The organism is Erysipelatoclostridium sp. DFI.2.3, assembly GCF_019132535.1.
Lineage (GTDB): Bacteria > Bacillota_I > Bacilli_A > Erysipelotrichales > Erysipelotrichaceae > Clostridium_AQ > Clostridium_AQ innocuum.
In genome coordinates this window covers 1-176,392 of record NZ_JAHOOJ010000010.1, presented here as the reverse complement: position 1 = coordinate 176,392, position 176,392 = coordinate 1, and the positions used below count along the sequence as shown (strand labels likewise).

Below are 176,392 nucleotides of genomic sequence, written 5' to 3'. Positions count from 1 at the left end.
ATTATAGAAAAAGAAACAGATGAATGCCACCTGTTTCTTTTGGGATTTATCCCCCTAAAGTGTCCCTCAAAGTTCAGACCCCTAAATTGACCCCTAAAGTTTAGCCCCCCAAATATTTTGGATACCCGATGAATTACTCTTTTTTTATTTACCAAACCACTATTCACAAGAACGAGAAATGCTATTACGGTGATAAATTAAGCTATGATGCATATTATCCTGTATAAGTATAGGATAGAGCTGCTCATTATATAAATGAGATTTCATGATGCGATATGGAGTATACAATCCAGGATAGGGGCATGGGGAAAAGTAATTTTATCATAAAAAAGTGTGAAAACTGCTTGATGAAAACCAATTATAATAAATAACGAGTTTGCATAACAGAACCTTTAATTCGTACAAATAAGATAATCATCACTCATCATATTGGTATTCTGATATCCTGAGGATGGAAGGAGGGAGTAGAATGGCGATTACAAAGAACCAATCAGGAACGTATGCTGCTGTTGATATTCATTATAATCGGCCTGCCTGTGCACCGCATCAGAATGTTATCAATTATCTCGATCATCTGCATATCATGGTGATTCACAAAAGCTTAACGGCTTATCTGGGCTGTGGCTATTCACGCGTTCTTGTTGGACCGCTGGGAAATGATGAGATGTCAGATTTCCTCAGTGTCACTCCACAGAACAAGTATGAAATTGCATATACTATGTATTTGAAAAAAACAAATACAACAGCTGATGCAAATTCCGTTATGCTGGATGATATGTATTGCATCGGTACATATCAGGGATCAGAGAAAATGAGCAACTATCTTGTTTTCTGTGATGAGTGGCCTCAGGATGCTGATGTTCGTGAGACACTTTTGAGTTTTAAAATTCCGGAAGGAATGTAAGCGTAAGCATGATCCTGTTCAATATATTTTCGGATAGGATTATTTTGCACATGCGGGAATAATGCACACATGTAAAGAAACTGATTACGAAAAGCAGAGCTTTCTTCAATAAAATCAGTATGAATGTAACATAAAGGAGAAGATAAAATGCAAGCACATCAAAAAAGCATAAAAGACGGAATACAGAATATTCTGTTTCCTGTGGAACACATGAATATCACGCAGGGTAATAACGGATCATACTCACATCAGGGAGTTAATGCGCTTGATTTAGCAGGCTATAAAGGTGGATGCAGTCCTTTATATGCTCCCTTTGATGTAGTCTGTGTCGGCGTTGATGGACCGGATCTGGGAAATGCAGTATTCTGGCAGTCTCAGAACAAGGTTCGATTTGCGGATGGAACAATAGACTATGCTACGATTATGATTATACACGACAACAATCTTGACGGTATCAGAGCTGGTGTAAAATATAGCCAGGGCACACAGATAGCGAATGCGGGAACTGCAGGCAGAGCTACAGGAAATCATAATCATTTTGAAATTGCAAAGGGAAAATTTACACATAAATATGACCTGAATCAAAAAACCAAGGTGTATCATTTGCCGAATTCCATCAGTGCGGATAAATGCTGTTTCGTAGATAAAACAGATATAATAAATGGCAATAATATGAAGTGGAAACATCTTTAGTTCACAACCAAAAAGAGGAGCCGATTCTATCTTGGAACCGGTTCTTTTATAATAAGCAAATTGCAGTATTTGTTATTATATTCGCATGACATGTAGATCCGAAGCACCAAGATGCAGAAATATATTACAGTATGTACAGGATGAATCAGTTATGCGCATACTTATGATTCCTTATAAAGAAAAGGAGTGTAAAACACAATGGCAAATGATTTAATTTTAAAGGTTGAAAAGGATCATACAATTTCTATGGACTGTGGTGGAATTAGAGAGACATACAGCCTGAAAGAAGCCCCGGATGCATCCTCTACACTAGTGGTGACAGAGAAAAAGAATATACTTCACAAAATGGATTTGGACACCGTACTCAAGAATCTTGATAATTCTGTAGATTTGCTAAATGTTGCATATCATGCGGTGTATGGCTTTGATGTACAAACGCAGATATGGGATCTGCAGAAAACATTGATGGATTTAAACGATAAGGGAATCAATGTGATTGACGATTTCGCAAGACAGTCCTCTGCTGTTATTCATGATTTGATTGGTTTCTTTGATTGGCTGACTAAGGGTGCGGAAAAGGTTGCAATCAAGAAATTGGAACGCTTTTCTGTAATTGCAGGTACAATGAGCAGACAGGCGGAGCAGCTGGCAAAGGACTATCAGAAAATGGCGGGGGATACTTCAGAAACCTTAAAAAACACTATTGACGAAAACAATCGCCAGTATGCACATCAGGATCAGATACAGAAGGAGATGGCGGATTTTCAAAGTGAGCAGGAAGCGGCGGATATTGCCCAACAGGAAATTAAGAAACGTCTGACCAGGCTGCAGACCGAATATGAGAAGCTTAGCAAGGCAGAGCTGGATGCTGAAAAGCATCAGCGTACAATGGACATCATGGGCGCTGTATTCTCATTTCTTGGCAGTGCTGCTTCTGTAGCAGCTGATGTGGCAGGGAAATCAGGTTCTACAGAAAGCTCAACTGAGGATAAGGAAAAGCTTGACACTGCACAAAAAGAAGCAAATGCCGCAAAGGATAGACTCGAAAGTCTGAAGAAAGAGAAAGAGGAACTTGTTAAAGCTCTTGAAACAGCGGATAATGATGAAAAAAGGGAAAGCATCAGGTCTGACATCCGTGCTAAGGATATTGAAATTACGGAAGCAGAAAAGCAGGTTAACAAAAAATCAAGTGCGCTTAAGAGCATTAGTGCAGCTTTACATGGTGTTTCTTCACAAATTGCCGAGCAGTCACAGAAGGAAAGCAGCGTACAGGAAAACCGCAGCAAGAGATTAACGGAAATCAATGCTGAGCTGATTCGTTTGGAAGAGGAACAGACAAAGCAATTAGCCAATCTTGCCAAATATACAAATCGACTGAAGACGATGGTAATTGAAAAAAACAGTGTGGAAGCAGCTGTTCGTTCCCTGATAGTTGCTGTATCCTGTTTAAAAAATGTTGTTGTTGCTGTTATGGACATCGCTTTATTCTGGACATCCATGGAAAAATGCTGCAAGGCTCTTGCCACATCTGATTTAAAGGATACGATTCAAGATCTTCAGGAAATTGACAAAGAAGAACGCATTGAATTTTATTACACAGACAGTGTTATGATCCCATTACTGACGTATATGGTACAGTGGGCAGCTGTAAAAAGCATTTCCACAGACTTTATCAATGGTGCTGAAAATACAAGATTCCGTTTAAACGAGACAATTACAAAAGCAGATAAGGCTGAAATGAGCAGAGAACAGCACTGGGATCTGGCTTCTAAAACAGCTGGTAATGTTGCAAATAACCTGAATCGGCAGGTTGCAGAAAGCAATAAAAAAATCAGTACACTGAAAGGCTAGCTTATGGAAAATAAAGATAATAGCGCAGATAAAAACATGAAAAAGACGGATTCAGCTAATCTGCAGCTGACAAAAATCATGGAACAGATTTTACAGATGCTGCAAAAAAACTCCATTCATATGGATCTTAGTGATGAGGATATAGCCAGGCTGGAACGGCAGGAACAGAGCATTTTGGATTCTCTTGAGCAGATCAGAATCCAGGCCGATGAAAACCGAAATAGGGTCCATCGGATATTCGATGAAAAAAAAGTGCTATGTGACCAATTGAATGCAAATCTATCTGCTCTGTATGTACATATGGAAATATTGAAACAGAAAACTCATGAGCAGGAGAGCATATATGAAGGCAGAAAGAATTTATATGATGCATATAATGCTTCCTATATAAGCAAACAAGAAGCATACAGCAAAGCACAGGAAAAACTCGAAAGCGCCAGAAGAAAAGCAGAGAAACAAAATGAGCTGTTAAAAAGATGGTTCTGGGTACCCGGATATGGAGCTTATCTGGCTTTTGACAAGCTGCTGAATGACCAGGAAGCAGACACAGATGCAGCCTATCGGGAATATTGTGCCTCCAAAGAAAGACTGGCAGCAATCAGTCGTGATTTGGAATCCGCAAAGTATGATTATCAATGTAGTCAAACAGAAAAAAATAATGTACAAAAGTCATATGATGATAAGGTAGATGAAATTAAAAAAGTACAGGGCCAGCTTCACCAGATGAAAGAAGAGATGGTACACTGGGAGCTGATTCTCAGTGAAGTGAATGCATTGTATAACAAAATAAAAAATGCAAGTCTGGGACCTGATGAAATCATCGCGATGCAAGCCGAACTTATACAGCTTCAGCAATTATGAAGAAATTCATTCTATTTATTCTGATCATAAGCTGCTTTGGCTGTGAGAGTGCTTCGCAGAAAACATCCTGTGACTATGAGCTTGTTTTTGATCAGGCACTCGGATATGGTATCAATGAACACGATGGCACACCTGCTGCGATTTCAACACATGTGGCAAAGCGTGACAGCATCCTGCTCGCAAAATCTAAGGACTCCTGTTTCGATCAAAGCTTGCAAAAGGCTGCCAGAGCCACTCTGGACAATTCAGATACAAAGCTTGATTATCACCCGGAGGAAACAAACAAAGATGAGATCCTGTTTTATATTCCACATACAGATATTCAACAGGGGGATATGCAGTTTGAGGTACAGATAGGGGATACCCGCAAAAAAGAGAGTGTTAATACAACCGTTATACCAGTGAAGAAATTCCTGATTGTACCGCTTCTGACATCTAAGAAAAATAAGGAGCTTTCCGTCACGAATACCCAAATGCAAGCCTGGCATAATGAGATATTAAAAAGGCTTCCCTTATCCCGGAACGGATTGCAGCTGATACTGCATGATTCTTTGGATATAAGAGGGGATGTGTATGATCTGGACACATGGTTTGGCAGACTTCGTACCTGGAATCTGTTAAAGCATTTAAAGAATGAATTTGAATGCGACGGTGTTATCGGTCTGTCTCCGGCAAAAATGGATTTGAATGATCAAAAGGACGCTTTAAGCGGCTTTACGTTTGGTGCAGATACGACTGTTATACTTGAAAACGGTGATGAAACAGCAATAACGATGGTACATGAAATTTCACACTTTTATCAAGTTGGCGATGAGTATGCTGGCGGTCAGTTGAATCCGGAGGTAAACATTCCGCCATATGGAATGAAGGGTACGGATATGCTTCATCCGGGTACTGCTGCAAGCGGGTTAAATCCATATATTCATGGTGGGAAAAATGATGAAAAGCAGGGGAGTGGTACACTGATAACATCAAGTCAGATACCCTATGATAGTGTCGAACATAAACTGATCCGGCACGATATGACAAGCTATATGGGGAAAGACGGCTATGCTATGCAGGAATACTGGACAACCGGAATGATTTGGAAGCATTTGATACAGGAATGGAGAATTACAGAATGACAGAAAAAAGTAAAAGACTAAAGCAGCTGTTGAAGGTTATTGAAGATAATGAAAAGAACTTAACGGATACTGAAAGAATGAATTATCAAAATTTAAAAATTCTGCATATTGGTATGCAAAGCAAACTCTATAAAATTATGCTGACATGGGACTTTGGATGGAATGCATTGCAGAAGAATCAGTATACAGATCTCCAAGAGTCTTTAGATGATGATGCTGATTTTTATAAACAGGCATTGAAATCTTGGATGAGTCTAAAGCCGGTTCCGAAAATCCCGCAGATAGAGGAATTTGTTGATATTTATGAGCAGTGGCTGATTGAAATGCTGCATCATGATATACAGGATGCTTTTCATAATATGATAAATGATCCCGATAAGGAAAGCCTGCGCAGACTGATAACAGATTATCGGGATAAGCTTCAGCATATCTATATAGATGAAGAAAGCTGAATAATAAACAACAGGATGCTTGTGTCCTATGCTAGGGCCTTACTCACTCATATTCAATCATCAGGCTAATTGATTGTGCATAAATACAGATAAGGAGAATTCAACACTATTGTAGAAAAGCAATAGAATTTGAATTCTCCTTTTTACAAACACTCTAACGTAAGAAAAAACCGTATGGTACTATTATCATTTTTTATTCAAATAAATAAGGCAGCAATCTGTTAAACCTGATCTTTTAAAAAAGAACGATATCTGCGATTGACGATTAGACATTCCTCATTATCCAGAGTTATGCTCCGGTGACAGTCTTTTTCAATACGAACAGATTTTATATGAATTGAATTAACCAGAGTGCTCTGATTGATTTGACAGAAGCCACAATTATGCAGCTGCTTTTTTAATTCTGAAAATCGAAGGTAACAGCGATAGACATCTTTTTCTGTATAGATATATACTTTATGATCTATATTCTCTATATAATATATCTCGTGACAGGTGATAAGGTAAAGATTATGCAGTTCATCATATACTTTAATTCGTGAACTGTTTTTCTGTAGATAAAGGATTACATTATAAATATAATTCTTGTTTCTACTGCACGCCCGCAGTATAATTGTGTCTTCTGTAATAGTATTATCAATCTGTATTATAAAATTCATTTGAAATCCCCTCCCATATGTAATCTATCGTAATGATTTTAAACGCGAAATTTCAGAAACAGGCAGGATGTTACCAATCAATCACCATAAGTTACAATATCATGAGGAGTTCAGAAAAACGAATCGTTAATCTGACAGCAATGTAAAAAAAATCGGATTTATATTATCGTGTACATGCTTTCAATGTCCTGCATCCTCTCAGCAAGCTATCAGTAAGGGAGCTTATGTGTGATTAGTGAAATGAGATCAAATTCATAGATATTCGATCGATACACATATTCTTTATTGTGTAATCATACAATCCGGGAAAGCAGTTGAATACGTTAAGATAATGAAAACTGATATTTAGCTTAACCTTAAAGAAAAAAACTGACAGATTATGCTGTCAGTCTTTGCTTATCCCGTTATTCATCGACTGCAAAAGGTGGACGGGTCGGATCGAAATAATCACTGTTCGCTCTTTCATATGCCTGTTTGTTTGCTTTATAGCTGGCTGCTCCTAATTTGGCAATCAATAATTCTGCAGCAGCTTTCATATCGTCTATACCACGCCCTGGCTCTGTAATAGCTTCGCCGTGGACACCGACCTCTGCCATGCCCTTTGGATAATTAAATACAGGATGCCAGTGGATAACGAGTGCTGCATTATTTTTCTGCATGAGTGGCAGCTCCTGCCGTAATAAAACACTGGCATTATCAAGTACGCGGAAGTAAACATGAACGGGAAGCCACGTGTATTGCGATACAAAGGTTCTGGAAATGATATTCCAAAGCGGTGCTTCCAGATTCCATAAAGTAGTAATTGGCATATTGTTTAATAAATTACCGAGAACTGTTTGTTCCAGAGGGCAGCGTCCTTTATCATAAGAGAACGTACTCAGATCAATTCCTCCTGACCATAAGGCGAGCTCACGATTTTCCGAAATTGTTAATAAAGCACGAAGCTTATGTGCAAATTGCTCAAACTCTGGATTGGTGGAGCGTATGACACCACGCAGAAAGCTCATGTAGTTTTCTTTAGCCTTTTCCTGTTTTTTAGCAGTAGAAGCATTTGTGATTTTTTCAGAAAAGTAAATAAAGTTGTCCTGATAAATTGATTTCAACGGCTCCGGAATTGCATACTTTATCAGCAGCGTATTGAACTGTGCAGTGTTTTTGATTGCTTCAGCTTCTTTCTGAGCATCCTTATTCAGCTCTCTTTGATGACGGAACCCATCAATCAGCAGTTTCCATAATGCCTCAGCTTCAGCAGTGGATTTTTTCTCCTTTACCATTGCTTCTGAGAATGTGGCATACGAGGGATGTGTCAGAGGGTCCTGATCCATAATGATAACAGGATCCATATTGGCCATAGCCAGACTTTTTAATATTGTATCTTTAATGTACATAATATGCACCTCCTTATGACAATCATTATAATGATTTCCAGCGATACGTGTACAACGTATATGATAATGTCCCAATCGAGGTTAGGATTATACAAAAATTAGGATAAGCTTACTTGTTTTTCAATCGATCAATCATGTGTGTTGTGACTGATTCAGGATAAAAAATTTAATCGGTTACGATACGATTATTTTTTCTGTTTCAAAAAGTTAAGCATCACAGTGTTATATGATGAAGCAGTTAATTCTGATGGATGCAAGCCGGAGACAACCAAGATACAGGGAAGTATATGCAATAAAGGAATTTGATCGATTTTCATAGTATGGCAGTAGCTAAACGGGAAACACATTCCTGCAAATGAAAGTGGAGCCGAAATAGACGTAGGATCCTGCTTGATGCTTTACCTAATGCTAACTATGTTATACAGACACTGTTGCCACCATTTCAACAGTGTCTTTGAAATCAACACTATATAGTGTTGAAACCGCTTTAGTGTTTGAGTTAGAATGGAAACATTGCGCAGTGTCAAAAATATAGGACTCTGATGACACAGTGCAATGTGAATTTCTATAATGGTATCGTAAACAAGCGGTACCGAAAAAGTGAGGTGCTTTCATGAATATCACAACATCAAAATTACAGATTCTGGAATATCTGCAGAAAATTACCCGGGGCTTGCGCATGAATGAGCTGGGCGGTTTTACAACAATCAGTATCAGTAGTGCTTTAAACATCTCCCGCTCCTTAACATCCCAGTATCTCAATGAGCTGGTGAAGGATGAGCGTATCATAAAGATCAGTACGCGTCCCGTCTATTATATGGATCGCAGTGTGCTGGAACGCAAGTATCAGCTGGAATTAAAAAGCTGTGAATATCTGAGTCTGGGTGAGCTTATGAAGGAGCTGCACCGGAACAGTCCCAAGCTGCAGGATTTTCAAAAAGCAATCGGCTGTGACGGCAGCCTGCAATACCCGATTGCACAGCTGAAAACCGCCCTCTCCTATCCGCAGGGAGGATTACCTGTCATTCTCCATGGGGAAATGGGATGTGGAAAATCCTATCTGGTACGACTCACACATGAATACTGTCTGAATCACATGACCTCCACGAGAAAAGAAATACCGCTGCTTCGCAAAAAGGCATTTCGCGGTGAGGATAAAGGCAGGCAGATGGAGGAGCTGTTTGGAAAAGGTGCCGCAGATGGGAAAGCGGCAGAGCGGGGACTGCTGGAGGAGGCGGATGAAGGCATCCTCTGTATAGAGGACGCCAGTCATCTGAGTGAGGAATGTCAGGAAAAGCTGGCCGACTATTTAAGCAGAAATAAATTTACGAGAATGCAGGATGATCAGGCACAGATTGAATCCCGTGTCCATCTGATTCTCTCCACCAGTGAAGATCCGCATACGGCTTTCTGTCATAGCCTGCTGCTCAGCATTCCTGTTATCTGTTCCATCCCATCCTTTCAGGAACGCAACGAGGAGGAGCGTCTGGAATTCGTTATTAAATTTTTTCAGGAAGAACAGGCACGTCTGGAACGCACGATTTATATATCAAAGCGTCTTCAGCATTTCCTGATGAGCTGCCATTTTGAAAGCAATATCGATGAACTGCGAAGATGTATCCGTACCATATGTGCCAATGCATTTGCGGACTGTGTATCAAACCAGCGCATGGACATCTGCCTGTATCACCTGCCTGTTCAGCTGCTCGATCATCTTAAGGTGGAAAAAAACAGCAGGGACAGTGATTCTCTGATTCGCATAGACGCAGTGGAGAAAAACGCAGCCGGCAGTAAAATCCTCATCATGTGGGAACAGCTGCTGCAGGCATTTGAAGAAACCTGCATGGATACACATGCCTTTACCAGCTTTCTGGAACAGGGGCAGAAGGCCTTGCGCTACTACTATGATATCCTTGTTTTTCAGGAAACGTACTATGACGGCCGACTGGAGGCTATGGAGAAAATAGTCATCGGTGTGCTGAACAGCGTGAAGCTCATGAAAAATATCAACCTGCCGATCAACTGTGCCTATGTACTGGCGAGAATGCTCGTCTCTGCGCAGAAAAACACCTCCTCCCTGCATCAGTGGGAACAGGATCACCAGAAGGAAATACAGCGCTGTCTAAAGAAAATGGCAGAGAATATGAGCAATGAATATATTCTGACGGAATCCATTGCCAGACAGCTGCATTCCAATATCAACATGCGCCTGTCGGAAATGAACCGTATCTTTCTGATGCTGAATATCAACTTCTACAATCGTGACATCCGCTCTCAGGATACCGTGGGTATCATATTGAGTCACGGGTACTCGACCGCAAGCTCTATTGCCGATGCCGCAAATTCGCTGCTGAACTCCTATACGTTTGAAGCTATCGATATGCCGCTGAATACACCGGTACAGGAAATCAGCGGCAAGCTGAACGATTTCATTGAAGAAAATCCGCATCTGAAAAACATTATCCTACTTGTCGATATGGGGTCACTGGAGGGAATCGGCGAGGTGATTGCAGACAGTGTGAATGTCGGTGTGATCAATAATATTTCCACCTCACTTGCTCTGAATATCGGTATGAAGATACAGCAGCACTACGAATTGGAGAATCTGCTGGAAACGGCCTGTGCAGAAAATCAATGCAATTACAAGGTACTCTCAGAGGCGAAGAAGGAAAAAGCAATCGTATTCACAAATGATGCCGGTATGGTCATTTCAGAAAAGCTGTGCCGATTATTCAAAAACAGTCTGCCGCGTCCCATTGATTTGAAAATGATTTCCTATGAATATGATGAGCTGATGAAAAATAAGGCAGAGGACATTTTATTTCACAGATATGATGTGGTGTTGATGATCAAGCCGTATTCGCTGAAGCTAAAAAAGGTCAATAGTGTGACGCTGGAGGATATCATGAATTTCGAACATATCGAACAGCTGAATCAGGTATTTCGGCCATATCTGAAGGAAGAGGAAATTGAAGAATTTGACCGTCAGCTGTTGAAAAATTTCTCCATGCAGTCAGTCATGGAAAATATCACGATTCTGAATGCAGATAAGCTGCTGGATTATGTCAGTGACTCCGTCAGTGCGCTTCAGCATACGATGGGTCGTAAGTTTCAAAGCAAGACCATTGTCGGCATTTATATTCATATCTGTTTCCTGGTGGAACGTCTGGTCACAAAAACGGCATTGGAAAAATATACAGACCTGTCATCCTTTGAGAAACAGCATGAGGACTTTATTGCGGATGTCAACCGGAGCTTTGAGGTTATGCTGCAGCACTACCATGTCAAGCTGCCCCTATCGGAAATAGCATATCTCTTTGAATATATAGAAAATGATGTACGAAAGGCGGGAGGAGAAGATGAATTTTAAAGACAGACTCTGTGCGATGAACTGCCATTACCGCTTTTATGAGCTGGAGGATTTCTTTCAATCCGTCCATAAGCTGGGCATGCATTATGTGGAGCTGTGGAGCGGTCCCATGCATTATTATGTGGATGCCCGCCGTCATGACTCGCCGGAACAGCTGAAGAAGCTGTGCGATCGCTATCAGATAACCATCATCGGCATCTGTCCGGAACAGACAAACCCAAAGCCGAACAATATCGCAGTCAAGCAGAAGCATCGTCAGGAAGAGGTACTCAACTATTACCGGCAGATGATTGATATCGCATGTGTGCTGGGGTGTCGCCAGGTTCTGGTGACCAGCGGATGGTGCTATTACAGCGAAGCGGTGGAGGAAGCATGGAATCGTTCCGTCGTTATGATGAAGAGAATCACAGACTATGCAAAACAGCGAAATGTGATTCTGGCTCTGGAAGCTCTGCAGCCGGAGGAATCGCGTCTTGTGAATACAATTCAGGACATCAGGCGATATCGAAACGAGGTTGGAAGCAGCTGTCTCAAGGTGTGTATCGATTTTGGGGCAATGGCACGTATGGGACATACACCCCGGGAATACTTCGAGGCCTTCGGCAGCGATATTGTCCATATTCACTTTGTGGATGGGAATCCGACCGGTCATCTGGCCTGGGGGGATGGTAGCCGTGATCTGAAAACGGATCTTGCTGTCCTTGAGGAATATGGCTATCAGGGATATCTGTCACTGGAGACGGCAACCCAAAGGTATTATGAAAAACCATGGTCTGCGGAAATGAAAACGCTGAAAAGCTTTGAGGAGTGAAAGGAGGGAGAATATGGAACGACATTATATACTCGCAAGTCATGGGATGTTCTCACAGGGGATTTATGATTCCATCCGCATTATTCTGGGAGAGAAGAAGCATGTGCATCTTATAACCGCTTATGTGAAAGACGGGCAGGATATTTCAGATCTGATTAAAGAGACTATGAAGAAAATCCCGACAGATGCGGAAATCATTGCCTGTACGGATCTGTTCGGGGGAAGTGTAAACAATGAACTGATGAAATATATCGGGAAGAAGCATTTCCATTTGTTAACCGGAATGAATCTGCCGATGCTGATGAATCTGTTTCTGTTTTCCGATGAGGATGCGGATAAGCTGATTCGCCGTCTGTTCACAGAAGCAAAAACGGGGATCATGTACTGCAATGAAACCGTCAAAGGTATTTCGTCGCAGGAGGATGAATTTTAAATACTGCAACCTAAAAAGAACAATCGCAAAGCACAAAAGAGTAACCACATGCTGTAAAGAAGACATACAGATGCACGAAGAGCGTGGGGTGTAAGAAACGATAGCTGAACTGCTTTATTCTACATGTGAGTAAGCGCAAAAAGCGCAAAGGAAAGGGTGTCAAATATGATCAAATTATGCAGAGTGGACCATCGTCTGCTGCATGGACAGGTTGCATTTTCCTGGACCAATGAATTGAGTGCTGACTGCATTCTGATTGCCAATGATGCAGTGGTACATGACGAGGTTTTCAAAACGACCATGAAGCTGGCAAAGCCCTCCGGGGTCAAGCTGGTCATTAAAAATCTGGAGGATTCCATAAAGGCAATCAATAGCGGAGTCACCGATAAGTACCGACTGCTGGTGGTCGTAAAGACCATTCATGATGCCAATGTGCTGAGTGCAGGCTGTCCGGCTGTTCACAGTCTCAATCTGGGCGGAACGATTCGAAGGGAAGGCTGTCGTCAAATCAGCAAGGCGATTTTCATCAGTGATAGGGATGAGGCGGAATTAAAGGAGCTGCAGCAGCGCGGCGTGTCTGTATTCATCCAGCAGCTGCCGGCAGAATCTCCAATAGCACTGGAGCATGTACTGCATCAATAAGGTCCGCTTCCCGCAACCGTGCGGGTCAAATATACAGGAATTTAATTCCTGAAACATGCATGAAAATGCAAAAGAGGAGGAAATCATGGTACAAGCATGCTTAATCGGATTGATTGCAAGTCTGGGTGTCTTCGGCGATCAGCTGGGCTCCCTGTATATCAATCGACCAATTATTCTTGCACCGCTGGTTGGCCTGGTGCTGGGAAATCTGCATCAGGGACTGATTATCGGCGCAAGTCTGGAATTATTCTTTATGGGGGCTGTCAGTATTGGGGCTTATGTTCCACCGGATACGATTGTCGGCGGTGTTCTGGCCACTGCATTTGCAATTTCCATGGGGAAGGGTATCGAAACGGCGGTTACGCTGGCGATGCCGATCGCCCTGGTGTCACAGGCAATCGGTAACTTCTGCAATGTATTTAATTCCGTGATTCTGCGTTTTACAGACCGTTATGCCATGGAAGGAAAATACGGCGGTGTTGTGGCAACACACTGGCTGATCGGTATGATCACCATTGTACGACGATTCCTGCTTGTGTTCTTTGCTTTCTATCTGGGAAGTGAAGCAGTGGGCAGTATGATCAATGCAATTCCTGCCTATGTGACGGATGGTATGGCTGCGGCAGCCGGATTACTTCCCGCATTGGGGTTTGCAATGCTGATGCGCATGACGGTAAACAGGCAGAATGTTCCCTACTATTTTCTGGGATTTGCGCTTGCAGCTTATATGAGTGTACCTGTATTAGGCGTGGCAATTCTGGGTGTGATTCTGATTGTTGTCAAATTCGATTTTATGAATCTGAAGGGAGCCGCAGCTGGAGAAGCTGGTATGGAGGTGAGCGATGATGACTTCTAAATCCGATAAGAGCATTCAGAAAGCGGATATCACCAGAATGGCATTTAACCAGGGCTCTTTGGGAATGGAGTTTTCCTGGAACTATGAACGGCAGATGCACATCGCCTTTGCCATGATGATGAATAAAATTTTGAAAAAGGTATATGCAGAAGATGAGGAAGGCTACAGGGATGCACTGACCCGCCATGTCGAGTTCTTTAATATCACACCGCAGCTTGCTCCGTTCGTTGGCGGCATTGTGGCATCCATGGAGGAAATGAAATCACGTGGCGAGGTGGACGGAGAGGCGATTTCCAGTATCAAGACGGCACTGATGGGGCCGCTGAGCGGAATCGGTGACTCTGTATTTGTCGGCTGTCTGCGGGTAATTGCTGTTGGTATCGGTATTTCACTGGCACAGAACGGAAATATGTTTGGACCGATCGTGTATTTTCTGATGTATAACATTCCTGCGTTTATCATCCGCTATTTCGGCGCGCATTTCGGCTATAGCATCGGCTTCAAGTATCTGCAGAGAATGCAGGCCAACGGTATGATGGATAAGCTGCTTGCGGCAGCGAGTATTCTTGGTGTTATGGTTATTGGCTGTATGTCAAAGGATATGGTATGGACGACTTTGAATGTCGAGTTGAGTAAGGTCGGTGAAGAGGTCACCACCCTGCAGTCTATTCTGGACGGAATTATGCCCGGGTTGATTGGACTGGGTGGTACATGGATGTATTTCTGGCTATTGAAGAAAAAAGTCAATCCGATCATGTTGATTCTGGGAACGATGGTTCTCGGTATTGCAGGTGCTTATTTCGGTATACTTGCCGGATAAGATAAATGATTTACAAATAAGAGGAGGACATGAACATGTTATTGAAATTCAATGAAGAATGGGCACGAAGCAGTGTCAATGGTGCACTGGCAATCCGTAAGGATATCAACCGGATCGTGGATGAGATATGTGCACAGGGATATCGCAATATCTGCTGGCTGGGTATCGGGGGGACCTGGGCGAGCGGTATGCAGGCGGCGGTTCATATGAAGGAACAATCAGAAATCGAAACCTGGGCGGAAAATGCTTCCGAGTACAATACGACGGGGAATAAGCGTGTGGGTGAGGGCACTGTCGTAATTACCTCATCCGTTACCGGCAGCACAGTGGAAGTGGTAGAGGCTGTAAAGCGTATGCAGGCAGCCGGGGCAAAGGTGATTGGATTTATTGACATTGATACGACCGAGCTTGCAAAGCTGGTGGATTATGAAATAGCGTATCCGGTGAATGAACAGCTGAAGTTCTTTATGGTTGCGGATCGATTCATGCAGAACAACGGAGAGTTCTCGGATTGTGATGCTATGTATGCGGAATTTGAAGCACATCTGGCACAGGCGCTGATTGATGTGGAAAAGAAGGCTGATGCATTCGGACAGGAATTTGCAAAAAAACACTGGAATGATCCAATCCATTATTTTGTGGGGGCAGGAAACCAGTGGGGCGCAACGTATTCCTATGCAATGTGCTATTGGGAGGAACAGCTGTGGATCAAGACGAAGTCCATCACATCCGGGGAGTTCTTTCATGGTATGTTTGAAATCATCACAAAGGAAACACCGGTTACCGTGTTCATAGGAGAAGATGCACAGCGTCCGCTGTCTGAAAGAGTCGCGAAATTCCTGCCAAGAATCTGTGAGAATTATACGATTATCGATACAAAGGATTATGAGCTGATGGGAATCAGTGAAGGGTACAGAAAGCACATTTCACACCTGGTGATGCATGCCGTAAATAACCGGATCGATGCGTATATGGAAAGAGAAACAAGGCATCCAATGGATATTCGCCGGTATTACAGACGTCTGGATTATTAGTTGTGAAGCAGCGTTAGAAAAATCAAACTGTCAGGAAAACAGGCCATGGTGTTAGGACAGCACTTTCGTCATGGTCTTTTTTTAGTTAAAGCGATAGAAAAGCTTTTGGTGAGTTATATAAAAGCATAGAAAACGGTTAAATTGATATACTGAAGGTGATTAGTTTTGTGAAATCCTTATTTTTTTTCTTGTTTCTCCGCTATCAGTAATGGATTATGCTATAATAGGACATGGATAAACTAAGGGAGGAACCGTACATGAAAATCTTAGTAACTGGTGGTACCGGATTCATTGGAAGCCACACATGCGTTGAATTAATAGAAGCTGGTAATGAAGTAGTGATAATCGATAACCTGTATAACTCACAGGCTGATGTTGTTGATAAGATTGAGAATATTACAGGAAAGCGTGTTGCGTTTTATGAGGCAGATTGCTGTGATGAGGCAACACTGGAGAAAATATTCAGTGAGCATAAAATTGATGCAGCTATTCATTTTGCCGGGTATAAAGCGGTAGGAGAGTCAGTACAGAAACCGATTATGTATTATCAGAATAATCTGATGTCGCTACTTGCATTGTGTAAGGTAATGGGAAAGCATAACTGCAAGCGCATTGTTTTCTCATCAAGTGCCACCGTATATGGAAACCCTGCAAGTGTACCTATCTTTGAAGATTTCCCGTTGGGACCTACTACGAATCCGTATGGTACGACAAAATTGATGATTGAACAGATTTTAAAAGATTTATACATTTCAGATAATGAGTGGAATATTGCTTTGCTGCGCTATTTCAATCCAATCGGAGCACACAAGAGTGGTCTGTTGGGAGAAAGTCCGAATGATATCCCGAATAACCTGATGCCGTATATCGTTAAGGTTGCCAATAAGGAGTTGCCTTATCTGCATGTTTATGGAAATGATTATGATACACCGGATGGTACGGGTGTACGTGATTATATTCATGTAGTAGACCTTGCAAAGGGACATGTGAATGCTGTGAATAAGGTTATGGAACCAATTGGTGTTGATGCGTATAATCTCGGTACTGGTATAGGATATAGTGTACTGGATGTTGTTAATACATTTGCAAAGGTTAATAATATCGAGGTTCCTTATCAGATTGATCCTAGACGTCCTGGGGATATTGCACAATGCTATGCCAGCACAGAAAAAGCGCTGAAGGAGCTTGGTTGGAAAGCAGAAAGAGGACTGGAAGAAATGTGTGCAGATGCATGGCATTTCTTACAGGTGGAAAAAGAAGCAAATTAATAGTTTGCAATTCTACAAAACAGATAAAAAACAAATGGAAATGCTTCAGCACTATCGAATAAATAACGAATAAGTTAGAAAAGACAGAATGAAAAAAATTCTGTTTTTTTTAGGACTTTTACCACTTTCATACGTATAGAACTATGGAGGTGATACTATGCAATGCCTGCGTTGCGGAAATACAGAGAAACGTTACTTTTATAAAGATGCCAAGGGCTGGTACTGTCGAAAATGCATCATGTTTGGAAGAATTGGGGTAGGAGAGCTGCCGGAAAGGAAAAACGTATGTAGAAAACCCATTCATACAGCATATCAGCTGAAATATCCACTGACTCCTGCACAGAAACGGTGTGCTTCAGAAATAGTAATGTACCTGAATCATCACCAGGATGTGCTGGTATATGCAGCCTGTGGTGCCGGAAAAACGGAGCTTGTCATGGAGGCGATTAAGCAAAGCCTTGTGAAAGGCAGCAGGGTGGGCTTTGCCATCAGCCGTCGTCAGGTTGTTCTGGAAATACGGGAGCGCATGCAGGATGCGTTTAAAAATCTAAATGTGATCGCGGTTTGTGAGGGCTATACTGAGGTCACAGAGGGTGATCTCATCATATGCACAATGCACCAGCTGTATCGCTATCATGCGGTGTTTGATCTGTTGATCATGGATGAGGTGGATGCATTTCCTTATCGTGGCAATGCTGTGCTGAAGCAGATTGCAATACATGCCTGTATCGGGAGCCGTCTGTATTTGACCGCTACACCGGATGAAGAAATGCTGTCAGATGTAAAGCAGGGAAAACTGCAGATGGTCGAGCTGTTTCAAAGACCGCACGGCTATCCTTTGATCGTACCCGATGTGAAAGCAGCCTTGCCTTCCATACAGCTGTATCAGCTTATCCGATTTTTAAAGCGTCAGAAAAAGGAAGCCGCACAGACCCTGGTCTTTGTACCGACGATAGCTCTGGCAGAGCAGATGAGCAGATGGCTGCGTATTGTGTTTCGCTGTACTTCCTTTACTTCAAAAACGAAGGATAAGGAAAAAATCCTTAAAAGATTTCATGAAAAGCGCTACGAATGTCTGATTGCGACAACCGTTCTGGAAAGAGGAATCACCATCAAGGGTGTACATGTTGTGATTTATCATGCTGATCATCCGGTATTCAATGAAGCGAGCCTGATTCAGATGATTGGCCGTGTTGGACGTAATATTGAAATGCCGACAGGGAAAGGTTTGTTTCTGTGCACAAGAAAAACAAGAGATATCGAGCGCTGCATACAGGCATTACAGAGGATGAACAGGGGGGATTCAAAATGAAGGAAGAATGGTGCCGACTATGTATGGAGGAGATAATAAATCAGCAAAGTCTTTTTGAATTCCTGCGTCAGGATTCCCTTTTGTGCGGAGCCTGCCGTCATGAGTTAGCCGTTTTGAATAAGACAGTAAAGCTGAATGGCATAAAGCTGCATATCGCATATGTATATAATGATTTTCTGGAAAATATGATATTTCAATATAAGGAAGGTCTGGATACAGCTCTAAGAGACGTGTTTTTCCATGACATCATGAAAAAAATCAATGCTAAATTTCGACACTACACGATCGTTCTTCTCCCTTCGAGCGAAGAAAAAACCATTGAACGCGGCTTTCATCCGGTAAAGGACATGCTACATGCCTGCCGTTTAAAGACCATTGAACCATTTTATAAGACCTGCAATCACAAGCAGTCCCTGCAAAGCTTTGAAAACCGCAGTAATATTTCCCAGGTAATAAAAATGAAACCGAATATCGTTCTTCCAAAAACCAGACTGTTGCTGGTTGATGATGTTGTTACAAGTGGAAATACATTACTTTGTGCATATGATCTTCTTCAAAAGCATAGGTATAAGATAGAGGCACTGGCGCTTTGTGCGAATCCCCGATTTGTCGAATCCTGCGAAAAAAAAGATTTGAAAAGAAAAGGGATGTTCTCTATACTTTGACATAGATACAGGAAGGTGAAGTCAGAAATGAAAGGCAAAGTAAAATGGTTTAATGCTGAGAAGGGCTATGGATTTATCAATGGAGAAGATGGAAAGGATATTTTCGTACATTATTCTCATATCCAACAGGAAGGATACAAGTCCCTGGAGGAAGGTCAGGAAGTAACATTTGATACGGTGGATTCCGATAAGGGACTGCAGGCCAGAAATGTAGAAAAAGCATAAATGGCGCAAAGAAAAGGATCAGGAGCTCTCCGGATCCTTTTCCTGTTTTCTGGCAAATAGATATTCGAATGTAGTGTTTAAACTATGGTTTTTAACAGATAAAAACCTATAATACATTACAAAGCACATGTCTTATGAATGAAAAATATTTCTCTATATATGTAATTTTTATACATAAATGAAAAACTGTTTAAAAATAAGAAACATATTACAAAAACATGATAGTTTTTTCAAAAAGTTCACAATTTTTTGATTGATTTTCACTCGTAAACTGTCTATAATGATGTTATGCAATAGATCAAGCATAGAAAGGTATAGGTTTTGAAGCAATGCGAGGAAAAGTAAAAATGTTTAACCAGGAAAAGGGATACGGATTCATCACTTTAGAGGATGGAAAAGATGTATTCTTCCACTATTCACAATTGATGATGGAAGGTTTCAAAACAATTGATGCTGATGCAGAAGTTGAATTTGATTTAGTTGAAACTGACCGTGGACTGCAGGCTCACAACATCGTTAAAGCGTAAAAAAACAGAATAACCGTGATTCCAATGTATAATGGCTGTCACGGTTATTTTTTTATGATAAAAATAGGGAGATGACAGCCACCGGAGATATATGTTCAACATACTCTGAAATGACCATGAAAATTTGTGATGGTTATGAAAAGAGGTGAGAATCATGTTATATGATGAGAATGAATATTATGACAGCTGTGATTGCTGTTGTGATTGTTGCTGTGAGGGCCCACGTGGTCCCAGAGGATTTCGTGGTGCTACAGGAAGTATCGGTCCAACAGGGCCAACTGGTATCGGAATCACCGGTCCTACGGGAGCCACAGGAGTAACCGGAAGTACCGGAGCAACGGGCCCAGCGGGTATCGGACCAACCGGCCCGACCGGGGCAACGGGAAATACAGGAAGCACAGGACCAACCGGCCCTGAAGGAAGTGGTGCTGACTGTTTGTGTGTTCAGCAGATGATCAATATATTGTTGCAGATCATTCAGCTCTATCCAAACGATACTGTCGTTGTTGCAATGGAAAGTGGTAACAATGCCAGTGGCCGTGCCGGTTCCCTGCTGCCATCACCTGATTATGGACTGCTGCAGCTCACCAATGCACAGGGCGTACCTCAAGAGGCCGTGTCGATCTGCCGCATTGCGTCTGTGCGAATTACGAGCGCAGTATATAATGAAGCTATTACGTATCTTCCTGCACCTGTACCTGCTCCAACCGGATGCAGCGCTGCCTGCGAAAATGCTGTACGCTCATACCTTCCAGTCGGAACTCCGGGTGTTGACATTAACGCCGGCGGTCAGACGGTGGGACAGGGAACTGTGATAAGAAATGAATTTGCAATGGTGGTACTGGTGGGCCCAAACAACAGCGATCCGACATTTGTATCAGCATGTAAGGCAGAAATCATTACGAAATAAAAGGAATAGGAAGGGGACAGAAATCCTGGCTTGTTTGGGAATGTCCTCTTTTTCCTATCCTGGTTTTTATTCAAACAGAATCCTTTCCAGAGTTGAAATTGACACGTAAAATTATTGAGGAGGCTTACGTAAACGAAAACGCAGACAGGTTGTTCACACAAATGTTATGGAAAAAAGAAACAAAATGTAAATTCTTCTGAAATTGTCTGTATCCGGTGTTATTGAAACACACTTTGTGTTACAATAGATAAGGCTATATGAAGTTTTGAAACAGGCGATATAAACTTATAAAGAAGGTATGGAGGGTCTTGAATGGCTAATTTTATCGAACGTTTATTAAACGGTGAAAAAAAGACATTGCATAATCTGGAAAAGACTGCAGAACAGGTCATGGCACTGGCAAATGACATGGAAGCGTTAAGTGATGATGCATTGAGAGAAAAAACACAGGAGTACAAACATAGATATGAGGAAGGGGAAACCCTTGACAGTCTGCTGATAGAAGCCTTTGCGACATCTCGTGAAGCTGCACGCCGTACGATTGGTGAGTATCCGTACAAGGTTCAGATCATGGGTGCGGTTGCTATGCACCAGGGCGATATTGCAGAGATGAAAACCGGTGAAGGTAAGACTTTGACCTCCACCATGTGCGTTTACCTGAATGCCTTAAGCGGCAAGGGGGTACACGTTGTTACTGTCAACGACTATCTGGCAGGCCGTGATGCGGAATGGATGGGACAGATTTACCGGTTCCTGGGTCTGAGTGTCGGTGTAAACTCCCGCCCGCTGACACCATCTCAGAAGCGTGATGCATTTAACTGTGATATTACATATACCACAAACTCCGAGCTGGGCTTTGATTATCTGCGTGATAATATGGTTACCGATGTGAAGGACCGCGTGCTGCGCGGGTTGCATGTTGCAATCGTCGATGAGGTCGATTCCATTCTGGTCGATGAATCCAGAACGCCGCTGATCATTTCCGGTGGCGCGAAAAAAACAGCAAACCTGTACCTGCAGGCGGATGCATTCGCAAAACGTCTGAAGGGGGATGACTTTGAAATTGATGAAAAAACCCGTCAGATCATGCTGAGTGAAAAGGGTGTAAGTGTCGCAGAGCGTTACTTCAAAATCAAGAATCTGTATGATGTGGATCACACCCAGCTGGTACATCATATAACACAGGCTTTAAAGGCGAACTATATCATGAAAAATGAGGTTGAGTACGTCGTACAGGATGATGAGATCGTCATTGTCGATCAGTTTACCGGGCGTACGATGCCGGGCCGTGCATATTCCGATGGATTGCATCAGGCGATTGAGGCCAAGGAAGGTGTATCCATTAAGGAAGAGACTAGTACCCTTGCAACGATCACCTATCAGAACTTCTTCCGTCTGTATGATAAGCTTGCCGGTATGACCGGTACCGCAAAAACCGAGGAAGAGGAATTCCTGGATATCTATAATATGCGTGTTATTGAAATTCCTACAAACAGACCGGTACAGCGTATCGACTATCCGGATGCGATTTTTGCGAACCCGAGACTGAAGTTTGCGGCTCTGGTGAAAGAGGTTAAGGAACTGTATGAAAAGGGGCAGCCGGTACTGGTTGGAACGATTTCCGTTGAAACCAGTGAGCTGGTGCATGAGCTGCTGCGCAAAGAGCGGATTCCTCACGAAGTGCTGAATGCGAAGAACCATGCGCGGGAAGCAGAAATTATCGCCAAGGCAGGTCGCCCGAAATCCGTAACGATCGCAACCAATATGGCAGGGCGTGGTACCGATATCAAGCTTACCGATGAGTCCAGAGCTCTTGGCGGACTGGTCGTTCTGGGCAGTGAGCGTCATGAGTCCAGACGTATTGACAACCAGCTGCGTGGACGTAGCGGACGTCAGGGGGATCCGGGATATTCCCGTTTCTATGTTTCCTTAAAGGATGAGCTGATGATTCGTTTCGGCGGCGATAAATTTGAAAAGCTGTTTGAATCCATGGGAGATGCACAGATTGAATCCAAGATGGTAACAAAATCGATTTCTCAGGCACAGAAACGTGTCGAGGGCTATAACTATGATGTTCGTAAGCAGCTGCTGGATTATGATGATGTATTGCGTAAGCAGCGTGAAATCATGTATGAGCAGCGTAATTTCGTTCTGGAAAATGAGGATGTTCACGGCATCGTTCGTGATATGATAGACCGCGTCATTGACAGTGTGGTGGATGCGAATGTGGATCATACCCGCCATGATGAAAGCGTGGATTATGCAGGTGTTCTGCAGGGACTGGAGCTGCTCGGACTGGAAGAAAAGGATAATCTGAAGCTGGAGGAAATCCAGGGTAAGGAAAAGAATGATGTAACAACATACTGTGCAGAGAAAATCTTCACACTATACGATGATAAAATCAAGGATATCCGTGATGAATTTAAGCAGTTTGAAAAAACCATCGTACTGCGGAACATGGACCGCAACTGGATTGAGCATATTGATATGATGGATAAGCTGAGAAACGGTATTCACCTGCGCTCTTATGCGCAGAACAATCCTTTACAGGCATATATCCAGGAAGGATATGAAATGTTTGAGGAAATGCAGGCACGTATTGCACGTGAGGTTGTATTCTTTGCTTTAAAGGTACAGGTAGAAAGAAAAGTGGAAAACTAATATGGAACTATACGAAATTAAACAGGGGGTGAACACTCATCAGGCAAAGCTTGCGCAGCTTGGTGAGTCACTTTGACTTAGCTGAAAAAAAACATAAGATTCAGGAGCTGACGAGCATGACGCTGCAGGATGATTTCTGGAATGATCCGCAGCATGCGCAAACACTGATTCGTCAGCTGAACGGTATCAAGGACATCGTGGAAAGCTACGAAAAGCTGAACAGTGCGCTGATAGGTCTGGAAGAAACACATGATCTTTTGAAGGAAGATTATGATGATGAAATTTTCGAGCTGTTTGAAGCAGAGTATTTGGAGATGGAAAAGAACTTTGATGATTTTGAAATCAAGATTCTTCTGTCCCATGAATATGATCATTCCAGTGCAATCCTGGAGCTGCATCCGGGAGCCGGTGGAACAGAATCCTGTGACTGGGCGGATATGCTGTATCGCATGTATTCCCGCTGGGCTGAGAAAAAAGGCTTCAAGGTCAGTATGCTGGATTATCTTCCCGGAGATGAGGCAGGGATCAAATCCGTGACCTTCCTTGTGGAGGGTGATATGGCGTATGGGTATCTGAAGGCGGAAAAGGGCGTTCACCGTCTGGTGCGCATATCGCCGTTTGATTCCGGCGGGAGAAGGCATACATCCTTTGCTTCTCTGGATGTTATGCCGCAGTTTAACAACGAAATCGAAATCGAAATCAAACCGGAGGATCTGATTGTGGAGACCAAGCGTGCCAGTGGAGCCGGCGGTCAGCATATCAACAAAACAGATTCCGCTGTCCGCATGGTGCATAAGCCGACCGGATTGGTGGCCACCTGCCAGAATGGTCGAAGCCAGCATGAAAACCGGGAAGAGGCGCTGCGTGTATTGAAAAGTCGTCTGTATCAGAAAATGATTGAGGAGCAGGAAGCCCGACTGGCGGAAATCAAGGGTGAGCAGAAAGCTAATGAGTGGGGTTCACAAATACGTTCCTATGTATTCCATCCGTATTCCATGGTGAAGGATCATAGGACCAGCTGTGAAACCAGTGATGTGCAGGGGGTTATGGATGGCGATCTGGATGCATTTATCTTCGCATATTTAAAAACACAGATTTGATTATTATGTGTAATGTCAAGGAAAGGGGAGCCTCCCCTTTTTATCATTTAATGTGGAGATTACAGAATATGTAAAAATAAAGGAATTGAGATGTTTGTGTGATTATTACGATTTCCTTAAGAATATATGTGAAGGCTTTAAAATATCGTATTTTTAACACATAGTTAATTAAATAATGTTAGTGATTTATAAAAAAATGTGGAAATTAGCTACAGGGATGTTATACTTATATAGAAAAAGAAAGGGGTACTGAATTTGAGAAAACTTTTAGTCACATTGCTGGCAGCCGGTCTTTGCCTGACAGGTGTCCATGCACAAGAAACAGAGAATACAGATGGTACTGTAACCAATACAGATACAAATGAAATTAAGACAGTTACAGCAGATACATATCAGCCGATTGGTGAGATGGAAGGAGCTGAAAATGCTGCCATGGGAGACGGTACGCCACAGCAGCCGCAAACGCAGTATAGAAGCAGATCAGCAAATGCCCGCTTGATTGCACCTGTCTGGGGAATGAACGGAACAACGAAAACCTTTACATATACAAAGAATGGACAAAGCGTTGTTGTTGAAAATCCAAAGCAGGTAGTTGATGTCTCTGAGCATGATGGTAAAATAAACTGGGAAAAATTGAAAAGTGAGGGAATTGACGGCGCAATTCTTAGAATCGGATGGGGTGTCGGATACACAGATGAATATTTTGATTATAATATAAGCGAATGTAAGCGTCTGGGAATTCCTTATGGCTTATATCTATACAGCTATGCATATGATGCTAACTTTGCCTATGCGGAAGCGGATAGTACAATTGAACGTCTGCAGGGATATGATTTAACTGATATGTCTTATCCGATTTATTATGATATAGAGGCATTCAAGGCATATAATCATGATGGAGCAACACGTGTTCCACCAAAGGATGTTAAGACGTATGAAAGTATTATCAAAACATACGTTGATAAAATGAACAGCGCAGGTTATAGTGGAAAAGTGCACGTTTACAGCTATCGCAGTTATTGTCAGAAGCAGCTAAACTCTGCCTATATTTTAGGACTTACTTCATGGATTGCAGAATATGGAAGCTATCTGGCGTTTGATAATCCGTACTATACGGGAGACAGAGGATGGCAGTATACATCGGAAGCTGATTTTGAAGGAATTACTCCAGAAAATGTGGATGTTAGTATGTTTACAAATACCCTGCTGAGTCTGCAGACACAAAGTCCTGCAAATCTGACAGCTACGGTAGAGGGAACAAATATCAAGCTGACTTGGGATAAGGTTCCTTACAATACGAGATACCGTGTATATTATCAGACAACAGACGATGGTGAATGGAATTATCTGACATCTCAAACCGGGACTTCCTATACCTTTAAAACGGGAACCTCCGGGGCATCCTACCGCTTCGTTGTCAGAACAGCAAACCTTATAAATGGCGAGTATAAATTTAGCCAAGCAAGCTTCAGTAACCGTCTGACTTATCCGCAAAAAAAGGCGCAGGGGTTCTATAATCTGTCCAGAAGAGTCCGTGTATTCTCGTCACCGAATGCTGCAAATTACAATCGCTATGATCCATTCAAGAAAAAATGGATGGGCAGCATGAAAAATTACAATAACAAACCACTGCTTTTAACAAGAGAATATGTGAATGAAGAAGGTACCTCTTACTGGTCTGCCTATTATAATGGGAAATGGATTGGTTATATAAATTCCTACGCATTGAAAAACAGTGTGAAAAAGGATACGTATTTTGGATGGGGAGATAATAATGCTCGAGTCTTTAATACACCGAATCCACAGAAATACTGGCTTTATAACGCACCGGCAGATAAATGGGTGAAGCGAATGACTGGTTATCGTAATCAGAAATTTACAATCAAACGTTCTCTTGCCAGAGCAGATGGAAGCTTGTATTATTCCTGCTATATCGGAGATAAGTGGATTGGCTATATCAATAGCTGGGGATTCCAGAATCAATAGAGAGTGATAAGGTATTTGCATAGGTATGTATATAATGTACAGGCTGATGCAGATGCCTTTTTTATTGCCCCGCATTTAATCAAGGAAAACATGTTGTGCTTTCAGAACAGTAAAAAGCTTTGCAATCACGGACCTGCATTCGTGATGACAAAGCTTTTTTATAACGCCATCTTCAGTATATCCACAAAAATTTGTTTATTCAACGCCACATAATGTCCAACACAATCTTTACCATTATTGGTAGCCCGGTTAGCCATCTCCTCAAAATGTGCATCATCGATTCCCATCTCATGCAAGGTGGTTTTCAGATGCAGCGACCGGAAAAATTCCTCCAGCCTGTCCGCAAGGATATAGGCCATATCTTCTTTTGTGTAAACAAATGGATCGACACCAAAAATTCTGCTTGCGAGCTGCGCCAGCTTATCCGGATGATGCGCAGCCATGTAGCGGGCCCATGCGATGGTTACAACAGCCATACCTTCTCCATGCGTAATCCCATACTGTGCACTCAGCTCATGTTCAATACGGTGCGCTCCCCAGTCGCTCTCTCTGCCGATATCCAGCAAATTATTGTGCGCGATAAAGGCGAGGCACTGTACCTCAGAACGCGCATGAATGTCATCCGGCTTCTTCATCAAACGGCGGGCATTCACCATGAGGGCCTGCATTGTACCCTCCAGCATATAATCTGTCGTATCAACATGCTCCGTATTGGTGAAATAGCGCTCCAGCATATGAGAGAGAATATCTGCAATTCCTGCCGATGTCTGATAGGCCGGAAGCGTTCTGGTATACTCCGGATTCATGATTGCGAATTTCGGGATGATGCAATCGTACTCAATGCCGCATTTGTGCAGCCCATTGGAAATGATGGAACAATTGGAGCACTCGGAGCCGCTCGCAGGTATGGTGGTGATAACACCAACCGGTACAGCCGTTTCAGGAACAGCAGCATATTCGAAGAAGTCCCATACATCATGCTCATAGGGTATTCCTGCTGCCACTGCCTTTGCTGTATCGATCGAGCTGCCTCCACCCACGGCAAGTACGAAATCAATCTTTTTTTCCTTTCCCAGTGTGATCAGCTCACGTACAAGCTCGATTTTCGGATTCGGAACAACACCGCCCTCTTCATAGAAGGCGATGCCACTTTGAACACAAGCCTTACGAACAGCATCCCAGATTCCTAGCTCTTTGATAAAATCTCCGCTGTAAACCAGCAAAAGATTTGAAACATGAAATTCCCTGAACAGATCAGGAAGCTGATCCAGTGCATGATCGCCAAACAGAATCCGTACAGGGTTGTGATACGTAAAATTTCTCATGATGTCCTCCTATCGTATTTACGAATAAATAATTTCGATAGATGACTTTCTGCAATACTCCTCCCATGTCTCACTGAGCGGCTGATCCGTTATCAACAGGTCAACTCCGGCAAGGTCATAAAACAGGACGTCCGATATGGAATCAAACTTTGTATGATCGACAATCAGGACTTTATAGTGGGAATTTTCCAGCATATGCTTGCGCACCTCTGCCTCATTCAGGTTGTTGTCAGAGAGTCCATGCTGCAGATGCAGTGCCGGACAGGAGATAAAGGTGATATCCGCAAAATTCTGCTTCAGCGTATCTGTCGTCCGATACCCGGTAAAGGATGCAGTTGCCCGATGAAGCTGTCCACCCAGACAAATCAGATTCACATTGGATGACTGGGAATTAAACAGAGAACTGATACGCAGCGAATTGGTGATCAATGTAATACATTTCCCGGATGAGATGATTGCCTCCGCAAGCTTCAGACATGTCGTGCTGGAATCCAGCATAATGACAGAATGATCCTTGATGATATCCACCGCCTTGTCCGCCATCTGTTCCTTTTCACTGGCGAAGAATGATTCACGTAATTCAATCGGCACACCCTTGTCGTATTTATCCGGCAGATAGGCACCACCATGAATTTTGTTGAGCTTTCCGGCCGCTTCCATTTCCTTGATATCCCGGCGTATTGTCTCTTCTGAGCAATCCAGTACCTTGCTGAGCTCGGAAACAAGTACACTGCCCTTTTCGTGCAGCTCCTTTTCAATAAACAACTGCCGTTCTAGCTTTAACATACGTCTTCCCTCTTTCTTATCGTAATATTTCTATGAATATTATATAAGTTTATTTGGAAATGGTCAATCATCCTCCTTCAAAATCCCATATAATCAAACAGAAAGTCACATCGACATCTATAATATAACAATATCCAACATGAAAAGCAAGGGTAAACACAAATAAAACAACAAAAAGTAACACAAAACTGTTGACATGTGACTGAATATGTTGTATTTTCGTTGTAGGGGGTTTCATTTCGGTCAGAAAACAATATTTGAGAAGGGAGGGAAGCACAGGACAGCTGCCGAGGGTGAAGCTACTTAAAGAATCATGTGATACTTGAGGAGGTACTATGAAAAATGAAAAGAAAGGCAGTTTTCTTGGATTGCTGCCGCTGATTGTATTCCTTGTTGCGTACATGGGTACGGGACTTGGAACAGGAAGCTTTGACAACATGCCGCTGATGACGGGAATCGCCATCGCATCCGGAGTCGCATTACTGTTAAACAAAAGAGATAAGAAAACACCATTCGAGGAAAAAATTGCATTGTACTGTAAAGGAGGAGGAGAAGAAACTCTGATTCTGATGGTTCTGATTTTCCTGCTTGCCGGTGCTTTTGGCGGAGTCGCAAAGGGAATGGGAGCCGTTGATTCTATCGTAAACATGGGACTTACCATTCTTCCCGGAAATCTGATTCTGCCCGGAATCTTCCTGATTGGCTGTCTGTTGAGCTTCTCCATGGGAACATCCATGGGAACCGTTGCCGCACTCATGCCGATTGCAGTCGATATATCCAATAAAACGGGCATCAATGTCTGTCTGTTAGCCGGAGCCGTTGTCGGCGGTGCAATGTTTGGAGATAATCTTTCCTTTATTTCCGATACGACCATTGCCGCAACACGAACGCAGGAGGTATCCATGAAGGATAAATTCAAAGCGAATATACTGATGGTTCTGCCTGCTGTTGTCATCAATGTGATTCTGCTCGCTATCCAGTCTGGAGGCGATGTGAGTCTTGGAAATATCGGTTCCTTCAGCTTTGTGAATATCATACCGTATATTTTGGTCATCGCCTTGTCCCTGGTCGGCTTGAATGTTGTGGTCGTGATGATCATCGGTATTTTATCCGGAGTGATCATCGGATGCTTCAATGGCGGTTTTACCCTGATACAGTCGCTTACGATTATTCATGACGGTGCAATCGGTATGGAGGATATGGCTTTGATCGCCGTTATGGTCGGCGGTATGGTAGAGCTGATGAAACACTTCGGCGGTATGGATTTCCTGATGAATCAGCTGACCAAAGGGGCAAAATCATCCAGAGGCGGCGAGCTGTCCATTGCGGCTCTGGTAAGTCTTCTGGACATTGCGACTACCAACAATACAATATCGATTATCGCAGCCGGTCCGATTGCCAGAGATATTGCGGATAATTTCCATATTTCAAGATCGCGTGTCGCAAGTATCCTGGATCTGTTTTCCTCCGCATTTAATGGTCTGTTGCCATATGCCGGACAGCTGCTGGTAGCCGGAGGTCTGGCGAATGTATCGCCAACCGCTATCATGGGCTATAACTGGTATTCCATGCTGATGATTGTCTTCGGAATTGTCTTTATCATCATCGGATTTCCGAAATTCAAGGATATCAGAACGAAAAAAGAACAGGTTGAAAAGGAAGCATAGAAGAATATAAGGTGGAAATGTATATGAATAACTATGAGCATCACATGTTGCTGGATGTGGAGGAAGTAAAATGCTATGTCACCTCCAAGCTGCAATACTTTCAAAAGGATGAAGTTCTGCAGGCAGAGGAAATCGGTGATGGAAACATCAATTATGTTTTCCGTGTATGGAATCCGGATAGTGGAAAATCCATCATCATAAAGCAGGCAGATAAATTTCTGCGCTCTTCCGGAAGAGCGCTGGATGTATATCGTAATAAGATTGAAGCGGAAATTCTCAAACTGGAGGGTATGCTGGCAGAGGGCTTTGTACCAAAGGTTTATGCCTATGATGAAACAATGTGCGTGCTGGCAATGGAGGATATTTCGGCCTATAAAAATATGAGGAAAGAGCTGATGGAAGGTCGATTCTTTCCCCACTTTGCAGAAAATATCGCAGAATTTCTGGCAAGGACACTTCTGCCTACAACAGATTTGGTGCTGGATCGGGCAGTGAAGAAAGATAATGTCAGGCTCTTCCTGAATAAGGAGCTGTGTGATATTACAGAAGATCTTGTGCTTACAGAGCCATATGATAATTACAAGAATCGTAATATCGTATTACCGGAAAATGAGGAGTTTGTGAAAGAGTTTCTATATGAGAATGAGCAGCTGAAAGCCGATGTTGCCCAGCTTAGAGATAGCTTTATGAACCATGCGCAGGCACTGGTGCATGGAGATCTGCATTCCGGCTCCATCTTCATCAATGAGCAGGGAATAAAAATTATCGATCCGGAATTTGCGTTTTACGGACCAATGGGATATGACATCGGAAATGTGATTGGCAATCTCTTCTTCGCCTGGGCAAGAATACAGTTTATAGAACCCCGGCATACAGAATTTATCACCTGGTGTTCACATACGGTGGCAGATACGATTGATCTGACCATGGAAAAGCTGTCAAAGGTTTATGAACAATGCGTGGAATGTCCGCTGTATCGTACCAAGGAATTTAAGCAGCACTATCTCAGAGATGTAATGAGTGATTCCCTTGGCTATGCAGGGACGGAAATTATTCGCAGAGTTGTGGGGGATTCCAAGGTTATGGAGGTCACCTCAATCAAAGAGACAGACAAGCGTGTAGCCTTTGAGCGTGCATTGCTGAAAATGGGAATCTGGCTGATACGGAATCGAAAGGTGATTCATGAGGGAATGGAAGTAAGTGAACAATTTAACATGATTTGTTCATAGGGCTGATGAACCTTGAGGGATTGTGTGTAGTGCTTTGGCATTTACGCTACAACAGCACATACACACGCTCTCTGCATGTAGGCATGGTACTTGGTTTATGAAGTAAGGGGCTTTGTGCGGTACGCTGATGAAATAAATTGAGGTCGGTACATGCTATGCGCTATAAAGGGTTAACTATGATAAGGAAGGAAGCTGATACAATGGAAAGACAGGACAAGGGGCTTGCATATCTGCTGCAATATGAGCATGTGGCATGGTTTGAAAACGGTATGGTCCGTATACTGGATCGGAGAATTTATCCGAGTGTTATCCGCTACGTGGAATGTAAGGATTATCGGGAGGTTGTTCAGGCGATACGGGACATGGTGACGCAAAGTGCCGGACCGTATACCGCAGCCGGTATGGGAATGGCCCTGGCAGCATGGCAGATACGAAATGCAGACCAGAAGGAGCAGAAGGAATTTCTGAAGACTGCAGCTGAGGATATCGCTACAGCCAGAATTACGACTGCAAACCGCTACCGTGTCATAACAAGCGGATGCCTGCAGGCAGCCTATGCGGCAATCGATCGGGGCGAGAATGCGGTAGAGGCGATCATACAAAGAACACTGGAATCATTAAATCGCAGATATGCGACAATGGAAAAGGTAGCGGAATATCTGGTTGATCAGATACCGGAGAAAGGGCGTGTACTGACACAGTGCTTTGGAGAAACGATTGTAGGCATGATGTGTCGTGTTGCACAGCGTAGAAACAGACAGGTGGAGTTTTATCATGCGGAAACAAGACCCTACCTGCAGGGTGCGCGGCTGACCTCCAGTGTATGTCATGAAATGGGCTTCTCCTCAACGGTGATTACTGATAATATGGTTGCCTATGCAATGGAAAACAAGGGGATATCACTATTTACCTCTGCCGCAGATACAATCGCCGGGGATGGACATATCGCAAATAAGGTCGGAACCATGCAGATTGCAATTCTGGCAAAATACTTCCATATTCCGTATTTTGTGACAGGTATACCGGATGCAGATAAGCGCAGTAAGGCGGATATCATTATCGAGGAACGCGATCCGCAGCAGGTACTCTGCTATCGCGGTATCAACAATACCCTGCCCGGTGTTCAGGCGATTTATCCATCCTTTGATATTACTCCACCCTATCTGATTGATGGTGTCATAACAGATAAGGGGGTATATAGTGCATATGATGTCGCAGCTTATTTTGAGGAAGATGTATCACAGTTTTATTGATAAGGAGGTCGGTTTATGAAGGTTTACGTACGTGCTCCCATGTCTGAAATCAGACTGCGGGAGCTGCAGGAGCTGTTTGAAGAGGTCGTATATGATCCATGGAATAAAACAGGAGAGCGCTTTTATGAAAAAGAGATGCTGGAGGCGCTGAAAACGGTGCAGCCGGATATTCTGATTACAGAGCTGGATCGCATCACGGAAGCTGTAGTATCCAACTATAAAGGGTTAAAGGTAATTGGTGACTGCCGTGCAAATCCAGCAAATATTGATATAGAGGCATGCAGTGCTCATGGAATACCGGTTTTGTGTACTCCGGCCCGGAATGCGACGGCTGTAGCGGAAATGCTGGTGGGAATGCTGATTGCCTATATGCGCAAGCTGCTTCCTGCAACTGCATGGGTCAGGGACGGACAATGGATAGAAGGAACAACACCGTATTATACATGGATGGGAAATGAGCTGCATGGCAAGCATGTCGGCTTCGTCGGTTTTGGTGCCGTGGGAAAAGCGGCTGCACACCTGCTGGACGCATTCGGGTGCAGCATCAGCTATTACGATCCGTATGTCAGTGATACGCCATATACAAAATGTGAGCTGCAGGAGCTGTTTGCCGCATGTGATATCATTTCCATTCATCTGCCGGTGCTTCCTGCTACAGAGAAGCTGATTTCAAGAGATTTGCTGTATACGATGAAACCGGATGCTGTTTTTGTGAATACCGCAAGAAGTGCTGTCGTAGATATGGAAGCATTGCAGGATATGGCAAGAGAGAAACGCATTAAGGGGATTCTTCTGGATGTGCTGAACAGCGAGCCGCCATTACCGGATGACTTGAAAATCATAGAAAATGACAATGTCCTTTTAACACCGCATATCTGTGGAGCCACCTATGAAGTTACAGACCATCAGTCGGATATCATCACAGAGCGCTTAAAGGCCTGGAAAAAGCAGGAGCAGCTGGAGCGTATCGTATACAATTATCACTCCCTGAAGATGCCGTTATGAAGCATTATATGATCGTGGATATAGGAACCGGTAATTCAAGAGTTGCTCTGGTTCGTGAGGATGGCGCATTGATTTGCGTGAAAACCTTTGAAAATATCTATTATATTGATGAGGCATATGAGGATGCGCAGTATTTTGATCCTTCGTTTTGGAAGCGCAACATCTTAGGACTTTGTCGGGAAATCATTCATATGTATCCAAATATCACGATCGATGCCATATCCTCCTCCGGTGCCAGAGAAAGTATTGTCCTCATCAACCGGAAACAGGAAGACTTCTATGGACTTCCCAATATTGATAACCGGGGAAGAGCGTGGATGGCAGAGATACAGAAGGATGGGATCTATGAGAAAACGGGGCGCTGGGTTACGGAGGATTTTCCTGCTGCTAAGCTTATGGGCCTATCAAAGCGCAGAAAAGAAATTTTCGATCAGGTACAAACCTTTACAAGCCTGAGCGAGTGGATTGGCTATGTTTTATGTGGAAAGCTTGCCATCGAACCTTCGCAGGCGTGTGAAACACAGCTATATGACATTGGTACGCAGCAATGGAGTGAAGAACTGATAAAGCGGTTCAAGCTGGAGCAGCTTACCATGCCGCCCCTGCTGAATGCAGGCTCTCTTCTGGGTTTTATGAGAGAGGATATCAAGGAGCAGCTTGGAATCGCCTATGACATTCCCTTTCTTATAGGCGGGGCAGATACGCAGGTGGCAGTGCTTGGAGCCGGTATGCAGGAAGGGGATATTGCTGTTGTATCAGGAACAACGTCTCCTGTGGTGACGCTGAGAACAGAACGATACTGTGATCCGCAGCAGCGCTGCTGGACGGATTCCTGGTTAAAGGGCAGCATGTATCAGATGGAAACAAACCCCGGTGTTACGGGATTGAACTATCAGCGCATTCGAAATCTGCTCTTTGACGGTGTGAGCTATGAGGATCTGGAGGCAGCATTGAAGGAAGTAAACAGCATAAAATGCACCGCATCCTTTTCCTCTCTGGATTTTGAACATGCCTGCGGCTATAAAAACGGCGGCTTCTTCATGCGCCCGCCATTTCGCGCCGATTTGCATCGAATAGATCTTGCATGGGCCCTGGTGGGGGATATCGCCTGTTCTATTTTTTATCAGTATCGACAGCTGCTGCAGATGCTGCCGATACAGCATGATAAAATTCTGGGCTGCGGCGGCGGTTTTCAATCGGAAATGCTGTGTCAGCATCTCAGTGATCTGACGCAGAAGGCTCTGGTACTGCCGGATAATTTCCATCAGGCATCTATTATGGGCTGTGTAGCTGTATGCAATTCTTATTGGAATATTCATACAGACACAAATGAGCGAGCGTACAAAATCTATAAACCGCAAAAGGGATCGCTCATACAGGAGTATTATGAAATATGGAAAACAAATCGAGATAGAGTGAATACGACGGTATAAGGAGGAAAACGAAGTATGTTAATGGAAAAAGAACGACAGGAAATTGTAGATTACGGGAAGAAAATGAGCTCTGCCGGTTTGTCGAAAGGAACATCAGGCAATATCAGCGCCTATGATCCTGTGTGTGGCTATATGGCGATTTCACCATCCGGATTGGATTATTTTGAAACCGCTGCTGAGGATATTGTCATTCTGGATTTGGATGGAAACCTTATAGAGGGAAGCCGGAAGCCATCCAGTGAACATGCGCTGCATGCGACAATTTATAAGCTTCATCCGGATGCGCGAGGTGTGGTGCATGCACATTCTACCTACTGCACAACCTTTGCATGTTTGAAGCAGCCGATTGAAGCCGTACATTATCTGCTTGCTGGAGCGCAAACATCTTGTGTACCCTGTGCTGATTATGCAACCTACGGCACGGAGGCGCTGGCGGAAAAGGTGAGTGAAGCAACGGGGGAAGGACTGGCGATGCTGCTGGCAAATCATGGTATGGTGGCCTGTGGCCCCTCTTTATCAAAAGCCTTCAACGTTGCGGAAAACGTGGAATGGGTTGCGGAAATTCAATGGCGTACCATGTGTGTTGGAAAACCGGCGGTCCTGAGTAAAGAGGAAATTGATGTCGTGATCGAAAGCTTCAAGACATATGGGCAGGTAGAAGAAGGAGCGACAGGCAAGGGCGGATACTGATAAAAACAAGATTATCTGCTTTCCATCATCAGGAAGCACTGTATTAAAAGCTGAATTTCAGAGGTATGAATCACTACTTTTGAATTCCAGCTTTTTTTGTTATATGTTATGTGAATCGCATAACTTGGTTCAGTCTGTGGCAAAAGGAACCTAATGTATTCGATAATGCAATAATGTTCATAAGCTGTGCAGCTATGTCCTTCTAATCTCTTTTGAAAATCACATAGCCTTTAACTTGCTGTAAATAGTAACAACATTTTTCTTAATGATACAAACGATTAGTATATGGTAGAGTAATTATACAAAAATATTAAAAACTATGTGCAAAGTAAAAAGATAAGCGTTATCAAATAATAAGAAGAACACTTAATTATTGTTATACACCACTTGAATATATTTAGTTCAAAACTATTCTGCTTGTAATTAACCATAAATTGTAATATAATATAGTTAACCATTTATAGGAGGAAGAAATAATGAAAAAAATTGGTAAAATGGTTTTAATGATGATGCTTGCAATGCCTATGTTAGGAATCAATGTGACAGCAGCGACTACTGAAAATCCAGATGGTAGAGCGGTAATGAATCCTTGCGATGACATACTTCAACCTGGTGAGTATGCACAGTTTTCACCGCGAAATAGTGGAATGACTTCATACAGAGTCGATAAAGTAGATGCAGCAAAGGATTTGATTTATAATAATAAATTGAAAGCTTGGTTACCTGCTTGGTCTTTGACTGAGGTGTATCAAAATTCTGTTGGCGGTACTGGCAGTTTAGATCAAATACTACGTGTTGGAGAGTATTTTCATCCAGATGGCAAGTTTGCGCAAATTCATAACTTAGGATTTTATGTATATGCAAATAATGCATCAGCGAATACTGTGAAATTAAAGTTCAAGGATAAATGGGGAAAAGATGTGTATGTTTGGGTAAATGCTGGACCTCTGTATGAACATAATCCAAATAATAAAAATGGTAGTTGTAATTAATGATTAAGAACTTTTAAAATAGCATTGAAAAATGCTGCATTATAATGACGGTTCTTACTCAAATGCGGGCAAATTCTCCCTTTTGCAAACACCCTAAAATAAGAAAGAACCACAATGATGTACGTATTTTTCAGTTAGTAATATAAAATTACTATGATTATACGAAAGGGAATGGTTAAACAGCTATGCTACATAAACAAAAAGGCTTTATTTTAGCATTGTTCGCTGCAGGTATCCTATTTATCAGTAATCACGATTTCATGTATGCAGAAAACTTTGAAGGTAAAGAAGATGAAATGAATGCAAAATGTGAAGTGATCAAAAATTCTGAAACACAAGGATTATGCAGACAGTATAAACAATATTTACAGAACAAATCGAATAACCTAGATAATGAAATCAAAGAAATAAAAAATCAGATTAGCAAAGTGAAAGGGAATATTGATAAAATTGCTCCTCTCATTAAAGAGAATAATGAAAAAATAGAGCAGTATGATAAACAGATACATAAAGTTCAGTTGAATATTGAAACTATGCAAAATTCCATTGAGGATATGAATGCTAAAATCAGTGAGAAGGAAAACGATATCAAAGAACGTGATCAACAGATGCGCGAACGTCTGATTGAAATGCAGGCTTACACCGGAAGCAATTACTATATCGATTTCCTTATGGGATCATCAAGTTTTGTTGATCTTTTGCGTCGCACGGAAATCGTTGGTGAATTAAACACGTATGAAAACGAACAAATCAGTATACTGAACAAGGAAAAGCAAAAACTCAACGAGGATCGCGCCATTGTGAAAGAGCAAAAAGAGCTTCTAATTGAGCAGCAAAACAATATAAAGGATGATAAGTTGCGGGTTGAAACACTGAACAATGTGAAGCAGGAACTTTTGAACGGTTATCATAAGCAAGAGTCAAAGCTGAGTGCGCAGAAGCGTCAGATCCAAATGGCCCAGACATCACTTCCTAAAATTGACCTGGCAATAGCAGAAGAATTTGATAAGCCGAAAAAGCCGGATACTGCTAAGCCTGACAACAATACCAATAATGATATTAAAAAACCAGATACGCAGACACCTCAGGAACCAGTGGTTCCGAATCAACCGAATGATACTTCAAATAACGATTCTTTTCTGGTACCTCTATCCTATGGATGGCATTATGAATCTGGAACATGGCATTATCCTGGCGGAGGTGGTCATATGGGGATGGACTTCTCTACAGGAGGTACAATAAATATCCCTGTACAGGCTCCTGCAGCTGGAGTCATCCTTCATACATATTCAGGCTGTGGAAATGGTTACAGTAACTGCGGTATTCCAATTGGCGGTGGAAATAATGTATTGCTGCTTACAAAAAAAGGAAATACCATCTACGCAATGCCATTTTATCATATGACTTCTATTGCAGTTACGCCAGGACAGAAGGTATCACAGGGGCAGGTGCTTGGATATTCAGGAGACTCCGGATGGAGTTTGGGGAATCATTGCCATGTGGAAATCATTCGTGTTGGAAATATGAGTATGTCTGAGGCATTGCATATTTATAACAGTAGTAATGACCTTACATTTGGAACAGGGTGGAATGCAGAGGTACCGAACGCCTGCGGCAGCGCACCATGCAGAGAGCGTCCAGAAAACTACTGGCTCTGATTTAAATATAATGGGAAGTAGAAATCAACAAAGATTGAGAATTTTTTGTTATGATTCATAAAATAGACAAACTCCAAAGGATCACAGATTGTGATAAGACAGATTAGAATGCCGCAGAAAGGAAAAGCTGATTGAAGTAATCAGATAAAATGATGCTAGACTTCTGAAGGTTATTGAAGCAAAAAGCAGAGAACGTTAAAAGAGACATGGATATTTTGATGATGAGCTATCCAGCATTTTGTAAGTTTTCACCTTTTATACTATATGCAACATAAAAAATTTGAACTTTATGAAACAGCTACACATATAAGGGTCTATTATGTAGGTGTTTTCTATATTTTAATACTACTTACAGCATATAGTACAGGATTAAATTCGTGGTTTTTCATTACATCAAGGTACAGAAAAGCTCTACAACGTCTGATTGATATTATCCATTGTATTTCAGTACACCTGTTCTGTTTTTAATTGTCCTGATGTTAAGCTGAAAGATCGATATTCAGAGTAATTCCTGTTATAAATGTCTTGGATTACATATCTTCCTGTGTTATAATTGCGGGCAGCAGGAATCGAGGTGCAGCATATGCAGAATCATAATAAAAAGGATCAAATCATAGAAATTATCAGTATCGTCATGGGAAATCTGATTATTGCAGCAGGCGTTACATTCTTTATTCTCCCTCTGGATATTCTTTCCGGAGGGGTGGCAGGAATAGCGGTTGCTCTGCAGCCGATTTTCAACCTGTCTCCACGTCTTGTTATTAACGGTCTAACAATCGGTTTATATCTGCTAGGAGCAGCGTTGCTGGGAAAACGCTTTGCATTGAAAACCGTCGTTTCCACGATTGTCTATCCTCTTTTTATCTCCGTATTGGGCATGCTGTGGTCGGATGTTCAGGTGACGAGCAATCCATTACTAGCATCTATCTATGCAGGTGTATGCACCGGTATCGGTATTGGACTGGTTTATCGTGTAGGTGGCAGTACGGGAGGAATGGATATCCCACCGCTGATAATTAACAAATACACGAAAATCGCTTTGCCTACGCTGGTTATGTGTATAGACGGTGCGACTGTTCTTTTAGGAGCAAGTGTTTATGGAGTGGAGGCTGCCATGATTGGACTGGTATCCGTTTGGGTATGCGGACAGTTGATTGACAAGGTGATTACCATGGGTTCTCATGAAGCGAAGAATGTTATGATTATCTCTGATAAATTTGAAGAGATGATGCAGGTAATCTATCAGAATATCAACCGCGGTGCCACAATTCTGCATGCTGAGGGTGGCTATACGAGAACAAGCAAGCCGGTGATTATGATGGTGGTGGTCAAGAAGCAGTTTTCTGAATTAAATCATATTATAACTGAGGTCGACCCGGAAGCATTTGTTATCGTCAGTGATGTTAATGAGGTACAGGGAGAGGGCTTTACATATCAGGAACAGCTGTAATGTATCCGTAAAGAGCACGCCAGTATTCTGGTTTTTGCTCTTATTTAATTTTTGTACCCTGTAAAACATGGCAGAGGTAGGTAGGGCTTTTAAATATTTAAGTGTGTATTGTTTGCGCTGATGTGTATATGGCGGCTAATTAAGGAAAGCTTTGTGTCTGTACTTTCATGAACTGAAAACGTCAGGGGTATAAGGTATAGAACTTGTGAAATTGCTTCAAGTATATGCTTGGCATTTGAATATACCGCTTATAGGCAGTGTATAACCCTAATAGGAAAGGACTGTCCAACAAGAACAGGGCTAATGATAAGGTTTGAATTACATTAAATATGAAAGCAAGAGTGTTCATATTTTTTCAGCTTGGTTAATCGTTGATCTTTGTACCATAATAGAACATCAGTATGCTTATCTGACAGAGAATACTGCAGAGGCTGTATATTAATGTTTTTAATCCCATTCGGTTTTCAAAAAATGCTATATGGCTGACAGGTAATGTTTTCTATCTATCATAACTTTTGTGTCTGCATTTTGAAATTGTAAGAATTTTACATACGACAGACACTGTCAACGGTGTCGATTTATGTTATAATGTTAGCCAAAGGAGTGATGAAATGATCCTCTTAAAAAATGTATCCAAATCATATAGGAATGGGGTTCACGCACTGCGTGATATCAATCTTGAAATAGATGAAGGTGAATTTGTTTATATCATCGGTCCGACAGGGTGTGGAAAGTCCACACTGATCAAGCTGCTGGACGGAGAAGAGCTTCCGGATGCGGGAGAGGTATATGTTGCGGAAACCAACGTGGGAAAGCTGCGTCACTCCCGTGTACCCTTTTATCGCCGCAATATCGGTGTCGTGTTTCAGGACTTCCGCCTGCTTCCGAAAATGACAGTCTTTGAAAATATTGCATTTGCTCTGGAGGTGCTGGCGCTGGATAAGGTTACGATTCGACGGCGGGTACGTGAAATTCTGGAGCTGGTATCACTTCAGGATAAGGCAAAATCCTTCCCGGATCAGTTATCCGGAGGACAGCAGCAGCGTGCTACCATCGCCCGGGCCATCGCCAATCATCCCAAGGTGCTGATCGCGGATGAGCCGACAGGAAACCTTGACCCTGAGAAATCGATGGAAATCATCGAGCTGCTGGATAAAATCAACAAGGTGGAGGGGACGACCATCGTAATGGTTACGCATGACTCCACACTCGTGAATACATACAAAAAACGCACGATAGCGCTGGAGGACGGTTTTATCGTTGCGGATATCGCGAAAGGCGGATATATACATCATGATTAGTTTTATACAAAGTCTTCCCAAGCATTTCATGACGGCGCTCCGCAATCTGGGCCGTCATATGGCGATGACATTGTCCAGTGCCTCTGCTGTGGCAGTAACGCTGACACTGATGACTTTGTTTCTCGTGCTTGCGGCCAACATGAACAGCTTTGCGGATCATGTGGAAACAAATCTGAAAATTCATGCATCCATTGATTCCCTGCAGAAGCAGGATGAAATTGAACACATGGAAAAGCTGATCAAAGGAATCTCCGGTGTGAAAACAGTGGAATTCTCCAGCAAAGAGGATGAGCTGAACATCCTGATTGAGGAAAGCGGTTCGGTGTTTGAACGCTACAAGGAACGCAATCCGATGCCAAATGTATTCATCGTGGAGGTGGAGAAGGCAACCGATATTCCTCAGATTACAAAAACATTAAACAATATGGAAGGTATTGAAAAGGCACAGTATGGCGGAGAAAGCATACAGGATATGATTGACACCTTTGAAACGATACGATACGGAGGTGCCGTCTTTATACTGGCACTGGGTGTGCTTGCGATATTCCTGATTACCAATACTATTAAAATGACAATTTATACAAGGCAGACAGAAATTTCCATTATGCGAAACGTAGGGGCAGGAAACTGGTATATCAAAACACCGTTCATGTTCGAAGGTATGCTCATTGGAATGATCGGTGCATTGATTCCTGTGATTCTGACGATATTCGGTTATGGCTTTCTCTATGATTTCTTTGGCGGGCAATTCATGAGCAGCATGTTCGTTATGCAGAAGCCATATCCCTTCACCTTGCAGATTGCAGGGGTGCTATTCCTGAGTGGAGCTGTTGTGGGCATTATTGGCAGCTTTCTGGCAGCAACGAAATATTTGAGGTGGCGTCGATGAAAATGAAGAAACTTATGATTACAGGCTGTGTGGCGGCAATGCTGTTTCTGGTACCGTCACAGAAAAACAGCTGGCTGTATGCAGCAGATTTTGAAGGAAATGAAGAAGCATGGCTGAACAAATGCAGTGTTGCTCAGGAAAGTGAAGCGGCAGCGCAGCAGTGTGCGGCCTTTAAGGAATACTATGCGGGGCTGAGCAGCTCTTTAGAAGGAGAGGTATCCTCTCTGGATAAGAAAATATCCGCAATCAAAAGCAATATTGAGGAAATAACCTCCGTTATGAAGCAGCTGCAATCCTTGATTGATAAACTGGATAAGAATATCGAAATCAATAAAGCCAATATTCGAACCATTGAAGGTCAGATTTCCAAGCTGAATGTGGAAATCAAAAAGAAGCAGAAGGATATCGATCAGCGGAATAAGATCATCACCGATCGCATGCTTGATGAACAGGCGGTGACCGGCACCAATATGGATGTGGAGGTCATTATGGGCTCCAAGGATCTTGTTGATATGATTCGTAAGGTGGATGGTCTGCAGAGAATCACAGACAGTGATCAGGTGGAAATTAAAAAGCTGCAGAAGGATAAAGCTGAGCTGGATCATCAGAAAAGCGAGAAAAACCGGCTGAAGGCTGATGTGGAAGCGAAAAAAGCGGAGAACGAGAAAAATAAGAAAGAAACAGAAAAGGTACAGAAGCAGAAAAAGAAGCTTCTGGAGGAATACCGTAAGCAGGAAGCTGAACTGAATGAGAAAATGCGTTCGGTGCAGGTGGATATCGCAAGCATTCAGAACAATATAATCAATATCAATACCTCTGTCGCAGGAAAGCTGGATTTCAGTGGAAATGGTGCGCTTATGATGCCGGTTCGCGGAGGCAGCGTGTCTGCCGGTACCTGGTATTATCCTGACGGTGGAGTGCATTTAGGTCTTGATATTGCAACCTCGATTGGTACATCTTTGGTAGCGCCTGCTGATGGCATAATTTTATATGCGGACAATCCGGCACCAACTAACGGTGGATTTCTCAATAACTGGATTGGTTATCCTGCTGGCGGTGGTAATACGATTCAAATGTTGACACAGGCAGGCGGAACCACATATGCGATAAGTTTCTTTCATTTATCCAGAGAAGGCTTTGCGGTATCTGGAGGATCACAGGTAAAGAAGGGGCAGTTATTGGCGTTAACCGGACACAGTGGCAATTCTACAGGACCTCACTGTCACATTGAAGTTATCAATCTGGGAAAAATGAGTATATCCTCTGCAATCTCACAATTCCGTTCCTCTGCTGACTTTGCATGGGGCTGCGGCTGGGGTAATGGAGCATTAAGCAGAACCTGTGGCGTAAGCGGTGCCCCTTGTCGTGAAAAACCGGAAAATATCTTCGGGTAAGCTTACCTATAAGGAACGCTGCCCGTTTCAAGCGTAATTATGAAAAGTCAGGAGTGATGTTATGATCGTAATGGAAAACGTATCAAAAGAATATAAGAATGGTGTACATGCACTGCGGGATATCAATCTTGCCATTGATGATGGAGAATTTGTGTACATCATCGGACCGACCGGTTCAGGTAAATCTACACTGATCAAGCTGCTGGATGGAGAAGAAATCCCAAACAGCGGCACGGTTATGGTGGAAAATATCAATGTGGGAAAGCTGAAGCATTCCCGTGTACCGGTTTACCGCAGAAACATCGGGGTCGTATTTCAGGACTACCGTCTGCTTCCAAGGCTTACAATTTTTGAAAATATCGCATTCGCTCTTGAAGTCATCGGCATGAAAAAGGTGGATATCCGGCGTCGTGTGCGAGAGGTGCTGGAGCTGGTATCGCTGGAAGACAAGGCGAAAGCCTTTCCCAATGAGCTTTCAGGAGGACAGCAGCAAAGGGCGACAATCGGCCGTGCAATTGCCAATCATCCAAAGGTGCTGATAGCGGATGAGCCGACAGGAAATCTTGATCCGGATAAATCTGCGGAAATCATGGAGCTGCTGGAGAAAATCAATGAGGTTGAAAAAACAACGGTTGTCATGGTTACCCATGATTCAACGATCGTAGACCGCTTTAAGAAACGCACCATCTGTCTGGAGGAGGGCTATGTGGTTGCGGATATCATGAAGGGGGGCTACCTGAAGCATGATTAGATTTTTCAAGGCGTTCCCGAAATTCATAAAGACGGCCTTTTTGAGTATCTTTCGTCACATCGCCATGTCCTTATCGGCATCCAGTGCAGTTACCATCACACTGATTCTGTTTTCCGCATTTCTGATGATTGCAGGAAATGTATCTCTGTTTACCAATTCCATCGAGGATGATCTGCAGATTCATGTGGTTTTAAAGGCGGATGTAAAAACACAGAAGAAAATTGATGAGGCAAAAGACGGTCTGGAAAAAATCAGCGGTGTACGCAGGGTGACCTTTTCCGATAAGGATAATGAGCTGGAGCTGATGATTAAGGAAAAGGGGAAGGAATTTGAAATGTACCGCGGTAAGGATAACCCGCTGTGCAATGCCTTCTTTGTGTCCGTGAAGGATGCCAATCAGATCAAAGCCATCAATGCACAGATTGAACAGCTGCCCTTTGTGAAGCAGTCTGTTTACGGAGGAAACAGTGTATCCAAAATGATTTCCGTATTGAATACCATTCGCTCCGGAGGACTCGTCTTTGTCGGATTGCTGACACTGCTGGCACTCTTCCTGATATCCAATTCCATAAAGCTGACAATCTATGCGAGAAATGCCGAAATATCCATTATGCGAAATGTCGGTGCGGCAAACTGGTACATAAAGGTTCCGTTTATGATTGAAGGAATGCTCATAGGTTTAATGGGCGCTGTACTGCCGTGTATCTTTACCTATTTCGGCTATCAGTATTTCTTTGACATGCTGAACGGTCAGATTATAACCAGTCTGTTTACACTACAGCCGATTATGCCGTTTACACTTCAGATTTGCGGTATTCTGCTATTGGGCGGTATGCTGGTCGGACTTGTGGGAAGCTTTTTCTCAACTACGAAGTATCTGCGCTGGAAGCGCTGATATGGACACCGGCACGCAATGAAAGTGCCGCTTTATCAGAATAATCGTAAAAAAGGACTGCCGGGTGTGCATTCCGTGATTACACAGAGCTTTCCAAAGGGAGCGTTCTATGTAAATCTGGGAAGGATGTACTGCTCAGGCAGTCCTTTTCCTTGTTTTCACTTTGAAGGAAAGTCTATGAAAATGAGCGCCTTTATGAAAATGAGCGAATGAGATTTCACGAACTGTCATGTTCTTTCATCGAAATAGTTATCATCGTTCATAAAATGTGATATGATTATAAACGTAAATCTGTAAAGGACAATGAGGTGTTTTGTATGGCAGAGAAAAAAGTTGTGAGATATAAACTGGTCAGACATAAATGGCCGGATGAAATACAGGCAGAGAAAAAACGCAGACAGAGACGAATGTGCATTGTTGCCACATGTATTGTATGCTTTTTCGGAGGCTTCTTTTTAAACTCCACGCTGCATCAGACTGCGGCAGCCTCCAGAGATGAATTTCAGAAGCTGGAGGAAATCTATTCCATCATGAGTGACAAATTCTACTTCGGAAAGAATCAGAAAAATCTGAATCAGAAGCTGATTGACGGTGCGATCAGCGGGTTGGTGGATGCCGGCGGCGATATCCATACCAGCTATCTGGATAATGAACAGACAGAAAGCTTTACGGGCTCCATGGAAGGAAGCTTTGTCGGTATCGGCATTCAGTTTTACGGCGTGGATGATTCGACGTTTATCATTGATGAGGTGCTGAAAAATTCACCGGCAGAGGGAGCAGGCTTTCTGATGGGAGATCAGATTTATGCCATTGATGGAACTGTATGCAGGAATATGACAACAAGCGATGTTAAAGCGCTGATCACCAATTCCAAGAGTGATGAAATCACATTGGAAATCATACGGGAAAACAGGCATAAGAAAATCAAGGTGAAGAAAGCAACTGTGCAGGATTCCGTATACAGCGGTGTCAACGGGAAAACCGGAATACTGGAGCTTGACACCTTTGCGGAAACAAGCGGGGAAGAGGTTAAAAGCCATTTGGAAAGTCTGAAGAAGGATGGCTGTGAGAACCTGATTCTGGATTTGCGGGACAATACCGGCGGCTATTTGAAATCCGCACAGGAAATTGCCAGCTATCTGCTTCCGGACAATACCGTTATCTTCCGTGAGGAAACAAAGGACGGCACGAAGGAGGATTACAAAACCATCAGCGGTTATGAGCAATACAAATATAAGAAAATTGTTGTACTTGTCAACGGGGATACTGCCAGTGCGGCAGAAGTGCTGACTGCAGCACTGCGCGAACATCTGGGCGCAACCGTTGTCGGAGAAAAAACATATGGCAAGGGAACGGTGCAGGTGCCGCTCACCTTTAAGGACGGAACCATGTTTAAATACACAACAGCGGAATGGATTACGCCAAAGGGGGAAAAAATAAACGGGAAGGGCATTACACCGGATGTTCAGGTAAAGCTGGATGAAGCGTTCTATACGAGTGCACCGGTTCTGAAAAAGGAAGTATACAAGCCGGACACGGTTTCCGCAGCAGCGAAGAGTGCACAGATTTATCTGAAATTCCTCGGTTATGCAGTGGATCGGACGGATGAATATTTCTCTTATGCGTCCGGTGAAGCCCTGAAGCAGTATCAGAAGGATAAGGGAATGAAGGTCACTGGAAACATTGATGCGGATACCCTGACCTCTCTGCTTTCCAGCTGTGCGTTAAAATGGCATAGTGAGGAGGCAGTTCTGGATACGCAGATGAAGAAAGCGGTGGAACTGACAAATGGAAACTAAATTATTTGATCTTGTATCAGATTATCAGCCGCAGGGAGATCAGCCAAAGGCAATTCAGGAGCTGGTGGACGGCATTCAAAAAGGAAAGAAACAGCAGGTTCTGCTGGGGGCGACCGGTACCGGTAAGACCTTCACCATATCCAATGTGATTGCGAAGGTCAATAAGCCCACACTGGTATTCGCACATAACAAGACACTGGCAGGACAGCTCTATTCTGAATTTAAGGAATTTTTTCCGAACAACCGGGTGGAATACTTTGTATCCAACTTTGATTATTATCAGCCGGAGGCCTATATTCCAAGCTCCGACACCTATATTGACAAGAATGCGACAACCAACATGGAGCTGGATATGCTGCGAATGGCAGCTGTCAACTCCATTCTGGAACGAAGGGATACGATTATCATAGCTTCAGTCGCATGTATTTACGGTGCCAGCAATCCGGAACAGTATCGGGAGATGTTTTTCTCAATCCGTGTGGGTGATATCATTGATCGCAAGGAGCTGATGGGAAAGCTGGTCGCAAGACAGTATACGAGAAATGACATGGATTTGCTGAGGGGAACCTTTCGTGTCCGCGGAGATGTAATTGAGGTTGCACCGGGACATACGGACTCCTTTATCCTGCGAATCGAAATGTTTGATGATGAAATCGAACGAATCTGTGAAGTGGATCCCCTAACCGGCAAGGTTCTGAATGCCTATACCGTTTACGTGGTTTATCCGGCCAGCGGTTATGCGACAAAGCAGGAAATTATCAATCGGGCAGCGAATACGATCGAAGAGGAGCTGGCTGACCGTCTGCAGGTGCTGGAAAATGAGGGCAAGCTGCTGGAGAAGCAGCGGCTGGAACAGCGTGCGCGTTATGATATAGAAGCTCTGCGTGAATTCGGTGTCTGCCCGGGTATAGAAAACTATTCGCGTCATATTGATGGTCGTAAGCCGGGAGAACGCCCGTATACCTTATTTGATTATTTCCCTGACGATTTTCTGCTCGTAGTGGATGAATCCCATGTATCCCTGCCGCAGATTCGCGGCATGTACAATGGGGACCGTGCCCGTAAGGAAACACTGGTAAACTATGGCTTCCGTCTTCCTTCCGCACTTGATAACCGTCCGATGCGTTTTGAAGAATTTGAGAAAATGATCAATCAGGCAATCTTTGTCTCTGCAACACCGGGTAACTATGAGCTGGAACAGACAAAGGGTGAAATCATAGAACAGATCATTCGTCCGACAGGCCTTCTGGATCCGGTGGTAACCGTACGTCCGACGCAGGGACAAATCGACGATCTTGTGGATGAAATCCGTACGCGCATTGAAAAGAATGAACGTACTCTGATTACAACGCTGACCGTTCGTATGGCGGAAGATCTGACCAGCTATCTGAAGGGAATGGATTTCAAGGTGGCGTGGCTGCATCATGAGGTTAAAACGATTGAACGAACGGAAATCATACGGGACCTGCGGAAAGGAAAATACGATGTGCTGATCGGTATCAACCTGCTTCGTGAAGGTCTGGACATACCGGAGGTTTCTCTGATTACCATTCTGGATGCCGATAAAGAGGGCTTCCTGCGAAGTGAGCGCTCTTTGATTCAGATTATCGGTCGTGCTGCCCGTAATGCCCATGGACAGGTCATTATGTATGCGGATAAAATAACGGATTCCATGCAGAAGGCGCTGGATGAAACCGCACGACGCCGTGAAATACAGATTGCCTATAATGAGAAGCACGGCATTACGCCAAAAACGATCATCAAGCCGATCCATGAGGTTGTCCGCAGTAAGGAAACCCAGGAAATGACGGCGAAATATATTGGGAAGAAAGCCAAGGTCAGCAAGAAGGATAAGGAAAAGCTGCTGGCAAATCTGGAAAAGGAAATGCGGGAGGCCGCAAAGGTGCTGGACTTCGAACGTGCGGCAGAGCTTCGCGATATCCTGCTGGAGCTGAGGAACTCATAAAGGAAGGGGTCTTCTATGTTCACTGAAAAAAATAAGAAAATCAACCGGCTGACGCTGAAGCATGTATTGTTTCTGATTACCTATACGATAGCGTTAATCTGGATCATGCTGCATCTGAATGAGGTGTTTGATACGGTGTCTATGATCATCGGTATGCTGCGTCCGTTTATCTATGGCATCATGATGGCGTTTGTTTTCAACATCCCTATGAAATTTTTCCTGAAAAAGCTTCCGGACAATCTGGGAAGGTGGAAAAAGGCGCTCGCCGCTGTATGCTCGCTGCTGATTATTTTCGGTATCCTTGCCTTTATTGTCCGCATTGTAATGCCACAGGTGATCGAAAGCATTGCAGCATTGGCAAATTCACTGCCGGGTTATATCGAGGATGCACAGAAAACGATTACCAGTATGATAGAAAAACAGCAGATTCCACAGGATGTTCTCAAGCAGGTGGACACCTATTCCGCACAGCTGCAGGACACTCTGGTGAATCTTCTGAAAAACGGAATACCGCATCTGCTTACCATGGCAAGCGGCTTTGCGAGCAGTCTGGCCAATGTATTTATGGCGCTGGTTATTGCGGTTTATCTGACGGTATCCAAGGATAAGCTGCTGGAACAGTCTCATCGCTTTCTCTATGCCTTTACATCCAGCAGAGCGAATGCGTTTGTGCTGCGGGTCGCTCATCTTACCAACACAACCTTTTCCGCCTTTATCACCGGGCAGCTGGTGGAAGCGGTGATTATCGGTGTTTTGTGCTATATCGGCTGCCTGGTGTTAGGCTTCCCATATGCACCGATCCTGGGTGTGATTATCGGCTGTACCAACATCATACCGATTTTCGGAGCGATCTTCGGTGTTGTTCTGTGTGCCCTGCTGGTCGCATTCGTCAATCCTCTGCAAGGGGTGTTCTTTGTCATATTCGGCATCTGTCTGCAGCAGTTTGAATCCAATCTGATCTATCCGCGCGTCGTTGGAACAAGTGTGGGGCTTTCCGGCCTTTGGGTATTGTTTGCAATCACAGTTGGCGGCGGCTTGTTTGGCTTTGCGGGTATGCTGCTGGGACTGCCAACCTTCTCTGTTATCTATTCTCTGCTGCGTGAGGAAATGAATCGCAGAGTACGCTTGAAAAGGGAAAACAGCAGCGTGGAACTACCGGTGAGTGAGGACCTGCCGGAACAAAGCGAGGACATGATCTAAAAGCGGTGCTGTAAAGCTGATTCTAACACGGATTGAAATACCGGTGTACATAACAAACCATGAAGAAATAGATTTCCTTCACATGCAGGAACTTTATTTCTTTTTTTCGGTTTTTACTGCTTTATCAACTTATATTGTTATGGTAAAGAAACCTTTCGGTAGCTGTATGCTTTTGATTCTTCTTTCAGGGATATCATTCTTCAAAGAGGCTATAAAATCATTAGGAATGAAATCGGATATGAACATGCAAATCAATGCCGCAAAGCAGCTCCCTCTGCTATAATAGACAGGAGAAATGAGGAAGATAGTATGAAAATAATGTTATCACCAACCAAGCAGATGAAGCCGGTGAACAGAGAACCGCTGCAGCTTCCACACTTCATCAACGACAGTGAAGTTATATGTGAAAGGCTGAAGCAGCTTTCCGCTGATGAGCTGCGTACCCTGATGAAAATAAATGAGAAAATAGCTGTGGAGAATGTACAGCGGTATCAGAACATGACGTTTTCTCTTGCAGGCTCACCCGCGCTGTATACATATAACGGACTGCAGTTCAAGCATATGGGGGTGGAGAATTTTTCACAGGAGGATGCCGCCTATGCACAGAACTGTATACGAATACTGTCCGGTATGTATGGTGTCCTGCGTCCCATGGATGCCATCCAGCCCTATCGTCTGGAAATGCAGACACGTTTGCCGATCGGTGAATGCAGGGACCTGTATGCGTACTGGGGGGATCGTCTTGCGCATTTCCTCTTGCAGGAGGAAGGCGAAAAACCCTGTATCATCAATCTTGCCAGTAAGGAATATTCAAAAGCTGTGTACCCTTATCTGTGCGAAGAATCTACCTATACAGTGACATTTCTTATAGAGAAGGCGGGCAGACTGAAAACAGAATCCACGCAGGTGAAGATGGCAAGAGGCGCAATGGTTAACTGGATCATCACACAGCGGATATCCACCGCAGAGGAGCTTATCGCTTTTCACGCGGACGGCTATGCATATCATAAGGAATTATCCAAGGCACAGGAGCTTGTGTTTATGAAACGAAAATAAGGTAAATGCTGGCTTATTTCAATAAAAAATGGAAGCCTGAAGCTCTTTTTCAGGTGAAATGTGAAAATAATTCATAAAATTTTGTAAGAAAATGATTGCGACTTTTTACCGTTAATGATAAAATCCCCATGATAGAGAGGAGTTTATTATGGAATACTTGAAATTGATTGGAATCGTAATCATCGTTCTCGGCTTCGCACTGAAGTTCGATGTACTCGCAACTGTTCTGCTGGCTGGTCTGGTGACAGGAATTGTTGCAGGAATGGATATTCCACATATTCTTTCCATTCTGGGAGAGTCTTTTGTTAGCAATCGTCTGATGTCGATCTTCCTGATTATCTTCCCGGTAATCGCGATTATTGAGCGATACGGGCTGAAGGAACGTGCGGCATATCTGATAGGAAAAATAAAAAATGCATCCGCAGGAAAGGTGCTGGCAATCTATATGCTTGTTCGTACTGCTGCCAGTGCATTCAATGTGCGGATCGGAGGACATGTTCAGTTTGTGCGTCCGCTGATTCTGCCAATGTCAGAGGCTGCGGCAAAGGTGAGTAAGCAGAGTGACCTGAGTGAAAATGAGGTGGAGGAGCTGAAGGGACATGCGGCAGCTGTGGAAAACTTCGGTAACTTCTTTGCACAGAACTGCTTTGCGGCGGCAAGCGGTGTTGTGCTGATTCAGGGAACACTTTCCATGTACAAGGAGGTTACACTGCCAAGTATTGCGATGGCCAGTATTCCGGTGATGGTCATTACCGTAGCTTTTACATTTGTGCAGGTTTTCCTGTTTGACCGTAAGGTAAAAAAGGCAGGTGCTCGTCATGACTGATTTTCTGACTAATATCGCTCCGGAAATATTTTATGCATTATGCGGACTGGTTTGTCTGGATGCCGGCTGGCGGGCATTCCGGAAGAATGATAAGGCAAAATACGGGACAGCGCTGTTCTGGGTGCTTGTCGGTGTGATCTTCATCCTTGGAAAATGGATTCCGAGTACGATTACCGGAGGAATCCTTGTGGTTATGGGGATTTTAACAGTTAGCGGGCAGGTACGTATCGGTACCTTCCGGGATGTCAGTGTTGAGGAAAAGGAAAAAGAAAGCAGACGGATCAAAAGCTGGATATTCCTTCCGGCCGTGACAGTTGGTCTGATGGCGCTGGTGATGTCGTTTGTCAGAATCGACGGCGCTGCGCTGGATGGTGCCGTTATGGTTGGAATTGCCTGTCTGGTATCCTTTGTTCTGGCGGTTATCATCTGCCGTCCAAAGGTAAATGAAACGCGTGAAAATACAACCAAGCAGCTGATGCAGGTCGGTGCATCCTGTCTTTTGCCACAGCTTTTGGGCGCTTTGGGTACCCTGTTTACCGAAGCCGGTGTCGGTGATGTGATTTCCACAATGATATCCAGTGTCGTACCAAGCGGCAATATTCTGATCGGAGTCATTATCTACTGCCTTGGCATGGTAATATTTACTATGATTATGGGAAATGCATTTGCGGCATTCTCTGTCATTACTCTGGGAATCGGTATTCCCTTTGTCATTGCACAGGGCGGAAACCCGGTTGTTGTCGGAGCACTTGGTATGACCTGCGGATTTTGTGGTACCTTATTAACACCGATGGCTGCCAATTTCAATATTGTGCCAACGGCTGTTTTGGAAACAAGAAATAAATGGACTGTCATCCGGGCACAGGCACCGATGGCATTCGCAATGATCGTCGTACACATCGTACTGATGCTGTTGCTGGCGTTCTAGGAAAGGAAGCTGTTTATGAAAATATTAGTGACCGGATTTGATCCGTTTGGCGGAGAACCGATAAATCCCGCTATTGAGTCAGTGAAGCTGCTGCCAGCTACGATAGAGGGCGCAGAGATTATCAAGTTGGAAATACCTACCGTCGTTCATAAGTCTTTGCAGGTGATTCGTGAAGCTATTCAGAAGCATGATCCGGATATGATTCTGTCGATTGGACAGGCGGGTGGCCGCAGTGATCTTACCGTGGAGCGTGTCGGTATCAATATCGATGACTGCCGTATCACGGACAATGAAGGCAATCAGCCCATTGATGAGCCTGTGTTTGCGGATGGTGATGCTGCCTATTTCTCCAACCTGCCAATCAAGGCAATGGTGAATGAGATACGCAAAAACAAGATACCTGCCTCTATATCAAACAGTGCGGGAACCTTTGTATGCAACCATGTGCTTTATGGTGTGCGCTATATGATTGAAAAGGAATTTGCCGGCAAGAAAAGCGGATTTATCCATATTCCGTATCTTCCACAGCAGGTGGTGGACAAGCCGGGACAGCCGAGCATGGCGCTGGAGGTTATCGTTAAGGGGTTAACCTGTGCTATTTCCGCAATGATTCATAATGAAACGGATGTCAAAACGACAGGAGGCACCATCTGTTAGAATGAAGCTGTTCGTTTATGGATCCCTGCGAATGGGATTGTATAATTATGAGCTTTATTTGAAGGGGAAGAGTCAGTTTTTAGGCTATGGCTATGTCATCGGGGAACTGTATTCCCTAAAGGAACGCTCATACCCGGCACTGCTTCCGGGGAATTCCAGAATTCTTGGAGAAATCTATGAGGTGGATGAAGCAGCAGCCCGTGCGGTTGATGCACTGGAGGAATATGTGCCTGGTAGTTCGGAAAATGAATATGAGAAAATAAACACGCAGATACTGGATGAACAGGGCAGACAGCTGGATATATTGCCTGTCTACTGGTATCATGTGGAGAAGCCGGGGAACCGCGAGCTTTTGGATGAAATTATACAGGAGCATGATTTTACAGCCTATTGCAAGGCAAAAGCAAACTAATACAGGAAGCCGTACTGTGATTTGTGCAGGCGGCTTTTTTGTGTTACAAGCTCGTCTGGGTGAATATACAGATGCGCTTAAAATCGTCGATAGGAACGTGTGAAATATATCCGATTTGTGATGTAATCAGTAAATTGAAACAACTGTTAGGCAATGCCTGCGCCTGCGCTCAAAGCGTGGGAGAATAGTGGGAGTTTAAACATATGGTCCCTATCCGGATATGCGTGGGAATGATGATAGAATGTGAAAGGAAGCTGCCATCTATGGTTTTATAGTTTGTTTCATGATGATATGCGAAAGCGAATCGGTATTGAGAGGCTTGAATTTTATGTGATATACAAACATTTGTATGTGTCACTGGATGGTTTATGATAGAATGTATAGAGATGTAGGTGTGCTGTTATTTTTATAGAGAATAAGATAAGGCTACATTCATTATTTAAATACATTGAATAAACAGGAGGGGTAAGGAATGAAATATGCTGTAAGCAGCTGCTTGCTGGGAGTAAATTGTAAATATAATGGCGGAAATAATGCTTCCTCGGAATTGATCGATTATCTGAAGGAGCATGAGGTGCTGCAGGTGTGTCCTGAGGTGCTGGGTGGTCTACCTACTCCAAGAGCTTGTGCGGAGATATCGGGGGAGTACATCATGAATACAGAAGGTGAGGATGTAACTGCGCAGTTTAAAAAGGGAGCAGCACTGGCACTGGCGCAGATACGTGAGTTTCAGCCGGATCTGGTCATTTTACAGCCGCGTAGTCCAAGCTGCGGAAAGGGAATCATTTATGATGGAAGCTTTCAAAACCGGCTGGTGGAGGGCGATGGAATGTTTGCACGTTTGCTGCTGGATGAGGGAATCCCGGTAATGACCTGCGGGGAATTTTTGGAAGAAGTGAAGCCGCTTTCTACAAAAGGCTGAGAAATGCATGGAAAACCCATGGGAAAAGCCATTTTTCTCGAAAAAAAACGAATTAAAGATTGTAAGTGGTATCAAAATGGTTTAAAATAGGATATGTAAAAAAGTTGTTTAATAGGAGGAATATAAAATGAAACAAATCACTGTATCTGTTATTGACCCAGTTGGATTACACGCACGTCCGGCAACTGTTGCTGTGAACGCTGCAAGCAAATTCAAATGTGAAGTTAACGTGTCTTTCAAGGGCCGTGAAGTAAACATGAAATCCATCATGGGTGTAATGTCACTGGGAATCCCTACGCAGTCTGAAATTACTATTTCCTGCAATGGTGATGACGAAGATGCTGCAATCGCTGCAATCGAAGAAGTATTGCGCGCTCAGAAAATCATCGGTTAATAAAAGAGAAAGGCTCCGAGCACAATCCTGCTGATAGACTGTGGACGGAGCTTTTTTTGTATATGAGTATTGGATGGAGGTTTCACTTAAAAAACAATATACGGCTGTTGTGCGTATGCAGGAATATCATTTCTGGTGGAATGCCGGTATATTTTACCGCATGTATCTTACCTGTATCCTTATTATCGATGAGGACGCAGTCTCTTCCAGAGATTCAAATGTGCTTAAGCCATATCCATAGGCGGTGTGGAAATACCTGTATTTTACAGGAAAGGTGATATGAAGCATCTGAGGGGTTCGGCTTCAACTATGATAGCCGGAGGCAGAGACATATCCGTATATTCCTGTCAGCACGCCATTGAAAGGAAGATGTGCATGTTATGCGCTGTTTCATATGAAATCCATCTGTACAATGAAAACTTTCCACAGAGGGTATAAATCGAAAACGGGTTTTTTCAAGTATGTAAAGACGATACTTGCAGGAAAACAGTAGTCGAATAGTCGTTTCATTCCTTATTTTGTATGAAATTCAGATAAAAATCAGATGCAAATCGTGTACAGAATGGCAAAATTTTTAATTTAACTCTTTAAAATGTGGTAATCGCTTACATTCGCTAAACTTTTACAGAAAAAACCATGAGATTATGGTATAATAAAACCAGCAATCAACAGAAAGGAAGATAGTTTATGGTGAAAGATATTTATGAAAAATGGCTGAACCATCCGAATCTGGATCCTTCTTATAAAGAAGTGCTGGAACAGATGGATGAGGGTCAGATCAACGATGCGTTTTATACAACCATCGAATTTGGTACAGCGGGGATGAGAGGTCTGTTGGGACCTGGTACAAACCGTATTAACCTGCATACGATCCGCAAGGCGAATGTCGGCTTTGCAGAATATATCTGCGCAAACGGGGAAGATGCGATGAAGCGGGGGGTAGCCATTGGCTATGATAACCGTCATATGTCAAAGGAATTCGCTATGGATTCCGCTAAGGTGCTTGCGACCTACAACATTGCATCCTATGTGTTTGAAAGTCTTCGCCCGACACCGGAGCTGAGCTTCGCTGTTCGTCATTTTAACTGCTTTGGAGGTATCATGGTTACCGCTTCTCATAATCCGAAGGAATACAACGGATATAAGCTGTATGATGAAAAAGGATGTCAGCTGGTGCCTGCACTGGCACAGCAGGTTATCGACCGAGTAAATGCAGTTGAGGATGAGCTTGCCATCATGGCAGAGCCTTCCGCTGAACAGGAAAAGCTGATTACCGTGATTGGTAAGGATGTGGATGAAGAGTATTATAAAAATGTACTCAGCATTCAGCTGAATCCGGATATCAATAAGGATGATGTGAAAATAATCTTTACGCCGGAGCATGGAACTGCGAACATTCCTGTGAAGGAAGTGTATACACGTGCAGGCTATCACTTTGTCGCTGTGGAAGAACAGTGTTCTCCGGATCCTGATTTCTCCAATACACCGACACCGAATCCGGAGGAGGCAGGAAGCTACGAGCTAGCAATTGAATATGCGAAGCGAGAGGATGCAGATATTATCCTTGTCTGTGATCCGGATGCCGACCGTATGGGTGTTGGTGTAAAGCATGACGGGGAATACAAGCTGCTTACCGGTAATCAGAGTGGTGCTGTATTGATTGAATACATCTTCTCACAGCTGCAGGCGAAGGATCGCATGCCGAACAACCCGGTGATGTTCAATACTGTGGTGACCAGTGATCTGGGAGAAAAAATCGCCACAAAATACGGAGTTGCTACAGAAAAGACACTGACCGGATTTAAGTTTATCGGTGAAAAGGTGGCAAAATACGAAATTACGAATGAGAAGCAGTATGTATTCGGATATGAGGAAAGCTATGGCTCTTTGATCAAGCCGTTCGTGCGTGACAAGGATGCTCCGCAGGCATGTCTGATGCTGGCAGAGGCGGCATGCTACTACAAGGCAAAGGGCAAGACTCTGGTGGATGTTCTGTATGATTTGTATGCGGAGCTGGGCTTCTATGAGGAAAGCCAGACATCGCTAAAGCTGGAGGGGCAGGCAGGCGCACAGCGTATTCAGGAAATTCTGGCAACCCTGCGTAAGACTTCAGTGGAAATAATTAACGATGTGAAGGTTATCCGCTTCGAAGACTATAAGGAAAGCAAGATCATTGAAAACGGAAAAGAAGAGGAGCTTTGCGGATTTACAAAATCCGATGTTCTGAAATACTATCTTGAGGATGGCAGCTGGATTGCGATTCGTCCAAGTGGCACTGAGCCGAAATGCAAGTTCTATTACTGTATCAAGGGAACATCACTGGACAATGCTCATGAGAAAACTCTGGCATTCCAGAATGCGATGGCAGAAATGATCAAATAAAAAAAGTGGTGAGTTCGATCATGAACTCACCACTTACTGTTTTATATGAATGTCAGCGATAGCTGTGCAGCAGATAGTTTCGGGTGCTCAGCAATGCGATTGTCAGTATGGTCAATGCTAGTAAAGACAGCAGCATGGGTATCCCTCCTTGTTTGTTAGTTTAAACTAACTATCTTCGTATACAGCATATCGCATTCATCTGTTCCTGTCAAGCTTCCGCATAGAAAAACTTTGAGCTTCAAAGCCTGTATACTATTTGAATCAGGCTATTCGCAAATAGTATACAAATAGGTAAAAAAGTAATGTAACCCATTACAAATTTATGAAAAAGAGAGGAAAACCTATAGGTTTTCGTGTTGAAATAGAGTAAAATATAAGTAGTTACAGACTGGAGGGCTACTCATGAAAAATAAAATTATGGATCGTTATTATAAGGGCTGTGCATTGGATGCTTACGAGCTGTTCGGCGCACACCTGTGTGAAGAACGGGGGAAAAAAGGAGTTCGCTTCACGGTGTATGCACCGCATGCGCAAGGCATTCAGGTCATCGGCTCCTTTGATGACTGGAGCTGCAAGGGACACCAGATGCGCCGAAAGGATGATAAGGGAATCTGGTCACTGTTTGTGGCAGAAGCAAAAGAAGGCGATATGTATAAGTATCGGGTGACACAGGCTACCGGACGTATTGTCGATAAGATGGACCCGTATGCATTTTATTCCGAGCTGCGTCCCAATACGGCCAGCATCGTTACAAATCTGGATTATAAGAAATGGAGCGATGAGAAATGGCTTGCGCAGCGTACGAAAAATTTTGATAAACCGGTAAATATTTATGAAATGCATCTGGGCTCCTGGAAAAAGGATGAAGATCAGGAGTGGGTGAATTATAAGGATATAGCGAAGGAATTGATTGCGTATGTGAAAGAAAACAATTTTACACATATTGAACTGATGCCGCTGAATGAGTATCCGTTTGACGGTTCCTGGGGCTATCAGTGCAGCGGGTATTTCAGCGCAACAAGTCGCTATGGAAGTGCACAGGAGCTGATGTATCTGATCAATGCATGTCACCGTGCCAATATCGGAATCATTATGGATTTCGTGCCTGTTCATTTTGTGCGTGATGATTTCTCCCTGTCATATTTTGACGGGACACCGCTGTATGAATATGAGAAGGCATGCGATGCGGATTCTCAATGGGGAACGGCGAACTTCAATCTCTGGAGAGAAGAGGTGCGCAGCTTCCTGATGTCGGCGGCTGCCTTCTGGATTGATAAGTATCATGTGGATGGTCTGAGAATGGATGCCATCAGCAATATCATACACTGGCATGGAAACAAGGACCTGGGAGAAAATGAAGGTGCCCTGCATTTCATTAAGCGGATGAATTATCATTTGTCTGAGGCATATAAAGGTGTCATGCTGATTGCGGAGGATTCCAGTGATTTTGCGAATGTGACAAAGGCAACGCAGGACGGCGGACTGGGATTTGATTATAAATGGGATCTGGGCTGGATGAATGATACGTTGAAGTATCTGGAAAAGGATCCAATTTATCGAAAGTGGCATCACAATAATATCACCTTTTCCATGGCTTATTTCTATTCCGAACGCTTTATTATGGAGTTTTCCCATGATGAGGTGGTACATGGAAAGAAAACCATCGTCGATAAGATATGGGGCAGCTATGAGGAAAAGTTCGCACAGCTGCGGACCCTGTATTTATATATGTTCACGCATCCGGGCAAGAAGCTCAATTTTATGGGAAATGAACTGGCGCATTTCCGTGAGTGGGATGAAGAAAAGCAGTGCGACTGGGATTTGTTAAAATATCCGATGCATGATGCATTTCACAGGTATTTTGCGAAGCTTGGCGAGCTGTATAGTAAGACACCGGCATTGTATGAAACAGAATATGACTGGACCTCCTTTCAGTGGATTGATGCGGACAATGCGGATGAAAATATGTTCAGCTACCTTCGTAAAAATGAAAACAGCTATTACATCGTTATTCTGAATTTCTCTCCAAATGCCTATAAGAAGCATGCATTCGGTGTTCCGGAAAAGGGTGTGTATCATGAGCTGCTGAATACGGAACAGGATATCTGGGGCGGAGAGATCACGGAGCTTGGAAAAATGAAGGCTGTTGAAAAGGAATGTAACAAGCTGCCGTATACCATCGAGGTGGATGTGCCTGCGTTCGGCGGTGTGCTGCTGGAATTGAAAAAGCGTAAGAAACCTGTCAAAAAAGCCGTAAAATAAATGTTTGCAGCGGCAGTCAAGGAAAAAGAGTTGTCGGTATGCGGGGAAATGTGTATAATGATTATCAGGTAAGCATTGACCTTACGAAAGGCAGGGAATAAAGTGAAAGCAGTTGTAGTAGGCAGCGGAAGCTGGGGCACCGGATTGGCCCAGGTTCTTTGTGATAATAATGAAGATGTGATGATATATGGAAATTGCGAGAGTGAAATACGGGATATCAATGAAAATCATCAGAATGCAAAATATTTTGCTGGAGTGGCGTTGAATCCGGCGCTTAAGGCAACGACTGATATCCAGGTTGTAAAGGATGCGGATGTGATCGTTTTAAGTATACCGACGATTGCTGTGGAAAGCGTTTGTAAAGAAATTGATGCTTTGCTGGATCATAAGGTTGTTGTTGTTAATACATCCAAAGGATTTCATCCGGAGACCTTTGATCGAATGTCGGATGTCATTCGCAGAAATATAAGTGCTGAGCATCTCAGCAGCGTGGTTTCACTGATTGGTCCAAGTCATGCGGAGGAGGTTGTCATCCGTATGCTGACAACGATCTGTGCGGTATCGCTGAAGGAAGCTGATGCACAGAAAATTCAAAAGCTCTTCTCCAATGATTATCTGCGTATTTATACCGGTACAGATGAAATAGGAAGTGAAATCGGGGTTGCAGTGAAAAATGCCATTGCACTGGCAAGTGGTGTCTTGTATGGTCTTGGATATGGTGATAATACACGGGCAGCTTTGATTACCCGCGGTCTGATGGAAATGACGCGGTACGGTGTTGCCTTGGGCGGTAAAAAGGAAACCTTCATGGGGCTGACAGGTATCGGAGATTTGATTGTGACCTGTACAAGTAAGCATTCCAGAAATTTTCAGGCAGGGTATGATATCGGCAAGCATAACAGTGCAAAGTATTTCTGGGATAATAATACGAAAACCGTGGAGGGTGTCAGAACAGCGAAGGCGGTGCATGAAAATGCAAAGCGTCTGGGTATCGATATGCCGATTGTCAATGAAATATATCAGGTGCTGTTTGAGGATAAAAATCCCGAGGATTCCGCAAGGGATCTAATGCTTCGTGATTTGAAGTCCGAGATAAATTTTTAAAAATTAATAGTTATTAAGTATAAGTCTACATAACTTAAGATATATTAAGAATTGTAGACTTTTTTTTATGTTAGAATGAGACCAGGTGATGATGATGAGGAAACGAAACAAACGAAAGTACCATTTGCGGATAGCTGCTGTCGTGATTCTGCTTCTTGCGATTACGAATACAGCAACCTATCGAATTACGGAACAATATATACAGGGTAAAGAGAATGTGAAGGAAATCGCCTATAAAGGCAGTAATACAGTAAGCATCAAAAATGTTACAAAAAAATTGAATCCTGCGTCATTCAAAATTGATCGTCAGCTGGTGAAACAGATAAAGAATGTTATGATTATAGCGCATCCGGATGATGAAACACTATGGGCCGGAGATCATATAATGAAAGACAGATATCTGATAATTTGTCTGACAAATGGGAATAACAAAATCAGGAAAAAGGAATTTGAAAAGGCAATGGAACTGACTGGAAATTATGGTATTATTCTTAACTATCCCGATAATCCAAAGCACGTGAAAAACAACTGGAAAAAAGTTAAGGATCCAATACGTAATGATATTGATTATGTTCTTAATTATAAAAAGTGGGATTCGATTGTCACACATAATCCGGATGGTGAATACGGTCATATTCAACATAAATTCACAAGTATGATTGTAACCAATGAATGTGTAAAGCTGGGACTAACGGGTAAGCTGGAATACTTCGGAAAATTTTATAAAACAAATTACCTGCTGAATCATACGATACCGGGTGCCTTAGATTTGCAGGATGCGCAGGCAAAGGAAAATTTAATGAGTGAGGTTTATCTCTCGCAGGGATATGCACACAGAATTTTTAATCATATGGTGCCATATGAAAAATTTATCCGATACAAGGATTGGTATTTTGGCTTTTGATGCAGTTCAGAAATTAAATTAGAGTCAGAACAAAAGCGTATATACATAGGTTCTGACTTTTTGTATAAATAGTAAATATAGTTAGCGAAAAATGAATATTAAAGAAAGTTTTATATAAAGTTGATATTATGGATAGGATTGCGCTATAATAGCTATGTATGTAAGAAAGGGGATTTAAATGAGAAAGATTGGTATCAGCATTCTGGTGTTATTTCTGGCGCTGGGAATGAATATAGCTTCACCATTTCAGAAAAACGTTATTCAGGCGGCAGAAAATACTGGATTTGAAATACATACGATCAGCGTAGGGAATGCAGATGCAACGTTGATCCGGTGCGGGGGACAGACAATGCTGGTCGATGCCGGTTATTCTACGGAAGCAGAAGAAAAAGGGAACAGCTTCAAAAATACGTTAAGCAGTTACCTTATGGGAAACAATAAGGTTAGCAAAGAGCAGTCGGATGCGTTCCGGAATAATGTGAAGCAGCTGATTGCTAAAAATCCGGATAACACTGTCACAAAATATCTGGAGTCACAGGGGATTCAAACCGTGAATACGCAGGAAGGATCTGCGGATAAAGGCAAATCTGGGCTGGATGTCATGATTGCAACACATCCACATTACGACCATATCGGTGGGTTCATTCCTGTTATGAATCGCTATTTTGGCGTAAATACAAGAATGTTTTGGGGTGCTCCATTTGAAACAGATTCCTATTATGAAGCATACCAGTCTGAATTAATGGATGCTCAGCTTGCACGCGAGGATGATGGACTTGTTGATCCATTTATGAGCTTTGGCGGACCTCGTGCAGGAGATTACTTTATGCTGGGAGAAGGTGATGAGCAGGCGCGTGTATTGTTTCTGACATCTGCCGATCCAGCGGAAGGTACCAGTATTGATGCAATAAACAATAGCTCATTAGTGATAAGAATTGACTATAAGAATGCTTCATTTTTATTAACCGGCGATTTGCAGCGGGAAGGTCAGAAAAAACTGATTGCCAGTGCTCCTGCTTTGCTTACACAGCTTCAGGAGATGGCCAAAAGAGATGATAATCTAAAGGATTTGCTGCAATGTAAAAATATTCTACAGGTTGATTACCTAAAGCTTCCGCATCATGGCTATCTGAACTTAGGCGATTTACCAGATGATTCGGAGGTTTCCGGCAATTATGAATTCTTCGAACAGGTAAAGCCGAGTATTGCAGTAGCTTCAACGAATGGAAGGACTGGCAATAACCTGAATGCTTTGCCGGCAGAAAGAACACGGCGTGATCTCTCATATGCAGATATTTATTCAACAGCAGATAATGGAACCATTGTTGTGAAAAGCGATGGAAATCATTTAACTACTTCCGCAAAACCAATGGAAAAAATATACAAGGCACAGACTCCGCAAAACCTGAAGGTTGATGTGCAGGAAGACCAGGTGCTGCTAAGCTGGAGTCCGGTAGCACGTCCAACAGAATATCGTGTATATTATCAGACAGATGACTCCAAAGCATGGCATTGGCTGTCATGTCAGCAGGATACCACCTATACATTCAAAAAAGGAAAGCCAGGGAAAGCGTACCGTTTTGTAGTAAGAACAGCAGATAAATATAAAGAAGGATGGCGGTTTAGCACTGCTGCTTATTCACAGGAATTCACGTATCCGGGCAAAACAGAAGGGTTTTATCAGCTATCCAGAAGGGTTAAGGTTTTCTCTTCACCGAACGCTTCGAAGTATTACCGCTATGATCCATTCAAAAAGAAATGGCTTGGCAGTATGAAAAATTATAACAATAAGCCTTTATTGCTTACAAGAGAATATGTCAATGATGAAGGAACATCATACTGGTCAGCTTATTATAATGGAAAATGGATAGGCTATGTAAACTCCTATGCACTAAAAAACAATGTGACAAAAGACACCTATTTTGGCTGGGGATCCAACAATACTAGGAAATTCAATACACCAAACCCGCAGAAATACTGGCTTTACAATGCTCCTTCCAATAAATGGGTAAGACGTATGACGAAATATAAGAATCAGAATTTTACTATAAAGCGCTCTCTGGCCAGACCAGATGGAAGCTTGTATTATTCCTGTTACAGCAAAGGCAAATGGATTGGGTACATAAACAGCTGGGGGTTCCAGAATCAGTAAATAAATAAGAATGGCTTTTGTTTTAGGTTTTTACCTGATTGTAGTTAATTACAGAGATTGGAGAATTCAATACTATTGTATTTATCAATAGATTTGAATTCTTTTTTTGCGAATACCCTGAAGTAAGAAAAATTCAGATATTATCTTCCAGGTATATTCATATTAACCTTTGAATACAGCAGTATGCTTTATAAGCGTTTTTAATAAGGATAGAATAAAAGAGGGATTATCGTGAATACTGGATGAAAAGCACATAACCTACGTTTTTATGGAATTATTATGTTAAAAAACAGAAAAATGAAAAACATCTAGTTTATAGATATCATTTGTAGTATAATCAATATGATTTCTTGTGAAATTCAAAGGAGTTAGGTCTATGTTTAAAAGTATAAGGTATGTATTAAATGAAAATTTCTCTAATCTGTACCGTATTTTCTGTATAGCGAAATATGAATTACTGGCAGATATGCGCGATTCCAAGTTCGGAATATTCTGGAACTTTGCATCCCCGGCAATTCAGGTATTTACATACTGGTTGATATTCGGTGTCGCATGGAATAAGAAACCAATCGGTGATATTGATTATCTTCCATGGCTGGTCGTAGGCTATGCGGCATGGTGGTTTGTGCAGCCCTGTATTCAGAACGGCTGTAGTGCTGTTTTTTCAAAAACAAATGTAATAACGAAAATGAAATTCCCAGTCAGTGTTCTGCCGGCTACCATTTGTGCAAAAGAATTTTTTAACCATGGTTGTATGCTTCTAATAGCATTTGTAACACTGGCGATTCATGGTTTTTTTCCGAATATCTATTGGTTTGGTTTGCTTTATTATGCGTTATGTGCATTTGCATTTGTTGAAGCCGTTTCGCTGATTTTATCTGTTTTAACTATGCTCTGGCGAGATATTCGTAAGCTGATTACATCACTGATGCGGATGCTGATGTATTTTTCTCCCGTTATCTGGGAATGTCATTTTGGTAATCATGTTCCCTATCATGAACTCTTGAATAAAATTATGAAACTGAATCCTGTATATTATATCGTTAATGGATATCGCGATTCTATATTCTACAATAAAACATTTTTGGATCATCCGGCTCAGACCCTTTATTTCTGGGCAGTCGTTATAATCTTATTTGTGATCGGATGTGCCCTTATGTATAAATTCAAACGTAAGTTTATTGATATGATTTAGCAGGAGGTGTATATGGTAAAGAGTATATATGACAGCAGTGCCAATGCTGTAGAAATGAGAAATGTTTCTAAAATTTATAAACTAAAGAAAAAAGATAGTAAGAAAAGTGAAAATGAGCGTTTTTTTGCTTTAAAGGATATTACATTGAATATACCAAAGGGTGATGTTGTTGGTATCCTTGGTACCAATGGCTCCGGTAAATCTACCCTTTCTGTTATTCTTTCCGGTATTTCCGATATCGATGGCGGAGAAATGGAAATCAATGGGGAACAGGCACTGATTTCTATAAACACAGGACTAAACAATCAGCTGACTGGACTGGAAAATATTAATGTTAAGGGTGCGTTACTTGGACTTACGAAGAAGCGGATACGTGAGATAACAGATGGCGTTATTGAATTTGCAGAACTGGGGGATTTTCTTTATCAGCCGGTGAAAAAATACTCCAGTGGTATGAAGGCCCGTCTTGGCTTTTCTATATCTCTGGCTTTGAATCCGGATATCTTTATTGTTGATGAGGCATTATCTGTTGGTGATAAAGGATTTGCTCAGAAATGTTTGAATCGAATGAAAAAGCTGAGGGATGAAGAGGATAAAACGATTTTATTTATCTCACATTCCTTGCCACAGGTCCGTGATTTCTGTAAATCTGGTATATGGATTGAAGGTGGAAAGCTTGTGGAAACCGGTGATATTGATACAATTTGCGATCACTATGCCGCCTATGTAGACAAACTAAACAAATTAAGCGATAAAGAGAAAAAAGCAATGCTGGAAGAGAAGTTTAAGGAGCGTTTGATCATTGATGAAAAAACCTCTCTACTTGACAATCTGTTTCACAAGCTGTAGAAATAAGGTTATAGGGTATATAAATAAATTTACAAAGGAGAGAGAAAATTATGAAAAAGGTTATTACATATGGTACTTTTGATTTGTTTCATATTGGCCATTTAAATCTTTTGAAAAGGGCTAAGGCTTTAGGAGATTATTTGATTGTGGCAGTAAGCAGTGACGATTTTAATCTGCGTGAAAAGGGCAAGGTCTGTCAAATCAAAGATGTTGACAGAATGGAAATCGTAAAGGCTATTCGCTACGTTGATGAGGTTATTCTTGAAGAAAACTGGGAACAGAAGAAGCTGGATGTACAGAAATATGATGTTGATGTTTTTGTTATGGGAGATGACTGGGAAGGGAAATTTGATTTCCTGAAGGAATATTGTGAGGTTGTTTATCTGCCAAGAACGGAAGGCATATCTTCCACTATGATCAAGAGTGAATTGAAGCAGAAGTAGTGAGGAGGAGAAAAATGTCAGCGAAATATAAAGTAAGTGTCATTATACCGATATACAATGTCGCAGAGTATCTGGAGGAATGTCTTGAATCCATGGTTCGCCAGACAATCGATAGTCTGGAGGTCATCATGGTTGATGACGGCTCTACGGATATCAGTGGAGTGATTGCTCAGGAATATGCAAAGAACTATGACAATTTTTTCTATTATCTGAAGGAAAACGGGGGATTGGGAAACGCCCGAAACTATGGTATACAGTTTGTTCACGGTGACTATATTATCTTCCTTGATTCTGATGATATTGTGCCGGATGGCGCATATGAAGCGATGTACAAAAAGGCTGTAGAAACAGGAAATGATATGGTTGTCGGTGATGTACAGCGGTTTAATTCCAGGAAAAAATATAATTCCGGACTTCATAGAAAAGCGTTTCGTGATGCCTATGATAAAACAACTATTTTAGAAACTCCGCAGTTGATATATGATACCACTTCCTGGAATAAATTGATTAAATTCAGTTTTTGGAAGGAACATGATTTTAAATTTCCTGAGAAGATTTTATATGAAGATATTCCAGTGACGATGCCACTGCATTTTTATGCAAATGCGGTTTCCGTATTGAATGAAATCGTATACTTATGGCGTGAACGTGATGGAGCGAATAAATCGATTACACAAAACCGTACAGAAATGAAAAACTTCACGGACCGAGTGAAAATCATGCATATGGTTGATGATTTTTATAATGCACATGTAAGTGATGATCATGCGCTTTATATGAAGGATTACAAATGGATGTCTGTTGATTTAAAGCTTTATATACAAGAAATGCTGACAGCTGATGATGAATTTATCGATTATGCGATGGATGTAATCCGTGAATATATGAAGGATTTCCGAAAAGATTCTTTTCAGGATTTACAGGCAATCGACCGCATGAAATATCATCTGATAGAAACAGGAAATAAGAAGCGGCTTTTGGAATTGCTGGCTTATGAAAAGGGTGCTTATCGTACACTGAAAATCAAAAGAAAAAAAGTAAATGGCGAAATGCATTATATCGGAGACTTTCCATTTCATGATTTTCCTGAAGAATATTATGATATGACAAAAGAGCTTCGCCTGTATCCGGAGACAAGGTCTCTGCAGCAGGTTTACTGGAATGACAATAAGCTGATAGTAAAGGGATATTCCTTTATTCAACGATTAACCTGCTCAAGCAAACATGCACAGCAGCTGAAGGCTAACCTATTGAATGTCGCAACAAAAGAATCTGTATCTGTACCATTAACTGTATGCAAGGCCAATGGTGTTCGCGGAAGGCATGGATTAAAGGTTGATAAAAGCAACCGTAAAGCGCGTTATTATAATTATAAATGGAGCGGCTTTGAAATTGAAATTGATTTCAGCAGACCGGAAATACAGAAAATTGCAAATGGTATTCTGAAAGTAGAGCTGCAATATAATCGCGAAGGAATACATACATCCTTTTATGCGGGTGGGCCGGTTTCCGGAAACGATGCACGTCCCAAATATCTGAATGTGAAGGATACAAAAGTACTTCCATATTACAATCTGGGGTATGATTTATGTCTGAATTGTGAATCACTTGATGTAAAGGTTCAACAGCTTACTGTTACTGATCATGAATTAATAGTGAAGACGCAGTTGTCAAAAGAAACATTGATATGCAAAAGTGACGATGCTGTGAATGAATTAAAAGTCAAGCAACAAAATGATATGCAGAGCGCTGTGCTTGATCTGAATGCTTTTCATGCAGACCACGGGGTTATCATGGCAAAGGGCGGCAAGGCATTATCCAGCAATGATTTGCGTTTAAGTCGTTATGCATTCACGACTGATCAGCTGATTCGCGTATATAGTGATGATGCCGGATATATGAACCTTGCAGGGGAACCGCATCGTTCTGTTTTGACAAGACTATATTGGGCAGAAGAACAGATTGGTATGGAAGTAGAAACCAGACTGAGTAATGCAGATAAGCTGAAAACTGCGTATTTTGAATTGAAGGGCGAAAGCAGTACCTTGACTATGCCACCGGTTACTGGAAAAATTAATGTTCAGGGAAGCTCTGTAACAGCAGCTGCAATTATTCCGATATGTGATGATGCTTTCACAAAGAACATGGTGGCGGATAAATGGAAAACGTACATTATTTATGAATTTGAAGATGGTTCCGTACAAAAGCACACCATTGCGGCTGATGCGGTAGCGCAGCTGTCCAGAAAACCATATAAGGATTATTACTATAGTGTATATCCAAATATGGATCTGGATATGATTGTAAAGGTCACAAGAAAATGGAAATGGTATGAGAGTAATAAGCTGCGACGCAAGTTTGTGGAATTATTCATATATCCAATGCTGAGAATGCTGCCGGTACGTAAAAAAAGAATTGTATTTGAAGGCTGGTGGGGACAGAAGTTCCACTGTAATCCGAAGGCGTTTTATAAATACATGGATAAAGAACATCCGGATTATACCTGCATATGGTCTCTTGTAGATGAAAGAACACCAATTGAGGGAAATGGAATTCGCGTACGTAGAAAGAGTCTGCGTTACCACTATTACATGGCTACATCAAAATACTTTGTGAATAATGTAAACTTTATGGAGTCCTTTAAAAAGCGGAAAAAACAGGTAGAAGTGCAGACCATGCATGGGACACCATTGAAAACACTTGGATTGGATGTTCCAGGAGAGCTTCCTACAGAAGAGGCACGTCAGAAATTTATTAAAAAATGCAGCCGCTGGGATTACCTGGTTGTGCAGAGCAGCAAGGCAGAGAGCATTACATCCAGCTGCTATGCATTTAAGAAAGAATTTCTGAAAACAGGATACCCAAGGAATGATGTGCTGTTTGCAAAGAACAATGAAAAGGATATTACTGATATAAAGAAAAAGCTTGGTATTTCACCGGAGAAGAAAGTGATTATGTATGCTCCGACATGGCGTGTACGAAATCAGTTCAATATGAAAATTGATATTCAGGAGTTGAAAAAGCAGATTCAGGATGACTATGTTCTGATGCTGCGTATACATCCTTTTGCAGTTAAAGGTCTGAAGGAAGACCTGCTGGATGAATTTGTAATCAATGTAAGTAACTATCCAAGTGTTGAGGAGCTTTATCTTGCTTCCGATATTGTTATTACAGATTACTCATCTGTAATGTTTGATTATGCAATTTTAAACAGACCAATGCTGTTCTTCACATATGATTTGGAAGATTACAGAGATACTCTGCGTGGATTTAACTTTGATTTTGTCGCAGAGGCACCAGGACCTCTGCTGAAAACTTCCGATGAGGTGATACAGAGTATTGTGAATATTGATAAAGTTGCTCAGGAGCATGACGAGGCTTTGCAGAAATTCCGTAAGAAGTTCTGCGAGTATGAAAAAGGTACGGCATCCGAACAGATTTTTCAAAGGGTTATGCAAAATCAGTAAACATCAGGATAAAGAATGTAATAGCCTGTCGTTTGAAAGTTAGAAGTCAGTGTCTATTGACACTGACTTCTTTATATAATCGTTCAGGCACAATATGTTTAAGGGATGGTCTGTTTATGGTGACTGTGTTAAAATACAGTATAGACAGACAGCTTATAAGAGCAGTAAGGAGATGCGTATGTCAAAAAGTGTAGATGTCAGTGTAATCGTGCCTGTATATAATGTTGAAAAATATATACGCGTTTGTTTGGACACCCTGGTTCATCAGACATTATCCAATATCGAAATTATTGTTGTAAACGATGGAACGAAGGATGATTCACAGAAAATTATAGATGAGTTTTCTTCTCTCTATCCGGATAAAATCATTGCATTGAAAAAAGAAAACGGGGGGCTTTCCGACGCTAGAAACTATGGTTTGGAGCATGCGAGTGGTGCCTATGTTGGATTTGTAGATAGTGATGACTATACAGATATCGAGATGTATCAGAAGCTGTATGAGAAAGCGAAGCAGGAAAACGCGGATATTGTTGTTTGCGGATATTATGGTGTACAGGAACAAAACGGGCAGTTCCGGCATTTTCAAAAAGGAAATCTACAGGAATTTGACAAGAGCCTGCAGGAAAATCCTCGATTGCTGTATATGAACTCTACCTATGCCTGGAACAAGCTGTATCGGCGTGAATTATTTATAAAGACCGGAATACGGTATCCAAAAGGCTGTCTGTATGAAGATATGGCAGTAACCTGGACTTTATTTTTACATGCGAATAAAATTTCAAAGGTTGATGAACCGTTATACTACTACATACTGAAACGAGAGGGGGCAATCACAGCTACCTACAGCAGTAAGACATTACAGATGTTTCAGTCTATGGAGCTGGTAAATACATATTACAAAGAGCAAAATGCTTTTAATCAGTACCAGGACATCCTGTGCTTTCTTAATCTGAAGCATATGCTGCTGCGGTTTCAGGATTTTCCGGGGTACCATAATCTGTCTCTTAAAAAAACAATGATCAAAACCGGATTTCAACATATGAACAGGAATTTTAAAAACTGGAAAACAAACAGTATCTTTTTTGAGGATGTATATAAGAACCGTAAAATCAAGTATATGGTTCCATATAAAGCTTTCTGGTATTTGTTTATGTTTGTACCCAAAAGTGCACTCACCTGTATGAAGACTGTTAAAAAAACGGTCAGTAAACTTAAGCGACTGGTGAGCAAGCGTTCCTATATTACACGGTATGCCTATCACGCATATTGTAAAAAGCATCCGGTGATAAAGGGACAGGTGCTGATCGAATCCTTTCAGGGAAAAACCGTTTCAGATTCACCCTTCTATATCGCACAGCAGCTTCAGAAGCAGGTTGATAAAATATACATTGCAACAACTGAAAAAAATAGGCAGGAGCATAAACAGCTGCTGAAGGAGCACGGACTGGAGACTGCCATACTCGTTCCTGTATACAGCAAAGCATATCAAATGGCTCTGGCAACCAGTGAAATTCTAGTTAATAATGTTACATTTCCACCATACTTTATCAGAAGAGATGAACAGGTGTATCTGAATACCTGGCATGGAACACCATGGAAAACATTAGGTAAGAAAATGAAAAACGGTATCCAGGATATGAGTAATATACAACGAAACTTTCTGCAAAGCAGTATGCTTCTGTTTCCAAATGTATTCACCAAACAGAGGATGATAGAAGACTATAATTTGACAAATTTATTTACCGGGCTATCCTATACAGCAGAATATCCCCGTAATCTTGTATTTCATGAGCATGAGAAAACGATAGCTATTAAAAAACGGTATGGTTCGGAGAAACTGGAAATGATAGCTTATATGCCCACATGGAGAGGATTGACAAGCACTGCATTGGAAATAGCGGGCTATGCCGAAGAACTGAAAAAGATATTACAGGTATTGGATGAAACGCTGAATGACGATCAGATGCTTTATGTCAATCTGCATTCTCTTGTAAAGGATGTGATACCGATTCAAGGCTATCAGCATATATGCTCCTTTCCTGAGGGCGTAGATAATTATGAGTTTCTGATGGGCTGCGATATGCTGATAACAGATTATTCCAGTGTACTGTTTGACTTTGCACTGACAAAAAGACCTGTCATATTATTTGTTTATGATGCTGAAGAATATGCCAGAGATCGTGGTATGTATTTTTCCGTTCAAGATCTTCCATTTGTAAAGGCGGAAACATTAAAACAGCTTCAGGAATATATTACGAAGCAGAAATCGGTGGAAATCAGCAAAGCTGCATGGAATGCATATGCAGATGTATTTGTATCCAAAGCTGCTTTTGATCCTGCAGTATGCCTGAAGAAGGTTCCTGTGGATTCCATTACAGATTATGCTGATAATAAGAATAAAGAGCGTACAGTGTACTTTATACCGAAAATAAAGAGGCTGCAGGACATCCAATATTTAAAGGAAGCTGCGGAGGATCACAGTGCAATAGCAGTTTTGGATCGTCAGGATTTCACTCCGCTTACACAGAAACTGCTGTATCAGGAATTTCATGAATGCCTTGATTATATCGTCATGGATGTTCGTATGCAGTTATCGCCTAAAGAGGAACTTAAGAGACTGCTGCACAGATTTCCCGGGATGGAGGCCTATCGCCGCGAATTCCAACGAATTTTACCAAATATTAAGGTGAAGGAATGCGTTGATTTTAAGAAAAGCAGATATACATTCGGTATGAAGAAATATATTGATTCACAGAACAGGAGATGAGGACATGGGATTAAAAAAGCTTATTCTCCATATGGTATTATGGTTTTTTTATCAACTGGCAAAATGTCTGCCAGTCAGACAAAATCGAATCACCTTTGTAACACTGACTTCGCAAATACTTACAGGTGATTTCAAACTCTTGGATGAAGAACTGAAGCGTTATCCGGATATTGAAATACGTTATATTCTCACAAAGTTTGAAAAGACGATAAAAGGTGATTTATTATATTTCCTAAATTGTATTAAACAGGTATTTCTTATCAATACAAGCAAAGTTGTTATTTTAAACGATAACAATTATGTAGTTTCTCATTTTAAAAGATCGCAGGTCAGGGTGCTTCAGGTATGGCATGCATGCGGTGCTGTAAAGAAGTTCGGAAATGAAATTGATAGGCAGTATGAGATAAAAAACTATGATTATGTTCTTTCTACAAGTGATCAGTGGAAACCGGTATATGCGAAAGCATTTGGTGTTAATGAGCATCAGGTGCTGCCGTTAGGAATACCACGAACGGACGCTCTTTTTTCAAAGGCGTGCAGACTGGCATATAGAAATGAGCTACTGGAAAAGTACCCTGAACTGCAGGGTAAGTATGTAATCCTCTATACTCCAACCTTTCGAGGTAATATCATAAAGGGGCTGCGTCATGTGGATTTAGATCTTTCATCTCTGATTGAGAAGCTACCGGATCATTATGCTGTTATGTATAAGATGCATCCTTTGCTGCGTGATGTTGACCTTGGAAGTGGTGAGCGGATTCTGAATGTAACAGATGAAGAGCTGAATCATCTATATACGGTAGCAGATTGCCTGATTACGGATTACTCTTCTATTTTGTTTGACTTTTCAATTATGGAGAAAAAGGTCATTCTCTATACGCCTGATCTTGCGGAATATGGAGAAACACTCGGCTTCAACATAGATTTGAAATCCATACCCTTTCCGGTATGTCAGACAGCAGAGAGCCTGACGAAAGAGCTTTGTATAAAAGATTATGATAAGAAATCCATAAAAGCATTTAAGGATATGTATTTTATGTATCAGGATGGAGAAAGTACCAAAAGAGTAAGCAGCTTTATTTATCAACAGCTGAAACAATCATGAGTTATATGCGAAGGAGTAATTGAAGAATTTTCTTCGATTATTCCTTCTTTCATATTATTGGGCCGTTAGGCATTTTAAAAAATATGATGAAATTTAAGAATATTTAAGGAAAAAAAGGAAAGTCGCAATTCATAGAATGATATAATCATAGAGGTTAATAATAGTAAAGAATTAGAGAAAGTTGGAATGCAATGAAAAAAAATGATATACGTTATATGGCAGTATTGGGAATACTCATTGTTCTGATAACAGGTGTTCTCTTTACGCTGCTGCAAAGCAAACAGCTTGTATATGGTTCCATAACGGACTGGCTGAGTCAGCATGTGGCGTTTGCTGAATATTTCCGCGAGAATTTTTATCAAACAGGACAGCTGTATCCAGACTTTTCATTACAGCTTGGAGCTGGTCAGAATATGGCAGAGTTTATTTATTACGGGCTGCTGCGACCGGAGATATTGCTATCCTATGCGTTTCCTATGATCAAGATGTCTACCTACATTATGATCAGCAGCATTGCTCTCACAATCACAAGCACGGAATTGTTTTATTACTGGATAAGGAAACAAAATATTTCGCAACATGCTGCATTTTTTGCTTCGGTTATTTTTTTATGTGCAGGTCCCATGCTGTTTCATACGCATAAGCATGTGATGTTCATCAACTATATGCCATGGCTTATACTGACATTTATCGGAATTCAACGCTATCTTCAAAAAAGGAAAAGTGCTCTTATGATGATTGGTATTGTACTGATGATTCTGGAAAGCTATTTCTATAGTGTCAGTGCTCTCTTTATGTGCGGTATCTATGCAATATATGAAATCCTGCGAATGCAGAAAAAAATTGATTATCTGGAGTCTCTTAAAACCATAGGCAGGCTGATGGGACAAGTGCTTATCGGTGTAGGCATCAGCTGTTTCATTCTCCTTCCAACGGTAATCATGATGTTCAGTCATACCAGAGAAGCAATCCAATCCCCAACACTTATGGAGTTGTTGAAGCCGGACATGGATATCAGCGCACTCACCTATACCGGATTCAGATCCAATGCGTATTCTGCGGGTATGTGTGTGATTGCCTTGGCTGCGGTTGTATATTTTATTTTCAGAAATTCCAAAGAAAAACGAGCTCTGGGTATCATGACTCTACTGATTACTATCCTACCCTTGTTTTGTTATATTTTAAATGGTCTGCAGTATGTACGGGAAAAGTCTTTGATTCCAATGATTCCGCTCATTGGCTATATGATTGCGGAAATGCTGTCTGAAATGGAAAACAAACCATCTCGCAGGCTGCTTTGGATTTTACCGTTTTTATTCCTTCCTTATTTCTTTATTGAATTGGAAAAGCTGAAGCTTCTGTATTTGATAGACGCATTCTTTTGTTCAGGAATTTTTATATTATATACGGTCACAAGAAAAAAATATATATTTGGTATATATCTGCTGTTTCCTTTGCTTTTAACAATGCCAACAAATAAAGTTGAGAATTTCGTAAAACAGTCTCAACTCTCAAAATTTGAAAATACAGATAAAAAAGCACAGGTGAAAGCTGCGCTGGATCAGGACTCTTCTCTTTATCGCTTTGATGATCTGCATTATGCTTTACGTACATGTAATCAGGTTCTGGATAGCCGAATGTATAAAACATCTCTGTATTCTTCAAATCGAAATCAGGATTATTCCTATTTTACGGACAAGGTGATGGGGATGCCGGGACCAAGCACGAATAATGCAACCGTCACTGCGGAAAAAAATTCTTTCTTTCAGTCACTGATGTCTGTTAAATATCTATATGGTAAGGGTACTGTTCCATTGCATTACAGCATCCTGTCCGGTGATAAAAACGGTTATGTAGCCGTTAATGAGAATGTATTGCCGATGGGGTATGCAACATCGGATTTGTTATCCAAACAGCAATTTCAAGACCTGAAATATCCTTATTCCATGGAAGCTGTATATAACAATGCAGTTGTTGAAAGAGCTGATGTGAAAGAGTGGAAGAGCAGCCTGCAGGAAGTGCAGCTTTCATATAAGCTTTTGCACATGGATGATTCTGTTACTGTGAAGAAGCTTAAAAATGGCTATCAACTGACAGTAAGTAAAAAAAGCACGATAAACTTACGATTGGATCAAAGCATCGACGGGCAATTGCTTATTTTGGATCTGCCGATTACTGAAATTAAAAAGCCGTCAAGAACAGTCGTAGGTATCGAAATTAACGGCATTGTGAATAAGCGCGGATCAAACAGTGATATGTATGGCAACAATAGAAATAATTTTCGTTATGTTCTGGATAGAGACAAGCCATGGAGAGATATCACTTTAAAATTGGAGAAAGGGGCTTATACAATTCAAAATCCCAAGGCATACCTTATGGATGGCAGTGTCTTAACCGAGCGACATAAGAGCATAGATGCATTAAAAGGTGAGCGCATGTCAGGTAATAATGTATTAAAGGGAGAAATAGACGTTAGAGATGACGGTTATTTTGTAACCTCTATTCCGTTTGATAAGGGATTTACAGTACGTTTGGATAACAAAGAAATTGCATATGAAAAAGTAAATACAGCATTTGTTGGATTTCCAATAAAGAAAGGCCATCATACTGTAGAAATTACGTATCAAATGCCAGGAAAAAGCGCTGGAATTATGGTCAGTATACTCTCTTTGCTGATTGCTACAGCACTTTATCTGAAACAAAAAGTATCCATGCAGCGGTTGAAACAAAAGAAATAGAAGAAGAAACAGGTCTGTGACAAAACACAGATCTGTTTTTCATATATAAAGAAATCTTAAAAAATCCTCGTCCTATTCGAAAAGTTCTGTATACTTATAGGTAAGAGGTGATACATATGGAGCAGTCCCGTATTCTTGTTGTAGATGATGATAAGGAAATTCGTGAAATTATCCGTGTTCTGCTTACGCAGGAAGGGTATGATGTTTCAGAAGCGAGAAACGGAAGAGAAGCGTTGGAGTATATGAACGATCATATTGATTTATACATTTTGGATATTATGATGCCCTACATGGATGGATATGAGCTGTGTGAACAGATTCGTAAACATAGTAATGCACCAATTTTGTTTCTTACAGCGAAAGGTACACAGAAAGATAAAGCGCAGGGCTTCTTTAAAGGGGCGGATGATTATCTTGCCAAACCGTTTTCCTACTCGGAATTACTGGTGCGTGTAAAAGCGATGCTGTGCCGCTTTATGGTCTATCAGGGAAAGCAGGCGGAAATAGAAAAGCGTTATCGTATCCTTCAAATCAGGGATATTCGCATTGAAGAACGCGATGAGGCAGTATATGTAAAAGGAGAGAAGATAGCAATGACAGATCTGGAATATCAGCTTTTACATTTCATGGCAACACATAGGAACCAGACGTTTTCTGCTGAGGAATTATTTGTATCTGTATGGAATGAGCCTTATTTCACATCTGCAAATAATACCCTCATGGTGCATATCCGAAATGTCAGAAAGAAGATAGAAGAGGACGCCAGAAATCCGAAATATATTAAGACGATATGGGGAAAGGGGTATCGCTTTGAATAAGAAAAAAAATGGCTGGTTTTTAAAAACATATGTTCTTTTAACCGTTGCGTTTATCACCTTTTTCACTGTGTATGCTTTTCGTTATGATGTATTGGACTCTCTATATAAAAAAGGTTATGTAGAATTCGAAACCAAGGAAAGTATGGAAAAGAAGCTAAAGCCTGTTATAGAAGAGAAATATATTTATCCTGAAAATATAAATGATGTCACAAATAAGCTAAACGAATTGTTTCCGGACTATGATTATCATATATGGTCAACTATTTATGGCGAAAAAAAGAAAGTTCAGGTATATGAGACAGGATATGATTATATCGAGGAAACACAGCATTACAGGGAAACAATAGATATAACGTTTGCTAGAGGAATTTTGAGTGTACAAATTCATCCAAAGATAACGAGCTATTTAAATGCTTATCGATTATTTTGTCTAGTTAATGCAATTATAATCTCTTTCATTATGATAATACTATACAGGTATGAGCAAAAAAATAGTAAACTAAAAACGGTTTTATATCACTTATGGAACAAACCTAAGCTACATCGGTTGCATAAATTATCAACAGAACTTCTCCTAGTTAGTATAGGAACAATTCTATTTGTTTCCTTTATGCTTGTATTCTTATACATAGGTCGTGATGTTCCTATTGCATTTATGAGAGAACTACAATTATATGAACATGCACTGGATGAGCAAGCAGCTGTCATCCAGGAGAAATTACGTAATATAGATATAAGTAAGGGAAATAACAAAGAAATTGAAAAAATATTAAAAAATAATCTCCCTGATACAACGTATTCGTTCATTGAAGTTATTCCTAATAAAAAAGATAAAATATATGAATATTCATATATGAATGAAATGTATGAGAATAATGATTTATACATTTTAAACCATACGTATGCATCAACTGCTCATATCAACTATAATTATATAATGGAGAATGATCAGGGCTTTGTTCAATTAAGGATAAACTATTATCCCTATTTGAACTATACTTTACCATATTTGATAGTATCTGTCATTCTTTCGTTTTCTTATCTCCTTATATTTCTTCAATTGTTTATAAGAAATAAAATCAAAGCTATTCAAATAATACAAAAGGATACTTCTATTTTAGCAGGCGGAGATTGGAGCCATTCCTTCCAGTATTATGGAAGTGATGAAATAGGTCAGCTGAGTGACGAATTACGCAGTATGCAGAAGAGCTTTTATGACAACATGCAAAATGAAAAAAAAGCGAGAAAAGCAAATCAGGAATTGATTACAACACTATCGCATGATTTGCGTACACCTTTAACCTCTTTACTTGGTTATCTGGAATTGATTCGTTATCGGGAAGGCAGTGTGGAAATGAAAAGAGAATATCTTGATCGCTCCCTGTTAAAGGTGGAACAGATTCGAAGTCTTTCCAATAAAATGTTTGAATATTTTCTGGTGTTTGAAAAAGAAGAATCTCTGAATCTGGAAGTACAGCCGCTTTCCAATTTATTGAATTATATTAGAGAAAATATTGAGTTTATGCAGCAGGATGATATGAAAATCACCTATACACTGGAGGATGAACACTATCAGATTGCATGTAATATTGAAATGCTGCAAAGAGCAATGGATAATTTATTCTCCAATATGCATAAATATGCAGATCACAGTGCTACAGCCATTGTGCGTGGAATTTGCGAAGGAAATCAATACCAGTTATACATGAGTAATCAGATTCGCATAGATGATGAAAAAGTAGAAAGTAACAGAATTGGATTGAAAAGTGTAGAAAAAATAATAATGATGCATAATGGAACAATGAATATTGATGTAAAAGAGAATACATTTACCGTTGTATTAGAGCTGCCATTGGTTATTGCAGAATGAATCGCAGAATCATGGGAACAATGAAACTAATGCAATGATTTGCAGATTTTAAGAAACCTTAAGATAAAGCTGATAGCAAACAAAAATTATGAATGTTAAAATATAGAAGGAAGCTGGCTTTCCTTTGCTATAAATGTTTGGTTTTATAATCAGATATGATTTCTTTATTACTGATTGCTGATAAAAGACTGGAAAACAGAAGGAAAATGGCGTATTCTTATATATAGCGTATATAAGCTAAGCAGGTATGAAAGAGGTATTTTATGGATGAGAAGAAGAAAAATATAATAGAACTGCTAAACTATGTCGTTGTTGGTGGTTTGACAACACTTGTGAATTTTGTTGTGTATTTCTTCTGTACACATATACAACTGCATTATTTAATAGCAAATGTTATAGCATGGATATTTGCAGTGCTGTTCGCCTATATAGCGAATAGAAAATATGTGTTCAAGAGTGAAGGAAATGATCAGAAAGCTGAATTTTTACAATTTGTGTCTCTGCGTGCTGTAACACTCGTTGTGGAAAGTCTTCTGCTGTTTGTCTGTATCCAATTAGCAGCTATGAATGAAAATATTGCGAAGATTTTTGTCAGCATTGTTACGGTTATAGGCAATTACGTATTTTGTAAATTTATGATTTTCAAACCAAAAACGCAGGAATAGTGAAACGAGGGATGTATTATGAAATTGTCGCTGGTAGTGCCTTGTTATAACGAGGCTGATAACGTAGAGTTATTTTATGAAAAGGTCGAAGCTACTTTTCGGAATGAAACCTTTGATTATGAGTATATATTCATCAATGATGGTAGTAGGGATCAAACTTATGTTAAGCTAAAAGAGCTTGTAAAGACATATCCGGACGCTCATATTAACATCATAAACTTTTCACGCAACTTTGGAAAGGAAAGTGCAATGTATGCAGGGATGAAAGAGTCAGTTGGTGATTATACCGTTATTATAGATGCTGATCTTCAACAGGATCCGGCCTATGTTCTTCGCATGATGCAGATTCTTGATGAGGATGACAATCTGGACAGTGTTGCAGCCTTCCAGGAGAAGCGTAGGGAAGGAAAAATTTTACGAGGCTTCAAATCAGCATTTTATCATATGATAAATCGTGTTTCACAAGTAGAATTTGTTGATGGAGCTAGTGATTTTCGTTTACTGAGCCGTCCTATGGTTGATGCCATTTTGTCATTGCCTGAAAATAATCGGTTTTCAAAGGGAATTTTTTCCTGGGTCGGATTTCATACATATTATATGGCTTATGATGTTCAGGATCGTGTAAACGGACAGTCCAGCTGGTCCTTCTGGAAGCTGTTTAAATATGCAATCGAAGGCTTTGTATCATTTACGACGATGCCGCTGCGTATAGCGACGGTATTCGGTATCACATTTTCAGGACTGGCATTTCTATATTTAATAGTGGTATTGATACAGAAATTGATTATGGGAATCACAATTCCAGGCTATGCGACAACTATTTGTCTGATTTTGCTGATTGGTGGTATTCAACTGTTTTGTCTTGGAATCATGGGTGAGTATCTTGCCAGAACGTATATGGAGACAAAGCGAAGACCAATTTATGTACAGAGAAACAAAATTGATTATAAGGAACGAACAAAGTAGTATAGGCAGATATGCTTGCACTGCTTTTTTTGTGCGGTTTATACTGTTATTCGCTAATCGAGCAAATATAAAGAAATCTTAAGAAATCAGCGGTGCAATGAGTCTATATGATATTCTACAAGTATGAACAGGTGGTTTAAAAAGGGAAAGAAAATGAAAAAGAAAAAAAGTGATTACAGCGGCATTGAGCGCTATCGTCTTGGGGACAGTTCTTATGTCCTCCTCTGTATTTGTCAGTATAGATCAATAGGGGATTGATTTAAAAAAAATGAATAAAGGCATATTTAATCCGAAGTAAGGGAAAAACAATAAATTAAGATCATACTTGGATAGCATACTTTAAAAACAGTAAAGAAGGTGATTGACTTATACAAAATCTGGAATAGAATTTATTTCTTAGTAACTTTTAGGAAATTAGCTGAATAGTCTAAAATTTATAACAGCTTAAATAGGAGGGCGTACCATGGAAAAGAAACACAAGCTAGCAGCTGTCGTGCTTGGCATAGCAGCAGTATGCACAATTGGAATTATTGCTACACAGTATAGCAGCAAGGAAGAATATGTATCCTTGCAAGGGAGTGCATTATCTAGCCCGACAGACAGAGTTGTAATTGCGGGAGACAAAGAATATGTTGTCGGTGCGGATGGCTTTGAACCTGGATACTATGACGTTTCTACAAAGGAGCCGGTTAAGACGAACGCATTTAATCTTGGAGTTAATCAAACAATCTTGAATATTAGATATTACAATCATAACAAGATATCTTTATCACAGGGTAGCTCTGTGATAATGACGCGCTCTAAATTCGAACCATTGAAATTTCATGATGATATCGCCGTATTGAACAATACCACAGGAGCATTTCGGTGTGGAGAAGAAATTGAAGCAGGCACATACAAAGTAAGTGTCGAAGGTAAGCATAAAAATGCAGAGATATTTTTCCAGGTGGAGATGAATACTGAAAATAAATGGGAGGCTGTGGATAACGTACAGGTTAAAAATAAAAAGAGTGCAATTCTCAAAATTCAGGGAAACGAGTATTTGGATATCATAAATTTTTATCCTGAATATGGTGATTTCAAGATATATATCAAAAAAGTTGAATAAGTTCGTAAGAGAATAAGGCATTGTATACATTTCTACAAATTATAAAACAATCGAAAGACGACGTTTAAATATAGAATAAATGGAAAGAATATCAGAGAAATGCTCGGATATTCTTTTCTTTTAAAATTTTCATAAATCGTGGAAGCGGTATCCTTTCTTTCTGTTTGTCACAAAAGAGAAGAAAGACCATAAAATAGCAGGAGAAGGGAGGCTTTGCGCACTTTACGTACAGTTTTTGTATTTGTAATTACGTGTAAAATAATGTAAAATAAAAGGCGAGCTGGAAGGAGTAGTTAAAGTTATGGCTAACGAATTTAAAAACAAAAATGAGTTCAAGGAAGAGTTTCAAAGAAGAATTATAGAGCGCTACGGCCGTTCTTTTGAACAGGCCCACATCACTGAAAAATATATGATTCTGGGGGAAATGGTTCGTGACTATGCAAGCATTCACTGGAACGCCAGTAAGAATGTCGTATCCGAAAAACAGGAAAAGCAGATGTATTATTTTTCCATGGAATTTCTTATGGGAAGACTGCTGACAAATAACCTGATGAATCTGGGAATCTATGAAATCGCCAAGGAAGGTCTTGCCGAGCTTGGACAGGATATCAATGAACTGGAGGATCTGGAAAGCGATGCAGGTCTTGGAAATGGTGGCCTGGGTCGTCTGGCTGCCTGCTTCCTCGATTCACTTGCCAGTCTGAATCTGGCGGGACATGGAAACTGTATCCGCTATGAATACGGTCTCTTCAAACAGAAAATCGTAAACAACGAGCAGGTTGAGGTACCTGACCAGTGGCTGTCTTTAGGCAATGTCTGGGAAGTGCGGAAACCGAAGCATGCAGTCAATGTCAACTTTGGCGGACATGTGGACATGTGGATGGGAGAAGACGGCAAGGCAATCGTTAACCATGTGCCTTCCCTGATTGTACGCGCCGTACCTTATGACATGCCGATTGTCGGACAGAACACCAACCTGACAAATACACTTCGTCTGTGGAGTGCAGAGGTTGCGGATGATGCCTGTGATGCGAGCAGTCTGAACGAATATGTAAACGAGGTGCGTGAAATCTGCCGCAATGTTTATCCGGATGATTCCACCGAGCATGGCAAGATTCTGCGTCTGAAGCAGCAGTATTTCTTCGTAGCCGCAGGATTGAATAATATTATCGAATCGCACATGTCTACCTATCATACACTGGATAACTTCTCGGAAAAGGTTGCGATTCAGCTGAACGATACCCATCCGGTACTCTGTATACCGGAGCTGATGCGTATTCTTATGGATGATTATAAATATGACTGGGATCAGGCTTGGGATATTACAAAGAATACTATGGCATATACAAATCATACTGTCTTGAGCGAGGCTCTGGAAAAATGGCCGATTCAGTATGTACAGGATTTGCTGCCGCGCGTATTCATGATTATCGAGGAAATCGATCGTCGCTTCAAATATGAGGTAAGTCATGATATGGGCAGATCTGATCTGATGAATGAGTGCTGCGTGTTGAAGGACGGACAGGTTCACATGGCAAACCTGGCAATCATCGGCTCTCACAGTGTCAACGGTGTAGCTGCACTGCATACGAAAATTCTGAAAGAGGATGTTATGAAGAACTTCCATGACATCTATCCGAATAAATTCAACAACAAAACAAACGGTATCACACACAGAAGATGGCTGCTGTACTCCAACCCGCAGCTGAGCAACCTGCTGGAAAAGACGATTGGTCCTGATTTTAAAGCAAACCCGGAGCGTCTGCAGGATCTTATGAAGTATGTAGATGACAAGGATCTGCAGAAGGAATTTATGGATGTGAAGATGGAGCGCAAGAAAATCCTTGCGGCTTATATTAAGGATACACTGCATATTGATATCGATGTCAATTCCATTTTCGATGTACAGGCAAAGCGTCTGCATGCCTATAAGCGTCAGCTGCTGAATGTCATGAACATTATCGATTTGTACTTCCGTATGAAACAGGATCCATCCTTCCGTATCTATCCGAGAACCTTTATCTTTGCGGCAAAGGCAGCGCCTAGCTATACATTTGCCAAAGAGGTTATTAAGCTGATTCATTATGTGGCCGACAAGGTAAACAATGATTCGGATGTCTCTCCGTATATGAAGGTTGTCTTCATTCCGAACTACGGTGTGAGCATTGCGGAGATTCTGATGAATGCCGCAGATGTTTCCGAACAGATTTCCACTGCCGGTAAAGAGGCAAGCGGTACCGGAAACATGAAATTTATGATGAACGGTGCGATTACACTGGGGACCATGGATGGTGCCAATGTGGAAATCGTGGAGAAAGTAGGCTATGATCATGCGGAAATCTTCGGCTTACGTGCAGATGATGTAGCCCTTGTCAAGCATGAAAACACCTATGATGTATGGCGGAAATACAATGAGAACGCCAACATCCAGAAGGTGGTAAACAGCTTTGTGGATTCCACCTTCTCCAATGATCCGAAGGACTTCAAGCAGATTTATAACGAGCTGATGTTCAAGAATGATGAGTATCTGCTGCTGGCGGATTTCGAAGCGTATTCTCACGCACAGAAAAATATTGAAGAGCGTTACCGCAATAAAGAGGAATGGGCAAAAACCTGCCTGATCAATATCGCACAGTCCGGTTACTTCTCAAGTGATCGTACGATCAAGCAGTATGCGGATGAAATCTGGAATATTGAACCGGTAAATATGAAATAAACGAAAACAGGAAAGAACTGGACATTCAGTTCTTTTTTCTGCTTTCATGACATCTTGACTTGAAAAATATCTGTTTCGCCTATACAATGGTGAAAAAGGAAAGAGGGATGATATGAAGGAACAGCTGAAGCATTATATACAGGAACATATGGAGGAATACAAATATCTGGTTAATGATCTGTATGAACACCCGGAAATCGGAAATCAGGAGTTTCGTTCCATGCGTGTCCTGTGCAAGATGCTGCGCAAAGAGGGATTTGAAGTAACGGAGGAATACGTGGTACCGACCGGCTTTCTTGGTGTATGGAACAGTGGAAAACCGGGGCCTGTCATAGCCTATATGTGTGAATATGACGCCTTACCGGAGGTTGGACATGGCTGTGGTCACAATCTGATTGCCGGAATGTCACTGGCAGCGGGTTGTGCGTTAAAAAGCATACTGTCGAACATCGGCGGAGAGGTGCGCATTATTGGCACACCGGCAGAGGAAAATTTCGGAGGGAAGGTTTCCATGGCTGCTGCACATGTGTTTGATGATGTGGATGCGGCGCTGATGCTGCACCCGGATACAAAGAACTCCCTTGGGGGAAGAACACTTGCCATTTATCCACTGCGCTTTGAGTTTTTTGGGCAGAATGCACATGCCTGTACACCGCAGAACGGAAAGAGCGCTCTGGATGCGGCAGTTATGAGCTATATGTCAATCAATCTGCTGCGTCAGTTCGCAGAACCGAATACATTTATCCATGGAGTAATCGCGCATGGAGGAGAAGCTGCGAACGTTATTCCTGCGTATGCGAGTCTGGAATACTATTTCCGCGGGGAAACGATGGAATATGTAAAGGAGCTTTGTGAAAAAGCAAAAGCCTGTGTAGAAGGCGCCTGTACGATGAGCGGATGTACAAGTCGTATTACCACCTATGAGTGTCCGTATGATGACTGTGTTATCAACTATACTCTTGCGGATATGCTGAAGGATGAGTATGAGGATTTCGGTTATACATGGGAAGGTGTGGACGAGGTTGCGCAGGGAAGCAGTGATGTGGGAAGTGTCAGCTATTGCTGTCCAACCCTGCAGGGGTATATCAAAATCGCGGACAGCTGTGTAAACGGGCATTCCCGTGAAATGGCAGCTGCCACGATATCACAACAAGGCAGCCGGGCACTGTTCGACGGAGCACTTGCATTAGCTGATATCGGCAGACGTCTCATTATGGAGCCTGATACGATGGAAAAGGCATGGAAGGAACTTAAGGCCAATAGAAAATAAACCCAATTGCTGCTTTTCTGCTGCCAAAGGTGCAAAGGAAACAGAATCCAAATAGCATAAACGGAACAAGGGAAAGGTTCTCTGCCATCTTGCGCATATTAGAATTTAAACCATGATGCATCAGCTTGATGATACTTATATAGTATCTGTACAAACGGTGGTATGCTGAAAAACCATCCTTCGTGCAGATGCTTTTTTCAAGCCAAGATAAGGAGCAGATCAAGCAGCTTATTTTCCTTTTCAATAAGAATACAATGCTTACTATTTCTATGACTTTGTATTACAAAAAGGTATAAAATTCCTTACCTTTCTACTGCTGTCGATTGTCTTATGTTCCTGAAAGCTGAAATTGTAATCCGTATGATTCCATAAACACCCCTCATTTCCCTGTAATCTGAACAGATTAGCAGAAGAACAGCACCTGTTTTACCTTTCTGGTGATAAACCTGGAAAACTCTGGTATAATAATACATGGTGATAAGTATGCGACAGGAAAAGTATTACGAGGCATATCTGGATGACTATGACAAGGTCATTGTATTTATGTCAAGAAACAGCTATGAGGGAGTCAGCAATAAATTCTATCTGAAGGATGATCAGGGGCATCTCTTTGACCTTCACATTCAGTCCATAGAAACAACACAAAATAATTACAATAAATATACACTGGCATTATACGATCCCATCGAAATCGGTGTGGAATATCAGGTGATGCATCAGCATGCACGGGGTGTGGTGCTGGAATACAGCGGTATCGTCAAGACAGAGCGTTTTGATGAACAGTTTTTTTATGACGGTAATGATCTCGGCTATACCTATGACAGAGACCAGACTGCATTTGCGTTATGGGCACCGACAGCCAGCAGAGTCAAGCTGGAGGTCTGCAAGAACAACCGTCTGTATACGTATGAAATGAAACGGACAGACAAGGGGGTATACCGCTATACTATATTGGAAAATCTGGAGAATGCGACCTATGTCTACCTTGTCCGGGTAAACGGTGTCTGGCGGGAAAGCATTGACCCGTATGGGACAGCTTCGATTGAAAATTCACGCAGAAGTGCGGTTGTCGATTTGGATAAAATCCGCGTGTGTGACGTACCCCTGCCGAAAATGACCAGTGCCTGCGATGCCATTATCTACGAAACGAGCGTGCGCGATTTCACGATGCAGAAGGGAATCGGTGTCACGATGCCTGGAAAATTTCGCGGGTTTGTAGAGGAAAATGAAATAACGAAGCAGCAATGCAGCGGATTTTCTTATCTGAAGACATTGGGAATCACGCACATTCAGCTGATGCCGGTCACGGATTTTGGCTCTGTGGATGAAAACTATCCGCTGATGCATTATAACTGGGGCTATGATCCGGTGCAGTATCGTGTTCTGGAAGGCAGCTTCAGTACAGAACCGGCGAATCCATACGGCCGTATGTTCGAGCTGACAAAGCTTATAGAGGAATGCCACAAGCAGGGAATCCGTGTCAATCTGGATGTCGTATTCAACCATGTATACGATAAGGAAACACATGCCTTTGAAAACACTGTACCGAATTACTATTTTCAAATGAATGAAAACGGTGACTTCTCAAATGGTACCTATTGCGGAAATGATGTGGATTCCCGCAGAAACATGTGTCATAAATATATTGTGGATGCCTGTACCTATCTGGTAAGAACCTATCATATTGACGGCTTCCGCTTCGATTTGATGGGAATTCTGGATGTGGCAACCATCAATGCGGTATATGAAGCCTGCAAAGCACTCAATCCTGATTTCATGGTTTATGGCGAGGGCTGGGATATGCCGAGCTTTCTGGATTCCGGAAAACGTGCCAGTATTTCCAACAATGCACAGATGCCGTATGTCGCTCATTTCTCCGATCGCTTCCGGGATGTTGTCAAGGGACGTACGAATACCAACGAGGTCAGTGTCAAGGGCTATTGCACCGGGGCAGTCTACCTGCTTGATATCATGAAGAACTGTCTGAGCGGCAGCTGTACGAATATTGGAATGGAGCCGATGTTCACCCATCCGAGAAACGCTGTCAATTATGTGGAATGCCATGACAATATGACGTCCTGGGACAAGCTGAAGGAATGCTGCAAGGAAGACAGCAAGGAGGTGCGCATTGCCCGTGCCAAAATGCTGATGGCGGCGGTTCTGCTTGCGCAGGGTATCCCTTTCATCCACTCCGGACAGGAATTTGCCCGCAGCAAACACGGGCTTCCCAACACATATGAGGAAAGCGATGAAATCAATAAACTGGATTATCTGCGCAGAAACCAGTATCAGGATATGGTGAAAATCACAAAGGATCTGATCCGTATCCGCAAGGAGCATCCGATTCTGCGTTATTCCATGAAAGAGGATGTGGAACAGCACGTGTCCTTTTCGGATATCGCCCAAAAGGTACTGCTGTATAAAATCAGGGACGAGCATGATGATATGGTGATTATCTTCAATCCGACAGGAGAATATTTTTCCTATGAATTTGAGGCGGCATATCCGCTGCTATATTATAACGGAGCATCCGAGGATATCCTGATTAAAAAGGTCAATATCGAGCCTTACAGTACGATTGTATTCAGTCGAAATGACTTTTTGAAACCCGGCATCCGATAATTGGAAAGCAGAACATGGTGATTCTCGTTTGACTTTCAAAATAAACTTGGTATAATGAAACAGGATATTTTTACACGTCTGTGTAACTGACCGTATTGAAAACCCTGCATTCGCGAGGGAACACGAATACAGAAAAGGGGCGAGTCTTATGAAAATCGCAATCGTAACCGACAGCGGCAGCGGTCTGACAAAGCAGCAGGCCGGCGAATTAGGAATTTATTATCTGCCATTGCAAATCATCATTCAGGACAAAATGTTTCTGGATGGAGAGAATATAACCGTAGAAGAGATTTATGAGTATCTGAGAAACGGCGAAATGCCGACAACCTCCATGCCTCCTATGGGACTTGTGGAGGAGCTGTTTATACAGCTTAAGGCAGAGGGCTATGAAGCGGTCATTGCAGTTCCGCTGAGTGGCGGCTTATCCTCCACCTCCAGTGTCATGCAGGCGGTAGCCAAGGAGCATCAGGTGAATCTGCATGTCATCGAATCGTATACAACCTGCAATATCCAGCGCTATCTGGCAATCAGTGCCAGTCAATTGGTCGAGCAGGGACATGATCTGGAAACGATCGTGGAGCGTCTGCGTGCGAGTGCGGCAGATAGCGGGACATTGATTATACCGGATGATTTGCAGCATCTGAAGCGTGGAGGCCGGCTGACACCGCTGGCAGCTGCACTTGGCGGACTGCTGAAAATCAAGCCGATTTTGCGATTGGATCGTGAAAGTGAAGGCAAGGTGGATGTGTACGATAAGGTTCGTACCATGAGCAAGGCACAGTCCAAGGCAATCTCCACATTTCAGGAGCGCGGCTTGAATGAAGCCTACACGCTCACTGTTCTTCACAGCGGGGCGCCAAAGGAAGGCGAAAAGCTGAAAGCCATGATGGAAGAGGCGTTTCCCGGACTGGATGTATACTATGGCCTGATCGGTGCAGTTATCAGTGCACATACCGGTGTAGGCTGTCTGGGGATTCAGTATATCCACAAGGTGGAAATGTAAAAGGTGCCCGGTGCACCTTTTGTCTTATACAAGCGGAAACCGTCGAACCGAGGGAGACACAGTTTTTTTTGAAGAGAAAATAAGGTATAATAGAAACAAGAGGAGGCTGAATCATATGAAAATAGCATTTGTGACAGACAGTGGGACCGGGAAGTCCGTAGGGGAGCTTGCGCAGGCTGAAATCTACAGCGTACCTCTGCAGGTCAGCTGTGACAATAAAAATTATCAGGATTTGGAGGAGCTGGGCATTGATGAAATTTATGCTCTGATGAAGGATGGAAAGATGCTTTCCACCTCCCTGCCTTCTCTTGGAAAAATTGAGGAGCTGTTTCAGGGACTGAAGCAGCAGGGCTATGACATGATATTTGCGGTACCGATTTGCAGCGGATTAAGCGGTACGATCAATGCCATGGAAATGATTGCACAGCAGCAGGGCATCGCGTTTGATTATGTTGACTGCCATGTAACAGCGGTAGTGCAGGAATACATGATCAAGCTGGCGAAGCAGCTGCATGAGGCTGGAAAAAGCATTGAGCAGATCAAGGAAGTGTTGCAGCACATCGTGCATACAACCAATACCATACTGTTGCCAAGCGATTTGCAGCATCTGAAACGCGGCGGACGGCTGACACCGCTGGCAGCCACATTGGGCGGCTTGCTGAAAATCAAGCCGATTCTGAAAATCAATGAAGAAACAAGCGGTAAAATTGATGTGCTGGACAAGGTTCGTACGATGCACAAGGCGATGGACCGTGTAATTGAAATTATGAAGCGTGAGCATGTGGATGATTCCTATCTGATCACCGTTGCCCATGCGGATGACGAGGCTGAGGCACTTGTGTATATGGACAAGCTGAAACAGGCTTTTCCAAATGCAACGCATCAGATCATCAAGCTGGTAAGTGTGGTAGGTGTTCACACGGGACGCGGCTGTCAGGCGGTTCAGTATTTTAAACAGATCAAGGAATAAGGAAGAAATCCCGGACAAAGCAATCTGTGAGGGATCGTATAAAACGATTCCTGCATAGGCATCGGAAATTTCTGTCATAATCAAAAAGCATAAAGCACAGAACAATCATATAACATGAATGCTCCGTGCTTTTTTTATGAGAAAACCCCAGCAGAGCCGGGGTGTTTGTTTTATGTAAGAGTGTTATAAGCAACAGACATATGTTAGCTGCCACTCCTTTTCTCTGCTCTTCCTTTTTCAAAAGGCTGTAGTCCCATCCAAAAGGCTGTGTAAGCTGATGGTATCGAAATCAGGGAATAGCTTTAGCTGCCGTGATGGTGCCCTTTTCTCATCTGCCTTCCATGGCATCCCTCCGGTACTGCCGAAGGATCATAACGCTCCAAAACGGAATACAGCTCCTTCATGCTTAGCTTTTGCAGCTCCTCGACACTCTTTGCAGAATCATGCCGAAGGATTTCATCAATTACACGATACTTCCCGGCAGACATATGATGCTGCTGTGCTTCCTGATGCGTATCATCATCCAAATGGGAACAGTGAAACTGATTTTGCGGCACCACTTCCTCCAGCTGCTGATTGATCTGCTGTTCCAGATCCAGAGAAACACTGCTGTTTTCAGAATACACGCTGACCTCCAGAAAGCCTGTTTTCATATAAGCGGAAAACTGTTCATTGTCCAGCAGCATCCGAAGTGCTGTATCCAGCTGCACTCCCTCCAGCTGCAGCTCAGTCAGAATGTTGTCCGCATCCTTATTGTAGGCAGTGACCCTCACCACCCGCTGCTGTTCATCCAGCTTCCATTCCATACTTGGATTGATATCCAGAGTCACATAGCTGTATACTGCCAAAGTAGGGGCAGGAGCCGGTGCAGGAGAAGCCTCCATCAGCCTCCAGGGCTGAAACAGAACAACCAGAAGGCAGGTGACACACAGCGTGAGAGCTGCTGTCATACCGGTTCTTTTCTTTCTGCTTCTTTGCTTCATGACGTTGTGAAGGGTTTTCTGTTTGATTTCATCACTGGCATGAATGCCGTCAAACTCATCGAAAATCATCAAGCTCACCTCCCAGTTTTTCACGCAGCGCTTCCCTGCCTCTTTTCAGCCAGGTATGGATTGTATTTTCATTTTTTCCTTTGATTTCAGATATTTCCCGCACCTTATAGCCTTCATAATAAAACAGATACAGGACATCACGGTAATGCGGAGGAAGCTGATTCAATGTATCCAGCAGGAAATAGGAAGCCTCGCTAAGATCGGCACAGGCCTCCACCTCAGTCTGTAAATCTGCATGTTTATGGAACCAACCGCGAAATCTCTCCCTGCATGCATTCATTGTTACCTTTAACAGCCATGCCTTCTCATGCTCACGGTCCCGAAACGGTTCACTCTGCGCATACTTCAGAAAGACTGTCTGGAACACATCCTCGGCATCTGCCCGCTGCTTCATATGCAGAACACAGATTTTCTGTACCATATCCGCATACAGCTCTATGGCATTTTGTATTTCCTCTTCACTCTTCATACCGTTATCATCCCTCTATGTCTCCATTATACCGCAATTTTTGAAACCATGTTTGTTTTATCGTCCGTGATGGCCGTTTCCATTGCCGTGATGCGCTCCCTGGCCACGACCTTCACTATGGTGATACCCCTGCATACCGTTATTGCAGTTTTCATTCAACTGGTGAGTTCCATCACAGTTTTCACTATGCTGATGAATTCCGTCGCAATTTTCGTGATATGGGCAAGGGTTGGATGCAGTATCTGCGACCTGTTGTGCAGTCTGTGATCCCGGCTGCTGTGAGCTGTTTGCGTTCGCTGTACTCACTGCTTCCGGCTGTACCGTGGTGTTGGAAGCAGGTGTTGTTGACGCATTCTGTTTCCGTGTCGCCTGCGCCTGTCTCTGTGCTGCTTCAGCCTGACGTTTGGCAGCCGCATCTCTTGCCGCCTGCTGTTCCTTTAACGTACGCAGGCATCCATCCGCCGCAGAATGCATGTGAGAATGATAGCCTCCGCATAGATAAGCTGTATCCTGTGCATGAATCTGTGTACCTACACCTGCCGCAAGTCCGATTGCCAGCAGGGATGCTAACATAACTTTCTTTTTCATTTTGTTTCCTCCTTAGGGTTTCCACCTATAACATGCCGCAGCCCTTAAAAACCTTTCAAAGAAATTTAATTTTTTTCCAAACTTTGAAATTCCTACAAAAAAGATGCGAAATCTTAGGCTTTTTCGGGAATACTAATGTATAATAATATGGTAAGTTTGGAGGTAATGATTATGAATCATGACTATATAGATATCAAAGGCGCTAGAGAAAACAATTTGAAAAACATTGATATCCGTATCCCGAGAGACAAGTTTGTCATCATGACCGGTGTATCCGGTTCCGGTAAGACATCTCTTGCATTTGATACGGTCTACGCAGAGGGACAGCGACGGTATGTGGAATCGCTGAGTGCCTATGCACGCCAGTTCCTTGGCAACAGTGAGAAGCCGGATGTGGATTCCATTGAGGGACTTTCCCCGTCCATTTCCATCGATCAGAAGACGACCAGCAACAATCCGCGTTCCACGGTCGGAACGGTCACGGAAATCTATGACTATTTGAGACTTCTGTATGCAAGGGTGGGTATCCCCTACTGTCCGACACACAATGAACCCATCACATCACAGACAATCAAGCAGATGGTGGACCGTATCATGGAAATTGAGGATAAGACACGCCTGACCATCTTATCTCCGATCGAGCATGGCAAAAAGGGAACCCACAGAGATTTGTTTGAGCATCTGCGCAAGGAAGGCTATATCCGTGTCCGCGTTGACGGAGAAATGAAGCTTCTGGAGGATGTGGAGTCTTTAGAGAAAAACAAAAAGCACAATATCGATGTGGTGGTAGACCGGATCGTAAAGGGGAGTGATCGTTCCCGCCTCCACGATTCACTGGAAACTGCGCTGAAACTGAGTGATGGACTGGCGGTTGTTACATATAATGAAGAGGAGATTCTGTTTTCCAGCAATTATTCCTGTAAATACTGCGGCTTCAACATTCCGAAGCTGGAGCCGCGGCTGTTTTCCTTCAATGCACCGTTTGGTGCCTGTGACCACTGCAAGGGACTTGGCATCACGCAGAAGGTGGATGTGGATTATCTGATCCCGGATCGCACCAAGTCCATACGACAGGGCGGTATTATATATTATAAGAATATTGTCGGAACAGAAAATCTGGAATGGCAGCGTTTCAAGGCACTGATTGACTATTATAAGATTGATATCGATAAACCGATCAAGGATCTGAAAAAAAGCGAACTGGACATATTACTGTATGGCTCTAAGGATCTCATTTCCTATCGACTGGCAAGCCGCAGCGGCAATGTCATGAAAAAGACGGAATTTATTGAGGGTGTATGTACTCTGATTGAACGCCGTTACATGGAAACCAGCTCTACAATGTCCAGAGAATGGTATGCGACCTTCCTTGCGGAGGCACCGTGCCCAATCTGTAAGGGACGCCGCTTGAATGAACAGGCATTAAGTGTTCGCGTAGGTGGCATCAACATTTATGAATGGACAACCATGTCTGTCAAGCAGGCAATCGAATTTATGAAGCAGCTGGAGCTGACACAGCAGCAGAAGGACATCGCTAAGCTGATCCTCAAGGAAATCGCAGATCGTCTGGGCTTTCTGAGCAATGTCGGTCTCGGTTATCTGACGCTGGATCGACTGGCAGGCTCTTTGTCCGGAGGAGAAGCGCAGCGAATCCGTCTGGCAACCCAGATCGGTTCCCGTTTAAGCGGTGTTCTGTATGTACTGGATGAGCCGAGTATCGGTCTGCATCAGCGGGACAACGACCGTCTGATCGATACCCTGAAAAATATGCGGGATCTTGGCAACTCACTGATTGTTGTAGAGCATGATGAGGATACGATGCGTGCCAGTGATTATGTCATTGATATCGGTCCGGGCGCCGGAATTCATGGCGGCAATGTTGTCGCAGCCGGTACACCGGAGGAGGTCATGGCAAATGAAAACTCCTTAACCGGTCAGTATCTGAGCGGGAAACGAAAGATAGAAATCCCTGCGAAACGACGTAAGGGAAACGGCAAGAAGCTGGAGATTGTCGGTGCCAGCGAAAACAACCTGAAAAATGTCAGTGTGAAAATCCCTCTGGGAACATTAACGGTCGTTACCGGTGTGAGTGGCAGTGGAAAATCATCCCTCGTTAATGAGGTGTTAAGCAAGGGTGTCATGCATGCGCTTGGAAGAACAAGAATCCGTCCCGGCAAGCATAAGAAAATCAAGGGGATTGAAAACATCGACAAGCTGATTGATATTTCACAGGATCCAATCGGAAGAACACCGCGGAGTAATCCTGCGACCTATACCGGTGTGTTTGATGATATCCGTGACCTGTATACACAGACCCCGGAAGCAAAGATGCGCGGCTATGAAAAGGGACGCTTCTCCTTCAATGTGAAGGGCGGGCGCTGTGAAGCCTGTCAGGGAGATGGCATCCTGCGCATATCCATGCACTTTTTGCCGGATGTCTATGTCCCATGCGAGGAATGCGGCGGCAAGCGCTACAATGAAGAAACCCTGCAGGTAACCTACAAGGGAAAAAATATTTATGATGTTCTGGAAATGAGCGTGGAGGAAGCGATTGACTTTTTCTCCAATATGCATAAAATTAAACATAAGCTGCAGACGCTGAAGGATGTCGGTCTGGGCTACATCAAGCTGGGACAGAGTGCAACCTCCTTGTCCGGCGGTGAAGCGCAGCGTGTCAAGCTGGCAAGCGAGCTGCAGAGAAAAGCAACCGGTAAAACCCTGTTTATACTGGATGAGCCGACAACCGGTCTGCATACCCATGATGTGAAAAAGCTTCTGGAGGTATTGCAGCGGATCGTGGAAAACGGTGATACGGTCATTGTCATTGAACACAATCTGGATGTTATCAAAAGTGCGGATTATATCATTGATATCGGTCCGGAGGGCGGTGACGAAGGCGGTACGATCATTGCGAGCGGAACACCGGAGCAGATCATCAAGGTAGAAAACAGCTATACCGGTCAGTATCTGAAAAAGGTACTGGAGAAAGGATAGTGCATATGGAAGAACAGAATATCGTGAAAGTCAGAACGCTTGTCGAAAACTTTGACTTCATACAGATAACCGGAGATGATGCATCTCTGGAGCGTCCCATTGTCATTGCGGATACCAACCGCCCCGGTCTGGAGCTGGCAGGCTATTTTGAGAATTCCCAGCAGAAGCGGCTGGTTATCCTCGGAGATAAGGAAATTGCCTATATTGCGACAATGAGCGTACACAAGCAGCGGAAATCCTTTGACTTTATCACCAACGAACAGACACCGGCCATTATTGTGACCAAGGGACATAAGTGTCCGGATGTATTAAAGCGCTATGCGAAGCGGAAAAACTTTCCGATTTTCCTATCCAGCTCCCCGACCTACCGTCTGATTGTCGATATCGTGGCGTTTCTGGATGAGCAGCTGGCAACCAGTATGTGCATTCACGGAGGACTGCTCTCCATCTATGGAAAAGGTGTACTGATTCGCGGGGAAAGCGGAATGGGGAAAAGTGAAATCGCATTGGAGCTGATCAAGCGCGGTCACCTGCTGGTGGCGGATGACCGAGTGGACTGTTATCGAATCCACAACAAAATTGTAGGGAAGGCTCCGGAGCTGTTGCGGGAAATGCTGGAAATTCGTGGAATCGGTGTCATCAATGTATCCAGAATGTTCGGCGTAAGCTCTGTCCTGCCTAAAGCAGAAATCAATTTCCAGGTCAATCTGGAGCCGTGGAAAGCGGATCAGGATTATGACCGCGTAGGAATCGAAGAAAAAAAGCATGAGAATATTCTGGGCATCGACATACCGAAAATCGTTGTCCCGGTGCGTGAAGGCCGTTCTATGGCAGTCATTATTGAATCTGCGGTAACGAATTATATGTTATCCGTCATGGGGATGGACAGCGCCAAGGAGTTTGAGCAGCGTGTCCTTGACTATATCGAAAAGAACAAGAATGAACAATAGGAGGCTTTTATGACAATTTTTCCCGATATGAAAACTGTATTGACGATAGGATCCTTACAGGTCACATGGTACGCCGTGCTGATTCTGTCCGGTGCCTTTCTGGCATATTTTTTATCTCTTCGTCAGTTTAAGAAATGGGGGTATAAGGAAGAGGTATTTGAAAACTTCTTTCTGATGATGCTGCCGATCGCCATCATCGGTGCCCGTCTGTATTATGTTATCTTTGAATGGAACAATCTGTATGCGGCAGACCCGATCCGTATCTTCTATATATGGGAGGGCGGTCTGGCAATTCACGGAGGTGTGATTGCCGGAACGATATTCGGATGGTTCTACTTCCGCCGCTATCAGTATAACGGACTGCGTATTATGGATGTTGTTTTTCCGAATATGATGCTTGCGCAGGCAATCGGCCGCTGGGGGAATTTCATAAATCAGGAGGCGTATGGCGGTGTGGTAAATGCCAGCTTCTATGATCATTTCCCGGCCTTTATCCGTGATCACATGTATATTGACGGTGCATTCCGTCAGCCGACCTTCCTGTATGAAAGCGTCGGAAATCTGATTGGCTTCGTATTGATTACCGTGGTTTATAAAAAACACGGCAGAAAAAAACGCGGGGATCTGGCATTTGCCTATCTGGCATGGTATGGCATGATTCGCTTCTTTATTGAAGGAATGCGAACCGATTCCCTGATGCTGGGAGGACTTCGCGTCGCACAGCTGGTATCTCTGCTCGGTGTCCTGATCGGCATTTTAGGAATACTCGGTGTCTGGGATAAGGTATTTAAAAACATCTATCCGTTTAAAAAGCACAAGCCGGCGGTGATCTTTGATCTGGACGGCACACTGGTGGATACCAAGGAGCTGATTTACAAGTCCTTTGAGCATACCTTTGCACAATACAAGCCGGGCTATACATTGAGTGAAGAGGAAAAGCAGTCCTTTCTGGGACCTACGCTGAAGCAGTCCTTCTTGCGCTATTTCAAGGAGGAACAGGTAGATGAAATCATCGCCTGCTATCGTGCTTACAATCATGAGCATCATGATGAATTTGTCAAGCCGATTCCCCATGTGAAGGAAACGCTGGAATATTTAAAAGCAAACGATTATCCGCTTGCCGTCATGTCCAACAAGCTGCAGGATATTGTCCGTATGGGATTGAAGCAGTTTGATCTGGAATCGTATTTTGAGATTATCCTGGGCGGTGCGGACGTTGAGCGGCCGAAGCCCGATCCGATTGGTATTCTGACTGCCTGTGAACAGCTGCATGTTCCGCATGATGATGTTGTCTATGTAGGGGATGCACCTACGGATATAGAGGCATGTAAGAAGATGGGCGCCTTCTCGGTAGCCTTTGTCTATGAAGAATCACGGGCACAAGAGATGCAGTTGTGCAAACCCTGTGCTATCATTAGAGACATGTCTGATCTGATTACGATCATAAAGGAGGATCACGAATGGAGCGACGTTACGATTTAATTATCATTGGTGCCGGACCTGCCGGCATGAGTGCGGCAATATATGGAAGCAGAGCCGGCTTGAAAACAGCAATGCTGGAAATGGGTGCTCCCGGAGGAAAGCTGATCAAGACGGCGGAAATCAGCAACTGGCCGGGCATTATTGAAACAAACGGTGCCAAGCTGGCAAGCGATATGTTTGAGCATTCCACATCCTTTGGTGCGGAATACCTGTATGGCAATGTCATCCGTGTGGAGGATGGCGCATATAAAAAAATCGTCTGTGAGGATGGAACGGAGTATGAGGCAAAGGCTGTCATTGTGGCAACCGGAACACAGGAGCGTATGATGAATGTGCCGGGGGAACTGGAAAATGTCGGACGCGGTGTATCCTATTGTGCAGTATGCGACGGTGCATTTTTCCGCGATCAGGAGGTTGTGGTCATCGGCGGCGGCAACTCTGCGCTGGAGGAAGCAAATTATCTGACACAGTTTGCCAGCAAGGTGAATATCATAATACGACGGGATGTATTCCGTGCAGACAGCATTGTTCAAAATGCAATCAAGGATAATCCGAAAATCACGGTGGTGACAAAGCATGTGCCGGTGCGTGTTGTCGATGACGGCATGCGCGTTACCGGTCTGGTCATACGAAATGTGGATACGAATGTGGAAACAGAAATGAAAACACATGGCATATTCCCGTATATCGGACTGGATCCGGCTACCTCCTTTTTAGAGGGGCTGGGTATCCTGGATGAGCGCGGCTACATGATCGTGGATGAAAACTGTGAAACAAAGGCAAAGGGCATCTATGGTGCCGGAGACGTCATTGCGAAAAAACTGCGCCAGGTTGTTACGGCAACCAACGACGGAGCCATTGCGGCACAGCATGCATTTCATGAGATAAAGGGGATCTGATTATGGCAAAATACGTTTGCGATATCTGTAACTGGGAATACGATGAGGCGGCAGGTCTGCCGGATCAGGGAATTGCCCCGGGTACAAAGTGGGAAGAGCTTCCGGAGGATTTCAAGTGTCCTCTGTGCGGTGCACCGAAGGAAATGTTCACACAGCTGTAAATCGAATGGGATAAAGAAAGACAGTCATCCGCAATATCCTGCATGGATATTGGAAGACCTGTCTTTTTTTCTGCATTGATGCTTCTCTTTCTGTCTCTTAAAGTATCTTGTATAACGAACAATCATCTGCTTTATGAAAACAGACTTTCTTCATGCATACAATGTAAATCTATGCACATCCTCTTATCATTTCCTGATTGTCATGGCTTTCTGAACAAAAAAATCACAACAGATACCTCATAATATAAGGAAGGGTAGATAAATACCGGAAGGGAATACATTCCATGGCATAAAGAATGCTTCAAATGTGAAATCTGTTATATTGCCGGCTGACAGGATATGCTAAAATAGAAGAAGTGATGCAGTGAAAGGTGAGAGAATATGAAAAGGATAACAGGAATTGGAATCATGGTATGTATGCTGCTTCATTATTTGTTACCGGTATATGCGGCTGATAGCATACAAACGGAATTTGAACGCTTTCTCAGCTTTGTACACGAGCATCCGCAGGGTGGGACATTTGAAATGCAGGGTGACATGATCATCAATGCGGATATCATCACAAGCAGAGAGATTACCATTTATACCAATGGCTATCAGGTAAGAATTGAACATAACATCGATGGGGATTCCAACGTTAATATAGATAATTTCAATAACGATGCTGCATGGGGGTTTGTCGATAAAGAAAAAACACTGACGATAGAGGGCAGCGGAAAAAACAGACCGCTGGTATATATGAATACCGGTGTAAGTGCATTTGGTTTACGCATTCACAGCACAGAGGGAACAGCTCTGGAAATAGCCGGCGGTGAAGGATTATATGCAAAATATACAGATAAGAAGAATTATATCAGTGCTGAGGGTGAAAATGCAATCGGAGTATTAAATAAAAATCCGTATCAGGAACATTATTATTCCGCAAGTATGGTGGATGTTGATATCTATACCAACGGAGACAACAGCATCGGCGTGCTTGCGGACTGGTTTCAAATTGAGTATTCACGCATTGAGGTAAACGGCACTGGTTCAAAGGCGATTCAGATACCGGACGGCTGCTATATCGGCAATGAGGTTATTATCGTCGAAAACAATCAACCGCTGGAAAAGGCATGGAAGCTGGACACTCCCATGCCGGCAAAGGAGATTGCAGCCCTGCAATCCCATATGGTGGATGATCTGCCATTGCCTAAGCAGGTTGAAGTGACTGCTGTGTCAGAAACCGGAGAAGAAAAAAGCTTTCAGATATCCCTGCAGTATGATACCACAGCATATGAGCGTGGCATGCAGACACACAAGCCATTTTATTTGTATGGTATTGCGGATGAAAGCAGCAGGGAACGGATTGATATCATTGAGCATGCGTTTCCCTTTTATATCATCCCCGACAGCGAACCTGTGTTTGATATGTCACTGTATATGATTCGCAATGATACCGATTATTATTTTCATTTTCCGCGGGCATATAATGCCAAAGCGATTCATCTGTATACAAGCACTGACAAAACGCATTGGAAATTTCAACACAACAGCATTCACAGCATGTCGCAGTATGCACCGGGAAGCATTGTCCTGCCACCGTATATTGTTGTTTATATGCTGCAGGTAACAGAACCGTTCACCTATGCCAGAGTTGAAATCATCGGTGGATATTATGATGGACGAAGCTATGTGCTAAAGGTGCATGATGCTGCCGGAAATCCGATTCCGGATGCTTCTGACCAGAATAAAAATGATGGCGGTGGAGAAGGAAATGACGGGCAGGGCGGTGGAAGAGGAGAGTCTCCCTATGTACCGGATACACCGAATGACAAAGACGAAACAATACCTTGGACGATTGGACAGGATGCCTCACAGATAAGCGAAGCTGTAAAAAAAGAACAGAGAAAAAAAGAGAAGGTGATCAGGATGGAGAAACATGAAGGAAAACCGGATGCAATACAGACGACAGCCCAAGCAGATTATGCGGATACAGAGCAATTATATACAGGGAAGAACAAGAATACAGGCTCTTCACAGATAAAGCAGTCGCAAAGCGCCGTACTGCGGGAATTTCTTACATTGAATCCGGCTGCCTTAAAGGACATGATAACCGGTGAACAGTATGAAACGATTTCTCAATCCGGTAACATCATGGGGGAGGTATGGGAAAGCAGTGCTCCCTTCCTGCGAATTCTGCAAAGACTGTTTCAATGATACAGGCCAATTCACATCCTGAACCAAAGCCAGTGCGGTTATACATGAAAAAAGTACACCCGGGTGATGCCATGGTGCACTTTTTGTATTATATGATTTGTACGCTGTCTTTTTCAATCAGCTGCGGCTTCAGACAGATATCCTGTTGACGATGCGCAGGATCACGCAGCTGTGCCAGCAGCTCATTACAGGAAGTTTTCGCCAGCAGTCCGACATTCTGATCCACACTTGTGATCTCAGTACCCAGCGTAAACCGGTTTAATGTGTTGTCATAGCTGACGATGGATATATCCTGCGGTATGCGGACATGATGCTCCTGGAAGTAACGCATGACCCCCAGTGTCATCATATCATTACAGATAAAGGCAGCGGTAACATCCATCTTCATCAGCTGCTTTGCACAGGTATATCCACCCTGAAAGCGATAATTTCCATCGAGAACATAATCTTCACGAACCTCCAGCTGGAACTGCTGCATAGCTTTGCGATAGCCTGCAACACGGCTCGCCCCAGTTTTGCTTGCGGAAGAAATTCCGATGCATGCGATTTTTTTGTGGCCGCTTTTCACTAGCTTTTCAATGGCCATATAAGCACCTGATTCGTTATCAAAATAAACCTTGCTGCAATTCAGATCGGGATACATACGGTCAATCATCACATAGGGGATGGAAAGGGATGCCAGCTTTTTGCGTATCGTTTCATCCTGAAAGGATTCATTGCTGACGGTGATACCAAGACCGTCAACCCCTCTTGAAACAAGGAGATCGATGAGCATGCTGTCATCCGCTGCATGATCATTGGAATTTACGATCATGAGTGCGTATCCCAGCTCCCGGAGGTATTCCTCCATCCGTTTGCATAATGCGGAGAAGAACAGGTTTTCGATATCCGGGATGATGAGGCCCAGAATATTCGATTTTCTGGTGACCAGACTTCTTGCGGTCTGATTGACCTTATAATTATACTGCTTCGCAATGTCCTTGATGGTGTCGCGTGTCTGCTGAGCTACACGGCATGGTCTATCGTTCAACACGAGCGACACCGTACTGACACTGACACCTGCTTTTTTTGCGATGTCCTTAATGGTCACTTTCATATACTCCTCCTGCACTGTAATTTTTAAAAAGGTAATTACCCTTCCTGATAATTACCTTTATTTTATCATAATCCTGCAGGGATTGCTGATGATTTTACAGGAACATGATCATGGATAAAACAAACATGGTAACAACACCGGCGATCATAGGAACAGAGGTACGCTTAACAATATCCAGAGGGTTCGCTTTAATCGTACCGGCAACAATGACAACAACGGCTGCAACAGGGGATACCGCACGCATCAGATTACCGCACAGTCCCATCGGAATGGATACGGCGATGGCAGAGATTCCGGCAGCTTCAGCCAGTGGTACCATCAAAGGAACCATGGCATAGAACAATGCTGTTCCACTTCCGCTCAGCAGTACAATCAGAATCGTCAGTCCCATCAGAATCAACGGAAGTACAAAGCCCATTCCTGATCCCTGAACACCAAGCATGGCAGTCTGTAAAGCATCGATCAGACCAATGGAATTCAGACCTAATACAAATACACTAGCTGCAACCAGCAGTGCAACGATTGGCATGGAACTTCCCATTCCCTTGAAGAAATCTTCTGTTTGCTTCAATACCTTTCCACTATCCTTCGTACGTATAATTTCACACACGATAGCGATCAGGAAGGAGAGCAGAGAAGCTACCTCAACACTGATATCAACATTACTTCCGGTTACGCTGCGAATGATATAAACAACGATAAGAAGCAGAATCGGGAAGATGGGAAGCAATGTATAAACAAAACGATACAATCCGCCTTCCGGAATCGCCTTAACCTCGTGAACCTCAACATTGTCTTCCAGCTTACCTGTGTTTTTCTTGTCCATAAACTTCTGCCAGAAGAAGTGCACAACGGCCATAACAATCAGGGTCGGTACGGAAATCATGGCATGGTACTGGATAACATAGTCGGTAACACTCATACCTGCAAATGCAGGATATTTTGCAAGCTCTGTTGCTACGGCAACATTGTCACCGCCAAGAGGAGTCGGCATAACCGTTGCGGTAGTGGCAATGACTGCCGCTGCGGTCAACGGAGACATACCGGCCTGACGCAAAACAGGATACAGTGTCGCAAGCAGGATGATGGCAAGGTTGGAAGCACTTGGAATTACAAGAGACAGTACATTTCCTATCAGGAATACCAGTGGAACAAGGATATATACCGATTTAATTTTCTTGATTGGCTTGGTAAGAGTATGAACCGTAACCTCATTGGCACCGATGCTCGTCATATAGGCGGAATAGCCGCCCAGAATCAGAATGATGAAGCCGGCAGCCGGAAGTGTACTCTTGAATTGATCGATTACAGCCTTCAGCGGATCCAGTACGGTAAGACCGGTTGATTCAAATTCCTTGATTGCGATTGGATTTCCCATGGCGATTGCGATATACATCAACACAATACCCATGGCAAACAGTGTGACTTTAATATCCATTTTTTTGATCAGCATGATAACGACGATAATAACGGCAATCAGTGCAGATCCATACATAATGATATCATTCATATGTGTTCTCTCCTTTTATATTATACATTCTATCTGCATTTCGCAATGGCTTCCTTGAACCATGTACGGAATGCATTCCCGTCGATATCCAGACAAACTGTGGCATTCGGCTCTTTCCCTAAATAGCCCTTCAGATCAACCAGCGTACAGCCGGCAGTCATCGTGCCATGCAGTTCGACATCCAGATACGTTTCCACCGCCTCAAACAGCTCCGGCTTCAACAGATAGGCAACCGCTGTTGCATCATACATTTTCAGCCCGGTGCGAAAGCTTCCCCCGCGGTATTTCTTAAACAGGCAGTATGCCATTTCCCCGGTTTTGTTCATGGTGCGGATTTCCTCACTGTCTTCCGGCAATACCAGAGCTTTTAATCCGACATCCAGTCCAACCATTGTCAGCTTTACACCGCTGTGGAATACCATATGTGCGGCTTCCGGATCCAATGCGATGTTAAATTCAGCCATGACACCCTTGTTTCCACGGCTTGCGCTGCCTCCCATGAGGACGATTTCACGGATATTCCGCTTCACCTCGGGGTAGGTCTTCAACAGCAGCGCGATATTGGTCAGCGGTGCAATTGGAACCAGAGTTACCGGCTCGCTGCTGTTCATGATGACATTGCGCATGGCATCAACGGCATTTTCCTTTAACGGCTGCTGCGTCGGCTCTTCAAAATCAAAGCCCTCCATACCGCTTTTTCCATGTACACTGCTGGCATCTTCAAATTCACGAATCAGCGGTCGGTCGGCACCCACAGCCACCGGAACATCCTCACGCCCAAAGTATTTCAACAGGCGCAGGGCGTTGTAGGTTACCTTATCCAGACCGACATTACCTGCAACGGTTGAAATCAGACGGACATCCAGCTCATCTGAGAATAATGCAATGGCAATGGCGAGTGCGTCATCAATACCCGGATCGGTATCGATGATAATCGGACGTTTGTTCATATCAGTTTTCCTCCTTGAAGTAGTGCTCTACTTCCTTTTTATACGGGATGGATGCCTGTGCGCCTCTGCGTGTTACGGTGAGTGCCGCAACTCTGGTCGCAAATTCCATGGCTTCCTTCATATCCACATCCCTTGACAGGCAGCTGCAGAGAGCTCCGATAAAGGAATCTCCGGCTCCTGTAGTGTCAACGGTTTCCACCTTTTGTGCAGGTACAAACAGATACCTGCCAAAGGCATTGCACATACTGCCGTGTGTTCCAAGTGTGATAAGCGCATCCACACCTCTGGCTTCAAAGCTGAGCAAGGCTTCCATACAGGACTCCTCATCACTTGGATAAATCCCGGTCAACAGCTCGCATTCACTCTGATTCACAACAATCAGATCCAGATGCTCATACACATCACTGTCCAGAACACGGGCAGGTGCGGGATTTAACATCGTGTACATGCCCGCCTGCTTTGCATGACGCAATGCGTTTCTTACCAGTGCATAATCATTTTCCAGCTGTGTCAGGAAGATATCATCCTTTCGTGCCAGCTTCTGCAGCATTTCCACGAAGGCCGCTTCCGGCAGCGTATGGTTTGCTCCATTCCCCAGAATGATGCGGTTATCTCCATGACTTCGGATAATCATTGCAACTCCGCTGGTTTCATGCGCATCACGGAAAACGCCTTTCGTATGAACACCATAGCCCTGCAGTGCCTCCAGCAGCTGTTCTCCGAACACATCATTGCCGATATTGGCAATCATATGCGTTTCGGCCCCCAGCTTGGCTGCAGCTACCGCCTGGTTGCCACCCTTACCGCCCGGATTGACAAAGAAATCAGATCCGTTGATGGTCTCCCCGTTCTTTGGAAGATCGACACACTGTATGGTCAGATCCATGTTTAAACTACCTAATACAATCACTTTTTTCATTTTCTCACCTCACAGGGATCATAAAATTTCACCATACCCGGCCCCATTCCGTCACATGGACGCTCCAGAAAGCCATGCTTTTTATAGAAGGGAACACAGTTCGGTGTGGACATGAGACCGATGTAGGCACCCTCACAGGCAGCGCCTGCAAGATATTCCTGCAGCTTCTGCATCAGAAGATTTCCGATCCGGTTCTTCTGATAAGCAGGATCCACCACCACATCCTTGATAAAGAAGGCGATACGGCCATCTCCGACAATACGGGCAATGCCGATGGGACGCTTATCATCAAATACCACAACGGAGTACAGGGAATTGGCAATCGCCGTTTCCACATCCTCTTTTCTGTATTCTTTGAAATTCACTTTTCTACGCAAATCAATGTAGATGGATGCGGTAAGCGCATTATCCTTACAAAGGAACCTCATGTCTTTCATCTCCTTGATAAAACGTTTTATCACGTTTACGGGGATATAATATCACGGAGTGAAAGCGGTGTCAACAGTTTTGATAAAACGTTTTACCATATTGATGCGGTAATGTTAAAACGCTTACATCGAAAACTGCGGTAAACGCTTTCTGAGATATGGTAGAAATGCACATGCAGGAAGGCTATGCCCATAACGCTCCTATTCGCATAAAAAGAAAACGCCTCGTACCAGTTACGTGTATCTGAACACGAACAAAACGTTTTGATGAATGTGCAGGCATTCATTAAAAGCCGCTTGCTATATAGCTGGCGGTAGTTCACAGCCAATTGAACAAACGGCCTATCCATGACAGAAAACAGGCGGGCAGACAGACAAAGCACTATGTGAACAAAGCCAATACATTTACGTATCTGCTTTTCTCATAAGTACAAGGAGGAATGTCCACATTCTTATATTTTTGCTTAAAAACTGGCGCACACCTGTATGCTGTGGTAAACTTATGATATGAGGTGGTAGCAATGAACGAACAGAACGTAGTATTGATAACAGGAATGTCCGGAGCCGGTAAAACGACGGCCATGGGTATTCTGGAGGATATGGGATATCACTGCATTGATAATTTCCCCGTGCAGCTGCTGGAATCTCTGGGAAAAATTATCAACGCCAAGCCGGATCCGCGCTACAGCAATATCGCTCTGGCAACGACTGCGATCGATTATCCGAAGTTCCTGCAGTATTTTGAGAATATAGATGTAAATGTACGCGTGGTTTTTCTGGACGCATCCAATGAAAAGCTGCTGCTGCGCTATAAATTCACAAGACGCCATCACCCGATGATGATGTTTTCCAAGGCGAATACGCTGGAGGAGGCTATCGAGGTGGAACGTGATATGTTCAACGCGCTGAATGAACGTGCGGTCCTTCACATCGACACGACCATGATGGATCAGCACGGCTTGAAAAGTGTGCTGATGGAGAAGCTCTCACTCAACAGCAAGCCGGTCTTCTCGATTTCCTTCGTATCCTTTGGCTTTAAGCATGGCGTACCGATGGATGTAGACCTTGTTTTTGATGTCAGATTTCTTCCGAATCCATATTATATAGAGGAGCTGCGTGAACAGACTGGCGATGATGCTCCGGTCTATGATTATGTCATGAGCTTTGATCAGACGAAGGAATTTATCCGTCATCTGAAAAGCTTTCTGGACTATGTGTTTATCCAGTATAAAAATGAAAAGAAAAATCATTTAACCGTGGGAATCGGCTGTACCGGAGGGCACCACCGAAGCGTGTCTGTCACCAACTGGCTGTATTCCCACTATAGGGACCATTATCATTGCTATAAATCACACAGAGATAAGAAAGTAGGCTGACCGAATGAAAAATGTAGTCGTAATCGGCGGAGGGACTGGTTTATCTGTTATGCTGCGTGGTATGAAGCAGATTGAGAATATCGATCTGACGGCCATTGTCACCGTAGCGGATGACGGGGGAAGCACCGGGCGGATCCGACGTCAGTTTCATATCCCTGCCATGGGGGATGTACGCAATGTCATGTGCGCCATGGCGGAGGAGGAGAGTATCTTTACGTCTCTTATGAACTATCGATTTGACGGGGATTGTGATGATGTCGGCGGACACAACCTGGGAAACCTGATCCTGACCGCCATGACAAAAACAACCGGAAGCTTTATGGAAGCTATCCGTACATTCTCAAAGTTTCTCAACGTAAAGGGACAGATCATTCCAAGCTCGCTGCAGGTCATCACCCTGTATGCCGTGATGGAGGATGGAACGATTGTACGTGGGGAAAGCAATATTCCAAACTTCAACAACCGGATAGAAAAGGTGTTTTATCAGCAGCGCGTGGAACCAACCAGAGAAGCCCTGCAGGCAATTCATGAAGCGGATGTCATCGTATACGGTATCGGAAGTCTGTATACCAGTATTATGCCGAATCTGATTGTTGACGGTGTTGTGGAGCAGCTGCGCAGCAATCCGGTAAAAAAGATTTACTTCTGCAATGCCATGACCCAGCCGGGGGAAACGGATGATTTCACGCTGGAGGACCATGTTGCGGCCATACAGAAGCACTCCTTTTCGGAGGCGGTGGATATCGTAATCACACACAACAACCGTGCCCAGCGTCATATTCTTGAAAAATACAAGGATATGGGAAGTGAACCTGTACGGGTTGCACAGGAGGAGCATTCCTATCAAATTCTATATCGGGATGTATTGAATTTCGATGATGATCTGATCCGCCATGATTCAAATAAAATCCGGGATGTTCTCGGAGAGATTATAAACAGTAAGGATGAATAGAAATGTCGTTTACAACGGAAGTAAAATCGCAGATTGCGGCAAATGAGCTGCATCCCTGCTGCATGAAGGCGGAGCTGACTGCTGTCTTGCAGATGTGCTCTACGATGAATTTTACATCGGAGGGTATGCATCTGACGGTAAAAACGGAAAATGCCAATACCGCCAAGCGCGTGTTTCGCTTTTTAAAGGAGCTGTATCAGGTGGATACACAGCTGTCTGTCATAAAGAAGATGAAACTGAAGAAAAACAACATCTATGTAATCCGCGTGAAAAACAAGGCGATGGAAATACTTCGTGATCTGGAAATTATGACAGAGCGCGGACTGCAGAACCATCCCTCCAGCAAGATGGTACGCAAGGAATGCTGTGCCAGAGCATATCTGGCGGGTGCGTTTCTGGCCGGAGGGTCTGTGAATTCTCCAAGCAAATCCAACTACCATCTGGAAATCAGTACCCAGAATGTGGATTTGGCCAAATTCATATGGAAGCTGATGCAGCGCTTTGATCTTCCTGCCAAGCAGATCCGGCGTCGGAATCAGGAGGTTGTCTACCTGAAGGCCAGTGATAAAATCAGTGACTTTCTGCGCTGTGTGGGAGCAAGTGATGCGGTATTCACCTTTGAGGACAGCCGCATTCAGCGGGATTTCATGAATTCCTTAACACGGTTGGACAACTGTGAGCTGGCAAATGAAATGAAAAGCATAACCGCCGGCAAAAAACAGCTGGAGGATATTCAGTGGATCGAGACCTATCGCACCCTGGACAGCCTTCCGGAAAAGCTTCAGCATGTCGCATATGCCAGAAAACAGCTGCCGGAAGCCAGCCTGAACGAGCTGTGTGAATACTGTGCAGAGGAATTCAATGAAACGATATCCAAATCCGGTATGAAGCATCGCCTTGCAAAGCTGCGGGAACTGGCAGATCAGTATCGCAAGGAATAAAATCGAATAGAAAGTGCAGACTATAAAGGGTGATCTTATGAAATTAAGACTGTTTATTATGTTTGCACTTTTTCCTTTCTTGCATGCGACAAGCTATTCTGCAAAGCTGGTCAGCTGCAGCCAGGATCAGATTGTTTTGAAAAGTCAGGACAGTGAATTCAGAGTTTCGCTGTTCAATACGAAAATAACAAAGGAAGAGGGCTGGCAAAAGACCTGTGAGCTGCTGGAGGATGCAACATCCATCCGTTTTGAAATTGATCCTTCCAGCAAGATCGAAGAGCCGGTTCCCGTGTATCTGTTCGCTGATGATAAGCTGGTACAGGAGGAGCTGATGAAGCAGGGGCACGCCTATCCGATGATCCGCAATCCGGAATATACGTATGAAAAACGTCTGGAAAGTGCCTATGATGCCACACAGACGATGGCTAAGCCTGCCGAAGTGAAAACCAAAAGCCGTCCTGCACTTGTCGGTCCGCTGTATTTCGGTGCTGCTTTACTGCTCTGGCTGCTCATGCTGCTGTATATGCTGCACAAACGCAAAAAGAAGCAGCGGACTGTGGAAAAAGAACAGACAGATGCCGGGGCAGGTTAAGTTTTTACGCTTTTACATTCACAGATGTGCGGTTTTATATTATAATGAGAGAAGAAAGCGAGGAAATCGTACATGGATGTTATCATTTATCTACTCTTTATCTGCCTGGTCATTTATATTGTGATAACACTGCTGCCGGTGATATTGCCGATCGTTGCAATTATTGTGATTGCATTTTCCATACTTATCTGGTATGCCAAGCGAAAGGTACGCAGGCATATGGAGGAATATGAAAATGAATGGAACCAGCAGCAGGAAGAGTATACAACCGGCAACAATTCCAATCTGGATTCCGATGATGTCATTGATGTGGAATTCACAGAACGGGATGATGAGTAACGTATGCTGAGAGATGCAGGGAAGCAGGACAAGGCAGAAATATATGAATTATGGAAGCAGTCGTATCCAAATCAAAACCGAAATTATCTGAATTTTTATTTTAAAAATATATTCGACAAGGGACGCTGTATTGCTCTGGAACAGGATCAGCGCATTATTTCCAGTCTGCAGCTCAATGAGCATATCCTTCGTTTACGCGACAAGCAGCTGAAAATCAGCTACATACTCGGTGTGTCCACGCTGCCTGATTATCGCAGAAGAGGACATATGCGCAGACTGATGGAATCGGCGCTTGATGAGGCGGGACACAATCATCTGGTAACACTGATTCGCGGCTTTTATCCAAAGCTGTATGAGCAGTTCGGATTTGAGACCGTGTATGAGAGAAAGCTGTATACGGTTCCCAGAGAATGTCTGCACAAGGTTTCGCTGACAAACATATCCTATGCGGCTGAGCCGCAGGAGCTGTTACAGGCCTATCAGAATTTTACAAAGCACTTTGACGGCTGCTATGTGCGTGATCGGGAATATTATGTACTTCTGCAAAACGAAATTGTGGTTACACAGAAGCAGATGGTGGTATATCGGAACCGGCAGGGGGAGGTTTGCGGCTATCTGATTTTCCATAAGAAAAAACAGGAGATTCATGTGGAAGAAGCAATCTATCTGGAATCTGTCGTATTGATGCGTCTGTTGAAGGCGGCAATCGGCAGGGAACAGGAGATACTTGTAGAGGTATCCCAGAGTGAGAAACTGGAAAAAATATTTCCGCTGCTGATTCCAAAAAAACAGCCATTCATCATGGCCAGAATCAATAATCCGGAGCTTTTCAACAAGCTTTACAATCTGGAGGTGAAATCCGCTGCCGAGGCCTTTGCTTCTGCACTGCGGCCGCTCTGGATTCATGAATATTATTAAGGATATGCATCCGGCATATCTTTTTTTGTTTACCTGAAACACAGGCCTTTCCAGCAAAGGGAAGCATAGTCATCCGGTTGGAGATCATCTGCGAAGGTAATGGAAATCCTAAGGTGCATTCTGAAAACAGACACAGGCACTCATAGGAGGAAGTGCTGGCTCATATGAAAATCCATACATCCTTTGATAAAGGAAGACAGAAAGGGATAAAAAAAGATATCCATATAGCGGATATCCGTTCATTACTTATTTCTTATCTGTCAAAGAAGGATTGGCTTTTTTATAAAACAGAGCGCGAACCTGAAACAGTGAAACACCGATTGCAAGAATGCCCAATGCAATACACATGGCTTTCATCAGATCATCATAGCCACCCTCCGAGAACGGAAGCAGAATGATCAGAATACCAAACAACAGATAAGCGGCTATTTTCATATAAATTTTCTTTGTTTCTTCACTTGCGGCAGTCAGCAGTCTCGGCGGGCGTTCCTTCGGCTTGAAATTCGGTATCTGCGTCTGCTTTTTCAGGAACAAACGGAATTTTACCTCCATCAGTGCGTAAGCCGCAACACCGATGATAATGGAAAGCAGAGCACCCAAATCAAAGGAGTATGCCAGAATACCGCCAATCAGACCTACAATGAAACGGGAGCTGTAGGTTTTGTATTTTGGAATATCGTTCAGAATGTAACCAACATGATCGAAAACATTATAATACACATAGCGGTTGTGATCATCCTTATAGATATGCATGCCGGCAAGATCTTCACCGCTCATGCCTTTTTTCTTCTTATTTACAGCTTTATTAGCCATGTTATCACCTCTAGTTTACATTATATATGGAAACGCTTTTTTCGTCTAGCAAAACAAGAATATAAATTAGCAATAATTTTGTACAAATTAACAACATTTTGCGCACCTCGTTGTTTTTTTATAAACGCTGAGCTATAATGAAATCGTAATGAAAAGGATTTCAAATCCGGAAAAGGAGTGAAGGAACATGATCTTTGGAAAAGACACAAAAGAATGGGAAAGTTTAAAAGGAATTTACACGGCAACAGAAATTAACCAGCAGCCGAACACCTGGAAAAAAACAATCAAGCAGGTAGAGGAACACAAGGAAGAAATCAAGGCATTTATCGAAAACGTAACGAAACACGATGACTATGATATCATTCTGACAGGCGCAGGTACCAGTGAATTCGTTGGAAACGCCATCTTCACATATGTGAGCAAGAGAACAAACTATAAAACAAAATCATATGCCACTACAGATATCGTGGCAGCTCCGGAAAACTATCTGTCACAGACAAAACCAACCCTGCTGATCTCTTACGGACGCAGCGGAAACTCACCGGAATCTGTAGGTGCAGTAGATGTAGCGGATGAAGTATGCGGTAAGAATCTGTATCATCTGTTTATTACCTGCAATCATGAGGGTGCTCTTTCAAAGGCAGCGGAAAAAAGAGAGAATGCATATGCAATCAATCTGACTCCTGAAACACACGATCAAAGCTTCGCTATGACTTCCAGCTTCTCTAATATGATGCTGGCCACCCTGCTGTGCTTCAGTCTGGATAATCTGGATGAAGTGAAAGCAGAGCTGGAGGACGTTATCAAGGCTGCAGAAAGAATGCTTGCCAACAACTGGGAATTCTTCAAGGATGCTGTAGGCGCATATGACTTCAACCGTATCGTTTATCTTGGCGCAAACTGCCTGAAGGGAATCGCACAGGAATCTCAGCTGAAGATTCTGGAGCTGACTGCCGGACGCGTTGCGACAATGTATGATTCTCCAATGGGATTCCGTCATGGACCGAAATCCATCATCAATGATGACACCCTGACCATCGTTTATCTGAGTGACGATCCATATACCCGTCAGTATGAAGTGGATCTGATTAAGGAAATGAGCCCGCAGCGTAAAGGAAACAAGCTGATGGCAATCATGAATAAGAGAGATGAAGAGGTTGCAGGTCTGGTTGACTATGCATTCTCATTCGATCTGGACAATGAGCATGAAAACGCATTCCTTGGATTTGATTACATCGTTGCTGCACAGGTACTTGCATTATTCAAATCTTTATCATATGATATAACTCCGGATAACCCATGTCCTACAGGAGAGGTTAACCGTGTTGTAAAGGGCGTAATTCTGCACCCTTACACAAAGAGATAGGAACGGAGGATATAAAGATGATCGGACTAATCGTAACCGGACACGGTAATTTTGCATCCGGATTGACCAGCTCATTGAAGCTGATTGCCGGAGAACCAAAGAATTATGTAGCAGTAGACTTCCTGGAAAGCTATTCTGTAGATGACCTGGAACGCGAATTAACAAAAGCACTGGACGAGCTGAAGGACTGCGAAGGCGTTCTGGTTCTGTCTGACCTTGGTGGAGGGTCTCCATTCAAAACTGCAGTTATGGTAGGATACCCGAGAGGCAATGTTGAAGTTGTTGCCGGTACAAACCTGCCGATGCTGATTGAAGTCAATATGGGACGCCAGTTTGTAGAAGAACTGGGTATGCTGACTGAAATGGCAATGAACACTGGAAAAGATCAGGTTGTTCGTTATGAATTTAAGCCTGTTCAGCAGGAAGAGCCAACAGACGGAATCTAAGAGGAAGCTGATGCATGATTGATTGGCATACCATACTCTGGTGCTGCATCACCCTTGGTTTTCTGCTCATCTGCTTTCTGCTCATCTATTATATCGTCAGCGCACGTATGATGAAAAAGAAAAGAGAAGAACTGAAGGATCAGCTCAACCGTATGAAGCCGGGGAAGGATATCCTGTTCGCAGGCGGTATCAGGGGAAAGATTATCCGTGCAAAGGAAGAGTACCTCGATGTTGAAGTGGCAAAAGGAATTGAAATTACAATTTCCAGACTTGCGGTCAACCAGGTGCTGGAGAAAAGAAACTCTTCGAAAACAAAATAATGAAAAGCACACAAAACCATGCTGGAATTGTGTGCTTTTTCTATGAATTCGACGCTAAGATTTCAGAAGTCTTTCCTATATGAAAGAATATCCCTTTGTGATTACCACAGAGCTGTTGCAGAATCACATGATTGCTTCTATTCTTCTGCTACCGCTGACATAATCTTTTCCGTATATAAAATACATTTTCCTGTTCTCTCAGAAGAATAACCCGCTTTTTCATCCAAATTCATATACATGAGGACATAAAAACCAGACAATACAAGAAATCGTCTGGTTTTCAGCTGTCTTTTATGAATCATTGTTTGAATATGAGTTTTTCTTCCTTCATAAACCAACTCATTCCATATTTCTAATAGGAATCTGTGAACATATCTGTGTGTTGTGATAACCATATGCTTTACAGATGCTGCTAATTGTAAATCGTCTTTGCATAGTCTGTCGGAGTGATACCGAACTGCTGCTTGAATTTCCTTGAAAAATAGTGAATGGAGGTAAATCCCATCATACTGGCGATTTCGCTGATTGTGTAGACACTCTCTTTAATGAGCAGCTTGCTTTTGTTAAGCTTCAGGTCACTGATATACTGCTTCGGCGCAACCCCAAGGTTATTTTTAAAGAGAGTCTGCAGGCTGGAGCGTGATATTGAGAATTTCAGACAGATTTCCTCGATGGTGATCTGCTCATAGATGCTGTCATTGATAAAAATTACGATTTCATTTAACAGCTCATTTTCAAACCGCTGCTGCATCGGTGTTGATGCGACAGGGGAACTGGTAAGGAAGTCATATTGCAGAATTTTGATAAGCAGCTCCTTCATGTAACATAGCATCAATTCACTGTCATAAAGCATATCATTGCCGGAGACCTTAATAAAATTGTTTAAAGCGTTGTGGATATCACGGTGGGCATTGTAGACACGATTCGTGACAAGATAGGAATCGGGTATTTCCATATCAAACATGATGGTGAGATAGGAACATGATTTTGCGTGACCGGTTTTCTGGGTATGGTACTGCCCGGGCGCATATAAAATAAGATCCAATTCATCCAGCTGATACGTTTCTCCATCCACAGTCGTTTCCAGCTCGCCATTGTCGATGAAGGTCAGCTCCCAGTAATTGTGCTTCTCACCTGGAAAGGTATAGCTGGCATTGCGGACCTGATAATAATAGGCTAGAATTTCTTTTATCTCAAAGGTTGGTACGATTGGCTCATAGACGATTGGATTATGGTCATAGGTAGACATCTGTCTCTTCTTTGCCTTGAAATCCATCTCCACTTCCAGCTTAGCACTGGAGGATATGCATAGAAAATTAAATTTAACGCCCTTTCGTATTTTGATATGGCGATGTACTACAAAACGCTCATAGCTTCTGGCAGTATCATCCTTTGTGACGACCAGCATAACGATTCCGCTCTGTACGCGAACATAGATGTCACTGGTATAGAACATGAAATTATCAAAGCTCTTGTCCTTCAGCTTTACAATTGTGCGACTGAGCTTCGGTGTCTGGTGCTTTGTGAGTTCATTGACGATTTCACCGTATTTATTGAAAATAAAACTTGTTGTTTTATTAAACAAAGCAATCACCCTCTCATTACTATTAGTATATCAAATTCAGATTTGATATAAAAGGAAAAAGGAAGAAAATCAAGCAGCAATGAAATCACTGAAAACTCTATATTTTTATGTAAGTGTTTTCATAAAATGGAAATGGTAATAAAAAAAGACAAATTTAATTTATTTATCACACAATTAACAAAAATCATGGGAATATGTAAAATTTTGATGCTGGTATGTATATTTCTGATAGTTTGCATTATTTACCTGCAAAATCTCCGGAAAATTACTAAAAAGTGCAAAATCACTGATAAAAAGTGTAAAGAATTATGCTGTTTTTTGACATAGAATCTAAGTGAACTGAAAGGGTTTACTTATCGAATCCACCTCATCAAGGTTCGGTAAATTAGTTCATGTCTAATGGTAGAAGGGAGAGAGCAAAATGCCAGATATCGTATTAACAAGAATTGATAACCGTTTGATTCACGGACAGGTTGCAACACAGTGGTGTGGAGTTGTAGGAGCTAACCTTCTGTTAGTAGCCAATGATGCAGTGTCTACAGATGAATTCCGTCAGGGATTGATGAACATGGCTGCACCGGCTTATGCGCAGACACGTTTCTTCTCAATTCAGAAGACAATTGACATTATCGGAAAAGCAAGTCCAGCACAGCACATTGCAATTATCTGTGAAACTCCACAGGATGTACTAAGATTAGTAGAAGGTGGAGTACCTATTAAGAAAGTCAATATCGGAAACATGCATATGGCAGACGGCAAGCGTCAGGTTGCCACCAGCGTTGCTGTAGATGATGACGATGTTGCGACTTTCAAGAAACTACAGGACTTGGGCGTAGAGCTGGAAATTAAACGTGTTCCAGATACACCTGTAGAAAATCTTGATAAATTATTCAAATAATAATTTATCGAAAAATTAAAAAAATCTTATCTTAAATCATTGATTTGAAAGGAGAAACAACATGGATGTAAATATCATTCAAGCTTTACTGGTATTCATAGTGGCGTTCATTATGGGTATTGACCAGTTCAGTTTCTTAGAATCCCTGTATCAGCCTATTGTACTGGGACCAATTATTGGTGCTATCTTAGGTAACTTTGAATTAGGTATCGTTGTCGGTGGTGCTTATCAGCTAGTACAGATTGGTAGTATGCCAATCGGTGGAGCGCAGCCGCCTAACGCAATTATGGGTACAATCATGACAGCTGTGTTCGCAGTTTCCATGAATCTTGAACCGACTGCAGAAGGTGTAGGTCTGGCTGTAGGTTTGGCTATTCCATTCGCAGTATTCGGGCAGTATGCAGTAACATTAACATTTACTATTATGTCAGGTTTAATGGCAAAAGCTGATAAAGCTGCTGAAGAGGCAGACGGAAAAGCAATTGCAATGATTAACTTTACAGAAATGGCTATCCTGGGTATCCTGTTCGGTATCCTGGCTGTAGCTGGTGTTTATGGTGGATCAAAACTTGGTGTAACACTGAAAGACCTGTCCTTCCAGTTCTCTTGGGTAATGGCTGGATTAGACGCTGCCGGTGGTGCTATGAAGTTTGTCGGATTCGCTATCCTGATGAAGGTTATGATGTCCGGCGAAATGTGGGGATTCCTGTTCGCAGGTTTCGTTATGGCTAACATCTGTATGGGTATCGAATCTGTTAGCAGCGCAACACTGCTGCTGTGTGCATTCGTAGGTCTGGCTATTGCATTATATGACTACCAGATCAACACAAAAATCAAAAACAGTGCAGGTTCAAATGTAGGAGGTGTTTCTGATGGCATATAATATTCCTGAAAGATATAGCGATTTAACTCCGGCAGCTAAGCTGGATAAGAAAACACTGAATAAAATGGTATGGATGTCATGCTTCCTGCAGGCTTCTTTCAACTATGAAAGAATGCAGGCCTGCGGATGGCTGTGGGGAATCCTCCCAGGTCTGAAAAAGATTCATACAAACAAAGAGGATTTAAAGGCTTCCATGGCACATAACCTGGACTTCCTGAATACGCATCCATTCCTGGTAACCTTCGTTATGGGTATCGTATTATCTCTGGAACAGAACAAGGCTGAAACAGCTACAATTCGTTCCGTACGTATTTCCGCTGCCGGTCCTCTGGGTGGTATCGGTGATGCGCTGTTCTGGTTGACATTAGTTCCAATTACAGCGGGTATCACGGCTAACATGGCATTGAATGATAAGAGCATCATTGGTGCTATTCTGTTTCTGGTAATCTTCAACGCTGTACAGTTTGCGGTTCGTTATTTTCTGATGCACTGGTCCTACAACCTTGGTACAAAGGCTGTAACCATGCTGACAAGCAACGCTAAGGAATTCACTCGTGCTGCTAGTATTCTTGGTATCTTTACAGTAGGTGCATTGATTGCCAACTATGGTTCCACTTCACTTCGTATCGCTATTGCAGATCCTGCTATCAATGTTCAGAATCTGTTGAACGGTATCTTGCCGAAGCTGTTACCGCTGGTTATCACAATCGGTCTGTTCTTCTTAATCAAAAAGGGTTGGACACCGATCAAATGTATCCTTCTGATTCTGGTAGCTGGTATTGTCGGATGCGCATTTGGAATCTTTGCCGGTGACTCTAAGGCAATTGATGAAAACGGTGCTTCTATCAATGGTGGATATGATCCACTTGTTTCTTGGTATGACTATCCTGAACCTGCAGCTGCAGAGAAAACAGGTCAGCAGGCATACGATGCAATCCAGGGCGTTGTTGATCAGTTGAATAAAGCTGGTGTCAACGTAACAATGCCTGAATAAGGTTTACGATTATCTAAAACTCTCTCATCCTACTTAAGATACATGAATGTGTATCGAAAGAAAAAGATCATAGCACTTCGGTCTATGGTCTTTTTCTAAATCAAATGAACGAGGTGATTTAATGGACGGTATGGCAATCGTTATAGCAGTTGGTTTTATCGTATGCTTTCTGGCATATCAAATGATAAAAAACCATGTATTATCCAAAGTCAGTAAGGCAATGCAAAATCAGAATTATGATCTGGTCCTGCAGCTTTCAGAAAAGTCATTCTATAAACGCTTTATGGGAAGCTTTGTCTGTGATCTTTATATTTTGCGTGCACTCTTAAATAAAGGTGATAATATCGGTTTTAAAAAATATCTTATGGAAACGCTGGAGAAGCCGTATACTCTGGAAAAGCGTAAGGAAGTATTGGATATTTATTTTTATCATTTTTTATTCCATGAAGATAAGGAATGGGCGTTCAGGCTATTGGAGAAAATCAGGGAAACAAATGATCCACAGTATATAACATACAATGAAGAAGCATATTCTGTTATGATTGAACATAATACAGATCTGCTGGACACCATGATAGAAGGAATAGAAAATAAGAAGTATTCGGGGCTAGGGCTGGGAATTGCTGTCTTTATGGTAGGAATGCAATACCTGCTTCTTCAGGATAAGGATAATGCAAGAACATATTTCTATAACAGTTTGAGCTGCTTTAACAAAAAATCCTTTTACTATGCAAAAGCAAAGGCGTATGTTGACCGGTTGACGGAAGAACTTGGTGCCGAGGATCTAGATTACTGATGCTTTTACTTTTCAACAGCATGAGTCTATTCACGGTTTTTACTGTATTCTTTATAGAGACACCTTAGAATAGTAAAATAAGGAAGTACGCTTTGTAAATAAAAAGAAGAAATCGGTAAAGGTTAACACGAAACCTCAGATTTCCTCTTTTTTTATTTACGATAGTAATCAACAAATCATTGCATATTTCAATAATCCAGATCAGCTGCATTCATATCCTTACTCAGCTTATCCACCCAGGCCTGTGCATGCGCAGCATAGATCGACTTCGCATGGAAACAGCTCAGACTATTGTAAAAGAAAATACGCGCATTTTCCATATCGTTTAAATAATAATACTGCAAGGCTGCCAGATATAAAGTTATTCCCAAGGCAAATCCATGATATTTTTTATCATCAATACCCTGAATCATATCCTCCAGTAAGTCTGTATGCTTTAGAATCATCACCTTGTAAGCATTTGTATTGTATTCAATATAGGCTGCATCATTGGTTTCTCTAATCCGGTCCAGCAGTATTTCAGCGTACTCTGCATCGTCTTTAAATAAGAACTGATAATAGTAAATGTCCAGAATATCTTTTCTTTTCTCAAGTGTATATGGCTTATCCAGTACGAGGTTCAGATGTTCCTTTAGTTCTTCAATCTGCCCGGTTTTGAAAAGAACACGCAGCATATATAAATCACATACATAAGGAGATAAAATTCGCTGATTCAAAGACTTATCGGTAATCCTGTTGATTGCCTCCTTATCATTTGCTGTCAAAGCCCTGTTCAAGCTATTCAGCAGTCTGTTCTTTGTTATCTGATAGGCCAGGATAAGGATACCGCCGATCATAATAATGACTAATAAAATAGGGTTCATAAAATACCTCATTCCTTCATTGAAAACGGTACAAGAATATATATCATAATTGAAACGGAGTACAGACACTGTAATTCAGCGCTATATTTAGAAAAAAGGTTTCCGAAGAAACCTTTTCCACGTATGAACTGTACGTTAAAGTAGAGAGAGCTTTTTACTATTTATCTATAATAGCGAAATACTATTATTTCTGTTCGTAACCAGAACCGCCGTAGCCTAAGTCACTAATAGCGTCTGCAGTAGCATCAATCTTGATACCCAGATCCTGCAGCTGCTTAATGATTTCCTGAGTTGCGTGTTTCTGCTCTTTAGCAGAAGGTTCTTTTTCACCGCCATCGTAAGTGTACCATTCAACCAGCGGGTTGTATCCACCTGCGATTGTGTTTCCATCGTTATCCATAGCTTTGGAATCACCAGCCCAGATACCGAATGCACATCCAACGATACCTGTAACCAGAATCAGAAGGATACATTTAACAGGTGTCCAGCCTTTTTTGATCAGTGTATAGATACCAAGCGTAATCAGTAATGGAATCAGCTTTGGCAGAATTCCATCAATCAGACTCTGAATGTTGATTGTAGGAGAACCAACAGTAATACGCAGAGAAGTAGCACCGTAGTTGGCAATCAGACCACCAACAACGAAGATACCCAGAATAGATGCAGCACGAGTGAATTCCTTAGCGTTGCTTGTCAGCATGGTTACAGCCTTTGTACCAAGGTTGTAGGACCAGTGCATCAGCCACCAACGAACAACAAACTGTACAGCATTGAAGATAATCAGGAACAATACAGCACCCAGAATGTTACCTTCCATTGCGATATTTGCAGTCAGACCTGCAGTAATCGGAACCAATGTCAACCAGAACAGCGCATCACCGATACCACCCAGAGGACCGGCAGCGGAAATACGTACGGAACGAATGGTCTGTGTTTCCGTTTTGTTCTGTTCCAGAGATAATACAATACCCATAACAAAGGTTACCAGGAACGGGTGCGTATTCAGGAAGTCCAGGTTGTGAGCCATGGAAGCCTTCAGGTCATCCTTGTTTGTATGAATTTTCTGAAGACCCGGGAGAATACCCCACAGCCATCCACAGGCCTGCATTCTTTCATAGTTGAAAGAAGCCTGCAGGAAGCATGACATCCATACCATTTTGTTTAATGTCTTTTTATCCAGCTGAGGTGCCGGAGTTAAGTCACTATATCTTTCAGGAATATTATATGCCATCAGAAACACCTCCTACATTTGAACCTGCATTATTTTTGATTTTCATGTTTACCTGGTAATCGTACAGTGCGATTGCGATACCAACGAAAGCACACAGAAGCAGAGTTGCTCCGGAGATTGCGGAAATATTGCTGCAGATAACAGACATAGCGAAGCCTGCAAGCAGGAATCCCCACATTTCGCCGGACATCATAACCTTCATCAGGATAGCGAATCCGACAAATTTCATAGCACCACCAGCAGCGTCTAATCCAGCCATTACCCAAGAGAACTGGAAGGACAGATCCTTTAATGTGATACCTAATTTAGAACCACCGTATAAACCGGCTACAGCCAGTGCACCGAACAGGCAGCCCAAGATACCCATTTCGATGAAGTTGATGTTACGGATTCCCTTTACATCAGCGTTTTCAGCACAAGCATCAGCTTTTGCCATCATACCGGACATAATAGTGAATGTTAATGTAACTGCGTACTGTCCAAATACTGCGAATGGAATTGCAAGACCCATAGCAGCTCCGACACCTTCTGCAGTTGCCTCCATGTTCATAGAAACTGCGAATACAGTCGCCATGATACCACCCAGAATTGCGTTAGGCGGCTGCGCTCCACCGATTGGCATACTACCAATCTGAATCAGCTGATAAGCACCACCAACTACGACACCAAGCTGGAAGTTTCCAAGAATAGCGCCGATAATCGGACACAATACGATTGGCTGATACAATGATTCCAAGAAACTAAACTGGTCAATACCCATAATGAAGGCAACAACGAATACCAGTAAAGCCTGAATAATATTTACATCCATGTTGTTTCTCCTTTCAGATTATTAAAGATAATTGTAAGCAAATTGTTATTTGAATAATTCACGGAATACGGCATATTGGTAAGAATAAGCGCTATATAAAAAGGAGGTATGCGATTAATTGCAGAATGCCGTATGTTAGCTACGTGTTCGCAACCAATCATTTCATGATTGCAATTCCATCCTTGACATTGTATGGTTTATATGAGGACAGGCAGTTGGAAGGTGTAAGGATGAAAGGGAAATCAGTAGGTATAAAAAAGGCAAACGGGATGGGCAGTGTATACAAGCTGCAGGGAAATAGAAGAAAGCCATGGGTTGCATTTGTGACCGTATCCTATAAACGAAAGGATGGCATGCGGCATCAGAAGCGTAAAATCATCGGATATTATGAGACAGAGGAAATGGCGGAGTTTTCGTTATGGAATTATAATAAAAATCCTGCTTTGTATGCGGAAATTGAAAAGCTGGGTACGATAACGTTTGAAAATGTTTATATGGAATGGTCATCCACCAAATATCGGAATATATCACAAACGGCGATAAATGGTTATAAGGCAGCCTATGCACGCTGTTCCAGTATATGGAATGTCCGCATGAGTGATCTCAGGGCAATGCATTTCCAGCGAATCATGGATGAAAGTACATTGTCGCTGTCCAGTGATCTCAAGCTGCGCTCTTTGATGATGCTGGTATGTGAATATGCTGTGCAAAACGATATTATTCAGAAAAACTACGCAAAATACGTGATTATCAATAGGAAAGAGGATCACCCCGAAATTCACAAGCCATTTACTGAATGGGAAATTGAAAAGCTGTTTGATCATGAAAATATTCCGTTTGTAGATACGATTCTTATTATGATCTACACCGGCTTTCGCGTAGGAGAGCTTTTTAACATTCGCAGAGAAGATGTAGATGTGCAGAATATGACCATACGCGGGGGAAGTAAAATAGAAGCTGGTAAAAACAGGCTCGTTCCGGTGCATGAAAAAATTCAAAAATACGTGATGGACTACTATCTGCAGGGTCATGAATATTTGATCAGTGATGCGGATACACGTAAAAAATTTAATTATCATATGTACCGCAATCAGTATTTTGATAAAATAATGGATATGCTGGAAATGGAGCATCTGCCACATGACTGCCGTCATACGTTTGCGACCAGATTGAGTAATTACGGCGCAAACAGTACCTGCATCAAAAAGCTGATCGGACACAGCTCCTATACCACGACAGAAAAAATCTATACGCATAAGGATGTTGCACAGCTGCGGCGGGCCATATCTACCCTGAAATGATGATAGCTACGTGTTAGCTACCAAAAGAAAGCAGTTGGTTTTGCGTGAAAATCCTATGTATGAAAAAAACACTGAGTCGGCGTTATAAGACTCAGTGTTTTCTATATGTTTGAAGGACAATACAGCTGTGAATTTATATGAGGCAATAAAAAGACTTATCTCCAGCATGCTGGTATACATGCTTGGATAAGTCTTATACTTTCCCTATCATCATGTGAAGGGTCTGTAAGTGCAGTATTTTTATGATACTAATCCTTGCCCTTTGCGATATTTTGCAGCTGCAGGCGGATTTCTCTTCGGCGAATGCCTGCCTGATACTCCTGTTTTTCCTCTTCGCTATCACAAATCAGCCCCGGTACAGTGGTCGGGCGGTCTTCATCATCCAAAGCGACTTCTGTCAGATATGCTGTATTGACAAGGCGGCGGACACCGTCCCTGTTTTCCACATAGCTGTCCACGCGGATTTCCATTGAGGTATTTCCCACATAGGTCACCTTGCCATGAAGCACCATCAGCTCATTCAGATGTACTGCTTCCTTGAAATTCAGGCTGTCAATGGATGCGGTTGTAATATTGCTGTTGCAGTGCCTTCTGGCAACCACACCCGCAAGAACATCAATCCATTCGGCAAGCTGTCCGCCAAACAGACGACCGCTGCCATTCAGATGGTTGGCCATGACAAGCTGAACCTGCTCTGCTTCAGATTCACATACCTTCTTTGCTTTACGTTCCATAGTATCACTTCCTTTATACGATTATTTTACCATAACATATAAGGAAAGGGCAGAATTTTCTGCATTAGATGATGGCATCAATCAAGCCATAGGAGAGTGCTTCCTTCGCATCCATATAGTAATCTCTATCACAATCCCGGCGTAGTGTTTCATTGCTTTGCCGGGTATTCTCACTGAGAATGCTGTACAGCCGCTCCTTCAGCTTCTGAATATGCAGTGCAGCGATCTCCATATCCTTGGCCTGTCCCTGCATACCGCCCATAGGCTGATGAATCATGATTTCACTGTTTGATAATGCGCTTCGCTTTCCTTGTGTTCCCGCACTCAGCAGCACAGCAGCCATACTTGCGCAAATTCCCATACAGATCGTACTGACATCACAGCGGATATATTTCATTATATCATAAATAGCCAGTCCCGCACTGACACTGCCGCCGGGAGAATTGATATACATTTGAATCGGCTCGCTGCTAATGCTGGACAGATACAGCAGCTGTGCGCAAATGGAGCTGGACATGGCATCGTCAATCTCTCCCGTCAGTATGATGATTCTTTCCTTCAGCAGGCAGGAGTACAGATCATACACCCGTTCACTGCTTGCGTTTCTTTCTATAATTGTCGGTACAAAGACCATACTATCACTCCCGTCTCTATACACAGTATGCTCGAAAGAGGCGTTTTAATACCGTATGTCAGCAGTGAATTGATGTAATCGTTTACAAATTATGACGCTTTGTTATACTGAAAAAAGCCCTTTTTAAGGGTGAAAATCGCAATTTTTGCCGGATACTGTCCAAAACGGAAGGAAGGCTGAAAAAAACTGCAAGTGAAAAGATTCTCAATTGACATTTACCTATGAAATACGTATAATAAGAGTGTTAAAAGGAGGACTTTGAAGATGACAGTAAAAGTTGCTATTAATGGATTTGGACGTATTGGGCGTCTTGCATTCAGACAGATGTTTGGGGCTGAAGGTTACGAAGTAGTTGCAATCAACGACCTGACTTCTCCAAAAATGCTGGCTCACTTATTAAAATACGACTCTACACAGGGTACATACGCTAAAGCTGATACAGTAGTTGCTGGTGAAAACTCTATCACAGTTGATGGAAAGGAAATCACAATTTATGCTGAGGCTGATGCTAAAAACCTGCCTTGGGGAAAATTAGGTGTAGACGTTGTTCTGGAATGTACAGGATTCTACACTTCAAAAGACAAAGCTTCTGCACACATCGAAGCTGGTGCTCGTAAGGTTGTTATCTCTGCACCTGCAGGAAACGATCTGCCTACCGTTGTATTCAACACAAACCACGATGTATTGAAACCGGAAGACACAGTAATCTCTGCTGCTTCTTGTACTACAAACTGCTTAGCTCCTATGGCGAAAGCACTGAATGATTTAGCTCCTATCCAGAGCGGTATCATGTCAACAATCCACGCTTACACAGGTGATCAGATGACACTGGACGGACCTCAGAGAAAAGGTGACCTGCGTCGTTCCCGTGCTGCTGCAGTAAACATCGTTCCTAACTCTACTGGTGCTGCTAAGGCTATCGGTCTGGTTATTCCTGAACTGAAAGGTAAACTGATCGGTTCCGCTCAGCGTGTACCTACTCCTACAGGATCAACTACAATCTTAGTTGCTGTTGTTAAGGGGAAAGTAACTGTTGACGAAATCAACGCTGCTATGAAGGCTGCTTCAAATGAATCTTTCGGATACACTACTGACGAAATCGTTTCAAGCGATGTTATCGGTATGCGTTACGGATCACTGTTTGATGCAACTCAGACAATGGCTATGGAAATGGAAGACGGAAATACTCAGGTACAGGTTGTATCTTGGTATGACAACGAAAACTCTTACACTAGCCAGATGGTTAGAACAATCAAATTCTTCTCTGAATTAGCTTAATTCCAAGACGAAAAGAATAAACAAAAGATCACTACGGTGGTCTTTTTTATGCATTCATGCGAAGGAAGTTAAAGCTGAACGCACTTCCGGATATGGCGTGAAAAATGACGAAAACAATTACAAATATCGCCTCTGAGATGGAAGCTAATGATATCGGCAGAATAATTGTAATGTTTTCTGTTTCGTCGTTGTTTTCCTTTCCATGTGCATGCTATAATTGATATAACAAATTTGGGGAGAGAACTATGGATAGAAAACGGCGAATCAGCAGAGTAGATGTACAGGTATCCATTGTGACAGCTGTTCTTGTGACAACACCTTTGATCTGTGTGTATTTTTTTAACTACTTTATCACACATGAGGATATGATCAACAGTCTCAAGGAGCGCTCTCACAGCATCTATCAGTATGTGGATGATTATGTGGATAAGACCACTTTTCAAAATACAGAGGCATTGACGAGAGATAATCCTGCCTATATACGTATGAAGGAGAAACTGGAAGAAGTAAAAGCCAGCACGAATGTACGTTATCTATATACTGCAGAAAAAAATATACAGGGGGAGTATGTATATCTGGTGGATGGTCTGCCGTATGACAGCTCTGATTTTCGTAATCCCGGAGATAAAATCGAAGAGGAAATCATCCCGGAGCTAACGGCTGCTTTACATGATAAAATTATTTTGCCGAATCAGATAAAAAATACGGAATGGGGTCCTATCTTTATCTCTTATTTCCCGATTCATAAGGGCAATGAGGTCGTGGGTGTGCTGGGAATTGAATTTGATGCCACCCATCAGTACCGTGCTTTTCAGATAATTCGCATCGGTACACCGATCATTGCGGCAATTGCCTGTCTGCTCGCCGTATTCATCGCTGTTCGTTTGTTTAAGCGTATCAGCAATCCCATGTATAAGGATATGGCGAATACAGATTTTTTGACAGGTCTGAAAAATCGAAATGCATTTGAACTCGATATCCAGAACAAACAGGATGAGGTGCTGGGGATACTGATTGCGGATTTGAACGGATTAAAGAAAATCAATGATGAACAGGGGCATCAGATCGGGGATGAATATATAAGGAAGGCGGCAACGGTGATTGGAAAATGTGCCAGTACCTGTCCGGTATATCGCTTCGGCGGCGATGAGTTTGTTGTTTTGGTACCCGATGCGGATGATAAGAAGATGAAGTCTTTGAGTGAACGTATTCTGACCTATGAGGAAACCGTGCCTAAGGACTGTGACATACCGATTTCCCTATCGGTTGGGTATGCGCTGTATGATCCTGTACAGTGTGCATCGCTGCAGGATGTATTCCATGAGGCGGATGTGCAGATGTATAAAATGAAAAACAGCAGAAAAATATAGCATCTCCTCTTTTCAAATGTGACGGAAAGGTGTAAACTATAACCACAGTTCTGAGTGAGGTGAAGATCATGGCATTGCGTACAAAGCTGAATACCAATGATGAAGGAGAAACAAGTGGTTTCAAGGAGCTGGATGATCTGGATGCAGTCTATGTGGATGAAATGAAAAAATCCGGACTGAGTGATGACCTGATGGCTCAATTCATGGATATATCAAAAGCGCTTGAGAAGGAAAAAAGCGAGGGAAATGAGCGGTAGTATTGAAATCCGCATAGTTCCCTGTTATACTAAAACAAGATAAACCTGTGACAAGGATGAGTACCGGCATATGTATGGAAAGACAGCGATTTCTGAATGGTGGAAGCAGAAACAATTCATGCGGGAAATGCCCCTTGGAGGGATTTTTCGATAATGTAGAAGAATACGTAGTTCGGCGTTAACGTACCAAGTGGAAAAGCATTTTTCAAATAGAGTGGAACCGCGCGAATCAGCGTCTCTATAATATAAGTGCTTTTTTTATTTATAAGGAGGAAATGATATGAAAATATTCAACAGTATGAATCAAAAGGTGGAAGAATTTAAACCCCTGCATGAAAATGAGGTGCATATGTATGTATGCGGTCCAACAGTATATAACTATCCCCACATCGGGAATGCCCGGCCCATCGTTGTATTCGATACGCTGAAGCGCACGTTTCAGGCGATTGGGTACAACGTTAAAATGGTGTCAAATTATACCGATGTTGATGATAAGATCATCAAGGTCGCAAAGGAATGTGGAGTAAGTGAAGCAGAAATTACAGAGAAATTTATAGATGCATATAATCATGACCGTTTATCCCTGCATGCTGCAATGCCGGATGCGGCTCCAAGGGTTACAGAAACCATGGATGCCATTATTGCTTTTATTAAGCTGCTGGTGGATAAGGGACATGCATATGAAATGGAAGGCGATGTGTATTTTAGAGTAAACAGTGTGGAAAGCTATGGAAAGCTGTCCAATCAGCAGATCGAGGATTTGCTTGTTGGTGCGCGTATTGACGAGAACAGCAAGAAGGAAAATCCGCTGGATTTCACATTGTGGAAAAAAACAGAAGAAGGTATCAAGTGGGATTCTCCATGGTCTGTGGGACGTCCGGGATGGCATACGGAATGTGTAGTCATGATCAATCAGGAGTTTGGCGGTGAGCATACGATTGATATTCACGGCGGTGGTATGGATTTGAAATTCCCGCATCATGAAAATGAGATTGCACAGTCTCGTGCAGCCTATGACTCTCCGATTGCCAATTACTGGATTCATAATGGTATGGTGAATATTGATGGAGAGAAGATGTCCAAAAGTCTGGGGAATGTAATCTGGGCAAAGGATATGATTGCGAAAATCGGTGGAAATGTATTGCGCTGGGTCATGCTGTCTGCACACTATCGTGCACCATTGAATATCAATGAGGAAGCAATCGAAACGGCGAAAAAGGAATTGAACCGCGTGGCTACGGCAATGAAGCAGGCATATGTTAAACTGGGTCTTGCCGATGTTGACATGGATGAGACCTGTGATGAGGAACAGCTTGCGCCGTTTCTTGATGCTATGCAGGATGACATGAATACACCAAATGCTTTTGCGGCTGTGTTTGAAACTGTTAAGGCTCTCAATCAGGCACTGCGTCAGAGAGAAAGTGATCTGCAGGCGGTGAAGGCACTGGTTCGTACCCTGGAGAAAATGATGGATGTGCTGGGCATTGAGCTTTTGCGTCTGACAATGAGCGAGGAAGACAAACAGCTGCACCGTCAGTGGAAGGCAGCCGTTAAGGAAAAGGATTTTGAGACGGCTGATCAATACCGTGCGAAGCTGATAGAGAAGGGTATCCTGTAATGGATATTAAGGAGTATAACGGAACATCGCTTGCCTATATGGGAGATGCTGTCATGTCGCTGCTGGTTCGGGAAATGCTGCTGGCACAGGGCTGGCAGAAATCCAAAATTTTACAGAAGAAGAGTGAGTCCTGGGTGAGTGCGAAGGCACAGGCGTATTTTCTGATTCAGCTGAAGGAGCGTGCATTTTTCAGTGAAGAGGAATATGCAATCGTCCTGCGCGGACGCAATACCCATTCCGCAAGCAAGGCAAAAAATGCGGATGTGACAACCTACCGTATGTCAACCGGTCTGGAGGCATTATTCGGCTGGCTGTATCTGACGCATCAGGAGGACCGTCTGAAGGCCTTGTGGGAGGAAATTCAGAAGATAGGAGAATACCAATGACGCAGTATGTATATGGAAAGAATGTTGTAAAGCAGCTTCTGCAGGACGGGAAGCCCATTCATGAGGTTCTGATACAGGAGGGAATCCGTGATACAGCACTGGAAGGTGAAATCAAAAAAAGACGAATCCCTGTAAAGGTTCTGGGCAGAAAGAAGATGGATCAGCTGCTGAACGGAAACCATCAGGGCATTGCCGCCTGTATCGACGATTACAAGACCTGGGAGCTGGAAGAGCTGCTGGAAAGCGTTCCGCAGGGAAAACAGCCGCTGCTGGTGATGCTGGACGGCTTGGAGGATCCTCATAATCTGGGGGCGATTCTACGTACCTGCGACTGTATCCGGGCAGATGGCGTCATCATTGGAAAGCATCGCAATGTTCGTCTGACACCGACGGTTGCCAAGGTGAGTACCGGAGCAATTGATACCGTAAAGGTAAGCGTGGTCACCAATCTTGTACAGGCAATCAAATACCTGAAAAAGCAGGGCTACTGGGTGGTCGGAACAGATTTTGAGAACTCTCGCGATTACCGTGAAGGACAGTATGATGTACCTCTTGTTCTTGTGATTGGCAGCGAAGGCTTCGGTATCAGCTCTCTTGTGAAAAAGAATTGCGACTATTGTGTCCGGCTGCCGATGGAGGGAAGCGTCAGCTCTTTAAATGCTTCCGTGGCAGCAGGCATCCTGCTTTACCAGATTCACGCACAGCGCCATCCTCTGTAATTTTCTGCTTCCCTTTCGGGGAGAGAAAACAGATGGAAGAAGTTTACGAAAACGATTATGAATTACTATATTTAATACGACAAAAAGACGAAATGGCATTTGCAGCCCTCATGCATAAGTATGAGGAAATAGCTGATAAGCTGATTAAGAAATATATCGGAGCCTGCAAAAGCGGGCTATCTGAGGATGACTACCTGCAGCTGGCAAGACTCAAGCTTGTACAGACGATCGATGACTATCGCGAGGATCAGGAGGCCAGCTTCTATCATTATTTTTGCAGTGTATTTCACAATCTGTTGATTGACTGTTACCGGCAGTCGGCACATGAACGACGTGTGCTTTCCCTGGATAGCTGTATACGCGAGGATGCGGGAGGCTACTGTCTGCTTGATATTATGGAAAAGCCTAATGAAAGCTTTGCGGTTTCCTATGAATTTCAGCATCGTGTGAATACACGCAAGGAGGCTCTCAGCGATTTGGAAAAAAGAATCGTCGATTTGCGTGCGCTTGGATATACGTACCGCCAGATTGCGGACACGCTTCAGGTCAAGGTGAAAAAAGTGGATAATACACTACAGAAGGTACGAAAAGACAGGGAAAGGGAGGAAATGCGGTAGAATTCGCAGCATTCCTGCTTGGAATTGGAAATTAAATTGACGAAACCACTTCTTTATGATAAAGTAAATAGGCAAAGAAAGAGGTGTTCCTGATGAGCGATAAAGTCATATTAACCTGCACCGAATGTCTTTCTCGAAACTATACAACTACAAAGAACAAAAAAACGCATAATGAGCGTATTGAATTGATGAAGTTCTGCAAGAAATGCGGTAAACATACACTTCACAAGGAAACGAAATAAGGAGGCAGCTTATGAAATGGTTCAGTATTAACGGGATTTTAACCGAAATGAAGAGAATACGCTGGCCAAAGGCAAAGGATCTTGCCAGAGACAGTGTAACAGTATTTGGATTTGTAGCATTCCTGGCCTTATTCTTTTACCTGTGTCAGGTTGTATCATCCGGTTTCTTGAAACTGATTGGAATCGTGTAGGAGGTAAAGCATGGCTGAGGAAAATAAAAAGCAGTGGTATGTGGTCAATACATATGCCGGACATGAAAATCGTGTAAAAGAAAATCTGTTGCGTCGTGTGGAATCCATGGGACTACAGGATTATTTGTTCCGTGTAATTGTCGCAGAAGAAAAAGAGATTGAATACAAGAACGGTAAGGAAGTAGAGAAAACGACCAACCTGTTCAGCGGTTATCTGTTTGTTGAAATGATCATGACAGATGAAGCATGGTATATCGTACGTAATACGCCGGGCGTTACCGGATTTATCGGATCCAGTGGTGGTGGTGCGAAGCCGTTCCCTGTTGCTGAAGAGGAAATGGAGAGCATCCTGCGCCGTCTTGGTATGAGTGAGCGTAAGGTACAGATCGATTTTGCTGTTGGAGACCGTGTACGCATTCTGAGCGGGGCTTTTGCCAATGTTGAAGGAACAGTTGAGGAGCTGCATGAGGATTCTCAGACAGCTGTTGTACTGACCATTCTGTTTGGGCGTGAAACTCCGACGGAAATCGGATACGGCGAATTGGAGAAAGTGGAGCTTTAAAGCGCTGCGAATTTCTATAAAATAATTGAGACGTAGAATACCTGCGTCTTTTTTCGTTTACCTTAATGAGCACTCAAAAGACTTTTCAGGGCCTCCTTTAAACAGCAGGAGCATAGGATAGAAACTGTTTCCTTAATAAAGTGGAAATAATTGACTGCTGTGCATATATGCAGCTATTTAAAAAAATATGCAGACATGGCGGGAAACTGACAAAATTCGTCGCTGTATCTTCCTATAATAGAGGCAGGAAGTGATAAAAATGCGGGAACGGGCAGGATTTATCATTGGAATCAGTGGTGTTGTGCTTCTTCTCAAGCCTAATTTTGATCCGGATCAAATGGCAATGTATTTCAACTATCTTGTGGGGAATTACTGGCCGGCTATTCTGATTATTATCGGCCTGCTCCTGGTTAACCCGAAAAAGAAGAAAACAAGAGGGAAAAGCAGATAGGTGCCACTTGACAAAAATGGTGCTTTCTATATCATTAAGGAGTAGAAAGCAGGTGGCAGTATGAAAAAAACATATTTCATAGATCTCGATGGTACCATGTATCGCGGATCACAGATTATAGAAGGTGCTAAGGAGTTTATCGACACGCTGACGAAACGGGGCGAGCGTTTTGTTTTTCTGACGAATAATGCAAAGCGTACAAAGCGCCAGAATGTGGAGCATATGGAACAGATGGGATTCACCGGTATCCGGGAAGAGCATTTCTTTACCTCCAGCATGGCAGCGGCTAGGTATGCGGCTGCGCATTATGAGGGAAGAAACGTCTGGTATATCGGACAGGATGGACTAAGAGAGGCCTTGGAGGATAACGGCTTTACCGTTACAGAGCAGGATGTTGATCTGGTCTTTGTCGGTCTGGATAACACAGGTACCTATGAGAAATATTCAAAGGCATTGGATTTTCTGTTGAAGGGAGCGAAGCTGATCGGTACCAATAATGACCGCCTGCTTGCACAGCCGGGTGGATTTGCGGTAGGCAATGGTTCCATTGTAGCGATGTTTGAATATGCGAGCGGGCAGGTTTCTCCGAAAATCGGGAAGCCGCATGCTCCGATTCTGGAGGAAGCATTGAAATATTTTCAGCTGAATGCGGATGAGGCAGTAATTCTGGGAGATAATCTGGAAACGGATATCCTGCTGGGTGTGGAAAACCATGTGGATACAATTTTTGTGACCAGTGGTGTGCATCAGCGCGAGGATGTGGAAAAACTACAGATTTATCCAACGCGTACCATTGATGATCTTAGAGAATTACTTGCAGAATAAATTGTGTGAAAATGTGTTAGTTTGGGCAAACTCCTTTAGACAAAAGGGGGTTTGTGCTATACTGTGCATGTATAAAAAGTGTAGATAAAGGAGGACATAGGTTATGTCATTGATTACAAATGTTCATGCCAGAGAAATTCTGGATTCTCGAGGAAATCCTACAATTGAGGTGGAAGTGGAAACAGCTTCCGGATTTGTAGGTCGTGCCATGGTGCCAAGCGGGGCATCCACTGGAGAAAGAGAAGCACTGGAGCTGCGTGACGGCGATCCTTCCCGTTATGGCGGTAAGGGTGTACTGCAGGCAGTGGAGAACGTTAACAATATTCTGATCGATGTGGTTTTGGGAATGGATGTTACTGACCAGGCTGCAATTGACAAGGCGTTGATTGATGCCGATGGAACTAAGGATAAATCCAAATACGGAGCGAATGCGATTCTGGGAATCTCTCTTGCGGTTGCACATGCTGCTGCGGATTACTATGGGTTGCCACTGTATCGCTATTTAGGCGGTATCAATGCCAAGACACTGCCGGTACCTATGATGAATGTGTTAAACGGCGGAAGTCATGCGGATTCTTCAGTGGATTTTCAGGAGTTTATGATTATGCCGGTAGGCGCAAAAAGCATTCGCGAAGCAATTCGTATGGGTGCTGAAACCTTCCATGCCCTGAAAAAAGTGTTGAAGAGCAAGGGACAGGTCACTGCTGTCGGTGATGAGGGTGGATTTGCGCCAAACCTGGAAGACAATGAAGCGCCGCTGAAATGTATTATGGAAGCAATCGAGGCTGCCGGCTTCCGTGCCGGTGAGGATATCTGCATTGCGATGGACGTTGCGGCCAGTGAGTTCTATAATACAGAAACAAAGATGTACGATTTGAAAAAATCCGGACAGGGCTCCAAGACTACAGATGAAATGATAGCATGGTACGATGAACTGGTTGAGAAATATCCTATTATCTCCATTGAAGACGGTCTGGGAGAACGCGACTGGGATGGCTGGAAAAAGCTGACGGAGCATCTGGGTAAGAAAATTCAGATTGTCGGGGATGACCTGTTTGTCACAAATCCGGCAATCCTGCAGGAGGGAATTGATAAGGATATCGCGAATTCCATCCTGATTAAGGTGAATCAGATTGGTACACTGACAGAAACCTTCGATGCAATGGAGCTCGCAAAGAAACACGGCTATACGGCTGTCGTATCTCACAGAAGCGGTGAAACTGAGGATGCGACAATTGCGGATATCGCAGTTGCCTTCAATGCGGGACAGATCAAAACCGGATCCATGTCCAGAACAGATCGTATTGCGAAATACAATCAGCTGCTTCGTATTGAAGAAGAGCTGGGTGATGTTGCTCTTTTCCAGGGAAAATCAGCATTCTATAACATTTACAAGCATTAAGCGTTCATTCAGCGTTTATAAATACATCATGGGGTATTCTCGAATTTACAGGAGGATACCCTTTTGTTGTGAAATGGTTTTCAGCCACAGTGCAGCGGATTCAGGCAATGCGGTAATAATGTGGCCCACTGCTTATAGAAATTAAGGACAAGCTGTTGCGAAGAGTGCTTCAGGGCCGCCGCTTATATACTTTTCCTGTCGCATACCAAAGAAAGGTAATCCCTTTACCTGTTTCCCAGTCCATGAGCGACCTGCAGAATTCTGCGATTTGATACCGGCTATTGTCTGTTCGAGCTTGATCAGTCCATCAGGGCCTTTTCATATGATAAGGATTTCTAGCATTTCTCTAATGAATTTCTATCATACTTTGCGAAACTATATCGTATATAAAGTTTATCTAAATAAACCTGTGTATGAATTGACTATTTCCGCTGGAAGCATAAAATAATGTCAGCAGATATTTTCTGCATGTTTCATAGAAATCGAGGGAGTAGCTATGTTAAAAAAAATAAAGCATCTTGTGCTGGGACAATCGCTGCGCAGTGATGCACTGGATCATGAGAAGTTCAGTGTGATATGGGGACTTCCTGTCCTTTCAAGTGATGCGATTTCATCCGTTTCCTATGCCTGTGAGGAAATTCTGATGGTATTGATTCCTGTATTGGGAATGGCATCCTACGGACTGTTGATGAAGGTCGGCTTTGCAATTGTATTTCTTCTTTTTATTTTGGTATTTTCCTATCGGCAGACCATCAATTGTTATCCGCAGGGAGGAGGCTCTTATATCGTTGCCAGTGATAATCTGGGAAAGGTATTCGGATTGATTGCGGCCGCTTCTCTGGCAATTGACTATGTGCTGACAGTGGCGGTCAGTGTCTGTGCAGGAACAGCAGCAATCACCTCCGCATTCCCACAGCTGCTTTCTATGCGTACGGGCATCGCGCTGATAATTATCAGCCTGCTTACGATTGGCAATCTGCGGGGAATGAAGGACAGCAGTGTTCTGTTTGGGATTCCGACCTATCTGTTTATTATCACGATTTTACTGTTAATTGTCACAGGCTTTGTAAAGGTGCTGATATTCCATGAAACTCCGGCTGTTTCCGCAGCTATGCCGCAGTATGTGGAGAATGCAGGTCTGCTGCTGTTTCTAAAGGCTTTTTCCAGCGGCTGTACGGCACTGACCGGCGTAGAGGCAGTAAGCGACGGAATTCCTAATTTCCGTGAACCGGCGCAGAAAAATGCCAAGCGTGTGCTGTACCTTCTGGCAGGGCTGGTCTTTGTGATTTTCCTTGGAATCTCTGCACTTGCTTCCTTATATCATATTATACCGAATGCGAATGTGACGGTGATCGCCATGATCGCGGAGGCTGTTTTCGGAAACGGGACTCTGCTGTTTTATCTGGTGCAGGTAACGACCGCAGTTATTCTTACAATGGCTGCAAACACAGCCTTTGCGGATTTACCATTACTGTTGTCCATTCTGGCAAGGGATGGTTTCGTGCCAAGACAGTTTATGTCAAGGGGGAGCCGTTTAAGCTTCTCCAATGGAATTCTGTTGCTGTTTTTCCTCTCTGCCGCACTCGTGATCTATTTTCATGCATCCTCCCATCTTTTGATGCCGCTGTATGCAGTCGGTGTATTTCTGTCTTTTACATTATCACAGGCGGGAATGTTTGTACGATGGGTGAAAAGAAAGGAAGATAAGTGGAAGCATAAGGCATTCATCAACGGAGCCGGTATGGTGATCACCGGAATTACGTGTATAATTATCGCAGCAAGTAAATTTCTGCACGGTGCATGGATCGTGTTGATCTGCATTCCGGTTCTTGTATATATCATGGAGCGGATACGCCGGCATTACCACTATGTCAAGGAGAGCCTGAAAATCCGTTCTGCCGAGGAATTGCAGCCGTATGATCTGCAGATCCATGGAAGAGTCATACTGCCTGTTGATTCCATCAACCGCAGCTTTCTGAAGGCTTATCATTATGCATGCTCCCTGCAGGTGAGGGAAATGGAATTCTATCACGTAAATACGAATGCGGAGGCGACTGAAAAGCTGCAGGAGCTGTATCAGCAAATGCGGCTCGATATTCCGCTGGTCGTCGAGGATGCTCCATACCGGAATGTGAATGAAATGATATTGCATCATGTCGAGGAAGCGCAGAACGATTTGAAAAAGAAGGAAAGTGTAACGGTGATTCTACCGCAATTCGTTATGAAGAAAAAACGTTTTCATGCTCTGCACAATCAAACCTCCATGCAGCTAAAGCTGCAGCTGAGCAAATTGCGCAATGTTTCCGTTGTCAGTGTTCCCTATATCATATAGTGAGAGCGTTAAGCAGCTGTTTTTCGTCCTGTCTGTGGGGCAGAAGCTGGAGCGTGTTCAGATCGAGGAGGGAGCATCTGACAGTATAAGTCTTATGTACAGCATACAAGATACATCAATTATGCCTTGATCACAGGAGAATCTCGTCCTTTTACAAAAAATAAATTGTTTTTTATCCGTGTGTTTGTTATAATGGTTAGGAACGTATTGAGAAAGGAGGATTATTATGGGCATTTTAGACACCTTACTGATGATTGCAGCGGTCGTTTTAATAATACTCTCCTTATTGCAAAGCGGAAAATCTGACGGGTTGGGAAGCGCCTTCGGTGGAAGTGAAGGACTGAACCTGTTCGCAAACGTTAAGGAACGTGGCTCTGAAAAAGTCATGTCCAATGTCACTCTGGTGACAGGAATTGTGTTTTTCGCTCTTGTTATAATCATTCGTATTGTTAAGTAAGTAAGAAAGACCGTCTAAGGTCTTTTTTTAATGGTATAATATTGTTATAGGAAAAAAGGAGGGCTGATGAGCTATGAATAAAAAAGAAGAACTGCTGGCGCTGATTCATGGAAACGGTTATCGAGGTATGCATGCGGCACAGCTTTCAAGAGCCCTGGATATGGAAGACAGTGCATCCTTCACACAGCTGATGAAGCTGTTAAATGATCTGGAAGCAGAGCATATACTCGCAAGAGACGCCAAGGAGCGTTATTTCACAAGTGAAGAGCTGGGGTATGTTACAGGTACACTACGCATCAATCCGAAAGGCTTCGGCTTTGTGGAAACAGCGGATACCAGCTATTATATAGGTCGGGATCACCTGGGTCTCGGTATGGATCGGGATATTGTTTTTGCGAAGACATGGACAAACAATGATAAAAGTGTTGAGGGAGAAGTGATTGAGGTTCTGGAGCACAGTGTCAGACAGCTGGTGGGAACCGTGAAAATCAAAGAGGGCAGAAAATATTTCCTGTCGGATGCATTTTTGAATTACCGCAAGGTTAGAATAACAAACTTCGATGATTTCCGTCTTGTGAATGATTCCAAGGTTCTGCTAGGAATTGACAGCTATGGGACTGTACTGAAGTGCCATATTGAGAAGGAAATCGGTTATAAATATGATCCGGGTATTGATATTTTATCCGTTTTACTGGAAAAGGATATCAATCCGCAGTTTCCTGAGGATGTCATGCAGGAGGTACAGCAGATACCGGAAACCATCCAAGAGGATGATATTGCACAGCGCAAGGATTTGCGAAAGCTGCTGACCATTACGATAGATGGAGAGGATGCCAAGGATCTGGATGATGCCATATCTGTGGAAAAGCTGGAAAACAATAAAGGATACCGGCTGTATGTTCATATAGCGGATGTTTCCCATTATGTGAGGGCGGGAAGTGCCATTGATCAGGAGGCCTATGCCAGAGGTACCTCGGTCTATGTCGTTGACCGTGTGGTACCGATGCTTCCCCACGCCCTATGCAATGGAATCTGTTCCCTGAATCCAAGAGTGGACCGGCTTACGCTGACATGCTGTATGGATATCGATAAGAAGGGTGAAATCGACAATTATAAGATATATCCTTCCATTATATGCAGTGATGAGCGAATGACATATAAAAAGGTGAATGCGATTCTTGCGGGTGATGCGCAGTCACAGAAAGAATATCCGCACCTGTTGAACTTGTGTCTCGACATGAAGGTGCTTTCCGGTATCATCCGACGGCGAAGAGAGCGTCTGGGAGCGATAGATTTTGATACGAGAGAAGCAAAGATTCTCGTTGATGAAAAGGGAAATCCGACAGATATTGTGTTGCGGGAGCGCGGAGAGAGTGAGCGGATCATTGAAGATTTTATGATTGCCGCAAATGAATGTGTCGCCATGCACATGAAATGGATGGAGGTCCCTTCCATGTATCGAATACATGAAGCTCCGGAGCCTAAGAAAATGCGTGATTTTGCTACTACTGCAAAGTCACTCGGCTATAATTTTCAGGGCGGTATACAAAATGTTTACCCCGCACAGCTGCAGAGTCTGCTGAATGAGGCCAGAGGACAGGAGAATTATTTTGTGTTATCGAGCTTTATGCTGCGGGCTATGCAGAAGGCACGCTATGATAACCGCTGTATCGGGCATTTCGGTCTGGCATTGAAAAATTATCTGCATTTTACTTCGCCGATTCGGCGTTATCCGGATCTGGTAGTTCACCGAATGCTGCGGCGTTATATCTTTACATCCAGTGATGATGTCGAGCGCATGAAGCAGGATGAGCTGTGGTGTGAGGCTGCCGCTAATCAGGCAAGTGAGCGGGAACGCAATGCAGTGGATGCGGAGCGGGAAGTAGACGATATGAAAAAGGCGCAGTATATGGAGCGCTTTGTCGGGCATATGTTTGACGGTGTTGTCAGCGGTATCACCAAATTCGGTATGTTTGTCGAGCTGGAAAACACGGTTGAGGGTCTTGTGCATGTGACATCCCTAACGGATGATTATTATCATTATGATGAAATGACGAAATCTCTGATTGGTGAGCATACGGCTAAGGTGTATAAAATGGGACAAAAGGTACGTGTGAAATGCAGTGGAGCGGATCGTTTCAAACGGGAGGTCGACTTCGAGGTCACAGAGAAGAAAAAGCGACAGCGCAGGAAGGCATCCCGATAGAATATAGAGGGAATAGTATGAAGAAATTCTGGATTGTATTGGGGTGTATGCTGCTTGTGGCAGGCTGCTCAGGGGAAAGCGGCAAGAAGGAAACAAAGCAGGAAAAGGACGCAGCCCCCCGTTGTAAAATCAGAGGAAAAAGATGATATCCGCGATGTATCCTTTGTTGCGGTAGGGGATAATCTGATTCATGGTGCAATTTTCTATTACAATGCCAAGGGGGATGGCACCTATGATTTTAAGGATATTTATGAGCATACAAACCGCTATACACGCAAGGCGGATATCGCCTATATCAATCAGGAGACGATTTGCGGCGGTACGGAGCTGGGATTGAGCCATTATCCATCCTTTAACGGGCCTTACGAGGTGCTGGATGCGGTTGCGGATGCAGGCTTTGACTGGATGGCGGCTTCCAGTAATCATACACTGGATGCCGGTGTACAGGGTATCTTGAATCAGCTTGCTTACATGAAGGAACATCATCCGGATATCAGGGTGACGGGAAGTCATGCGACAAGAGAGGAAAGTGAGCAGCTGCAGGTTATCACCCGTGAGGGTGTGAAGTTTGGAATACTTGGATATACCTATGGGTTGAATGGCTATGTTCTTCCAAAAGGTAAAGAGTACATGGTTGATTTGATTGATAAGGATAAAATAAAAAATGATGTGGAAAAGCTGAAGAAGGTCAGCGATGTCCAAATCGTTAGTATGCATTGGGGAACCGAGTATTCCTTTGAGCCGAATGAGGAACAGAAAGAGCTTGCACAGTTCCTGAGTGATCTGGGTGTGGATGTCATTATCGGTGAGCATCCGCATGTCATACAGCCGATGGATTATGTGACAGGAAAAGACGGGAATCAGACTCTTGTCATCTATTCACTTGGCAATTTCCTGTCTGCACAGGATGATCATGAGAATATGCTGGGAGGCATGGCAAGCTGGACCCTGTCCTATAATAGAACGAATGGTGAAGTGAGCTTTAAAAATGTGGAGTTTCTTCCAACCGTTACTCATATAGAAGGGAATTTCTCATTCTTTCGTACATATACTCTGAAGGATTATACAAATGAACTTGCTGCACGTCATACACTGACGACGCAGTATCATCAGGATAATACAAGGGAGTATTACATAAATCTTGTGAACAGGGTTATGAATGATAAAGTGAAGATCGTATATTAGAAAGGAACACAGGCATGGCAGGAAGAAAAATTGTTGTATTTAATCGCAAGGCCTCTCATGAATATTTTCTGGAGGAACGCTTTGAAGCCGGACTGGTTTTGCAGGGAACGGAGATCAAATCCATTCGCCAGGGTCATGTCCAAATTCGGGATGCGTATATCAGCTTTACCAATGATGAAGCGTATGTAAAGGAAATGCATATTCTGGGGTATGAGTTTGGCAACCGGTTCAATCATGATGAAACCAGAATACGAAAGCTGCTCCTGCATAAGGAAGAGATCCGTAAGCTGCAGCAGAAGGTAAAGCTGAAGGGCTACACAGTGATTCCGATTTCTGTATATCTGGAAAAAGGAATGGCAAAAATGGAGATTGCTCTGGCAAAAGGGAAGGATCTGCATGATAAGCGTAATGTTCAAAAGGAAAAAGATGCCAAGCGCGAGATAGAAAAGGCGATGAAGAATCAGTATTAGACTGGAAAATTCGCCAAAAAAGCAAACGGCATTGTAGTTTGCGGTATTTTGTGGTAAACTATCAATGCCTGAAAACCGGGGGTGTACTGGTTTCGACAGGGATATGTCTGGTACAGACTGCAGTCGAGTGGTTACGTAATAACCAATTAAATTTAAACGGAAAAACTAAATTAGCTAACCTCTTTGGTGGAAACCAGAGAATGGCTTTCGCTGCTTAATAACCGATATAGGTTCGCAGCCGCCTCTGCATGCTTCTTCCTTGACCATGTGGATGTGCGCGTAAGACGCAAGGGTTAAGGAATCTGGTTTGCCTGAGATCAGATTCACGAAAATTCTTCAGGCACATTCATCAGCGGATGTTCATGACCTGCTGATGTCTTAATCTTCATGGACTAAACTGTAGAGGTCTGTACGTGGGGCTGTTTCTGGACAGGAGTTCGACTCTCCTCACCTCCACCAATAAGATTTTAAAGCCTTTGTTTAAAGGCTTTTTTAATACTCTGATTTTGATATACCACATCTGTACGTAGTGATATACGTAAAAATATGTTGAAATACGCTCTTTTTTAATGTATATTACGTATAGAGGTGATAGATTATGTCAGTATCTAAACGTAACGGAAAGTGGTACATACAAGGCAATATTAAAAGAGAAGACGGAACTTATTATAGGTATACAAAATTAGCTAGAGGATGTAAATACGTTAACGAAGCGCGAGAATACGAAACAGAGTTTGTAAAACAATGGCAGGCTATCCAAGTGGCAAAATACAATAAGACATTTGCTGAGCTGGCAGAAGAATATCTTGCACAAGCTGTCAACGTTAAAGCTGTGACCATCCGGACAGACCAGGATATCATAGATAAATGCAATAAAGTTTTTGGAAAAAAGAAAATAAATCTATTCAATAAAGAGTACCTACAAAAATTTATAAAAGGACTGGAAGAAAAGTACAGTAAGTCGTATGTATCGAAGTATTACTACACCATAAACAAAATATTTAAGTATGCCGTTGATGAGGATTATATCGTTATAAATCCTATGACAAAAGTACGCAGATCGGCATTCAAAGACGAAGTAAAAAAAGAAATGTTGTTTTGGGAACCATCCGAATTTGAGATATTTATACGCTATGTAAAAAATCCAGAAATGCAACGCTTTTATGTCTTTTTGTATTATATGGGAACACGAAAAGGAGAAGCTCAGGCATTACAATGGAAGGATATAGATTTTGATAAAAACACAATTAGAATTTATAAAACAGTGACAAACAAAATAAAGGGGAAAGCGTGGGAAATTACAAGTCCTAAGACACAAAACAGCATGCGTACTATAATTATGCCAGATATCGTAAAAACTGCTATGATAGAGCAGAAAACGTATTGTGAGAGGCTTTTTGGATATAACGCCGAATGCTTTGTATTTGGTTTTGATAGACCGCTTCCAGCCGAGACGATTCGCAAAAATCTTATTCGTGGAGTTGAGTCTGCAAATGCAGCCGGGAATTCACTGCGCCTTATACGTGTGCATGATTTTCGCCATTCTCATGTGTCATACTTGATCAACAATAAAGCTGACCAATACTCTGATTATGAGATAGCACAGAGATTGGGGGACACCGTCGAAACCATCAGAAAAACATATGCACACCTATTTAAAGACGCTGACAGAAAGATTATTGAATTTATGAATAAAGACACCAACAAGGCAGAAACAGTGCCAAAACAGCCTAAAACAAGTAAATACGATGAACTTAAGGAGCTTAAAGAATTGCTTGATATAGGGATCATAACGAATGAGGAGTTTTCCACAAAAAAGAAACAACTGCTAGGCATATAAAAACCGCTGATTCATAGCGGTTTTTATATGATTAGAACCATTTATATTCCTTGGTTTTTGCGTCATACTCTACATAAATGTCATCATCAGTATTCTCGCCTTTTAATGTGAAGTCAGCACTCAAGAGCTTAATATCCTTTTTATTCTTTGATGCAGGACCAAACATATCCTCAACGGTACTTGTATCACCAGGGAGGAGCGTGTCATAACACATTAAATACTGTTTTTCACCGTCAACCTCGTAAGCATAACTTATGCTTTTTAAAGTTTTCTTTGAATTGTTCTTAAACTTCGCTTTCATGTATATTGTGCCTATGGAATCTTCTTCAAACCGCAAGTCTACAAGTTCAATTTCATCGATTGTGACTGGAATAGCTTTTGATAAAGATTCCTCAGTTTTGTTGTGTATAGTGAATGAATCAGAATCCATGCTCACAGTGTATCCGTCAATGTTTGTTTCTTCTGTTTTACCAGCGTTAAAATAACCGACGATCTGATTGTTATCATTTACTGTAAGACCTAAGCATTCAAGCTTTAAAACTGCATTAACAGCATCTACATATTCGTCGCTCCCTTTATCATTAACTTTAATTTTACTTACTGATCCGTCGTTCTCTAAAAAATAAAGGATACTTAAGTTTTCCTTTTCATATTCAACTTTTTCAAACGATTTATCATAGGATTTGAATTTTAAGTCTTTTATGCCTTCATCAGCTAATTGCTTATTGGCGTCTTCAATCATTTTAGCTACCGTTTTGTTTCCCAATTCTGACTCTAGCGTAGGCTCAGAGGCGCAACCTCCCATACTGAAAAGCATTGCTGCGCTAAAAAATACAGCGAACAGTTTTTTCATTTTCATTTCCCTCCATACTGTTGTTTATTATATTATATCACTTAAAAACGAATCACAAAATACTTACTTGCATATAATATTATAGTGAAATTACTAATATATGAACGGCGTATAGAAAAAGAGAAGACTCTGCGCGATTTGTCAAAACTAACTGGCATTACTAAAAGCACCTTAAACAACTACGAAAACGGAAAAACATCACCTACTATACACCAACTTGAAAAAATAGCGGAGGCGTTACATATAAAAATAACAGACTTGTTTGAGTCTGACTTTAAATAGGGGATTTGTCCAATTTATTGGACATCTACAGAAATAATTGGCAGCGTTACCAATTTTATATTTTTTGCGATATAATATAGCTATAGAAAATATTACCAATTTTATAGGAGGATAAAGATCATGGAAACAGAAGATTTTTACATAAGGCATATCGTAAAAATGGTGAGGGGAGTGAAATCGTTAAAAGTATTGAGAGAATTGTATTATGAACTACTATGGATAAAATTGAATCACTAATAAAAAAGACAAGGAAAATCACTCCTTGCCTTCTTTTTGCAGATTTTCTGCCAACGTTGTAAGAAAATTTTCGATTGCTTCCTTTTCATCATCCGGCGCCTCCAGATAGGTTTTTAAAACCATCTGGCTTTTTTTGTTCAGATTATACCGTTCTGATAATTTTTCCATCAGCGTATTTGGTAATTTCATGAACATGTCGACATCTGCGCCCTCAGTGAGCCAGAAGTAATCTACGTTAAATTCTCGACAAATAGATTTTAAGGTCTGCTCTGACGGATTTCGTTCGCCACTTTCTAATTTTGATACAGCTGTGTCGCTTATACCAATTTTTTTTCCAAAGTCTCTTTGACTAATTCCTAATGTTTTTCGTATCAATTTTATACGACCATTCATTTTTTTCACCTCCTCGTCATTATGATATACTTTAAATCGTACTTAGTCAATAAAAATAACAAAATAACTTGACATAAATGACTAAGTACGATATTATGATGGCGTAGTTAATGTAAAGGAGGTGAAGAAAAGGCATGCATCAAAGATACACGCCAAATAACTTGAATACAATTTTCAATATCTCGAACACGTAACTGTCAATTATAAGTCTTTCTAAGTACGGAATAACTGGCATGAGTGCAAGTGTCAGATATATGTACCAAAACAAAAGTTTTTCAGTGAATGATTTATCAGGTGGAGCACGAGATGGGCTATTCTCTTGTTCCACAGATTCAGGTATGCTTGTTTCTTCCTCTATTGCATAAGAAGGTGGTGCTTCTTTATACATAATGGATATTGCTTTCGCATATTCAATGAACTCTTTCATTTTCTCATGATATTCACGAAGAGCTTCATTCGCTTTATCTATTGAAGGTTTAATGGCATCGGAGACAACTTGCTGAATTTGTTTAATTTGTTCCGTATAACTTTCGGCAAGTTGTCTTATTGGTTCTGTGATTTTCCTTAACATCGCATAATAGTCATTGAGATATTGTTCTAATTGATAGTTATTCACATTTTCACCCCCTTTCCATGTAAATAAATACTATCACATTTGCAGGAAAGGTCAATTATTCAATCACAAAGGAGGTGATTAAATGACAGCAAAAGAATATATGGAAATCGCCAAGCGGAAAGGCAACGAACGAGTGTGCGAATTGATTAAATTTTTGCAGGACAACGGATATGACTATTCAGAATTTGATATTGGCGTTCTTGTCAGTGGCCATATAAGACAAGAAGTTGCAAATTGCCGAACGCCTACGCATGGAAAAGCGTGCTAGAAAGGAGGAAAGTTATGCACGAGTTAATAAAGATTCAACACGACAACGACCGTATAACGGTACTGGCAAGAGATTTACATGGATTCTTGGAAATTGAAAGTAATTTCACAACATGGTTCAGACGTATGTGCGAATATGGATTTGAGGAAACAAAAGACTTTGTTCCATTTTTGGAAGAAAGTACAGGCGGACGCCCAGCCACTGATTATCAGATTACTATTGAAATGGCGAAAGAAATCGCTATGATTCAACGTAACGAAAAAGGTAAACAAGCAAGACAGTATTTCATTCAACTAGAAAATGACTGGAACAGCCCACAGAAGGTCATGGCACGAGCATTGCAGATGTCACAAAGAGAATTACAAACACTGCGTATAGAAAATGAAGAAATGAAGCCTAAGGCATTATTTGCTGATGCAGTATCAACAAGTCATGACAGCATTCTCATAGGACAGTTGGCAAAGCTCATTAAACAAAATGGATGCGATATCGGGCAAAACAGGTTATTTACATGGATGCGAGAAAACGAGTATCTCTGTACCAAAGGAGATAACTACAATATGCCGACACAAAAAGCAATGGAACGAGGACTGTTTGAAATCAAAGAGCGGACAGTCAACAATCCAGACGGAAGTGTTAGAACAACACGAACCACAAAAGTAACGGGAAAAGGACAGATTTATTTTGTGAATAAATTCTGCATACATAAGGGGTGATATTATGCCTATCGCAAGATTTGTAACAGCGAAGGATATTCAGCGTATTCACAATGAGCGAAATCCAGATAATCCGATTGGATATGGTATGGCTTGTACGATAAAACAAACATGCCGTGAGAAATATGAAAAAGAGTTCGGAAAAGTCAAGCTTTACGACGAACGTAGGATACCTCTCTCATGGTATGAGGCATATTACAGTGAGGATGTGTTTGATCCTCGGAAGAAACGCAAGCAGGAAAGGAAGTGAAGGAGTGGACACAGAATCAATAGTTGAAGTGAGGTATCTACAGGAATGTTTAGGTTGTCCATACCAGGTATTAATAATCAAACCTGCAATAACCAAAAACACGTCATATGTTAATGGTCCTGCTCAAGAAATTACAATAGGGAAACCAGAGGTCGTCTGTGAACATTTTACCGTTTGTAAAAGGATGCAGCGCCTTATGTGGCAGAAGTATCACATAAAAAAAGATGCTCCCAAGTCTTGGCGGACAGAGCATCTAAACCACGAACCCTTATAAAAAGATTCATCTTTATTATAAGTGATACAAAGTGGAAAAGCAAGGGAGTGAATTAAAATGGAAGCAATCAAAGAATTACTATTTTGGTGGATGTTATTAGACAATATCGCTTTAGTACTTATAAAAAGTTGGAGAAAAGAACGGATAGATCAGTTAAAAACTTTGGATACAAAAGATTGAATATATGCATTTACTTGAGCAATCAATTTCATAAAACCACCCTTTCTTTATTACACATAATCATGAAAAGAGGGATAAATTGTCAAAAGAAACACCGTATATCTTTGCTAAGAATCAAGTACGAATGATACTCCGCAAAGGCAAGGATAACGCAATCTCTAGACCGATGTTAAAACAAATAACCGGTATGGATGATCGCACAAACAGATTAATCATTGAAGACCTGCGCTGCGAAGGAATACCGGTCATGTCCTCATCGTCAGATAAAGGATATTGGTTACCGCAAACAGCGTCAGAGGTAGAACACTACATAAATGAGAACCGCCATCGCGCAAGGGAAATTAACCTCATGGCACAGAGAGCAGAAGTGTGGCTGAGAGAACATGCAGATGAGCTGGAGGACTAATGATGTGGGAATACATAGTAATCGGTCATGCAGCATTAACTATATATCTGGTTATCAGTATGTACAACACGCTGTGCATGGGAGTTATATGTGACCCGATTGTTTTACTGGAGAAGCATCATGAAAACCATCTATAACCACATGGATCCAGACCATTATGACGAAGAGTGGGAGCCGGCAGCTGAGGAACTGGCAGACCTGCAGGCGGAAGCTGAGGAAGAAGAAAGAAAGGAAACAGCAGTGGAGAGATATATCAGATCTACTGAGGAGGTATTTTGATGGAAAAGATATTTCAGACAGCGGCAAAACAGATAGCAAACTTAATCATAAACGCCACACCTAAGGATAATATTAGTTATCATTTAATGCTTAGCATAAACAAAGGTATGCCAATCGGATTTGGTGTAACACGTTGGGATTCAGCGACAGGCGGAGATCCTTTAGAGAGTTGTTTGATTGATTTTAGCCCTTGTGATACAGACGTATCCATTGCAAAAAAAATTAGCAGAAGTAACAAACATCATAAATGGGAAAATTGACCCATTTGAGGAGGAAAAGAATGAACGAAAATAAAGACGAAATCGCTGTTGTTGAATACAGTGTTGAAGGAAGTAATATCAGACTTACTCCAAGTATTGTGCAGAATTTCATTGCAGGAAGTGATGCAGGAGAGATTACAATTCAGGAGTTTAAATTCTTTTCGGAATTGTGCAAGGTCAGAAAGCTCAATCCATTTACAAAAGAGGCGTATTTAATCAAATTCGGGAATCAGCCTGCACAAATGGTCGTCGGAAAAGATGCTATCTTAAAAAGAGCCATCATGAACCAGAATTACGATGGAAGAGAGCAGGGCATCATAGTGAAACTTGCTGATGGCTCTATAGATTTCAGGAAAGGAACATTCCGCTTAAATGATGAACAGCTCGTTGGCGGATGGGCAAAAGTGTATCGCAAAGATATTAGTCATCCTACGGAAATCACAGTATCATTTGATGAAGTTGCGCAGCGTAAAAAGAATGGAGAACTCAACAGTAACTGGGCTACGAAAGGCGCAACTATGGTAGAAAAGGTTGCGCTCGTAAGAGCACTGAGAGAAACCTTCGTGGAAGATTGCGGAGGGATGATTGATGCTGATGAGGCATGGGATGCATCGGAAATCAACGGAAAATCGCAAATACAGAAGCCCAAAAAGGACGAACGCCTCGAAGATGCGACAGAATGGTATGGTAAATTGCGCAAAGAACTGACTGCAAAAGGATATGATTTTCGAAACAAAGAAAATAACGACTTCATAACGATGGCAGCTGGTATCGCTACACAGGATATCAGCGTGTTAAATGTAGATCAGATAGAAAAACTATGTGATACCTATGAAAGCATTTTAGAACAGGAGGACAATGGATGAATCTACTTAAAACCGATAACAGCCTTTCTATAGATGCAGAGAGAAAGATTATTGCATTCAAAGAGGCTATGGAAGCTATCGAAGAGCAGGAAAAGGAATTTAGAAATCAGCTTCTGCAAGAAATGAAAAAGAGAGGAATCACCGGTTACAGGGATGAGAACATCACTATTTCGCTGGTACTGGAAGGTGAATCTGAAAAATTCGACACAAAAGCATTTAAAAAGAAATTCCCTGCGATGCATAAAAAGTTTGTAAAAATAACGCCGATAAAAGAACATGTACGATTAAGCATTAAGAAAGGAGTGACATCAGATAATATGATTACTGAAGTTACTCCGGAAGTCGAACAGATAAAGGTAGTCACCAATGGCGAAATCGAAGCGTTCTAAAGCCTGCGACATATCCTCAAAAGTGAGACAGATTGTTAAAGAACGGGATGGCAGCAGATGCATATGGTGTGGCAAATACCTTTCTTCACCTCAAATCTGCCACTATATATCTCGTGGTGCAGGAGGATTGGGAATACCACAAAACCTAGCTTGTGGATGTGTAAAGTGCCATCAGCAGGCAGACCAAGGGACACACACTAAGAGGTTTAAATTCGCGATGAGGGAATACCTGAAAAAATGTTATCCAGATTGGGATGAATTGGAATTGAGGTACAGAAAATGAATGAACGTTTATATCTGTTCAATCCCTTCCGAATTAAGGAATGGGAGAACATACAAATCAAGGAACAACTGGATGTACTCATAAGCAGTTATGAAGTAGATGCCTGCGCTCCCAGTCAATATGCAGGGAATATCGAAAATCTAGCAAACCAGTTATATCTTATCGGGGAAATGATTGCTCGTCTTTATGAAGAGGTTAATGTTATGAAAGCGGACGTTTCCAACGAAGAAAACCTGCAGGTCTATAAGCAGAGGGATGTATACGAGAAGACACATACCGGGAAGCCGCCTGCTATGAGTTATTTCCAAGCGTTAGCGAGTGATTTTGTCAAAGACAAGAGAGTTTTATTAGCCAAGAAAGAAAGCGACCTAAAACGCTTTAAAATCGCTTATGAAAGTATCGAATCAAAAATGAATGCAGTGAAAAAGAAAATGGAAGCTGTACGGTTTGAGGAATTCGGTGGTTGATGATTAACTATCCAGACGGACGAAAGTATACCTCCACACAAACACCGCCCAAAAGGCCTAAAAAGAGCAAGTATGGAGCGGTTAAGACAGAGGTAGACGGAATTAAGTTTGACAGCAAGCACGAGGCATTACGTTACCAAGAATTACGGCTACTGGAGCAGGCAGGGGAGATAACAAACCTCCGCCTGCAGGAGCCTTATACACTCTTTCCAAAAAACAAGCATGGAAGAGCCTTAAAGTATATTGCAGACTTCGTCTATAACGACGATACAGGCGCTCTGGTGGTCGAAGATGCAAAAGGTCACCCTACAGACGTATATAAGATAAAGCGGCGCCTAATGGCGGAATTAAAGGGTATTGAGATAAAGGAGACATAAAATGAATTGGGAAGATATGAAAATCCTCGTAGAGAAATGCGTGCCAGAACAGTTGCTTAAAGAGTACGATATATGCATCGAAATAAGCTGTGCAGGCGCCCACACGGACGAAACACGAATCGAGATAGACAACAGCAAATGTGAGATTTTTGTCACAGAAAGCTAACAGATTGAGGTGGTGAGGATTGGAAGAATTAGGAACATATGTGAATTTATTCCGTAAATTCACTGAATGGGAATGGTACAAGGATGTGCCTGTGAAAACACTGTTCCTACATTGTTTGATCAGAGCTAATTACAGAGCTCAGAAATATAAAGGGAGGACTATAGAACGAGGAAGTTTCGTGACATCCCGAAAAAATTTATCTTTAGAAACAGGGTTGACAGAACAACAGGTTAGAACAGCATTGGGCAAACTAGTAGACACTAAAGAAATAACCAGAAAAACAACCAACAAGGAAACGGTCATAAGTGTAGTAAACTACGACAAATATCAGCCTAACAGGCTAAGTAAAGACCAGTCAATCAACCAGCAGGATAACCAACAAGCAACCAATGAGCAACCAACAAATAACCAACAAATAACCATCAATCAACCACAATATAATAAAGATAATAAATACAATAAAGAAAATAATCTTTTAAGTAATATAAACAGCCTTCCTGTTTCTCCTTTCCCGGATGTTGAAAAACAGCTTGAAGAAAAAGAGCAGGAACAACAAAAGTTATATGGTACACCAATCATAGAACTGTATGAAGAACGCTTTAACCGCTTATTATCACAAAGGGAGCTGCAAATAATCTGTCAATGGAAAGAGGAGTATGACGATAAGCTATTACGTTATGCATTCAGGGAAATGTTGGTACAGGATAAAAACAGTGTTGATTATGTTGATCGTATCTTATTAGATTGGAAAAAGAGAGGGCTGACAGCCGAGCAGTACGAGGGAGGAGAGAGATAAGTTTTTAATAAAAATATGACAACCTATGATAACATCCTGGATTTCATCATAAGACGTCAAGGTGAGTTGGGCATCAGTAACCGTAAACTTGCAAAAATAGAGCACTACATGAGCAATTAAGTTTATTTTAAGGGAGGGAAAATGGAAAGCTATATCAAACATGGGGATTGTCTTGAAGTAATGAAAGATATTCCAGACAAAAGTATTGATATGATACTGTGCGATCTCCCTTATGGTACGACACAATGTAAATGGGATGTTGTTATTCCGTTTGATAAGTTGTGGGAGCAATACTGCAGAGTAGCAAAAGATAATGCAGCTATTGTTTTGTTTGGCGCAGAGCCGTTCTCAAGCCGCCTGAGGTTGAGTAATTTACAGATGTATAAATATGACTGGATATGGGATAAAGTCAAAGGCACCGGATTTTTAAACGCAAAGAAACAACCATTAAGAAATCATGAAGTGATATGTGTGTTTTATAAAAGTCAATGTACATATAATCCACAGATGACATCAGGACAGCGGAAAGTATCTTATAGGCGTAAAGGGTTGCAAACCGATGTGTATGGACAAGCAGATGAAGATTATATCTATGATTCCGCTGCACGCTACCCACGCAGTATACAGGTATTCTCGGCAGATACGCAGAAATGCTCATTACATCCTACACAGAAGCCTATAGCTTTACTCGAATACCTTATCCGGACCTATACAAATGATTACGATATTGTGCTTGATAATTGTATGGGATCTGGATCTACTTGCATCGCAGCGCAGAACACAAATCGTAAATACATAGGAATAGAATCAGAAGAAAGTATTTTCAATACAGCAAAAGATCGAATTAAAATGAATAAAACACAGTTACAGCTTTTTTAGAGAGAGGTGTAAGAATTGAAAATTGAATTATATAACGACCATTTTGAAAATGCCAAACGATACCAGATACCAAGAGCGCAGCTTATTATAGCCGATATTCCATACAACATTGGGACAAATGCATATGGTTCGCGATCAGACTGGTATATTGACGGCGATAACAAAAACGGCGAGAGCAGCAAGGCAGGGAAAACGTTCTTTGATACAGATGATGATTTCAAGATTTATAATTTCTTCCAGTTCTGTGTACGATTATTGAAAAAAGAGCCTAAGGAAACTGGGAAGGCACCTTGCATGATTATTTTCTGTTCTTGGCAGCAGCTTAATGAGATAAGGGAGTACGCAAAAGGATTTGGATTTAAACACGCACAACCGTTATTTTTCATAAAAAAAACATCATCTCAGGTGCTAAAGGCCAACATGCGTGTGTGCGGAGCGACAGAGACAGCGATTGTACTGTACCGTGATAAGCTGCCAAAGTTTAACAACAACGGAAGGATGATACTGGATTGGTTTGAGTGGGATAGAGGCGGTAATTATCCTAAAATACATCCAACACAAAAACCAATCCCTTTATTAAAACAACTCATCCAGATTTACACTGATATCGGTGATGTGGTGATTGATCCGGTAGCAGGCAGCGGGTCAACGTTAAGATCGTGCGCAGAATTAAACCGCAGTTGTTATGGGTTTGAGATAAAAAAAGAGTTTTACAATAAGTCAAAAAAGTTGATGCTCTCGGATGTTAATCTGGCGCTGGAGATATAGCGATGAAACAGTCAGTAATAGCAGGTCACGCCGTAGTAAAAATTGAGGATATACTCAAAAAGTGCGGTCTGGAAAATGTCCTTGTCACTGTTAATGATAAAGATTATGTGGCACTAGATGAAGTAAAGAAAGCGATAAGAGAGTTATATGAAGGAGAAGAAAAATGATGAAAAGGATATTAGACGTTTGCTGCGGAAGTAAAATGTTTTATTTTAATAAAAATAATCCTCTTGTGCATTTTAATGACCTCAGAAAGTTAGAGGAACCGCTTTGTGATGGAAGAATGCTTAAGATACATCCAGATACTCAGTGGGATTTCAGACACCTGCCTGTACCGGATAACACCTATGACATGGTTGTGTTTGATCCGCCGCATTTAGTAAAGGTTGGAGATAATTCATGGTTGGCAAAGAAATATGGAAAATTACCGCCAGAATGGAAACCATACTTGAAACAGGTATTTGATGAATGTATGAGGGTGCTTAAACCATATGGAACGTTGGTATTCAAATGGAATGAAACAGATATAAAGCAAAAAGAATTGTTTGAAGTATTAGATACTATACCGATATTTGGAGATAAAGGTAGAGGGAATAAGACTTATTGGTTTGTATTCATGAAGGAGAGTGAAGAAGAATGAACAGAGTGGTATTAGTCGGCAGGCTTACAAAAGACCCAGTGCTGCGTAAGACTGCAAACGGAGCCAGTGTCACAAGCTTTACATTGGCCTGCACCCGCCGTTTCAAGCAGGAGGGACAGCCGGATGCTGATTTCATCAACACGGTTGCCTGGAATAAAACAGCTGATATCGTGCAGCAGTATACACATAAAGGCTCACTGGTTGGCGTGGAAGGAAGAATCCAGACACGCAGCTATGATGATCAGAGTGGGAAACGTGTTTATGTTACAGAAGTTGTTGCAGACAGCGTACAGTTTCTGGAAAGCAAAAGCGCAGCTGCAAGCAATGCGAACAGCAATGCCTATGTACCTGATTATGATCATGGAAGCAATCAGGGCTACCAGAGTGACAACGACCAGTCCTATTCCGATGGCTTTACAAGCAGCAGCACACTGGATATCGCCAGTGATGATCTACCATTTTAAGGAGGGTGTAAGATGCAGCTATTGATAAAAGATTTAAACATCAGTGATACTATCAACAATCAGTGGATTATGGATAATTGTTATATAGCAGGCGGGGCGTGTGTGAGTAATGCCACACGCCAACCTATCCATGATGTGGATATCTATTTTAAGACTAAGGATGCAAGAGATTTATTTATCGAGCAGGCAGGTGATGATAAATACATCACTAAAACATCAAATGAGTGGCAGGCTTTACTCATGTACGACAACCTGCTCACCGGTAAAGTAATCGAGGTTGGAGACGATAAATGTTTTGATGAACTTAAGATTAAAATTTCATCAGACAAAAGAAAAGATAATGTTATCTACCTCATTGAAGATTACGCCGGATGGATAGAAATACCAGAACCATTATTTCAGAAGCAACGATGGATGTTTGACAATGGATATGATTATGTGCTTTTAGAGAGAAATCATTTTGAAGTAAATGATAAAGATTTCCTAGGAAACAAAAGTATCGCTTTAAAAAGAAATGATATGGTTTATCAATTTATCTTACGATTTTATGGTGACGCGCAGGAAATGATGGATAAAACGTTTGATTTCCAGCATTGTAAGATTGCATATGATCTGGCAACCAGAGAGTATATAACCACGCAGGAAACATGGGAAGCTCTGTCAAAGCGGGAGCTGCATTATGTTAATTCATTTTATCCAGTGTCATCACTTAAAAGGCTTTATAAGTATGGCGGCCGAGGATTTAGCTGGAACAATGATGAGTTTGTAAAGATTATCCGAGATATTCATAAGGTGGACACAGACAATAAATTTGTAATGGAAGACCAGCTTATCGGATATTATGAGGATTTCGATTATAACGATGTATTCAGTGATTAGGAGGTAAACGATGACGCGCAAGGAGATTACTATACTGTTAGGCGATATCCTTTATCAGCAAAGGTTTACCGGTGTCGGTAAATACTATGCCAGTGAGGTTACCGTTGATTACGGCACGAAAGATGCGTGCAGAGTAGACTATATGCAATTTGTTCCGCCAAACCAAATGAGTATCAGCGGCTTAGAAAAAGGCATCTTTATCTGCTACGAGGTAAAAAGCTGCTTAGGCGACTTTAAAAGTGGGCATGGGCAAAATTACATAGGAGAAGAAAACTATCTGGTGATGCCGATGGAATTATACAAGAAAGTCATTCATGACATACCGCATGATATCGGAGTGCTAGTTCCAGTACCGTCTACGTTAGGAAGAAAAAATGAAGATATCTACAGGGAGTTTGAGAATCCGACTCAATTTAAAGGTGAAAGTAACGATTGGAGATTGCATAAAATCAAAGATGCATATCCTGAACACCGGAAAAAATCTATTACAGAATTATTATTTTGTATGCTGAGAAGCGGAAGGTGATGTAACAAATGAAAAAATACAATAGCATAGACGGCCGTATACATACAAACAGCCGGTTGTGGTTTATTATCCGGATGGCAATAAAAAAATGGAGAAACGCAGAAAAGGAGCTGAAAAGGAAATATGGTTGATCTATCATTGTGCATCCTGCTGTATTTATCATTTATGCTTATCTGCGTTTTGAACGAAAGGGGTGACTGAATGAAGTTTAAAGATATCGGCAAAGACAAATATTTTGAAATTGTCGGACTTGAAGGCTATTACAAAGTTGATCACAACAAGAGAGAGGCTAAAGCGTATCGCAAACTTAGCACCGGCAGAATGATGTACGACGGCACAGTAAGAGGGCTGTATGACAATCTGGAAGCAGGCAGGTGGAAAATCAAATGATATGGGAGGAGGAAGAGTTTGAATTCGATAAAGAGAAGCGTATGAAAAAATACATAAAGGGAGAGCTCATGAGTTACTACCTTTTAAAATCAAGGTGGTATGAATTACTTGATAAAAAATATTTCCTATACCATAAGTCGCCTGGCGGCAGCATTGTACGAGCTCCAGAAGGGCAGTGTAGCAAAGATGGTATCCAACATCAAGCAGCCATGAATGAAAGTGCCATCGCTATGGAGCAGGAGCCATTGTATCAACGTATGGAAAAAATCAGAAATTGGATGGATTGCTTAACCGAATCGCAATGCAAGGTGATTTCGGTATATGTGATGAAGTATCAATGTGACAACTTACGTGAAGCGGCGCGTGAAACCGGATTCTCAGTAGATACAGTGAACAAATATACAAAGCGAGCTATCAACCGTATATACACAAGAAATAGCAATATTTTGTAAAAGTGTACCGTCTTAGGATAGGCTTGACATGATATAATGATAGCGTGGAAGTACGGGGGATGAGGCGTGATTCTCTTCCTTGTGCTTCACTTTCCTCTTACGGTTTACTTACGCGGCATCCTAAGATGCCTGCCGTAATCTACAGACGATCCCCCCATCCATGTATCGTCTGTAGATTAGGGTAAATGCTTCCTTGCTTCAAAACACCCTCAATGCAAATTACGAAGCAAGCGTTTTAAGGGCCTGGGCTGACGAAATGAGCTTGGCAAACCAGCAGGAAACGAGTTGGCCAATGATGAGATAGCGCACTCATGTAGGGAGACATAAAAAAAGGCGCTATAAATTGATATCAAAGCAGGGATATACCTCATATTGTTGAGAACACCTGTTAGATATATTGGTTGCCCTGGTGGCGGAATAACCAAAAGAAAAAGCGGTAAGGAATCCTAAGCGGACTTACCAGCGTAAAGCGTCTGAAAAGGGCGCTTTTAATTTAGTTTTGTTACATAGATAATGTAATAATATAGTTTATAATTCAAAAGTGAAAGGATGTGTGATAAAATGTACTTAAGAAAAAGCAAATTTAAAGGGGATTTTATCATGATATCTGAAAAACTTGTTATGCGGTTTGGTGGGGAGAATGATATTGATTTAGAAACATTGTCTGTATCGTTAAACGCCACAGTTGATACATTGAAGAATTTATCTAACAATCTCATAAGCGAGAATGATTTTTGCAAGTTTAAAGTTTTGAATATACAAAAAGGGAGCTTTGTAATAGACATTGAACAAATAATGGAAATTGCTCCAACAATTATGCCTATGGTGCCGACTGTCATAAAAGCGTTTAAAGAAGTGTTAGAGATAAGAAAGTTTCTAAAAGGCAATCCTCCTAAAGATATCGTCAAGAGTGATGATGTAACTAAAATAGAAAATAAATACGGCGATATTTATTATGCTAATACAATGACCGTAAATATTTACAATAACGATATTGAAAAAGGAATGGCTACTACAGCAAAAACAGTTTTAAACGATAATGATAGAACGGGCCTTTCTTATGAATTTGTTGATGAAAAAGGAAAGAAAGATTGTTTGGATTTAAATAGAGAAAATCTATCTTATTTATCAATACCTCAAGATGTTGATAAATTTAATAAAGGGATAGAGGAAAATGAAGTTATAACATGGGTTAAAGTGAATAAACCAGATTTAAACGGTAAGTCGCAATGGGGGCTGACTCTAAATGGCAAGAGGATATCTTGTATCATTAGTGATCAGGAGTTCCTTGATAAGGTACATGATGACGAAATCCCCTTTTTGAGTAATACAAAATTATATGTGAAAATGGTAGTGAGATATAAAATCAGAAGCTTTGAAAGTGGTGAATCTTCTGAGATAATCAGTAGAAATATTATCAAGGTATTTGAAATACAGAATGATTAGCGCCCAATGAGGTGCTTTTATTTTACCCAGAAAGGAATGATATACATGAAAGTAAGAAAGAAACCAGTTGTAGTAGAAGCGTTCCAGCTTAATGAGAGAGGTCTTGTAGGTGAAGTTTGGTTCTGGGATGCAGTATCAGAAAACAAAGTCATTACGCATGATTTCGGAAAATTCCATCACAATCCAGCATGGTGTGAAATAAAGACGCTTGAAGGAACGATGATAGCCAGAGCTGGAGATTACATCATAAGAGGCTTAAGAGGTGAACTATATCCATGCAAGCCAGATATCTTTAAAAAGACATACGAGGTACTAGAGGATGATCACAGTGTGTAAAGACTGCCCTAAACGCCATCCAGGATGCCACGGGACGTGCGAATGGTACAAGGCAGAACGTAAGGCGTTGGATAAAGAAAATACACGCAGGCGAACTGAAAACACAGCAGGATTTGATGCAAGCAGACACTGGGAATATAGGAGAAAAAGAAAATGAAGGTAAATGTATTAGGTACAGTATATAGAATCAAATATGTTCCTTCCCTTGATGGTAGAGGAGGAGAAACAGATTTCTATACCAAGGAGATCCGCATAAGTGAGCAAGAAGACATTCCTGCGGAATATAAAACAGATAATCTGAAAGAAATGCAGAGGCATGTATTGAGACACGAGCTGATACATGCATTTTTGTTTGAATCCGGCATGGACCAGAGCAGTGCTGCACATGAGGCGTGGGCCGCGAATGAGGAAATGATAGACTGGATGGCAATACAGATGCCAAAGATAATGGCAGCATACGAAAGCGTGATAAACAAGAATGTAATTGAATCACGCTATATCGATGAAATAAAGTCAACTGAAGTGGAATTATAACGAAAGGAGGTTAATCTATGCCAAGACAAAGAAGTCCCAGCAGAGACGAAGCTAAGCGGATGTATCTTGATAGCAAAGGTAAGATGCTGCTAAAGGATATTGCTAAAGCTGTAAGTAAGAGAGATTCAGACATCAGAAAGTGGAAATCTCTTGATAAATGGGATGAGGAATTGAAAGGGAACGCTCCCATTGCGAAAGGGAACGCTCCTAAACAGAACAATGGCATAAAGAAACCTCCTAAAACAGAGCTGCTGCCGGAAGAAATAGAAACACTGAACAATGAGGAGCTGACCGAGAGACAGCGCCTTTTTTGTCTATATTATGTAAGATGGTTTAATGCGACAAAAGCATACCGCAAGGTGTATGATTGTGATTATACAACAGCGATGACAAACGGAAGCATGCTACTGAGAAATACTAAGATACAAGAGCATATTCAAGCAATCAAGGACGCTAAGATAAAGCAGGCCATGTACACAGCTGAGGATTTCTTCCAGAAAATGATGGATATTGCTTATTCAGATGCAACAGACTTTCTTTCATTTGGCAGACGGATAAACGAGAAAACAGGTTTGGAATATAACTATGTTGATTTCCTTGACAGCTCAGAAGTAGACGGCACACTTATCCAAGAGGTGAAACAAGGCAAGGACGGCTGCTCTATAAAACTTGTCAGCAAAGAGTTTGCGCTAAAATGGCTGGATAAGCATTATAGCGAAGCTACGGACTTACAGAAAGCGCAGATTGAGCAGTTAAGAGCACAGACGGATAAGTTGAAAGCAGATAGCAATGATATTCCTGATGAGAGCGTACAGAACAAAATGGATGCTATCACTGGTATTGTAGATCAAATGCAACCACTTGGAGATGATGACGTATGACACAACCAATGTTATTACTATCGCCTAAGTTCAAGGATTTCCTTCGCTTAGACACTGAGCGAGAATTTCTGGAAGGTGTTACAGCCTGTGGTAAAACAACCGTCGGCATTTTCAAATTCATGTGTAAGGTTGCAAATAGCGGCATAAGGTTTCATGTTATCGCTGGTGCTGATCTAGGTACAGTGGAAAAAAACGTCATAAATGGAGAGCGGATGCTGCTCGATCAATTCGACGGAGTAGCAGAGTACTATCCATCCGGTAAACGTAAAATCAGATTGCCTCATATTGAGTATCAAACAAACAAAGGCACTAAGATCATTTACATATGTGGATATGACAATAAAAAGCGGTGGCAGAAAGTGCTTGGTGGTCAAGTAGGATGTGTGTATGTTGATGAGGTAAACATTGCTGATATGGAGTTTTTGCGTGAGATATCCCACCGCTGTGTTTACATGATGACGACTTCAAACCCTGATGATCCTTCTCTTCCTGTATATGATGAGTTTCTTAACAGGTCACGACCTCTGAAAAAATACAGAAAAGATTATCCAGAGGAATTATTGTATATGCTGAATCAGCCTGCAGAAAAAGGGTGGGTACACTGGTATTTCAACTTCAACGATAATGCCGCATTGTCGCAGGAAGCCATTGAGCGTAAGAAAAAAGCGGTAGCACCCGGAACTAAGATGTACAAGAATAAAATATTGGGACTGCGTGGCAGAGCCACAGGGCTTGTATTTCCGAATTTCAGTAGAAGTAAAAATGTCATATCAAAAGCCGATGCGAAGAAATATACGTATCGGTATTTTACTGTTGGCGTTGATACATCGTACTCAGCAAATAGTCCGGATACCATTGCTTTATTGTTTATTGGCATTACAACATGCGGCAAGGTCATTATACTGAATGAGGAAGTATACAACAATGCGGATCTAAATACACCACTCGCACCAAGTGATGTTGTTAATAGGTTAATGGATTTTTTAGAGCGAAATAGAAAGGCGTGGGGCTTCGCTAAACATGCATTTATTGACTGCGCTGATCAGGCAACACTGACGGAGCTATATAAATACAAGAGGACACACCCATGTATTTATACATTTGATGATGCATGGAAGGAAACAACCATCATTGACCGTATCCATATGCAGCAGGGATGGATATTTCATGGCGATTATCTAGTTGTTGATGACTGCATACATCACATCAGAGAGCTGGAGGTTTACAGTTGGCAGGAAGACAAATACGAGCCAGAAGACAGAAATGACCATACAATCAATGCTGGTCAGTATGGATGGCTGCCATTTGTGCAGTATATCAAGACATCCGATCCATAGGAGGTGGACGATGAAACTATTTAATAAAGCAAAGAACGTGATAAGAGCATGGCTCGATATCACACCTGCGCAGAAAAACATTTATTATCTGAATGAAACATTTAACTTTGAGTCTAATGCGATAAAAAATCGTATATGGATGCGAGGCGATCCAGAAGAACTTGATGAGTTTTACAAACAACTAGAGCGCGACAATTCATACTTCTGGGCAGCAAGCCCCCGTATAAAGATACGCAAGATTCATTCAGGTCTTCCTTCGTTGATGGTGCAGGTCCTTACTGATATCGTAATACGCGATTTAAATGGCATCGAGGTCGAGGCGCGGCAAATAGATTGGGATAACATCAGCAAAGATAACAATTTCAATGAGGTTTTACGTAAGGCAATTAAAGAAGCGCTGTTCATTGGTGACGGCGCTTTTAAAATCTCATTTGATAAGAAGCTTACACAATATCCAATTATAGAGTTTGTTCCTGGGGATAAGGTGGAAATCGTCTATGAACGTGGCCGTTTTGTGGAATGTGTATTCAAGACAGAATATAAGCACGCACACAAGCGTTATGTTCATTACGAGCACTACGGCAAGGGGTACATCAAAAATGTATTAACAGAATGGGGCATGGATGATCCTTTGCCATTATCAACGATCCCTCAAACAGCTAACATTATTGATGTTGCCTTCGCTGGCTATAAACTTCCGGATGAAAAAGGTGAAAATGAAATCTACGGTCGATTTGCGATGGCTGTACCGTTCAAGATTAAGGATAGCACAAAGTGGGAGAATCGCGGAGAAAGTATTTTTGATAAGAAAACATCATCCTTTGACGGGCTGGATGAGATTATCAGCCAGTGGGTAGATGCTGTAAGAGCCGCCAGGACAAAGCAATATATTCCGGAGGCGCTTATTCCTCGTGATCCAGAAACAGGGCAGATGCTACAATTCAATCAATATGATGATAGATTCCTGATGATAGAAGGCAACATGAAGGAAAAAGGTGAAAATCAAATCAATGTCACGCAACCTGTCATCCCTTCTGAGAATTATCTACAATCTTATATTTCTTTCCTAGACCTTTGTCTGCAGGGAGTTATATCACCATCTACATTAGGTATTGATACAAAAAAGATGGATAATGCGGAAGCACAGAGAGAAAAAGAAAAAACCACGTTGTATACAAGAAATATCATCATTGAAGCGATACAAAAAACACTTCCTGAGGTAATAAACTGCGTTATCAAGGCTTTTGATACTTACACAAAAAATTCGAGTGGTAACGATGTCGATGTTACAGTTAATTTCGGGGAATACGCAAGTCCATCGTTTGAAGCGACTGTGGAAACCGTTGCCAAGGCAAGACCGGGTAAAGTCATTATGTCGGTTGAGGCATCAGTGGATGAAATGTATGGTGATAGTAAAGATGAGGAATGGAAAGCGGAAGAAATAAAGCGGCTACGTATTGAGAACGGCGTCATGGAAACACAAGAGCCTGTTATATCAGAGTTTGACGATTTAGGCGGTGCGACTCCAACGCCAGACGATTATCCGCAGGATGAATAATGGCAAAGAAAGAAAAGGACCCATATGCTCTGAGAGATATATTTGCGGAAATGGAGCTGGAACTGATGGCATCCCTGCGTCGAAACTTTATCAACCATAAGGTAGAGGAACGGGAGCGGGGTTTTAGCTGGGAAATGTGGCAAAAGGCCAAGCTTCGTAATCTGCAGGAATACCGCAAAGAGACAACCAGCGTCATATACCGATTTCGAAAGCGTATCACACAGGCAATCGAGCAGGTCCTGCGCAATCACTTTAGTGTCGGTGTGCGTAAAGCTGATTTCAAACTGCCGCAGGATGGGGTCAATACCGGGCTTCCCGGCAAAGAACCTCCTCAGGAAAGTCAATTTTTCGGTACGAACCGGAAGAAGCTCGACGCACTTATCAAATCAACAAAAAATGACTTTGAGGACGTGCAACAAGCTGTATATCGCAAGATGGATGACGTGTACCGTCAAACAATCTTTAAGACTGAGTTTCAGCTGTCCAGCGGGGCTATATCACTTGGTAAGGCAATCGATAAGGCTACAGAGGATTTTCTTGCCAAGGGCGTTAACTGTATAGCCTATAAAGATAAAAACGGCGAGATTATAAGATACGTGAATATTGCAGACTATGCGGAAATGGCATTGCGCACAGCGAGCCATAGAGCAACATTACTCGGTGAGGGCAGCAAGCGTGACGAGTTAGGTGTGCATCTGGTCTTTGTATCAGCCCATGCGAACGCCTGTAAGCTTTGTTTGCCTTGGCAGGGACAAATACTCATTGATGATGTTTTTAGCCATCCCAATGATGAATACATTGCAAAATACAAAGAGAAGTATAAGTTGCTGTCCGATGCTATTAAGGCAGGACTTCTGCACCCAAATTGCAGGCACACGCTTGCTACGTACTTTGAGGGCGTGACAAGGCTACCAAAACCGCAAGACCAAAAAATAGCCCTAGAAAATTACAACAATGAGCAGCACCAGCGTAAATTGGAACGTGAGATAAGAACGCGTAAAAGGATACTTGCTGGAACTGTGGAGGATGAAGACCAGAAAGAGGCAAAGGCTAATCTGAGGCAGGCTCAGAAGAACCTTGGAGACTTTCTGGAGGCGCATTCTGAGTTTAAAAGAAATCAGCGGAAGGAGAAAGTGCATGGGAATAAACATACTCTATCCTCAACACTTGAAAACTTCGATGATTCGACGTTGAAAGAAATTGATGAACGTACTATACTGGAAGTGGATAAGGCGCTGGCTAAGATTTATAAAGAATATCCAAGCTTGCAAGGAATCATAAAAAACGTACACCTCATAGAGGATGGAACGGCTAAAGCAGAAATAGACATTCAGAACAAAGGAATTAGTTTGTCTTTAGGCATCAATAAAAACCTTACTCCTGAAAATGCTAAATCATTGACTGAAAAAATGTACGGACAGTACAAATGGACTAAGAAGCCAGGCATTGAAGGGATAATAAAGCATGAAATGGGGCATGTTCTCAATTATGATTATTATGTGCGAAAGAATCATCTTGAATACGGTAAGCCATACAGTGATGAACCATTGCAAAAACTCATAAACGACTTGGAAAGAAATGATTTTGCAACAGAATTAAGGGCCGAAACATTAGAAAGATTGGGTGTTACTGATACAGATGAAAATGTTGCGAGATATTTTAGCTCATATGCCAAAACCAAATCCATGACTAATAATGGGGAATTTTTTGCAGAAGCGTTCTCTGATTATTCAGATACAGAAGCAAAATTTATCTTTATGGAACTGCTGAAAGAGAGGTTGAAGTGAAATGCTTTTTGCACCACCTTTAGAAATTATTGATCTGATTGAAGACGTGTATGACAATAATGGTAATTTTGTCGGCGAGAAAATAAACGATTCAGCTACATTAGAACAGAAAAAAATATTTGAAATGTATCAAAAGGAATGTGAAGAAGCATTGAGAACGTCTTTCAGGGTAGAGTTAAGTGACAGAACTTACAATCCAGTTGATGGATGGAAAATCAAGTAGTTATTAAGCACTCATAAATTGGGTGCTTTTTTAGTGGAGGGAAATCGTGGAAAAGGCAAATAAGGAGCAACAAAAGATCATGCAGGAACTTGATTATAAGATCGATGAGTATTATAAAACACATGATGATGAAAGTGATGATTTATACCGCATGCAAGCACACTATCACAAGAAAATAAAAGAAGCTGGTAAAAGTCATGTGCAGACATAGCTATTGTGAGATAGTAGAAGACCAGTATTGTGATAAAAGATTGATGTACAGGACGTTGAAAATAAAGCGTACCTGCATTTTTTGCGGAAGAACGGAAAGAGAGGTAAGGCACGTGAAAGACCCACCCAAGCGCAAACTACCGTATTTTGGTAAGCAATTGAAGTAAAGGACGGTATAGAGTTAAGGAGGTGATTAACATGTCTTGTAAAAAGAAAGGTAAAGGCGGACGTAAATAGTTCGCTTTTTTATGCCCAACCATGACAAGGCTTTAAAAGGTGCATGTCCGAAAGGATAGGGGAGCACACCCGAATAAACAGGAGGAAATTAAAAATGAGAAATTACCTAAGATATCCGTTGAATATTCAGCTTTTTGCAGAAGATGGAAGCAGCGGAGAAGGTGACAATGCTGGTGCACAAGCAGGAGCACAAGGAACCGCTACTCAACAGATTGATTACGACAAGCTCGCGGAAGTTGTTTCAAAACGTTCAGCTGGAACAGAAGACAAGGTGCTACAAGGATATTTTAAGCAGCAGGGATTGACACCAGAACAGGCCAGTGAAGCAATGAATCAATATAAGCAGGCGCAGGCAACTAAACAGCAGGAAGAAGCACAACGTATCCAGGCTATGCAGCAGGAAAATGCACAACTGAAAGCACAAATCCTGAACTCACAGATTGATGCGAAAGTTGCAGAATTAGCAGGGACGCTAGGAGTGCAGGCTGAAAAAGTACCATTTTTAAGTAAGCTTGTAGACCGTGCAAACGCAACAAAAGAAGATGGTACGCTGAACGATGACAACATCAAAACGGCCATTGAAACAGTTTTAAAGGCATTCCCTGATTTCAAGTCCACTACACAAGCAGGAGGATTCCAGCAGATTGGTGGAGGGAATCAAGGCACTGCAGGCGGAAATGGTGTCGATGATCAACTTGACAATATTTTCGGAGTTAAGAAAAAATAGGAGGGCTATATAAATGGCAGAATTAAATTATGTAACGCAATTTTGGCCACGTATCATTGAAATGTACGGGCACTTGCTAATGTCTAATGAGTTGTATAATACAAATCAGGACATTCAGATTATCAATACAAAAGATATCCGATTACCAAAAATCACAGTATCCGGTTATAAAGATCACAATCGTAAGACGTTATCATTTAACACAGGTTCTTATGGTAACGACTTTGAAACAAAGACATTAGACCATGATCGCGATATCGAATTCGCGATTGACCCTATGGATGTTGACGAAACGAATCAGATTGTTTCCTTAGCAAACATTCAATCACGTTTTGAGAAGACGCAGGCTATTCCTGAATTAGATTGTTACACCTTCTCTAAGCTCTACACAGAGGCAAAACGTGTTGGTGCAAAAATCAGTAATACAGCGATCACAACCGCAAATATCCTTTCTGATTTTGACGCAAATATCGAAGCAATGGAAGAAGCAGGAGTACCTTTAGAACGTGTTATCATGTACTGTACACCTGCATTTAAAACTAAACTGAAAAACGCAGAAGGCATCCAGCGTACCTTGGAGGTATCTGGTAGCGCGAAGAATATTGATCGTCGTGTACGCTCATTGGATGATATCAGCACTATTAAGACTGCGCCGGCAAGCCGCTTAAAGACTGCTTTTGACTTCACAGAAGGCTTCCAGGTAGCAAGTGCAGGAAAACAAATCAATTACATCATGATTGACCCTGAGGCACAGGTATCCCGCGTCAAATACTCTTATATCAAGGCATTTACACCAGGTCATGACAGCCGCACTGCGGACAAATACCTTTATCAGAACAGACGTTTCAACGGAACATTCGCATTGCTGGATGATCTGCTGGAACAGGGATGTATCATCAATGCAGAAGCGGAGGGATAAGCATGAAAGCATTAAAAGACAATAAAGAGTACACCATTGCCGAAGAGCAGAAGCATGCATACCTTGAAGAAGGATACGATATCTATGGGGAGGATGGAAAACTGCTGGAATACTCTCCAAAGAAGAAAATCGCATATAGTGAATATGCTGCTTTGGAAAAAGAAAATCAACAGTTAAAGAAAAGAATCAAGGAGTATGAAAAGGAACAAAAGAAAGCAGGTGAATAGCATGTATGCAACACCTGAATACTACACCGCTGATTACAGCGGTAACCTCATATCACAAGATGAGCTACCCAAGGCCTTAAAAGATGCGGAGTACAGCATCGACCACCTCTGCTTTGGACGCATCAAGGGCAAAGGGTATGATAATCTATCACCCTATCAGCAAGAGCTCATAAGCCGTGCTGTCTGCCTACAGGCTGATTATATCAAGCAGTATGGTCCGTATATCAATAGTCCGCTAAAAGGCTATAACGCAGGCAGCACAAAAGTCGAGATGGCCAACGTAACCTACGGCGGTATCAGCACTACGCAAGAGATAATCAACCTCTTAGAGGATACAGGGCTCAGATGCCTGGTGTTGTAATTGCGAGCCCTTTCCCTTTTCCCTCCCACGAGGCTACGACACACGTTGTCATATATCAGGAGCAGGACACAGAGGACCAGGGGCCCATCGAGACTGTTATCTATGATGGATTGGCGATCTACGACGAAAAGTCAAAGATTGTATACGGTAAAGACAGTAAGCAGATATCCCTCAGTGGTATGCTTATCATACATGGCGATGTACAAGCCTTGGAGGGCAAGATAGCTTTCCAGGGCTTTGTACAGATTGGTGCGGAGCGCAAGCAGATATACGCTGTGCGAAAGCCAAAACTGCTAGGCGTTATCTACAGTACGGAGATTGATCTATTATGAATGTTAAAAGCGTAAAGGTGAATATCAACCATAGGGCTATAGCACAGCTGAATAAGGCCAAAGAACGCGCTTTAGAGCTGACTGCGGAGTCTATGCGCTCGGATATTGTGAGCCGCGCTGTTGTACCAAAAGATATTGGAGACTTGGAGCGGAGCGGGTTTGTTGATAAAGGACACATAAGTACAAAGCTAGTTGCAGCAATTGTCTTTGATACACCTTATGCACGCAGGTTGTATTATAATCTACCGTTTGTTGATAAAAACGGTAAAGAGCATCAGCCTGTTACCTTCCAGCGGACAAAAAATCACGATGCGCAGGACCATTGGATGGATTACTATTTTGATGGAGATGGATTACAGTGGGTACAAAAAACATTTGCTGAGTTTTTAAAGCAAGAAAGTGGAGGGCTTATCACATGATGACCTTAAAAGACGTCAAGGACTGGCTCAAATCACAGGTCTCAGCGGATATCTGGAAGATAGGTACTTATGACGTATCTAAGGAAAAAACGGTCTGTGTGCGCAATCTAACGAGCAACCGCAGCATGTTAGCTATAGGCGGCCTACAAAGCACCACAACAGCCGTCAAGGGAGTATCTATCGTAGTGCATTGGAATAAAAACCCGGATGAAACTGAGCGTGTAGCACAAAGCATGCATGCTCTTTTTTACGGACAGCAGCCGAAAATTGGTGATTACCGAGTTATTAAATGTGATATGAGGAGCGACGAGCCGATTTCCGTTGGAACGGACGGAGAGGGCATCTATGAATATGTAATTGAAACATGGCTCACATACGAGCGAAAGGAGTAATTTATGGCGAAAGTAACGACCGGTGTCTATCCGGTATTTGACATTGTTTTTAGTATTGGGACGAAAGGACTTGCGAGCTCAGAAGATGATATGGCATCCATTAAGGATATGGAGTCATTCTCCCTATCCATTGAAAGCAATGTGGAAAAATGGAGCCCGATGGACCAGGGAGGATGGGGCAGAGCCCTGGCAACTGCCAAAGCAGTTACTGTATCCCTGAAAGGTAAAAGAAGCGTAGGAGATAAGGGGAACGATTATGTTTATACTGTACTGTGGAAGGACGGTCTTGATTGTAGCACTAAGTATTCTATTGAATTCCCGGATGGCTCTAGCATCACTGGTAATTGTGTGCTGGATGTTAAAGCTGCACCAGGCGGCGATAGCACAAATGTCGCTGCGTTGGAACTTGATATCATATTCGATGGAAAACCGACTTTTGTGCCGGCGCCAGCAACACCAGAAGGAGGCGCTTAAGATGGGACGTAGATATGATGTTGTAGACCGCCTCAGAAATCGCAACGAGAGGCCTGTAGTTGAAATCGACGCAGAGCACAAGTATCCTATAAACACGTCTAAAACAAACGTGCTGCTGATTATGTCCGAGGTCAAGAAAGCCCAGAAAAAGACGGAAGACGACCTTGAATCTGACATTAAAATGATTGATAAGATCATACAGATTGCACTCGGCAAGGAAGCTCTGGATTACATCAACGAGAGCAATATGACGATGGCAGCTACAAACGATATCATGGCTGTTATCATGGCGGCTATCGGAGATACAGAAGTAGATTTCGAGGACGAGGAAACGCCGGAAGAAAAAAAGTAGACCGCTGGTATGATATCCTTGATGACTGGGAGCTGATAGAGTCGTCTTTTGCTATGCAGTACCCCACAAAGGACCTGTATGACGATAAGATGGACTGGATTGAGTTTACCACGCTTCTGGCGGGTATCATGCCAGACACACCTTTGGGCAATATCATATCCATTAGAGCCGAAGACGATGCTGACACGTTGGAGCACTTTAGTGAGGAGCAGCATCGTATCCGGAATGAGTGGAGAGATAAGCAAACCCAGAGAATGATTGAGAGCATGAATAAAGAGGAAGTTATGAAAGAAGTCTATGCGATGTTTATGGACATGAGTGAATAACTTCCTTTTTATTTTTAGAAAGGCAGGTGATGATGTGGGAGCGACAAGTGCAAGGTCTATACAGATGGATCTGGAGATAAAATCAGACCTTGACAAAGATATACAGGCAGAGTCGAGTAAGATAGCTGACCGGATACGCAAGCAGGTGGATGCTATGAGTGGGGATATGTTTAAAAATCTTAGGCAGTCTCTTGTAGCTAGTCTCGACAAAATGAATGAATCCGTAAAGGCTACTCTCAACCGTACAAAGCTTGAAATGCAGGCTTTTGTTGAGCAGATGGCGGGCATGGTCAAGCAAATGTCTGGTGTGCAGATGCCTTATCAGAAGGCTCAGAGCGACACAGAGCCAAGCACAACAGTCTCACATGGTCCTAGTGTGAGAGGGCCGCCGGGAATCAGTATACGCAAGCCTAAAGTCAAGTTTGACCCGCAATTTGATACAGAAATGACCCGCCAGAAATATGCTGAGCTTGAAAACATGATGGATATGTACGACAATCAGATCCTTGCAAAACAAGCGCAACGGAAAACGCTGCTTGAATCTTATAAGCCTAACATGAGTGCACAAGCTGAGAGTGCTCTTGATAAGCAGGTGATGGGGCTTGATACACAAATCGCTAAGCTGCAGGATGCTGCAGCACGGACAAACATCACTCTTAGCGCGATGAATAGACAGATGGGAGCAACGTCCGGGGTAGCTAGAGCAGCAGGCAATGCTATCTTGCAATTTACAAAGCGCTTAGCCTCATCAGCATTGCATAAGTTTAGTAATGGGCTAAAATCAGCAGGACAGCATGCAGCGTCTTTTGCAAGCCGATTACTTGGTATAGGGTCAGCCGGTAAAAAGGCCTCTAACGGTATGGGGCGCGCTCATATGGGCGTAGGTCAGCTGATTAAGTCGTTTACGATTTTCTCGCTGATATTCCCCCTAGTGAGCCGAGGCATTATGGCACTCGCTCAAAACATTGGGGCTACCCTTATGACAAATACTGCGTTTGCAAATAGTTTAAATCAGATACGCTCTAATTTGGCCACAGCATTTACACCTATCTTTCAGGCAATCATGCCCGCACTTAATGCGCTTATGTCTGCGTTGGCCACGGTGACCGGCTATATAGCGGCTTTTATGTCTGCGCTGTTTGGTAAGTCAATGTCAGCAACAAAGCAGGCCACATCCGGTATCTATGCAGCAAAGGATGCAATGGGTGCATACGGCTCATCTGCTGATAAAGCAGCTAAAGCGTCGGAAAAGGCTCGCAGGTCACTCATGGGATTTGACGAGATCAACAAGTTGGATGATGCGGATGATTCTGCCGGCTCTGGCGGCGGCGGTGGCGGCGGGAGCGATATGCCGGTCTACACACCGACTGATGTCGATGACGGACCTATCAAAAAATGGGTCAAGCAGCTCAAAGACCTGTGGGCCGAGGGTGACTATGCCGGTATTGGTAAGCTCATAGGTCAGCAGGTCAATAAGGCTGTAGCATCATTTACAAAGTGGATATCATGGGATAACTTAGGCAAATCCATCACAGAGTTTTGCGATGGGTTTTGTGAGCTCTTTAACAGCTTGATAGATACGATAAACTGGGTAAATATCGGTCGAATGTTTGGCACCGGAATCAACACTATCGTAAATACGTTGTATTTGTTGTTTACTGGCATTAACTGGGAGCGGATAGGTAAAGCATTAGCTCAGGGGCTTAACGGTCTTGTGTACAGCGTTGACTGGGATAAGTTGGGGCATACGATTGGGTCATATGTACAAGCTTGCATCGACATGCTTTATGGATTTGTAACGACTGCTGACTGGCCTGCTATCGGTAAGGCTCTGGCTGATGGAGTAATGGGTCTTATGTACAGCGTGGATATGCCAAAATTTACAGCAGCTCTCGGCAAAGGTCTAAGTGGAGCAATAAGCTCTGTGCATACCTTTGTTAAAAACATTGACTGGCACAAGCTGGGAGATACGATTGCCAAGAGCATAAACGCCTTTTTTAATAACATAAATTGGGCTGACTTTGGCATGACTCTGAGCGATGCAGCACAGGGCATCCTTGATACATTGCTTACAGCGATAAGGGGTGTAGACTGGGGGCAAATAGGCACCGACATTGCAACCTTTATCAAAAACATTGATTGGTGGGGCATTGCAGGCTCTTTACTCCAAACAATAATCGCAGCTGTGCACGGCATAGGGTCTGGTATCCTGAGTCTAGCTGCAGACCTTGGCAAGTGGCTATGGGACGGTTTTTGCAACGGTGTACGTGATTTCTTCGCTGATCCGATAGGCTTTTTACGTAGTGTAATAGTTGACCCCATCATAAACGGTATAAAAGAGCTATTTGGAATCCACTCTCCGAGTACGGTTTTTGCTGAGATAGGCGGATACCTCATTGAGGGCTTAAAAAACGGTATCGCAAAGACTATAAAAGGACTTGTAACTGCAATACCTAAACTGTTTTCCGGGCTAGTCAAGGCTATAGGCAACGTCTGGACAGATATAAAAAAGAAAGCAGGCAAGGCGTGGGATGGAATCACAAAATCCTTAGGGGATACGTGGTCTAATCTAAAGGATAGCGCCGGTAACTTATTCGGTAAAATTGGAGATAAAATATCGAGTGTTTGGAATGGCTCTGACAAGGACACAAAAAGTGCTTGGGGGAGTATAAAGGGCGTAGTGGCAGACTCCATTGATACAGTGCGTAATGATGTAAGTGTCAACTCAGAGAAAGCGGGAAAATCAATTGAAAAGAACTTTAACAATGCGCGCGACTCTCTAATCGGTGCAAACCGCGGCATGAGCAATGATACCAAAAATGCATGGGGACCTCTGGTCACCTTTGTGTCTGACAAGTGCGGATCGATTAAAAATGATATCTCACGTACTTTTAAGGATTCGAAAAATACTGTAGATTCAAGCAGCAAAAGCATGAAGTCATCTGTAACAAGTAATCTGAGTGCAACAAGCAAGTGGATTAGCGGTACGATGTACAGTGACATGTACAACAAGGCCAAGGGGATGATGAATAACTTTAAGAATGGCTCTGGATCAGTTAATGTTAAGTCTACCGTGCAGAGTTGCGTAAATAAAGCCACGTCATGGCTTAGCGGTCTTGGGAGCAGCTCCTACACTTGGGGCGGGCACATGATATCAGGGTTTGCAAACGGTATCCAAGATTATGCCTATAAAGTAACCAACGAGGTAAAAAAAGCTGCTAACATCGTTGCATCATGGCTACACTTTACACGGCCAGATACTGGCCCTCTGCGAGAGTATGAGCAATGGATGCCACATATGATGGAGGGGCTCGGTAAGACTCTGGCAGCAAGCACACCAAGATTTATAGGGCAGGTCAAGAGTTTATCTCAATCCATGTCAGGAGCCATGCAGGCAGCACTACAGGAGCCGACGATCGCGTTTGCCGGAGAAAGGTCCCTAAACGTGCAGCATGAATGGAAAGAGTCTCAAAGTGATACAGATAAAACAACCATGAAGGACCTCATTGAAGAAGTGAGAGGTTTGAAGCATAAATTTGATGAGGTTAAGGAAGAAATCAGGAATAAAGATACTGATGTTTATATTGACGATCAAAAAGTAACGAAAAAAGTCGTTGAAAATGTAAACAAGGATACTCGCAAAAATGGTAAGTGTCCTATAGATATGTAGGAGGTGCGGGTATGGCAATACTCACGGCAAACGGTGTGGCGCTGCCTGCGCCTACCGTTATAAAAATTGACAACGAGATCATATGGTCAAGCAATACCGGACGTACATCAAGCGGCACTATGGCCGGGGACGTCGTGGCTGAAAAAAAGACAATAACAATCGAGTGGGGAGTGCTCCGGGAGTCGGAAATGGCTAAAATCAGAAAAAATCTGATTGCAGGGTTCTTCCCTTTTTCATTCGATGGAGGAGGAGGGGCAAGCCTCTCTATCATGTCATACCGTGGTACAATTAACGAGGAGCATATAGGGCTCTTAGGTGATGGCATCTACTGGTACAAAAAAGCGACTGTAAAAATAATACAGCAATAAGGAGGATATTATGGCAGTAATTACAAAATCAAATAAAAATATTGAGATAACAAAAAATATCGAGGTAGACAACGTACAGGTCGAGCAGGTAAAGGCTGTAATCAATACCAGCAATCCAGAAAACGCAAATCTGACGCATTACATCAGCAACCAGACTCTCTACAAGGCTAATCGCACAGAAGTTAGAGCCGCGGAGGCTGCAGCAGAGGATGAAATCTATGTAGAGCAGGATGCGATTATCACAGAACTGGCAGGAGGTAATAAGGATGCAGCTTAAAAATAAACAGATTGTAGACGCACAGCCGGCGCTTGGCAAGATGCTCAACACCGCTTTACCCGTAAAACAGTCATACCATATCAAAAAGACACTGGAGTCAGTAAAAAAGCAGGCAGTCTTTTTGGAGGATCAACGCACAGATTTAATCAAAAAATATGGCGTTGAGAAAAACGGCAATTATTCTATACCGGATAATGACTTAACAGCTCGCAAGAAGTATTTTGATGAGTATGAGGAGCTTTTAGAGCTGGAGGAAGAGATTGACGTGAGGCAGCTTACACTCGACGAATTGGACCGTGTGGAACTGACAGCAAATGAGCTTGAATCAATCGAGTTTATGCTTAAAATTGAAGATTAGTGCAGGGAGGTGGTACGATGATAACCACATCCGATAAATACAAAACGGCGGTTAGCAAATCTGGCCGCCACTTCCGGCTGAAAATCGACATTGCAGGAACTGAGTATACTGGTATAAAGAGCTTTAAGCTTAAAGGCGGTACAAACTCATCCGAACAAATCACGTTTGGGGATGCTGTGTCCTCCTATATTGAATTTATCCTCACAGACGTGCCTAAAAACACTATCCTTAAAGGACGTCAAGCAATACCGTATATTGGTTTAGAGCTGGACGATGGTACTGTAGAGTGGATAAAAAAAGGTGTGTACAACTTAGAAAAACCAGTGCGTTCTGGAGAATTCATTAAACTTACAGCATATGATAACTTTGCCCTTTGCTATAAAGGGTTTTTTAGTGCTCTATCCGGCAATCAAAAGATAGTCACTATCCTGCAGGAGCAATGTAAAAAGATAGGTATTGAGTATGCAGGCGGGGCGGATGATGTTACCTACAAAGTCGATAGCCTGCAGGGGCTAACCATCATTGAAGCTATAAGTGTGCTTGCTGCGTACTGCGGCAAAAATGCTGTCATGGACAAAGATGGTAAGCTCAGGCTGGTATGGTATACCGACACAGGTCTTACTATATCCCCGAGTCGATTTGCGGATCCGCTGGAAATCGACGAGGAAGACATCTTTATTAACCGTTTGGATTGCACAATTGACGAGGAGCACTCTGTGTCTGCGGGAACCGGCGTTGGTATCTATTTTAGCTGTCCGGGGATGACCCAGGAGCGCATCACTGTCTTATACAACCGGATTAAGGGCTTTACGTACAGAGCTGCCAAACTAAACTGGCGTATGGCTCGACCTGATGTTGAGGCAGGTGACCTCGTGCGTGTAATGGATAACGCCGGTAATGCTTATGTTGTCCCTCTCATGGATTATGAGTTTAATTGTGACGGTGGATTTTACGGCACCATACAATCTAAAGGAAAAACCCAGCAGGAGCAAGACACAGGTTATAAAGGCCCTCTGCAAACAAAAGTAGATAGGACTTACTCTGACCTCGTAAGCACAAAACAGGTCATCACAGACAAAATCACAGCCTTTGAGGGCGAGTTTGAGACTATCAATACAAACTACCTTGAGGTCAACAAAAAGCTCTCTGCGCTGGATGCAGAAATCGAAAATCTGGACGTCACAGAGCTTGCCGCAAAGGTAGCGAAAATTGAGACATCCTACGTATCGAAAGAGTACGTACAGGACCTATATGCCACCAAAGCCGAGGTGCACGTACTGGACGTAGACTTGGAGCGTGTCAACACCCTGCTTGCAGGCAGTGTGACAGCAGGCAGTACGCAGACCATAGTCTTAAATGCTGATAACACAACGATATCCAATGCGCTGATAAAGTCGGCCATGATTGATAGTGTAGCAGCCGATAAAGTAACTGCTGGTACGATCGATGCAAGCAGTATACACTTTAAGTCACAATCAGGCCGTTTGGATATTTTTGGTGAGACCCTCCAGATTAAAGATATCACAAGGCCAAGAGTACAAATTGGCAAAGATGCATCCGGAGACTACAACATGTATGTCTGGG

At 42.5% G+C, this 176,392-nt stretch carries 180 protein-coding genes, 1 other RNA gene, 1 pseudogene and 1 other annotated feature; of the genes and pseudogenes, 159 read left to right on the top strand and 23 right to left on the bottom strand.

Annotated elements, in window-relative coordinates:
• The first annotated feature begins 469 nt into the window (after positions 1-469).
• The 6 genes from KSZ58_RS12180 to KSZ58_RS12155 all read left to right on the top strand — a co-directional run bounded on the left by KSZ58_RS12180 (position 470) and on the right by KSZ58_RS12155 (position 5,885).
• Positions 470-904, top strand: coding sequence for a hypothetical protein (locus tag KSZ58_RS12180; RefSeq protein WP_008816505.1), 435 nt, complete (start codon positions 470-472; stop codon positions 902-904).
• Between the two features lie 147 nt (positions 905-1,051).
• The gene (locus tag KSZ58_RS12175) at positions 1,052-1,597 is read left to right on the top strand and encodes a M23 family metallopeptidase (RefSeq protein WP_009270669.1); all 546 of its coding nucleotides are present in this window, start codon (positions 1,052-1,054) and stop codon (positions 1,595-1,597) included.
• A gap of 198 nt (positions 1,598-1,795) precedes the next feature.
• Positions 1,796-3,448 carry a hypothetical protein gene (locus tag KSZ58_RS12170; protein ID WP_008816507.1) on the top strand — a complete coding sequence of 551 codons (1,653 nt, stop codon included), beginning with the start codon at positions 1,796-1,798 and terminating at the stop codon, positions 3,446-3,448.
• A gap of 3 nt (positions 3,449-3,451) precedes the next feature.
• A complete protein-coding gene (locus KSZ58_RS12165) occupies positions 3,452-4,309 on the top strand; it encodes a hypothetical protein (RefSeq protein WP_009270668.1) in 858 nt (285 codons plus the stop codon).
• Positions 4,306-5,433 carry a hypothetical protein gene (locus KSZ58_RS12160; protein WP_008816509.1) on the top strand — a complete coding sequence of 376 codons (1,128 nt, stop codon included), beginning with the start codon at positions 4,306-4,308 and terminating at the stop codon, positions 5,431-5,433. The genes KSZ58_RS12165 and KSZ58_RS12160 overlap by 4 nt, the downstream gene beginning before the upstream one ends.
• Complete coding sequence (locus KSZ58_RS12155) at positions 5,430-5,885, top strand: hypothetical protein (RefSeq protein WP_008816510.1); 456 nt, start codon at positions 5,430-5,432, stop codon at positions 5,883-5,885. Before KSZ58_RS12160 ends, KSZ58_RS12155 begins: the two co-directional genes overlap by 4 nt.
• A gap of 221 nt (positions 5,886-6,106) precedes the next feature.
• Here KSZ58_RS12155 and KSZ58_RS12150 read toward each other — a convergent pair whose 3' ends face one another.
• Together KSZ58_RS12150 and KSZ58_RS12145 are read right to left on the bottom strand one after the other, a co-directional pair.
• A complete protein-coding gene (locus tag KSZ58_RS12150; protein ID WP_008816511.1) occupies positions 6,107-6,544 on the bottom strand; it encodes a LytTR family DNA-binding domain-containing protein in 438 nt (145 codons plus the stop codon).
• A gap of 404 nt (positions 6,545-6,948) precedes the next feature.
• The gene (locus KSZ58_RS12145) at positions 6,949-7,932 is read right to left on the bottom strand and encodes a hypothetical protein (RefSeq protein ID WP_009270667.1); all 984 of its coding nucleotides are present in this window, start codon (positions 7,930-7,932) and stop codon (positions 6,949-6,951) included.
• 613 nt (positions 7,933-8,545) lie between these two features.
• Between KSZ58_RS12145 and KSZ58_RS12140 the strand changes: the two genes are divergently transcribed.
• The 16 genes from KSZ58_RS12140 (at position 8,546) to KSZ58_RS12065 (ending at position 26,552) form a co-directional block, all read left to right on the top strand.
• Complete coding sequence (locus tag KSZ58_RS12140) at positions 8,546-11,302, top strand: sigma 54-interacting transcriptional regulator (protein ID WP_009270666.1); 2,757 nt, start codon at positions 8,546-8,548, stop codon at positions 11,300-11,302.
• Positions 11,292-12,113, top strand: a complete 822-nt coding sequence (locus tag KSZ58_RS12135) for a sugar phosphate isomerase/epimerase (RefSeq protein ID WP_008816514.1) — start codon at positions 11,292-11,294, stop codon at positions 12,111-12,113. Before KSZ58_RS12140 ends, KSZ58_RS12135 begins: the two co-directional genes overlap by 11 nt.
• A 13-nt stretch (positions 12,114-12,126) precedes the next feature.
• Positions 12,127-12,546, top strand: a complete 420-nt coding sequence (locus tag KSZ58_RS12130) for a PTS sugar transporter subunit IIA (protein ID WP_008816515.1) — start codon at positions 12,127-12,129, stop codon at positions 12,544-12,546.
• Positions 12,547-12,711: 165 nt separating this feature from the next.
• Positions 12,712-13,188, top strand: coding sequence for a PTS sugar transporter subunit IIB (locus KSZ58_RS12125; protein ID WP_008816516.1), 477 nt, complete (start codon positions 12,712-12,714; stop codon positions 13,186-13,188).
• An 85-nt stretch (positions 13,189-13,273) separates the two neighbouring features.
• On the top strand, positions 13,274-14,044 hold the full coding sequence (locus tag KSZ58_RS12120) for a PTS sugar transporter subunit IIC (RefSeq protein ID WP_008816517.1): 771 nt from the start codon (positions 13,274-13,276) through the stop codon (positions 14,042-14,044).
• Positions 14,031-14,864, top strand: coding sequence for a PTS system mannose/fructose/sorbose family transporter subunit IID (locus KSZ58_RS12115; protein WP_008816518.1), 834 nt, complete (start codon positions 14,031-14,033; stop codon positions 14,862-14,864). The genes KSZ58_RS12120 and KSZ58_RS12115 overlap by 14 nt, the downstream gene beginning before the upstream one ends.
• A 35-nt stretch (positions 14,865-14,899) precedes the next feature.
• Entirely contained in the window at positions 14,900-15,898 is a 999-nt protein-coding gene (locus KSZ58_RS12110; RefSeq protein ID WP_008816519.1) for an SIS domain-containing protein, read from the top strand.
• A 257-nt stretch (positions 15,899-16,155) separates the two neighbouring features.
• The gene (gene galE, locus KSZ58_RS12105) at positions 16,156-17,166 is read left to right on the top strand and encodes a UDP-glucose 4-epimerase GalE (RefSeq protein WP_002606102.1); all 1,011 of its coding nucleotides are present in this window, start codon (positions 16,156-16,158) and stop codon (positions 17,164-17,166) included.
• Positions 17,167-17,323: 157 nt separating this feature from the next.
• Entirely contained in the window at positions 17,324-18,478 is a 1,155-nt protein-coding gene (locus tag KSZ58_RS12100) for a helicase-related protein (RefSeq protein WP_009270664.1), read from the top strand.
• A complete protein-coding gene (locus KSZ58_RS12095; protein WP_009270663.1) occupies positions 18,475-19,143 on the top strand; it encodes a ComF family protein in 669 nt (222 codons plus the stop codon). Before KSZ58_RS12100 ends, KSZ58_RS12095 begins: the two co-directional genes overlap by 4 nt.
• A 27-nt stretch (positions 19,144-19,170) precedes the next feature.
• Entirely contained in the window at positions 19,171-19,368 is a 198-nt protein-coding gene (locus tag KSZ58_RS12090) for a cold-shock protein (protein WP_002606099.1), read from the top strand.
• Positions 19,369-19,697: 329 nt separating this feature from the next.
• A complete protein-coding gene (locus tag KSZ58_RS12085; RefSeq protein WP_009589121.1) occupies positions 19,698-19,895 on the top strand; it encodes a cold-shock protein in 198 nt (65 codons plus the stop codon).
• Positions 19,896-20,049: 154 nt separating this feature from the next.
• Positions 20,050-20,805 (top strand): collagen-like protein, encoded by a 756-nt coding sequence (locus KSZ58_RS23210; protein WP_009270662.1) that lies wholly within the window; start codon positions 20,050-20,052, stop codon positions 20,803-20,805.
• Between the two features lie 312 nt (positions 20,806-21,117).
• Positions 21,118-23,466, top strand: a complete 2,349-nt coding sequence (secA, locus tag KSZ58_RS12075; protein WP_008816523.1) for a preprotein translocase subunit SecA — start codon at positions 21,118-21,120, stop codon at positions 23,464-23,466.
• Between the two features lies 1 nt (position 23,467).
• Positions 23,468-24,566 (top strand): peptide chain release factor 2 gene (prfB, locus tag KSZ58_RS12070; RefSeq protein WP_181968901.1). Its coding sequence is split into 2 segments (ribosomal slippage): positions 23,468-23,539 and positions 23,541-24,566, totalling 1,098 coding nucleotides; the frame shifts between segments, so codons are not numbered across the junction.
• Between the two features lie 255 nt (positions 24,567-24,821).
• Positions 24,822-26,552 carry a GH25 family lysozyme gene (locus tag KSZ58_RS12065; protein ID WP_008816525.1) on the top strand — a complete coding sequence of 577 codons (1,731 nt, stop codon included), beginning with the start codon at positions 24,822-24,824 and terminating at the stop codon, positions 26,550-26,552.
• Between the two features lie 158 nt (positions 26,553-26,710).
• Here the strand turns inward: KSZ58_RS12065 and KSZ58_RS12060 are convergent, their stop codons facing one another.
• Together KSZ58_RS12060 and KSZ58_RS12055 are read right to left on the bottom strand one after the other, a co-directional pair.
• Positions 26,711-27,877: an iron-containing alcohol dehydrogenase gene (locus tag KSZ58_RS12060; protein ID WP_002606068.1), complete on the bottom strand. Its 1,167-nt coding sequence runs from the start codon at positions 27,875-27,877 to the stop codon at positions 26,711-26,713.
• A gap of 18 nt (positions 27,878-27,895) precedes the next feature.
• Positions 27,896-28,663: a DeoR/GlpR family DNA-binding transcription regulator gene (locus KSZ58_RS12055; RefSeq protein WP_002606067.1), complete on the bottom strand. Its 768-nt coding sequence runs from the start codon at positions 28,661-28,663 to the stop codon at positions 27,896-27,898.
• A 335-nt stretch (positions 28,664-28,998) separates the two neighbouring features.
• Here KSZ58_RS12055 and KSZ58_RS12050 point away from each other — a divergent pair, with 335 nt between their 5' ends.
• From KSZ58_RS12050 to KSZ58_RS11815, 48 genes are all read left to right on the top strand, one after another.
• Positions 28,999-30,330 carry a Na+/H+ antiporter NhaC family protein gene (locus KSZ58_RS12050; protein ID WP_009589140.1) on the top strand — a complete coding sequence of 444 codons (1,332 nt, stop codon included), beginning with the start codon at positions 28,999-29,001 and terminating at the stop codon, positions 30,328-30,330.
• A gap of 23 nt (positions 30,331-30,353) precedes the next feature.
• Positions 30,354-31,559 carry an S-methyl-5-thioribose kinase gene (gene mtnK, locus KSZ58_RS12045; RefSeq protein WP_008816528.1) on the top strand — a complete coding sequence of 402 codons (1,206 nt, stop codon included), beginning with the start codon at positions 30,354-30,356 and terminating at the stop codon, positions 31,557-31,559.
• A gap of 200 nt (positions 31,560-31,759) precedes the next feature.
• Complete coding sequence (locus KSZ58_RS12040) at positions 31,760-32,812, top strand: s-methyl-5-thioribose-1-phosphate isomerase (protein ID WP_002606064.1); 1,053 nt, start codon at positions 31,760-31,762, stop codon at positions 32,810-32,812.
• A 15-nt stretch (positions 32,813-32,827) separates the two neighbouring features.
• Positions 32,828-33,817, top strand: a complete 990-nt coding sequence (locus KSZ58_RS12035) for a 2-hydroxyacid dehydrogenase (RefSeq protein ID WP_009270660.1) — start codon at positions 32,828-32,830, stop codon at positions 33,815-33,817.
• The gene (locus KSZ58_RS12030) at positions 33,814-35,250 is read left to right on the top strand and encodes an FGGY-family carbohydrate kinase (protein WP_009270659.1); all 1,437 of its coding nucleotides are present in this window, start codon (positions 33,814-33,816) and stop codon (positions 35,248-35,250) included. Before KSZ58_RS12035 ends, KSZ58_RS12030 begins: the two co-directional genes overlap by 4 nt.
• A 15-nt stretch (positions 35,251-35,265) precedes the next feature.
• Positions 35,266-35,940, top strand: a complete 675-nt coding sequence (locus tag KSZ58_RS12025; RefSeq protein ID WP_009270658.1) for a class II aldolase/adducin family protein — start codon at positions 35,266-35,268, stop codon at positions 35,938-35,940.
• Between the two features lie 476 nt (positions 35,941-36,416).
• Positions 36,417-36,932 (top strand): hypothetical protein, encoded by a 516-nt coding sequence (locus KSZ58_RS12020; protein WP_009270657.1) that lies wholly within the window; start codon positions 36,417-36,419, stop codon positions 36,930-36,932.
• 185 nt (positions 36,933-37,117) lie between these two features.
• Positions 37,118-38,590: a murein hydrolase activator EnvC gene (locus tag KSZ58_RS12015; RefSeq protein ID WP_009270656.1), complete on the top strand. Its 1,473-nt coding sequence runs from the start codon at positions 37,118-37,120 to the stop codon at positions 38,588-38,590.
• 583 nt (positions 38,591-39,173) lie between these two features.
• Positions 39,174-40,040 carry a YitT family protein gene (locus KSZ58_RS12010; RefSeq protein WP_008816536.1) on the top strand — a complete coding sequence of 289 codons (867 nt, stop codon included), beginning with the start codon at positions 39,174-39,176 and terminating at the stop codon, positions 40,038-40,040.
• A 611-nt stretch (positions 40,041-40,651) separates the two neighbouring features.
• Positions 40,652-41,341 carry a cell division ATP-binding protein FtsE gene (ftsE, locus tag KSZ58_RS12005; RefSeq protein WP_009270655.1) on the top strand — a complete coding sequence of 230 codons (690 nt, stop codon included), beginning with the start codon at positions 40,652-40,654 and terminating at the stop codon, positions 41,339-41,341.
• Positions 41,334-42,230: a permease-like cell division protein FtsX gene (gene ftsX / locus KSZ58_RS12000; protein WP_008816538.1), complete on the top strand. Its 897-nt coding sequence runs from the start codon at positions 41,334-41,336 to the stop codon at positions 42,228-42,230. The genes ftsE (KSZ58_RS12005) and ftsX (KSZ58_RS12000) overlap by 8 nt, the downstream gene beginning before the upstream one ends.
• The gene (locus tag KSZ58_RS11995; RefSeq protein WP_008816539.1) at positions 42,227-43,624 is read left to right on the top strand and encodes a murein hydrolase activator EnvC; all 1,398 of its coding nucleotides are present in this window, start codon (positions 42,227-42,229) and stop codon (positions 43,622-43,624) included. The genes ftsX (KSZ58_RS12000) and KSZ58_RS11995 overlap by 4 nt, the downstream gene beginning before the upstream one ends.
• A 61-nt stretch (positions 43,625-43,685) precedes the next feature.
• On the top strand, positions 43,686-44,375 hold the full coding sequence (ftsE, locus tag KSZ58_RS11990) for a cell division ATP-binding protein FtsE (RefSeq protein ID WP_009270654.1): 690 nt from the start codon (positions 43,686-43,688) through the stop codon (positions 44,373-44,375).
• Positions 44,368-45,270, top strand: coding sequence for a permease-like cell division protein FtsX (gene ftsX / locus KSZ58_RS11985; RefSeq protein ID WP_002606055.1), 903 nt, complete (start codon positions 44,368-44,370; stop codon positions 45,268-45,270). Before ftsE (KSZ58_RS11990) ends, ftsX (KSZ58_RS11985) begins: the two co-directional genes overlap by 8 nt.
• A gap of 317 nt (positions 45,271-45,587) precedes the next feature.
• Positions 45,588-47,069: a S41 family peptidase gene (locus KSZ58_RS11980; RefSeq protein WP_009270653.1), complete on the top strand. Its 1,482-nt coding sequence runs from the start codon at positions 45,588-45,590 to the stop codon at positions 47,067-47,069.
• Positions 47,059-49,035, top strand: a complete 1,977-nt coding sequence (uvrB, locus tag KSZ58_RS11975) for an excinuclease ABC subunit UvrB (RefSeq protein WP_002606053.1) — start codon at positions 47,059-47,061, stop codon at positions 49,033-49,035. Before KSZ58_RS11980 ends, uvrB begins: the two co-directional genes overlap by 11 nt.
• A 15-nt stretch (positions 49,036-49,050) precedes the next feature.
• The gene (locus tag KSZ58_RS11970; RefSeq protein ID WP_009270652.1) at positions 49,051-50,235 is read left to right on the top strand and encodes an AI-2E family transporter; all 1,185 of its coding nucleotides are present in this window, start codon (positions 49,051-49,053) and stop codon (positions 50,233-50,235) included.
• A gap of 82 nt (positions 50,236-50,317) precedes the next feature.
• Positions 50,318-50,518: a hypothetical protein gene (locus tag KSZ58_RS11965; RefSeq protein WP_035304086.1), complete on the top strand. Its 201-nt coding sequence runs from the start codon at positions 50,318-50,320 to the stop codon at positions 50,516-50,518.
• Positions 50,519-50,544: 26 nt separating this feature from the next.
• The gene (yaaA, locus tag KSZ58_RS11960; RefSeq protein WP_008816542.1) at positions 50,545-51,291 is read left to right on the top strand and encodes a peroxide stress protein YaaA; all 747 of its coding nucleotides are present in this window, start codon (positions 50,545-50,547) and stop codon (positions 51,289-51,291) included.
• Between the two features lie 148 nt (positions 51,292-51,439).
• On the top strand, positions 51,440-52,117 hold the full coding sequence (locus KSZ58_RS11955; protein ID WP_008816543.1) for a DUF969 domain-containing protein: 678 nt from the start codon (positions 51,440-51,442) through the stop codon (positions 52,115-52,117).
• On the top strand, positions 52,110-53,045 hold the full coding sequence (locus KSZ58_RS11950) for a DUF979 domain-containing protein (protein WP_009270651.1): 936 nt from the start codon (positions 52,110-52,112) through the stop codon (positions 53,043-53,045). The genes KSZ58_RS11955 and KSZ58_RS11950 overlap by 8 nt, the downstream gene beginning before the upstream one ends.
• A 15-nt stretch (positions 53,046-53,060) precedes the next feature.
• Complete coding sequence (gene pcp / locus KSZ58_RS11945) at positions 53,061-53,702, top strand: pyroglutamyl-peptidase I (RefSeq protein ID WP_009270650.1); 642 nt, start codon at positions 53,061-53,063, stop codon at positions 53,700-53,702.
• A 1-nt stretch (position 53,703) separates the two neighbouring features.
• Complete coding sequence (locus KSZ58_RS11940) at positions 53,704-54,114, top strand: gamma-glutamylcyclotransferase (RefSeq protein WP_009270649.1); 411 nt, start codon at positions 53,704-53,706, stop codon at positions 54,112-54,114.
• A 472-nt stretch (positions 54,115-54,586) separates the two neighbouring features.
• A complete protein-coding gene (locus tag KSZ58_RS11935) occupies positions 54,587-55,036 on the top strand; it encodes a DUF523 domain-containing protein (RefSeq protein WP_008816547.1) in 450 nt (149 codons plus the stop codon).
• A gap of 127 nt (positions 55,037-55,163) precedes the next feature.
• Positions 55,164-55,430: a phosphocarrier protein HPr gene (locus KSZ58_RS11930; RefSeq protein WP_002606045.1), complete on the top strand. Its 267-nt coding sequence runs from the start codon at positions 55,164-55,166 to the stop codon at positions 55,428-55,430.
• Positions 55,431-55,470: 40 nt separating this feature from the next.
• Positions 55,471-55,671: a hypothetical protein gene (locus KSZ58_RS11925; RefSeq protein WP_054343819.1), complete on the top strand. Its 201-nt coding sequence runs from the start codon at positions 55,471-55,473 to the stop codon at positions 55,669-55,671.
• A 446-nt stretch (positions 55,672-56,117) separates the two neighbouring features.
• Entirely contained in the window at positions 56,118-57,812 is a 1,695-nt protein-coding gene (locus KSZ58_RS11920) for a phospho-sugar mutase (RefSeq protein ID WP_009589170.1), read from the top strand.
• A 402-nt stretch (positions 57,813-58,214) separates the two neighbouring features.
• A complete protein-coding gene (gene glgB / locus KSZ58_RS11915; RefSeq protein ID WP_002606043.1) occupies positions 58,215-60,074 on the top strand; it encodes a 1,4-alpha-glucan branching protein GlgB in 1,860 nt (619 codons plus the stop codon).
• Positions 60,075-60,176: 102 nt separating this feature from the next.
• Positions 60,177-61,178, top strand: a complete 1,002-nt coding sequence (locus KSZ58_RS11910; RefSeq protein ID WP_040014086.1) for an NAD(P)H-dependent glycerol-3-phosphate dehydrogenase — start codon at positions 60,177-60,179, stop codon at positions 61,176-61,178.
• Positions 61,179-61,266: 88 nt separating this feature from the next.
• Positions 61,267-62,082: a PIG-L family deacetylase gene (locus tag KSZ58_RS11905; protein WP_009589161.1), complete on the top strand. Its 816-nt coding sequence runs from the start codon at positions 61,267-61,269 to the stop codon at positions 62,080-62,082.
• 178 nt (positions 62,083-62,260) lie between these two features.
• Positions 62,261-64,234, top strand: coding sequence for an MBL fold metallo-hydrolase (locus KSZ58_RS11900; protein ID WP_217752769.1), 1,974 nt, complete (start codon positions 62,261-62,263; stop codon positions 64,232-64,234).
• A 376-nt stretch (positions 64,235-64,610) separates the two neighbouring features.
• Entirely contained in the window at positions 64,611-65,429 is an 819-nt protein-coding gene (locus KSZ58_RS11895; RefSeq protein WP_009270644.1) for an ABC transporter permease, read from the top strand.
• A gap of 12 nt (positions 65,430-65,441) precedes the next feature.
• A complete protein-coding gene (locus tag KSZ58_RS11890) occupies positions 65,442-66,278 on the top strand; it encodes an ABC transporter ATP-binding protein (protein WP_009270643.1) in 837 nt (278 codons plus the stop codon).
• Positions 66,279-66,328: 50 nt separating this feature from the next.
• A complete protein-coding gene (gene tagD, locus KSZ58_RS11885; RefSeq protein ID WP_008816554.1) occupies positions 66,329-66,721 on the top strand; it encodes a glycerol-3-phosphate cytidylyltransferase in 393 nt (130 codons plus the stop codon).
• 14 nt (positions 66,722-66,735) lie between these two features.
• On the top strand, positions 66,736-70,188 hold the full coding sequence (locus KSZ58_RS11880) for a bifunctional glycosyltransferase family 2 protein/CDP-glycerol:glycerophosphate glycerophosphotransferase (protein ID WP_009270642.1): 3,453 nt from the start codon (positions 66,736-66,738) through the stop codon (positions 70,186-70,188).
• Between the two features lie 178 nt (positions 70,189-70,366).
• A complete protein-coding gene (locus KSZ58_RS11875; protein ID WP_224720988.1) occupies positions 70,367-72,955 on the top strand; it encodes a CDP-glycerol glycerophosphotransferase family protein in 2,589 nt (862 codons plus the stop codon).
• Positions 72,956-72,959: 4 nt separating this feature from the next.
• Positions 72,960-74,060 (top strand): CDP-glycerol--glycerophosphate glycerophosphotransferase, encoded by a 1,101-nt coding sequence (locus KSZ58_RS11870; protein WP_008816557.1) that lies wholly within the window; start codon positions 72,960-72,962, stop codon positions 74,058-74,060.
• A 191-nt stretch (positions 74,061-74,251) separates the two neighbouring features.
• Positions 74,252-76,798, top strand: coding sequence for a YfhO family protein (locus KSZ58_RS11865; protein WP_009270641.1), 2,547 nt, complete (start codon positions 74,252-74,254; stop codon positions 76,796-76,798).
• A gap of 116 nt (positions 76,799-76,914) precedes the next feature.
• The gene (locus KSZ58_RS11860) at positions 76,915-77,616 is read left to right on the top strand and encodes a response regulator transcription factor (protein WP_008816559.1); all 702 of its coding nucleotides are present in this window, start codon (positions 76,915-76,917) and stop codon (positions 77,614-77,616) included.
• The gene (locus KSZ58_RS11855) at positions 77,609-79,486 is read left to right on the top strand and encodes a HAMP domain-containing sensor histidine kinase (protein WP_009270640.1); all 1,878 of its coding nucleotides are present in this window, start codon (positions 77,609-77,611) and stop codon (positions 79,484-79,486) included. Before KSZ58_RS11860 ends, KSZ58_RS11855 begins: the two co-directional genes overlap by 8 nt.
• A 263-nt stretch (positions 79,487-79,749) precedes the next feature.
• Positions 79,750-80,151 (top strand): GtrA family protein, encoded by a 402-nt coding sequence (locus KSZ58_RS11850; RefSeq protein ID WP_009270639.1) that lies wholly within the window; start codon positions 79,750-79,752, stop codon positions 80,149-80,151.
• Positions 80,152-80,169: 18 nt separating this feature from the next.
• Positions 80,170-81,117, top strand: a complete 948-nt coding sequence (locus KSZ58_RS11845) for a glycosyltransferase family 2 protein (protein ID WP_008816562.1) — start codon at positions 80,170-80,172, stop codon at positions 81,115-81,117.
• Between the two features lie 463 nt (positions 81,118-81,580).
• Positions 81,581-82,225, top strand: a complete 645-nt coding sequence (locus KSZ58_RS11840) for a hypothetical protein (RefSeq protein WP_008816563.1) — start codon at positions 81,581-81,583, stop codon at positions 82,223-82,225.
• Between the two features lie 301 nt (positions 82,226-82,526).
• Positions 82,527-84,941, top strand: coding sequence for a glycogen/starch/alpha-glucan phosphorylase (locus KSZ58_RS11835; protein WP_008816564.1), 2,415 nt, complete (start codon positions 82,527-82,529; stop codon positions 84,939-84,941).
• 112 nt (positions 84,942-85,053) lie between these two features.
• Positions 85,054-86,211 (top strand): M20 family metallopeptidase, encoded by a 1,158-nt coding sequence (locus KSZ58_RS11830; protein WP_009270638.1) that lies wholly within the window; start codon positions 85,054-85,056, stop codon positions 86,209-86,211.
• A 483-nt stretch (positions 86,212-86,694) separates the two neighbouring features.
• On the top strand, positions 86,695-88,833 hold the full coding sequence (gene pulA / locus KSZ58_RS11825) for a type I pullulanase (RefSeq protein WP_009270637.1): 2,139 nt from the start codon (positions 86,695-86,697) through the stop codon (positions 88,831-88,833).
• A 148-nt stretch (positions 88,834-88,981) separates the two neighbouring features.
• Positions 88,982-89,836, top strand: a complete 855-nt coding sequence (locus KSZ58_RS11820) for a DegV family protein (protein ID WP_009270636.1) — start codon at positions 88,982-88,984, stop codon at positions 89,834-89,836.
• A gap of 115 nt (positions 89,837-89,951) precedes the next feature.
• A complete protein-coding gene (locus KSZ58_RS11815; protein ID WP_008816568.1) occupies positions 89,952-90,806 on the top strand; it encodes a DegV family protein in 855 nt (284 codons plus the stop codon).
• Between the two features lie 302 nt (positions 90,807-91,108).
• On the opposite strand, the gene KSZ58_RS11810 is transcribed toward KSZ58_RS11815, so the two are convergent.
• From KSZ58_RS11810 to KSZ58_RS11800, 3 genes are read right to left on the bottom strand one after another with little or no spacing between them, the layout of a single operon-like run.
• Entirely contained in the window at positions 91,109-91,858 is a 750-nt protein-coding gene (locus KSZ58_RS11810; protein ID WP_008816569.1) for a hypothetical protein, read from the bottom strand.
• Positions 91,845-92,327 (bottom strand): RNA polymerase sigma factor, encoded by a 483-nt coding sequence (locus KSZ58_RS11805; RefSeq protein WP_002606019.1) that lies wholly within the window; start codon positions 92,325-92,327, stop codon positions 91,845-91,847. The genes KSZ58_RS11810 and KSZ58_RS11805 overlap by 14 nt, the downstream gene beginning before the upstream one ends.
• Before the next feature lie 57 nt (positions 92,328-92,384).
• On the bottom strand, positions 92,385-92,915 hold the full coding sequence (locus KSZ58_RS11800; protein WP_008816570.1) for a hypothetical protein: 531 nt from the start codon (positions 92,913-92,915) through the stop codon (positions 92,385-92,387).
• A gap of 171 nt (positions 92,916-93,086) precedes the next feature.
• On the opposite strand from KSZ58_RS11800, the gene uvrA reads away from it, so the two are divergent.
• From uvrA to KSZ58_RS11770, 6 genes are all read left to right on the top strand, one after another.
• The gene (gene uvrA, locus KSZ58_RS11795; RefSeq protein ID WP_009270634.1) at positions 93,087-95,909 is read left to right on the top strand and encodes an excinuclease ABC subunit UvrA; all 2,823 of its coding nucleotides are present in this window, start codon (positions 93,087-93,089) and stop codon (positions 95,907-95,909) included.
• A 5-nt stretch (positions 95,910-95,914) separates the two neighbouring features.
• A complete protein-coding gene (gene hprK, locus KSZ58_RS11790) occupies positions 95,915-96,859 on the top strand; it encodes an HPr(Ser) kinase/phosphatase (RefSeq protein ID WP_002606016.1) in 945 nt (314 codons plus the stop codon).
• A 9-nt stretch (positions 96,860-96,868) separates the two neighbouring features.
• The gene (lgt, locus tag KSZ58_RS11785; RefSeq protein ID WP_008816572.1) at positions 96,869-98,341 is read left to right on the top strand and encodes a prolipoprotein diacylglyceryl transferase; all 1,473 of its coding nucleotides are present in this window, start codon (positions 96,869-96,871) and stop codon (positions 98,339-98,341) included.
• Positions 98,320-99,240, top strand: a complete 921-nt coding sequence (trxB, locus tag KSZ58_RS11780; RefSeq protein ID WP_008816573.1) for a thioredoxin-disulfide reductase — start codon at positions 98,320-98,322, stop codon at positions 99,238-99,240. The genes lgt and trxB overlap by 22 nt, the downstream gene beginning before the upstream one ends.
• Before the next feature lie 2 nt (positions 99,241-99,242).
• The gene (locus KSZ58_RS11775; protein ID WP_008816574.1) at positions 99,243-99,401 is read left to right on the top strand and encodes a rubredoxin; all 159 of its coding nucleotides are present in this window, start codon (positions 99,243-99,245) and stop codon (positions 99,399-99,401) included.
• A gap of 381 nt (positions 99,402-99,782) precedes the next feature.
• Positions 99,783-101,597: a hypothetical protein gene (locus tag KSZ58_RS11770; RefSeq protein ID WP_224727356.1), complete on the top strand. Its 1,815-nt coding sequence runs from the start codon at positions 99,783-99,785 to the stop codon at positions 101,595-101,597.
• 88 nt (positions 101,598-101,685) lie between these two features.
• Here KSZ58_RS11770 and KSZ58_RS11765 read toward each other — a convergent pair whose 3' ends face one another.
• From KSZ58_RS11765 to KSZ58_RS11745, 5 genes are all read right to left on the bottom strand, one after another.
• Positions 101,686-102,693, bottom strand: coding sequence for a LacI family DNA-binding transcriptional regulator (locus tag KSZ58_RS11765; protein ID WP_008816576.1), 1,008 nt, complete (start codon positions 102,691-102,693; stop codon positions 101,686-101,688).
• Positions 102,694-102,787: 94 nt separating this feature from the next.
• Positions 102,788-104,203, bottom strand: a complete 1,416-nt coding sequence (gene dcuC, locus KSZ58_RS11760) for a C4-dicarboxylate transporter DcuC (RefSeq protein WP_008816577.1) — start codon at positions 104,201-104,203, stop codon at positions 102,788-102,790.
• 29 nt (positions 104,204-104,232) lie between these two features.
• Positions 104,233-105,153, bottom strand: a complete 921-nt coding sequence (rihC, locus tag KSZ58_RS11755) for a ribonucleoside hydrolase RihC (protein ID WP_008816578.1) — start codon at positions 105,151-105,153, stop codon at positions 104,233-104,235.
• A 1-nt stretch (position 105,154) separates the two neighbouring features.
• Entirely contained in the window at positions 105,155-106,072 is a 918-nt protein-coding gene (gene rbsK, locus KSZ58_RS11750) for a ribokinase (protein ID WP_008816579.1), read from the bottom strand.
• Positions 106,069-106,500 carry a GNAT family N-acetyltransferase gene (locus KSZ58_RS11745; RefSeq protein WP_002606007.1) on the bottom strand — a complete coding sequence of 144 codons (432 nt, stop codon included), beginning with the start codon at positions 106,498-106,500 and terminating at the stop codon, positions 106,069-106,071. Before KSZ58_RS11745 ends, rbsK begins: the two co-directional genes overlap by 4 nt.
• Before the next feature lie 521 nt (positions 106,501-107,021).
• Between KSZ58_RS11745 and rapZ the strand changes: the two genes are divergently transcribed.
• From rapZ to KSZ58_RS11715, 6 genes are all read left to right on the top strand, one after another.
• Positions 107,022-107,876 (top strand): RNase adapter RapZ, encoded by an 855-nt coding sequence (rapZ, locus tag KSZ58_RS11740; protein ID WP_009270633.1) that lies wholly within the window; start codon positions 107,022-107,024, stop codon positions 107,874-107,876.
• A gap of 4 nt (positions 107,877-107,880) precedes the next feature.
• Positions 107,881-108,828, top strand: coding sequence for a gluconeogenesis factor YvcK family protein (gene yvcK / locus KSZ58_RS11735; RefSeq protein WP_009270632.1), 948 nt, complete (start codon positions 107,881-107,883; stop codon positions 108,826-108,828).
• A 2-nt stretch (positions 108,829-108,830) separates the two neighbouring features.
• Positions 108,831-109,769 (top strand): DNA-binding protein WhiA, encoded by a 939-nt coding sequence (gene whiA / locus KSZ58_RS11730; protein WP_002606004.1) that lies wholly within the window; start codon positions 108,831-108,833, stop codon positions 109,767-109,769.
• Positions 109,770-109,806: 37 nt separating this feature from the next.
• A complete protein-coding gene (locus KSZ58_RS11725; RefSeq protein WP_009270631.1) occupies positions 109,807-110,361 on the top strand; it encodes a hypothetical protein in 555 nt (184 codons plus the stop codon).
• Positions 110,362-110,433: 72 nt separating this feature from the next.
• Positions 110,434-110,700 carry a hypothetical protein gene (locus KSZ58_RS11720; RefSeq protein WP_002606002.1) on the top strand — a complete coding sequence of 89 codons (267 nt, stop codon included), beginning with the start codon at positions 110,434-110,436 and terminating at the stop codon, positions 110,698-110,700.
• 3 nt (positions 110,701-110,703) lie between these two features.
• Entirely contained in the window at positions 110,704-111,618 is a 915-nt protein-coding gene (locus tag KSZ58_RS11715) for a GNAT family N-acetyltransferase (protein WP_008816584.1), read from the top strand.
• A gap of 246 nt (positions 111,619-111,864) precedes the next feature.
• On the opposite strand, the gene KSZ58_RS11710 is transcribed toward KSZ58_RS11715, so the two are convergent.
• Positions 111,865-112,431 carry a hypothetical protein gene (locus tag KSZ58_RS11710; protein WP_009270630.1) on the bottom strand — a complete coding sequence of 189 codons (567 nt, stop codon included), beginning with the start codon at positions 112,429-112,431 and terminating at the stop codon, positions 111,865-111,867.
• Positions 112,432-112,618: 187 nt separating this feature from the next.
• Between KSZ58_RS11710 and KSZ58_RS11705 the strand changes: the two genes are divergently transcribed.
• From KSZ58_RS11705 to yajC, 3 genes are read left to right on the top strand one after another with little or no spacing between them, the layout of a single operon-like run.
• Positions 112,619-113,797 carry an SIS domain-containing protein gene (locus KSZ58_RS11705; RefSeq protein ID WP_002605999.1) on the top strand — a complete coding sequence of 393 codons (1,179 nt, stop codon included), beginning with the start codon at positions 112,619-112,621 and terminating at the stop codon, positions 113,795-113,797.
• A 17-nt stretch (positions 113,798-113,814) separates the two neighbouring features.
• A complete protein-coding gene (gene agaF, locus KSZ58_RS11700; RefSeq protein ID WP_002605998.1) occupies positions 113,815-114,243 on the top strand; it encodes a PTS galactosamine/N-acetylgalactosamine transporter subunit IIA in 429 nt (142 codons plus the stop codon).
• Positions 114,244-114,257: 14 nt separating this feature from the next.
• Positions 114,258-114,563: a preprotein translocase subunit YajC gene (yajC, locus tag KSZ58_RS11695; RefSeq protein ID WP_008816586.1), complete on the top strand. Its 306-nt coding sequence runs from the start codon at positions 114,258-114,260 to the stop codon at positions 114,561-114,563.
• A 137-nt stretch (positions 114,564-114,700) separates the two neighbouring features.
• Here yajC and KSZ58_RS11690 read toward each other — a convergent pair whose 3' ends face one another.
• Both KSZ58_RS11690 and KSZ58_RS11685 read right to left on the bottom strand, forming a co-directional pair.
• Positions 114,701-114,958 carry a hypothetical protein gene (locus KSZ58_RS11690; RefSeq protein ID WP_128577711.1) on the bottom strand — a complete coding sequence of 86 codons (258 nt, stop codon included), beginning with the start codon at positions 114,956-114,958 and terminating at the stop codon, positions 114,701-114,703.
• Between the two features lie 17 nt (positions 114,959-114,975).
• The gene (locus KSZ58_RS11685) at positions 114,976-116,148 is read right to left on the bottom strand and encodes a helix-turn-helix domain-containing protein (RefSeq protein WP_002605995.1); all 1,173 of its coding nucleotides are present in this window, start codon (positions 116,146-116,148) and stop codon (positions 114,976-114,978) included.
• Positions 116,149-116,569: 421 nt separating this feature from the next.
• On the opposite strand from KSZ58_RS11685, the gene agaV reads away from it, so the two are divergent.
• From agaV to KSZ58_RS11665, 4 genes are all read left to right on the top strand, one after another.
• A complete protein-coding gene (gene agaV, locus KSZ58_RS11680; RefSeq protein ID WP_002605994.1) occupies positions 116,570-117,046 on the top strand; it encodes a PTS N-acetylgalactosamine transporter subunit IIB in 477 nt (158 codons plus the stop codon).
• 61 nt (positions 117,047-117,107) lie between these two features.
• On the top strand, positions 117,108-117,929 hold the full coding sequence (locus KSZ58_RS11675; RefSeq protein ID WP_002605988.1) for a PTS sugar transporter subunit IIC: 822 nt from the start codon (positions 117,108-117,110) through the stop codon (positions 117,927-117,929).
• A complete protein-coding gene (locus KSZ58_RS11670; protein WP_008816587.1) occupies positions 117,919-118,923 on the top strand; it encodes a PTS system mannose/fructose/sorbose family transporter subunit IID in 1,005 nt (334 codons plus the stop codon). The genes KSZ58_RS11675 and KSZ58_RS11670 overlap by 11 nt, the downstream gene beginning before the upstream one ends.
• Positions 118,924-119,044: 121 nt before the next feature.
• Entirely contained in the window at positions 119,045-119,719 is a 675-nt protein-coding gene (locus KSZ58_RS11665) for a hypothetical protein (RefSeq protein WP_009270629.1), read from the top strand.
• Between the two features lie 188 nt (positions 119,720-119,907).
• Here the strand turns inward: KSZ58_RS11665 and KSZ58_RS11660 are convergent, their stop codons facing one another.
• From KSZ58_RS11660 to KSZ58_RS11650, 3 genes are all read right to left on the bottom strand, one after another.
• Positions 119,908-120,582, bottom strand: a complete 675-nt coding sequence (locus KSZ58_RS11660) for a hypothetical protein (protein ID WP_008816589.1) — start codon at positions 120,580-120,582, stop codon at positions 119,908-119,910.
• Between the two features lie 184 nt (positions 120,583-120,766).
• Positions 120,767-121,813, bottom strand: coding sequence for a PTS system mannose/fructose/sorbose family transporter subunit IID (locus KSZ58_RS11655; protein ID WP_009270628.1), 1,047 nt, complete (start codon positions 121,811-121,813; stop codon positions 120,767-120,769).
• On the bottom strand, positions 121,803-122,624 hold the full coding sequence (locus KSZ58_RS11650) for a PTS sugar transporter subunit IIC (protein WP_002605993.1): 822 nt from the start codon (positions 122,622-122,624) through the stop codon (positions 121,803-121,805). The genes KSZ58_RS11655 and KSZ58_RS11650 overlap by 11 nt, the downstream gene beginning before the upstream one ends.
• A gap of 230 nt (positions 122,625-122,854) precedes the next feature.
• On the opposite strand from KSZ58_RS11650, the gene KSZ58_RS11645 reads away from it, so the two are divergent.
• A complete protein-coding gene (locus KSZ58_RS11645) occupies positions 122,855-123,925 on the top strand; it encodes a site-specific integrase (RefSeq protein ID WP_009588828.1) in 1,071 nt (356 codons plus the stop codon).
• Positions 123,926-124,173: 248 nt separating this feature from the next.
• Here KSZ58_RS11645 and KSZ58_RS11640 read toward each other — a convergent pair whose 3' ends face one another.
• Both KSZ58_RS11640 and KSZ58_RS11635 read right to left on the bottom strand, forming a co-directional pair.
• On the bottom strand, positions 124,174-124,659 hold the full coding sequence (locus tag KSZ58_RS11640) for an acyl-CoA thioesterase (protein ID WP_002605986.1): 486 nt from the start codon (positions 124,657-124,659) through the stop codon (positions 124,174-124,176).
• A gap of 64 nt (positions 124,660-124,723) precedes the next feature.
• Positions 124,724-125,293, bottom strand: a complete 570-nt coding sequence (locus KSZ58_RS11635; protein WP_002605985.1) for an ATP-dependent Clp protease proteolytic subunit — start codon at positions 125,291-125,293, stop codon at positions 124,724-124,726.
• 264 nt (positions 125,294-125,557) lie between these two features.
• On the opposite strand from KSZ58_RS11635, the gene gap reads away from it, so the two are divergent.
• The 20 genes from gap to KSZ58_RS11535 all read left to right on the top strand — a co-directional run bounded on the left by gap (position 125,558) and on the right by KSZ58_RS11535 (position 143,701).
• Positions 125,558-126,571, top strand: coding sequence for a type I glyceraldehyde-3-phosphate dehydrogenase (gene gap, locus KSZ58_RS11630; RefSeq protein ID WP_008816593.1), 1,014 nt, complete (start codon positions 125,558-125,560; stop codon positions 126,569-126,571).
• 245 nt (positions 126,572-126,816) lie between these two features.
• Complete coding sequence (locus tag KSZ58_RS11625; RefSeq protein ID WP_008816594.1) at positions 126,817-127,941, top strand: GGDEF domain-containing protein; 1,125 nt, start codon at positions 126,817-126,819, stop codon at positions 127,939-127,941.
• A 68-nt stretch (positions 127,942-128,009) separates the two neighbouring features.
• The gene (locus KSZ58_RS11620) at positions 128,010-128,198 is read left to right on the top strand and encodes a hypothetical protein (RefSeq protein WP_008816595.1); all 189 of its coding nucleotides are present in this window, start codon (positions 128,010-128,012) and stop codon (positions 128,196-128,198) included.
• 38 nt (positions 128,199-128,236) lie between these two features.
• Positions 128,237-128,441, top strand: a binding site (T-box leader).
• Positions 128,442-128,478: 37 nt separating this feature from the next.
• On the top strand, positions 128,479-129,816 hold the full coding sequence (gene cysS / locus KSZ58_RS11615; protein WP_009270626.1) for a cysteine--tRNA ligase: 1,338 nt from the start codon (positions 128,479-128,481) through the stop codon (positions 129,814-129,816).
• Positions 129,816-130,202 carry a Mini-ribonuclease 3 gene (locus KSZ58_RS11610; protein ID WP_002605980.1) on the top strand — a complete coding sequence of 129 codons (387 nt, stop codon included), beginning with the start codon at positions 129,816-129,818 and terminating at the stop codon, positions 130,200-130,202. Before cysS ends, KSZ58_RS11610 begins: the two co-directional genes overlap by 1 nt.
• Positions 130,199-130,921, top strand: coding sequence for a 23S rRNA (guanosine(2251)-2'-O)-methyltransferase RlmB (gene rlmB / locus KSZ58_RS11605; RefSeq protein ID WP_002605979.1), 723 nt, complete (start codon positions 130,199-130,201; stop codon positions 130,919-130,921). The genes KSZ58_RS11610 and rlmB overlap by 4 nt, the downstream gene beginning before the upstream one ends.
• Before the next feature lie 32 nt (positions 130,922-130,953).
• Positions 130,954-131,538: a sigma-70 family RNA polymerase sigma factor gene (locus tag KSZ58_RS11600; protein WP_008816598.1), complete on the top strand. Its 585-nt coding sequence runs from the start codon at positions 130,954-130,956 to the stop codon at positions 131,536-131,538.
• Between the two features lie 92 nt (positions 131,539-131,630).
• Entirely contained in the window at positions 131,631-131,780 is a 150-nt protein-coding gene (rpmG, locus tag KSZ58_RS11595) for a 50S ribosomal protein L33 (protein WP_002605977.1), read from the top strand.
• An 11-nt stretch (positions 131,781-131,791) separates the two neighbouring features.
• Complete coding sequence (gene secE / locus KSZ58_RS11590; RefSeq protein ID WP_002605976.1) at positions 131,792-131,971, top strand: preprotein translocase subunit SecE; 180 nt, start codon at positions 131,792-131,794, stop codon at positions 131,969-131,971.
• A 10-nt stretch (positions 131,972-131,981) separates the two neighbouring features.
• Complete coding sequence (gene nusG / locus KSZ58_RS11585) at positions 131,982-132,533, top strand: transcription termination/antitermination protein NusG (RefSeq protein ID WP_008816599.1); 552 nt, start codon at positions 131,982-131,984, stop codon at positions 132,531-132,533.
• Positions 132,534-132,792: 259 nt separating this feature from the next.
• On the top strand, positions 132,793-132,984 hold the full coding sequence (locus tag KSZ58_RS11580; RefSeq protein ID WP_002605974.1) for a hypothetical protein: 192 nt from the start codon (positions 132,793-132,795) through the stop codon (positions 132,982-132,984).
• A 60-nt stretch (positions 132,985-133,044) separates the two neighbouring features.
• Entirely contained in the window at positions 133,045-133,809 is a 765-nt protein-coding gene (locus KSZ58_RS11575) for an HAD-IIA family hydrolase (RefSeq protein ID WP_009270625.1), read from the top strand.
• A gap of 103 nt (positions 133,810-133,912) precedes the next feature.
• On the top strand, positions 133,913-135,211 hold the full coding sequence (gene eno, locus KSZ58_RS11570; RefSeq protein ID WP_002605972.1) for a phosphopyruvate hydratase: 1,299 nt from the start codon (positions 133,913-133,915) through the stop codon (positions 135,209-135,211).
• 496 nt (positions 135,212-135,707) lie between these two features.
• Positions 135,708-137,543 (top strand): APC family permease, encoded by a 1,836-nt coding sequence (locus KSZ58_RS11565; RefSeq protein WP_008816602.1) that lies wholly within the window; start codon positions 135,708-135,710, stop codon positions 137,541-137,543.
• 226 nt (positions 137,544-137,769) lie between these two features.
• Positions 137,770-138,000: a preprotein translocase subunit SecG gene (secG, locus tag KSZ58_RS11560; RefSeq protein WP_002605970.1), complete on the top strand. Its 231-nt coding sequence runs from the start codon at positions 137,770-137,772 to the stop codon at positions 137,998-138,000.
• Positions 138,001-138,073: 73 nt separating this feature from the next.
• Positions 138,074-140,206 carry a ribonuclease R gene (gene rnr, locus KSZ58_RS11555; protein WP_009270624.1) on the top strand — a complete coding sequence of 711 codons (2,133 nt, stop codon included), beginning with the start codon at positions 138,074-138,076 and terminating at the stop codon, positions 140,204-140,206.
• 33 nt (positions 140,207-140,239) lie between these two features.
• Complete coding sequence (locus KSZ58_RS11550; protein WP_247230535.1) at positions 140,240-141,391, top strand: CapA family protein; 1,152 nt, start codon at positions 140,240-140,242, stop codon at positions 141,389-141,391.
• A gap of 14 nt (positions 141,392-141,405) precedes the next feature.
• The gene (gene smpB / locus KSZ58_RS11545; protein ID WP_002605967.1) at positions 141,406-141,861 is read left to right on the top strand and encodes an SsrA-binding protein SmpB; all 456 of its coding nucleotides are present in this window, start codon (positions 141,406-141,408) and stop codon (positions 141,859-141,861) included.
• Between the two features lie 77 nt (positions 141,862-141,938).
• Positions 141,939-142,320, top strand: a transfer-messenger RNA (tmRNA) gene (gene ssrA / locus KSZ58_RS11540).
• A 139-nt stretch (positions 142,321-142,459) separates the two neighbouring features.
• On the top strand, positions 142,460-143,701 hold the full coding sequence (locus KSZ58_RS11535) for a tyrosine-type recombinase/integrase (RefSeq protein WP_217752768.1): 1,242 nt from the start codon (positions 142,460-142,462) through the stop codon (positions 143,699-143,701).
• Positions 143,702-143,732: 31 nt separating this feature from the next.
• Here KSZ58_RS11535 and KSZ58_RS11530 read toward each other — a convergent pair whose 3' ends face one another.
• Complete coding sequence (locus KSZ58_RS11530) at positions 143,733-144,554, bottom strand: hypothetical protein (RefSeq protein WP_217752767.1); 822 nt, start codon at positions 144,552-144,554, stop codon at positions 143,733-143,735.
• An 84-nt stretch (positions 144,555-144,638) separates the two neighbouring features.
• On the opposite strand from KSZ58_RS11530, the gene KSZ58_RS11525 reads away from it, so the two are divergent.
• Positions 144,639-144,836, top strand: coding sequence for a helix-turn-helix domain-containing protein (locus KSZ58_RS11525; protein WP_083415872.1), 198 nt, complete (start codon positions 144,639-144,641; stop codon positions 144,834-144,836).
• Between the two features lie 255 nt (positions 144,837-145,091).
• Here KSZ58_RS11525 and KSZ58_RS11520 read toward each other — a convergent pair whose 3' ends face one another.
• Positions 145,092-145,466: a helix-turn-helix transcriptional regulator gene (locus KSZ58_RS11520; RefSeq protein ID WP_118002157.1), complete on the bottom strand. Its 375-nt coding sequence runs from the start codon at positions 145,464-145,466 to the stop codon at positions 145,092-145,094.
• Positions 145,467-145,605: 139 nt separating this feature from the next.
• Positions 145,606-146,082: a hypothetical protein gene (locus tag KSZ58_RS11515; RefSeq protein ID WP_217752766.1), complete on the bottom strand. Its 477-nt coding sequence runs from the start codon at positions 146,080-146,082 to the stop codon at positions 145,606-145,608.
• 82 nt (positions 146,083-146,164) lie between these two features.
• On the opposite strand from KSZ58_RS11515, the gene KSZ58_RS11510 reads away from it, so the two are divergent.
• From KSZ58_RS11510 to KSZ58_RS11285, 48 genes and pseudogenes are all read left to right on the top strand, one after another.
• On the top strand, positions 146,165-146,350 hold the full coding sequence (locus KSZ58_RS11510) for a hypothetical protein (RefSeq protein WP_118002155.1): 186 nt from the start codon (positions 146,165-146,167) through the stop codon (positions 146,348-146,350).
• 14 nt (positions 146,351-146,364) lie between these two features.
• Entirely contained in the window at positions 146,365-147,066 is a 702-nt protein-coding gene (locus KSZ58_RS11505; RefSeq protein ID WP_216882161.1) for a phage antirepressor KilAC domain-containing protein, read from the top strand.
• A 4-nt stretch (positions 147,067-147,070) separates the two neighbouring features.
• Positions 147,071-147,316, top strand: coding sequence for a hypothetical protein (locus tag KSZ58_RS11500; protein WP_118002153.1), 246 nt, complete (start codon positions 147,071-147,073; stop codon positions 147,314-147,316).
• A gap of 331 nt (positions 147,317-147,647) precedes the next feature.
• Positions 147,648-147,770: a hypothetical protein gene (locus tag KSZ58_RS23205; protein ID WP_008728211.1), complete on the top strand. Its 123-nt coding sequence runs from the start codon at positions 147,648-147,650 to the stop codon at positions 147,768-147,770.
• Positions 147,771-147,849: 79 nt separating this feature from the next.
• Positions 147,850-148,176, top strand: coding sequence for a hypothetical protein (locus KSZ58_RS11495; protein ID WP_217752765.1), 327 nt, complete (start codon positions 147,850-147,852; stop codon positions 148,174-148,176).
• Entirely contained in the window at positions 148,176-148,313 is a 138-nt protein-coding gene (locus KSZ58_RS11490; protein ID WP_217752764.1) for a hypothetical protein, read from the top strand. The genes KSZ58_RS11495 and KSZ58_RS11490 overlap by 1 nt, the downstream gene beginning before the upstream one ends.
• A complete protein-coding gene (locus KSZ58_RS11485) occupies positions 148,297-148,455 on the top strand; it encodes a hypothetical protein (RefSeq protein ID WP_217752763.1) in 159 nt (52 codons plus the stop codon). The genes KSZ58_RS11490 and KSZ58_RS11485 overlap by 17 nt, the downstream gene beginning before the upstream one ends.
• On the top strand, positions 148,455-148,715 hold the full coding sequence (locus tag KSZ58_RS11480; protein ID WP_217752762.1) for a hypothetical protein: 261 nt from the start codon (positions 148,455-148,457) through the stop codon (positions 148,713-148,715). Before KSZ58_RS11485 ends, KSZ58_RS11480 begins: the two co-directional genes overlap by 1 nt.
• Positions 148,716-148,735: 20 nt before the next feature.
• Complete coding sequence (bet, locus tag KSZ58_RS11475) at positions 148,736-149,581, top strand: phage recombination protein Bet (RefSeq protein ID WP_217752761.1); 846 nt, start codon at positions 148,736-148,738, stop codon at positions 149,579-149,581.
• Positions 149,578-149,970, top strand: a complete 393-nt coding sequence (locus tag KSZ58_RS11470; RefSeq protein ID WP_217752760.1) for a hypothetical protein — start codon at positions 149,578-149,580, stop codon at positions 149,968-149,970. The genes bet and KSZ58_RS11470 overlap by 4 nt, the downstream gene beginning before the upstream one ends.
• Positions 149,971-150,249: 279 nt before the next feature.
• Positions 150,250-150,720 carry a hypothetical protein gene (locus tag KSZ58_RS11465; protein ID WP_217752759.1) on the top strand — a complete coding sequence of 157 codons (471 nt, stop codon included), beginning with the start codon at positions 150,250-150,252 and terminating at the stop codon, positions 150,718-150,720.
• Entirely contained in the window at positions 150,720-151,097 is a 378-nt protein-coding gene (locus KSZ58_RS11460) for a DUF1064 domain-containing protein (RefSeq protein ID WP_233104399.1), read from the top strand. The genes KSZ58_RS11465 and KSZ58_RS11460 overlap by 1 nt, the downstream gene beginning before the upstream one ends.
• Before the next feature lies 1 nt (position 151,098).
• A complete protein-coding gene (locus KSZ58_RS11455; RefSeq protein ID WP_217752757.1) occupies positions 151,099-151,263 on the top strand; it encodes a hypothetical protein in 165 nt (54 codons plus the stop codon).
• A 19-nt stretch (positions 151,264-151,282) separates the two neighbouring features.
• Positions 151,283-152,059, top strand: a complete 777-nt coding sequence (locus KSZ58_RS11450; RefSeq protein ID WP_008728313.1) for a DnaD domain-containing protein — start codon at positions 151,283-151,285, stop codon at positions 152,057-152,059.
• Positions 152,060-152,200: 141 nt separating this feature from the next.
• The gene (locus KSZ58_RS11445; protein ID WP_217752756.1) at positions 152,201-152,938 is read left to right on the top strand and encodes a site-specific DNA-methyltransferase; all 738 of its coding nucleotides are present in this window, start codon (positions 152,201-152,203) and stop codon (positions 152,936-152,938) included.
• A 15-nt stretch (positions 152,939-152,953) separates the two neighbouring features.
• Positions 152,954-153,706 carry a site-specific DNA-methyltransferase gene (locus KSZ58_RS11440; protein ID WP_217752755.1) on the top strand — a complete coding sequence of 251 codons (753 nt, stop codon included), beginning with the start codon at positions 152,954-152,956 and terminating at the stop codon, positions 153,704-153,706.
• A gap of 2 nt (positions 153,707-153,708) precedes the next feature.
• On the top strand, positions 153,709-153,873 hold the full coding sequence (locus tag KSZ58_RS11435) for a hypothetical protein (RefSeq protein WP_217752754.1): 165 nt from the start codon (positions 153,709-153,711) through the stop codon (positions 153,871-153,873).
• Positions 153,870-154,346 carry a methyltransferase gene (locus tag KSZ58_RS11430; RefSeq protein ID WP_308125133.1) on the top strand — a complete coding sequence of 159 codons (477 nt, stop codon included), beginning with the start codon at positions 153,870-153,872 and terminating at the stop codon, positions 154,344-154,346. Before KSZ58_RS11435 ends, KSZ58_RS11430 begins: the two co-directional genes overlap by 4 nt.
• Entirely contained in the window at positions 154,343-154,810 is a 468-nt protein-coding gene (locus KSZ58_RS11425) for a single-stranded DNA-binding protein (RefSeq protein ID WP_217752753.1), read from the top strand. The genes KSZ58_RS11430 and KSZ58_RS11425 overlap by 4 nt, the downstream gene beginning before the upstream one ends.
• 12 nt (positions 154,811-154,822) lie before the next feature.
• The gene (locus tag KSZ58_RS11420; protein WP_217752752.1) at positions 154,823-155,689 is read left to right on the top strand and encodes a hypothetical protein; all 867 of its coding nucleotides are present in this window, start codon (positions 154,823-154,825) and stop codon (positions 155,687-155,689) included.
• A gap of 10 nt (positions 155,690-155,699) precedes the next feature.
• Positions 155,700-156,215 (top strand): hypothetical protein, encoded by a 516-nt coding sequence (locus KSZ58_RS11415; protein ID WP_217752751.1) that lies wholly within the window; start codon positions 155,700-155,702, stop codon positions 156,213-156,215.
• Positions 156,216-156,223: 8 nt separating this feature from the next.
• The gene (locus tag KSZ58_RS23200) at positions 156,224-156,346 is read left to right on the top strand and encodes a hypothetical protein (protein WP_257269963.1); all 123 of its coding nucleotides are present in this window, start codon (positions 156,224-156,226) and stop codon (positions 156,344-156,346) included.
• Positions 156,347-156,416: 70 nt separating this feature from the next.
• Positions 156,417-156,605, top strand: a complete 189-nt coding sequence (locus KSZ58_RS11410; RefSeq protein ID WP_022300254.1) for a hypothetical protein — start codon at positions 156,417-156,419, stop codon at positions 156,603-156,605.
• A complete protein-coding gene (locus KSZ58_RS11405) occupies positions 156,602-157,057 on the top strand; it encodes a hypothetical protein (protein ID WP_217752750.1) in 456 nt (151 codons plus the stop codon). The genes KSZ58_RS11410 and KSZ58_RS11405 overlap by 4 nt, the downstream gene beginning before the upstream one ends.
• 561 nt (positions 157,058-157,618) lie before the next feature.
• Positions 157,619-158,503 carry a hypothetical protein gene (locus KSZ58_RS11400; protein WP_175627686.1) on the top strand — a complete coding sequence of 295 codons (885 nt, stop codon included), beginning with the start codon at positions 157,619-157,621 and terminating at the stop codon, positions 158,501-158,503.
• A gap of 45 nt (positions 158,504-158,548) precedes the next feature.
• Entirely contained in the window at positions 158,549-158,839 is a 291-nt protein-coding gene (locus KSZ58_RS11395; RefSeq protein WP_175627685.1) for a hypothetical protein, read from the top strand.
• A gap of 153 nt (positions 158,840-158,992) precedes the next feature.
• On the top strand, positions 158,993-159,373 hold the full coding sequence (locus KSZ58_RS11390; RefSeq protein WP_217752749.1) for a hypothetical protein: 381 nt from the start codon (positions 158,993-158,995) through the stop codon (positions 159,371-159,373).
• Positions 159,374-159,390: 17 nt separating this feature from the next.
• On the top strand, positions 159,391-160,254 hold the full coding sequence (locus KSZ58_RS11385) for a terminase small subunit (protein ID WP_217752748.1): 864 nt from the start codon (positions 159,391-159,393) through the stop codon (positions 160,252-160,254).
• Positions 160,251-161,591: a terminase gene (locus tag KSZ58_RS11380; RefSeq protein WP_217752747.1), complete on the top strand. Its 1,341-nt coding sequence runs from the start codon at positions 160,251-160,253 to the stop codon at positions 161,589-161,591. The genes KSZ58_RS11385 and KSZ58_RS11380 overlap by 4 nt, the downstream gene beginning before the upstream one ends.
• A 10-nt stretch (positions 161,592-161,601) precedes the next feature.
• Positions 161,602-163,149, top strand: a complete 1,548-nt coding sequence (locus KSZ58_RS11375) for a capsid protein (RefSeq protein WP_217752746.1) — start codon at positions 161,602-161,604, stop codon at positions 163,147-163,149.
• On the top strand, positions 163,149-164,936 hold the full coding sequence (locus KSZ58_RS11370; protein ID WP_217752745.1) for a phage minor capsid protein: 1,788 nt from the start codon (positions 163,149-163,151) through the stop codon (positions 164,934-164,936). The genes KSZ58_RS11375 and KSZ58_RS11370 overlap by 1 nt, the downstream gene beginning before the upstream one ends.
• Position 164,937: 1 nt before the next feature.
• Complete coding sequence (locus KSZ58_RS11365) at positions 164,938-165,159, top strand: hypothetical protein (RefSeq protein ID WP_217752744.1); 222 nt, start codon at positions 164,938-164,940, stop codon at positions 165,157-165,159.
• A 46-nt stretch (positions 165,160-165,205) separates the two neighbouring features.
• Positions 165,206-165,370: a hypothetical protein gene (locus KSZ58_RS11360; protein ID WP_217752743.1), complete on the top strand. Its 165-nt coding sequence runs from the start codon at positions 165,206-165,208 to the stop codon at positions 165,368-165,370.
• A 330-nt stretch (positions 165,371-165,700) separates the two neighbouring features.
• Complete coding sequence (locus tag KSZ58_RS11355) at positions 165,701-166,333, top strand: hypothetical protein (protein ID WP_217752742.1); 633 nt, start codon at positions 165,701-165,703, stop codon at positions 166,331-166,333.
• A 13-nt stretch (positions 166,334-166,346) separates the two neighbouring features.
• Complete coding sequence (locus KSZ58_RS11350; protein ID WP_217752741.1) at positions 166,347-167,252, top strand: capsid protein; 906 nt, start codon at positions 166,347-166,349, stop codon at positions 167,250-167,252.
• Between the two features lie 2 nt (positions 167,253-167,254).
• On the top strand, positions 167,255-167,479 hold the full coding sequence (locus KSZ58_RS11345) for a hypothetical protein (protein WP_008728256.1): 225 nt from the start codon (positions 167,255-167,257) through the stop codon (positions 167,477-167,479).
• Entirely contained in the window at positions 167,448-167,840 is a 393-nt protein-coding gene (locus KSZ58_RS11340; protein WP_254884718.1) for a hypothetical protein, read from the top strand. Before KSZ58_RS11345 ends, KSZ58_RS11340 begins: the two co-directional genes overlap by 32 nt.
• A gap of 179 nt (positions 167,841-168,019) precedes the next feature.
• The gene (locus KSZ58_RS22725) at positions 168,020-168,172 is read left to right on the top strand and encodes a hypothetical protein (protein ID WP_254884717.1); all 153 of its coding nucleotides are present in this window, start codon (positions 168,020-168,022) and stop codon (positions 168,170-168,172) included.
• Positions 168,169-168,591 carry a minor capsid protein gene (locus tag KSZ58_RS11330; RefSeq protein ID WP_217752739.1) on the top strand — a complete coding sequence of 141 codons (423 nt, stop codon included), beginning with the start codon at positions 168,169-168,171 and terminating at the stop codon, positions 168,589-168,591. Before KSZ58_RS22725 ends, KSZ58_RS11330 begins: the two co-directional genes overlap by 4 nt.
• A complete protein-coding gene (locus KSZ58_RS11325; protein WP_217752738.1) occupies positions 168,588-168,983 on the top strand; it encodes a minor capsid protein in 396 nt (131 codons plus the stop codon). The genes KSZ58_RS11330 and KSZ58_RS11325 overlap by 4 nt, the downstream gene beginning before the upstream one ends.
• A 3-nt stretch (positions 168,984-168,986) precedes the next feature.
• Positions 168,987-169,457: a phage tail tube protein gene (locus KSZ58_RS11320; RefSeq protein ID WP_217752737.1), complete on the top strand. Its 471-nt coding sequence runs from the start codon at positions 168,987-168,989 to the stop codon at positions 169,455-169,457.
• Position 169,458: 1 nt separating this feature from the next.
• Positions 169,459-169,809 carry a hypothetical protein gene (locus KSZ58_RS11315; RefSeq protein ID WP_217752736.1) on the top strand — a complete coding sequence of 117 codons (351 nt, stop codon included), beginning with the start codon at positions 169,459-169,461 and terminating at the stop codon, positions 169,807-169,809.
• Positions 169,810-169,823: 14 nt separating this feature from the next.
• Complete coding sequence (locus KSZ58_RS11310) at positions 169,824-170,135, top strand: Gp15 family bacteriophage protein (protein ID WP_217752771.1); 312 nt, start codon at positions 169,824-169,826, stop codon at positions 170,133-170,135.
• Complete coding sequence (locus tag KSZ58_RS11305; RefSeq protein WP_233104397.1) at positions 170,128-173,805, top strand: hypothetical protein; 3,678 nt, start codon at positions 170,128-170,130, stop codon at positions 173,803-173,805. The genes KSZ58_RS11310 and KSZ58_RS11305 overlap by 8 nt, the downstream gene beginning before the upstream one ends.
• Before the next feature lie 11 nt (positions 173,806-173,816).
• Complete coding sequence (locus KSZ58_RS11300) at positions 173,817-174,173, top strand: hypothetical protein (protein ID WP_217752735.1); 357 nt, start codon at positions 173,817-173,819, stop codon at positions 174,171-174,173.
• Positions 174,174-174,183: 10 nt separating this feature from the next.
• Entirely contained in the window at positions 174,184-174,450 is a 267-nt protein-coding gene (locus tag KSZ58_RS11295; protein ID WP_217752734.1) for a hypothetical protein, read from the top strand.
• Complete coding sequence (locus tag KSZ58_RS11290) at positions 174,440-174,808, top strand: hypothetical protein (RefSeq protein ID WP_217752733.1); 369 nt, start codon at positions 174,440-174,442, stop codon at positions 174,806-174,808. Before KSZ58_RS11295 ends, KSZ58_RS11290 begins: the two co-directional genes overlap by 11 nt.
• Before the next feature lie 17 nt (positions 174,809-174,825).
• Positions 174,826-176,392, top strand: a pseudogene (locus tag KSZ58_RS11285) (hypothetical protein); the annotation flags it as partial.

Bases quoted from the DNA above. Each gene is read 5' to 3' on its own strand.
- KSZ58_RS11665 (WP_009270629.1), top strand. From the start codon at position 119,045: ATGGACGGTATGGCAATCGTTATAGCAGTTGGTTTTATCGTATGCTTT.
- agaF (WP_002605998.1), top strand. From the start codon at position 113,815: ATGATCGGACTAATCGTAACCGGACACGGTAATTTTGCATCCGGATTG.
- KSZ58_RS23200 (WP_257269963.1), top strand. From the start codon at position 156,224: ATGAAAAAATACAATAGCATAGACGGCCGTATACATACAAACAGCCGG.
- rlmB (WP_002605979.1), top strand. From the start codon at position 130,199: ATGACGCAGTATGTATATGGAAAGAATGTTGTAAAGCAGCTTCTGCAG.
- KSZ58_RS11330 (WP_217752739.1), top strand. From the start codon at position 168,169: ATGAATGTTAAAAGCGTAAAGGTGAATATCAACCATAGGGCTATAGCA.
- KSZ58_RS11315 (WP_217752736.1), top strand. From the start codon at position 169,459: ATGGGACGTAGATATGATGTTGTAGACCGCCTCAGAAATCGCAACGAG.
- KSZ58_RS23210 (WP_009270662.1), top strand. From the start codon at position 20,050: ATGTTATATGATGAGAATGAATATTATGACAGCTGTGATTGCTGTTGT.
- KSZ58_RS11575 (WP_009270625.1), top strand. From the start codon at position 133,045: ATGAAAAAAACATATTTCATAGATCTCGATGGTACCATGTATCGCGGA.
- yaaA (WP_008816542.1), top strand. From the start codon at position 50,545: ATGAAAATAATGTTATCACCAACCAAGCAGATGAAGCCGGTGAACAGA.
- KSZ58_RS12180 (WP_008816505.1), top strand. From the start codon at position 470: ATGGCGATTACAAAGAACCAATCAGGAACGTATGCTGCTGTTGATATT.
- KSZ58_RS11455 (WP_217752757.1), top strand. From the start codon at position 151,099: ATGAATTGGGAAGATATGAAAATCCTCGTAGAGAAATGCGTGCCAGAA.
- agaV (WP_002605994.1), top strand. From the start codon at position 116,570: ATGCCAGATATCGTATTAACAAGAATTGATAACCGTTTGATTCACGGA.
- KSZ58_RS12055 (WP_002606067.1), bottom strand. From the start codon at position 28,663: ATGTTAAAGCTAGAACGGCAGTTGTTTATTGAAAAGGAGCTGCACGAA.
- trxB (WP_008816573.1), top strand. From the start codon at position 98,320: ATGGAGCGACGTTACGATTTAATTATCATTGGTGCCGGACCTGCCGGC.
- KSZ58_RS11800 (WP_008816570.1), bottom strand. From the start codon at position 92,915: ATGAAAAAGAAAGTTATGTTAGCATCCCTGCTGGCAATCGGACTTGCG.
- KSZ58_RS11635 (WP_002605985.1), bottom strand. From the start codon at position 125,293: ATGGTCTTTGTACCGACAATTATAGAAAGAAACGCAAGCAGTGAACGG.
- KSZ58_RS11505 (WP_216882161.1), top strand. From the start codon at position 146,365: ATGCACGAGTTAATAAAGATTCAACACGACAACGACCGTATAACGGTA.
- KSZ58_RS12015 (WP_009270656.1), top strand. From the start codon at position 37,118: ATGCTACATAAACAAAAAGGCTTTATTTTAGCATTGTTCGCTGCAGGT.
- KSZ58_RS11875 (WP_224720988.1), top strand. From the start codon at position 70,367: ATGTCAAAAAGTGTAGATGTCAGTGTAATCGTGCCTGTATATAATGTT.
- KSZ58_RS22725 (WP_254884717.1), top strand. From the start codon at position 168,020: ATGCTTATCATACATGGCGATGTACAAGCCTTGGAGGGCAAGATAGCT.
- KSZ58_RS11845 (WP_008816562.1), top strand. From the start codon at position 80,170: ATGAAATTGTCGCTGGTAGTGCCTTGTTATAACGAGGCTGATAACGTA.
- KSZ58_RS12175 (WP_009270669.1), top strand. From the start codon at position 1,052: ATGCAAGCACATCAAAAAAGCATAAAAGACGGAATACAGAATATTCTG.
- KSZ58_RS11850 (WP_009270639.1), top strand. From the start codon at position 79,750: ATGGATGAGAAGAAGAAAAATATAATAGAACTGCTAAACTATGTCGTT.
- KSZ58_RS11320 (WP_217752737.1), top strand. From the start codon at position 168,987: ATGGCGAAAGTAACGACCGGTGTCTATCCGGTATTTGACATTGTTTTT.
- KSZ58_RS11840 (WP_008816563.1), top strand. From the start codon at position 81,581: ATGGAAAAGAAACACAAGCTAGCAGCTGTCGTGCTTGGCATAGCAGCA.
- KSZ58_RS11395 (WP_175627685.1), top strand. From the start codon at position 158,549: ATGAAAGTAAGAAAGAAACCAGTTGTAGTAGAAGCGTTCCAGCTTAAT.
- KSZ58_RS11445 (WP_217752756.1), top strand. From the start codon at position 152,201: ATGGAAAGCTATATCAAACATGGGGATTGTCTTGAAGTAATGAAAGAT.
- KSZ58_RS11645 (WP_009588828.1), top strand. From the start codon at position 122,855: ATGAAAGGGAAATCAGTAGGTATAAAAAAGGCAAACGGGATGGGCAGT.
- KSZ58_RS11290 (WP_217752733.1), top strand. From the start codon at position 174,440: ATGCAGCTTAAAAATAAACAGATTGTAGACGCACAGCCGGCGCTTGGC.
- KSZ58_RS11905 (WP_009589161.1), top strand. From the start codon at position 61,267: ATGATGATGAGGAAACGAAACAAACGAAAGTACCATTTGCGGATAGCT.
- KSZ58_RS11870 (WP_008816557.1), top strand. From the start codon at position 72,960: ATGGGATTAAAAAAGCTTATTCTCCATATGGTATTATGGTTTTTTTAT.
- mtnK (WP_008816528.1), top strand. From the start codon at position 30,354: ATGAATAACTATGAGCATCACATGTTGCTGGATGTGGAGGAAGTAAAA.
- KSZ58_RS11970 (WP_009270652.1), top strand. From the start codon at position 49,051: ATGTTCACTGAAAAAAATAAGAAAATCAACCGGCTGACGCTGAAGCAT.
- bet (WP_217752761.1), top strand. From the start codon at position 148,736: ATGAACGAAAATAAAGACGAAATCGCTGTTGTTGAATACAGTGTTGAA.
- ftsE (WP_009270655.1), top strand. From the start codon at position 40,652: ATGATCCTCTTAAAAAATGTATCCAAATCATATAGGAATGGGGTTCAC.
- KSZ58_RS11410 (WP_022300254.1), top strand. From the start codon at position 156,417: ATGAAGTTTAAAGATATCGGCAAAGACAAATATTTTGAAATTGTCGGA.
- KSZ58_RS11670 (WP_008816587.1), top strand. From the start codon at position 117,919: ATGGCATATAATATTCCTGAAAGATATAGCGATTTAACTCCGGCAGCT.
- KSZ58_RS12050 (WP_009589140.1), top strand. From the start codon at position 28,999: ATGAAAAATGAAAAGAAAGGCAGTTTTCTTGGATTGCTGCCGCTGATT.
- KSZ58_RS11355 (WP_217752742.1), top strand. From the start codon at position 165,701: ATGAGAAATTACCTAAGATATCCGTTGAATATTCAGCTTTTTGCAGAA.
- glgB (WP_002606043.1), top strand. From the start codon at position 58,215: ATGAAAAATAAAATTATGGATCGTTATTATAAGGGCTGTGCATTGGAT.
- KSZ58_RS12100 (WP_009270664.1), top strand. From the start codon at position 17,324: ATGCAATGCCTGCGTTGCGGAAATACAGAGAAACGTTACTTTTATAAA.
- KSZ58_RS11325 (WP_217752738.1), top strand. From the start codon at position 168,588: ATGATGACCTTAAAAGACGTCAAGGACTGGCTCAAATCACAGGTCTCA.
- KSZ58_RS11655 (WP_009270628.1), bottom strand. From the start codon at position 121,813: ATGGCATATAATATTCCTGAAAGATATAGTGACTTAACTCCGGCACCT.
- KSZ58_RS11420 (WP_217752752.1), top strand. From the start codon at position 154,823: ATGCAGCTATTGATAAAAGATTTAAACATCAGTGATACTATCAACAAT.
- KSZ58_RS11765 (WP_008816576.1), bottom strand. From the start codon at position 102,693: ATGAAAGTGACCATTAAGGACATCGCAAAAAAAGCAGGTGTCAGTGTC.
- KSZ58_RS11400 (WP_175627686.1), top strand. From the start codon at position 157,619: ATGTACTTAAGAAAAAGCAAATTTAAAGGGGATTTTATCATGATATCT.
- KSZ58_RS11810 (WP_008816569.1), bottom strand. From the start codon at position 91,858: ATGATTTTCGATGAGTTTGACGGCATTCATGCCAGTGATGAAATCAAA.
- whiA (WP_002606004.1), top strand. From the start codon at position 108,831: ATGTCGTTTACAACGGAAGTAAAATCGCAGATTGCGGCAAATGAGCTG.
- KSZ58_RS11705 (WP_002605999.1), top strand. From the start codon at position 112,619: ATGATCTTTGGAAAAGACACAAAAGAATGGGAAAGTTTAAAAGGAATT.
- cysS (WP_009270626.1), top strand. From the start codon at position 128,479: ATGAAAATATTCAACAGTATGAATCAAAAGGTGGAAGAATTTAAACCC.
- KSZ58_RS11340 (WP_254884718.1), top strand. From the start codon at position 167,448: ATGAAAAGGAACAAAAGAAAGCAGGTGAATAGCATGTATGCAACACCT.
- KSZ58_RS11955 (WP_008816543.1), top strand. From the start codon at position 51,440: ATGGAATACTTGAAATTGATTGGAATCGTAATCATCGTTCTCGGCTTC.
- secE (WP_002605976.1), top strand. From the start codon at position 131,792: ATGAAATGGTTCAGTATTAACGGGATTTTAACCGAAATGAAGAGAATA.
- KSZ58_RS12160 (WP_008816509.1), top strand. From the start codon at position 4,306: ATGAAGAAATTCATTCTATTTATTCTGATCATAAGCTGCTTTGGCTGT.
- KSZ58_RS11465 (WP_217752759.1), top strand. From the start codon at position 150,250: ATGAATGAACGTTTATATCTGTTCAATCCCTTCCGAATTAAGGAATGG.
- ftsE (WP_009270654.1), top strand. From the start codon at position 43,686: ATGATCGTAATGGAAAACGTATCAAAAGAATATAAGAATGGTGTACAT.
- KSZ58_RS11675 (WP_002605988.1), top strand. From the start codon at position 117,108: ATGGATGTAAATATCATTCAAGCTTTACTGGTATTCATAGTGGCGTTC.
- secG (WP_002605970.1), top strand. From the start codon at position 137,770: ATGGGCATTTTAGACACCTTACTGATGATTGCAGCGGTCGTTTTAATA.
- KSZ58_RS11485 (WP_217752763.1), top strand. From the start codon at position 148,297: ATGAAAACCATCTATAACCACATGGATCCAGACCATTATGACGAAGAG.
- hprK (WP_002606016.1), top strand. From the start codon at position 95,915: ATGGAAGAACAGAATATCGTGAAAGTCAGAACGCTTGTCGAAAACTTT.
- KSZ58_RS11820 (WP_009270636.1), top strand. From the start codon at position 88,982: ATGAAAATCGCAATCGTAACCGACAGCGGCAGCGGTCTGACAAAGCAG.
- pulA (WP_009270637.1), top strand. From the start codon at position 86,695: ATGCGACAGGAAAAGTATTACGAGGCATATCTGGATGACTATGACAAG.
- KSZ58_RS11805 (WP_002606019.1), bottom strand. From the start codon at position 92,327: ATGAAGAGTGAAGAGGAAATACAAAATGCCATAGAGCTGTATGCGGAT.
- KSZ58_RS11520 (WP_118002157.1), bottom strand. From the start codon at position 145,466: ATGAATGGTCGTATAAAATTGATACGAAAAACATTAGGAATTAGTCAA.
- KSZ58_RS11610 (WP_002605980.1), top strand. From the start codon at position 129,816: ATGGATATTAAGGAGTATAACGGAACATCGCTTGCCTATATGGGAGAT.
- KSZ58_RS11935 (WP_008816547.1), top strand. From the start codon at position 54,587: ATGAAATATGCTGTAAGCAGCTGCTTGCTGGGAGTAAATTGTAAATAT.
- rnr (WP_009270624.1), top strand. From the start codon at position 138,074: ATGAATAAAAAAGAAGAACTGCTGGCGCTGATTCATGGAAACGGTTAT.
- KSZ58_RS12095 (WP_009270663.1), top strand. From the start codon at position 18,475: ATGAAGGAAGAATGGTGCCGACTATGTATGGAGGAGATAATAAATCAG.
- KSZ58_RS11865 (WP_009270641.1), top strand. From the start codon at position 74,252: ATGAAAAAAAATGATATACGTTATATGGCAGTATTGGGAATACTCATT.
- uvrB (WP_002606053.1), top strand. From the start codon at position 47,059: ATGGAAACTAAATTATTTGATCTTGTATCAGATTATCAGCCGCAGGGA.
- KSZ58_RS11600 (WP_008816598.1), top strand. From the start codon at position 130,954: ATGGAAGAAGTTTACGAAAACGATTATGAATTACTATATTTAATACGA.
- uvrA (WP_009270634.1), top strand. From the start codon at position 93,087: ATGAATCATGACTATATAGATATCAAAGGCGCTAGAGAAAACAATTTG.
- pcp (WP_009270650.1), top strand. From the start codon at position 53,061: ATGAAAATATTAGTGACCGGATTTGATCCGTTTGGCGGAGAACCGATA.
- KSZ58_RS11690 (WP_128577711.1), bottom strand. From the start codon at position 114,958: ATGGTTATCACAACACACAGATATGTTCACAGATTCCTATTAGAAATA.
- KSZ58_RS11900 (WP_217752769.1), top strand. From the start codon at position 62,261: ATGAGAAAGATTGGTATCAGCATTCTGGTGTTATTTCTGGCGCTGGGA.
- rpmG (WP_002605977.1), top strand. From the start codon at position 131,631: ATGAGCGATAAAGTCATATTAACCTGCACCGAATGTCTTTCTCGAAAC.
- KSZ58_RS11920 (WP_009589170.1), top strand. From the start codon at position 56,118: ATGGTGAAAGATATTTATGAAAAATGGCTGAACCATCCGAATCTGGAT.
- KSZ58_RS12020 (WP_009270657.1), top strand. From the start codon at position 36,417: ATGAAAAAAATTGGTAAAATGGTTTTAATGATGATGCTTGCAATGCCT.
- galE (WP_002606102.1), top strand. From the start codon at position 16,156: ATGAAAATCTTAGTAACTGGTGGTACCGGATTCATTGGAAGCCACACA.
- rapZ (WP_009270633.1), top strand. From the start codon at position 107,022: ATGAACGAACAGAACGTAGTATTGATAACAGGAATGTCCGGAGCCGGT.
- KSZ58_RS11775 (WP_008816574.1), top strand. From the start codon at position 99,243: ATGGCAAAATACGTTTGCGATATCTGTAACTGGGAATACGATGAGGCG.
- KSZ58_RS11725 (WP_009270631.1), top strand. From the start codon at position 109,807: ATGAAATTAAGACTGTTTATTATGTTTGCACTTTTTCCTTTCTTGCAT.
- ftsX (WP_002606055.1), top strand. From the start codon at position 44,368: ATGATTAGATTTTTCAAGGCGTTCCCGAAATTCATAAAGACGGCCTTT.
- KSZ58_RS12110 (WP_008816519.1), top strand. From the start codon at position 14,900: ATGTTATTGAAATTCAATGAAGAATGGGCACGAAGCAGTGTCAATGGT.
- KSZ58_RS11490 (WP_217752764.1), top strand. From the start codon at position 148,176: ATGATGTGGGAATACATAGTAATCGGTCATGCAGCATTAACTATATAT.
- KSZ58_RS11950 (WP_009270651.1), top strand. From the start codon at position 52,110: ATGACTGATTTTCTGACTAATATCGCTCCGGAAATATTTTATGCATTA.
- yvcK (WP_009270632.1), top strand. From the start codon at position 107,881: ATGAAAAATGTAGTCGTAATCGGCGGAGGGACTGGTTTATCTGTTATG.
- KSZ58_RS11415 (WP_217752751.1), top strand. From the start codon at position 155,700: ATGACGCGCAAGGAGATTACTATACTGTTAGGCGATATCCTTTATCAG.
- KSZ58_RS11980 (WP_009270653.1), top strand. From the start codon at position 45,588: ATGGCAGAGAAAAAAGTTGTGAGATATAAACTGGTCAGACATAAATGG.
- KSZ58_RS12145 (WP_009270667.1), bottom strand. From the start codon at position 7,932: ATGTACATTAAAGATACAATATTAAAAAGTCTGGCTATGGCCAATATG.
- lgt (WP_008816572.1), top strand. From the start codon at position 96,869: ATGACAATTTTTCCCGATATGAAAACTGTATTGACGATAGGATCCTTA.
- rbsK (WP_008816579.1), bottom strand. From the start codon at position 106,072: ATGAAAAAAGTGATTGTATTAGGTAGTTTAAACATGGATCTGACCATA.
- KSZ58_RS11365 (WP_217752744.1), top strand. From the start codon at position 164,938: ATGCTTTTTGCACCACCTTTAGAAATTATTGATCTGATTGAAGACGTG.
- KSZ58_RS11470 (WP_217752760.1), top strand. From the start codon at position 149,578: ATGAATCTACTTAAAACCGATAACAGCCTTTCTATAGATGCAGAGAGA.
- KSZ58_RS12170 (WP_008816507.1), top strand. From the start codon at position 1,796: ATGGCAAATGATTTAATTTTAAAGGTTGAAAAGGATCATACAATTTCT.
- KSZ58_RS11620 (WP_008816595.1), top strand. From the start codon at position 128,010: ATGGCATTGCGTACAAAGCTGAATACCAATGATGAAGGAGAAACAAGT.
- KSZ58_RS11770 (WP_224727356.1), top strand. From the start codon at position 99,783: ATGAAAAGGATAACAGGAATTGGAATCATGGTATGTATGCTGCTTCAT.
- KSZ58_RS12090 (WP_002606099.1), top strand. From the start codon at position 19,171: ATGAAAGGCAAAGTAAAATGGTTTAATGCTGAGAAGGGCTATGGATTT.
- KSZ58_RS11510 (WP_118002155.1), top strand. From the start codon at position 146,165: ATGACAGCAAAAGAATATATGGAAATCGCCAAGCGGAAAGGCAACGAA.
- KSZ58_RS11895 (WP_009270644.1), top strand. From the start codon at position 64,611: ATGTTTAAAAGTATAAGGTATGTATTAAATGAAAATTTCTCTAATCTG.
- KSZ58_RS12130 (WP_008816515.1), top strand. From the start codon at position 12,127: ATGGAACGACATTATATACTCGCAAGTCATGGGATGTTCTCACAGGGG.
- KSZ58_RS12155 (WP_008816510.1), top strand. From the start codon at position 5,430: ATGACAGAAAAAAGTAAAAGACTAAAGCAGCTGTTGAAGGTTATTGAA.
- KSZ58_RS11815 (WP_008816568.1), top strand. From the start codon at position 89,952: ATGAAAATAGCATTTGTGACAGACAGTGGGACCGGGAAGTCCGTAGGG.
- KSZ58_RS12025 (WP_009270658.1), top strand. From the start codon at position 35,266: ATGTTAATGGAAAAAGAACGACAGGAAATTGTAGATTACGGGAAGAAA.
- KSZ58_RS11345 (WP_008728256.1), top strand. From the start codon at position 167,255: ATGAAAGCATTAAAAGACAATAAAGAGTACACCATTGCCGAAGAGCAG.
- KSZ58_RS11640 (WP_002605986.1), bottom strand. From the start codon at position 124,659: ATGGAACGTAAAGCAAAGAAGGTATGTGAATCTGAAGCAGAGCAGGTT.
- KSZ58_RS23205 (WP_008728211.1), top strand. From the start codon at position 147,648: ATGGAAGCAATCAAAGAATTACTATTTTGGTGGATGTTATTAGACAAT.
- ftsX (WP_008816538.1), top strand. From the start codon at position 41,334: ATGATTAGTTTTATACAAAGTCTTCCCAAGCATTTCATGACGGCGCTC.
- KSZ58_RS11535 (WP_217752768.1), top strand. From the start codon at position 142,460: ATGTCAGTATCTAAACGTAACGGAAAGTGGTACATACAAGGCAATATT.
- KSZ58_RS11880 (WP_009270642.1), top strand. From the start codon at position 66,736: ATGTCAGCGAAATATAAAGTAAGTGTCATTATACCGATATACAATGTC.
- KSZ58_RS11995 (WP_008816539.1), top strand. From the start codon at position 42,227: ATGAAAATGAAGAAACTTATGATTACAGGCTGTGTGGCGGCAATGCTG.
- KSZ58_RS12125 (WP_008816516.1), top strand. From the start codon at position 12,712: ATGATCAAATTATGCAGAGTGGACCATCGTCTGCTGCATGGACAGGTT.
- KSZ58_RS12140 (WP_009270666.1), top strand. From the start codon at position 8,546: ATGAATATCACAACATCAAAATTACAGATTCTGGAATATCTGCAGAAA.
- KSZ58_RS12030 (WP_009270659.1), top strand. From the start codon at position 33,814: ATGAAGCATTATATGATCGTGGATATAGGAACCGGTAATTCAAGAGTT.
- dcuC (WP_008816577.1), bottom strand. From the start codon at position 104,203: ATGAATGATATCATTATGTATGGATCTGCACTGATTGCCGTTATTATC.
- KSZ58_RS11460 (WP_233104399.1), top strand. From the start codon at position 150,720: ATGATTAACTATCCAGACGGACGAAAGTATACCTCCACACAAACACCG.
- tagD (WP_008816554.1), top strand. From the start codon at position 66,329: ATGAAAAAGGTTATTACATATGGTACTTTTGATTTGTTTCATATTGGC.
- KSZ58_RS11940 (WP_009270649.1), top strand. From the start codon at position 53,704: ATGAAGCTGTTCGTTTATGGATCCCTGCGAATGGGATTGTATAATTAT.
- KSZ58_RS12115 (WP_008816518.1), top strand. From the start codon at position 14,031: ATGATGACTTCTAAATCCGATAAGAGCATTCAGAAAGCGGATATCACC.
- KSZ58_RS11350 (WP_217752741.1), top strand. From the start codon at position 166,347: ATGGCAGAATTAAATTATGTAACGCAATTTTGGCCACGTATCATTGAA.
- KSZ58_RS11295 (WP_217752734.1), top strand. From the start codon at position 174,184: ATGGCAGTAATTACAAAATCAAATAAAAATATTGAGATAACAAAAAAT.
- gap (WP_008816593.1), top strand. From the start codon at position 125,558: ATGACAGTAAAAGTTGCTATTAATGGATTTGGACGTATTGGGCGTCTT.
- KSZ58_RS11580 (WP_002605974.1), top strand. From the start codon at position 132,793: ATGCGGGAACGGGCAGGATTTATCATTGGAATCAGTGGTGTTGTGCTT.
- KSZ58_RS11405 (WP_217752750.1), top strand. From the start codon at position 156,602: ATGATATGGGAGGAGGAAGAGTTTGAATTCGATAAAGAGAAGCGTATG.
- nusG (WP_008816599.1), top strand. From the start codon at position 131,982: ATGGCTGAGGAAAATAAAAAGCAGTGGTATGTGGTCAATACATATGCC.
- KSZ58_RS12085 (WP_009589121.1), top strand. From the start codon at position 19,698: ATGCGAGGAAAAGTAAAAATGTTTAACCAGGAAAAGGGATACGGATTC.
- yajC (WP_008816586.1), top strand. From the start codon at position 114,258: ATGATTGATTGGCATACCATACTCTGGTGCTGCATCACCCTTGGTTTT.
- KSZ58_RS11660 (WP_008816589.1), bottom strand. From the start codon at position 120,582: ATGAACCCTATTTTATTAGTCATTATTATGATCGGCGGTATCCTTATC.
- KSZ58_RS11835 (WP_008816564.1), top strand. From the start codon at position 82,527: ATGGCTAACGAATTTAAAAACAAAAATGAGTTCAAGGAAGAGTTTCAA.
- KSZ58_RS12040 (WP_002606064.1), top strand. From the start codon at position 31,760: ATGGAAAGACAGGACAAGGGGCTTGCATATCTGCTGCAATATGAGCAT.
- KSZ58_RS12150 (WP_008816511.1), bottom strand. From the start codon at position 6,544: ATGAATTTTATAATACAGATTGATAATACTATTACAGAAGACACAATT.
- KSZ58_RS11565 (WP_008816602.1), top strand. From the start codon at position 135,708: ATGTTAAAAAAAATAAAGCATCTTGTGCTGGGACAATCGCTGCGCAGT.
- KSZ58_RS12135 (WP_008816514.1), top strand. From the start codon at position 11,292: ATGAATTTTAAAGACAGACTCTGTGCGATGAACTGCCATTACCGCTTT.
- KSZ58_RS11480 (WP_217752762.1), top strand. From the start codon at position 148,455: ATGGAAAAGATATTTCAGACAGCGGCAAAACAGATAGCAAACTTAATC.
- KSZ58_RS11430 (WP_308125133.1), top strand. From the start codon at position 153,870: ATGATGAAAAGGATATTAGACGTTTGCTGCGGAAGTAAAATGTTTTAT.
- KSZ58_RS12060 (WP_002606068.1), bottom strand. From the start codon at position 27,877: ATGAGAAATTTTACGTATCACAACCCTGTACGGATTCTGTTTGGCGAT.
- KSZ58_RS11385 (WP_217752748.1), top strand. From the start codon at position 159,391: ATGCCAAGACAAAGAAGTCCCAGCAGAGACGAAGCTAAGCGGATGTAT.
- KSZ58_RS11380 (WP_217752747.1), top strand. From the start codon at position 160,251: ATGACACAACCAATGTTATTACTATCGCCTAAGTTCAAGGATTTCCTT.
- KSZ58_RS11530 (WP_217752767.1), bottom strand. From the start codon at position 144,554: ATGAAAAAACTGTTCGCTGTATTTTTTAGCGCAGCAATGCTTTTCAGT.
- secA (WP_008816523.1), top strand. From the start codon at position 21,118: ATGGCTAATTTTATCGAACGTTTATTAAACGGTGAAAAAAAGACATTG.
- eno (WP_002605972.1), top strand. From the start codon at position 133,913: ATGTCATTGATTACAAATGTTCATGCCAGAGAAATTCTGGATTCTCGA.
- KSZ58_RS11710 (WP_009270630.1), bottom strand. From the start codon at position 112,431: ATGGCTAATAAAGCTGTAAATAAGAAGAAAAAAGGCATGAGCGGTGAA.
- KSZ58_RS11860 (WP_008816559.1), top strand. From the start codon at position 76,915: ATGGAGCAGTCCCGTATTCTTGTTGTAGATGATGATAAGGAAATTCGT.
- KSZ58_RS11375 (WP_217752746.1), top strand. From the start codon at position 161,602: ATGAAACTATTTAATAAAGCAAAGAACGTGATAAGAGCATGGCTCGAT.
- KSZ58_RS11720 (WP_002606002.1), top strand. From the start codon at position 110,434: ATGGATGTTATCATTTATCTACTCTTTATCTGCCTGGTCATTTATATT.
- KSZ58_RS11625 (WP_008816594.1), top strand. From the start codon at position 126,817: ATGGATAGAAAACGGCGAATCAGCAGAGTAGATGTACAGGTATCCATT.
- KSZ58_RS11965 (WP_035304086.1), top strand. From the start codon at position 50,318: ATGCAGGAACTTTATTTCTTTTTTTCGGTTTTTACTGCTTTATCAACT.
- KSZ58_RS11435 (WP_217752754.1), top strand. From the start codon at position 153,709: ATGAAACAGTCAGTAATAGCAGGTCACGCCGTAGTAAAAATTGAGGAT.
- KSZ58_RS11650 (WP_002605993.1), bottom strand. From the start codon at position 122,624: ATGGATGTAAATATTATTCAGGCTTTACTGGTATTCGTTGTTGCCTTC.
- KSZ58_RS11890 (WP_009270643.1), top strand. From the start codon at position 65,442: ATGGTAAAGAGTATATATGACAGCAGTGCCAATGCTGTAGAAATGAGA.
- rihC (WP_008816578.1), bottom strand. From the start codon at position 105,153: ATGAACAAACGTCCGATTATCATCGATACCGATCCGGGTATTGATGAC.
- KSZ58_RS12165 (WP_009270668.1), top strand. From the start codon at position 3,452: ATGGAAAATAAAGATAATAGCGCAGATAAAAACATGAAAAAGACGGAT.
- KSZ58_RS11300 (WP_217752735.1), top strand. From the start codon at position 173,817: ATGGCAATACTCACGGCAAACGGTGTGGCGCTGCCTGCGCCTACCGTT.
- KSZ58_RS12010 (WP_008816536.1), top strand. From the start codon at position 39,174: ATGCAGAATCATAATAAAAAGGATCAAATCATAGAAATTATCAGTATC.
- KSZ58_RS11715 (WP_008816584.1), top strand. From the start codon at position 110,704: ATGCTGAGAGATGCAGGGAAGCAGGACAAGGCAGAAATATATGAATTA.
- KSZ58_RS11390 (WP_217752749.1), top strand. From the start codon at position 158,993: ATGAAGGTAAATGTATTAGGTACAGTATATAGAATCAAATATGTTCCT.
- KSZ58_RS11745 (WP_002606007.1), bottom strand. From the start codon at position 106,500: ATGAGGTTCCTTTGTAAGGATAATGCGCTTACCGCATCCATCTACATT.
- KSZ58_RS11830 (WP_009270638.1), top strand. From the start codon at position 85,054: ATGAAGGAACAGCTGAAGCATTATATACAGGAACATATGGAGGAATAC.
- KSZ58_RS11500 (WP_118002153.1), top strand. From the start codon at position 147,071: ATGCCTATCGCAAGATTTGTAACAGCGAAGGATATTCAGCGTATTCAC.
- KSZ58_RS12120 (WP_008816517.1), top strand. From the start codon at position 13,274: ATGGTACAAGCATGCTTAATCGGATTGATTGCAAGTCTGGGTGTCTTC.
- KSZ58_RS12035 (WP_009270660.1), top strand. From the start codon at position 32,828: ATGAAGGTTTACGTACGTGCTCCCATGTCTGAAATCAGACTGCGGGAG.
- KSZ58_RS11425 (WP_217752753.1), top strand. From the start codon at position 154,343: ATGAACAGAGTGGTATTAGTCGGCAGGCTTACAAAAGACCCAGTGCTG.
- KSZ58_RS11930 (WP_002606045.1), top strand. From the start codon at position 55,164: ATGAAACAAATCACTGTATCTGTTATTGACCCAGTTGGATTACACGCA.
- smpB (WP_002605967.1), top strand. From the start codon at position 141,406: ATGGCAGGAAGAAAAATTGTTGTATTTAATCGCAAGGCCTCTCATGAA.
- KSZ58_RS11370 (WP_217752745.1), top strand. From the start codon at position 163,149: ATGGCAAAGAAAGAAAAGGACCCATATGCTCTGAGAGATATATTTGCG.